203 protein-coding genes, 2 pseudogenes and 2 riboswitches are annotated in these 225,134 nt (G+C 72.8%); of the genes and pseudogenes, 123 read left to right on the forward strand and 82 right to left on the reverse strand.

Annotated features, from left to right (window positions below; translation table 11 throughout):
- Positions 1 to 91: 91 nt before the first annotated feature.
- Positions 92 to 463: a holo-ACP synthase gene (locus ACZ6IM_RS18655; protein ID WP_052839834.1), complete on the reverse strand. Its 372-nt coding sequence runs from the start codon at positions 461 to 463 to the stop codon at positions 92 to 94.
- Positions 464 to 551: 88 nt separating this feature from the next.
- Here ACZ6IM_RS18655 and alr point away from each other — a divergent pair, with 88 nt between their 5' ends.
- The 4 genes from alr (at position 552) to ACZ6IM_RS18675 (ending at position 3,931) form a co-directional block, all read left to right on the forward strand.
- Positions 552 to 1,721: an alanine racemase gene (alr, locus tag ACZ6IM_RS18660; RefSeq protein ID WP_469557614.1), complete on the forward strand. Its 1,170-nt coding sequence runs from the start codon at positions 552 to 554 to the stop codon at positions 1,719 to 1,721.
- A gap of 104 nt (positions 1,722 to 1,825) precedes the next feature.
- Complete coding sequence (locus tag ACZ6IM_RS18665) at positions 1,826 to 3,085, forward strand: alpha/beta fold hydrolase (RefSeq protein WP_052839871.1); 1,260 nt, start codon at positions 1,826 to 1,828, stop codon at positions 3,083 to 3,085.
- Entirely contained in the window at positions 3,051 to 3,593 is a 543-nt protein-coding gene (gene tsaE, locus ACZ6IM_RS18670) for a tRNA (adenosine(37)-N6)-threonylcarbamoyltransferase complex ATPase subunit type 1 TsaE (protein WP_052839832.1), read from the forward strand. The genes ACZ6IM_RS18665 and tsaE overlap by 35 nt, the downstream gene beginning before the upstream one ends.
- Positions 3,594 to 3,739: 146 nt before the next feature.
- Positions 3,740 to 3,931, forward strand: coding sequence for a hypothetical protein (locus tag ACZ6IM_RS18675; protein WP_052839831.1), 192 nt, complete (start codon positions 3,740 to 3,742; stop codon positions 3,929 to 3,931).
- A gap of 11 nt (positions 3,932 to 3,942) precedes the next feature.
- Here ACZ6IM_RS18675 and ACZ6IM_RS18680 read toward each other — a convergent pair whose 3' ends face one another.
- Positions 3,943 to 4,497, reverse strand: a complete 555-nt coding sequence (locus tag ACZ6IM_RS18680) for a hypothetical protein (protein WP_052839830.1) — start codon at positions 4,495 to 4,497, stop codon at positions 3,943 to 3,945.
- A 181-nt stretch (positions 4,498 to 4,678) separates the two neighbouring features.
- Between ACZ6IM_RS18680 and tsaB the strand changes: the two genes are divergently transcribed.
- The 8 genes from tsaB to ACZ6IM_RS18720 all read left to right on the forward strand — a co-directional run bounded on the left by tsaB (position 4,679) and on the right by ACZ6IM_RS18720 (position 11,397).
- Positions 4,679 to 5,332, forward strand: coding sequence for a tRNA (adenosine(37)-N6)-threonylcarbamoyltransferase complex dimerization subunit type 1 TsaB (gene tsaB, locus ACZ6IM_RS18685; protein ID WP_052839829.1), 654 nt, complete (start codon positions 4,679 to 4,681; stop codon positions 5,330 to 5,332).
- Positions 5,329 to 5,862: a ribosomal protein S18-alanine N-acetyltransferase gene (gene rimI / locus ACZ6IM_RS18690; protein ID WP_469557617.1), complete on the forward strand. Its 534-nt coding sequence runs from the start codon at positions 5,329 to 5,331 to the stop codon at positions 5,860 to 5,862. The genes tsaB and rimI overlap by 4 nt, the downstream gene beginning before the upstream one ends.
- Complete coding sequence (gene tsaD, locus ACZ6IM_RS18695) at positions 5,855 to 6,979, forward strand: tRNA (adenosine(37)-N6)-threonylcarbamoyltransferase complex transferase subunit TsaD (protein WP_052839828.1); 1,125 nt, start codon at positions 5,855 to 5,857, stop codon at positions 6,977 to 6,979. Before rimI ends, tsaD begins: the two co-directional genes overlap by 8 nt.
- Positions 6,976 to 7,266, forward strand: a complete 291-nt coding sequence (locus tag ACZ6IM_RS18700; RefSeq protein ID WP_052839827.1) for a hypothetical protein — start codon at positions 6,976 to 6,978, stop codon at positions 7,264 to 7,266. The genes tsaD and ACZ6IM_RS18700 overlap by 4 nt, the downstream gene beginning before the upstream one ends.
- An 84-nt stretch (positions 7,267 to 7,350) precedes the next feature.
- Positions 7,351 to 8,403 (forward strand): LacI family DNA-binding transcriptional regulator, encoded by a 1,053-nt coding sequence (locus ACZ6IM_RS18705; RefSeq protein WP_052839826.1) that lies wholly within the window; start codon positions 7,351 to 7,353, stop codon positions 8,401 to 8,403.
- Positions 8,404 to 8,568: 165 nt separating this feature from the next.
- On the forward strand, positions 8,569 to 9,606 hold the full coding sequence (locus ACZ6IM_RS18710) for an LCP family protein (protein ID WP_052839825.1): 1,038 nt from the start codon (positions 8,569 to 8,571) through the stop codon (positions 9,604 to 9,606).
- Between the two features lie 116 nt (positions 9,607 to 9,722).
- On the forward strand, positions 9,723 to 10,076 hold the full coding sequence (locus ACZ6IM_RS18715) for a YciI family protein (protein WP_052839824.1): 354 nt from the start codon (positions 9,723 to 9,725) through the stop codon (positions 10,074 to 10,076).
- Between the two features lie 64 nt (positions 10,077 to 10,140).
- Positions 10,141 to 11,397: an RNA polymerase sigma factor gene (locus ACZ6IM_RS18720; RefSeq protein ID WP_052839823.1), complete on the forward strand. Its 1,257-nt coding sequence runs from the start codon at positions 10,141 to 10,143 to the stop codon at positions 11,395 to 11,397.
- On the opposite strand, the gene ACZ6IM_RS18725 is transcribed toward ACZ6IM_RS18720, so the two are convergent.
- Entirely contained in the window at positions 11,394 to 12,584 is a 1,191-nt protein-coding gene (locus ACZ6IM_RS18725) for a class I SAM-dependent methyltransferase (protein ID WP_052839822.1), read from the reverse strand. The genes ACZ6IM_RS18720 and ACZ6IM_RS18725 overlap by 4 nt on opposite strands.
- Positions 12,585 to 12,674: 90 nt before the next feature.
- On the opposite strand from ACZ6IM_RS18725, the gene ACZ6IM_RS18730 reads away from it, so the two are divergent.
- From ACZ6IM_RS18730 to groL, 4 genes are all read left to right on the forward strand, one after another.
- Positions 12,675 to 13,595 carry a polysaccharide deacetylase family protein gene (locus ACZ6IM_RS18730; protein WP_469557621.1) on the forward strand — a complete coding sequence of 307 codons (921 nt, stop codon included), beginning with the start codon at positions 12,675 to 12,677 and terminating at the stop codon, positions 13,593 to 13,595.
- Positions 13,592 to 14,329 carry a polysaccharide deacetylase family protein gene (locus ACZ6IM_RS18735; RefSeq protein ID WP_469557623.1) on the forward strand — a complete coding sequence of 246 codons (738 nt, stop codon included), beginning with the start codon at positions 13,592 to 13,594 and terminating at the stop codon, positions 14,327 to 14,329. The genes ACZ6IM_RS18730 and ACZ6IM_RS18735 overlap by 4 nt, the downstream gene beginning before the upstream one ends.
- 322 nt (positions 14,330 to 14,651) lie before the next feature.
- Positions 14,652 to 14,960 (forward strand): co-chaperone GroES, encoded by a 309-nt coding sequence (groES, locus tag ACZ6IM_RS18740; protein WP_019329594.1) that lies wholly within the window; start codon positions 14,652 to 14,654, stop codon positions 14,958 to 14,960.
- 141 nt (positions 14,961 to 15,101) lie between these two features.
- Entirely contained in the window at positions 15,102 to 16,727 is a 1,626-nt protein-coding gene (gene groL, locus ACZ6IM_RS18745) for a chaperonin GroEL (RefSeq protein ID WP_052839820.1), read from the forward strand.
- A gap of 129 nt (positions 16,728 to 16,856) precedes the next feature.
- Here the strand turns inward: groL and ACZ6IM_RS18750 are convergent, their stop codons facing one another.
- From ACZ6IM_RS18750 to ACZ6IM_RS18760, 3 genes are all read right to left on the reverse strand, one after another.
- Positions 16,857 to 18,041 carry a hypothetical protein gene (locus ACZ6IM_RS18750; RefSeq protein WP_052839819.1) on the reverse strand — a complete coding sequence of 395 codons (1,185 nt, stop codon included), beginning with the start codon at positions 18,039 to 18,041 and terminating at the stop codon, positions 16,857 to 16,859.
- Positions 18,042 to 18,231: 190 nt separating this feature from the next.
- Complete coding sequence (locus ACZ6IM_RS18755) at positions 18,232 to 19,005, reverse strand: SDR family NAD(P)-dependent oxidoreductase (RefSeq protein ID WP_052839818.1); 774 nt, start codon at positions 19,003 to 19,005, stop codon at positions 18,232 to 18,234.
- A 61-nt stretch (positions 19,006 to 19,066) separates the two neighbouring features.
- A complete protein-coding gene (locus ACZ6IM_RS18760; RefSeq protein ID WP_469557625.1) occupies positions 19,067 to 19,768 on the reverse strand; it encodes an MOSC domain-containing protein in 702 nt (233 codons plus the stop codon).
- 63 nt (positions 19,769 to 19,831) lie between these two features.
- On the opposite strand from ACZ6IM_RS18760, the gene ACZ6IM_RS18765 reads away from it, so the two are divergent.
- Positions 19,832 to 20,752: a LysR family transcriptional regulator gene (locus ACZ6IM_RS18765; protein WP_469557627.1), complete on the forward strand. Its 921-nt coding sequence runs from the start codon at positions 19,832 to 19,834 to the stop codon at positions 20,750 to 20,752.
- 86 nt (positions 20,753 to 20,838) lie between these two features.
- Here the strand turns inward: ACZ6IM_RS18765 and ACZ6IM_RS18770 are convergent, their stop codons facing one another.
- A complete protein-coding gene (locus tag ACZ6IM_RS18770) occupies positions 20,839 to 21,177 on the reverse strand; it encodes a WhiB family transcriptional regulator (protein WP_052839815.1) in 339 nt (112 codons plus the stop codon).
- A gap of 381 nt (positions 21,178 to 21,558) precedes the next feature.
- On the opposite strand from ACZ6IM_RS18770, the gene ACZ6IM_RS18775 reads away from it, so the two are divergent.
- The 4 genes from ACZ6IM_RS18775 (at position 21,559) to ACZ6IM_RS18790 (ending at position 25,940) form a co-directional block, all read left to right on the forward strand.
- On the forward strand, positions 21,559 to 22,170 hold the full coding sequence (locus ACZ6IM_RS18775; protein WP_003948568.1) for a response regulator transcription factor: 612 nt from the start codon (positions 21,559 to 21,561) through the stop codon (positions 22,168 to 22,170).
- A gap of 280 nt (positions 22,171 to 22,450) precedes the next feature.
- Positions 22,451 to 23,038 carry a sigma-70 family RNA polymerase sigma factor gene (locus ACZ6IM_RS18780; protein ID WP_019329587.1) on the forward strand — a complete coding sequence of 196 codons (588 nt, stop codon included), beginning with the start codon at positions 22,451 to 22,453 and terminating at the stop codon, positions 23,036 to 23,038.
- 148 nt (positions 23,039 to 23,186) lie between these two features.
- Complete coding sequence (gene guaB / locus ACZ6IM_RS18785) at positions 23,187 to 24,692, forward strand: IMP dehydrogenase (RefSeq protein ID WP_052839814.1); 1,506 nt, start codon at positions 23,187 to 23,189, stop codon at positions 24,690 to 24,692.
- Between the two features lie 123 nt (positions 24,693 to 24,815).
- Positions 24,816 to 25,940, forward strand: a complete 1,125-nt coding sequence (locus ACZ6IM_RS18790; RefSeq protein WP_052839813.1) for a GuaB3 family IMP dehydrogenase-related protein — start codon at positions 24,816 to 24,818, stop codon at positions 25,938 to 25,940.
- 545 nt (positions 25,941 to 26,485) lie between these two features.
- On the opposite strand, the gene ACZ6IM_RS18795 is transcribed toward ACZ6IM_RS18790, so the two are convergent.
- The gene (locus tag ACZ6IM_RS18795) at positions 26,486 to 27,694 is read right to left on the reverse strand and encodes a nucleotide sugar dehydrogenase (RefSeq protein ID WP_469557630.1); all 1,209 of its coding nucleotides are present in this window, start codon (positions 27,692 to 27,694) and stop codon (positions 26,486 to 26,488) included.
- A gap of 302 nt (positions 27,695 to 27,996) precedes the next feature.
- Between ACZ6IM_RS18795 and ACZ6IM_RS18800 the strand changes: the two genes are divergently transcribed.
- From ACZ6IM_RS18800 to ACZ6IM_RS18835, 8 genes are all read left to right on the forward strand, one after another.
- Entirely contained in the window at positions 27,997 to 29,703 is a 1,707-nt protein-coding gene (locus ACZ6IM_RS18800) for a glycerol-3-phosphate dehydrogenase/oxidase (protein WP_052839811.1), read from the forward strand.
- A 100-nt stretch (positions 29,704 to 29,803) separates the two neighbouring features.
- Positions 29,804 to 31,897 carry a serine/threonine-protein kinase gene (locus tag ACZ6IM_RS18805; RefSeq protein ID WP_469557899.1) on the forward strand — a complete coding sequence of 698 codons (2,094 nt, stop codon included), beginning with the start codon at positions 29,804 to 29,806 and terminating at the stop codon, positions 31,895 to 31,897.
- A gap of 174 nt (positions 31,898 to 32,071) precedes the next feature.
- Positions 32,072 to 34,903 (forward strand): protein kinase, encoded by a 2,832-nt coding sequence (locus tag ACZ6IM_RS18810; RefSeq protein ID WP_469557632.1) that lies wholly within the window; start codon positions 32,072 to 32,074, stop codon positions 34,901 to 34,903.
- A gap of 145 nt (positions 34,904 to 35,048) precedes the next feature.
- Positions 35,049 to 36,827 carry a serine/threonine-protein kinase gene (locus tag ACZ6IM_RS18815; protein WP_052839808.1) on the forward strand — a complete coding sequence of 593 codons (1,779 nt, stop codon included), beginning with the start codon at positions 35,049 to 35,051 and terminating at the stop codon, positions 36,825 to 36,827.
- A 93-nt stretch (positions 36,828 to 36,920) separates the two neighbouring features.
- A complete protein-coding gene (locus tag ACZ6IM_RS18820; RefSeq protein ID WP_052839868.1) occupies positions 36,921 to 38,024 on the forward strand; it encodes a serine/threonine-protein kinase in 1,104 nt (367 codons plus the stop codon).
- Positions 38,025 to 38,126: 102 nt separating this feature from the next.
- Positions 38,127 to 39,872, forward strand: a complete 1,746-nt coding sequence (locus ACZ6IM_RS18825; RefSeq protein WP_469557635.1) for a serine/threonine-protein kinase — start codon at positions 38,127 to 38,129, stop codon at positions 39,870 to 39,872.
- A gap of 162 nt (positions 39,873 to 40,034) precedes the next feature.
- Positions 40,035 to 41,648 (forward strand): succinic semialdehyde dehydrogenase, encoded by a 1,614-nt coding sequence (locus ACZ6IM_RS18830; RefSeq protein WP_052839806.1) that lies wholly within the window; start codon positions 40,035 to 40,037, stop codon positions 41,646 to 41,648.
- Between the two features lie 48 nt (positions 41,649 to 41,696).
- Complete coding sequence (locus tag ACZ6IM_RS18835; protein ID WP_469557637.1) at positions 41,697 to 43,523, forward strand: GMC oxidoreductase; 1,827 nt, start codon at positions 41,697 to 41,699, stop codon at positions 43,521 to 43,523.
- Positions 43,524 to 43,624: 101 nt separating this feature from the next.
- On the opposite strand, the gene ACZ6IM_RS18840 is transcribed toward ACZ6IM_RS18835, so the two are convergent.
- Positions 43,625 to 44,650: an LPXTG cell wall anchor domain-containing protein gene (locus ACZ6IM_RS18840; RefSeq protein WP_469557639.1), complete on the reverse strand. Its 1,026-nt coding sequence runs from the start codon at positions 44,648 to 44,650 to the stop codon at positions 43,625 to 43,627.
- 375 nt (positions 44,651 to 45,025) lie between these two features.
- Positions 45,026 to 45,316 carry a chorismate mutase gene (locus ACZ6IM_RS18845; RefSeq protein WP_052839867.1) on the reverse strand — a complete coding sequence of 97 codons (291 nt, stop codon included), beginning with the start codon at positions 45,314 to 45,316 and terminating at the stop codon, positions 45,026 to 45,028.
- 368 nt (positions 45,317 to 45,684) lie between these two features.
- On the opposite strand from ACZ6IM_RS18845, the gene guaA reads away from it, so the two are divergent.
- A complete protein-coding gene (guaA, locus tag ACZ6IM_RS18850) occupies positions 45,685 to 47,265 on the forward strand; it encodes a glutamine-hydrolyzing GMP synthase (RefSeq protein WP_052839803.1) in 1,581 nt (526 codons plus the stop codon).
- A 15-nt stretch (positions 47,266 to 47,280) separates the two neighbouring features.
- On the opposite strand, the gene ACZ6IM_RS18855 is transcribed toward guaA, so the two are convergent.
- Complete coding sequence (locus ACZ6IM_RS18855) at positions 47,281 to 47,766, reverse strand: pyridoxamine 5'-phosphate oxidase family protein (RefSeq protein WP_469557641.1); 486 nt, start codon at positions 47,764 to 47,766, stop codon at positions 47,281 to 47,283.
- A 127-nt stretch (positions 47,767 to 47,893) separates the two neighbouring features.
- Between ACZ6IM_RS18855 and ACZ6IM_RS18860 the strand changes: the two genes are divergently transcribed.
- The 3 genes from ACZ6IM_RS18860 to ACZ6IM_RS18870 all read left to right on the forward strand — a co-directional run bounded on the left by ACZ6IM_RS18860 (position 47,894) and on the right by ACZ6IM_RS18870 (position 50,872).
- Positions 47,894 to 48,697: a class II aldolase/adducin family protein gene (locus tag ACZ6IM_RS18860; protein ID WP_052839801.1), complete on the forward strand. Its 804-nt coding sequence runs from the start codon at positions 47,894 to 47,896 to the stop codon at positions 48,695 to 48,697.
- Positions 48,698 to 48,908: 211 nt separating this feature from the next.
- Positions 48,909 to 50,204, forward strand: a complete 1,296-nt coding sequence (locus ACZ6IM_RS18865; protein WP_469557643.1) for a hypothetical protein — start codon at positions 48,909 to 48,911, stop codon at positions 50,202 to 50,204.
- A 140-nt stretch (positions 50,205 to 50,344) separates the two neighbouring features.
- Positions 50,345 to 50,872 (forward strand): DoxX family membrane protein, encoded by a 528-nt coding sequence (locus tag ACZ6IM_RS18870; protein ID WP_469557645.1) that lies wholly within the window; start codon positions 50,345 to 50,347, stop codon positions 50,870 to 50,872.
- Positions 50,873 to 50,909: 37 nt separating this feature from the next.
- On the opposite strand, the gene ACZ6IM_RS18875 is transcribed toward ACZ6IM_RS18870, so the two are convergent.
- Positions 50,910 to 51,155, reverse strand: a complete 246-nt coding sequence (locus ACZ6IM_RS18875) for a hypothetical protein (protein ID WP_469557647.1) — start codon at positions 51,153 to 51,155, stop codon at positions 50,910 to 50,912.
- The gene (locus ACZ6IM_RS18880) at positions 51,142 to 52,548 is read right to left on the reverse strand and encodes a PspC domain-containing protein (protein ID WP_469557649.1); all 1,407 of its coding nucleotides are present in this window, start codon (positions 52,546 to 52,548) and stop codon (positions 51,142 to 51,144) included. The genes ACZ6IM_RS18875 and ACZ6IM_RS18880 overlap by 14 nt, the downstream gene beginning before the upstream one ends.
- A gap of 180 nt (positions 52,549 to 52,728) precedes the next feature.
- Between ACZ6IM_RS18880 and ACZ6IM_RS18885 the strand changes: the two genes are divergently transcribed.
- Together ACZ6IM_RS18885 and ACZ6IM_RS18890 are read left to right on the forward strand one after the other, a co-directional pair.
- A complete protein-coding gene (locus tag ACZ6IM_RS18885) occupies positions 52,729 to 54,021 on the forward strand; it encodes a PspC domain-containing protein (protein ID WP_052839866.1) in 1,293 nt (430 codons plus the stop codon).
- Positions 54,018 to 54,764, forward strand: a complete 747-nt coding sequence (locus ACZ6IM_RS18890; protein WP_052839796.1) for a LuxR C-terminal-related transcriptional regulator — start codon at positions 54,018 to 54,020, stop codon at positions 54,762 to 54,764. Before ACZ6IM_RS18885 ends, ACZ6IM_RS18890 begins: the two co-directional genes overlap by 4 nt.
- 46 nt (positions 54,765 to 54,810) lie before the next feature.
- Here the strand turns inward: ACZ6IM_RS18890 and ACZ6IM_RS18895 are convergent, their stop codons facing one another.
- Positions 54,811 to 55,866: a C40 family peptidase gene (locus ACZ6IM_RS18895; protein ID WP_052839795.1), complete on the reverse strand. Its 1,056-nt coding sequence runs from the start codon at positions 55,864 to 55,866 to the stop codon at positions 54,811 to 54,813.
- Between the two features lie 308 nt (positions 55,867 to 56,174).
- Between ACZ6IM_RS18895 and ACZ6IM_RS18900 the strand changes: the two genes are divergently transcribed.
- Positions 56,175 to 56,528 carry a hypothetical protein gene (locus tag ACZ6IM_RS18900; protein ID WP_052839794.1) on the forward strand — a complete coding sequence of 118 codons (354 nt, stop codon included), beginning with the start codon at positions 56,175 to 56,177 and terminating at the stop codon, positions 56,526 to 56,528.
- Here the strand turns inward: ACZ6IM_RS18900 and ACZ6IM_RS18905 are convergent.
- Positions 56,506 to 57,522: a tellurite resistance/C4-dicarboxylate transporter family protein gene (locus ACZ6IM_RS18905; protein WP_052839793.1), complete on the reverse strand. Its 1,017-nt coding sequence runs from the start codon at positions 57,520 to 57,522 to the stop codon at positions 56,506 to 56,508. The genes ACZ6IM_RS18900 and ACZ6IM_RS18905 overlap by 23 nt on opposite strands.
- A 60-nt stretch (positions 57,523 to 57,582) precedes the next feature.
- Positions 57,583 to 58,773, reverse strand: a complete 1,191-nt coding sequence (locus ACZ6IM_RS18910; protein ID WP_469557652.1) for a C40 family peptidase — start codon at positions 58,771 to 58,773, stop codon at positions 57,583 to 57,585.
- Between the two features lie 6 nt (positions 58,774 to 58,779).
- A riboswitch (cyclic di-AMP (ydaO/yuaA leader) is annotated at positions 58,780 to 58,963 on the reverse strand.
- A 252-nt stretch (positions 58,964 to 59,215) separates the two neighbouring features.
- On the opposite strand from ACZ6IM_RS18910, the gene pcrA reads away from it, so the two are divergent.
- Positions 59,216 to 61,702: a DNA helicase PcrA gene (gene pcrA / locus ACZ6IM_RS18915; RefSeq protein ID WP_469557654.1), complete on the forward strand. Its 2,487-nt coding sequence runs from the start codon at positions 59,216 to 59,218 to the stop codon at positions 61,700 to 61,702.
- Positions 61,703 to 61,794: 92 nt separating this feature from the next.
- On the opposite strand, the gene ACZ6IM_RS18920 is transcribed toward pcrA, so the two are convergent.
- Positions 61,795 to 63,444: a M23 family metallopeptidase gene (locus ACZ6IM_RS18920; protein WP_469557655.1), complete on the reverse strand. Its 1,650-nt coding sequence runs from the start codon at positions 63,442 to 63,444 to the stop codon at positions 61,795 to 61,797.
- A gap of 196 nt (positions 63,445 to 63,640) precedes the next feature.
- Positions 63,641 to 64,609: an esterase/lipase family protein gene (locus tag ACZ6IM_RS18925; protein ID WP_052839789.1), complete on the reverse strand. Its 969-nt coding sequence runs from the start codon at positions 64,607 to 64,609 to the stop codon at positions 63,641 to 63,643.
- Between the two features lie 438 nt (positions 64,610 to 65,047).
- Here ACZ6IM_RS18925 and ACZ6IM_RS18930 point away from each other — a divergent pair, with 438 nt between their 5' ends.
- Complete coding sequence (locus tag ACZ6IM_RS18930) at positions 65,048 to 65,464, forward strand: cobalamin B12-binding domain-containing protein (RefSeq protein ID WP_052839788.1); 417 nt, start codon at positions 65,048 to 65,050, stop codon at positions 65,462 to 65,464.
- Positions 65,465 to 65,634: 170 nt separating this feature from the next.
- On the opposite strand, the gene ACZ6IM_RS18935 is transcribed toward ACZ6IM_RS18930, so the two are convergent.
- Both ACZ6IM_RS18935 and ACZ6IM_RS18940 read right to left on the reverse strand, forming a co-directional pair.
- Entirely contained in the window at positions 65,635 to 67,209 is a 1,575-nt protein-coding gene (locus ACZ6IM_RS18935; RefSeq protein WP_469557903.1) for a DUF5691 domain-containing protein, read from the reverse strand.
- A gap of 530 nt (positions 67,210 to 67,739) precedes the next feature.
- Complete coding sequence (locus ACZ6IM_RS18940; protein ID WP_469557657.1) at positions 67,740 to 68,822, reverse strand: hypothetical protein; 1,083 nt, start codon at positions 68,820 to 68,822, stop codon at positions 67,740 to 67,742.
- Positions 68,823 to 69,007: 185 nt separating this feature from the next.
- On the opposite strand from ACZ6IM_RS18940, the gene ACZ6IM_RS18945 reads away from it, so the two are divergent.
- From ACZ6IM_RS18945 to sucD, 6 genes are all read left to right on the forward strand, one after another.
- Positions 69,008 to 70,129, forward strand: a complete 1,122-nt coding sequence (locus tag ACZ6IM_RS18945; protein WP_052839787.1) for an ATP-binding protein — start codon at positions 69,008 to 69,010, stop codon at positions 70,127 to 70,129.
- A gap of 105 nt (positions 70,130 to 70,234) precedes the next feature.
- A complete protein-coding gene (locus tag ACZ6IM_RS18950; RefSeq protein WP_469557660.1) occupies positions 70,235 to 72,655 on the forward strand; it encodes a DUF5682 family protein in 2,421 nt (806 codons plus the stop codon).
- A complete protein-coding gene (locus ACZ6IM_RS18955; RefSeq protein ID WP_469557662.1) occupies positions 72,652 to 73,896 on the forward strand; it encodes a VWA domain-containing protein in 1,245 nt (414 codons plus the stop codon). Before ACZ6IM_RS18950 ends, ACZ6IM_RS18955 begins: the two co-directional genes overlap by 4 nt.
- A 171-nt stretch (positions 73,897 to 74,067) precedes the next feature.
- Positions 74,068 to 75,039: a hypothetical protein gene (locus tag ACZ6IM_RS18960; RefSeq protein ID WP_052839784.1), complete on the forward strand. Its 972-nt coding sequence runs from the start codon at positions 74,068 to 74,070 to the stop codon at positions 75,037 to 75,039.
- Positions 75,040 to 75,782: 743 nt separating this feature from the next.
- Complete coding sequence (gene sucC / locus ACZ6IM_RS18965) at positions 75,783 to 76,967, forward strand: ADP-forming succinate--CoA ligase subunit beta (protein WP_030145559.1); 1,185 nt, start codon at positions 75,783 to 75,785, stop codon at positions 76,965 to 76,967.
- A gap of 28 nt (positions 76,968 to 76,995) precedes the next feature.
- Complete coding sequence (gene sucD / locus ACZ6IM_RS18970; RefSeq protein WP_052839783.1) at positions 76,996 to 77,880, forward strand: succinate--CoA ligase subunit alpha; 885 nt, start codon at positions 76,996 to 76,998, stop codon at positions 77,878 to 77,880.
- Between the two features lie 106 nt (positions 77,881 to 77,986).
- Here the strand turns inward: sucD and ACZ6IM_RS18975 are convergent, their stop codons facing one another.
- Positions 77,987 to 79,093, reverse strand: coding sequence for a helix-turn-helix domain-containing protein (locus ACZ6IM_RS18975; RefSeq protein WP_469557664.1), 1,107 nt, complete (start codon positions 79,091 to 79,093; stop codon positions 77,987 to 77,989).
- 96 nt (positions 79,094 to 79,189) lie between these two features.
- Here ACZ6IM_RS18975 and ACZ6IM_RS18980 point away from each other — a divergent pair, with 96 nt between their 5' ends.
- Positions 79,190 to 80,860 carry a cell division protein PerM gene (locus tag ACZ6IM_RS18980; RefSeq protein ID WP_469557666.1) on the forward strand — a complete coding sequence of 557 codons (1,671 nt, stop codon included), beginning with the start codon at positions 79,190 to 79,192 and terminating at the stop codon, positions 80,858 to 80,860.
- A gap of 160 nt (positions 80,861 to 81,020) precedes the next feature.
- Here the strand turns inward: ACZ6IM_RS18980 and ACZ6IM_RS18985 are convergent, their stop codons facing one another.
- Positions 81,021 to 81,800 (reverse strand): hypothetical protein, encoded by a 780-nt coding sequence (locus ACZ6IM_RS18985; RefSeq protein WP_052839780.1) that lies wholly within the window; start codon positions 81,798 to 81,800, stop codon positions 81,021 to 81,023.
- Positions 81,801 to 82,094: 294 nt separating this feature from the next.
- Between ACZ6IM_RS18985 and purN the strand changes: the two genes are divergently transcribed.
- The gene (gene purN / locus ACZ6IM_RS18990) at positions 82,095 to 82,742 is read left to right on the forward strand and encodes a phosphoribosylglycinamide formyltransferase (RefSeq protein ID WP_052839779.1); all 648 of its coding nucleotides are present in this window, start codon (positions 82,095 to 82,097) and stop codon (positions 82,740 to 82,742) included.
- Positions 82,739 to 84,313, forward strand: a complete 1,575-nt coding sequence (gene purH / locus ACZ6IM_RS18995) for a bifunctional phosphoribosylaminoimidazolecarboxamide formyltransferase/IMP cyclohydrolase (RefSeq protein WP_469557668.1) — start codon at positions 82,739 to 82,741, stop codon at positions 84,311 to 84,313. Before purN ends, purH begins: the two co-directional genes overlap by 4 nt.
- An 85-nt stretch (positions 84,314 to 84,398) precedes the next feature.
- Here the strand turns inward: purH and ACZ6IM_RS19000 are convergent, their stop codons facing one another.
- From ACZ6IM_RS19000 to ACZ6IM_RS19015, 4 genes are all read right to left on the reverse strand, one after another.
- Entirely contained in the window at positions 84,399 to 84,875 is a 477-nt protein-coding gene (locus ACZ6IM_RS19000) for a hypothetical protein (RefSeq protein ID WP_052839777.1), read from the reverse strand.
- A gap of 124 nt (positions 84,876 to 84,999) precedes the next feature.
- Entirely contained in the window at positions 85,000 to 86,619 is a 1,620-nt protein-coding gene (locus tag ACZ6IM_RS19005) for a serine/threonine protein kinase (protein WP_469557670.1), read from the reverse strand.
- On the reverse strand, positions 86,616 to 87,362 hold the full coding sequence (locus ACZ6IM_RS19010) for an FHA domain-containing protein (RefSeq protein ID WP_052839775.1): 747 nt from the start codon (positions 87,360 to 87,362) through the stop codon (positions 86,616 to 86,618). The genes ACZ6IM_RS19005 and ACZ6IM_RS19010 overlap by 4 nt, the downstream gene beginning before the upstream one ends.
- Positions 87,363 to 87,490: 128 nt before the next feature.
- Complete coding sequence (locus ACZ6IM_RS19015; protein ID WP_052839774.1) at positions 87,491 to 88,069, reverse strand: hypothetical protein; 579 nt, start codon at positions 88,067 to 88,069, stop codon at positions 87,491 to 87,493.
- A 296-nt stretch (positions 88,070 to 88,365) separates the two neighbouring features.
- Between ACZ6IM_RS19015 and ACZ6IM_RS19020 the strand changes: the two genes are divergently transcribed.
- The 9 genes from ACZ6IM_RS19020 to ACZ6IM_RS19060 all read left to right on the forward strand — a co-directional run bounded on the left by ACZ6IM_RS19020 (position 88,366) and on the right by ACZ6IM_RS19060 (position 100,385).
- Complete coding sequence (locus tag ACZ6IM_RS19020; RefSeq protein ID WP_003974148.1) at positions 88,366 to 89,220, forward strand: bifunctional methylenetetrahydrofolate dehydrogenase/methenyltetrahydrofolate cyclohydrolase; 855 nt, start codon at positions 88,366 to 88,368, stop codon at positions 89,218 to 89,220.
- Complete coding sequence (locus ACZ6IM_RS19025) at positions 89,210 to 89,848, forward strand: DUF3017 domain-containing protein (RefSeq protein WP_469557672.1); 639 nt, start codon at positions 89,210 to 89,212, stop codon at positions 89,846 to 89,848. The genes ACZ6IM_RS19020 and ACZ6IM_RS19025 overlap by 11 nt, the downstream gene beginning before the upstream one ends.
- A 403-nt stretch (positions 89,849 to 90,251) precedes the next feature.
- Positions 90,252 to 91,550, forward strand: a complete 1,299-nt coding sequence (locus ACZ6IM_RS19030) for a helix-turn-helix domain-containing protein (RefSeq protein ID WP_469557675.1) — start codon at positions 90,252 to 90,254, stop codon at positions 91,548 to 91,550.
- Between the two features lie 402 nt (positions 91,551 to 91,952).
- Positions 91,953 to 92,942 carry a malate dehydrogenase gene (locus ACZ6IM_RS19035; protein ID WP_052839772.1) on the forward strand — a complete coding sequence of 330 codons (990 nt, stop codon included), beginning with the start codon at positions 91,953 to 91,955 and terminating at the stop codon, positions 92,940 to 92,942.
- A gap of 277 nt (positions 92,943 to 93,219) precedes the next feature.
- Positions 93,220 to 94,749, forward strand: a complete 1,530-nt coding sequence (locus ACZ6IM_RS19040) for an aldehyde dehydrogenase family protein (protein WP_052839771.1) — start codon at positions 93,220 to 93,222, stop codon at positions 94,747 to 94,749.
- Between the two features lie 54 nt (positions 94,750 to 94,803).
- A complete protein-coding gene (locus ACZ6IM_RS19045; RefSeq protein ID WP_052839770.1) occupies positions 94,804 to 96,336 on the forward strand; it encodes a GMC family oxidoreductase in 1,533 nt (510 codons plus the stop codon).
- Positions 96,333 to 97,487 (forward strand): quaternary amine ABC transporter ATP-binding protein, encoded by a 1,155-nt coding sequence (locus ACZ6IM_RS19050; RefSeq protein WP_469557677.1) that lies wholly within the window; start codon positions 96,333 to 96,335, stop codon positions 97,485 to 97,487. The genes ACZ6IM_RS19045 and ACZ6IM_RS19050 overlap by 4 nt, the downstream gene beginning before the upstream one ends.
- Positions 97,487 to 99,433 (forward strand): ABC transporter permease, encoded by a 1,947-nt coding sequence (locus tag ACZ6IM_RS19055; RefSeq protein WP_469557679.1) that lies wholly within the window; start codon positions 97,487 to 97,489, stop codon positions 99,431 to 99,433. Before ACZ6IM_RS19050 ends, ACZ6IM_RS19055 begins: the two co-directional genes overlap by 1 nt.
- 1 nt (position 99,434) lies before the next feature.
- Positions 99,435 to 100,385, forward strand: a complete 951-nt coding sequence (locus ACZ6IM_RS19060) for an ABC transporter substrate-binding protein (protein WP_469557681.1) — start codon at positions 99,435 to 99,437, stop codon at positions 100,383 to 100,385.
- Positions 100,386 to 100,388: 3 nt separating this feature from the next.
- On the opposite strand, the gene ACZ6IM_RS19065 is transcribed toward ACZ6IM_RS19060, so the two are convergent.
- From ACZ6IM_RS19065 to ACZ6IM_RS19075, 3 genes are read right to left on the reverse strand one after another with little or no spacing between them, the layout of a single operon-like run.
- Entirely contained in the window at positions 100,389 to 101,108 is a 720-nt protein-coding gene (locus ACZ6IM_RS19065) for an isocitrate lyase/PEP mutase family protein (RefSeq protein ID WP_469557682.1), read from the reverse strand.
- Entirely contained in the window at positions 101,105 to 101,551 is a 447-nt protein-coding gene (locus ACZ6IM_RS19070) for a carboxymuconolactone decarboxylase family protein (RefSeq protein ID WP_052839765.1), read from the reverse strand. The genes ACZ6IM_RS19065 and ACZ6IM_RS19070 overlap by 4 nt, the downstream gene beginning before the upstream one ends.
- Positions 101,548 to 102,057 carry a carboxymuconolactone decarboxylase family protein gene (locus ACZ6IM_RS19075; RefSeq protein WP_469557684.1) on the reverse strand — a complete coding sequence of 170 codons (510 nt, stop codon included), beginning with the start codon at positions 102,055 to 102,057 and terminating at the stop codon, positions 101,548 to 101,550. Before ACZ6IM_RS19075 ends, ACZ6IM_RS19070 begins: the two co-directional genes overlap by 4 nt.
- Before the next feature lie 47 nt (positions 102,058 to 102,104).
- On the opposite strand from ACZ6IM_RS19075, the gene pdxR reads away from it, so the two are divergent.
- The 3 genes from pdxR to ACZ6IM_RS19090 all read left to right on the forward strand — a co-directional run bounded on the left by pdxR (position 102,105) and on the right by ACZ6IM_RS19090 (position 105,114).
- Complete coding sequence (gene pdxR / locus ACZ6IM_RS19080; RefSeq protein ID WP_469557686.1) at positions 102,105 to 103,490, forward strand: MocR-like pyridoxine biosynthesis transcription factor PdxR; 1,386 nt, start codon at positions 102,105 to 102,107, stop codon at positions 103,488 to 103,490.
- 78 nt (positions 103,491 to 103,568) lie between these two features.
- Positions 103,569 to 103,919, forward strand: a complete 351-nt coding sequence (locus ACZ6IM_RS19085; RefSeq protein WP_469557688.1) for a hypothetical protein — start codon at positions 103,569 to 103,571, stop codon at positions 103,917 to 103,919.
- A gap of 10 nt (positions 103,920 to 103,929) precedes the next feature.
- The gene (locus tag ACZ6IM_RS19090; RefSeq protein ID WP_469557689.1) at positions 103,930 to 105,114 is read left to right on the forward strand and encodes a glutathionylspermidine synthase family protein; all 1,185 of its coding nucleotides are present in this window, start codon (positions 103,930 to 103,932) and stop codon (positions 105,112 to 105,114) included.
- Positions 105,115 to 105,120: 6 nt separating this feature from the next.
- Here ACZ6IM_RS19090 and ACZ6IM_RS19095 read toward each other — a convergent pair whose 3' ends face one another.
- Positions 105,121 to 106,638: a hypothetical protein gene (locus ACZ6IM_RS19095; RefSeq protein ID WP_469557691.1), complete on the reverse strand. Its 1,518-nt coding sequence runs from the start codon at positions 106,636 to 106,638 to the stop codon at positions 105,121 to 105,123.
- A 204-nt stretch (positions 106,639 to 106,842) separates the two neighbouring features.
- Positions 106,843 to 106,931: riboswitch (ZMP/ZTP riboswitch) on the forward strand.
- Between the two features lie 41 nt (positions 106,932 to 106,972).
- Between ACZ6IM_RS19095 and ACZ6IM_RS19100 the strand changes: the two genes are divergently transcribed.
- The 3 genes from ACZ6IM_RS19100 (at position 106,973) to ACZ6IM_RS19110 (ending at position 110,997) form a co-directional block, all read left to right on the forward strand.
- The gene (locus ACZ6IM_RS19100; RefSeq protein WP_469557693.1) at positions 106,973 to 108,424 is read left to right on the forward strand and encodes a glycine hydroxymethyltransferase; all 1,452 of its coding nucleotides are present in this window, start codon (positions 106,973 to 106,975) and stop codon (positions 108,422 to 108,424) included.
- Between the two features lie 793 nt (positions 108,425 to 109,217).
- Complete coding sequence (gene trpS, locus ACZ6IM_RS19105) at positions 109,218 to 110,231, forward strand: tryptophan--tRNA ligase (RefSeq protein ID WP_469557695.1); 1,014 nt, start codon at positions 109,218 to 109,220, stop codon at positions 110,229 to 110,231.
- Positions 110,232 to 110,418: 187 nt separating this feature from the next.
- The gene (locus ACZ6IM_RS19110) at positions 110,419 to 110,997 is read left to right on the forward strand and encodes a 2'-5' RNA ligase family protein (RefSeq protein WP_052839758.1); all 579 of its coding nucleotides are present in this window, start codon (positions 110,419 to 110,421) and stop codon (positions 110,995 to 110,997) included.
- 7 nt (positions 110,998 to 111,004) lie between these two features.
- Here the strand turns inward: ACZ6IM_RS19110 and ACZ6IM_RS19115 are convergent, their stop codons facing one another.
- The gene (locus tag ACZ6IM_RS19115; RefSeq protein ID WP_052839757.1) at positions 111,005 to 111,760 is read right to left on the reverse strand and encodes a decaprenylphospho-beta-D-erythro-pentofuranosid-2-ulose 2-reductase; all 756 of its coding nucleotides are present in this window, start codon (positions 111,758 to 111,760) and stop codon (positions 111,005 to 111,007) included.
- 32 nt (positions 111,761 to 111,792) lie between these two features.
- Positions 111,793 to 113,199 carry an FAD-binding protein gene (locus tag ACZ6IM_RS19120; protein WP_052839756.1) on the reverse strand — a complete coding sequence of 469 codons (1,407 nt, stop codon included), beginning with the start codon at positions 113,197 to 113,199 and terminating at the stop codon, positions 111,793 to 111,795.
- 133 nt (positions 113,200 to 113,332) lie between these two features.
- Here ACZ6IM_RS19120 and ACZ6IM_RS19125 point away from each other — a divergent pair, with 133 nt between their 5' ends.
- From ACZ6IM_RS19125 to ACZ6IM_RS19140, 4 genes are read left to right on the forward strand one after another with little or no spacing between them, the layout of a single operon-like run.
- On the forward strand, positions 113,333 to 113,842 hold the full coding sequence (locus ACZ6IM_RS19125; protein ID WP_052839755.1) for a phosphatase PAP2 family protein: 510 nt from the start codon (positions 113,333 to 113,335) through the stop codon (positions 113,840 to 113,842).
- Positions 113,835 to 114,788, forward strand: a complete 954-nt coding sequence (locus ACZ6IM_RS19130) for a decaprenyl-phosphate phosphoribosyltransferase (RefSeq protein WP_469557697.1) — start codon at positions 113,835 to 113,837, stop codon at positions 114,786 to 114,788. The genes ACZ6IM_RS19125 and ACZ6IM_RS19130 overlap by 8 nt, the downstream gene beginning before the upstream one ends.
- On the forward strand, positions 114,782 to 115,276 hold the full coding sequence (locus tag ACZ6IM_RS19135) for a GtrA family protein (protein WP_052839753.1): 495 nt from the start codon (positions 114,782 to 114,784) through the stop codon (positions 115,274 to 115,276). Before ACZ6IM_RS19130 ends, ACZ6IM_RS19135 begins: the two co-directional genes overlap by 7 nt.
- Positions 115,264 to 116,187, forward strand: a complete 924-nt coding sequence (locus ACZ6IM_RS19140) for a YihY/virulence factor BrkB family protein (protein ID WP_469557700.1) — start codon at positions 115,264 to 115,266, stop codon at positions 116,185 to 116,187. Before ACZ6IM_RS19135 ends, ACZ6IM_RS19140 begins: the two co-directional genes overlap by 13 nt.
- Here the strand turns inward: ACZ6IM_RS19140 and ACZ6IM_RS19145 are convergent.
- Positions 116,135 to 117,409, reverse strand: a complete 1,275-nt coding sequence (locus tag ACZ6IM_RS19145) for a D-alanyl-D-alanine carboxypeptidase family protein (RefSeq protein ID WP_052839751.1) — start codon at positions 117,407 to 117,409, stop codon at positions 116,135 to 116,137. The genes ACZ6IM_RS19140 and ACZ6IM_RS19145 overlap by 53 nt on opposite strands.
- Before the next feature lie 172 nt (positions 117,410 to 117,581).
- On the opposite strand from ACZ6IM_RS19145, the gene ACZ6IM_RS19150 reads away from it, so the two are divergent.
- Entirely contained in the window at positions 117,582 to 117,821 is a 240-nt protein-coding gene (locus ACZ6IM_RS19150; RefSeq protein ID WP_052839750.1) for an SCO4848 family membrane protein, read from the forward strand.
- Between the two features lie 55 nt (positions 117,822 to 117,876).
- Complete coding sequence (locus ACZ6IM_RS19155; protein ID WP_052839749.1) at positions 117,877 to 119,187, forward strand: metallophosphoesterase; 1,311 nt, start codon at positions 117,877 to 117,879, stop codon at positions 119,185 to 119,187.
- Here the strand turns inward: ACZ6IM_RS19155 and ACZ6IM_RS19160 are convergent.
- The 9 genes from ACZ6IM_RS19160 to ACZ6IM_RS19200 form a co-directional block, all read right to left on the reverse strand.
- On the reverse strand, positions 119,178 to 119,936 hold the full coding sequence (locus ACZ6IM_RS19160; protein WP_052839748.1) for a TetR/AcrR family transcriptional regulator: 759 nt from the start codon (positions 119,934 to 119,936) through the stop codon (positions 119,178 to 119,180). The two genes, ACZ6IM_RS19155 and ACZ6IM_RS19160, sit on opposite strands and share 10 nt — an antisense overlap.
- Positions 119,937 to 119,947: 11 nt before the next feature.
- Positions 119,948 to 120,436, reverse strand: a complete 489-nt coding sequence (locus ACZ6IM_RS19165; RefSeq protein ID WP_052839747.1) for a thiol-disulfide oxidoreductase DCC family protein — start codon at positions 120,434 to 120,436, stop codon at positions 119,948 to 119,950.
- A gap of 4 nt (positions 120,437 to 120,440) precedes the next feature.
- A complete protein-coding gene (locus ACZ6IM_RS19170; RefSeq protein ID WP_052839746.1) occupies positions 120,441 to 120,848 on the reverse strand; it encodes a hypothetical protein in 408 nt (135 codons plus the stop codon).
- Between the two features lie 96 nt (positions 120,849 to 120,944).
- Positions 120,945 to 121,355 (reverse strand): VOC family protein, encoded by a 411-nt coding sequence (locus tag ACZ6IM_RS19175; protein WP_052839745.1) that lies wholly within the window; start codon positions 121,353 to 121,355, stop codon positions 120,945 to 120,947.
- Positions 121,356 to 121,502: 147 nt separating this feature from the next.
- On the reverse strand, positions 121,503 to 122,276 hold the full coding sequence (locus tag ACZ6IM_RS19180; RefSeq protein ID WP_052839744.1) for a succinate dehydrogenase iron-sulfur subunit: 774 nt from the start codon (positions 122,274 to 122,276) through the stop codon (positions 121,503 to 121,505).
- Positions 122,276 to 124,030: a succinate dehydrogenase flavoprotein subunit gene (gene sdhA / locus ACZ6IM_RS19185; protein WP_052839743.1), complete on the reverse strand. Its 1,755-nt coding sequence runs from the start codon at positions 124,028 to 124,030 to the stop codon at positions 122,276 to 122,278. Before sdhA ends, ACZ6IM_RS19180 begins: the two co-directional genes overlap by 1 nt.
- A 19-nt stretch (positions 124,031 to 124,049) precedes the next feature.
- Positions 124,050 to 124,532 (reverse strand): succinate dehydrogenase hydrophobic membrane anchor subunit, encoded by a 483-nt coding sequence (locus ACZ6IM_RS19190; protein WP_030145603.1) that lies wholly within the window; start codon positions 124,530 to 124,532, stop codon positions 124,050 to 124,052.
- Between the two features lie 5 nt (positions 124,533 to 124,537).
- Positions 124,538 to 124,918, reverse strand: coding sequence for a succinate dehydrogenase, cytochrome b556 subunit (gene sdhC, locus ACZ6IM_RS19195; protein ID WP_003974113.1), 381 nt, complete (start codon positions 124,916 to 124,918; stop codon positions 124,538 to 124,540).
- 180 nt (positions 124,919 to 125,098) lie between these two features.
- Positions 125,099 to 125,653, reverse strand: a complete 555-nt coding sequence (locus tag ACZ6IM_RS19200) for a 2-oxo-4-hydroxy-4-carboxy-5-ureidoimidazoline decarboxylase (protein ID WP_469557704.1) — start codon at positions 125,651 to 125,653, stop codon at positions 125,099 to 125,101.
- A 230-nt stretch (positions 125,654 to 125,883) separates the two neighbouring features.
- Here ACZ6IM_RS19200 and ACZ6IM_RS19205 point away from each other — a divergent pair, with 230 nt between their 5' ends.
- The 10 genes and pseudogenes from ACZ6IM_RS19205 (at position 125,884) to ACZ6IM_RS19250 (ending at position 135,037) form a co-directional block, all read left to right on the forward strand.
- Positions 125,884 to 127,500 carry a beta-N-acetylhexosaminidase gene (locus ACZ6IM_RS19205; protein ID WP_469557706.1) on the forward strand — a complete coding sequence of 539 codons (1,617 nt, stop codon included), beginning with the start codon at positions 125,884 to 125,886 and terminating at the stop codon, positions 127,498 to 127,500.
- Between the two features lie 144 nt (positions 127,501 to 127,644).
- The gene (locus ACZ6IM_RS19210) at positions 127,645 to 128,202 is read left to right on the forward strand and encodes a hypothetical protein (protein WP_052839741.1); all 558 of its coding nucleotides are present in this window, start codon (positions 127,645 to 127,647) and stop codon (positions 128,200 to 128,202) included.
- Between the two features lie 87 nt (positions 128,203 to 128,289).
- Positions 128,290 to 128,847: a hypothetical protein gene (locus ACZ6IM_RS19215; protein WP_052839740.1), complete on the forward strand. Its 558-nt coding sequence runs from the start codon at positions 128,290 to 128,292 to the stop codon at positions 128,845 to 128,847.
- Positions 128,848 to 129,011: 164 nt separating this feature from the next.
- Entirely contained in the window at positions 129,012 to 129,434 is a 423-nt protein-coding gene (locus ACZ6IM_RS19220) for a hypothetical protein (RefSeq protein ID WP_469557906.1), read from the forward strand.
- A 96-nt stretch (positions 129,435 to 129,530) separates the two neighbouring features.
- Positions 129,531 to 130,148 (forward strand): RNA polymerase sigma factor, encoded by a 618-nt coding sequence (locus tag ACZ6IM_RS19225; protein ID WP_469557708.1) that lies wholly within the window; start codon positions 129,531 to 129,533, stop codon positions 130,146 to 130,148.
- Positions 130,145 to 131,080: a hypothetical protein gene (locus ACZ6IM_RS19230; RefSeq protein ID WP_052839737.1), complete on the forward strand. Its 936-nt coding sequence runs from the start codon at positions 130,145 to 130,147 to the stop codon at positions 131,078 to 131,080. Before ACZ6IM_RS19225 ends, ACZ6IM_RS19230 begins: the two co-directional genes overlap by 4 nt.
- Before the next feature lie 197 nt (positions 131,081 to 131,277).
- Positions 131,278 to 132,489, forward strand: coding sequence for a hypothetical protein (locus tag ACZ6IM_RS19235; RefSeq protein ID WP_469557710.1), 1,212 nt, complete (start codon positions 131,278 to 131,280; stop codon positions 132,487 to 132,489).
- A gap of 85 nt (positions 132,490 to 132,574) precedes the next feature.
- A pseudogene (locus ACZ6IM_RS19240) lies at positions 132,575 to 132,775 on the forward strand (ATP-binding protein); the annotation flags it as partial.
- Positions 132,776 to 133,307: 532 nt separating this feature from the next.
- Positions 133,308 to 133,970, forward strand: a complete 663-nt coding sequence (locus ACZ6IM_RS19245; protein WP_469557712.1) for an RNA polymerase sigma factor — start codon at positions 133,308 to 133,310, stop codon at positions 133,968 to 133,970.
- The gene (locus ACZ6IM_RS19250; RefSeq protein WP_469557714.1) at positions 133,970 to 135,037 is read left to right on the forward strand and encodes a hypothetical protein; all 1,068 of its coding nucleotides are present in this window, start codon (positions 133,970 to 133,972) and stop codon (positions 135,035 to 135,037) included. Before ACZ6IM_RS19245 ends, ACZ6IM_RS19250 begins: the two co-directional genes overlap by 1 nt.
- 218 nt (positions 135,038 to 135,255) lie before the next feature.
- On the opposite strand, the gene ACZ6IM_RS19255 is transcribed toward ACZ6IM_RS19250, so the two are convergent.
- Entirely contained in the window at positions 135,256 to 136,098 is an 843-nt protein-coding gene (locus tag ACZ6IM_RS19255) for a L,D-transpeptidase family protein (RefSeq protein ID WP_052839732.1), read from the reverse strand.
- 251 nt (positions 136,099 to 136,349) lie between these two features.
- Between ACZ6IM_RS19255 and ACZ6IM_RS19260 the strand changes: the two genes are divergently transcribed.
- Positions 136,350 to 137,930: an acyl-CoA mutase large subunit family protein gene (locus tag ACZ6IM_RS19260; RefSeq protein ID WP_052839731.1), complete on the forward strand. Its 1,581-nt coding sequence runs from the start codon at positions 136,350 to 136,352 to the stop codon at positions 137,928 to 137,930.
- A 58-nt stretch (positions 137,931 to 137,988) separates the two neighbouring features.
- On the opposite strand, the gene ACZ6IM_RS19265 is transcribed toward ACZ6IM_RS19260, so the two are convergent.
- Positions 137,989 to 139,425, reverse strand: coding sequence for an FAD-dependent oxidoreductase (locus tag ACZ6IM_RS19265; protein WP_469557716.1), 1,437 nt, complete (start codon positions 139,423 to 139,425; stop codon positions 137,989 to 137,991).
- A 72-nt stretch (positions 139,426 to 139,497) separates the two neighbouring features.
- On the opposite strand from ACZ6IM_RS19265, the gene ACZ6IM_RS19270 reads away from it, so the two are divergent.
- Positions 139,498 to 140,148 (forward strand): TetR/AcrR family transcriptional regulator, encoded by a 651-nt coding sequence (locus ACZ6IM_RS19270; protein WP_052839730.1) that lies wholly within the window; start codon positions 139,498 to 139,500, stop codon positions 140,146 to 140,148.
- On the opposite strand, the gene ACZ6IM_RS19275 is transcribed toward ACZ6IM_RS19270, so the two are convergent.
- Positions 140,133 to 141,146: a class I SAM-dependent methyltransferase gene (locus ACZ6IM_RS19275; protein WP_469557719.1), complete on the reverse strand. Its 1,014-nt coding sequence runs from the start codon at positions 141,144 to 141,146 to the stop codon at positions 140,133 to 140,135. The genes ACZ6IM_RS19270 and ACZ6IM_RS19275 overlap by 16 nt on opposite strands.
- A 112-nt stretch (positions 141,147 to 141,258) precedes the next feature.
- Entirely contained in the window at positions 141,259 to 142,170 is a 912-nt protein-coding gene (locus tag ACZ6IM_RS19280; protein WP_052839728.1) for a class I SAM-dependent methyltransferase, read from the reverse strand.
- Positions 142,171 to 142,522: 352 nt separating this feature from the next.
- Between ACZ6IM_RS19280 and ACZ6IM_RS19285 the strand changes: the two genes are divergently transcribed.
- A complete protein-coding gene (locus ACZ6IM_RS19285; protein ID WP_469557910.1) occupies positions 142,523 to 143,611 on the forward strand; it encodes an acyltransferase in 1,089 nt (362 codons plus the stop codon).
- A gap of 70 nt (positions 143,612 to 143,681) precedes the next feature.
- Here the strand turns inward: ACZ6IM_RS19285 and ACZ6IM_RS19290 are convergent, their stop codons facing one another.
- The 4 genes from ACZ6IM_RS19290 to ACZ6IM_RS19305 all read right to left on the reverse strand — a co-directional run bounded on the left by ACZ6IM_RS19290 (position 143,682) and on the right by ACZ6IM_RS19305 (position 148,523).
- Entirely contained in the window at positions 143,682 to 145,037 is a 1,356-nt protein-coding gene (locus tag ACZ6IM_RS19290) for a polysialyltransferase family glycosyltransferase (protein ID WP_052839726.1), read from the reverse strand.
- A 3-nt stretch (positions 145,038 to 145,040) separates the two neighbouring features.
- Complete coding sequence (locus ACZ6IM_RS19295) at positions 145,041 to 146,006, reverse strand: glycosyltransferase family 2 protein (protein ID WP_469557722.1); 966 nt, start codon at positions 146,004 to 146,006, stop codon at positions 145,041 to 145,043.
- A gap of 190 nt (positions 146,007 to 146,196) precedes the next feature.
- On the reverse strand, positions 146,197 to 147,531 hold the full coding sequence (locus ACZ6IM_RS19300) for a polysialyltransferase family glycosyltransferase (protein ID WP_052839724.1): 1,335 nt from the start codon (positions 147,529 to 147,531) through the stop codon (positions 146,197 to 146,199).
- Positions 147,528 to 148,523, reverse strand: a complete 996-nt coding sequence (locus ACZ6IM_RS19305) for a glycosyltransferase family 2 protein (RefSeq protein WP_052839723.1) — start codon at positions 148,521 to 148,523, stop codon at positions 147,528 to 147,530. The genes ACZ6IM_RS19300 and ACZ6IM_RS19305 overlap by 4 nt, the downstream gene beginning before the upstream one ends.
- 198 nt (positions 148,524 to 148,721) lie before the next feature.
- Here ACZ6IM_RS19305 and ACZ6IM_RS19310 point away from each other — a divergent pair, with 198 nt between their 5' ends.
- From ACZ6IM_RS19310 to ACZ6IM_RS19370, 13 genes are all read left to right on the forward strand, one after another.
- A complete protein-coding gene (locus tag ACZ6IM_RS19310; RefSeq protein WP_052839722.1) occupies positions 148,722 to 150,059 on the forward strand; it encodes a DUF6716 putative glycosyltransferase in 1,338 nt (445 codons plus the stop codon).
- A gap of 104 nt (positions 150,060 to 150,163) precedes the next feature.
- Positions 150,164 to 151,432 (forward strand): cytidylyltransferase domain-containing protein, encoded by a 1,269-nt coding sequence (locus tag ACZ6IM_RS19315; protein WP_052839721.1) that lies wholly within the window; start codon positions 150,164 to 150,166, stop codon positions 151,430 to 151,432.
- A 13-nt stretch (positions 151,433 to 151,445) separates the two neighbouring features.
- On the forward strand, positions 151,446 to 152,384 hold the full coding sequence (locus ACZ6IM_RS19320; protein ID WP_052839720.1) for an N-acetylneuraminate synthase family protein: 939 nt from the start codon (positions 151,446 to 151,448) through the stop codon (positions 152,382 to 152,384).
- Positions 152,385 to 152,427: 43 nt separating this feature from the next.
- The gene (locus ACZ6IM_RS19325; RefSeq protein WP_052839719.1) at positions 152,428 to 153,489 is read left to right on the forward strand and encodes a hypothetical protein; all 1,062 of its coding nucleotides are present in this window, start codon (positions 152,428 to 152,430) and stop codon (positions 153,487 to 153,489) included.
- A 259-nt stretch (positions 153,490 to 153,748) separates the two neighbouring features.
- Positions 153,749 to 154,987 (forward strand): M20 family metallopeptidase, encoded by a 1,239-nt coding sequence (locus ACZ6IM_RS19330; protein ID WP_052839718.1) that lies wholly within the window; start codon positions 153,749 to 153,751, stop codon positions 154,985 to 154,987.
- A 171-nt stretch (positions 154,988 to 155,158) separates the two neighbouring features.
- On the forward strand, positions 155,159 to 156,202 hold the full coding sequence (locus ACZ6IM_RS19335; protein WP_052839717.1) for a BMP family lipoprotein: 1,044 nt from the start codon (positions 155,159 to 155,161) through the stop codon (positions 156,200 to 156,202).
- Between the two features lie 273 nt (positions 156,203 to 156,475).
- Positions 156,476 to 157,522, forward strand: coding sequence for a BMP family lipoprotein (locus tag ACZ6IM_RS19340; protein ID WP_052839716.1), 1,047 nt, complete (start codon positions 156,476 to 156,478; stop codon positions 157,520 to 157,522).
- 236 nt (positions 157,523 to 157,758) lie between these two features.
- The gene (locus ACZ6IM_RS19345) at positions 157,759 to 159,372 is read left to right on the forward strand and encodes an ABC transporter ATP-binding protein (RefSeq protein WP_052839715.1); all 1,614 of its coding nucleotides are present in this window, start codon (positions 157,759 to 157,761) and stop codon (positions 159,370 to 159,372) included.
- On the forward strand, positions 159,372 to 160,496 hold the full coding sequence (locus ACZ6IM_RS19350) for an ABC transporter permease (RefSeq protein ID WP_052839714.1): 1,125 nt from the start codon (positions 159,372 to 159,374) through the stop codon (positions 160,494 to 160,496). Before ACZ6IM_RS19345 ends, ACZ6IM_RS19350 begins: the two co-directional genes overlap by 1 nt.
- A complete protein-coding gene (locus tag ACZ6IM_RS19355; RefSeq protein ID WP_052839713.1) occupies positions 160,493 to 161,767 on the forward strand; it encodes an ABC transporter permease in 1,275 nt (424 codons plus the stop codon). Before ACZ6IM_RS19350 ends, ACZ6IM_RS19355 begins: the two co-directional genes overlap by 4 nt.
- Entirely contained in the window at positions 161,764 to 162,156 is a 393-nt protein-coding gene (locus ACZ6IM_RS19360) for a cytidine deaminase (protein WP_052839712.1), read from the forward strand. Before ACZ6IM_RS19355 ends, ACZ6IM_RS19360 begins: the two co-directional genes overlap by 4 nt.
- Positions 162,157 to 162,191: 35 nt before the next feature.
- Complete coding sequence (locus tag ACZ6IM_RS19365; RefSeq protein WP_469557913.1) at positions 162,192 to 163,469, forward strand: thymidine phosphorylase; 1,278 nt, start codon at positions 162,192 to 162,194, stop codon at positions 163,467 to 163,469.
- A gap of 73 nt (positions 163,470 to 163,542) precedes the next feature.
- The gene (locus tag ACZ6IM_RS19370; protein ID WP_469557727.1) at positions 163,543 to 163,668 is read left to right on the forward strand and encodes a hypothetical protein; all 126 of its coding nucleotides are present in this window, start codon (positions 163,543 to 163,545) and stop codon (positions 163,666 to 163,668) included.
- Position 163,669: 1 nt separating this feature from the next.
- On the opposite strand, the gene ACZ6IM_RS19375 is transcribed toward ACZ6IM_RS19370, so the two are convergent.
- Positions 163,670 to 164,590, reverse strand: a complete 921-nt coding sequence (locus tag ACZ6IM_RS19375; protein WP_052839710.1) for an AEC family transporter — start codon at positions 164,588 to 164,590, stop codon at positions 163,670 to 163,672.
- A gap of 131 nt (positions 164,591 to 164,721) precedes the next feature.
- Between ACZ6IM_RS19375 and ACZ6IM_RS19380 the strand changes: the two genes are divergently transcribed.
- The gene (locus tag ACZ6IM_RS19380) at positions 164,722 to 165,108 is read left to right on the forward strand and encodes an STAS domain-containing protein (RefSeq protein WP_469557729.1); all 387 of its coding nucleotides are present in this window, start codon (positions 164,722 to 164,724) and stop codon (positions 165,106 to 165,108) included.
- Here ACZ6IM_RS19380 and ACZ6IM_RS19385 read toward each other — a convergent pair.
- Positions 165,001 to 166,005 carry a sigma-70 family RNA polymerase sigma factor gene (locus ACZ6IM_RS19385; RefSeq protein WP_052839708.1) on the reverse strand — a complete coding sequence of 335 codons (1,005 nt, stop codon included), beginning with the start codon at positions 166,003 to 166,005 and terminating at the stop codon, positions 165,001 to 165,003. The two genes, ACZ6IM_RS19380 and ACZ6IM_RS19385, sit on opposite strands and share 108 nt — an antisense overlap.
- 127 nt (positions 166,006 to 166,132) lie before the next feature.
- Complete coding sequence (locus ACZ6IM_RS19390) at positions 166,133 to 167,443, reverse strand: MFS transporter (protein ID WP_469557731.1); 1,311 nt, start codon at positions 167,441 to 167,443, stop codon at positions 166,133 to 166,135.
- A 63-nt stretch (positions 167,444 to 167,506) separates the two neighbouring features.
- Between ACZ6IM_RS19390 and ACZ6IM_RS19395 the strand changes: the two genes are divergently transcribed.
- On the forward strand, positions 167,507 to 168,460 hold the full coding sequence (locus ACZ6IM_RS19395; RefSeq protein ID WP_052839706.1) for a LysR family transcriptional regulator: 954 nt from the start codon (positions 167,507 to 167,509) through the stop codon (positions 168,458 to 168,460).
- A gap of 138 nt (positions 168,461 to 168,598) precedes the next feature.
- Here the strand turns inward: ACZ6IM_RS19395 and ACZ6IM_RS19400 are convergent, their stop codons facing one another.
- Positions 168,599 to 169,360: a dienelactone hydrolase family protein gene (locus ACZ6IM_RS19400; RefSeq protein ID WP_052839705.1), complete on the reverse strand. Its 762-nt coding sequence runs from the start codon at positions 169,358 to 169,360 to the stop codon at positions 168,599 to 168,601.
- Positions 169,361 to 169,495: 135 nt separating this feature from the next.
- Here ACZ6IM_RS19400 and ACZ6IM_RS19405 point away from each other — a divergent pair, with 135 nt between their 5' ends.
- Together ACZ6IM_RS19405 and ACZ6IM_RS19410 are read left to right on the forward strand one after the other, a co-directional pair.
- Positions 169,496 to 170,686, forward strand: coding sequence for an adenosine deaminase (locus tag ACZ6IM_RS19405; RefSeq protein WP_469557734.1), 1,191 nt, complete (start codon positions 169,496 to 169,498; stop codon positions 170,684 to 170,686).
- Between the two features lie 140 nt (positions 170,687 to 170,826).
- Positions 170,827 to 171,195, forward strand: a complete 369-nt coding sequence (locus ACZ6IM_RS19410) for a hypothetical protein (protein WP_011029937.1) — start codon at positions 170,827 to 170,829, stop codon at positions 171,193 to 171,195.
- 86 nt (positions 171,196 to 171,281) lie between these two features.
- On the opposite strand, the gene ACZ6IM_RS19415 is transcribed toward ACZ6IM_RS19410, so the two are convergent.
- The 5 genes from ACZ6IM_RS19415 to afsQ1 all read right to left on the reverse strand — a co-directional run bounded on the left by ACZ6IM_RS19415 (position 171,282) and on the right by afsQ1 (position 175,139).
- Positions 171,282 to 171,485, reverse strand: a complete 204-nt coding sequence (locus ACZ6IM_RS19415) for a PspC domain-containing protein (protein ID WP_052839703.1) — start codon at positions 171,483 to 171,485, stop codon at positions 171,282 to 171,284.
- Positions 171,486 to 171,580: 95 nt separating this feature from the next.
- Entirely contained in the window at positions 171,581 to 172,132 is a 552-nt protein-coding gene (locus ACZ6IM_RS19420; RefSeq protein ID WP_052839702.1) for a VanZ family protein, read from the reverse strand.
- A 111-nt stretch (positions 172,133 to 172,243) separates the two neighbouring features.
- Positions 172,244 to 172,855, reverse strand: a complete 612-nt coding sequence (locus ACZ6IM_RS19425; protein ID WP_469557736.1) for a hypothetical protein — start codon at positions 172,853 to 172,855, stop codon at positions 172,244 to 172,246.
- Positions 172,855 to 174,465 (reverse strand): ATP-binding protein, encoded by a 1,611-nt coding sequence (locus ACZ6IM_RS19430; RefSeq protein WP_052839700.1) that lies wholly within the window; start codon positions 174,463 to 174,465, stop codon positions 172,855 to 172,857. The genes ACZ6IM_RS19425 and ACZ6IM_RS19430 overlap by 1 nt, the downstream gene beginning before the upstream one ends.
- Positions 174,462 to 175,139 (reverse strand): two-component system response regulator AfsQ1, encoded by a 678-nt coding sequence (gene afsQ1 / locus ACZ6IM_RS19435; protein ID WP_003974066.1) that lies wholly within the window; start codon positions 175,137 to 175,139, stop codon positions 174,462 to 174,464. Before afsQ1 ends, ACZ6IM_RS19430 begins: the two co-directional genes overlap by 4 nt.
- A gap of 254 nt (positions 175,140 to 175,393) precedes the next feature.
- On the opposite strand from afsQ1, the gene ACZ6IM_RS19440 reads away from it, so the two are divergent.
- Positions 175,394 to 176,167, forward strand: coding sequence for a SigE family RNA polymerase sigma factor (locus tag ACZ6IM_RS19440; RefSeq protein ID WP_469557739.1), 774 nt, complete (start codon positions 175,394 to 175,396; stop codon positions 176,165 to 176,167).
- A gap of 264 nt (positions 176,168 to 176,431) precedes the next feature.
- On the opposite strand, the gene ACZ6IM_RS19445 is transcribed toward ACZ6IM_RS19440, so the two are convergent.
- The gene (locus tag ACZ6IM_RS19445; RefSeq protein WP_469557916.1) at positions 176,432 to 177,034 is read right to left on the reverse strand and encodes a uridine kinase; all 603 of its coding nucleotides are present in this window, start codon (positions 177,032 to 177,034) and stop codon (positions 176,432 to 176,434) included.
- Between the two features lie 193 nt (positions 177,035 to 177,227).
- Here ACZ6IM_RS19445 and ACZ6IM_RS19450 point away from each other — a divergent pair, with 193 nt between their 5' ends.
- Together ACZ6IM_RS19450 and ACZ6IM_RS19455 are read left to right on the forward strand one after the other, a co-directional pair.
- Positions 177,228 to 177,632, forward strand: a complete 405-nt coding sequence (locus ACZ6IM_RS19450; RefSeq protein ID WP_469557740.1) for a hypothetical protein — start codon at positions 177,228 to 177,230, stop codon at positions 177,630 to 177,632.
- Positions 177,633 to 177,818: 186 nt separating this feature from the next.
- Entirely contained in the window at positions 177,819 to 179,855 is a 2,037-nt protein-coding gene (locus ACZ6IM_RS19455) for a bifunctional serine/threonine-protein kinase/glutamate ABC transporter substrate-binding protein (protein WP_469557742.1), read from the forward strand.
- Positions 179,856 to 179,924: 69 nt separating this feature from the next.
- Here the strand turns inward: ACZ6IM_RS19455 and ACZ6IM_RS19460 are convergent, their stop codons facing one another.
- The 3 genes from ACZ6IM_RS19460 to deoC are packed head-to-tail and all read right to left on the reverse strand — an operon-like array spanning position 179,925 to position 183,269.
- Positions 179,925 to 180,821, reverse strand: a complete 897-nt coding sequence (locus ACZ6IM_RS19460) for an aldehyde dehydrogenase family protein (protein WP_052839695.1) — start codon at positions 180,819 to 180,821, stop codon at positions 179,925 to 179,927.
- Positions 180,814 to 182,268: an aldehyde dehydrogenase family protein gene (locus ACZ6IM_RS19465; RefSeq protein WP_469557745.1), complete on the reverse strand. Its 1,455-nt coding sequence runs from the start codon at positions 182,266 to 182,268 to the stop codon at positions 180,814 to 180,816. The genes ACZ6IM_RS19460 and ACZ6IM_RS19465 overlap by 8 nt, the downstream gene beginning before the upstream one ends.
- A gap of 5 nt (positions 182,269 to 182,273) precedes the next feature.
- The gene (deoC, locus tag ACZ6IM_RS19470) at positions 182,274 to 183,269 is read right to left on the reverse strand and encodes a deoxyribose-phosphate aldolase (protein WP_469557919.1); all 996 of its coding nucleotides are present in this window, start codon (positions 183,267 to 183,269) and stop codon (positions 182,274 to 182,276) included.
- Between the two features lie 155 nt (positions 183,270 to 183,424).
- Here deoC and ACZ6IM_RS19475 point away from each other — a divergent pair, with 155 nt between their 5' ends.
- Positions 183,425 to 184,132, forward strand: coding sequence for a PH domain-containing protein (locus tag ACZ6IM_RS19475; protein WP_469557747.1), 708 nt, complete (start codon positions 183,425 to 183,427; stop codon positions 184,130 to 184,132).
- Positions 184,133 to 184,270: 138 nt separating this feature from the next.
- On the opposite strand, the gene ACZ6IM_RS19480 is transcribed toward ACZ6IM_RS19475, so the two are convergent.
- From ACZ6IM_RS19480 to ACZ6IM_RS19490, 3 genes are all read right to left on the reverse strand, one after another.
- The gene (locus ACZ6IM_RS19480) at positions 184,271 to 185,917 is read right to left on the reverse strand and encodes a phospho-sugar mutase (RefSeq protein ID WP_469557922.1); all 1,647 of its coding nucleotides are present in this window, start codon (positions 185,915 to 185,917) and stop codon (positions 184,271 to 184,273) included.
- 547 nt (positions 185,918 to 186,464) lie between these two features.
- The gene (locus ACZ6IM_RS19485) at positions 186,465 to 187,301 is read right to left on the reverse strand and encodes a purine-nucleoside phosphorylase (RefSeq protein ID WP_052839691.1); all 837 of its coding nucleotides are present in this window, start codon (positions 187,299 to 187,301) and stop codon (positions 186,465 to 186,467) included.
- A gap of 94 nt (positions 187,302 to 187,395) precedes the next feature.
- Positions 187,396 to 187,833, reverse strand: coding sequence for a gamma-glutamylcyclotransferase family protein (locus ACZ6IM_RS19490; protein ID WP_030145658.1), 438 nt, complete (start codon positions 187,831 to 187,833; stop codon positions 187,396 to 187,398).
- An 86-nt stretch (positions 187,834 to 187,919) separates the two neighbouring features.
- On the opposite strand from ACZ6IM_RS19490, the gene ACZ6IM_RS19495 reads away from it, so the two are divergent.
- Entirely contained in the window at positions 187,920 to 189,368 is a 1,449-nt protein-coding gene (locus ACZ6IM_RS19495; RefSeq protein ID WP_469557749.1) for an NAD(P)H-quinone dehydrogenase, read from the forward strand.
- Positions 189,369 to 189,546: 178 nt separating this feature from the next.
- Positions 189,547 to 190,527 (forward strand): DeoR/GlpR family DNA-binding transcription regulator, encoded by a 981-nt coding sequence (locus ACZ6IM_RS19500; RefSeq protein ID WP_469557751.1) that lies wholly within the window; start codon positions 189,547 to 189,549, stop codon positions 190,525 to 190,527.
- A 78-nt stretch (positions 190,528 to 190,605) separates the two neighbouring features.
- Here ACZ6IM_RS19500 and ACZ6IM_RS19505 read toward each other — a convergent pair whose 3' ends face one another.
- Positions 190,606 to 192,378, reverse strand: coding sequence for an acetyl/propionyl/methylcrotonyl-CoA carboxylase subunit alpha (locus tag ACZ6IM_RS19505; protein WP_052839688.1), 1,773 nt, complete (start codon positions 192,376 to 192,378; stop codon positions 190,606 to 190,608).
- A 374-nt stretch (positions 192,379 to 192,752) separates the two neighbouring features.
- Between ACZ6IM_RS19505 and ACZ6IM_RS19510 the strand changes: the two genes are divergently transcribed.
- Positions 192,753 to 193,235 carry a hypothetical protein gene (locus ACZ6IM_RS19510; RefSeq protein WP_052839687.1) on the forward strand — a complete coding sequence of 161 codons (483 nt, stop codon included), beginning with the start codon at positions 192,753 to 192,755 and terminating at the stop codon, positions 193,233 to 193,235.
- Here ACZ6IM_RS19510 and ACZ6IM_RS19515 read toward each other — a convergent pair.
- The 4 genes from ACZ6IM_RS19515 to ACZ6IM_RS19530 all read right to left on the reverse strand — a co-directional run bounded on the left by ACZ6IM_RS19515 (position 193,204) and on the right by ACZ6IM_RS19530 (position 195,906).
- On the reverse strand, positions 193,204 to 193,824 hold the full coding sequence (locus ACZ6IM_RS19515; RefSeq protein WP_052839686.1) for a nucleoside triphosphate pyrophosphatase: 621 nt from the start codon (positions 193,822 to 193,824) through the stop codon (positions 193,204 to 193,206). The genes ACZ6IM_RS19510 and ACZ6IM_RS19515 overlap by 32 nt on opposite strands.
- A gap of 32 nt (positions 193,825 to 193,856) precedes the next feature.
- A complete protein-coding gene (gene mmpB / locus ACZ6IM_RS19520) occupies positions 193,857 to 193,985 on the reverse strand; it encodes a morphogenic membrane protein MmpB (protein ID WP_052839685.1) in 129 nt (42 codons plus the stop codon).
- A gap of 109 nt (positions 193,986 to 194,094) precedes the next feature.
- A complete protein-coding gene (locus ACZ6IM_RS19525) occupies positions 194,095 to 194,304 on the reverse strand; it encodes an acyl-CoA carboxylase epsilon subunit (protein WP_052839684.1) in 210 nt (69 codons plus the stop codon).
- A 9-nt stretch (positions 194,305 to 194,313) separates the two neighbouring features.
- The gene (locus tag ACZ6IM_RS19530) at positions 194,314 to 195,906 is read right to left on the reverse strand and encodes an acyl-CoA carboxylase subunit beta (RefSeq protein WP_469557754.1); all 1,593 of its coding nucleotides are present in this window, start codon (positions 195,904 to 195,906) and stop codon (positions 194,314 to 194,316) included.
- Between the two features lie 110 nt (positions 195,907 to 196,016).
- On the opposite strand from ACZ6IM_RS19530, the gene ACZ6IM_RS19535 reads away from it, so the two are divergent.
- Positions 196,017 to 196,892, forward strand: coding sequence for a biotin--[acetyl-CoA-carboxylase] ligase (locus tag ACZ6IM_RS19535; RefSeq protein WP_052839682.1), 876 nt, complete (start codon positions 196,017 to 196,019; stop codon positions 196,890 to 196,892).
- A 115-nt stretch (positions 196,893 to 197,007) separates the two neighbouring features.
- Positions 197,008 to 198,153, forward strand: coding sequence for an adenylate/guanylate cyclase domain-containing protein (locus tag ACZ6IM_RS19540; RefSeq protein ID WP_052839681.1), 1,146 nt, complete (start codon positions 197,008 to 197,010; stop codon positions 198,151 to 198,153).
- An 80-nt stretch (positions 198,154 to 198,233) separates the two neighbouring features.
- On the opposite strand, the gene ACZ6IM_RS19545 is transcribed toward ACZ6IM_RS19540, so the two are convergent.
- On the reverse strand, positions 198,234 to 198,908 hold the full coding sequence (locus ACZ6IM_RS19545) for a hypothetical protein (RefSeq protein WP_052839680.1): 675 nt from the start codon (positions 198,906 to 198,908) through the stop codon (positions 198,234 to 198,236).
- Between the two features lie 212 nt (positions 198,909 to 199,120).
- Here ACZ6IM_RS19545 and ACZ6IM_RS19550 point away from each other — a divergent pair, with 212 nt between their 5' ends.
- The 3 genes from ACZ6IM_RS19550 (at position 199,121) to hutH (ending at position 202,870) form a co-directional block, all read left to right on the forward strand.
- A complete protein-coding gene (locus tag ACZ6IM_RS19550; RefSeq protein ID WP_052839679.1) occupies positions 199,121 to 199,921 on the forward strand; it encodes an enoyl-CoA hydratase/isomerase family protein in 801 nt (266 codons plus the stop codon).
- A 168-nt stretch (positions 199,922 to 200,089) separates the two neighbouring features.
- A complete protein-coding gene (locus ACZ6IM_RS19555) occupies positions 200,090 to 201,238 on the forward strand; it encodes a GGDEF domain-containing protein (protein WP_052839678.1) in 1,149 nt (382 codons plus the stop codon).
- Between the two features lie 93 nt (positions 201,239 to 201,331).
- Positions 201,332 to 202,870, forward strand: a complete 1,539-nt coding sequence (gene hutH, locus ACZ6IM_RS19560; protein WP_052839677.1) for a histidine ammonia-lyase — start codon at positions 201,332 to 201,334, stop codon at positions 202,868 to 202,870.
- Between the two features lie 138 nt (positions 202,871 to 203,008).
- Here hutH and ACZ6IM_RS19565 read toward each other — a convergent pair whose 3' ends face one another.
- Positions 203,009 to 203,338, reverse strand: a complete 330-nt coding sequence (locus ACZ6IM_RS19565) for a hypothetical protein (protein WP_469557758.1) — start codon at positions 203,336 to 203,338, stop codon at positions 203,009 to 203,011.
- Positions 203,339 to 203,447: 109 nt separating this feature from the next.
- Here ACZ6IM_RS19565 and ACZ6IM_RS19570 point away from each other — a divergent pair, with 109 nt between their 5' ends.
- Together ACZ6IM_RS19570 and ACZ6IM_RS19575 are read left to right on the forward strand one after the other, a co-directional pair.
- Complete coding sequence (locus ACZ6IM_RS19570) at positions 203,448 to 203,801, forward strand: hypothetical protein (protein ID WP_052839675.1); 354 nt, start codon at positions 203,448 to 203,450, stop codon at positions 203,799 to 203,801.
- A gap of 231 nt (positions 203,802 to 204,032) precedes the next feature.
- Positions 204,033 to 205,280: a L,D-transpeptidase gene (locus ACZ6IM_RS19575; RefSeq protein ID WP_052839859.1), complete on the forward strand. Its 1,248-nt coding sequence runs from the start codon at positions 204,033 to 204,035 to the stop codon at positions 205,278 to 205,280.
- Between the two features lie 112 nt (positions 205,281 to 205,392).
- Here the strand turns inward: ACZ6IM_RS19575 and ACZ6IM_RS19580 are convergent, their stop codons facing one another.
- On the reverse strand, positions 205,393 to 206,175 hold the full coding sequence (locus tag ACZ6IM_RS19580) for an MBL fold metallo-hydrolase (RefSeq protein ID WP_052839674.1): 783 nt from the start codon (positions 206,173 to 206,175) through the stop codon (positions 205,393 to 205,395).
- A gap of 92 nt (positions 206,176 to 206,267) precedes the next feature.
- On the opposite strand from ACZ6IM_RS19580, the gene ACZ6IM_RS19585 reads away from it, so the two are divergent.
- Positions 206,268 to 206,870 (forward strand): TetR family transcriptional regulator C-terminal domain-containing protein, encoded by a 603-nt coding sequence (locus ACZ6IM_RS19585; protein WP_052839673.1) that lies wholly within the window; start codon positions 206,268 to 206,270, stop codon positions 206,868 to 206,870.
- 71 nt (positions 206,871 to 206,941) lie between these two features.
- On the opposite strand, the gene ACZ6IM_RS19590 is transcribed toward ACZ6IM_RS19585, so the two are convergent.
- Positions 206,942 to 207,820, reverse strand: a complete 879-nt coding sequence (locus ACZ6IM_RS19590; RefSeq protein WP_052839672.1) for a helix-turn-helix domain-containing protein — start codon at positions 207,818 to 207,820, stop codon at positions 206,942 to 206,944.
- 167 nt (positions 207,821 to 207,987) lie between these two features.
- On the opposite strand from ACZ6IM_RS19590, the gene ACZ6IM_RS19595 reads away from it, so the two are divergent.
- The 6 genes from ACZ6IM_RS19595 to narI all read left to right on the forward strand — a co-directional run bounded on the left by ACZ6IM_RS19595 (position 207,988) and on the right by narI (position 216,935).
- On the forward strand, positions 207,988 to 209,028 hold the full coding sequence (locus tag ACZ6IM_RS19595; protein ID WP_052839671.1) for an NAD(P)-dependent alcohol dehydrogenase: 1,041 nt from the start codon (positions 207,988 to 207,990) through the stop codon (positions 209,026 to 209,028).
- 158 nt (positions 209,029 to 209,186) lie between these two features.
- The gene (locus ACZ6IM_RS19600) at positions 209,187 to 209,984 is read left to right on the forward strand and encodes an SDR family oxidoreductase (RefSeq protein ID WP_469557761.1); all 798 of its coding nucleotides are present in this window, start codon (positions 209,187 to 209,189) and stop codon (positions 209,982 to 209,984) included.
- Positions 209,985 to 210,200: 216 nt separating this feature from the next.
- Positions 210,201 to 213,920, forward strand: a complete 3,720-nt coding sequence (locus ACZ6IM_RS19605; protein WP_052839669.1) for a nitrate reductase subunit alpha — start codon at positions 210,201 to 210,203, stop codon at positions 213,918 to 213,920.
- The gene (narH, locus tag ACZ6IM_RS19610) at positions 213,920 to 215,572 is read left to right on the forward strand and encodes a nitrate reductase subunit beta (protein WP_052839668.1); all 1,653 of its coding nucleotides are present in this window, start codon (positions 213,920 to 213,922) and stop codon (positions 215,570 to 215,572) included. The genes ACZ6IM_RS19605 and narH overlap by 1 nt, the downstream gene beginning before the upstream one ends.
- Positions 215,569 to 216,225, forward strand: coding sequence for a nitrate reductase molybdenum cofactor assembly chaperone (gene narJ, locus ACZ6IM_RS19615; RefSeq protein ID WP_052839667.1), 657 nt, complete (start codon positions 215,569 to 215,571; stop codon positions 216,223 to 216,225). The genes narH and narJ overlap by 4 nt, the downstream gene beginning before the upstream one ends.
- A complete protein-coding gene (gene narI / locus ACZ6IM_RS19620; protein ID WP_052839666.1) occupies positions 216,222 to 216,935 on the forward strand; it encodes a respiratory nitrate reductase subunit gamma in 714 nt (237 codons plus the stop codon). Before narJ ends, narI begins: the two co-directional genes overlap by 4 nt.
- Before the next feature lie 3 nt (positions 216,936 to 216,938).
- Here the strand turns inward: narI and ACZ6IM_RS19625 are convergent, their stop codons facing one another.
- Positions 216,939 to 217,973, reverse strand: a complete 1,035-nt coding sequence (locus tag ACZ6IM_RS19625; RefSeq protein WP_469557764.1) for an aldo/keto reductase — start codon at positions 217,971 to 217,973, stop codon at positions 216,939 to 216,941.
- A 211-nt stretch (positions 217,974 to 218,184) separates the two neighbouring features.
- On the opposite strand from ACZ6IM_RS19625, the gene ACZ6IM_RS19630 reads away from it, so the two are divergent.
- A complete protein-coding gene (locus tag ACZ6IM_RS19630; RefSeq protein ID WP_052839664.1) occupies positions 218,185 to 218,778 on the forward strand; it encodes a TetR/AcrR family transcriptional regulator in 594 nt (197 codons plus the stop codon).
- Between the two features lie 83 nt (positions 218,779 to 218,861).
- Here ACZ6IM_RS19630 and ACZ6IM_RS19635 read toward each other — a convergent pair whose 3' ends face one another.
- Positions 218,862 to 219,236, reverse strand: coding sequence for a winged helix-turn-helix transcriptional regulator (locus ACZ6IM_RS19635; RefSeq protein ID WP_469557766.1), 375 nt, complete (start codon positions 219,234 to 219,236; stop codon positions 218,862 to 218,864).
- Between the two features lie 100 nt (positions 219,237 to 219,336).
- On the opposite strand from ACZ6IM_RS19635, the gene ACZ6IM_RS19640 reads away from it, so the two are divergent.
- Positions 219,337 to 219,975, forward strand: a complete 639-nt coding sequence (locus ACZ6IM_RS19640; RefSeq protein ID WP_052839662.1) for an NADPH-dependent F420 reductase — start codon at positions 219,337 to 219,339, stop codon at positions 219,973 to 219,975.
- A 240-nt stretch (positions 219,976 to 220,215) separates the two neighbouring features.
- On the opposite strand, the pseudogene ACZ6IM_RS19645 reads toward ACZ6IM_RS19640, so the two are convergent.
- Positions 220,216 to 220,425: pseudogene (locus tag ACZ6IM_RS19645) on the reverse strand (hypothetical protein); the annotation flags it as partial.
- 214 nt (positions 220,426 to 220,639) lie between these two features.
- Here ACZ6IM_RS19645 and msrA point away from each other — a divergent pair.
- A complete protein-coding gene (gene msrA / locus ACZ6IM_RS19650) occupies positions 220,640 to 221,152 on the forward strand; it encodes a peptide-methionine (S)-S-oxide reductase MsrA (protein WP_052839661.1) in 513 nt (170 codons plus the stop codon).
- Between the two features lie 61 nt (positions 221,153 to 221,213).
- Here msrA and ACZ6IM_RS19655 read toward each other — a convergent pair whose 3' ends face one another.
- Positions 221,214 to 222,332: a hypothetical protein gene (locus ACZ6IM_RS19655; protein ID WP_469557768.1), complete on the reverse strand. Its 1,119-nt coding sequence runs from the start codon at positions 222,330 to 222,332 to the stop codon at positions 221,214 to 221,216.
- Between the two features lie 96 nt (positions 222,333 to 222,428).
- Between ACZ6IM_RS19655 and ACZ6IM_RS19660 the strand changes: the two genes are divergently transcribed.
- On the forward strand, positions 222,429 to 223,583 hold the full coding sequence (locus tag ACZ6IM_RS19660) for a cystathionine gamma-synthase (RefSeq protein WP_469557770.1): 1,155 nt from the start codon (positions 222,429 to 222,431) through the stop codon (positions 223,581 to 223,583).
- A gap of 19 nt (positions 223,584 to 223,602) precedes the next feature.
- Here the strand turns inward: ACZ6IM_RS19660 and ACZ6IM_RS19665 are convergent, their stop codons facing one another.
- From ACZ6IM_RS19665 to ACZ6IM_RS19675, 3 genes are all read right to left on the reverse strand, one after another.
- Entirely contained in the window at positions 223,603 to 223,860 is a 258-nt protein-coding gene (locus ACZ6IM_RS19665) for a hypothetical protein (protein ID WP_052839858.1), read from the reverse strand.
- A gap of 94 nt (positions 223,861 to 223,954) precedes the next feature.
- Positions 223,955 to 224,461, reverse strand: coding sequence for a sigma factor-like helix-turn-helix DNA-binding protein (locus ACZ6IM_RS19670; RefSeq protein ID WP_052839658.1), 507 nt, complete (start codon positions 224,459 to 224,461; stop codon positions 223,955 to 223,957).
- Between the two features lie 123 nt (positions 224,462 to 224,584).
- Entirely contained in the window at positions 224,585 to 225,091 is a 507-nt protein-coding gene (locus ACZ6IM_RS19675) for a MarR family winged helix-turn-helix transcriptional regulator (RefSeq protein ID WP_469557926.1), read from the reverse strand.
- Positions 225,092 to 225,134 lie beyond the last annotated feature (43 nt).

The following is a 225,134-nucleotide window of genomic DNA, read 5'->3' on the forward strand; positions in this document are numbered from 1 at the left end:
TAACTCGCCCCGGAGCCGTTCCACTTCCCCCAGCTTCACCCTGGGAGGCTGCCCACCACCAACCGAGATCACTCAACGTAACGAAGCACTACTAGCCCTCCGCGATCACCACCGCCGACGCGATGCCCGCGTCGTGGCTCAGCGACACGTGCCACGACGCCACGCCCAGCTCCGCCGCCCGGGCCGCCACCGTCCCCGTGACCCGCAGCCGCGGCTGCCCGCTGTCCTCGACGTACACCTCGGCGTCCGTCCACAGCAGCCCCGCCGGTGCGCCCAGCGCCTTGGCCAGCGCCTCCTTCGCCGCGAAGCGGGCGGCGAGCGAGGCGACGCCCCGGCGCCCGCCGCCGGGCAGCAGCAACTCGCTCTCCAGGAAGAGCCGCTCCGCCAGGGCCGGTGTGCGCTCCAGCGACGCCCCGAACCGCTCGACCTCGGCCACGTCGATCCCGACCCCGATGATGCTCATGCCGGGCACCCTAACCACTGCGGGCGGGAACCACTTGCGGGCGGCGCGGGGCGGGGGCGGCCGGGCGCTCTGAGAGACTGGGGGCACGATGAGTGAGACAGCTGCTCGGCGGGACGCGGTACTGCGCGCCCGGGCCGAGATCGACCTGGCCGCCCTGCGGGCCAACGTCCGCGCCCTGCGCGAACGGGCCCCCGGGGCGGCTCTCATGGCCGTCGTCAAGGCGGACGCCTACGGTCACGGCGCCCTCCCCTGCGCCCGCGCGGCCGTCGAGGCGGGCGCGACCTGGCTCGGCACCGCCACCCCGCAGGAGGCCCTCGCCCTGCGGTCGGCGGAGGCCGGACTGCCGGACGACGTACGTGTCATGTGCTGGCTGTGGACGCCCGGCGGGCCCTGGCGGGAGGCGGTCGAGGCCCGTCTCGACGTGTCCGTCGGCGGAATGTGGGCCATGGACGCGGTCACCGAGGCGGCACGGGCGGCCGGCGTGCCCGCGCGCGTGCAACTGAAGGCCGACACCGGGCTCGGCCGGGGCGGCTGCCAGCCCGGCGAGGACTGGGAGGAGCTGGTCGGGGCCGCCCTGCGCGCCGAGGGGGACGGGCTGCTGCGGGTCACCGGGCTCTGGTCCCACTTCGCCTGCGCCGACGAGCCCGGCCACCCCTCCATCGCCGCGCAGCTCACCCGCTTCCGGGAGATGACCGCGTACGCCGAGCGGCAGGGGCTGCGCCCCGAGGTGCGGCACATCGCCAACTCGCCGGCCACCCTCACCCTCCCCGACGCCCACTTCGACCTCGTACGGCCCGGCATCGCGATGTACGGCGTCTCGCCCAGCCCGGAGATCGGCACCCCGGCCGACTTCGGACTGCGCCCCGTGATGACGCTGGCCGCCTCGCTGGCCCTGGTCAAGCAGGTCCCCGGCGGTCACGGCGTCAGCTACGGGCACCACTACACCACCCCCGGCGAGACCACCCTCGGCCTCGTCCCGCTCGGCTACGCGGACGGTGTCCCGCGCCACGCCTCCTCCACCGGCCCCGTCCTGGTCGGCGGCAAGTGGCGCACGGTCGCGGGGCGGATCGCGATGGACCAGTTCGTCGTCGACCTGGGCGGGGACCGGCCCGAGCCGGGCGCCGAGGCGGTGCTGTTCGGGCCCGGCGACCGCGGCGAGCCCACCGCCGAGGACTGGGCCCAGGCGGCGGGCACCATCGCGTACGAGATCGTCACCCGGATCGGAAGCCGCGTTCCGCGCGTCTACGTCAACGAGTGACCGGTCCGTACCGACGCGCGTCCAGGTGAAACAGCGATCGGCAGCGGGCAGGCGCACAGCGGCCCGGTGAACCCGGCGAGACCCGGTGAAGAGGAGCGGTGTACGTGAGCGAGCGCAGCGGGGAGGCCGTCGTGGCGGCCGTCGCCTCCGCCACGGAGGCCGCCACCGAGGCCGCCGCCGGCGGCTGGCGCCGGGCGACCGGCATCGCCGGGGTCGCGATAGGCGTGGTCGCGGCGGGGGCCGCGGCCGGCGTGGCGATAGAACGGCTCACCGTCGGCCGCGGCATGCGCCGCAAGGCCCGTCTCGCCCTCGACTCGGCGGGCCCCTACGGCGGACTGCGCGGCACCCCGGGCAAGGCGTACGCCGAGGACGGCACCGAGCTGTACTACGAGGTCGACGACCTCGACCCAGAGGCCGAGGCCGACCGCGCCCCGCGCCGCAGGCGGCTGTTCGGCCGCAAGGAGCCCGCGCCCGTCACCGTCGTCTTCAGCCACGGCTACTGCCTGAACCAGGACTCCTGGCACTTCCAGCGGGCGGCCCTCCGGGGCGTCGTCCGCAGCGTCTACTGGGACCAGCGCAGCCACGGCCGGTCCGGGCGGGGCGTGGCCCAGACGCGGGACGACCGGCCGGTCAGCATCGAGGAGCTGGGCCGCGACCTGAAGGCCGTCATCGACGCGGCGGCGCCCGAGGGCCCGATCGTGCTGGTCGGGCACTCCATGGGCGGCATGACCGTGATGGCGCTGGCCGACGCCTTCCCCGGCCTGATCCGCGAGCGCGTCGTCGCCGTCGCCCTCGTCGGTACCTCGTCGGGGCGGCTCGGCGAGGTCAACTTCGGGCTTCCGGTGGCGGGCGTCAACGCGGTGCGGCGGGTGCTGCCGGGCGTGCTCAAGGCGCTGGGGCAGCGGGCGGAGCTGGTGGAGCGGGGCCGGCGGGCGACGGCGGACCTGTTCGCCGGGATCATCAAGCGGTACTCGTTCGCGTCCCGGGACGTGGACCCGGCCGTGGCCCGGTTCGCCGAGCGGATGATCGAGTCGACGCCGATCGACGTCGTCGCCGAGTACTACCCGGCCTTCAACGACCACGACAAGACCGAGGCCCTCGCCCACTTCACCGGTCTGCCGGTGCTGGTCCTGGCCGGGGTGCGGGACCTGGTGACGCCGAGCGAGCACAGCGAGGCGATCGCCGGCCTGCTGCCGGACGCGGAGCTGGTGCTCGTCCCCGACGCGGGGCACCTGGTGATGCTGGAGCACCCCGAGCTGGTCACCGACCGCCTCGCCGACCTGCTCGCCCGCGCGGGCGCCGTGCCGGCAGCGACTACCGTGGACGGCTATGGAAGCACCAGCAGCAGCGCAGGGCCCGGCTGAGCCCTCCCGGCCCGCCGAGTCCGCGCCCGACGTCGAAATCACCGTCACCTCGCCCGAGCAGATGCGGGAACTGGGCCGCAGGCTCGCCAAGCTGCTGCGCGCCGGTGACCTGGTGATGCTCAGCGGGGAGCTGGGCGCGGGCAAGACGACGCTGACCCGGGGGCTCGGCGAGGGCCTCGACGTGCGGGGCGCCGTGACCTCCCCGACCTTCGTGATCGCCCGCGTGCACCCGCCGCTCGGCGACGGTCCGCCGCTCGTCCACGTGGACGCCTACCGGCTGTCCGGCGGGCTGGACGAGATGGAGGACCTCGACCTCGACGTCTCCCTGTCCGACTCGGTGATCGTGGTCGAGTGGGGCGAGGGCAAGGTCGAGGAGCTGACCGAGGACCGGCTGCGGGTCCGCATCGACCGGGCCGTCGGCGACACCACCGACGAGGTGCGGCACGTGACGGTGACCGGCCTCGGCGAGCGGTGGGTCACGGCCGACGTCAGCGTCCTCGCCGGCTGAGCCGCCCGGCGGCGCCCCTGCCGCGGGATTTTCCGACAGGACGTCGGCAAAAGATTGCGCTCGGGGTCTCGCGCGTGGTCACATGGTACTCAGTTCGTAGTTAGGCATGCCTTACTGCGCCCGCCCCCGAGCTTCAGGAGGCGTCCATGTCGTCCACGTCCCAGGCCCAGCCGCAGGGCCGCCGGAGGTCCCAGCCGACCGCGCCCGCCGCGGTGTCGATGCGCGACCTGCTCGCCTCCTGCGCCGCCGCGACGGCGGTCTCGACGCCGCCCCGCGCTCCCGAGCCGGAGGCGTGCGGTCCGGTCCGCGACGACCGGGGCCACCGCGAGGCCGCCTGAGGCACACCCCGTCAGGGGACGACGACGACCTGTCGCCCGATCGTCGCGAACTTCCACATCGCGTCGCCGTCCGCGCGGGATTCGCGGATGCCGCCGGCGGGCCGGTCCGGGTCGGGCGCGGCCGTCGAGCCGTCGACCGCCGCGCTGAACCCGATGGCCACCCCTTGGGCGCCGGTGAAGCGCACCACGTGCTCGACCGGGACGCCGTCGGACCCGGTGATCCGGTTGGACCGGGACGTGACCGTGTAGGCGCCCGGGGCCGGATCGACCGTACTGGGCGTGACCTCGAAGGTGCGCCGCACCTTGTTCCCGGGGCCGACCAGCCACACGCGGTCGTCGTCCACCGAGTACACCACCCGTTCACCCGTTCCGGACCCCGCGGGCAGGGCGTCCGGGTGCCGCCGGTCGCGCGGCGCCTTGGCGGCGCCCGGGGCGGGGCTGCTGGTGGCGTGGATGCGGCCGAGGTCGGCCGGGGCGCTGACGGACGCCTGGTGGGCGAGGGCGCCGACGGTCACGAGGGCCGCCGTGGTGAGGCCGGTGACGATACCGGCGCTGCTGCTTGCCACTGGCGACCACCTCGTTGTCGTACCCGTGCGTTCCGCCTCGCGCGACCCGCGTCCGCTGCGGGCGACGGTAGCAGTACGTGATCGGGCGAACGCGGTGTGCGACACGGGGTGAAGGGGGCGGGACGGCCGGGTTGTCCACAGGGCGTCCGACGTGGGTCCCGCGGCGCCGTAGGCTGTTTGCGTGCTCTTGCTCGCTCTGGATACCGCCACGCCCGCCGTCACCGTCGCGCTGCACGACGGTACGGACGTCATCGCCTCGTCGAGCCAGGTCGACGCACGTCGGCACGGTGAGCTGCTGCTGCCCGCCGTGGACCGGGTGCTCGCCGAGGCCGGTCTGCGGCTCGACGCCGTCACTGGCATCGTCGCCGGCATCGGCCCCGGCCCGTACACGGGGCTGCGCGTCGGTCTGATGACCGCGGACGCCTTCGGGCTCGCGCTCGGCGTGCCCGTTCACGGCGTGTGCACGCTGGACGGCCTCGCCTTCGCCGCCGACCTGGAGGGCCCCTTCGTGGTGGCGACCGACGCCCGCCGAAAAGAGGTCTACTGGGCGCGGTACGCCGACTCCCGCACCCGCCTCACCGACCCGGCCGTCGACCGTCCCGCCGACATCGCCGAGCAGGTGGCCGGGCTCCCGGCGGTCGGCGCGGGCGCGCTGCTGTACCCGGACACCTTCCCCCGGGCGCACGAGCCGGAGCACGTGTCCGCCGCCGCCCTGGCCCGGCTGGCCGCCGAGAAGCTGGCGGCGGGGGAGGAGCTTCCCGCGCCCCGTCCGCTCTACCTGCGCCGGCCCGACGCCCAGGTCCCCAAGAACTACAAGGTGGTCACCCCCAAGTGACCGAGCCAGCCACCGCCGAGTCCGCACCCGCCGTACTGCGCGAGATGCGCTGGTGGGACATCGACCCCGTGCTGCGCATGGAGCGGGAGCTGTTCCCGGAGGACGCCTGGTCGCGGGGGATGTTCTGGTCCGAGCTGGCGCACGCGCGCGGGCCCGGGGCGACCCGGCGCTACCTCGTCGCCGAGGAGGCCGGTCAGGTCGTCGGCTACGCGGGTCTGGTCACCTCCGGGGAGCAGGCCGACGTGCAGACCATCGCCGTCGCCCGCGACCACTGGGGCACCGGCCTCGGCGCGCGGCTGCTGACCGAGCTGCTCCGCGCGGCGACCGACTTCGAGTGCACCGAGGTGCTCCTGGAGTGCCGGGTGGACAACACCCGCGCCCAGCGGCTGTACGAGCGCTTCGGCTTCGAGCCCATCGGCTTCAGACGCGGCTACTACCAGCCGGGGAACGTGGACGCCCTGGTGATGCGCCTGACCGACCCGTCCACCTCCGTACCGGGAACCGAACGAGGAACCGAGAACCATGGCTGACTCACGCGACGAGCCTCTCGTGCTGGGGATCGAGACCTCCTGCGACGAGACCGGCGTCGGTGTCGTGCGCGGCACCACCCTGCTGGCCGACGCCGTCGCCTCCAGCGTCGACGAGCACGCCCGCTTCGGCGGTGTCGTTCCGGAGGTGGCGAGCCGCGCCCACCTGGAGGCGATGGTTCCGACCATCGAGCGCGCCCTCAAGGAGGCGGGGGTGAGCGCGCGCGACCTCGACGGCATCGCCGTCACCGCGGGTCCCGGCCTCGCGGGCGCCCTGCTGGTCGGCGTCTCGGCGGCGAAGGCGTACGCCTACGCCCTCGGCAAGCCGCTGTACGGCGTCAATCACCTCGCCTCGCACATCTGCGTCGACCAGCTCGAACACGGTGCGCTGCCCGAGCCGACGATGGCCCTGCTGGTCTCCGGCGGGCACTCCTCCCTGCTCCTGTCCACGGACATCACCTCCGACGTCCGCCCGCTGGGCGCCACCATCGACGACGCGGCCGGCGAGGCGTTCGACAAGATCGCCCGCGTGCTGAACCTGGGCTTCCCCGGCGGCCCGGTCATCGACCGGTACGCGCGCGAGGGCGACCCGGACGCCATCGCTTTCCCGCGCGGCCTGACCGGCCCGCGCGACCCGGCGTACGACTTCTCCTTCTCCGGTCTGAAGACGGCCGTGGCCCGCTGGATCGAGGCGAAGCGGGCGGCGGGGGAGGAGGTGCCGGTGCGCGACGTGTCGGCCTCCTTCCAGGAGGCGGTCGTGGACGTGCTGACCCGCAAGGCCGTGCGGGCCTGCAAGGACGAGGGCGTCGACCACCTGATGATCGGCGGCGGCGTGGCGGCCAACTCGCGGCTGCGGGCGCTGGCCCAGGAGCGCTGCGAGGCGGCCGGGATCCGGCTGCGGGTGCCCCGCCCCAAGCTGTGCACGGACAACGGCGCGATGGTCGCCGCGCTCGGCGCCGAGATGGTCGCCCGGAACCGGGCCGCCTCCGACTGGGACCTCTCGGCGGACTCCTCCCTCCCGGTGACCGATCCGCACGTGCCGGGACGGGGGCTCGGCCACACGCACACGCACACGCACGACCACGTGCACGAGGTCAGCAAGGAGAACCTCTACTCGTGACCGTCGCGCTGATGTGGGAGGCGCGGGCCGTGCCCGGCCGGGGCGATGAGCTGCTGGCCTGGGCGCGGCGGCAGGAGCTGCCGCTGCGGCCGCTGCGCCGGGAGACCCTGCGCGCCCCGCAGGACCGCGTCCTCGTCGTCACCTGGTGGGACGCCGCGTACGACGCCGAACTCCCGGAGCTGCCCGAACCGGACGGGGGTCTGGTGGCGCGGGCGGTGCACCGTTGGCGGTTCGAGTCCGTCGAGTCCGTCGAGTCCGTCGAGGGCGACGACAGTCGGGGCGAATGATTCGACGTCCGGGTCGAATGTTTTGTGGGCCTTCGGTTCGTCGACCCCTTCGTCAGGTGGCCTCATGGGGTTACGATCGCCGCCATGACATCCCCGCAGCCCGCTGAAACCCGGACGCAAAAGCGGTCCGCCCAGACCGCGACCCTCGCGGAGATCGCGCGTGAGGCCGGTGTGTCGGCGCCGACTGTTTCGAAGGTGCTCAACGGCCGTGCCGACGTGGCCCCGTCGACCCGGGCCCGCGTCGAGGAGCTGCTCCGCGTCCACGGCTACCGGCGCAGGCGGGCCGAGTCGACCCGCTCGCCCCTGATCGACCTGGTCTTCCACGAGCTGGAGAGCGCCTGGGCGATGGAGGTCATCCGCGGCGTGGAGAACGTGGCCAGGGACGCCGGGCTCAGCGTGGTGCTCTCCGAGAGCGCGGGCCGCCTCACCCCCGGCCGGACCTGGGCCGACCAGGTCGCCGCCCGCCGCCCGCACGGCGTGATCCTGGTCCTGTCCGGCCTCGACGAGTCCCAGCGGGCCCTGCTCACCAGCCGCTCCATCCCGTTCGTGGTGATGGACCCGGCCGGCGACCCGGGCGCCGACGTGCCGTCCATCGGCGCCACCAACTGGCAGGGCGGCCTCGCCGCCACCCGGCACCTGGTCGAACTCGGCCACACCCGCATCGGCGCGATCAGCGGGCCCACCCGCATGATGTGCAGCCGCGCCCGCGTCGACGGCTACCGGGCGGCGCTGGAGACGGCGGGCCTGCCGGTCGACCCCGGCCTGATCGTGACCGGCGACTTCCACCACGAGGCCGGCTACCGGCAGGGCCTGGAACTGCTGCGCCGCCCGGACCGGCCGACCGCCGTCTTCGCCGGCAACGACCTCCAGGCGCTCGGGCTGTACGAAGCCGCGCGCGAGCTGGGACTGCGCATCCCGCACGATCTGAGCGTGGTCGGCTTCGACGACCTGCCGGTGGCGCGCTGGGTGGGGCCGCCGCTGACGACCGTACGGCAGCCGCTGATGGAGATGGCCGAGGCGGCGGCCCGGCTGGTGCTGGACCTCGGGCGGGACGACGGCTCCTCGACGGCGACCCGGGTGGAGCTGGCCACCAGCCTGGAGGTGCGCAGCAGTACCGCGCCGCCCGCGCAGGGATGAGCCGCCAGGCCGAGAAGGCCCGGCAGTCCGGGAATCGCCGCCAGTCTGAGAATTTCCGCAGAACCCCGGCCTACCTGTTCCAGTTTCAATAATTCGGACTTATGTTCCTTCCGGCGGGGCATCCGGGTGGGGACCCGGACGGACGGCAGGGGCGGGGGCTGACGCATGGCGGCGCGAGGCGGACAGGACGGGCGCGGCGGCCGCCGCAAAGGCCTGAAGGTGGCCTGCCTGGCCCTGGCCGGCGCCCTGCTGCTCGGCGCCGGGGCGGCGGGCTGGGCCTACTGGCACCTGAACGGCAACATCACCAGCGTCGACATCAACGGCGCGCTCGGAGACGACCGTCCCGCGCGACCGGTCACCGTCCCCTCCGCCTCGCCGTCCGCGTCCCCGGTGCCCACCGGCGCGCTGAACATCCTCGTCCTCGGCTCCGACTCGCGCAGCGGCGAGGAGAACCGTGAACTCGGCGGCGGCGACAGCGGGGGCGCCCGCTCGGACACGGCGATGGTCGTCCACCTCGACGCGGGCCGCACCGCCGCCACCGTCGTCAGCATCCCGCGCGACACGCTCGTCGAACGGCCCTCCTGCCCGCTGCCGTCCGGCGGTACGACTCGCGAGGCCGGCGGCGCGATGTTCAACACCGCCTACGAACTGGGCGGGCCGGTCTGCGCCGTCAAGACCGTCGAGACGCTCAGCGGCGTGCGCATGGACCACTACGTCGAGGTGGACTTCTCCGGCTTCGCCGACCTGGTCGACGCGCTCGGCGGGGTCACGGTCACCACCGACGTCGACATCGACGACGACAAGAGCCACCTGCACCTGGACGCCGGCACCCACCACCTCGACGGCACCGAGGCCCTCGGCCTGGCCCGCACCCGGTACGGGCTGGCGGGCGGCAGCGACCTGGCCCGGATAGAGCTCCAGCACAAGCTCGTCAAGGCGCTGCTGGCACAGATCTCCGCCACCGACCTGCTCGCCGACCCCGCCAGGCTCTACCAGGTCGCCGACGCCCTCACCGGCAGCCTCACCACCGACACCGGCCTGGACTCGCTCGGCGAGCTGATGAACCTGGGCCGCAGCCTCGGGGACCTCGCCGCGGACGACGTACGCACGCTGACGATGCCGGTGCTGCCGGCCCCCTCGGACCCCAACCGGGTGGTGGCCGACCAGCCGGACGCCGCCGACCTGTGGGAATCGCTGCGCTGAGGGATTCCTCGGGAAATCTCGGGGCGGGTGTCGATCCGGGGCCCGCCCGTTCGACGCAAGGGGTGAGAGGCCGGGAAGGAACCCGGCCGCGGAACCGGCCACCCCGAGGAGTCACCATGCCCCGCTACCTGTCGCTCATCCGCATCGAGGAGACCGACACCCCCGGCGGCCCCAGCCCCGAGCTGGTGCAGCGGATGGAGAAGCTGATGGAGGAGATGACCAAGGCCGGCGTCCTGCTGGACACGGCCGGCCTGACCCCCACCGCCCAGGGCACCCGCGTCCACTACGAGGGCGGACAGCTCTCCGTCACCGACGGACCCTTCACCGAGACCAAGGAGGTCATCGGCGGCTACGCCCTCCTCCAGGCCAAGGACCAGGCCGAGGCGATCGAGTGGACCAAGCGGTTCCTGAAGACGCACGAGGAGTACTGGACGGTGACCTGCGAGGTGCGGCAGCTGATGGAGGGCTGAGCCGACGCGGGGCGGACCGCGTCCCGTTTTGCCCCGGCGCCCCGAGGGTGTTGCATGGTGGGCTGTGGAACCGCAGCCCACCGCCGCCCTCGAAACCGTCTTCCGGCTGGAGTCGCCCCGCGTCATCGCCGGCGTGGCCCGGCTCGTCCGGGACGTCGGCATCGCCGAGGAACTCACCCAGGACGCCCTGGTCGCGGCCGTGGAGCAGTGGCCCCGGGACGGCGTGCCCGACAACCCGGGCGCCTGGCTCATGGCCACCGCCCGCCGCCGCGCCGTCGACCTGATCCGGCGCCGGGAGACCTACGCCCGCAAGCTCGCGGAGATCGGCCGGGACCTGCCCGCGTCGGCGCCCCCGCCCGGGGAGCTGGCCGACCCCGAGGACATCGACGACGACCTGCTGCGCCTGGTCTTCACCGCCTGCCACCCCGTGCTGTCCGCCGAGGCCCGCATCGCCCTCACCCTCCGCCTGCTCGGCGGACTGACCACGCCGGAGATCGCCCGCGCCTGCCTCGTCCCCGAGCCGACGGTCGCCCAGCGCATCGTGCGCGCCAAACGCACCCTGGCCAGGAAGAACATCGGCTTCGAGGTGCCGTACGGCCCCGACCGCGCGGCCCGCCTCGGCTCGGTCCTGGAGGTCATCTACCTGATCTTCAACGAGGGGTACGCGGCCACCGCGGGCGACGACTGGCTCCGCCCCGCCCTGTGCGAGGACGCCCTGCGCCTGGCCCGCGTCCTGTCCGCCCTGATGCCGAAGGAACCGGAGGTCCACGGCCTGACCGCGCTGCTGGAGTTCCAGTCCTCCCGCACCGCCGCCCGCACCGGCCCCGACGGCGAGCCCGTCCTCCTGGAGCACCAGAACCGCCACCGCTGGAACCGCCTGCTCATCGCCCGCGGCCTCACCGCCCTCGACCACGCCGGCGCCACCTCCGGCTCCGGCGCCCCGGGCCCGTACGTCCTCCAGGCCGCGATCGCCGCCTGCCACGCGACGGCCTACACGTACGAGGAGACGGACTGGCCCCGCATCGCCACGCTCTACGGCCTGCTCGCGGCCCGCGCCCCGTCCCCGGTCGTCGAACTCAACCGCGCGGTCGCCGTCTCCATGGCCGAGGGCCCGGCCCCCGCCCTGGCCCTCGTCGACGCCCTCGCCGCCGAACCCGCCCTGCGCGGCTACCACCTGCTCCCCAGCGTCCGCGGCGACCTCCTGCTCCGCCTGGGCCGCACGGCCGAGGCCCGCGCGGAGTTCGAACGGGCGGCGTCCCTGACCCGCAACACCCGCGAACGCGCACTCCTGCTGCGCCGCGGGCAGGAGGCGACCGGTTAACGCGCCGGGTGCCCGATCAGCATCGTCGGCGCCCCCGCGACCCGGGTCAGGAACACGGTCGCGGCGTTCGGGCCCTGCGGCTTGACCTTCTTCCGCAGTTCCTCCGGCTCGACCGCCGAGCCCCGCTTCTTCACGGTCAGCGTCCCGACCCCGCGCTCCCGCAGCAGCGCCTTCAGCTTCTTGACGTTGAACGGCATCCGGTCGGTGATCTCGTAGGCGGTGGCGTAGGGCGTGCTGTGCCGTTCGTCGGCGGTGACGTAGGCGATGGTCGGGTCGATCAGCCCGCCGTCCAGTTCGTCGGCCACCTCGGCGACCAGGTGGGCGCGGATGACGGCGCCGTCCGGCTCGTACAGGTACCTGCCGACCGGCCGGACCCCGGGGTCCGGGAGCATGGTCGCGGGGGTCGCGTGGATCCCCGCTCCGGCGGGCAGCAGCGTCGCCCGCCGCGCCCCCGGCGTCACGTCCGGGCCGAACCACAGCATCGCCTCCTTGACGTCCCCGCCGTCCGAGACCCACTCGGCCGTCGCTTCCGGGGGGATCGCCTCGTGCGGAATGCCGGGCGCGATCTTCAGCAGTCCGAGCGGTGCACCGAGCGCGGCGGACACGGCCCAGGACAGGGGAGGGGAGTAGGCCTCCGGATCGAAGATCCGGCCGCGCTTGGAGGAACGCCGGGCGGGGTCCACGAACACGGCGTCGTACCCGGCCGTGTCCACCTCCGTCACATCGGCCTCACGCACCTCGATCAGGTCGGCGAGACCGAGCGCGTCGGCGTTGGCGCGGGCTGCCGCACAGGTCAGCGGATCCCGGTCGACGGCGAGGACCCGGATCCCGGCGCGGGCGAACGCGATCGCGTCGCCACCGATCCCGCAGCACAGGTCGGCGACGGCCCGCACCCCGAGCGCCTGGAGGCACTCGGCCCGGTACGCCGCCACACTCGCGCGCGTCGACTGCTCGACCCCGTTGGGCGTGAAGAGCATCCGTCCGGCGTCCTCGGCCCCGAACTTCGCCACCGCGCGCTGCCGCAGCCGCGCCTGCCCGAGAGCCGCCGAGACCAGCCCGGCGGGATGCGTGCGCCGCAGCCGGGTCGCGACCGCCAACTCCCGCGCGGGGTCGGTGTCGCGGACCTCGTCGAGGAGCGCGCGGCCTTCGGGGGCGAGCAGGGCGCGGAAGGAGTCCAGGTCGTTCACCGACTCATTGTGGGCCAGTCGGTGGACGGTGTGCCTGCGGCGCGGTGTCGTGCCGGGCTCGGCGGCCGGTGACTGCGAGGATCCGGCACCATGCGAGCAGTCGTACAAAATGACAAAAGTCGGGCGTCGCGTCGCCTGTCCCGGGTGCCTCGTGCCACCGCCGTCCTCGCCGTCGCCGCCCTCGCCGCCGGCTGCGCGCAGGACGACACCCCCGAGGTGCGGGGTGCCCCCGGCCAGCAGGCGCCCCCGGCCCGCGCGGTCGACGGCGCGGCGAAGGCGCGTGAGGCCCGGGCCGCGCTGGCCGCCGCCGCCAAGCGCTGGGACCTCAAGAGGGTCCCGCTGACGGCCCCCGCACCCCCCGAGAAGAAGCCGGAGATCAAGCCCCGCGAGGGCTTCGAGGTCGACGGCCAGGAGGAGGACGACCTCCCTCCGGTCTTCACCACGGTGCCCACCAAGGAGAAGGTCGTCTTCCTCACCATCGACGACGGCGCCGAGAAGGACCCGGCGTTCCTGAAGATGATGAGCGAGCTGAAGATCCCGTACACCGTCTTCCTCACCGACGAGGAGATCAAGGACGACTACGGCTACTTCAAGAAGATGCAGGCCCGCGGCGTCACCCTCAACAACCACACCCTGAGCCACCCCTACCTGCCCGCGCTCTCCTACGAGGAGCAGAAGCGGGAGATCTGCGGCATGCAGGACGTCATGGAGAAGCACTACGGCAAGCGCCCCGTCCTCTTCCGCCCGCCCTACGGCAACTACGACGGCGACACCCTGCGCGCCGCCAAGTCCTGCGGCATCGAGTACGCCCCGATCTGGAGCGAGGAGGTGTACGTCGACCACTGGGAGTACCGCGAGTGGGACCAGGACCTGCACCCCGGCGACATCGTCCTCACCCACTTCCGGGGCACCGACGACTGGGACGGCACGATGACCGACATGGTCCGCCGCTTCCTGGACCGGATCACCGCCGACGGGTACGCGGTCGCCCGCCTGGAGGACTACCTGTGAGGCGAGGGCGGTTCCGCCCGGCCGGCGCCGCCCTGGCCGCCCTGCTGCTCCCGCTCGCCGCCTGCGACCGGCCGGCCGCCCCCGTCCCGCACGCGGCGGCCGGGGACCCGGCCCAGAAGAGCGGCAGGGACGCCGACCGGGGCCGGACCCTGCCGCCCGTCGTCGACCACGTCCGCACCACCGACCGGGTCGTCTTCCTCACGTACGACGACGGCGCCGGGCGCGACCCCGCCTTCACCGGCCTGGTCCGCGAACGCCGCCTCCCGGTCACCCTGTTCCTCACCGACACCGTCGCCGGACCGGCGTACGGCGACCTCGCCCGGCTGCGTCCGTTCGGTGCGAGCCTGCAGAACCACACGCTCGACCACCGCTCCCTGCGCGGCCTGCCGTACACCGGCCAGCGCGCCGAGATCTGCGGCCAGCAGACCAAGCTCCAGTCGCGCTTCGGCGTCCGCGCCCACCTCTTCCGCCCGCCGCACGGCACGTACGACACCACGACCCTGCGCGCCGCCGCCGACTGCGGCATCACGGCCCTCGTCCTGTGGCGCGCCACCCTCGACGCCGAGGGCGCCCTCACGTACACGCGCGGCGACCACCGCCTCCACCCCGGCGACATCGTGGCCGTGGACCCGGACCACCCGACGGCCGCGAACCTGGCGGCCCGCACGGCACGCCTGCTGGAGACGATCGAGGAGCAGGGGCTGACGGTGGGCAACTTGGAAAAGTACCTGTAGCCACAGCCCGTCCGGCGTTCGAGCACGAGGCCGTCGGGGCCGAAAGCGGGGGTCTGGGGGCGGCGGCCCCCGGCGACGCCCACACCCGTGCCGGGTGCCCTCCACGACCCGGCGTTCACCCGAAAATCTCCGCCGACGCGCCGCCGGCATTGGCACTCCGCTTGACCGAGTGCTAACCGCGGTCATAGTCTCGGCTCTGGCACTCCCCACCGGAGAGTGCCAACACAGCGACGGGCAGGTCCGGCACCCGCGACGACGGATCGACCTGGTCGCCACCTCAGACAGTTAACCCCGTGAGATCTCCGAAGGGGGAGGTCGGATCGTGACGACCGCCAGCTCCAAGGTTGCCATCAAGCCGCTCGAGGACCGCATCGTGGTCCAGCCGCTCGACGCCGAGCAGACCACGGCTTCGGGCCTGGTCATTCCGGACACCGCCAAGGAGAAGCCCCAGGAGGGCGTCGTCCTGGCCGTGGGCCCGGGCCGCTTCGAGGACGGCAACCGTCTTCCGCTCGACGTCAGCGTCGGCGACGTCGTGCTCTACAGCAAGTACGGCGGCACCGAGGTGAAGTACAACGGCGAGGAGTACCTCGTCCTCTCGGCCCGCGACGTGCTCGCGATCGTCGAGAAGTAGAAGTGGCGAAGTAGCTCTTCACTTCACCGAAGCACCTTGCTTTCCAGCTGCGCCCCTGGCTCCCGCGACCATAAAAAGCCGGGCGTCGGGGGCGCAGTTGCCGTATAACCCCAAGATTTCCGGAAGAGGGCTCACGCTCCCATGGCGAAGATCCTGAAGTTCGACGAGGACGCCCGTCGCGCCCTCGAGCGCGGCGTCAACAAGCTCGCCGACACCGTGAAGGTGACGATCGGCCCCAAGGGCCGCAACGTCGTCATCGACAAGAAGTTCGGCGCCCCCACCATCACCAACGACGGCGTCACCATCGCCCGCGAGGTCGAGGTCGAGGACCCGTACGAGAACCTCGGCGCCCAGCTGGTGAAGGAGGTGGCGACCAAGACCAACGACATCGCGGGTGACGGCACCACCACCGCCACCGTGCTCGCCCAGGCGCTCGTGCGCGAGGGCCTGAAGAACGTCGCCGCCGGTGCCTCCCCGGCGCTGCTGAAGAAGGGCATCGACGCGGCCGTCGCCGCCGTGTCGGAAGACCTTCTCGCCACCGCCCGCCCGATCGACGAGAAGTCCGACATCGCCGCCGTGGCCGCGCTGTCCGCCCAGGACCAGCAGGTCGGCGAGCTGATCGCCGAGGCGATGGACAAGGTCGGCAAGGACGGTGTCATCACCGTCGAGGAGTCCAACACCTTCGGTCTGGAGCTGGACTTCACCGAGGGCATGGCCTTCGACAAGGGCTACCTGTCGCCGTACTTCGTGACGGACCAGGAGCGCATGGAGGCCGTCCTCGACGACCCGTACATCCTGATCAACCAGGGCAAGATCTCCTCCATCGCGGACCTGCTGCCGCTGCTGGAGAAGGTCATCCAGGCCAACGCCTCCAAGCCGCTGCTGATCATCGCCGAGGACCTGGAGGGCGAGGCGCTCTCCACCCTCGTCGTCAACAAGATCCGCGGCACCTTCAACGCGGTGGCCGTCAAGGCCCCCGGCTTCGGCGACCGCCGCAAGGCGATGCTGCAGGACATGGCCGTCCTCACCGGCGCCACGGTCATCTCCGAGGAGGTCGGCCTCAAGCTCGACCAGGTCGGCCTGGACGTGCTCGGCACCGCCCGCCGCATCACCGTCACCAAGGACGACACCACCATCGTCGACGGTGCCGGCAAGCGCGACGAGGTCGAGGGCCGCATCAACCAGATCAAGGCCGAGATCGAGTCCACCGACTCCGACTGGGACCGCGAGAAGCTCCAGGAGCGCCTCGCGAAGCTGGCCGGAGGCGTGTGCGTGATCAAGGTCGGCGCCGCCACCGAGGTGGAGCTGAAGGAGCGCAAGCACCGTCTGGAGGACGCCATCTCCGCGACCCGCGCCGCGGTCGAGGAGGGCATCGTCTCCGGTGGTGGCTCCGCGCTGGTCCACGCCGTCAAGGTGCTGGAGGGCAACCTCGGCAAGACCGGCGACGAGGCCACCGGTGTCGCGGTCGTCCGCCGCGCCGCCGTCGAGCCGCTGCGCTGGATCGCCGAGAACGCCGGCCTGGAGGGCTACGTCATCACCTCCAAGGTCGCCGAGCTCGACAAGGGCCAGGGCTTCAACGCCGCCACCGGCGAGTACGGCGACCTGGTCAAGGCCGGCGTCATCGACCCGGTGAAGGTCACCCGCTCCGCCCTGGAGAACGCCGCCTCCATCGCCTCCCTCCTGCTGACGACCGAGACCCTGGTCGTCGAGAAGAAGGAAGAGGAAGAGCCGGCCGCCGCGGGCCACGGCCACGGCCACTCCCACTGAGCGCTGCGCTGAGCTGAGCTGAGCGAACGGTGCCCGGCCCCCTGCGGGGGGCCGGGCACCGTTCTTCTCGTGTGCCGGTTCCGGTGCCCCCTTTGGGCGATGCCCCTGACGAACCTCAGCGACGAGCCGTCACAGCAGTCCGCTCAGCGGCAGTACGCGCTCGGCGAGCCGGCCCCGCAGCCGCCCGTCGGCGGTGTCCGCCTCCTCCGCGAGCCAGCCGGCGGCGACCAGCAGCCCGGCGTGCTCGGCGATCTCCTCGGGCCGCAGGCCGCAGAACTGGGCCACCTCGTCCAGCGCCGGACCGGCGTCCTCGCCGACGCCTCCCAGGCATCCGTCGGGACGGCTGTGGGCCGCGGTGTACACCGCGAGGAGCCTGGTGGCAGCCCCCGCCTTCTTCTTCCGCAGCTTCCGGTCGCCCACCACCTTCTGCGCCCACCCCGAGAGCCGCGCCCGGGTGACCTTTCCGAAGAAGAACGGGCGGGGCTGCGTGGGAATCAGCGTGGGCACCGTGATCTGGGCGGGTTCCTCGGGCCGGGACATCAGCGCGTCGTCGGCGGTGACGTCCTCCGGCAGCAGCAGCCAGCCCACGTCGACCAGTTCCCGGAGCACCCGCTCGGCGCCGCCCTGCAACCAGCCGACGAGGTCCTGCCCGGTGACGTTGCCGGTACCGGAGCGCGCGGCCCGCAGGGTGAGCATGAGCACCGCGAGCCGCGCCTCGGCCCCCGGGAGCGGGGAGCCGACCCGGAGGTGCTCCAGCACCGTGCGGGCCTGGATGCCCTGGCCCCGGGTCAGCAACCGCTCGATGCCCGGCCCCTCCCCGTCCAGCGGGACGCCGCGGCGGTTGGCGTTCATCTCGCGGGTGGTCCGCGCGGCCGTCTCGGCCCGCTGCGCCTCCTCGCTCAGGGACGCGTCGCCGGTGACGGCCGCCCATGCGGCGAAGGCACGGGCCTTGCGGTCGTGGAGTTCGGCGAGGACCGCGAGGTCCGGTTCGGGCAGCCGCTGATACGCGCGGAACGCGTCCCCGAGTTCCGTCAGCTCCAGGCGCAGCACCTCGGGCTGGAGATCGTCCGGCACGATCCGCTGCGCGACCTTCGCCCACCGCTCCGCTTTCCGGGCCCGGGCGGGGACACCGCCGGGCCGGGCGGGCGGGACGGAGGCCGGCGCCGCCGACGGCACTCCACTGCCGGGAGCGTCGGAGAACAGCACCGCCCCGCCCCCGGTCAGGGGCCCCCGGCCCGTCTTCACTCTGTCCGTACGCCCCCTGCCCGTGCCGTTGACGAACACTTCGCCCCGGTCACCAGTGCCCGCGTTCACGCGATGCCGCCCTCTCCCTCGCCGAACCTGCGACCTCCCGCCCGCTGCGGGCGCAGCCGTTCGACGCTATGCCGCACCGGCACACGGTTCAGGAAGGACCGGACCGGATCACACGGTCGGGTGACGCTCCTCGTCCGCACCGGCTCGGACAACGGCGGTGTGCCGGCCGTCGAGGGCAACGGCTCCCCTCCTACTGCGGCCCGTACTTCCGTCCCGTCCGGGATGTGATCCCGCCCAGCATGCCCCGGGGGACCAGCTTCGCCGCGCCCATCAGGGTCTTGTAGCGGGGGTCGGGGATGGACACGGACTTGCCGCGCGACAGGTCGGCGAGGGCCGCCGCGACGACCTTGTCCGCGTCGAGCCACATCCAGTTCGGGATGTTGTCCGTGCCCATGCCCGCCCGTTCGTGGAACTCCGTGCGTACGAAGCCCGGGGCCAGGGCCATCAGGCGTACGCCGCTGCCGGCCAGGTCCTTCGCCACGCCCTGGGTGAACTGCACGACCCACGCCTTGGAGGCGCCGTAGGTGCCGCGCGGGACGAAGGCGGCGACCGAGGCCACGTTGACGACACCGCCGCGGCCCCGCTCCCGCATCGCCTCCACGGCCGCCGAGGTCAGCCGGAGCACCGCCTCGCAGTGCACCTTGAGCATGGTCAGCTCGTCGGCCATGGGCACGTCGAGGAAACGGCCCTTGTTGCCGAAACCGGCGTTGTTGACCAGCAGGTCGACGGGGTTCCTGCGGTCCCCCAGCCGGGCGGCCACCGCGTCGATGCCGGCGTCCGTCGACAGGTCCGCCGTGAGCACCTCCGCCTCGATGCCGTGCCGGTCGTGCAGTTCGGTGGCCTGTTCGCGCAGCCGCTTGGTGTCCCGGGCCACCAGCACCAGGTCGTGCCCGTCGGCCGCCAGCCGACGCGCGAACGCGGCGCCGAGGCCCGCCGTCGATCCCGTAATCAATGCCGTTGTCATGGCGCAAGGTTATGGGCCCGGACCGGGCACGTCCGCTTCGCTCGGCCGCCGTACCGCCCCGCTAGCCGCCGTACTGCGCCACGTACTTGCGTGCCGCCGCCAGCGCCTCCGGGTGCAGCGCGTCGCCCGCCGCGAGCAGCCGGGGGAGCAGCTCCCGCTGGGTGGTCACCGCGCGGAACTGCAGGGCCACCGTCACCTCGTGGGCGGGCCGGTGCACGATCCGGACCGGGTCGCCGACGCGGATCTCACCTGGTTCGACGACGCGGAAGTAGGCACCCGGCGCGCCCTTCTCCGTGAAGCGCTTCACCCAGCGCGGCTCACCCATGTGGCCCTGGAAGGTGCGGCAGGGAATGCGTCCGGACGTCACCTCCAGGAGCAGCTCCGGGCCGACCCGCCAGCGCTCGCCGATCAGGGCACCGGCGAGGTCCAGGCCGGTGGTGGTGAGGTTCTCGCCGAACGAGCCGTTCGGCAGCTCGCGGCCCAGCTCGCGCTCCCAGGCGTCCAGGTCCTCGCGCGCCATCGCGTACACCGCCTGGTCGTCGCCGCCGTGGTGCCGCGTGTCGCAGACGGTGTCGCCGGCCAGGCCGCTCGCCCCGTCGCCCTTCGCCCCGGGCGCGGCGACCCGTACGGGGCCGTCGGCCGGCCGCTTGTCGATGCCGGTGACGCCCTCGGGCTGGTCCGTGTACGGCACCGCCTTCGCGCGTCCCAGGTTGACGGACAGGAGCCTCGTGGCGGGAAGGTGCATGCGAGAACGGTAGGACATGCGCGGTCAAAGCGGTGACGCATTATTCGGCGTCCGGTCAAAGGGTCGCTTATCCTCGGGGGTGTGATCGAGGCTCGTCATCTCCGCGTGCTGCGCGCCGTGGCATCCACCGGTTCCTTCTCCGCCGCGGGGCGCGAGCTGGGCTGCACCCAGCCCGCCGTCAGCCAGCAGATGAAGGCGCTGGAGTCCTCCGTCGGCACTCCGCTGCTGGTGCGCACCGGCCGCGAGATGCGGCTGACCCAGGCCGGAGAGGCGCTGGTGCGGCACGCCGCCGGGATCATCGCCGGGCTCACCGCGGCCGAGGAGGAGGTCGCCGCGATCGCCGGGCTGCGCGCCGGCCGGGTCCGGCTGGTCTCCTTCCCCAGCGGCAGCTCCACCCTCGTACCGACGGCCCTGGCCGCGCTGCGCGCCGCGCACCCCGGCACCCGGGTCTTCCTGGAGGAGGCCGAGCCGCCCGCCTCCGTCGAGCTGCTGCGCGAGGGCGACTGCGACGTGGCGCTCGCCTTCCGCTACGAGGGCGCGGCCGGCGCCGAGGAGTGGGACGACCTCGTCGTGCGGCCGCTGCTGACCGACCGGCTGGTGGCGCTGGTCCCCGAGGAGCACCGGCTCGCCCGTACGGAAGGGGTCGGGTCCGTGGCCATCGGGGAGCTGGCCCGGGAGTCGTGGATCGCGGGCTGCCCGCGCTGCCGCGGACAGCTGGTCGAGGTGTGCGAGGGGGCCGGTTTCACCCCCCGCATCGACTTCGCGACCGATGACTACCCGGCGGTGGTCGGCCTGGTCGGCGCGGGCCTCGGCGTGGCCGTCCTGCCCCAGCTCGCCGTCGAGTCCGTACGGCCCCGGGGAGTGCGGACGGTCGCGCTGGAGCCGGCCGTGCGGCGGGAGATCGTCGCGCTCACACTGCCCGACCTGGCGCAGGTGCCGGCCGTGGCGGCGACGCTGGACGAGCTGGCCCGGGCCGGCGCTCGCCAGTCGGCGGCGCGCTGACCGCGGCGCGCTGACCGCGTCGGGGGGTGCGGCCGGGGGTCCTTGAGGGCCGTTCGTCGCGTTCTTCCAGAGAAACGTTCCTTCAGTCAGTGAGGCGCGGCCGCCTCCCCGCCGGCCGACGACGACGCCGTCGCCGCGACCAGGCGGTTGCGGGCCCGCCCCATGAGCTCCTCGCGCTCGTCCTCGGTCAGTCCGCCCCACACGCCGTACGGCTCGCGCACCGCCAGCGCGTGCGCCGCGCACTCGGCCCGGACCGGGCACCTCATGCAGACCTCCTTGGCCGAGTTCTCGCGAGCACTCCGTGCCGCACCGCGTTCGCCTTCCGGATGGAAGAAGAGCGAGCTGTCCACCCCACGGCACGCGGCCAGGAGCTGCCAGTCCCACAGGTCCGCGTTCGGTCCGGGAAGGCGGGAGAAATCTGCCATTGCGTGACCCCTTGTAGCCGTTCTGGGTGGATACGGTGTCCACGACCGTACAACTACGATCTAAGGAGATGAAAATATGACTCATTGCGAATCTAGCCGCAGACACCAGCGAAGTGGAAGAAAAGCGGCTGAATGGGGCACCGCTTGTGATGAAACGGCGCGGGTCCCACGCGCATGTCTGCTGCGTGCCCGCCCCCTCACGTAGAGTGCCGAAGACGACACACAGCCCCGTAACTCTTTCGAGTGACCATCGTTGAGAGTGCGGAGGCGGTTGAAGGAACAAGTGCTCGGGCGGGCGTCCGGGACGGTCGACCGCACAGGTGACGATTTCGTACCAGCCTGGAGGCTCAACGTGACGCGCATCAGCTGCGGAGGACGGCCATGACTTCCGTCCTCGTCTGCGACGACTCCCCGCTTGCCCGAGAGGCGCTCCGCCGCGCGGTCGCGACCGTGCCCGGCGTCGAGCGCGTGACGACGGCCGCCAACGGCGAGGAAGTCCTCCGCCGCTGGGGTGCCGACCGCTCGGACCTGATTCTGATGGACGTGCGCATGCCCGGTCTGGGCGGCGTCGAGACGGTCCGGCGGCTGCTGTCCGCCGACCCCGGCGCGCGCATCATCATGCTCACCGTCGCCGAGGACCTGGACGGCGTGGCCCTCGCGGTCGCCGCCGGTGCCCGTGGCTATCTGCACAAGGACGCCTCGCGCGCCGAACTGCGCGCCACCGTGACCCAGGCCCTCGCCGACCCGACCTGGCGGCTCGCCCCGCGCCGGCTGCGCTCGGCCGAGATGGGCGCCGCGCCCACGCTCACCGCGCGCGAGATCCAGGTGCTGGAAGGCATGAGCCACGGCCGTTCCAACGCGGAGATCGGCCGGGAGCTGTTCCTGTCCGAGGACACCGTCAAGACCCACGCCCGTCGGCTCTTCAAGAAGCTCGGCGCCTCGGACCGGGCGCACGCGGTGGCGCTCGGCTTCCGGTGGGGCCTGGTCCGCTAGGAGCACCCCGTGCGGTGGAGGCCGGTCAGGCCCGTCGGGGATGTGACGATCCCCGCTTATCGCGAGGTGAGCGGGGGTGACAAGGCGACCCGCCGGATGCCCGCTGCTCGTTTCGCCGCGGATGACGCATCCTTGAGGTGTGGAGTTCCTCGGGGACGAGTCGGTCGAGCGGAAGGGGAGGGCGCAGGGGATGAGTTCCGGCGCACCTGCTCATAACGCTTCGGTGCACAACAACGGGCACGGAGCCACGGATCGGACGGCCGCAAGGCACCATGGACCGATGCGTGACGACGAGGCGGCCCCTGACCAAGGGACGGTCGGTGGGCTCGTCCACCGCGCCGTGGACGGGGACGAGCAGGCCACGCACGACCTGCTCGCCCATGTCCACCCCTTGGCGCTGCGCTACTGCCGGACGCGACTGTCCCGGCTGCCCGGCGACGCCCGGCACTTCGTCGAGGACCTCGCCCAGGAGGTCTGCGTCGCGGTCCTGCTCGCGCTGCCCCGTTACAAGGACACCGGGCGCCCCTTCGAGGCGTTCGTCTTCGCCATCGCCGCCCACAAGGTCGCCGACCTCCAGCGTGCCGCGATGCGCCACCCCGGCTCGACGGCCGTCCCGTCCGACGAGATGCCCGAGCGGCCGGACGACTCGCTGGGCCCCGAGGAGCGGGCGCTGCTCAACAGCGACGCCGCCTGGGCCAAGAAACTGCTGGCCAACCTGCCGGAGAACCAGCGCGAGCTGCTCCTGCTGCGCATCGCGGTCGGACTCACGGCCGAGGAGACCGGGCAGATGTTGGGAATGTCACCGGGCGCGGTCCGGGTCGCCCAGCACCGGGCGCTGAGCCGCCTGCGGGCCCTGGCGGAGCAGTAGTCCGGGCGGTTCGCGCGATCGTCCGCGCGGCGGTCCGCCTCGTACAAAAGCACGAAGGTCGCATGCTTCCTTGATCGTGGAATGAGCCACGTCCACTTCCCGTTAGCATGGACATCCGCACCGATCAAGGCCATTTGGGGAAGGTGTCATGACTGCCAACGTCGACGGAGTGCCCGAGAAATTCGCGACACTCGGGCTGACCTACGACGACGTGCTGCTGCTGCCGGGCGCCTCCGCGGTGCTTCCGAACGCGGTCGACACCTCGTCCCGCATCTCCCGCAACGTGCGGGTCAACATCCCGCTGCTCTCCGCGGCCATGGACAAGGTGACCGAGTCCCGGATGGCCATCTCCATGGCCCGCCAGGGCGGCGTCGGCGTGTTGCACCGCAACCTGTCCATCGAGGACCAGGCCAACCAGGTCGACCTGGTGAAGCGCTCCGAGTCGGGCATGGTGGCCAACCCCATCACCATCCACCCGGACGCCACCCTCGGCGAGGCCGACGCCCTGTGCGCCAAGTTCCGCATCAGCGGCGTCCCGGTCACCGACGCCGCGGGCAAGCTGCTCGGCATCGTCACCAACCGCGACATGGCCTTCGAGACCGATCGCACCCGGCAGGTGCGCGAGGTCATGACGCCGATGCCCCTGGTCACCGGCCAGGTCGGCATCTCCGGCGTGGACGCGATGGAGCTGCTGCGCCGCCACAAGATCGAGAAGCTGCCGCTGGTCGACGGCGACGGCGTCCTCAAGGGTCTGATCACGGTCAAGGACTTCGTCAAGGCCGAGCAGTACCCGCACGCCGCCAAGGACGCGAAGGGCCGGCTGCTCGTCGGAGCCGCCGTGGGCGCCAGCCCCGAGGCGCTCGACCGCGCCCAGGCCCTCGCCGAGGCCGGGGTGGACTTCCTCGTCGTCGACACCTCGCACGGCCACAACAGCAACGCGCTGAGCTGGATGTCGAAGATCAAGTCGAGCGTCGGCATCGACGTCGTCGGCGGCAACGTCGCCACCCGTGACGGCGCCCAGGCCCTGATCGACGCCGGCGTCGACGGCATCAAGGTCGGCGTCGGCCCCGGCTCCATCTGCACCACCCGCGTCGTCGCCGGCATCGGCGTCCCGCAGGTCACCGCGATCTACGAGGCCTCCCTCGCCGCCCGCGCCGCCGGGGTGCCCCTGATCGGCGACGGCGGCCTGCAGTACTCCGGCGACATCGGCAAGGCGCTCGCCGCCGGCGCCGACACCGTGATGCTGGGCAGCCTGCTGGCGGGCTGCGAGGAGTCGCCGGGCGAGCTGCAGTTCATCAACGGCAAGCAGTTCAAGTCCTACCGCGGCATGGGCTCGCTGGGCGCCATGCAGTCCCGCGGTCAGGGCCGGTCGTACTCGAAGGACCGGTACTTCCAGGCCGAGGTCGCCTCCGACGACAAGCTCGTGCCCGAGGGCATCGAGGGCCAGGTCCCCTACCGCGGCCCGCTGGCCAACGTCCTGCACCAGCTCGTCGGCGGTCTGCGTCAGACCATGGGCTACGTGGGCGCCGCCACCATCGAGGAGATGGAGTCCAAGGGCCGGTTCGTCCGGATCACCTCCGCGGGCCTCAAGGAGAGCCACCCGCACGACATCCAGATGACGGTCGAGGCGCCGAACTACAGCCGCAGCAAGTAAGCACCCAGGCAGCAGCCTCCCGAGGGCGGCTCCGGACCATCCGGGGCCGCCCTCTGCGGTGCCCCGGCGAGCCCGTCGGGGATACTGGAAGGCGCTGCAACGCATCAGGGAAAGGCCACAGACGTGACTGAGATCGAGATCGGGCGCGGCAAGCGCGGCCGCCGGGCGTACGCCTTCGACGACATCGCCGTCGTCCCCAGCCGCCGTACGCGGGACCCGAAGGAGGTCTCGATCGCCTGGCAGATCGACGCCTACCGCTTCGAGCTGCCGTTCCTGGCCGCTCCCATGGACTCGGTCGTCTCCCCGGCCACCGCCATCCGCATCGGCGAGCTGGGCGGCCTCGGCGTCCTCAACCTGGAAGGCCTCTGGACCCGGCACGAGGACCCGCAGCCGCTGCTCGACGAGATCGCGGAGCTGGACACCGACAACGCGACCCGCCGCCTCCAGGAGATCTACGCGGCTCCCATCAAGGAGGAGCTGATCGGGCAGCGCATCAAGGAGGTGCGCGACTCGGGCGTGGTCACCGCCGCCGCGCTCTCCCCGCAGCGCACCGCCCAGTTCTCCAAGGCCGTCGTGGACGCGGGCGTCGACATCTTCGTCATCCGCGGTACGACGGTCTCCGCGGAGCACGTCTCCGGCTCGCACGAGCCGCTGAACCTGAAGCAGTTCATCTACGAGCTCGACGTCCCGGTGATCGTCGGCGGCTGCGCCACCTACACCGCCGCCCTGCACCTGATGCGCACCGGCGCCGCGGGCGTCCTCGTCGGCTTCGGCGGCGGCGCGGCCCACACCACGCGCAACGTGCTCGGCATCCAGGTGCCCATGGCCACCGCGGTCGCGGACGTGGCCGCGGCCCGCCGGGACTACATGGACGAGTCCGGCGGCCGGTACGTGCACGTCATCGCCGACGGCGGTGTCGGCTGGTCCGGCGACCTGCCCAAGGCCATCGCCTGCGGCGCCGACTCCGTGATGATGGGCTCCCCGCTGGCCCGCGCGACCGACGCGCCGGGCAAGGGCAACCACTGGGGCATGGAGGCCGTCAACGAGGAGCTGCCGCGCGGCAAGAAGGTCGACCTCGGCACGGTCGGCACCATCGAGGAGATCCTCACCGGCCCGTCCCGCAACCCCGACGGCTCGATGAACTTCTTCGGCGCCCTGCGCCGCGCCATGGCCACGACCGGCTACAGCGAGCTGAAGGAGTTCCAGCGCGTCGAGGTGACGGTCGCGGACTCGCAGCACCGGCGGTAGTCCCCACGGCATGTGAAGGGGCCGGTCACCTGATGGGTGACCGGCCCCTTTCGCGTGCTCGGGGCTCTTGAGGGGGCGCGTGACGCGGCGCGGGGGCGTGCGGTGGTGTTCGGGGCGAATACGCAGGGGAGGGCTGTGCCGGATCGGTAATGTCCCTGCTCGGCGACCCAGTTCTCTGGGGCGCCCCCTTCCAAGGAACCGTTCCGGACCCCGCTCCTCGGGGCCCGGCCCGAATTCCAGACGGACCGCCTCACCGGGATATGGGCGGCATCGTGGAAGGGGGCGCGCCATGGGCCGTCACCGCAAGCCCACCCGCTGGGACCGGATCCGTCTGCGGATGGTGAAGTTCCGGAGGAGGTGGATCCTGCGGATTCACGGGAAGTGAGCGGCCACCCCTAAGAGAAGTAGGGGTGGACACTCCGTTCACTTCTCTGGAGCCTGCCGCAGGCCCACTGCAGTGGGCTCCACCTGCTCCCCCACCGTACCGGCACAGCCGCCCTCTCACCACCAGCTCCGTGGCACGGTCACCCCCGTGCGCCCCCGCCTCACAACCGGTGCGCCGCCCCCGTCGGTGTGGCGCCCCGCGTGTCCAGGAGGAGCTGCGCCTTGACCGACAGGCCCTGGAGGTCGTACGTGCGGTGCTGCTGGAGGAGGATCGTGAGGTCGGCGTCGGCGGCGGCCTCGTAGAGGGAGTCGGCGCGCGGGACGGGGCGGTCGGCGACGTTCCAGGACGGGATGTGCGGGTCGTGGTAGCTCACGGCGGCGCCCATGGACATCAGGCGGGTCGCGATCTCCTCGGCCGGGGTGGCCTGCTGGTCGGCGAGGTCGGCCTTGTAGGTGACGCCGAGGAGGAGGACGCGGGCGCCGCGCGCGGACTTGCCGTGCTCGTTGAGGAGGGCGGCGGCGCGCTGGACGACGTAGCGGGGCATCTGGGCGTTGACCTGCTGGGCCAGCTCCACCATGCGCAGGCTGTGCGGGGCCCGGCCGGTGAGGTCCTGGGCGACGGAGTGGCCGCCGACGCCGGGCCCCGGGCGGAAGGCCTGGAAGCCGAAGGGCTTGGTCTCGGCGCAGCGCAGGACGTCCCACAGGTCGACGCCGAGGTCGTCGCAGAGCACGGCCATCTCGTTGACCAGGGCGATGTTCACGTGCCGGAAGTTGGTCTCCAGGAGCTGGACCGTCTCCGCCTCCCGCGGCCCGCGCGCGCGGACCACCTTGTCGGTGAGGCGGCTGTAGAAGGCGGCGGCCGACTCGGTGCAGGCGGGGGTGAGGCCGCCGATGACCTTCGGGGTGTTGGCCGGGGTGAAGTCGCGGTTGCCGGGGTCCACCCGGCTGGGGGAGTAGGCGAGGTGGAAGTCGCGGCCGGCGCGCAGCCCGGAGCCCTGCTCCAGGAGCGGGCGCAGGAACTCCTCCGTCGTCCCGGGCCGCACCGGCGACTCCAGGATGACCGTGGTGTGCGGGCGCATGTGGGCGGCCAGCGTGCGGGCCGCGGCCTCCACCTGGCCGAGGTCCAGGCCGCCGTCGGGGGAGGGCGGGGTCGGCGCGCAGATCACGGCGGTGCGGACGCGGCCCAGCTCGGCCGGTCCGGTCGGGGTGCGGAAGCCCGTGGCGAGCATCCGGCGCACCTCGGCCGGGGTGAGCGGGCCGGCCTCGGGGCCGGTGCGGTAGCCGAGGGTGGGGATGCCGGCGGCGACGGCGGCCTGGGCCAGGGGCAGGCCGTACGGGCCGAGTCCGATGACGGCGAGATCTGCGGGCATGGCGTGGGCCGTCCTTCCCAGTAGCCGAAGCGGGACAGGTGCGCAAGCCCGGTGGACAGGACGGGCGAGCACAACGTCAGACTAGGAGTAAATATGACCGATTTGCGGTATTGATCTGCGGAGTTTCGGCGAGTGTCGAGGGGCCGGGGCGGGCCGGTGTGGGCTCACGGCGAAGTTGTCCACAGGTTGGGGCCCGCGGCTGCCGAAGTCGGGCAGGCCGGTCAGAATCCGGGCATGGTGGGTACCAGGAACCTGGCTCGCCCGACGGGTGCGGCCGGCGCGACCGACAGCGGGAGGCAGCAGTGAGGACAGCGACCCTTGGGCCGGCGCAGCGCGCCGAGTCACTCGCGGCCATGGCCGAGCGCGAGCTCGACGTACTGGTGGTGGGCGCCGGCGTGGTAGGTGCGGGCACCGCGCTCGACGCCGTGACGCGCGGCCTGTCCGTCGGCCTGGTCGAGGCCCGGGACTGGGCCTCGGGCACCTCCAGCAGGTCCAGCAAGCTGATCCACGGCGGCCTGCGCTATCTGGAGATGCTCGACTTCGTGCTCGTGCGGGAGGCGCTGAAGGAGCGCGGGCTGCTGCTCGAACGGCTCGCGCCGCACCTGGTGAAGCCGGTGCCCTTCCTGTACCCGCTCCAGCACAAGGGGTGGGAGCGGCTGTACGCGGGCTCCGGCGTCGCGCTCTACGACGCGATGTCCATGGCCCGCGGCCACGGCAGGGGCCTGCCGCTGCACCGGCACCTGAGCCGCCGTCACGCCCTGCGCGTGGCGCCCGCCCTGAAGAAGGACGCGCTCGTCGGCGCGCTGCAGTACTACGACGCGCAGATGGACGACGCCCGCTTCGTGGCCACGCTGGTGCGCACCGCGGCGGCGTACGGCGCCAAGGTCGCCAACCGCGCCCGGGTCACCTCCTTCCTGCGCGAGGGCGAACGGGTGGTCGGCGCGCGGGTGCGGGACGTCGAGGCGGGCGGCGAGTACGAGGTCCGCGCCAAGCAGGTGGTGAACGCGACCGGGGTGTGGACCGACGACACCCAGGCGATGGTGGGCGAGCGCGGTCAGTTCCACGTCCGGGCCTCCAAGGGCATCCACCTGGTCGTGCCCAAGGACCGCATCCACTCCAGCACCGGGCTGATCCTGCGCACCGAGAAGTCCGTGCTGTTCGTCATCCCCTGGGGCCGGCACTGGATCATCGGCACCACGGACACCGACTGGGACCTGGACAAGGCCCACCCGGCCGCCTCCAGCGCCGACATCGACTACCTGCTGGAACACGTCAACTCGGTGCTGTCGGTGCCGCTCACGCGCGACGACGTCGAGGGGGTGTACGCCGGTCTGCGCCCGCTGCTGGCCGGTGAGTCGGACGCCACCAGCAAGCTGTCGCGCGAGCACACCGTCGCCCACCCGGTGCCCGGCCTGGTCGTCGTGGCGGGCGGCAAGTACACGACGTACCGGGTGATGGCCAAGGACGCCGTGGACGAGGCGGTGCACGGGCTCGACCTGCGGGTCGCCGACTGCGTCACCGAGGAGACCCCGCTGCTCGGCGCCGAGGGCTACCACGCGCTGTGGAACGCGCGGGCCCGGATCGCCGCGCGCACCGGACTGCACGTCGTGCGCGTCGAACACCTGCTGAACAGGTACGGCGCGCTGACGGAGGAACTGCTCGAACTCGTCGCCGCCGACCCCTCCCTGGGCGAGCCGCTCACCGGCGCCGACGACTACCTGCGCGCCGAAGTCGTCTACGCCGCCTCGCACGAGGGCGCGCGGCACCTGGACGACGTACTCACCCGGCGCACCCGCATCTCCATCGAGACCTTCGACCGGGGGACGCGCTGCGCCCGCGAGGCGGCCGAGCTGATGGCGCCTGTCCTCGGCTGGGACAAGGGCCAGGTCGAGCGGGAGATCCAGCACTACGAGAAGCGGGTCGAGGCCGAGCGGGAGTCCCAGCGCCAGCCGGACGACCTGACGGCCGACGCGGCCCGGCTGGGGGCGCCGGACATCGTGGCGCGGTAAGGAGGGCGGGAAGGGAACCCTCCGGGCACCCTGGGCGTAGAGCACTTGTCGGGTGAGGGACAATGAAGGCTCTGTCAGGGCGGGTTGCATGAGGGGACGCATGTCGGAGGCGGAGCGGGCGGGGACATCCCGTACGGACAAGAGCGCACGTCTCCTCGCCGGGCGGTACCGGCTGGGAGACGTGCTCGGCCGCGGCGGCATGGGGACGGTGTGGCGCGCCGAGGACGAGACCCTCGGACGCACGGTCGCCGTCAAGGAGCTGCGGTTCCCGGGGAACATCGACGAGGAGGAGAAGCGGCGCCTGATCACGCGCACGCTGCGCGAGGCCAAGGCCATCGCGCGGATCCGCAACAACAGTGCCGTCACGGTCTACGACGTGGTCGAGGAGGACGACCGGCCGTGGATCGTGATGGAACTCGTCGAGGGCAAGTCGCTCGCCGAGGCCATCCGTGAGGACGGACTGCTGGAGCCCAGGCGCGCCGCCGAGGTCGGCCTCGCCGTCCTGGACGTGCTGCGCTCCGCGCACCGCGAGGGCATCCTGCACCGCGACGTGAAGCCGTCGAACGTGCTGATCGCCGAGGACGGCCGGGTCGTGCTCACCGACTTCGGCATCGCCCAGGTCGAGGGCGACCCCTCCATCACCTCCACCGGCATGCTCGTCGGCGCCCCTTCCTACATCTCCCCCGAGCGCGCCCGCGGCCACAAGCCCGGCCCGGCCGCCGACCTGTGGTCGCTGGGCGGCCTGCTGTACGCCGCCGTCGAGGGCACCCCGCCCTACGACCGGGGCTCGGCGATCGCGACGCTCACCGCGGTGATGACGGAGAACCTGGAGGAGCCGAAGAACGCGGGCCCGCTCCGGGACGTCATCTACGGGCTGCTCACCAAGGACCCCGACCAGCGGCTCGACGACGCGGGCGCCCGCGCGATGCTCAACAAGGTCATCCACGCGCCGGAGCGGGGCGGCGCGAGTGAACCGGTCGACGCCACCAAGGTGGTGCCGCTGCCTCCGCAGCCGGACGGGCGCAGGCGCCGCGGCGGTGCCCAGGGATCCGGGGGCAGGCTGGGCGAGGAGGCCGGGGAGAAGCTTCGCGGAGCGCTGCGTTCCGTGCGCAAGGCGGCCGTCGGGGCCGGTGCGGCCGGAGCCGCCGCCGCCTCGCGGACCAAGCCGGGCGCCGACGGCCGGACGGGGGCGGGCGCGGCGGGCACGACCGCCGCCCACGGGTCCGCCGGTACGGCCCCCGCTCCGCCGGCGCAGAGGGCGGGATCGGCCGCGGGACCGGGCACGGGTACGCACCCCGGTGCGGCGGGCCGTGGCGCCGCCGGGGCGGTCGGCTCCGGTGCCGGTTCCGGTGCGGCGAACGCGGCCGGTGGCGCGCGGAGTTCCGGCTGGCCCGTGGTGCCGCCGCCGGACCTGCCCGCCCGGCCGGTGCCCCGGGCCCCGCTCACCGACGTGGTGCCGCGCCGGACGCTGATCATCATCGCGGTGGTCGTGGCGCTGGCCGTGCTCGGCACGGTGCTCGCGCTCACGCTCGGCGGCGACGACGACAAGGGCGCAGAGGGCGGCAGCGGCGGCGAGGCCGTGGCCTCCGCCGGTCCGAGCGGCGACACCAAGCGGGACGAGGAGGGCGGTACCGGTACCGACGGTTCCGCCTCCGACCCGGCGACGAGCGGGGAGGCGACCGGTGCCCCGGACGCCGGGGCGAGCGCGTCCGGCGAGGCCGGCGGAGAGTCGGAGGACGCCGGGAAGTCCGACGACGACGAGGACGTGGCCACCACCCACAAGGGTGGCCAGGGCTACCGCATAGGACTGCCCGAGGGCTGGAAGTTCACCACCACCGGCTCCTCGGGCGACCGGTTCACCGGCCCCCGCGGGCAGAAGCTGCTGGTCGCCTGGACCTCCACGCCCAAGGGCGATCCGGTCGCGGACTGGAAGAGCCAGGAGCGGTACATGGTCCGCTCGGACTACCAGAAGATCCGCATAGAGAAGGTGGGCTACCGGGGCTGGAACACGGCCGACTGGGAGTTCACCTACACCGACGGCGGCACCAAGTACCGCACCGTGGACCGGGGATTCGTCGTCAACGACCACCAGGGCTACGCGCTCATGTACACCGCGAAGGCCGCCGACTGGGGCGACGATCTGCGCCGGGACACCTGGCGGACCCTGTCGAAGACCTTCGAACCCAAGCCCTGAGCGGAGGAGGGCCGGGGCCCGGGGCGCCGGCCCCCGGGTTTGAGCCGCTCGATATCTGGCATCAGCTCATTGCGGGTTGCCTCCGGCACGTATCGTGAGTGGTTGCGGACCGTACGCAGCCGGAACGGCCCGCCGGGCGAACGGAATTGACCGACGGCTGCCGGGGGTGGCGACGTGGACGACTACGCGGGACGGGTGCTCGCCGACCGCTACCGCCTGCCCCTGCCGCCGTCCGACGAGTACGAACTCACCGAGACCCGGGCCTTCGACACCTACAGCGGTCAGGAAGTGCTGGTCCGTCAGGTCCCGTTGCCGGAGGTCGTCGAGGCCGAGGTGCTCGACGCGGACGGTCTGCCCGAGGGCTTCACCGCCCGGGACGGCGGCGCGCGGCACCCCGGCAGGCGGACATCCGCCGGGGGCGGCGGCCCCAGGCGGCCAGCCGATCCGGTGGTGCGGCGGGCGGTCGAGGCCGCGCAGGCCGCGGCGGCGGTGCCCGACCATCCGCGCCTGGACCAGGTCTTCGACGTCTTCGCCGAGGGCGGTTCGCTGTGGATCGTCAGCGAGCTGGTCGCCGCGAGGCCGCTGGCCGCGCTGCTCGCCGAACAGACCCTGACGCCGTACCGGGCGGCCGAGGTTGCCTCCGACGTCCTTCTGGCGCTGCGGGTGCTGCACTCGTACGGCTGGGTGCACCGCAACATCACCGCGCGCACCGTGCTCGTCTGCGACGACGGGCGGGTCATGCTGACCGGCCTGGCGGTCGGGGCGGCGGAGGAGGCGCTGTGCGGGTACGACCCGGTGCCCCCGCCGCCCGACGAGGAGCCGGGCCCCGCCGTCGACCCGAACGGAACCTTCGGTCCCGGCGACGCCCCCCGGACCGGCGTCTTCGGCCCCGGTGACGCCGACCCCGAGGCCGCCCGGCGGGCCGCCATCGAGGCGCGCGGTGTCGGCGGGCTCCCGGTGCCCGGGGGCCCGGCGCCGGGCGGAGGCCCCGCCGGGCTCGCGCCCGCGTCGCTCGACGCCGCCGGGGACGCCCGTGCCGCCCGCGCCGGTGCGATCGCCGCCTACCGCGCGGGAACCAGGGCCGCCGCCCGCGTCCAGGCGGCCCAGAACGGCCGCGCGGCCCTGCCGGGCGCCCGCCCCGCCCCTGACGACACCTCACGGGCCGGTGACCCCGGCACGGTGAGCGCGCACCCGGGCCCGGCCACCGGTCCTGGCTCCCCGTACGACGAGGGCGACGCCCCGGGGCGGGGTCCGCGCCCCGGCGTGGACGCGTACCACCCCGACCCCGATCCCGATGCCGCGTCCGGTGGCCCGTGGAGCGACGAGGGTCGCGGTGACCCCGCCGCGTCGCCGGGACAGATCGCCGACCCCTACGGCGTACGCACCACCTCCTGGCACGGCGCCACGCCCCGTACCCCCGGCGACCCGGCGTTTCCCGCCCCCCGCCCGGCCGGTGAACCGGCGGCCGGCTCCGGACCGGCGTCCGGTCGGGATCTGCCCGCCGCGCCGCAGGAGGGGCCCGAGAGGTCCGCAGCCGCATGGCGCCAGGCAGGGCCCAGGACCGCGGCCGGAGCATGGGAGACCGCCCCCGGGACCGCCTCCGGGTCATGGCAGGCGGGCCCTGGCGCAGCGGAGCGGCCGGGCGAGACCGGCCCCCGGGGTGCAGGGGCGGCCGATCCGTCGGCCGGGGGCGGGAGCACGCCCGCCGGCCGCTGGGACGCCCCGGCCGCCGGTGCGCCCGTGCCGCGCGGTCCGGCCAGCGCGCTCGACGCCGAGCGGGCCCGGCAGACGCGGATGGCCGTGGTCGGACCCGTGACCGAGCGCTGGGCGCCCGAGCAGGCCGGCCCGGTGCACGAGAACTGGCAGCTGGCCGCCCCCATCGGCCCCGCCACCGACCTGTGGGCGCTGGGCGCGCTGCTCTTCCGCGCCGTACAGGGGCACGCGCCCTACCCGGAGGAGTCGACCGCCGAGCTGGTGCAGATCGTGTGCGCGGAGCCGCCCGCGTTCGCCGAGGAGTGCGGCCCGCTGCGGCCGGTCGTGGAGTCGCTGCTGCGTCAGGACCCCACCGAGCGCATCGAGTTCGAGGAACTGAGCGGCTGGCTGCGTTCCCTCGTACGGTCCGCCCCCGAGCCGGAGGCCGGCCTGCACGTCATCTCGGCGCCCCCCGTCGAGACCGGCCGGCTGCCGATCGTGCGCCGTCGCGGCGAGCTGGTCCGCAGGCGGCGTGCCGGGCTGCCCGCGCACCACGGACGGCACAAGCGGGGCAGGCCGGAGACCGACCGTTCCCCGCGCAGCCTCGGCCGGACCCTGCTGCTGCTGATACTGCTGGCGATGGCGGGCGCGGTCGCGTACGCCATGTTCTTCATGCCGAAGAGCGACACCAACGGCACCGGCACCACCGACCGGACCGGCGCCGCCGGCGAGGCGAGCCAGGCACCGCCCGCGAAGTCACCGGACGTCAGCAGCGAGCCGCGGCCGGACCAGACCTCCCCGAAGCCCGACCCCGGCGCCTCGCAGACGGCGGGCGGCTCCACCGAGACCCAGTCCAACGTCGCCGACGGGTTCACCCTGCGCAAGGACCCGGAGGGCTTCCGCGTCGCCGTCGCCGACGGCTGGAACCGCACGCCTCGCAACGGCAGCGGCCAGGTCGTCTACGGCAAGGGCGACTTCGAGCTGATCGTCGTGCCGGGCCGCGACCGCACCTCGGAGTTCGGCGACGACCCGATGACCTACCAGCGCGACAGCGAGCCCGAGTTGGCCTCGTACCGCGCTTCGAGCTGGGCGACCTCCAGCGGCCTGAAGACCATCGAGGTCGGCGGACGGACCATGGCGGAGGGGCAGTTCACCTGGACCGGTGCCGACGGCGGTGAGCTGTACGTGCGCAACGTCGCCGTCCTGATCGACGGGCGCTACCACGTGGTGCAGGTCCGCGGTCCTGAGGCGGAGCGTGACGAGGTGACCAGGCTGTTCGAACAGGCCTCGGCGACGTACCAGTACACGCGCTGACGGCAGTTCGGTCCGATGGTTGCCTCCCGTCACGGAAAGCGACAACCGTCACAGAGCGGTTTCCGTACCACCCCGCCCGTTCCCCGGACGGGGGCCGGTCCCTAGTCTGACCCTGACAAGACCATTGCGGGGCAACGTGAATCAGATGCAGGGCCAGCTCGTCGCGGGACGCTACCGGCTCGGGGAAGCCATCGGCAGCGGCGGCATGGGCCGGGTGTGGCGCGCACACGACGAGGTGCTGCACCGGACCGTCGCCATCAAGGAGTTGACCGCCGCGCTCTACGTATCCGAGAGCGACCAGGCCATACTCCTGGCACGCACCCGGGGCGAGGCGCGCGCGGCGGCGCGGATCAACCACTCGGCCGTCGTCACCGTGCACGACGTACTCGAACACGACGGCCGGCCGTGGATCGTCATGGAGTTGGTGGAAGGCCGCTCACTGGCCGACGCCGTCAAGGACGAGGAGCGGGTCGACCCGCGGGAGGCGGCCCGGATCGGCCTGTGGGTGCTGCGTGCCCTGCGCGCCGCGCACACCGCCGGAGTCCTGCACCGCGACGTCAAACCGGGCAACGTACTGCTCGCCGACGACGGCCGGGTGCTGCTCACCGACTTCGGCATCGCGCAGATCGAGGGCGACTCCACCATCACCCGCACCGGAGAGGTCGTCGGCTCCGTCGACTACCTCGCGCCCGAACGCGTCCGCGGCCACGACCCCGGCCCCTCCTCCGACCTGTGGGCGCTGGGCGCGACGCTGTACACGGCGGTGGAGGGCAGGTCGCCGTTCCGCCGCACCTCCCCGCTCACCACCATGCAGGCGGTCGTCGAGGAGGAGGCCACCGAGCCCCGGTACGCCGGTGCGCTCGCGCCGGTCATCAGCGCCCTGCTGCGCAAGGACCCGGCCGAGCGGCCCGACGCGACCGAGGCCGAGCACCTGCTCGCCCAGGCGGCCGAGGGCCGGCGCCCGGACGCGGCCCAGGCGTACGTGCCGACCACCCGGTACGCGGGGCCCCCGCCGCGGGCGGGCGACACGGCTCACCAGGGGATGCCGGGGACGCCTGGGATGCCCGGGGTGCCCGGGGGGCCCGGGTCCTCCACGACACCCGGGATGCCGGGCGCACCGGGGCCGGCCGGCGGGACCGCCGCCACGCCGTACCCGCCGGTGACCGGCCCCACGACGGTCGGCCCCGCGCCGAGCGGGCACACCGCGCCGGGTTACCCGGTGGCGGGCGGCGCCGCTCCCGGACGCGCACGGCGGGTCCGGATGCGCACGCTCGCCCTGGTCGTCGCCGTCGCCGCGCTCATCGGCGCGGGCACCGCCGTGGTGCTGCAACAGCGCGACGGGGGCGGCTCGTCGGCGGGCTCCGACCCCACCCCGGGGCCGACCGCCTCCGGCTCCCCCGCCCCCTCCGGCTCCGCCACGACCGGCAAGGGCCCCGGCGGTTCCGTCCCGGCCGACTGGACCCGCCGCGACGACCCGCTGGGTTTCAGCCTCTACCTGCCCGAGAACTGGCAGCGGAAGGACTTCGACGGCGACAGCGGCGAACTGCGGCAGATCGACTACACCCCCGACGGCGGCGAGCACTTCCTCCGCATATCCGTCGACACCGCGCCCGACTACAACGACCCGTACGCCCACCTGCAGGACCTGGACGCGCAACTGCTCCAGCGGCTCGTCGACTACCAGCGCGTCCGCCTGGAACGCGTCGGCTACCGCGACCGCGACAGCGCCCGGTGGGAGTACACCTTCACCGCGCTGGCGAAGGACACCCAGTTCCCCGGCCCGCGCCGCGCCGTGTCGCAGACGTACATGTCCCGCGACGGCGTCGAGTACGCCCTCAACATGTCGGGACCGGCGAGCGACTGGCCGGCCACGCAGCGGTGGTTCAAGGCGGTGCTGCAGAGCTGGCAGGAGAAGACCGGCTGACCCACGCCGTCGGCGCGACGCCGTTCGCACGCCCGTCGGTTGTCGGCCACCCGTGTGACAGCGGCCCGGAGGGGTCGCGTCCGGTGGGGCATGATGGGACGCATGGTGACCGAGGGGGCGGGCGGGCGTGTCATCGCGGGCCGTTACCGGCTCCACGAGCGGCTCGGCCACGGCGGCATGGGCATCGTGTGGCGGGCCACCGACCGGGTGCTCGCCCGCGAAGTGGCGGTGAAGGCGCTCCCGCTCGACGAGACCCTCTCCGCGGCCGAGGCCCGCCGGCGCCGTGAGCGCACCCTGCGCGAGGCGCGCGCGGTCGCGCAGTTGCGGCACCCGCACGTCATCGTGGTGCACGACGTCGTCGAGGACGACGAACGCGCGTACATGGTCATGGAACTGGTCGACGGCGGTTCCCTCGCCGACCGCGTCCTCAGCCGCGGCCCCGTCGACGCCGTCGAGGCCGCCCGCATCGGCATCGCCCTGCTCGACGCCCTGGGCACGGCCCACGCGGCGGGCATCCTGCACCGGGACGTGAAGCCGTCGAACGTGCTGATCGCCGAGGACGGCCGGGTCGTCCTCACCGACTTCGGGGTGGCGCAGGTCGCGGGCGCCACCACGCTCACCGAGAGCGGTTCCTTCGTCGGGTCCCCCGAGTACACCGCACCGGAGCGGATGTCCGGTGCCGGGACCGGGCCGGAGTCCGACCTGTGGTCGCTGGGCGTGCTGCTGTGCGCGGTCCTCAGCGGCGCGTCCCCCTTCCACCGCGACTCGCTGGGCGGCGTCCTGCACGCCGTGGTCACCGAGGAGATCCGCCCGCCCGAGCAGGCCGCACCGCTCCTGCCGGTCGTACGGGGCCTGCTGGAACGCGACCCGCGGCGCCGGCTGGACGCGGCGTCCGCGCAGCGGATGCTGCGCGCCTTCCTCAGCACGGGCCGTACGCCCGCCACACCGGCACAGGCGGCGAGCGGCGAGCCCCTGCGCGCGCGACGGAGCGTGAAGCGGAGCGTGCTCATGGCGGTACTGCTGGTCGTCGCGGCGGCGGGCGCGGGCGTCTCGGCGGCCGCGCTGCTCGCGGACGGCGGCGACGACGGGGGCGGTACGCCGACCAGTTCGGTGCCCGCCACGCCGACGCCCACCTCCGCACCGCCGACGACGGAGCCCGCGTCGCCGACCGCGTCCGGTTCCGGCACCGGTACCTGAAGGGGAGACAAGCGGGAGATAAGCGGCACGCCGCGTCACGGCTCTGTGACCGCCGCGCACCGGCGGTGGAAAGGGGCGCACCCGGCGCGGTATGGATGGACCATGAGCAGCAACGGGGGGCCCCGCAGCGGGGCGGACGAGCCGACCAGTTTTGACCTGCGACCACCGAACCCGGCCGCCGCCGTGCCGCATCCCGGCAATCCGTACGCGGCGCCCACCCAGGTCGTACCGCCGCGGTCGCAGCCCCCGGCGCCCACACCCCCGGCGTCCACACCTCCGGCGACCGCCTCGGCGGCCCCGCCGACCGCGCCCGCTCCCTCGGCCGCCGCGCCGGAGCCGGGCGCCGGGCGGCTGATCGCCGGCCGCTACCGGCTGATCTCCAAGCTCGGGCACGGCGGCATGGGCACGGTGTGGCGGGCCAAGGACGAGACCGTCGACCGCGAGGTCGCCGTCAAGGAGCCCCGCGTCCCCGAGCACCTTCCCGAACGCGAACGGGCCAACGCCTTCGAGCGGATGCGCCGCGAGGCGCGCGCCGCCGCCCGGCTCGACCACCCCGCCGTGGTCGACGTGCACGACGTGGCGGTCGTGGACGAGCAGCCGTGGATCGTGATGGAACTCGTACGCGGGCGCTCCCTCGGCGACGCCCTCCAGGAAGGCACGCTCGGCGCGCGCGAGGCGGCCCGGATCGGCCTGGAGGTGCTCGGCGCGCTGGAGGCGGCGCACGCCGCCGGTGTCCTGCACCGGGACGTGAAGCCGGACAACGTCCTGCTCGGCCGGCACGACCGGGTCGTCCTCACCGACTTCGGCATCGCCCAGATCGAGGGCGAGACCAGCCTGACCGACACCGGCGGCTTCGTCGGCTCGCCCGAGTACATCGCCCCGGAGCGGGTGCTGGGCCAGCACCCCGGCCCGGCGAGCGACCTGTGGTCGCTGGGCGTGGTGCTGTACGCGGCGACGGAGGGCGTCTCGCCGTTCCGCCGCAGCAACACCCCCGCCACGCTCCAATCGGTGCTCAACGCCACGCCCGCGCCGCCCGCCTCCGCACAGGGGCCGCTGGCCGAGGTGATCACGGGCCTGCTGGACAAGGACCCGGTGCGCCGTCCGGACGCCGCCCGGGTCCGCGCCCTGCTGGACGCCGCCGCGAACCCGCCCGCGCCGCCGCCCACCCAGGTGGTCCGTCTCGACGGGCCCGAGCAGCCGGGCGCGGCGCCCGCGTCCCGCTGGAGCGTCCGGCTGGGCCGCAACGCGTGGATCACCCTCGGCGCGGTGGTCGTCGCGGCGGCGGTGGCGTCGTACCTGGTCGTCGCGGAGCCCTTCGAGGGACCCCTCCCGGAGGGCTGGAAGCAGCACAAGCTCGACGGCAAGGTCCGCATGAGTGTCGGGGTGCCCGCCGAGTTCGTGAAGGTGAAGCACCCGGACGACTGGGACGGCACCAACGAGACCTTCGCCGACCCGAGCGGTGCGGTCACCGTCGTCGTGGACCGGGACATCAAGGCCGACGACAAGACCAACGAGATCCCGGATACTGCCGGAGCCAACGCCTGGGCGGACTGGGAGATGCTCAAGGACGGCGAGTACTCCTGGAACTTCGCCGACGATCCCGCGCCCAAGGGCGAGCCGGGCGAGACCGAGTACAAGGGCGAGAAGGCCGCCGAGAACACCATCGCGTACACGACCGCGGACCCGCAGAACCCCCGCGCGCGCGAGTTCCACATCCTGTACTACCGGGCCGACAACGGCGACATGTACAAGGTGTCGGTCGACTACCCGCGCGAGGGCTACTTCGCCGACGAGGGACGATCGATCGCCCGGACGGTGCTCGCCAACTGGGAGGTGGACGGCCTCTGAGGCGGGAAAAGAACGGATCGCCTCCCGGCCCCCCGTACAACGCCCTGATCAGCGGGTTTGTTGCCAGCGATCACTGGCGGCATGTGTGCACTCGGTGAATCACCGTGAATCCCCATTACCGACGGGTACACAAAGCCCGCGCGGCGTCATACCCTGCGGCTCATGACGGACGCGCAGGCCCCGGAACTCACCGGCACGAACCCCCTCGCCCCCACCCCGGAGGGCGCCCGCACGGCTGCCGACGTGGTCACGCCCGAGCTGGTCGCCCAGCTCACCAAGGGCGTGGCCGGCTCCGGCCGCACCGCGAACCACACCCCGTTCACCGGCGAGAAGCTGGCCGACCTGCCCGAGTCGACGCCCGAGGACGTGGCCGGTGCCTTCGAGCGGGCCCGCGCCGCCCAGGCCGTGTGGGCGCAGGTGCCGGTGCGGCAGCGCGCCGCGGTCCTGCTGCGCTTCCACGACCTGGTGCTGGAGCGCCAGGCCGAGGTCCTCGACCTCATCCAGCTGGAGACCGGCAAGGCCCGCCTGCACGCCCACGAGGAGGTCCAGGCCGTCGCCGTCGCCGCCCGGCACTACGGCCGCAAGGCCCCCGCGTACCTGCGCCCCAAGCGGCACACCGGCGCCGTGCCGACCCTGACGAAGGTCACCGAGCTGCGCCACCCGCGCGGCGTCGTCGGCCAGATCGCCCCGTGGAACTACCCGCTGGAGCTGTCCGTCGGCGACGCGCTCCCCGCCTTCGTCGCGGGCAACGCCGTCGTCATGAAGCCCGACACCGAGACCTGCCTGACCGCCCTGTGGGCCCGTGACCTGCTCATCGAGGCCGGTCTGCCCGCCGAGGTCTTCCAGGTCGTCCTCGGCGAGGGACCGGTCGTCGGCCCCGAGGTCGTCAAGCACGCCGACTACGTCTCCTTCACCGGCTCCACCCGCACCGGCCGCGAGGTCGCCCGGGGCGCCGCCGCCCGCCTGGTCGGCGTCTCCCTCGAACTCGGCGGCAAGAACGCCATGCTGGTCCTCGAGGACGCCGACATCGAGAAGGCCGCGGCGGGCGCCGTACGCGCCTGCTTCTCCTCGGCCGGCCAGCTCTGCATCTCCATCGAGCGGCTCTACGTCCACGAGTCCGTCGCCGACGCCTTCCTGGAGCGTTTCGCCGCCCGCACCAGGGCCATGCGGCTCGGCACCTCCCTCTCCTACGGCGCCGACATGGGCTCGCTGGTGGGGGAGCGGCAGCTGGAGACGGTGAAGGCGCACGTCGCGGACGCCGTGGAGCGGGGCGCGAAGCTCGTCACCGGCGGCGTCGCCCGCCCGGACATCGGCCCGTACTTCTACGAGCCGACCATCCTCGACGGCGTCGTGGCCCCCATGACCGTGTGCACCGAGGAGACCTTCGGCCCGGTCGTCTCCGTCTACCGCTTCACGAGCGAGGACGAGGCCGTCGAACAGGCCAACTCCACGCCGTACGGCCTCAACTCCTCGGTGTGGACGAAGGACGCCCGGCGCGGCCACCAGGTCGCCGCGCGGATGCGCACCGGCACCGTCAACATCAACGAGGGGTACGCCCCCGCCTACGGCAGCGCCCAGTCCCCGATGGGCGGCATGAAGGACTCCGGCCTCGGCCGCCGGCACGGCTCCGAGGGCATCCTCAAGTACACCGAGGCCCAGACCGTCGCCCACCAGCGCCTGCTGCCGATGGCGCCCTCGCTGGGCATGGACGACGAGAAGTACGCGGCGTTCATGAGCCGCAGCCTGCGCCTGATGAAGGCATTCCGCTTCCGCTGATCCACCCGACTGGCGCCCACCACCGCCCGTTCTCAACGAGGAGAGCACGTGTCGCAGGAGAACTCTGTCCAGACCCGGGACGAGAACGGGTACGACTACGACGTCCTCGTCGTGGGATCCGGCTTCGGCGGCTCCGTCTCCGCCCTCCGCCTCACCGAGAAGGGCTACCGCGTCGGTGTCCTGGAGGCCGGCCGGCGCTTCACCCGCGAGTCGCTGCCCAGGAACTCCTGGGACCTGAAGAACTACCTGTGGGCGCCGAAGCTCGGCATGTTCGGCATCCAGCGCATCCACCTGCTCGGGAATGTCATGGTCCTGGCAGGAGCCGGGGTCGGCGGCGGCTCCCTCAACTACGCCAACACCCTCTACGTGCCGCCCAAGCCCTTCTTCGACGACCCCCAGTGGCGCGACATCACCGACTGGCACGAGGAACTCGCCCCGTACTACGACCAGGCCAAGCGCATGCTCGGCGTCCGCCTCAACCCGACGACGACCCCCTCCGACATGCACCTGAAGGCGGCAGCCGAGCGGATGGGCTGCGGCGACACCTTCCACATGGCGCCCGTCGGTGTCTTCTTCGGCGACGGCGAGGACGCCGACGGCAAGGCGAAGGCCCGGCCGGGGCAGCAGGTGCCCGACCCGTACTTCGGCGGCGCTGGCCCCGACCGCAGGGCCTGCAACGAGTGCGGCGAGTGCATGACCGGCTGCCGGCACGGCGCGAAGAACACCCTCAACGAGAACTACCTGTACCTCGCCGAGAAGGCCGGCGCGGTCGTCCACCCGATGACGACGGTCGTGTCCGTCACGGAGGACTCGCGCGGCGGCTTCGCGGTCGCCACGCTCCCCACCGACCGCAGGAAGCACGGGAAGAAGAGCGCGGGCCGCACCTTCACCGCCCGCCGCGTCGTCATCGCCGCCGGCACCTACGGCACCCAGACCCTGCTGCACCGCATGAAGGCGGGCGGCCAGCTCCCCTACATATCCGACAAGCTCGGCGAGCTGACCCGCACCAACTCCGAGGCACTGGTCGGCGCCCAGACCGACGACCGGCGCTACCGCAGCGTCACCGGCCAGGCACGGGCCGACTTCACACGCGGCGTCGCCATCACCTCCTCGATCCACCCGGACGCCAACACCCACATCGAGCCGGTGCGTTACGGCAAGGGCTCCAACTCGATGGGCGGCCTGTCGATCCTCCAGGTCCCCTACGCCGGGCGGACCGCCTCGGGCGCGTCGCGCGTCCTGGGCTTCCTGGGCCACGCGGCCAAGCACCCGCTGCTGGTCCTGCGTTCCCTGTCCAACCGCAAGTGGTCCGAGCGGACCATCATCGGCCTGGTCATGCAGTCCGTGGACAACTCCCTGACCACGCACCTGAAACCGAGGGGCGTCGGCAAGGGCCTGCTCACCGCGCGCCAGGGCCACGGCTCGCCCAACCCCAAGCAGATCAAGGCCGCGACCGAGGGCGCCTCCGCACTCGCCGCCGAGATCAACGGCTTCGCCGGCTCCAACGTCGGCGAGCTGATGGGCACCCCGCTCACCGCCCACTTCCTCGGCGGCTGCCCGATCGGCGCCTCCCGCGAGACCGGCGTCATCGACCCGTACCACCGCCTCTACGGCCACCCCGGCATCTCGGTCGTCGACGGCGCCGCCGTCTCGGCCAACCTCGGTGTCAATCCGTCCCTGACCATCACGGCGCAGGCCGAGCGCGCGATGTCGTACTGGCCGAACAAGGGCGAGAGCGACCCGCGCCCCGCGCAGGGCACCGCCTACGAACGCCTGGCGGCCGTCGAGCCCCGGTCGCCTGCCGTTCCGGAGAAGGCCTTCGGCGCGCTGCGGCTGCCGTTCCTGGACCTGCCGACGGTGCCGCCGAAGAAGTGACGGCCCCGGAGAAGTGAAAAGGTGAGCGGGACCCGCACCCCCCTCCGAGCGCGGGTCCCGCTCACCCAGCCTGTGTCCCGCCGCTTGCGCGGGTGTGGGCGTCAGGTGTCCGAGCCGGCCCTGCGCCGCCGCACCACGAACACCGCGCCGCCGCCGACGACCACGGCGAGCCCGCCGACGAGGCCGATCACCGGCAGCGCCGAGCCGGAGCCGGTCGCGGCGAGGCTCCCGGTGACCTCCGGGGTGCCGGCGGACGGCTTCCGGACGGCGACCGGCGCCCTGCCGCCCTCCTGCGGCCTGGTGCCCTCCGTGTCCGTGCCGGGGGCCACGATCCGGAACTCGTAGGCGACGTCGCCGAAGCCGGTGCACTCGCCGTCCGCGTCGCCGTAGATCGTCGCGCCGAGCGTGAAGCCCGCGCCGACCGGGGCGCCGGCCCGCACGTCGATCCGCATCGGGACGGCGACCTCGTAGTCGGGCGCCAGCTCGTCGGTGTAACCGATGTAGCCGACCGCGTAGCCGAGTTCGTCGAGGTCCTGCCAGGTCTTCTCCTGGGAGTTCCAGGCCTGGAGGCGGACCGTCCTGCTCTCGAACAGCTCATCGCCGTCGCGGTCGGCGGAGGCGCCGGCCAGGTACTCGAGGTTCTGCAGCGTCGAGCCGGAGTCGTTCGCCACGTTCAGCGAGAACTCGTGCCAGCCGCTGCCCGCCGCGATCTCGCCGGGCAGGCCCTCGATGTCGACGTCGACCTTGGTGTCCTCGCACACGGATGGTTCGGGGGCCGGGGTCCCGGTCTCCTCCGGCGCCGACGTGCTCGGCGACGGGGCCGCGGGGGCGGACGTGGCCGTCCGCGAGTCGTCGGGGGCGGGAGTGCCCTCCTCGTCCGTCGTGTTCCCCGCGGCCGGAGGTTCGGAAGTTCGCGGGGAGCGCGTGGCGTCCGGGGAGCCCGTGGAGGTGCTCGCCGAGTCGCTGGGAGCGGGAGCCGGTGCGGTCTCGAGCACCGACCGGTCCGACGAGGCGGACGGGGACGGCGACGCGTCGCCGGTCGCGTGGGCGGCCGGGGCCGCGAGCAGTGCGGCGGGGGCGACCACCGCGGTGACGGCGGCCGCGGCCAGGGCGCGACGAAGCTTCATGCCTGTTCTGATCGGCGAAGGCTGTGAAGGGTTGTCCCCGCGTTCACAGAATCCTTATGTGGCCTGTGTCACTGCGGTGACGGAAGTGGCCAGTGAGGCGGCGGATGCTCGGGTTGAACGGGGGACGCGTTCCGTCGGCCGGCCCCGGGCGTCCCCGGAGCCGGCCGTTCTCTGGGTGACCGGGCTGCTGTCCCCTGCCGTCCGGTCACTTCCTGGAGCGAGGTCCCACGACGCACGGCACGATCCGTACGTCTCATCGCTCCAGCGAGCCACGCGTGGTTCTTTCGGGCCCGCCCCTGGCTGGCGCGGACACCGGGACCAACGAAGCGTCCCGCGCGACGGTCACGCGCCGTACGGGTGAGAGCGTGACCGAACTCAGATGCGACCCCGGCACAGCTCCAGCATCGTCATCGCGAGCGCGGTGCCCGGCTTGCCCAGCGCCTGCCGGTAGTGGTCGAGCACCTCCATCTCGCGGGAGAGGTTCACCCGCCGGCCGCCGGAGGCGATCCGTGCGTCCTGGATGACGGCGGAGACGGCCATCCGTTCCTGGATCAGGCCGATGATCCGGTCGTCCAGGGCGTCGATGCGCTCCCGGGCGCCGTTGATCACGCCGGCGGCCTCGGGGGTGCGGGCGCCGGTCTTGTCTGCTGCCGCGGTGGCGGTCATGTCGGGGGTCTCCTCGCCGAAGGTGGCGGCACCCTGGATCCGGCCGGTCCGCAAACGCCAGGCGCCCCGGACCTTGTCGGCCCGGGGCGCCTGGGAAGTCGCTTGTCAGTTGCTCAAGCAGCACGACCATGGCAGCCGGTGGGCCGGTTGCCATAGGTAAACAGGAACGCCTGGTGCTTGTGCATGGGCCCAGTATGCCCTGGCGACGGTCGGTGTCCAAGCCGGTTCGCATGGTGAGACCCGAGGCGGGACGGGGGAGGGGGCGACGGCGGGGCCGACGGTGGCGGCCGACGGCGGGGCCGGGTCACCCGCCCAGCTCGGTAGAATCGGGAGCACAAGCCCCCCGCCCGACCGCCGGAAGGCACCCCGTGTCATCAGCGACTCCCGCTGCCGCCGCCCCCGACACCGTCCTGGTCGTCGACTTCGGCGCGCAGTACGCCCAGCTCATCGCCCGTCGTGTCCGCGAGGCGCGGGTCTACAGCGAGATCGTGCCGAGCTCCATGCCGGTCGAGGAGATCCTCGCGAAGAACCCGGCGGCCATCATCCTCTCGGGCGGCCCCTCGTCGGTGTACGAGCCGGGCGCCCCGACCCTCGACCGCTCCCTGTTCGAGGCCGGCGTCCCCGTCTTCGGCATGTGCTACGGCTTCCAGCTGATGGCGCAGACCCTCGGCGGCACCGTCGACAACTCCGGCGCCCGTGAATACGGCCGTACCGAGCTGGCCGTCTCCAAGCCGTCCTCCACCCTCTTCGAGGGCACGCCGGCGGAGCAGTCGGTGTGGATGTCGCACGGCGACGCCTGCTCAGCCGCCCCCGAGGGCTTCACCGTCACCGGCTCCACGGACGTCGTCCCGGTCGCCGCCTTCGAGAACGACGAGAAGAAGCTCTACGGCGTCCAGTACCACCCCGAGGTGATGCACTCCACGCACGGGCAGCAGGTGCTGGAGCACTTCCTGTACCGGGGCGCGGGCCTGAGCCCCGACTGGACCACGGGCAACGTGATCGAGGAGCAGGTCGCCGCCATCCGCGAGCAGGTCGGCGACAAGCGGGCCATCTGCGGCCTGTCCGGCGGCGTGGACTCCGCCGTCGCCGCCGCCCTCGTCCAGAAGGCCATCGGCTCCCAGCTGACCTGCGTCTACGTCGACCACGGCCTGATGCGCAAGGGCGAGACCGAGCAGGTCGAGAAGGACTTCGTCGCCGCGACCGGCGTCCAGCTGAAGGTCGTGGACGCCGAGGAGCGGTTCCTCAAGGCGCTGGCCGGGGTGTCCGACCCCGAGGAGAAGCGCAAGATCATCGGCCGTGAGTTCATCCGGGTCTTCGAGCAGGCGCAGCTGGAGATCATGCAGGAGGACGGCCCCGAGGTCGCCTTCCTCGTGCAGGGCACGCTCTACCCGGACGTCGTCGAGTCCGGCGGCGGCACCGGCACCGCCAACATCAAGTCCCACCACAACGTGGGCGGGCTCCCGGACGACATCGAGTTCGAGCTGGTCGAGCCGCTGCGCCAGCTGTTCAAGGACGAGGTCCGGATGGTCGGCCAGGAGCTGGGCCTGCCGGACGAGATCGTTCAGCGCCAGCCCTTCCCGGGCCCGGGCCTCGGCATCCGGATCGTCGGCGAGGTCACCAAGGAGCGGCTCGACCTGCTCCGCGAGGCCGACGCCATCGCCCGCGAGGAGCTGACCGCGGCCGGCCTCGACCGCGACATCTGGCAGTGCCCCGTGGTGCTGCTCGCGGACGTCCGCTCCGTCGGCGTCCAGGGCGACGGCCGGACCTACGGCCACCCGATCGTCCTGCGGCCGGTCTCGTCCGAGGACGCCATGACGGCCGACTGGTCCCGGCTGCCGTACGACGTGCTCGCCAAGATCTCGACCCGGATCACCAACGAGGTCAAGGACGTCAACCGCGTCGTCCTCGACGTGACGTCGAAGCCGCCGGGCACGATCGAGTGGGAGTGAGCCCAGGGGCTCTCCCTATGTGCGCCTGACGGTGCGCACGGGCTCGCCGGGCTGCCAGATCTCGACGACGAGGTACGTGTCGTCCTCGACGCAGGTCCGCACGACCTCCGTCAGCTCGGTACGGAAGAGGTGGAACGGCTCCGGCGGTTCCACCTCTTTCACGTACCCGGCCTTGGTCTTGGGGTCCTCGACCTCGATCGCCCGGCCGGCGATCCGCACGTCCCCGCCGCCCATGCCGGTGCCGTCCCCCGGGTTCGCCTGCAGCGCGAAGCGCGGATCGCGGCGCAGGTCGAGGGCCTTCAGCGAGTGCGGCATCATGCCGAGCCACAGCTCGCCGCCCAGGAAGCGCACCTCCAGACCGGTGGTGCGGGGCGAGCCGTCCTTGCGGAGGGTGGCGAGGACGTGGTGCGTGAACGCGCCGAAGCGCTTCTCGACGGTCTCGGCCAGGACGGGTTCGGCGGCGGCGAAACCGGCCCAGTTCACAGGGGTGCGCGAAGTCATACGCCGAGTGTGAACGCCAAAACCGACACCCTCTGTCGCGTATTGGCCCCGGAAACTGTCCTCTCGGCCTCACCGCCGGTAACTTCCGGCCCGTAAGGCACATCTGGCGCCGAAGGACAGAGAACACATGCACGGGACGCCCGGGGCCACCGAGCCCCCGCCGCTGCCCACCGACCGGCTGCGGTTCGCCATGCCGCCCAGGCACGACTCGGTCGAGGACGAACGCCGGCACCGCAAGGAACGGCTCGCCTGCGCGCTGCGCCTCTTCGGGCGGTACGGGTTCGAGGACGGGGTGTCCGGGCACATCACGGCCCGCGACCCCGAGTACAGCGACTGCTTCTGGGTCAACCCGTTCGGCGTGCCCTTCGCCCACATCACGGTGGGCGACCTGGTGCTGGCCAACTCCGAGGGCCAGGTGGTGGAGGGCGGTCACCACGTGAACCAGGCCGCTTTCACCGTCCACTCCCAGGTCCACGCGGCCCGCCCGGACGTCGTCGCGGTCGCCCACTGCCATTCGGTGCACGGGCGCGCGCTGTCGGCCCTCGGCGAGCTGCTCGAACCGATCACCCAGGAGAGCTGCGCCTTCTACGAGGACCACGCCCTGTACGACTCGTACTCCGGTGTCGCCGTCGACGCCGAGGAGGGGCGGCGCATCGCGGGGGTGCTCGGCTCCGGCAAGGCGCTCGTGCTGCGCAACCACGGGCTGCTGACGGTCGGCGACTCGGTGGACGCGGCGGCCTGGTGGTTCCTGTCCCTGGAGCGGTCCTGCCAGGTGCAGCTGCTGGCGAAGGCGGCGGGGCGGCCGGTGCGGATCGACCACCGGCAGGCCGTGGCGACCCGGGAACAGCTCGGCGGCGACCTGGTGGCGTGGATCAACTACCAGCCCTTGTGGCAGGAGGTCACCCGCCGCGAACCGGACCTGTTCGACTGACCGTGCCCGGTGCGGGTCGGAATCGCTGGGGGCGGGGCGGGGCGGGGCGGGGTGGGGCGGTGCGGCTCGCGGCCGCGTCAACACGGCGTGCCGGGCATCACCCGCGCTGAGCAGACGTAAGACGGGGCGGCGCGCGGACGCGGGCCGGGGTGCGGCACAATTCGCTGTCGTTCCAAGGGACTTACCGGGTGCGGGAAGGCGGGCGTCGGGCGTGGCGGTGCAGGAGGCGAGACGCGGGAGCGGCTCGGACAGGGGCGCGTACGAGGCGGCGCACGGCGGTGGCTGCACCTGCGGGGACTGCCCGCACGGTGCCCGTGAGGGACACCGCAGGGCGGTCGCCGCGTTCCTGCTGCGACGCGACGAGTTCGCGGCCGGGCAGGGGCTGCCGGCCGCGGTGGCCCACTCGGCCTCCGCCTCGCGCCAGTGGGTCTCGGAGGAGCTGACCCAGTCGGCGGAAGCCGTCGCCGAACGCGGCCGCGCCGAGGGCGACGCGTGGCTCGCGGCGCTGGGCCGGCGCACCACGGTCGTCGCGTGGGCGGCGGTCGTCGTGCTGCTGCTGGGGCAGTCGCTCACCGCGGTCGGCGCGGGCTGGTCGGCGGCGCGCGCCGCCGGACTCGCGGCGGCACTGGTGGTGGCCGGTGCGCTTTCGGCCGCGTCGTGGTTCCACCGGGCCCGGGGCGGGGCGCTGGCGCCGGTCATCGGCGAGGACAACCGCCTGTCCACCTCCCGTGCCGTGGCGGCGGCCTGGGTCCTCTTCGTCGCCTACGCCGTGCTGGTGCTCGCCGGGCAACTGGCCGTCGCCTCGGGGCACGACCGGCGGGACGCCCTGATCTCCGGACTCGAACTCGGGCGCGGCACCGGCGCGGTGACCGTGCTCGCGGTGGTCTGCGGGATCGCGGTCCTGGTGCGGCGGGTGGTCGGACTGCGGGTACTGGGGCAGCGGCTGCAGAAGGTGCGGGCCGACCGGCCGCGCGCCTCCGACCTGCTGACGGACGACGCGGGCCGCGGTACCTTCGCCGACATCCAGTACGTCGTGATCAGCACCGTGGCCCTGGTGTTCGCGGCGGTACGCCTGGCCCGGCGTCCGGAGCAACTGCCCGACCTGCCCTGGGGACTGGCGGTGGTGGTGCTGGTCTCGGCGGCGACCTACGTGGCCGGGAAGTACGCCGAGGGCGGGCGGCCGGTGATCCTCTCGGTGGTCCGGTCACGGGAGGCCGGTGACCTGGACGCCCCCATCCGCACGGGTGACGACATCGAGATCCGCGGGGCGGGTTTCGTGCCGCCGGGCGCCCAGCGGGCGGACCGGCTGTCCCGGATGGTCGTCCGCATCGGCGCGGTCAACGTCCACGTCCCCCTGGTGCCGGTGACGGGCGGCTTCAGCAACCCCACGGACGACCTGCTGACGGTCCCCGTCCCGGCGGACGTGGAACCGGGCCGGGTGGACGTCCAGGTGGTCACGGGCACGGGCGTGGAGACCAACCGCTACGCGATCGACGTGACGGACTGACACCTCCCGCACGCCCCGGTGGGCTGCCTGCCGCGACCGACGGCGAGAAACCGGTTGCCCAGGGGTTGAGCGGGGTCGGTCCGTTGTACGTATGGTCTGGTGGGGGTCCGGGCACGCGCGGCGAGAGGCGGCTGGCAGTGATGACGCACGGTATGCGGACGGACGTCGACATCTCACCGGGGGGCGGGGGAGACCTGCGGGACAGCGCCGCCCGGTACGCCCTCCTTCCGCTGCGCATCTTCCTCGGCGTCACCTTCGTCTACGCCGGTCTGGACAAGCTCACCGACAGCGCCTTCCTGAAGGACGCGGGCGCCGGTTCCATCGGCGACATGATGCGTACCGTCCGCGACTCCTCGGCCGTCCCCGCCCTGGTCGACCTCGCCCTGAAGAACCCGCCCGGATTCGGCTACGCCATCGCCCTGGGCGAGCTGGCCGTCGGCATCGGCACCCTGCTCGGGCTGCTGACCCGCCTGGCGGCGCTGGGCGGCGCGCTGATCTCGCTCAGTCTGTGGCTGACCGTCAGCTGGGCCTCCGACCCCTACTACTACGGCAACGACCTCGCCTACCTCATGGCCTGGCTCCCCCTCGTGCTCGCGGGCGCCCCGCTGCTGTCACTGGACGCCGTACTGCGCTCCCGGCGCAGGCGCCGGACGGGCGGCTACCGCTAGGGCGCGTCCGGCGACTCCCGCCTGCCTCGCGGCGCCGTCAGCGGGGGAGGCCGGCGCCGGGCTCGTCCGGCGTCGCCGTGCGAAGGTCTGCGCGGCGCCGGTGCGCGGACCGGGCCACGCCCCCGACCGCGCCCGCCAGGCAGAGCCCGCCATTGACGAGTGGGATCACCACGAACCACGGCGTCTCCCAGAGGCCGCCCGCGTCACCGGCGTAGACGACGCCGGTCAGCATCAGGAAGACCCCGGCCACCAGCCGACCCGGCTGGAACCTATGACGCAGCACGGGACACCTCCGCCTGCCCGACGCCGACCTGGAGGTCGAGGTCGAGCGTGCCGCCGTCCTTGCCGCCCTCGGCGGGGGTCAGGGTGATCTCCTCGTGCTTGCCCGGTGCCACGTCCACGTCCTTCTCGTCGTCACCGGGCAGCTGGATGTCGCCCACACCCACCTCGACGTTCAGCCGCACGGTCACGTCCTGCGGCACCAGGACCCGTATTCGGCCCATGCCCACGTCGGCCCGGGTGGTCACCGTCTGCCCCTCGGCCAGGTCCAGGCGGGACAGGTCGAGGGTGCCGCTGCCCGCGCCGATGTCGTACTGGTCGCGTACGTCGGCCGCCACCACGGGCTTCCAGGTGGGCCGCACCCACTCGGTGCCGACCTTCTCCGGGACCGCGGCCGATCCGGCCAGCAGCCCCGCCGTGACGATCGCCAGGAAGATCGACCCGGCTCCCGTCCGCCCGAGGAAGGAGCTGACCGCGATACCGAGGCCGAAGACGGCGAGCGCGCACGCCAGGCCGGTCTGCAGGCTGGTGCCCAGCGGGTGGTCGCCCCAGGTCAGCCGGGTCCCGAGGAAGCCGGCCAGCACGGCAAGCAGGAACACCCAGCCGCCGATGCCGCGGGGACCGCGCGTCTGCGAGGACCAGGAGCGCCGGTCACCCGCGGGGTCGCGGCGCCCCGGGGCTCCCCGGCCGATGTCGACGGCCGCGGCGATGTCATGGTCCGCGGAGGCCGGAGGCCCCCACAGATAGCCCGTCCCACCGTCATGGGTGCCGTCCTTGACGATGGGGCCGCGCCACCAGGAGGGCCAGGTGTACATGATCGGCGGCGCCTGGGCCTCCGGCGGTGCGTCCGCGACGGCCTGGGCCGAGAGCGGGTCCGGCTCGGGGGCCCTGCGGTGCCGCGACCAGTACCCGGCGCCCGCGAGGAGCAGGGAGAGGACGACGGCGAAGGTCAGCACGCCGCCGTTGCGCAGCATGGTGAGGAAGATCCCGCAGCCGACCAGGGCGAAGAGCACGGCCGCCAGTGCCTGGCCGTCGACCCGGCCGGTCAGCAGCTTGCGCACCTCGTTCTCCTCCTCGTCGTCGTAGGGGACGAAGAGCCAGGCGAAGCCGTAGAAGAGGAGACCGATGCCGCCGGTCGCGGAGAGCACCGCGAGCGTGATCCGGAAGATCACCGGGTCCAGGTCGCACTGCCGGCCGAGGCCGGCGCACACTCCGGCGAGCGTTTTGTGCCGCCGGTCGCGCCGGAACCGGTGCGGCGGCCCGACGGCTCCCGCGTCGTCCGGGGCGGCCGCAGCGGCATCCGCGGCGGACTCGGCGTCCCGTGGCCCGGCGCCCCGCTGGCGGCGCGGGCCGGGGCCGGGTCCCGGCCCCGTCGCGGCGCGCTCGTGATCTGTCATGGGTCCATGGTGACGGGCGAGATGCCGTGACGGCAGCCGGTTCGACCCTGGTCGGACCCTGATATCGGCCCTGACTCCGTGCCCGGGCAGTGTTCGAGGCCTGCGCGGCCCGAAGATCAGGGGTGATTGGGGGAACGACCCTGATGCCCCGGCTCCCGCACCCGTGTGACCATCTGTGTCATGCCGGAAGCCGCAGCAGCACCCGTCCTCGAACCGCGGCCGCCGCGCAAGCTCTACCGGAGCAGCGACGGACGCTGGCTCGGTGGGGTGGCGCGGGGGCTCGCCGGGCATCTCGGGCTGCCCGTCATCTGGGTGCGGTTCGCCTTCGTCGGCCTGTTCATGGCCGACGGCCTGGGCGCGCTGCTGTACGCGGCCTTCTGGTTCTTCGTGCCGCTGGGCGTCGGGGGAGTGGAGGCGCAGAAGCCGCCGCCCCTCGTCACCGCAGAGGCCGGGCCGGACGGCCGCCGCAGGCTCGTGGCCCGCAAGCCGGACAAGGGGCAGATGGTCGCCCTTCTCCTCATGGTCGTCGTCGCCCTGGTCTTCGTGGGCAACGTCGACCTCGGCGGCGGCGCCAAGGCCTACCTGTGGCCGACCGTGCTCGTCGGCGCCGGCGTCGCCCTCGTCTGGCGCCAGGCGGACAACGCGCGCCGGGCCCGCTGGGCCGAGGTGGGACGCCACCGCCGTACGGTCACCCTGCTGCGCTCGGTGGCGGGCGTCCTGCTGGTGACGGCCGGGGTCACCGGCATCTTCGTCCTCCAGGGCTCCGCGGCCCACCTCGGCTCCGTCCTCCAGGCGGCCCTCGCCGTCCTCGTCGGCATCACACTCCTCGCCGGCCCCTACCTGGTGCGGATGACGCAGGACCTCTCCGAGGAGCGGCTGATGCGCATCCGCGCGCAGGAGCGCGCCGAGGTCGCCGCCCACGTCCACGACTCGGTCCTGCACACCCTGACCCTGATCCAGCGCAACGCGGAGAACGCGGGCGAGGTGCGCCGCCTGGCCCGGGCCCAGGAGCGGGACCTGCGCTCCTGGCTCTACAAACCGGAGGGCAACGGCAAGGACGAGGACGACGAGCCCACCACCCTCGCCGAGGCAGTGAAGCGCAACGCGGCGGAGGTCGAGGACAAGCACGGCGTTCCCCTGGAGGTGGTCGTCGTCGGCGACTGCCCCCTCGACGAGCGTGTCAGCGCGCAGATGCAGGCCGCGCGCGAAGCGATGGTCAACGCGGCCAAGTACGGTGGCGAGGGCGGCGCCGTACAGGTCTACGCCGAAGTCGAGGGCAGGACGGTCTTCGTGTCCGTCCGGGACCGCGGTCCAGGCTTCGACCTCGACTCGATACCCGCCGACCGCATGGGCGTCAGAGAATCGATCATCGGCCGCATGGAGCGCAACGGCGGCACGGCGCGGCTGCGCGCGGTGCCGGACGGCGGCACGGAGGTCGAACTGGAAATGGAGAGGGCGGAGAAGACGTCATGAGCGACCCGACCGAGGCGAACGGAACGGCGGGAGCGGGCGAGGCGGCCGAGCCCGCACGGCCGGCGAGTGGTGACGCGGGGGAGCGCCGTGTGCGCGTGGTGCTCGTCGACGACCACCGCATGTTCCGCACCGGCGTCCAGGCCGAGATCGGCCAGACCGCCGAGACCGGGGTCGAGGTCGTCGGCGAGGCCGCCGACGTCGACCAGGCCGTCACGGTCATCACCGCGACCCGCCCCGAGGTCGTGCTCCTCGACGTCCACCTCCCCGGCGGCGGCGGAGTCGAGGTGTTGCGCCGCTGCGCGCCCCTGATGAGCGACGCCGAGCGGCCCGTCCGCTTCCTCGCCCTGTCCGTGTCGGACGCGGCGGAGGACGTGATCGGGGTGATCCGCGGCGGCGCCCGGGGCTACGTGACCAAGACCATCACCGGCACCGACCTGGTCGACTCCGTCTTCCGGGTCCAGGAGGGGGACGCCGTCTTCTCCCCGCGCCTGGCCGGCTTCGTCCTCGACGCGTTCGCCTCCACGGACGCGCCGCCGGTCGACGAGGACCTCGACCGGCTCACCCAGCGCGAGCGCGAGGTGCTGCGCCTGATCGCCCGCGGCTACGCGTACAAGGAGATCGCCAAGCAGCTGTACATCTCGGTCAAGACGGTCGAGTCCCACGTCTCGGCGGTCCTGCGCAAGCTCCAGCTGTCCAACCGGCACGAGCTGACCCGCTGGGCGACGGCGCGGCGGCTGGTCTGACCTCACGAGGGGACAGGGGGCGCGGGTCCGTCCGGCGCGGGGGGCCTCACACCACCCGCGTCGCCCCCGCGAACGGCATCTCGTCGACCGGGGCGACGCGCACCGGCGCCGACGGGTTCGGGGCGTGGATCATCCGCCCGTTGCCGACGTAGATGCCGACGTGGCTGATGCCCGAGTAGAAGAAGACCAGGTCACCGGGGCGGAGTTCGGACCGCGGGACGCGGCGGCCCGCGTCGATCTGGGCGTAGGTCGTGCGGGGCAGGGAGACGCCGGCCGCGCGGTAGGCGGCCTGGGTGAGGCCCGAGCAGTCGAAGGCGTGCGGGCCGGTCGCGCCCCACACGTAGGGACTGCCGAGCTTCTGGTAGGCGTAGGCGACGGCCGCCGCGGCGCGGGAGTCGGGGGCCTGGGCGGCGGCGGACAGGCCCTCCCGGGAGCCGGCGGAAGAGGCGCGGGAGGCGCGATCCGCCGTGCCGTCGCCGTCGCGGGCGCGTTCCTCGGCGGTGAGCCGGGACAGCAGGCGGCGGGCCGTCTCCAGCTTGCCGGTGACGGTCTCCCGGTGACGTCTCAGCTCGGCCCGGCGCGCCTTCAGGGAGGTCACCTCGACGCGGGCGGCGCCGCGCAGTCGCTCGATCTCCCGCAGCTCCTTGCGTACGCGGCCCACCTCGGCCGTCTGCCGGCTGCCCGCCCGCTCGACGAACGCGGCGCCGTCGAGATACCGGTCCGGGTCGGACGAGAGCGCGAGTTGCAGCGCCGGGTCCAGGCCGCCGCTGCGGTACTGCGCCGCCGCGACCGAACCCAGCGCCTCCCGCGCCGAGTTCAGCCGTTCCTCCTTGCGGGCGGCCTCGTCCCGCAGTTCCTCCAGGCGCTGTTCGGCGGCGTCCGCCTTCTCCTTCGCCCCGTTGTACTTCTCCGTGGCCACCTCGGCCTCCTGGTAGAGCTTGTCCACCTTGGCCCTGACCTGCGCCGCCGTCGGCTGCGGATCGGCGTGTCCGGTCCCGCCCAGTCCCGTCGCGGCGGCCGTGCCCGCGAGGGTGATCGTGGCCGCCGTACGGGCCCTGCCGCCGCCCGTCGCGCGCTGTCGCGGCCTGCGGTGCGTTCCCACCTGCGATCCACGTCCTTCCGTACGACTCGACCCCGGCCAGCGCCGGGTCGGCTCCGGTCCATTCCGGCTGCCTGGGGAAGGACGCTAGGCGGGTCGGTAACGGTCCGGTGACGGGATGCGCGGAAGTGGCGGCACCGGATCGTGCGGGGACCGTATGTGACCGTCGTTCGCTCCAGGGCCCGTCGCCTTCACACAGGGTGATGATCGAAATGCCGGATCGGAGGCGGGTGGGGGACGTGAGCTGTTATGGGAGCGCCGGGGCGGGCCGGTGTCCGGGCCCGCCGGGGCCCTCATTAGGCTCCGGCCCCATGGACGTACTCATCCACCTCTTCGTCGGCCTGCACATCATCGGTATCGCCGCGCTCCTGGGCGGCTTCCTGACCCAGATGAAGGCGATGGGCCGGGGCGCGGCCCGGTTCACCCCCGCGATGCTGCACGGCGCGCTGACGATGCTGGTCACCGGCGCCGTCCTGGTCGGCCTCAACCAGGCGCAGGACTACTCCGTCGACAACGTCAAGATCGGCGTGAAGCTCGCCGTGCTGATCGTGATCCTCGGCCTGGTCTACGTGAAGCGCGACGAGGAGAAGGTGGAAAAGCCGCTGTTCGCCCTGGTGGGCGCGCTGACCCTGGTGAACGTCTTCATCGCGGTGCTGTGGACCTGACCGCCGCCTCGGAGTCCCCTCCCGCGGACCGCAGCGCCGCCCGGGCCTGGACGACCGCCCCCGCCGCGACCGCCAGCCACCCGGCCACCGCGATCCACTGCAGCGCCCGGCCGGGTGCGTCCAGCCACGGGACGTCGACGACGACGGCCACGGACAGCGTCGCCGCCGCCGTCATGCCGAGCGGGAAGACGGTCGACCAGCGGCGCACGTCGTAGCGGAGGCGGGGCCAGGCGATCTCGGCGGCCAGCAGTACGGCGTACCAGGCGAGGTCGAGCGCGAGCAGGCAGACGGTCACGTCGTGCAGGACGGCCCGGTCGTCGGCGTTCCACAGGTATATGCCGGTCCCGGCCGCCGCGAGCAGCTTGGCTCCGGCGAGGGCGGAGATGGCGAGCGCGCCGCCCGCCACCCAGTGGTCCCCTGAGCCCCGCGCCACCTGCCGCAGATCGAAGCGGAACAGTGCGATCAGGTAGAGCACGATCCCCAGCCAGAACGGCACCAGCGCCGTGTGCGCCAGCCAGGGCGTCGAGGTGGCCGTGGCCAGCGTGGCGGCGAGCACGGCGAGCCCCTCGGTGGCCACGCAGCTCAGGAAGACGGCGCCGGGCATCCGCCGCCCCCAGTGCTGCACCACCAGGTACAGCAGCCACGGCCACAGCAGGGCCGCCAGCACCAGCAGCACCGCCGCCAGGCGCGACCAGCCGAGCAGGGAGAAACGGGTGCCGAGCACGGTCGTCGCGGCGACGGCGGTGAGCGCCCCCGGCGTCCCGGCCCGCTTCACCCACTGCGCCCGGTCGGCCAGCAGCAGGTAGACGAAGTTGGCGGCCAGTATCAGCCATGCGGCGCAGGCCAGGACCAGGGCGATCCGGGACAGGACCTCGCGGCCGGTCAGATGCAGGGCGACCGACACGATGCCGGTCGCCATCACCGCGGCCCCGGCCGCCGGTGGGCGCTGCGCCCACCAGGCGCGCAGCGCTGAGGGATGGGTGGCCGATGACATGCGCCCGATGCTAGGGCCTGCCCGGCGGATCGGATCGCAGGAAAGACGCGCCCTCGCCGATCAGGCCGGGCGCACCACGCTGTAGATGGACGACTCGCCGTCGTAGAAGATCGACTCCTCGCGGACGTACGCGCCCGGCTTGGGTGCGTGGATCATCATGCCGTCGCCGATGTACAGGCCGACGTGGCTGATGTCGTCGTAGAAGAAGACCAGGTCACCGGGTTGTGCCTGGGCGACGGAGACGGTCGTGCCGGCGTTGACCTGGTCGTAGGTGACGCGCGGCAGCGTCACGCCCGCGGCCTTCCAGGCGGCCTGGGTCAGGCCCGAGCAGTCGTAGGAGTCGGGGCCCGTGGCGCCCCACACGTACGGCTTGCCGATCTGGGCGCGGGCGAAGGCGATCGCCTTCTCGGCCTTGGTGCCGTTCGAGGTGCCCGGCGTCGACGAGCCCGTGGAGCCGGTGCCGCCGGAAGTCCCCGAGGACCCGGATCCGGCGCCGCTCTCCTGCTGCCGGGCGGCCTCCTCCTGCCGTTCGCGCTCGGCCGCCTCCTCCGCCTGCTGCTTCGCCAGCTCGGCTGCCTTGCGCTCGGCCTCCTCCTGCTTCTTCTTCTCGATCGCGGCCAGCCGGGCCTTCTCCTTGGCGGTCAGCTCCGAGAGCAGCGCCCGCGCGGTGGCCAGCTTCTTCTGGACGGTCGACTTGGCCGTCTTGAGGTCGTGCTGCGAGTCGGTGAGCGTCTCGAGGCTCTCGGTGGCCTCCCGGCGCTTCTTCATCGTCTCGGACTGCTGGGTGACGTAGTCGTCGACGGCGGTCTTCTGCCGGCCGGTCAGCCGGTTCATCAGCTGGTTCTGGTCGAAGTAGTCCTGCGGCGAGTCCGCGAGCAGCAGCGTCGCGGTCTCCGGGACCGAGGCGCCCGTGCGGTACTGGGCGGAGGCGAAGGAACCCAGCTCCTCGCGCGCGTCGTTGAGCTTCTGGGTGCGCTGGGCGACGTCGTCGAGGAGGGTGTCGACCTTCTTGCGCTGCTTGGTGGTCTTCTCCTTGGCCGCGTTGTACTTCTCGGTCGCCGACCCGGCCTGGCGGTAGAGGTCGTCGACCTTCTTCTCGACCTCTTCGAGGGTCGGCCGGTCGTCCGACGGCGTGGCGCCCGCCGTCTGGGACAGCAGGGCGACGGAGGTGAGTGCCGCGGTGGCGAGGGCCGGGGTCCGTATGCCCGCGACGCGGGAACCGGTGGGACGCGACTTGCGGTGCGACGCCAAGGAGGCGACTCCTTCCAGTGCTCCGCCTACCGGGTTAGCTGTCGGGTTCGGGCGGTGGTTCGGAAGGGTTGCCCTACGGCGGCCCGCCCTCTCGTCTCGTCGAGGGCGGTGCGGCCGATTCACCCCAAGGTCTCGGTGGGTCCCCGGCTCCGGTGCCGTGCGGGCAGGCCGGACTCGGCGGAGGCCGCGCGGCCCGGCGAGGTTCGCCGGAGGGGGTCGAGCGGCCTGCCCCGCACCGTAGCCAACTCGTGTGGCCGCTGTGAAGGTTGGTGGGTGATATGCCCGATACATTTTCGTGACCTTCCGTTCGGGTGCCGCCGGGCCGGTCCCGGGCGTCACTCTTCGTGTTCCGGCCGGTCGCGGGGCGTGCCCGTGGCGGAACGGTGGGCATTTTCCGGGGTGGCACCGGGTTGTCGGTGGGGCGCCCTAGACTCGGAGAGCGATGAGCAGCCTCTTTGACGACAGCTTCCTGGCGAGCCTCCAGACCCCCCGGGGTCACGAGGAGGAACCCCCGCCGCCCGAGGACGATCACGGACCGGAGCAGGTTCCGCACGATCTGTTCGGCGGGAAGTTCGACGCGCCCCCGGACCGGGACACCCACTACCGGGACGGCGCCCCGCGCCCCGCCCTGGACGCCGCCGCCCTCCTGGAGGGGCTGAACGACAACCAGCGCGCCGCGGTCGTCCACTCCGGCTCCCCGCTGCTCATCGTGGCCGGTGCCGGCTCCGGCAAGACCCGTGTGCTCACCCACCGCATCGCCCACCTGCTGGCCGAGCGGAACGTCCACCCCGGGCAGATCCTCGCGATCACCTTCACCAACAAGGCCGCGGGCGAGATGAAGGAGCGCGTGGAGCAGCTCGTCGGCCCGCGCGCCAACGCGATGTGGGTGATGACGTTCCACAGCGCGTGCGTCCGCATCCTGCGCCGCGAGTCGAAGAAGCTCGGCTTCACCTCGTCGTTCTCGATCTACGACGCCGCCGACTCCAAGCGGCTCATGGCGCTGGTCTGCCGCGACCTGGACCTGGACCCGAAGCGCTTCCCGCCGAAGTCGTTCAGCGCGAAGATCAGCAACCTGAAGAACGAGCTGATCGACGAGGAGGACTTCGCCGCCCAGGCCGCCGACGGCTTCGAGAAGACGCTCGCCCAGGCCTACGCCATGTACCAGTCGCGGCTGCGCGAGGCCAACGCCCTCGACTTCGACGACCTGATCATGACCACGGTCAATCTGCTGCGCGCCTTCCCGGACGTCGCCGAGCACTACCGCCGCCGCTTCCGGCACGTCCTGGTCGACGAGTACCAGGACACCAACCACGCCCAGTACGCGCTGGTGCGCGAGCTGGTCGGCGTGGCCTCGGAGCACCCCGTCGACGTGCCGCCGGAGGCCGAGGTCCCGCCCGCCGAGCTGTGCGTGGTGGGCGACGCCGACCAGTCGATCTACGCCTTCCGCGGTGCCACCATCCGCAACATCCTCCAGTTCGAGGAGGACTACCCGGACGCGACGACGATCCTGCTGGAGCAGAACTACCGCTCCACCCAGACCATCCTCAGCGCCGCCAACGCGGTCATCGAGCGCAACGAGTCCCGCCGCCCCAAGAACCTGTGGACCAACCAGGGCAGCGGCGCGCAGATCACCGGGTACGTCGCCGACACAGAGCACGACGAGGCGCAGTTCGTCGCCGACGAGATAGACCGCCTCACCGACGCGGGCGAGGCCAAGGCCGGGGACGTCGCCGTCTTCTACCGGACCAACGCCCAGTCCCGTGTCTTCGAAGAGGTCTTCATCCGCACCGGCCTGCCCTACAAGGTCGTCGGCGGGGTCCGCTTCTACGAGCGCAAGGAGGTCCGGGACGTCCTGGCCTACCTGCGGGTGCTGGCCAACCCGGAGGACTCGGTGCCGCTGCGCCGCATCCTCAACGTCCCCAAGCGCGGCATCGGCGACCGCGCGGAGGCGATGATCGACGCCCTCGCCCAGCGCGAGAAGATCAGCTTCCCGCAGGCGCTGCGGCGCGTGGACGAGGCGTACGGCATGGCCGCGCGCTCCGCGAACGCCGTCAAGCGGTTCAACACGCTCATGGAGGACCTGCGCACCATCGTCGAGTCCGGCGCCGGACCGGCGACCGTCCTGGAGGCGATCCTCGAACGCACCGGATACCTGGCGGAGTTGCAGGCGTCCACCGACCCGCAGGACGAGACCCGCATCGAGAACCTCCAGGAACTCGCGGCCGTCGCCCTGGAGTTCGAGCAGGAGCGGGCCGAGGGCGAGGAGGCCGGGACGCTGGCGGACTTCCTGGAGAAGGTCGCGCTCGTCGCGGACTCCGACCAGATCCCGGACGAGGAGGACGGCGACGGCGTCGTCACCCTCATGACCCTGCACACCGCCAAGGGCCTGGAATTCCCGGTCGTCTTCCTCACCGGCATGGAGGACGGCGTGTTCCCGCACATGCGTGCTCTCGGCCAGGCCAAGGAGCTGGAGGAGGAGCGGCGCCTCGCCTACGTCGGCATCACGCGCGCCCGCGAGCGGCTCTACCTGACCCGGTCGACGCTGCGCAGCGCCTGGGGCCAGCCGTCGTACAACCCGCCCTCCCGGTTCCTGGAGGAGATCCCGGCCCCGCACCTGGAGTGGAAGCGGACCGGGGCGAACGGCCCCGCGCCCTCCGCACCGGTCTCGGGAGTGGCGGCCTCGCTGTCCTCGTCCCGTTCCCGCTCGTCGGCGTCGGGCGCGTCCGGCTTCGCCACCCGCAGATCGGCAGGTGCCGAGCAGCCGACGGTCTCGCTGGCGGTCGGCGACCGCGTCACCCACGACCAGTTCGGGCTCGGCACGGTGGTCGGGGTCAAGGGCACCGGGTCGAACGCCGAGGCGACGATCGACTTCGGGGACACCAAGCCGAAGCGGCTGCTGCTGCGGTACGCGCCGGTGGAGAGGCTCTGAGGGTGGGGTCCGGGGCGGTGCGGTGAGGGCCCGGGCCTCCGCCCGGGCCGACCGTGGTGGCCGCGTCGGCGGTCTGCCGAGACGTTACGGCGTCAGGTCGGGTTGATGCCGTGGCTGCGCAGCCACGGCAGCGGGTCGATCGACGAACCGCCCGCGGGGCGCACCTCGAAGTGCAGGTGCGGACCGGTCGAGTTGCCCGAGTTGCCGGAGAACGCGATCGCGTCGCCCGCCTTCACGGTCGTACCGGAGGGGACCTGGTAGCTGGAGAGGTGGCAGTACCACGTCTCCGTGCCGTCCTTCGCGGTCACGATCATCATGTTGCCGTACGCGCTGTTGTACTGCGTCCGCACGGTGCCGTCGGTCGCCGCCATCACCTTCGTCCCGTACGACACGGGGAAGTCGATGCCGGTGTGGACGGACATCCAGTTGATGCCGGCCTGCCCGTAGTAGGCGCTGAGGCCGTGCTGTTCCACCGGGAGCGCGAACTTGGGGCGCAGCCGCTCCTTGCGGGCCGCCTCCTCCGCCGCCCGCCTCTTCTCGGCGGCCTGCTGGGCCTTGAGGTCGATGCGCTCCTGGGTCCGGCTGGCCCGGTCGGCGAAGTCGTCGGCCCCGGCCGCCAGGCTGGTGAGCTGGGTGTCCAGCTTGTTGTTGGCGGCGGACGGCTTCACCGGAGCGGCCTTCGCGTTGCCCGGGTCCGGTGCGGAGGCCGCGGTGTCCGTGCCCTCGTCGCCGCTCAGGCTGCCGACGGAGGCGGCCGCGATACCGGCGACGCTCATCACGCAGGCCGACGGCACGGCGATGGTCAGCAGCGCGGAGCGCTTGGCGGGCTGGCGGCGACGGGAACGCGCCCCGGCGCGGGCGCCGGTGCGGGCAGCCGGGATCCGCGCGGCCGGCGTGACCTCTTCCTGGTCGTCCAGCAGGGCGGTCACGGTGGGGAGTTCGCCGGTGGCGGCCAACTCGCCGTCGTACGAGGCGGGTTCGGTGCCCTCGGTGACGGGTGCGGTGTCCGGGGCGGCGTCGTCCGGGGCGGGGTGCCCGACCGGCCGGGCCGGATCCTCGGCCGCGCCGGTGACCGTGCCGTCCGTGTTCCACTGCGTGGCGTCGTAGGCGCCGGTGTCCACGGGGCCGCCCGCGAACGCGCCGGTGTAGAAGGTGCCGGTCGCGAAGGTGCTCGTCTCGTAGGCGCCGGTGTCGAAGGCCCCGGTGGCGAAGGTGCCGGTGTCGAAGGTGCCGGTGTCGAAGGTCTGCGTGCCCCAGTCCCACTGCTGGGTCGCGTCGGCGGGAGCGCCGGACTGGTCCGGAAGGCTCCATGCGCCGGTGTCCCACTGACCGGTGGCCTCGGCGCTCGTGCCCTGCGGCGGTACGGAGCCGTTCTGCTGGTATCCGGCCGTCCACGCCGTCGTGTCGTAGGCGCCGGTGTCGTAGGCGGCGTGGTGCTGGGCCGCGTACGCGTCGTAGTGCGGGGCCTGCTCGCCGCCGGTGGACCACTGGGTGGCGTCGTAGGAGCCCGTCGCCTCGTGGGCGCCGGTGTAGTGGCCCGGCATGCTGCCGAAGAGGGGGTCCGCGTCGAAGGCCGAGGTGTCGGCGGTGCCGGTGGAAAAACCGGTGGAGGCGTAGCCGCCGAACGTGGTGAGGTCGCCGTACTGGGCCTCCCCCGTGCCGTACGACGCGTACTGCGCCGGATCGGCGTCGGAAGCCGGAGCCGGGGTGGTCCTTGTCCCCGACGGGTGACGGTCGTTCACCAACTTCTCTTTCGCCTCGACAACAGGGGCTGCCAGAGCAGTGCGGCGACTGTACCCGGCGGTATACGGGCACGACAATCTTCGTCAGGTTTCACGAGCGAAGGAAACGGGCAATCGGCCGTGTTTTGGGGGACGGCGGGCACGAGTTTGGCTTTGTGTTCGAGAATTGTTCGAGTCCGAACGGGTTGCTTCGGTCTCAGGCCACGGTCAGCCCGCCGGAACGTTTGCCCGTTTCCGTGCCAGTCTCTCCGTTTGTCTCCGGTCCGGCGCTGTCGAGTGCCTGCCGGATCCCGGTGGCCACGGTGGGGTGTACGGGCAGCGCGAGGTGGCCGATGCCGCTCACCCGTATGTTCTGCACGGTCAGGTCGGGGTGGTCGAGGCAGGCCGTCTCCAGCGGGTCCATCACGCGGTCCAGGTCGCTCCAGAAGCTGACGAACCGCGTGCGGCAGCCGGGCGCCGGGTGGGTCAGCTCCTCGATCACCGCCGATCCGGGGCGCATCTGGCGCACGATCGGGTGCGCGTTCGCCAGCGGTACCACCTTGGTGCCGGCGTGCGGGGTGCCGAGCGTCACCAGGGTGCGGACGCGCAGGTCCCCGCCGAGGCGCTGCACGTAGTAGCGCGCGATCAGCCCGCCGAGGCTGTGCCCGACGACGTCGACCCGTTCGCTGCCCGTCCGCTCGCAGATCTCCTCGATGTGCCGGCCGAGCAGCTCGGCCGCGGTGCGGATGTCACAGGTCAGCGGGGAGTAGTTCAGCGACTCGATCTCGTGCCTGCCGTGCTGGGCCAGGCTGCGGCGCAGCAGCAGGAAGACCGAGCGGTTGTCGATGAAGCCGTGCAGCAGCACGACCGGGGGGCTGACCGGGGCCGGGAGCCTGGGGGGCGGAGGGGACGGCTGCGGATCCTGGGCGTCCGCCGGCCGGAGGGTCTGGACCGGGCGCCGCTCCTGGATGATCCCCGAGGGGTAGAGGAGGAGGTGCCCGGCGAGGATCGCGGCCTCCAGGGCGCTTGCCTTCAGGAGAGTCAGTGAAAGCCCGGTCAGCCTGCCGGGAAGACCCGCCAGGTCCGGCAGTCCCGGGACCGCGGGGAGTCCTGGAAGACCGGGGAGTCCGGGCAGAAGACGCTGGAAGAGCGGGAGAAGGGGCAGTGCTGCCGTGGTGACCTTCATGGGCCGACCTCCTGTCGGCACGCGCAGGGACGCCTCTGTCCCCCGTGTGCCCTCGTGGAGCGCCGTGACACCAGTGACTGGTGCTGTTTGCGAGGTTTATGCCTACCCGTGTCCCGGCATGCCGTATCAGAGCCCGGTGGGCCGTATGTGGCCTGTGGTGTCGGTGAAACGGCGACGAGGCCCGCTGCCGGTCCGCGCCGCCCTCGCTGCGGCTCTCCGTACGCGTGTGCCGCCGCGCCCTGAGCGGTGCGCGGCGAACGTGTCCCACCGTGTGATTTCCCCCTCTGTATCCACCGCGAAACTGCCGGTTGCGGGATGCTGGCGATAACGTTCGTTCACTTCCCCCGGACACCGTGGTGCGGGGATCCACGCCGCGAGGACGTGAAGTGTGCGGTACTTGTCGGTACGGATGGATGTAGTCGCTTCATGGAGGCAGTGATGGGTGTGGCAGCCGGTCCGATCCGCGTGGTGGTGGCCAAGCCGGGGCTCGACGGCCACGATCGCGGGGCCAAGGTGATCGCGCGGGCCCTGCGTGACGCCGGTATGGAGGTCATCTACACCGGCCTCCACCAGACGCCCGAGCAGATCGTCGACACCGCGATCCAGGAGGACGCCGACGCGATCGGTCTGTCCATCCTCTCCGGTGCGCACAACACGCTCTTCGCCGCGGTGATCGAGCTGCTCCGGGAGCGGGACGCCGCGGACATCCTGGTCTTCGGCGGCGGGATCATCCCCGAGGCGGACATCGCCCCGCTGAAGGAGAAGGGCGTCGCGGAGATCTTCACGCCCGGCGCGACCACGGCGTCCATCGTGGAATGGGTCCGCGAGAACGTGCGGGAGCCCGCGGGGGCGTAATCCCTGGCCGTCCGGCCTCAGCCGTCCAGTCCGGTTGTCCGGCCTCAGCCGTCCAGTCCGGCCGTCCGGCCTTGGGCGCATCCCGTTCCGACGGCGCGGGCCTCGCCCCGGCCCCCGGCACGCCTCGGACCGCCGGGTGCGCGGGCGGCGGGGCGGCACGGGGTGGTGCCTCACGGCCCCGTCCGGAGTTCCTCGGTCATCGCCGCCCGCAGACGCAAGGTCGTGACGAGCCGCTGGAACGCCTCCGCCCAGTACCCCCCGGCCCCCGGCGACGCGTCCTCCGGCTCGTCCGGTATCGCCAGCAGGCCGTCGAAGCGGCCCGCCTCCGAGGGGTCGAGGCAGCGCTCGGCCAGGCCCATGACGCCGCTGAAGCTCCACGGGTAGCTCCCGGCGTCCCGGGCGATGTCGAGCGCGTCGACCACCGCCCGGCCGAGCGGCGTGGCCCACGGCACCCCGCACATGCCGAGCAGCTGGAACGCCTCGGACAGCCCGTGCGTCCCGATGAACCCGGCGACCCACTCGGCGCGTTCACCGGCGCCCAGCGTGCCGAGCAGCTTGGCCCGTTCGGCCAGGGACACTGCGCCGGGACCGCCGGCCTCGGGCGCCGTGGGCGCGCCCAGCAGGGCCCGCGCCCACACGCCGTCGCGCTGTCGTACGGCCGCGCGGCACCACGCCGCGTGCAGCTCGCTCTGCCAGCCGTCCGACACCGGCAGGGCGACGATCTCCTCGGCCGTACGGCCCGCGAGCCGGGCCGGCCAGGTGGCCAGTGGGGCCGCCTCCACCAACTGGCCGAACCACCAGGACCGTTCCCCACGCCCGGCGGGCGGCTTGGCCACCACGCCGTCCCGCTCCATGCCCGTGTCGCACTCGTGGGGTGCCTCGACGACGATCGCCGGCGGGGTGCGGGTGCGGTCGAGGGACACGCACGTCGCGGCCCGCGCCGACATCCGCGCGGCCAGTGCCGAGTGCGGCAGCGCCGACAGCAACTCCGCCGCGGTGGCCCGTACGTTGCGGCTGCGATCGGCCAGTGCCTGCTCCAGGAACGGCTCGTCCGCCGCCGCCAGCCCCGTCCGCAGCGAGTCGAGGAACATCAGCCGGTCCTCGGCCCGTTCCGTCGCCCAGGTCGACGCCAGCAACTCGCGTGCGCCGGCCGGGTCGCGGGCGCGCAGGGACGCCAGGAGAGCGACGCGTTCGGCGAACAGGCCCTCGTCCCAGAGCCTCCGCGCCCGCTCCGCGGCATCGGCCCCCGGCGGTGCGGTCCCTCCGCCGGGCGCCGCGCGCAGGGCGAACCGCCAGTCCGGATTCAGCCGGGCCAGCCACCGGGCCCGGGGTCCCGCGAAGGTCAGCACCGCCGGCCGCAGGTCCGTACGCCCCCGCGCCGCGTCCAGGAGCGCCGGAAGCACCTCGGGGGGCGCCGCGAAACCCCGGGCGTTCGCCGTCGCCAGCCACTGGGGCAGCAGCTCCATCAGATCGGGCGCGCTGCCTCTGCGGCCGCCGCCGCCCGCCGTGCCGGAGCGGTCGGTGAGCAGCGTCGCGAGCCGACGGGCGGCCGCCTCCGGCAGCGGGGGCCGGGGGTCCTCCGGGGCGGGGTCGGGGCGCCGGGCCGCGCGGCCCGGTCGCAGGCCCGCGCGGCGGCGCACGGTCTCCGCCGCGGCCGCGTCCAGCAAGGCGGCCGCGGCCCCCGGCCCGCGCTCGCCACCCGGTGGCGTACGCCGGTCCGTACCCAGCAGCGCCGAGGTGACCAGCTCCTCCCAGACACCGGGCCCGGAAGCGGACGCGGGCCCCGACGGACCGCCTGCCGCCGACTGCCCGTCGGCCGCCGCCTCCGGTACAGCGGCCTCGGGGTGGGCCGAAGCCGTGGGTGCCACGGACGGCGTCGGAGCTGAACCGGGGCCGGACCTGGGAGGGAGACCGGTGTCCGTGTCGGGCGCGGTGGGGCCTGCCGTTTCGGTGGTCGCAGGGCCGGGTGCGGGCCCGGCGTCGGTGATGGCGGTCGTCCGGGCGGTGGTTTCGGACGTGGTGTCCGCTGTGGCCTCGGCCACGGTGTCCGCCGCGCCCCCGGGCTCGGTCCGGAGACCGGTGTCTGCACGGGCGGCCGTGAGGGTCGCGGGCTCGTCGGCCGGTGGGGAGACCGCGGGGGCGACGGGCGGCCCGGAGGTGGTGGTCGGCGTCAGCATCGGTGTCGGTGTCGGCGTCGGCGTCGGTGCGGTCGTGGCCGTGGGAGCGGGTGTCCTGGTCATGTCGTTCCCCTCCGGTTCCAGTGCCATGGGTCGGGTCAGCACAGCGGCACCGCCGCGCCCGGTCCGGCCGGCCAGGCCGTCAGCGGCGTGAAGCCGCGGTGACCGCACTCGCCGAAGACCGTGACGGGTGCACCACCCGACAGCGCGACCAGCCGCCACAGGCCCGGTTGGCTACCGGTGGACCGGGCGAGCGGCAGCGCCGAGTCCTCGTCGGCGTCCGCCAGTTGCCACCCGGCGCCGTCCGGAACGGGGACGACCCGCTCCAGGGCCACCGGCACCGAGTCCAGCCACGGGTCGTCGCGCAGGGCCTCGCCGTACCGGACGGCCGCCTGTGACGTCGTCACCCCGCTCGGGCGCGTCCGCGTGGGCCCGGGCGGCGCGAACCTCCGGCCGAGGGAGACTCGTTGCCGACCGGTGTCCGGATACGCGGAGACCTCCGCCTCCAGGGCCAGCCCCACCGGCAGCGTCGGCTCAGGCGACCGGCCCGCGGCGCCGTAGGAGAGGAGCAGCACCGTGCGGTCCGTCTCCGCGCCGTACAACCAGACGCGACGGGTCGTCAGCCGGGCGTCCACGGTGTCGTACTGGGCGAGGACCAGCCAGTGGTCCCGCACCGGCGGGCCGTCCGCGGACGTGGTCAGACCCACGCGTGAACGGACCGTCGCCGCCAGGCCGTCCGGCAGCCGCTCACGGTGCAGCCAGCCCCGGTCGAGCAGATGGAGCAGAGCACACTCCTCGAGCAGCCGCACCGGCCAGCCGGGGCCCGAGGAGGGTATGGCGCCCAGCTCCCGCACGCGCGAGGCCAGTCCCGGCGCCTGGGCGTCGACCATGCGGGCCGCCGTCTCCTCCCACAGCCCGTGTCCCGTCCGCTCGGCGCCGGCCAGACCGGCGCGCAGGAGGTCCGCGAGCCGCTGCTCCAGCTCCGTCGCGCCCGCGGTGATCCGCTCGGCCCGCCGCTCCGCCCGGCGCCGTGCCGCCTCGGGATCGGCGGGCGCGGAGGCGGAGGCGGACGGGCCCGCTGTCCCCGCGGCCGCGGGCTCGCTCCGTCCGGAGACCGCCCGTCGCGCCCGGTCCGGCGCCTCCCCCTCCGGCACCACGCCCGCCCCGCCCGGCTCTTGCACAGCCCCACCCCGTCCCTCGTCGAACTCCCCACCCCGGACCCGCTGCCGAGCCATGCCATCGAAGGTAGGTCCCCCCACTGACAATGGCCCGAGCGAGAGCATCTGTGCAGGTCAGCGCGATTGTCAGTGGCGTGGTGCACCGTGGATGACAGATCGGACCGGCCTAGCTGGAGGGGGAATCGGCCATGCCCGCATTCGTGGAGCGGACGTCCGGGGCACAAGCGCCGCGGCAGGTGCTGCGGCCGCACGCCGAGCACGCGTTCACGGCCGAACTGGCCGCGCTGGCCGCGCTGGACGACCGTCCGCGTCCGGCCCGCTGGAAGCTGTCGCCGTGGGCCGTCGCCACCTACCTGCTCGGCGGCACCCTGTCCGACGGCACGGTGATCACCCCGAAGTACGTGGGCCCGAGGCGCATCGTCGAGGTCGCCGTCAGCACGCTCGCCACCGACCGGGCCCTGCTCCTGCTCGGCGTGCCCGGCACCGCGAAGACCTGGGTCTCCGAGCACCTCGCCGCGGCCGTCAGCGGCGACTCGACCCTGCTCGTGCAGGGTACGGCCGGCACCCCCGAGGAGGCGATCCGCTACGGCTGGAACTACGCGCGGCTCCTCGCCCACGGCCCCAGCCGGGACGCCCTGGTGCCCAGCCCGGTCATGCGGGCGATGACGGAGGGCACGACCGCCCGGGTCGAGGAGCTGACCCGCATCCCGGCCGACGTGCAGGACTCCCTGATCACGATCCTGTCGGAGAAGACCCTGCCGATACCGGAGCTGGGCCAGGAGGTGCAGGCGGTGCGCGGCTTCAACCTGATCGCCACCGCCAACGACCGCGACCGCGGGGTCAACGACCTGTCCAGCGCCCTGCGCCGCCGCTTCAACACGGTCGTGCTGCCGCTGCCGGCGAGCGCCGAGGCCGAGGTCGACATCGTCACCCGCCGCGTCGACCAGATCGGCCGCTCCCTCGACCTGCCGTCGGCGCCCGACGGCACCGACGAGATCCGACGGGTCGTCACCGTCTTCCGCGAGCTGCGGGACGGGCTGACGAGCGACGGCCGTACGAAGGTCAAGTCGCCCAGCGGCACGCTGTCCACGGCCGAGGCCATCTCCGTCGTCACCGGTGGTCTCGCGCTGTCCGCCCACTTCGGCGACGGGGTGCTGCGGCCCGGCGACGTCGCCGCGGGCGTCCTCGGCGCGGTCGTCCGCGACCCGGGCACCGACCGCGTCGTCTGGCAGGAGTACCTCGAGACGGTCGTGCGCGAGCGGGACGGCTGGCAGGACTTCTACCGGGCCTGCCGGGAGGTGACCGCGTGAACGGCGCGGGGATGCGGACGAGCCGAGGAGGGGCGGGTACGGCGGTGACCGGTGCGACGGGTGACGACGGGGACTCGAGCTGGACCCGCAGGCGAGGGGGACGGTGTGACGGGCGCTGACCGGGCCGGGAGCGGCGGATCCGGCGGGCCGCGCGGTGCCGGGGGGCCCGGTGGCCGGCCGCTGCTGCTCGGCGTACGCCACCACGGGCCGGGGTCGGCCCGGGCGGTACGGGCGGCGCTGGACGCGGTGCGGCCGGGGGTGGTGCTGGTCGAGGGGCCGCCGGAGGCCGACGCCCTGATCCCGCTGGCCGCCGACGAGGGCATGCGGCCGCCGGTCGCGCTCCTCGCCCACGCCGTGGACGAGCCCGGCCACTCGGCGTTCTGGCCGCTGGCCGAGTTCTCCCCGGAGTGGGTGGCCGTCCGCTGGGCCCTGGAACACGACGTCCCGGCCCGCTTCATCGACCTCCCGGCCACGCACACGCTGGCGTGGCGGGCGGCGGACGACCGGGCGGACGGCGGGGACCCGGGCGACCGGCCCGGCACCGTGGCCTCCGACGTCCGGGGTGATCCGCTCGCCGCCCTCGCCGCGGCCGCCGGACACGACGACCCCGAGCGCTGGTGGGAGGACGTGATCGAGCACCGGAGCCCGGGGGAGGGTGACGTGCTCGCGCCGTTCACCGCGGTGGAGGAGGCGATGACGGCGCTGCGCGAGACCGACGCGGGTGAGGCGGGCGAAGGGGAGGACGGCGCTCGGGACGCTGCCGAGGCGCGGGACCTCGTGCGGGAGGCCCACATGCGGCTCCAGGTCCGGGCGGCGCGGCGGGAGTTCGCCCAGGGGGTGGCCGTGGTGTGCGGGGCGTGGCACGTGCCCGCGCTGCGGCGCGGGGCGACCGTCGCCGCCGACCGGGCCCTGCTGAAGGGGCTGCCCAGGACCAAGGTGGAGATGACCTGGGTGCCCTGGACCCACCGCAGACTGTCCCGGGCCGGTGGTTACGGGGCGGGCATCGAGTCGCCGGGCTGGTACGGGCATCTGTTCGCCGCTGCCGACCGGCCCGTCGAGCGATGGCTGACCAGGGTGGCCGGACTGCTGCGGGGGGAGGACAGGACCGTCTCCCCGGCACACGTCATCGAGGCGACGCGGCTGGCCGAGACGCTCGCGGTGGTCCGTGGACGCCCGCTGCCCGGGCTGAGCGAGACGACCGAGGCAGTGCGGGCGGTGATGTGCGACGGCTCGGACGTGCCGCTGGCGCTGGTGCACGACCGTCTGGTGGTCGGGGACGTGCTGGGGGAGGTGCCGGCGGGGGCGCCCGCGGTGCCGTTGCAGCGGGACCTGACGCGGGCCCAGCGACGGCTGCGGCTCAGGCCCGAGCCGGGGGAGCGGGAGCTGGAGCTGGACCTGCGCAAGGAGACCGACGCCGGACGCAGCACACTGCTGCACCGGCTGCGGCTGCTCGGCGTCGGCTGGGGCGAGCCGGTCGCCTCGCGCAGTACGGGCACGTTCCGGGAGACATGGCGGCTGCGGTGGGAGCCGGAGCTGTCGGTGCGGGTCGCCGAGGCCGGGGTGTGGGGCACGACCGTGCTGTCCGCCGCGACCGCCAGGGCCGAGGCGGACGCCCTCACCGCGCAGGGCCTCGCCGAGGTCACCGCGCTCGCCGAACGCTGTCTGCTGGCCGAACTGCCGGACGCGCTCGCGCCGGTGATGCGGATACTCGCCGACCGGGCCGCGCTCGACACGGACGTCGGCCACCTCGCCCAGGCCCTGCCCGCTCTCGTCCGCTCCCTGCGCTACGGCGACGTGCGCGGCACGGACACCGGCGCCCTGGCCGAGGTCGCCGCGGGCCTCGCCGAGCGCGTCTTCGTCGGCCTGCCCGCGGCCTGCGCAGCCCTGGACGCCGACGCGGCCGAGGAGATGCGCGGCCACGTGGACGCCGTGCACACAGCCGTCGGTCTGCTCGGCGACGCCCCCGCGCCGGGCCGCGGCGACCTCGGGTCCCGCTGGCGGGCGGTGCTGCGGACCCTCTCCGCGCGGGACACCGTGCCCGGCACCGTCCGCGGGCGTGCCGTACGGCTCCTGCTGGACGACGGCGAGCTGGCACCGGACGAGGCGGCACGGCTCATGGGCCTGGTGCTGTCCCGGGGGACGCCACCGGCGGACGCGGCGGCCTGGATCGAGGGCTTCGTCGGCGGCGGCTCGGGTGGCGGCATGCTCCTCCTGCACGACGACCGGTTGCTGGCCCTGGTCGACGCCTGGCTCACCGGCGTACCGGCGGACGCGTTCACGGACGTACTGCCCCTGCTGCGCCGTACCTTCTCCGGATTCGAGCCGGGAGTGCGCCGCAGCCTCGGCGAGCTGGTCCGACGCGGACCGGAGGCACGGGGGAGCATGACGACGGCCGGTTCCGGCATACCGGGCTTCGCGGCCGGCCTCGACACCGAGCGGGCCGACGCGGTGCTGCCGGTGGTCCGGCTGCTGCTGGGCCGGGACCCGGCGCCGGACGACAACGACCTGGTGGGGGCGGACACATGACGGGCCACGCGACGGGAGACGCGGCCGGACACACGAGTGGACACCTGACCGGCCGCACGACGGAACGCCTCTCGGCGACCGAGCCAGTGGGCGCCGGCTCGGCACAGGAACGTCTGCGACGGTGGCGCCTCGTACTCGGCGGTGACCCGGCCGACGGCACCGGCCACGCGCTCTCCGGACGGGACGCCGCGATGGACGGGGCACTCACCTCGCTCTACGGAAAGGAGGACACCCCGCGGGCGGGCCGGGACCGCACGGCGGCGCTCGGGGCGTCCGCACCGGCCGTGGCCCGCTGGCTGGGGGACATCCGGACCTACTTCCCCTCCTCCGTCGTCCAGGTCATGCAGCGGGACGCGATCGACCGGCTCGGGCTCACCACCCTGCTGCTGGAGCCGGAGATGCTCGAGGCCGTGGAGGCCGACGTGCACCTCGTCGGTACCCTGCTGTCCCTGCACAAGGCGATGCCGGACACGACGAAGGAGACGGCCCGGACCGTCGTGCGCAAGGTCGTCGACGACCTGGAGAGGCGACTCGCCACCCGCACCCGTGCCGCCCTGACCGGCGCGCTGGACCGCAGCGCCCGCACCGGCCGGCCCCGCCACCACGACATCGACTGGAACCGCACGATCGCGGCCAACCTCAAGCACTACCTGCCGGAGCACCGCACGATCGTGCCGGAGCGGCTCGTCGGCTACGGGCGGGCGTCCCGTTCGGTGAAGAAGGAGGTCGTCCTCTGCGTCGACCAGTCCGGTTCGATGGCGGCGTCCGTCGTGTACGCGTCCGTGTTCGGCGCGGTGCTGGCGTCCATGCGCTCGCTGGACACCCGGCTCGTCGTCTTCGACACGTCGGTCGTCGACCTCACCGACCAGCTCGACGACCCGGTCGACGTGCTCTTCGGCACGCGCCTGGGCGGCGGCACTGACATCAACCGCGCGCTGGCGTACTGCCAGTCGCGGATCACCCGGCCGGCGGAGACGGTGGTCGTGCTGATCAGCGACCTCTACGAGGGAGGCATACGCGACGAGATGCTCAAGCGGGTCGCGGCGATGCAGGCGGCCGGGGTGCGGTTCGTGACGCTGCTGGCCCTGTCCGACGAGGGGACGCCCTCGTACGACCGGGAACACGCGGCGGCCCTCGCGGCGCTCGGCGCACCGGCCTTCGCGTGCACGCCCGACCTCTTCCCGGAGGTGATGGCGGCGGCGATCGAGAGACGCCCCCTGCCGATACCGGACGCCGGGTGACGACTTGTCGATCCGAGGTGATCCGTTTCCCCCGGGGCAAAACGGATATGACGGGCCATCGGCCGAACCGGGCTTGCGCAACCTCCGGACCTACGTGCGAGTATCGCGCGGCGTGTCGATGCGTTGTTCGGCGCGCGGCCCGTTCCGCCGCACGGGAGGAACCTCCCCCTCTTGATCTGGTCAGCAGTCCTGCCCGGTGCCGCTCTGCGCGTCCTGCGCACGGCGGCCGGGCGGCGTGCGCTGCACGCGGCACTGCTGGTGGGCGGGTTGTTCGTCCTCGGTCTGCTCTGCGGAGGGCGGGCCCAGGCGGCCGACGAAGGGGAAGGGCCGGGGACTTCGACGGACGCGGTCGGCCGGGTCCTCGACGTCTCCGTGCGGCCACGGAGCCCGCTGGACGCGGGACCACCCGTCCAGGACGCCGGAGCGGTGTCGGGGCCGGGCTCCGGCGCGTTGCTTGCGGACCTCCGTCCCGTCACCGAGGACGTCGTCAGGACCGTGAAGGACCAGGTGGTGCGACCGGTCGGTGACGCGGTGGCGACGGTGGCCGAGGCAGTCGCGCTCCCCGGTGCGCCCGGCCCGTCCGATCCGAAGGACCCGTCGGAGCCGTCCGACCCGGCCGGCGTGCCGGACCCGGCCGACGTGCCGGACCTCACCGACGTCCCGGGGCTGACCGACGTACTGCCGGGCCTGACCGACCCGAGCGACCTTTCTGGTCGTTCCCCCTCGGCCGTCCCCCACCCGCGGGCCGAGCCCGCGCCGACCGAGGCGGACGCCTCCCGCACCGCGGACCCGTCCGAGGCCGCCGACGCCCGAGTCGCCGAGGGCGCCGCAAGCCCGGCACGCGTCGTCGGATACGGGCCCGGCCCCGGAGCCGGACCGGCACCCGCCGCGCACACCCGCACTCAGCGGGCCGGTACCGCGCCCGCCGAGTACGCCCCCGCCCACCCCGCGCCCACCGGCGACCCCGACGGAGCGCTCGGCACCGCGTCCGGCGCCGACCAGGGCACGCCGCGCCACGGGGACACCCATGCGGTCGCCCCGCAGCACCGGCTCACGTTCCGGCTCGTCCCCGGCGCTCCCGAGCGGGCCGACGCGGCCGGGGTCCGCGAGCCGTACCGGGACATCCCCGTCTCGCCTGCCTGAGCGGCCGGCGCACTCCTGCCGCGCACCGCCACCAGCCGCCCTCGGCCGCCGCAGCCCCCACACAGCCGCAGTCGCAGCCGCCGGGCTGCCGGCCGGGCCGAGACACCCGCTCACCGTTCGGACGCCCCGCGCGTCCGGTACCCACGGTCGGACGCCCCGCGCCCGGCTCCCACGGTCGAGCACTCCCGTCCCGGCGCCCCCGTCCGGCGCACCGGGCACCCCGGCCGGTGTCCCGCGCACGGGACCGGGCACCGGCATCCCGTGGCCCCGGTCCCCGCGGCAGGCACGGACCCCGCGGGGCGCAGGCCCCGGACGGCCGAAAGCCGTCGGCCTCCGTCCGGCCGAACCCCGCGGTCCGGGCGGGCCGGTCCCCATTGGGGTGGGGACCGGCCCGCCCGCACCCCGGCGTACCGCACCCGTGCGGCCGCCGGGGAGCCCACGGGCCTCACCGGGTCAACCCCAGCCCGGTGAGGCCCTTCAGCGGTGCGCGGAGCGCCCCCGGCCCCGGCTCACACCCGGCACCGGGTGCCAGTGAGCGCGGCATCATGTGACAGGCATCACCGCTCAGGTGTGACCCACGATTTAGAGACCCCCCGCAAGCGGCGATAACCTGCGAGACGGACATGCCGCGCGCTCGGACACCGTGTGCGCCCCCCTTGTGACTCACAGCGGACGTCACGTTGCCCTCGCGGCACGCCCACGCATCCAACGAACCGCGAGATCACTGATAGGGACGGAAGCGCGTGGACCTGTTCGAGTACCAGGCGAGGGACCTCTTCGCCAAGCACGATGTACCGGTGCTGGCCGGTGAAGTCATCGACACGCCTGAGGCGGCGCGCGAGATCACTGAGCGTCTGGGCGGCAAGTCCGTCGTCAAGGCGCAGGTGAAGGTCGGTGGTCGTGGCAAGGCCGGTGGCGTGAAGCTGGCCGCCTCGGCGGACGAGGCCGTCGCCCGCGCGACGGACATCCTCGGCATGGACATCAAGGGCCACACGGTCCACAAGGTGATGATCGCCGAGACCGCCCCCGAGATCGTCGAGGAGTACTACGTCTCCTTCCTCCTCGACCGTGCCAACCGCACCTTCCTCTCCATCGCCTCCGTCGAGGGCGGCATGGAGATCGAGGAGGTGGCCGCCACCCGTCCGGAGGCCGTCGCCAAGACCCCGATCGACGCGATCGACGGCGTGACGCCCGAGAAGGCGCGCGAGATCGTCGAGGCCGCGAAGTTCCCGGCCGAGGTCGCCGACAAGGTCGCCGACATCCTGGTCAAGCTGTGGGACACCTTCATCAAGGAGGACGCCCTCCTGGTCGAGGTCAACCCGCTGGCCAAGGTCGTCTCCGGTGACGTCATCGCCCTCGACGGCAAGGTGTCGCTGGACGACAACGCCGAGTTCCGTCACCCCGACTTCGAGGCCCTCCACGACAAGGCCGCGGCCAACCCGCTCGAGGCCGCCGCCAAGGAGAAGAACCTCAACTACGTCAAGCTCGACGGCGAGGTCGGCATCATCGGCAACGGCGCGGGTCTCGTCATGAGCACCCTGGACGTCGTCGCGTACGCCGGTGAGGCGCACGGCAACGTCAAGCCCGCCAACTTCCTGGACATCGGTGGCGGTGCCTCCGCCCAGGTCATGGCGAACGGCCTGGAGATCATCCTCGGCGACCCGGACGTCCGCTCCGTGTTCGTCAACGTCTTCGGCGGCATCACCGCCTGCGACGAGGTCGCCAACGGCATCGTCCAGGCGCTGAAGCTCCTGGAGGACCGCGGCGAGAAGGTCGAGAAGCCGCTCGTCGTCCGCCTCGACGGCAACAACGCCGAGCTGGGCCGCAAGATCCTCACCGACGCCAACCACCCGCTGGTCCAGCGCGTCGACACCATGGACGGCGCGGCCGACAAGGCCGCCGAGCTGGCTCACGCCGCCGCCAAGTAAGCACTCAGGACGAGGACACCAACACACCATGGCTATCTGGCTCAACAAGGACAGCAAGGTCATCGTCCAGGGCATGACCGGCGCCACCGGCATGAAGCACACCAAGCTCATGCTGGGTGACGGCACCGAGGTCGTGGGCGGCGTGAACCCGCGCAAGGCGGGCACCACCGTGGACTTCGACGGCACCGAGGTACCGGTCTTCGGCACCGTCAAGGAGGCCATCGAGAAGACCGGCGCCAACGTCTCCGTCATCTTCGTGCCGGAGAAGTTCACCAAGGACGCCGTCGTCGAGGCCATCGACGCCGAGATCCCGCTGGCCGTCGTCATCACCGAGGGCATCGCCGTGCACGACTCGGCCGCCTTCTGGTCGTACGCCGGCAAGAAGGGCAACAAGACCCGGATCATCGGCCCGAACTGCCCCGGCATCATCACCCCGGGCCAGTCCAACGTCGGCATCATCCCGGGCGACATCACCAAGCCGGGCCGCATCGGCCTGGTCTCGAAGTCCGGCACGCTGACGTACCAGATGATGTACGAGCTGCGGGACATCGGCTTCTCGACCGCCGTCGGCATCGGTGGCGACCCGATCATCGGCACCACGCACATCGACGCGCTCGCCGCGTTCGAGGCCGACCCCGAGACCGACCTGATCGTGATGATCGGCGAGATCGGCGGCGACGCCGAGGAGCGTGCGGCCGAGTACATCGCGAAGAACGTGACCAAGCCGGTCGTCGGCTACGTCGCGGGCTTCACCGCGCCCGAGGGCAAGACCATGGGCCACGCCGGCGCCATCGTCTCCGGTTCGTCCGGCACCGCCCAGGCGAAGAAGGAGGCCCTGGAGGCCGCCGGCGTCAAGGTCGGCAAGACGCCCACCGAGACGGCGAAGCTCGCCCGCGCCATCCTGGCCGGCTGACACCGCCGCACCGGTCGAGCGCCTGCTCCACCAGTTCCGCACCGAGTGGCCCGCCCCCTGTCCGCAGGGAGCGGGCCACTCGGCGTTCCGGGGTGCCGGGCCCGCCTCATCCGAGGCTCGGGCTGAGCCGTTCCGGCCCGTCCTGCAACTGCTCCCGCAGCTTCTGCCGCAGCTCCAGCTCCTGGTCCGACAGCGACCCCGGGGCCACCCGCTGCGGCACGCCGCGCACCGCCTGCCCGGGGGACACGGGCGGTTCGTAGTGCGTGGGCGCGGTGCGCAGGGTCAGGGCCGTGGTCCCGATGAGGGCGACCGTGAACGCGATCGCCGCCCGGGTCCGGAACCGCGCCCGGCGTTCGCCGCCCCTGCGCACGGTCGGCGGCTCGGCCGCCCGCAGCCGCTCGTTCGACGCCAGCTCGGCCAGCCTCCGGTGCAGCATCTGCGGGTCGGCCAGCGCGGGCAGCCGGCCGGCGACGGCCTCGCGGGCGTGCAGCAGCCGGTTCGCCGCCGTCGGGGTGCTCGCCTCCGTCTCCGCGGCCGTCTCGGGCAGGTCCAGGCCCACCCCGTCGTACAGCACGAGCGTGCGGCGGTGCCGCGGGGGGAGCCTGAGGAGGGTGTTCAGCAGGGTGCGGTCGCCGGGGTCGGCGGGCGGCGGCTCGGGGTGCCGGTGGCGCGGGCGGAACCGCTGCCAGGGCGACAGCGCGTACTCGTACGCCGTCGCCCGTACCCAGCCCACCGGGTCCCGGTCGCGGGCCACCTCGGGCCAGCGCTCCCAGGCGGTCTGGAAGGCCCGCTCGACCGACTCGCGTGCCTGCTCGCGCCGGCCGGTCAGCAGGAAGGTCTGCCGTACGAGGGCGGGGGCGCTGAACGCGTAGAGCGCGTCGAAGGCCTGAGCGGGCGTCAGCGCGACGGGCGCGGGCTCGGGCTGCGGCTTCTGCTCCCCTTCAGGCTCCTGTTTCGGCTCCGGCTCCGGTTTCGGCTCCGGTGCCTGTTCGCCCTGCCGTGCCGCCTCTTCCTCGGCCAGCGTCTTCAGCAACTTCGCGTAAGCCTCCCGCTTCCGGCCTCGCGGAGTCGTGCGACCGCTCTCCCACGCACGGACCGTCCGGGGGGTGACGCCCACCCGTGACGCGAGCTGAGTCTGAGTCAGTGCGGCGGTCTCACGCAGGCGTCGGCGTGCCTTGGGAGGTGGCAGCGGGGTTGCGAGGCTGCGTGTCACAGGGCACCCCTTCGTACGAAAAAGTACATAAACATATATTGAGCGACACAACGGAGCTTCGCCCGTTACGTCGGGAAAGCGCGTGTCGTTGGGAGCATGGCGGGCGTGATGCAGACGACCGCTCGTCCAGCCCCGCTCTCCCTGTTGCGCGCCCGGTGGCGGGACCGGTCGCCCGGACTGGCCGCCGGCCTCCTCGGCGGCGTGGTCGCGGCAGTGTTGGGGCTGGCGGCGTGCGCCGCGCTAGTGACGCTGCTGTGGATCAGTTCGCCGTACCCCGACAGCGGGCCCGGCGGCGCCCTCCACGTCGCCGCCGCGCTGTGGGTGCTGGCGCACGGGGCCGAACTGGTGCGTGCCGACACGCTCTCCGGCACCCCCGCGCCCGTCGGCGTCACCCCGATGCTCTTCCTCCTCCTGCCGGTGTGGCTGCTGCACCGCGCCGCCCGGGACGCCACGGACCCCGGGGACGGTGTGGGCGTGGCCGTGGGCGCGGCTCCCAAGGCGGGACCCGGGGCGCGCCCGGCGTGGATGGCGGGCGCCCCGGACACCGGGCCGCCGCCCGTCTCCGCGCGCGTGGCCTGGACGGGGGTCGTCCTCGGCTACCTCTCCGTCGCCGGGCCCGTCGTCCTGTACGCGCAGGGCGGCGCGCTGCGGCCCTCGTCGTGGTGGGCGGTGGTGTGCCTGCCGCTGGTCGCCATGGGAGCGGCGGGCGCCGGTGTGTGGACGGCGTTCGGCCGGCCGGGCGGGCCCGTGGGACGGGCGCTGCGGGTGCTGCCCCGGAAGCTGCGGGAGTTGATGGTGGAGCCGGACGCGCGCCTGGGCGCCGCGACGCGCGCCGCGGGCGCCGGTGCGGCGGTGCTCGTAGGCGGCGGCGCGCTGCTGCTCGCGGTGTCACTCGTATGGCATTGGGCCGCCACGGGGGAGGCGTTCCTGCGGCTGACGGAGGGATGGTCGGGGAGGTTCGCCGTACTGCTGCTCTGCCTGACGCTGGTGCCGAACGCGGCGGTGTGGGCCGCGGTGTACGCCCTCGGCCCCGGCTTCCTGCTCGGGACCGGGCATGTCGTGGCGCCCACCGCCTCCGCGCCCGCAGCGCTGCTGCCGCCGTTCCCGCTGCTGGCGGCGGTGCCGGACGCGGGGCCCGGTACGCCGCTGCACTGGGCGGCCGGCGCGGTGCCGTTGGCGGCGGGGGCGGCGGTGGGGTGGTTCACGGCGCGGGCGGCCACGTCGGGAGAGCCGGGTGAGCGGGGAGCGGGCTCGGTGGCCGGGGCGTGGTCGTGGTCGTGGCGGCGGACCGCCGGCGCCGCCGTGGTGGCCGCCGTGCTGTGCGCGGTCCTCGTCGCCCTGCTGGCCGCGTTCGCCGGCGGGCCGCTCGGGAGCGCCGCGCTCGCCCGGTTCGGGCCGGTGTGGTGGCAGGCCGGGGCAGCGACGCTGGCGTGGATCGCGGTGGTGGCGGTGCCGGTCGCCGTGGTGGCGCGGGCATGGCGGTGCCGGGGCGCTGCCGCACGGGAGGCGGTGGTGCAGGCGGCCGGGGCGGAGAAGGCGGCCGACAGGGGTGCGCGCCGGTGGGCGCGGGTCCGGGTTCCGGTGCCGTCCGTGGGGCGTTGGTGGAGGCGGGACGCGAAGGACTCGAAGGACGTGGACGTGGGCGTGGCGGCGGGGGAGGACGAGGGTGCGGTGCCGTTCGGGTTGTACGACGGCGACGATGGCGGGGCGGGGTACGACCTGCTGCCGGTCGACGGGGCCGCGGAGTCGCCTCGCGGCGGGGAGTGAGGGAACGGTGGGTGCGGGGGTGACGACGGGCCTTTCGCCCGCGCCGCCCCTTCCCGTTCCCGTCCCTGGGGGCTGCGCCCCCGGACCCCCGCTTCCCGCAGCTCGGCCTCAACGGCCTCGTCCTCAAACGCCGGACGGGCTCACAGTGAGCGGGGCTGGGTCAGTCCTCGGAGCCCAGCAGCGGGCGCAGTTGCTCCGGCAGGTGGCGCTCGCAGGACTGTTCCGCCGCGTTGGTCAGGGCGTCCTCGCGGCAGGTGTAGTAGTCGCTGTAGACCAGCTGGGCGCCGAAGGACGCGGCGACCAGAAGGATGGCCAGGGACGACGTGACCAGGCCGCTGATCGCGGCGGTGCGCTGCGGGCGGCCCGTCTGCTCCGCGGGCGGGGCGGGGGTGTCCGGGTCGGAGGCGGCGCGGGGCTTGGCGCGCAGCGCGCTGATGCCCCAGTACAGGGCCGGGGCGCCGAGCAGCAGGGCCACGTACGGCCAGGTGAAGAGGGCGAAGAAGAGGGCCCACATGCCGCTCAGCAGGGCGTAGCGGGCACGCCGCTGGGCGGGGTCCGTCGGGTCCCAGCGCGGGCCCGGTCCGCCGCTCTGCCCCTCGGGGCCGCCCGAACCGCCGGGCCGCTCGCCGAAGCCGCCGGGGGACCGGCCGGGCTGCCGGTCGCTCCACTGGCCGCCCCAGGGGGACCGCCCGCCCTCGCCCTGGGAATCGTCGTCGCCCGACGGGTGGCGCGGCTGCCAGGGGCGGTCCGGCGTGCCCTCGGGGGGCGGTGCGAACGGATTGTCCTGGTCGGTGGAGCCGTCCTGCCCGCCGCCGCCCCTCCGGTCCGAGGGCGTGTCGGGCGGCGACGAGGGGCGCTCGCGCAGCAGCACGGTGCTGCGCTCCCCTGGCTGCGCCGACTGCTGGGGGAGCGTGAGCAGTCGCAGGCTGCGGTCCGGCATCAACTGAGCGTCTTCCCCTTGGCGACGATGAACGGGCGGCTGGTGGAACGGGCGAGCTGGTGGTGCGGGCGAACTGGTCGGTACGTCTGGTGAACGCCTGACGCACAGGCCGCGTTCCCGCTCCGGCTCCAGGCAGACGCTACCTTCCGGCCACGCCCCCGTCCCGAGGGGGCCGTGCGGTGTGCCGGTATCGTTGCTGACGGTCGGCCGCTTCGTAGACTTCCCCGTATCCGGGGGCGCGAAGCATTCGTACGACCGTACAAACAGATCCGCTTCTCCGAGAAAGGCCCCATCGTGGCCGCCAAGCCCGTGGACCGGCGAGCCAAGCGCCTCGTCGTGCTGGTCTCCGGATCCGGCACCAACCTCCAGGCTCTCCTCGACGAGATCGCCGCCACCGGCGTCGAGGCCTACGGGGCCGAGATCGTGGCCGTCGGCGCCGACCGCGACGGCATCGAGGGGCTCGCCCGCGCCGAGCGTGCCGGGGTGGCGACCTTCGTACGCAAGGTCAGGGACTACGGGACCCGCGAGGAGTGGGACGCGGCGCTCGCCGAGGCCGTCGCGGCCCACGAGCCGGACCTCGTCGTCTCGGCCGGGTTCATGAAGATCGTGGGGAAGGAGTTCCTCGCGCGGTTCGGCGGGCGGTTCGTCAACACCCACCCCGCCCTCCTCCCCAGCTTCCCGGGGGCCCACGGGGTGCGGGACGCGCTCGCGTACGGCGCCAGGGTCACCGGGTGCACCGTCCACTTCGTCGACGATGGCGTCGACACCGGGCCGATCATCGCGCAGGGCGTGGTGGAGGTCCGGGACGAGGACTACGAAGACGAAGGTGTCGCTCTGCACGAGCGCATCAAGGAAGTCGAGCGAAGGCTGCTCGTCGATGTCGTGGGGCGGCTCGCCCGCAACGGCTATCGCATTGAGGGACGAAAGGTAGTTATCCAGTGACCGCCACCGCCACCGCCGGGAGCAACAAGCGGGCCATCCGCCGCGCGCTCGTCAGCGTCTACGACAAGACCGGGCTCGAAGACCTCGCCCGCGGGCTGCACGAGGCCGGCGTCGAGCTGGTCTCCACCGGGTCGACCGCCGGGCGGATCGCCGCCGCCGGTGTCCCCGTCACCAAGGTCGAGGAGCTGACCGGCTTCTCCGAGTGCCTGGACGGGCGCGTCAAGACGCTGCACCCCAAGGTCCACGCGGGCATCCTCGCCGACCTGCGCCTGGAGAGCCACCGGCAGCAGCTCGACGAGCTGGGCGTGACGCCGTTCGACCTGGTCGTGGTCAACCTCTACCCGTTCCGCGAGACCGTCGCCTCGGGCGCCACGGCCGACGAGTGCGTCGAGCAGATCGACATCGGCGGCCCCTCCATGGTGCGCGCCGCCGCCAAGAACCACCCCTCCGTCGCGGTCGTCACCAGCCCGGCCCGGTACGCCGACGTGCTCTCCGCGGTCCAGGACGGCGGTTTCGACCTGGCCGCCCGCAAGCGCCTGGCCGCCGAGGCCTTCCGGCACACCGCGGAGTACGACATCGCCGTCTCCTCCTGGTTCGCCTCGTCCTACGCGCCCGCCGACGACTCGCAGTTCCCGGAGTTCCTCGCCACCAGCCTGGAGCGCGCGCACACCCTGCGCTACGGCGAGAACCCGCACCAGCCCGCCGCCCTCTACACCGCCGGCACGGGCGGCCTGGCCGCGGCCGAGCAGCTGCACGGCAAGGAGATGTCGTACAACAACTACACGGACACGGACGCCGCCCGCCGTGCCGCGTACGACCACGACGAGCCCTGCGTCGCGATCATCAAGCACGCCAACCCGTGCGGCATCGCGGTCGGGGCGGACGTCGCCGAGGCGCACCGCAAGGCGCACGCCTGCGACCCGCTGTCGGCGTACGGTGGCGTGATCGCGGTCAACCGCCCGGTCTCCAAGGAGATGGCCGAGCAGGTCGCCGAGATCTTCACCGAGGTCATCGTCGCGCCGGACTACGAGGACGGCGCCCTCGAAGCCCTCACCAAGAAGAAGAACATCCGCGTCCTGCGCTGCCCCGAGGGCCCGGCGCACCCCGTCGACGTCAAGCCCATCGACGGCGGCGCCCTCCTCCAGGTCACCGACCGGGTCCAGGCCGAGGGCGACGCTCCCGCCACCTGGACCCTGGCCGCGGGCGAGGCCCTGACCGAGGCGGAGCTGGCCGAGCTGGCCTTCGCCTGGAAGGCCTGCCGGGCCGTCAAGTCCAACGCCATCCTCCTCGCCAAGGACGGCGCCTCGGTCGGCGTCGGCATGGGCCAGGTCAACCGGGTCGACTCCGCGAAGCTCGCGGTGGAGCGGGCGGGCGCCGAGCGCGCGCAGGGAGCGTACGCCGCCTCCGACGCCTTCTTCCCCTTCCCGGACGGCCTTGAGATCCTCACCGCGGCCGGCGTGAAGGCCGTGGTCCAGCCCGGCGGCTCGGTCCGCGACGAACTGGTCGTCGAGGCGGCGCAGAAGGCCGGCGTGACGATGTACTTCACGGGGACCCGGCACTTCTTCCACTGACGTCCGGACCGCGAAACGGCGGCCCCCGGTTCCCTCCGCGCGGAGGGAACCGGGGACGGCCGCGGTGGCTGACCCGGTGAGCGGATCAGCAGGGGCGCAGCGACCAGATCGGGTCCCAGGTCGCGGTGCCCGCCTGGTAGGCCGTCGACGTCCAGCGGACGCTGCCGTCCTTGTTGAAGAACTTGGCGACCGTGCCCCGCGTCTGGTTGTTGGTGAACGGGCCGTCGCCGGTCCAGTTGGTCAGGTTCCACGTCCGGCACTTGTAGAAGTCGAACTTCGTGCCCTTGACGACCATGCACAGGTGGCCGTAGTCGCAGGCCAGGTCCTGGGCGTCCTTGGTCACGGGAGCCTCCGTCACGGTCAGGCCCTCGTACTCGACCGCGTCGGCGCTCACGCGCAGGGGCTTCGGGGTGTCGGCCAGCACCTGGTCGGCCTTCTGCTGGAGGCCGGTCACCCGGGTGCCGCCCGGACTGTCGGCGGCCGTGGCCGTGGCCGCGACCGTGGACCCGGCGGCCAGGGCCGTGGCCGCGAGGAGGAGTACTGCGGGCTTGACGATGTTCATTGTCGTTCCCCCGTGAACGTCGCTGTCGTACCGGTCGTGTGGTCGGACCGGTCCCACCGCCGGGGCGGTGTGCCCACACCGTGCCCCGGGACGCCCGCCGTGCGGAACCTCGGAACTCCCAGGGTCACGTCCTGCCTTGGGGCGTGTACTCCTTGAGGTGGTGAGCGACGCGGTCGGCGTAGTCGCGGTACTTCGGGGGAACCCCGCCCGCGTCGTTCACCTTCCGGTACGACGTCCGGTACGCGACGGCGACCAGCACACCGCGGTCGCCCGGCAGGCCGGCGTCGAGGCGGGGCGTGATCCAGCACAGGTAACGGCCCATCGCCGGAATGGACTCGGCGGGCGGGAACGGCGGCTGGGGCACGGTCTCACCCGGGGTGCCGTCCTCGTTCATCCACCAGCGCAGCACGCTCGGGGTCCAACGGGCGATGCCGTACTCGTCCTTGGCCGGGTCGGCGAGGTCCGGGTCGAAGTCGCTCTCGACCTTCAGTATGGCCGCGATCAGGGCCGGGCTGACCTCCTGGTGCCCGCAGTCGTGCGCCGTCTCCACGATCAGCAGGCGGTAGGCGGGCGGCACGTCCCGGTCGGTGCGCAGCTCGGCCGCGCCGTAGGAGGCGGCGGCACTCGCGGTGGCGCCGGGGCGGTGGTCCGCGACGGGGCCCGGGCTGCCGTCGTCGGCCCAGCGGGCGGCGCCGTAGCCGAGCGCGGCGAGGGCGACGAGCACCGCGGCCGTGGCGGCCACGACCCCGCGCCGGGGGCGGGGGAGGGGGAGGGGCCGGAGCGGGAACCTTGCCGGGCCGTTCGCGCCCCCCGCCGCACCCGCCACCCGGCGCAGCAGGGCGTCGGTGCCGATCCGGTCGGCGTGCGTACGGGTCAGGCAGGCCCGCACGATCTCCCGCCACCCCGGCGGCAGTTCGGGGGACAGGCGCAGCTCGTGGGTGCCGCGGGCGTAGGCGACGGCGGCGTCGCGGCGGGCCGCCGGGGTGCCGCCGGGCAGCGGGAAGGAACCCGTGAGCACCAGGTGGGCCAGGACGCCGAAGGCCCACACGTCGGCGGACGGGCGGATCCGGCGGCCCCGTTCGCCGATCTCGGACCACAGCAGCTCGGGCGGTGTGTAGTCCGGGGTGGAGAAGGCGGGCGTGTACGCGTGGGTGCCCTCCAGCTCGGCGGCCATGTTGAAGTCGGCGAGCCGCACCGAACCGTCCGCCATCAGCAGCACGTTGGCCGGTTTCAGGTCGCCGTGCACCCAGCCCGCCCGGTGCAGCTGCTGCAGGCCCTCGCAGACCTGCGCGAGCAGCGCGGGCCCGGCGCGCGGGCGGGGAGTGGCGGCGAGCAGGGCGGACAGCGAGCCCTCGGCCCGCTCCAGGACGAGCACGGTGGCCCCGTCCAGCCGGGGGTGGGCGGGGTCGTCGACGGTGAGGGTCTCGTACATCCGGATCAGCCGGGGCCGCCGCAGCCGGCGCAGCAGCTCGACCTCGCGCTCGACCAGGTCCCGCAGGTGGGACAGCTGCCGCGGGGTGCCGGTACCGGTGGGCAGGAACTTCAGCGCGACGGTGCCGGGCGGGTCCTCGCCGGCGCCCCCGGCGCCGCCCCCGTCCGTACCGCCCCGGCCGGAGTCACCCGTGCCGTCCGTGCGCCGCGCCGCGTAGACGCTGCCGAAGGCGCCGGTCGCGAGGGGCTCGCGCACCTCCCAGGCGCCCACCCGGTACCCCCTGGGCACCGGGACGGCGTACGGCTCGGTCATCGCAGCGTCCGCCCGGACGGTGCCGCGAGGACCACCAGGTCGTCCTCGCGGACCAGGTCGAAGCGGAGCGCCAGCGAGACCAGCGACTCCTTCTTGCCGTTCAGCCGCGGACCCGGCTCGGCGGTCTCCGGGCCCGGCTTCAGCCGCAGCTTCACGGCGAGGTAGTCGATGTTCCACTGCACCGACGTACGCGAGGCGGCCGGCCAGGCGGGGCGGAGCCGCTCGACGACCTGGTCCATGGTCGGCAGCGGCGCGTGCGGCGCCCCGCGCAGCCTCGGCTCGCACAGCGCGGCCAGCACCGCGAAGTACCGCTTGGTGCGGTCGACGGAGAAGGCCGGGGCGGTCGGCTCGCCGTCGGCGCCGTTCTCGCCGCGCAGATAGTCGTGGCGCGGCGCCCACACCTCGACCGGGAGCAGGTCACCGGCGGCGGGCAGCACGATCCGCGAGAACTCGAAGGGCACCGGCGCGTCGAGGCGGCCCGGCGCCACCTTGATGTGCTCGCCCGCGCCCTCCGGGTTCTCCACCACGTAGGTCTGGTGGGCGGAGAGGTTGCTCAGGGTCCAGAAGGTGCCGTGCGCCGCGATCTCCCCGGCTCTGCGGGACACCCCGTCGTGCCCGATCCGCAGCCCGCCCTCGGGCACGGACCGTCCGAAGACGAGCCGTTCGCCTGGCGCGAGCCGGTACTGGGTGCGGGTGGGTTCGTCCTCCGTGGTCGGCGGAGGTACCACGATGATGCTGTACAAGGTGCGTCTCCCCGTGCCTGACGGCTACCCACGCCAGACTAGGACGACGCACCAGGGCCGTGCCCCCCTCGTACGGGTGAGACACGGCCCTGGATGGTGATTGGCGCGAACTGTTCAGTCGCCGGTACTCAGTAGCGGGGACGCTTGTACCAGGCCGAGCCGTTCGAGTTCCCGACGAACACGGCGACCAGGATGGCGAGCACCGTGTGGACCAGGCCCACGAGGATGAACGGGTACAGGCCGAGGATCGCGGTGACGATGGCGAAGATCAGAGTCGTTATGCGCACGCCGTTGCCGCCGCTGCCGACCTTGATCGCCAGTACGAGTGCGAACACTCCCCAGGCCAGCGCGAACGCCACGAGGCCCCACAGCATGCCGGACGAGTAGTCGGCCAGCTGCTGGAAGGCGGCGTCGTCCTTCAGGGCGTCGTCGTTCTTCGCGGCGTCCACGCTCGCGGCGCTGATGGCGAACAGGGCCACACCGACGAGCTGGAGGCCGAAAATGACCCACAGCATGACGCGGGCCGCGCTGACGGTGCCGGGCATCGAGGTCGGGGCGGCCGGGTAGCCGTAACCGGCCGACACCGGGGGAGCCTGGGGGTAGCCGTAGCCGGGCTGGCCCTGGGGCTGCTGCTGCGGGTAGCCGTAGTTCGGCTGCTGGCCGCCCTGCGGGGGGCCGTAGGGGTTGTTCGGATCGCCGAAACTCATGGCGGGACTTCCTCCGTCGCTGTCAAGTGCGGGGACGACGCGCGGCTCGACTCGGAGGAGAGTCTTCTCGAGCGGTTCGTCCCCCCGGTACGGCCCCGCGGCACTGTGCAGCCCAATCGTTCTTGACCGAACTCTTACTTGTCCAGCCCGTTCACAAGGCGTTGTGCAAGTGCAACAACATCGATCATGAGCGGATACGGCGGGACGTGTCCCGTGGCGTCCCGAAGGTTCCCGCGCGGTGCCCGCAGGCCGACCTGATTGGAACCGGGGGCCGGTCATCCGCGAGGATGGGGGGTATGACCGCCCAGATTCTCGATGGCAAGGCCACCGCAGCCGCGATCAAGTCCGAACTGACCGCCCGCGTGGCGGCGCTGAAGGAGAGGGGTGTCACACCCGGTCTCGGCACCGTCCTGGTCGGCGACGATCCAGGCAGCCAGAAGTACGTCGCCGGCAAGCACCGCGACTGCGCCCAGGTCGGCATCGCCTCCATCCAGCGCGAACTGCCGGCCACGGCCACGCAGGAGGAGATCGAGGCGGTCGTCCGCGAGCTGAACGAGGACCCGGCCTGCACCGGCTACATCGTCCAGCTGCCGCTGCCCAGGGGCATCGACGAGAACCGCATCCTCGAACTGATGGACCCGGACAAGGACGCGGACGGCCTGCACCCGATGAACCTGGGCCGCCTCGTGCTGAACGAGCCGGCGCCGCTGCCCTGCACCCCCAACGGCATCCTCACCCTCCTGCGCCGCTACGGCGTCGAGATCAAGGGCGCCGAGGTCGTGGTCGTCGGCCGCGGTGTCACCATCGGCCGCCCGATGCCGCTGCTGCTCACCCGGCGCAGCGAGAACGCCACCGTCACCCAGTGCCACACCGGCACCCGCGACCTGGCCGCCCACCTCAAGCGCGCGGACATCGTCATCGCCGCGGCCGGTTCCCCGCACCTGGTCCGCCCCGAGGACGTCAAGCCGGGCGCGGCCGTCCTCGACGTCGGCGTCTCCCGCAACGCCGAGGGCAAGATCATGGGCGACGTGCACCCCGGCGTGGCCGAGGTGGCCGCCTGGATCTCCCCGAACCCGGGCGGCGTCGGCCCGATGACCCGGGCCCAGCTGCTCGTCAACGTGGTGGAGGCGGCGGAGCGCAGTGCCGGCTGAGGGCACCGACGCCGAGCGCCCGGACGGCGCACGGGCCGGCCAGGACACCGGGACCTCGGGGACCCCGGGGACTTCGACTGCCTCGGCGGCCTCGGAAAGCGCCGGTGACCCGGCGGCCTCGCGGGCGTCGAAGGCCCCCGGCGCCTCGGGGAACGCGAAGGCCCCGGCGGACGCCGGGGACCCGGACGGCATCACCGTCCGCGACCCCGTCAGCGCTCCCGACGCCAAGGGACGGCCGCGGCGCGTCACCCGCCGGTTCCCGCTGTTCACCCGCGACACCGCACGCCCCGAGGGCGGCGGCCGGGCCGCGGGCCGCGACGCCCCGGCGCCCGCCCGGCAGTGGCCGGTGCTCGCGGTGGTGCTGGCGGTCGGGCTCGGCCTGCTGCTGACCGCCGTGGGCGTCTTCCGCTGGGGGACGCTGCTGATCGGCGCCGCGCTGCTCGCGGGCGCCGCACTGCGCTGGGTGCTGCCCGACGTCGGCATGCTCGCCGTGCGCTCGCGCTTCACGGACATCGTGACGTACGGCGTCTTCGGGCTCTCCATCGCGCTGCTGGCGCTGATGGCCCAGCCGGACCCGGTGCTGGAGATCCCGTTCCTCAAGGACACCCTGCACTTCACGGTCAGCTAGCGACGCGTACGACGGCCCGTCCTCACCCCCGTGGAAGGACGGGCCGCCGTCGACACCCACCCTCCTGCACGGCGAACGCCCTGTTCAACGCCTGGCAGGGCGCTGTGGCACGGAAGTGACCGTTCCGCTACTCCGCTACGCGAGTCGTTCTCGGGGGTTACGCGCCGGGCACGGGAACGCCGATGGGACACTGGACCACAGGCTGGTGGGCGTGCGACGGTGCACGTTCGCGGCCTCTGTGCTCCTGTGCGCCCCCACCCCGGGAACTGGGATCCTGACCGGGCGCATCCCTGTGGGTAGCCAGAACCAGGCACCGCGCGGGACGCCGCGCGCGGGGCCCAGCGGGGGAACGACCAGCACGACACCGGGGGAAGAGGGGGAAGCAGTGCCTCGTTGGAAGGCCTTGCCGGATGAACTCGATCCGCAGATCAGGGAGTTCACCAGTCAGCTGCGCCGGCTCGTGGACCGCAGCGAGCTGAGCGTCGCGTCGGTGGCCGACGCCACGGGCTACAGCAAGACGTCCTGGGAGCGCTATCTGAACGGCCGGCTGCTGGCGCCGAAGGGCGCCATCGTCGCCCTGGCCGAGGTGACGGAGACCAACCCCGTCCACCTGACCACCATGTGGGAGCTGGCCGAGCGCGCCTGGAGCCGCTCGGAGATGCGCCACGACATGACCATGGAGGCCATCCGGATCTCCCAGGCCCGCGCCGCGCTCGGCGAACTGGGCACGCCCACGGCCAAGTCGGGCAACGCCGGACCCGGTTCGGGCCACGGCGGCAGGAGCGGCAAGGGGAGCCGGACGGGCCGTCACGGTGGCGGCGCGGCCGCCGGGGTCGCCGGGCCGGCGGGCGTGTCGCCCACGCTGCCGCCGACGGTCCCGGCCCAGCCGACGGCCGCCGACAGTCCCGACTCGGTGCTCGGTGCGGTCCGGGACGCCGCCGGACCCGGTACCGCCCCCGTCCCCGTCTCCGGCGGAGCGACCGACGGAAACTCGTGGGGCCTCGCCGGATACCGGGGCCCCGCGCCGACCGGCGACCGCGCGTCCCGCCCCGGGCCCCGGACCGGCACCGGGGAGGCGGCGGGGCCGGCCGCGCCCGCCGCGCCGTACGGTGCCGGCACCGGTGCCGGTCCCGGCACCGCACCGTCGGGCACGTACGGCGAGCCACCGCAGGGCGGCCCCCGTCCGTCCCGCCGGTCCCCGGGCGGCGGGAACAAGCGGATGACCACCTTGGCCGCGGGCGTGGTCGGCGTCCTCGTCGTGATCGCGGGCGCCTTCTTCTTCCTGAACGACGGCGGCGACAAGAAGGACGAGGGCGCGAAACCCTCCCCGTCGCCCACCGTGAGCAGTGAACCGAAGCTGCCGCCGGGCGTGAAGTGCGGCGGCGACGCCTGTACCGGCAAGGACCCCGAGGTCATGGGCTGCGGCGGCGACCTGGTGACCACCGGCGCCAGCGCCGTCGTCGGCACGGCCGCGGTCGAGGTCCGGTACAGCAAGGTCTGCGGTGCCGCGTGGGCCCGCGTCACCCAGGCCGCACAGGGCGACGAGGTCCAGGTGAGCGCCGGCGGTGCGAACGAGCAGCGGGCGACGGTGGGCAACGCCGGTGACACCGTCGCGTACACGATGATGGTCGCCGTGGACTCCGCGACCGACGCCACCGCCTGCGCGACGCTGGCCTCCGGGCAGCAGGGCTGCACGAAGTAGGCGGGAGAGGCGCGGGCGGAGGGCCCGCGAAGGCGCGGGCGGCGGGCCCGCGAAGAAATCTCGCCCGCGGCAGGCATGCTCCGCGGTGTCCCGGGCACGCGAGAAGTACCCCCACGGGAGTCCGGCAACGGTATCCCCGAACGGCGGTCGCCTTCGTCCCCCCTCTCCCGGACAGGCGGCCGCCTCTTTCTCGTGCCCGGCCTCCGGCGCCCGGCCCGTGTCCCGGTTCCGCGCGCACGGGTGATCCGGCGGCGGTCCTGTGGGCCGGGCCACACCGACCCGGACGTGCCGGACACCACGGGCGCGATAGCCTGACGGCTGGATCGATCTCTTGATACCAAGAGATCGATCAAACGCCCGGGGCCGGGACGCCCCACCGCCAGCTGTCATACGGAGAACGCCATGACTCGCACTCCCGTGAACGTCACCGTCACCGGCGCGGCCGGCCAGATCGGTTACGCCCTGCTCTTCCGCATCGCCTCCGGCCAGCTGCTCGGCGCGGACGTGCCGGTCAAGCTGCGCCTCCTGGAGATCACTCCGGCGCTCAAGGCCGCCGAGGGCACCGCGATGGAGCTGGACGACTGCGCGTTCCCGCTCCTCCAGGGCATCGAGATCACCGACGACCCGAACGTCGCCTTCGACGGCGCCAACGTCGCCCTCCTCGTCGGCGCCCGCCCCCGCACCAAGGGCATGGAGCGCGGCGACCTCCTGGAGGCCAACGGCGGCATCTTCAAGCCGCAGGGCAAGGCCATCAACGACCACGCCGCGGACGACATCAAGGTCCTCGTCGTCGGCAACCCGGCCAACACCAACGCCCTGATCGCCCAGGCCGCCGCCCCGGACGTACCGGCCGAGCGCTTCACCGCGATGACCCGCCTCGACCACAACCGCGCGCTGACCCAGCTCGCGAAGAAGACGGGCTCGACGGTCGCCGACATCAAGCGCCTGACCATCTGGGGCAACCACTCCGCGACCCAGTACCCGGACATCTTCCACGCCACGATCGCCGGCAAGAACGCCGCCGAGACCGTCAACGACGAGAAGTGGCTGGCCGACGAGTTCATCCCGACCGTCGCCAAGCGCGGCGCCGCCATCATCGAGGCCCGCGGCGCCTCCTCGGCCGCCTCCGCCGCCAACGCCGCCATCGACCACGTGTACACGTGGGTCAACGGCACCGCCGAGGGCGACTGGACCTCCATGGGCATCCCGTCGGACGGCTCCTACGGCGTCCCGGAGGGCATCATCTCCTCCTTCCCGGTCACCACGAAGGACGGCTCGTACGAGATCGTCCAGGGCCTGGACATCAACGAGTTCTCCCGCGCCCGCATCGACGCCTCCGTCAAGGAGCTGTCGGAGGAGCGCGAGGCGGTCCGCGGTCTCGGCCTCATCTGAGCCCGCCCCGACGCCCGCACGGGCCCCGTTCCCGGCTCCGGCCGGGAACGGGGCCCGTGCCCGTTCCCGGCCTCCCGGCGCCCGTCTCCCGCGGTAGCGGTTGTCGCCGGATCCCTGTCCACCTGGTCGGCATGTGCCCCTTTTATTAGTGATGCGCCGCACTTTCGACGACCGAATCGGCATGCATACGGGGCAGTGGGGCAGGGGCTCACGGTCCCCGAGAGTGACACGTGTGTGACACAGGGGCGTTGACCAGGAACGGAAGGCACATCCCACCATGGCGAACAGAGCGGAAACCCGGACCGAGCGGGCCCACCGGACCATCCACGCGGGCGGCGAGTGGCTCGCGGCGTCCTCCGGCGCCACCCGCGAGATCCTCGATCCCGCGGACGCCCTGCCGTTCACCGTGGTCGCGGAGGGCGACGAGAAGGACACCGACCTCGCGGTGGCCGCCGCCCGGCGGGCCTTCGACACGGGCGAGTGGCCGCACACCCCGGTCGCCGGACGCGCCGCCCTGCTGCGCCGTGTCGCCGACCTCCTCGTGCGCGACCGCGAGGAGCTCGGCCTGCTGGAGAGCCGCGACGCGGGCAAGACCGTCGAGGAGGGGCGCGTCGACATCGACTGCGTCGCCGACGCCTTCCGCTACTTCGCGGACCTGGTCGCCGGCGAGGCCCCCGGCCGGGTCGTCGACGCGGGCTCGCCCGACATCCACAGCGTCGTCGTGCACGAGCCGGTCGGCGTCTGCGCGATGATCACTCCCTGGAACTACCCGCTCCTCCAGGCCAGTTGGAAGATCGCCCCGGCCCTCGCCGCCGGCAACACCTTCGTGATCAAGCCGAGCGAGATCACGCCGCTCACCACGATCGCCCTGATCGACCTGCTCGTCGAGGCCGGCCTCCCCACCGGCGTCGCGAACATCGTCACCGGCCCCGGCCACACCGTCGGCGCCCGGCTCGCCGAGCACCCCGACGTCGACCTGGTCTCCTTCACCGGCGGCCTGGCCAGCGGCACCAAGGTCGCCCAGGCCGCCGCCGTCACCGTCAAGAAGGTCGCCCTCGAACTCGGCGGCAAGAACCCCAACGTCGTCTTCGCCGACGCCTGCGGGACCGAGGAGGGCTTCGACACCGCCGTCGACCAGGCACTCAACGCCGCCTTCATCCACAGCGGCCAGGTCTGCTCCGCGGGCGGCCGCCTCATCGTCGAGGAGTCCGTCCGCGAACGCTTCGTCGCCGAACTCGCCCGCCGCGCCGGGATGATCCGCCTCGGCCGCGGCACCGAGGACGGTGTCGAGTGCGGGCCGCTCGTCTCCGCGCAGCAGCGCGCCAAGACCGAGGACTACGTCGCCTCCGCCCTCGCCGAGGGCGCCGTACTGCGCTGCGGCGGCAAGCGTCCCGAGCCGTCGCCCCAGCGGCCCGAGAGCGGCTACTTCTACGAGCCGACCGTCCTCGACCACTGCCACCGCGGGATGCGGGTGGTGCGGGAGGAGGTCTTCGGGCCGGTACTCACCGTCGAGACCTTCCGTACCGAGGACGAGGCCGTAGCCCTCGCCAACGACACCGAGTACGGTCTGGCCGGTGCCGTCTGGACCGCCGACGCGGGTCGGGCCCGCCGGGTCGCGGGCCGGCTGCGGCACGGCACCGTGTGGATCAACGACTTCCACCCCTACCTGCCGCAGGCGGAGTGGGGCGGCTTCGGCAAGAGCGGCGTCGGCCGCGAACTCGGCCCCGCCGGTCTGGCCGAGTACCGCGAGAGCAAGCACGTCTACCAGAACCTCGCGCCGAAGCCCGTCCGCTGGTTCGCCGGCTGACCCGCCCGTTCGCACCCGTCGCACCCCGTCCCCACTCCCCACTGGAGTACCCCCATGCCCGAAACCACCCAGGTCTACGACTACGTCGTCATCGGCGGCGGCACCGCGGGATCGGTGATCGCCTCCCGCCTCACCGAGAACCCGGACGTCACCGTCGCCGTCATCGAGGGCGGCCCCAGCGACGTCGGCCGCGAGGACGTGCTGACCCTGCGCCGCTGGATGGGCCTGCTCGGCGGCGAACTGGACTACGACTACCCCACCACCGAGCAGCCGCGCGGCAACTCGCACATCCGGCACAGCCGCGCCCGCGTCCTCGGCGGCTGCTCCTCGCACAACACCCTCATCGCCTTCAAGCCGCTGCCGTCCGACTGGGACGAGTGGGAGGCGGCCGGCGCCAAGGGCTGGGGCGCGGTGCAGATGGAGGCGTACTTCGCCCGGCTGAAGAACAACATCGTCCCGGTCGACGAGAAGGACCGCAACGCCATCGCCCGCGACTTCGTCGACTCGGCGCAGCACACGCTGGGCGTCCCCCGGGTGGAGGGCTTCAACAAGAAGCCGTTCACCGAGGGCGCCGGCTTCTTCGACCTCGCCTACCACCCCGAGAACAACAAGCGCTCGTCGGCGTCGGTGGCATACCTGCACCCCGTGATGGACGAGCGCGCCAACCTCACGCTGATGCTGGAGACCTGGGCGTACCGGCTCGAACTCGACGGCACCCGCGCCGCGGGCGTCCACGTCCGCACCAAGGACGGCCAGGAGATCCTGGTCAAGGCGAGGAACGAGGTCGTCCTCAGCGCCGGCGCCGTCGACTCGCCGCGTCTGCTGCTGCACTCCGGCATCGGCCCGAAGGACCAGCTGGAGGCCCTCGGCATACCCGTGGCGCTCGACCTGCCCGGCGTCGGCGAGAACCTGCTCGACCACCCCGAGTCGGTGATCGTGTGGGAGACCGACGGCCCCATCCCGGACAACTCCGCGATGGACTCCGACGCCGGCCTGTTCGTGCGCCGCGACCCCGAACACGCGGGCCCCGACCTGATGTTCCACTTCTACCAGATCCCCTTCACGGACAATCCGGAGCGACTGGGCTACGAGCGCCCCGAGTTCGGCGTCTCCATGACCCCGAACATCCCCAAGCCGAAGTCCCGCGGCCGCCTCTACCTCACCAGCGCCGACCCGTCCGTGAAGCCCGCCCTGGACTTCCGCTACTTCACCGACGAGGACGACTACGACGGCCGCACCCTCGTCGACGGCATCCGCATCGCCCGCGAGATCGCCGCGTCCCAGCCGCTGGCCGGCTGGCTCAAGCGCGAGGTCTGCCCCGGCCCGGACGTCACCGGCGACGAGGAGCTGAGCGAGTACGCCCGCAAGGTCGCCCACACCGTCTACCACCCGGCCGGCACCTGCCGGATGGGCGCCGCCACCGACGAACAGGCCGTCGTCGACCCCGAGCTGCGCGTCCGCGGCATCGAGGGCCTGCGGATCGCCGACGCGTCCGTCTTCCCGACCATGCCCGCCGTCAACCCGATGATCGGAGTCCTCATGGTCGGCGAGCGCGCCGTCGAGCTGATCGGCGGTGACGCCCGATGAGCGCGACCCCCGCCACCGCGGCCGCCGCCACCGACACCGTGGCCGAGCGCCCGCCGGTCTTCTCCGTGGACGGCCTGTGGAAGGTCTTCGGGCCCAAGGCCGCCCGCGTCCCCGCCGATCCGGACCTCACCGCCCTGAGCCCGGCCGAGCTGCGCTCCCGCACCGGCTGCACCGCCGCCGTCGCGGACGTCTCCTTCGACGTGCGCAAGGGCGAGGTCTTCGTCGTCATGGGCCTGTCGGGCTCCGGCAAGTCCACCCTCGTACGCTGCCTGACCCGCCTCATCGAGCCGACCGCCGGGTCCATCGCCATCGACGGCGAGGACGTCCGCGCGATGGACAGGTCCCGGCTGCGCGCCATGCGCAGGCATCGCGCCGCCATGGTCTTCCAGCACTTCGGCCTGCTGCCGCACCGCACGGTCCTGGACAACGTGGCCTACGGCCTGGAGGTCCAGGGCATGGGCCGAGCCGAGCGCCGCGAGCGCGCCGCCGGGATCGTCGCCAAGGTCGGCCTGGAGGGCCTGGAGCAGCGCCGCCCCGGCCAGCTCTCCGGCGGCCAGCGCCAGCGCGTCGGCCTCGCCCGCGCCCTCGCCGTCGACCCCGAGGTGCTGCTCTTCGACGAGCCGTTCAGCGCGCTCGACCCGCTGATCCGGCGGGACATGCAGGAGGAGGTCGTCCGGCTGCACCGCGAGGAGGGCCGCACGATGGTCTTCATCACCCACGACCTCCAGGAAGCCCTCAAGCTCGGCGACCGCATCGCCCTGATGCGCGACGGCCGGGTGGTGCAGCTCGGCACCCCGGAGGAGATCGTCGGCTCGCCCGCCGACGACTACGTCCGTGAGTTCGTCCGGGACGTCCCGCGCGAGCAGGTCCTGACCGTCCGCACGGCGATGCGCCCCGCCGCGAACGCCGACGAGGCGGGCACGGGTCCGGCGATCCGGCCCGGAGCCACCGTCTCGGAGGCCATCGAGGCCGTGGCCAGGGCGGGCTCCCCGGCCCGGGTGATGGACGAGGGCCGCTGCCTGGGCGTGGTGGACGCGGAGACCCTGCTGTCGGTGGTAGCCGACGTAGCTGTGGACACCCCTGACGCAGCACCGGCCACGCGCCGCGAGCCGACCGCCCCGGCCCCCGGCACCAGCGAGGAGCCGGTCTGATGGCAACGATCACCGCACAGGCCTCGCGGAAAGCCGCCCCGCCGGGCATCCTCAGCCGCAGAGCCGTCCGCAAGCTCCTCACCCTGGCCCTGGCGGCAGCCGTCCTCGTCCCCATAGCCGTCACGCAGTGGCCCGGCACCACCTGGCCCACCGCCCTCACCGTCGACGTCTCCGAACCCCTCGGCAAGACCAGCGACTGGATCATCGACAACCGGGACAGCCACCCGCTGTTCCTCTACTTCTTCGGCCACGTCAGCAACGTCGTCGTCCTCGCCGTACGCGCCGTGTACCTCGCCCTCCTCGCCGTCGGCTGGGCCGGGGTCACCGCGATCGGCGCCCTGGTCGCCTGGCGGGTGGCCGGCGTGAAGCTCGCCGCGGGCACCGCCGCGGCGTTCCTGGCCTGCGGCCTGCTCGGCATGTGGGTGCCCACCATGCAGACCCTGGCACTCATGGTCGTCGCGGTCCTCGCGTCGGTCGCCGTGGGCGCCCTGCTGGGCCTGGCCGCCGGCCTCTCCGACCGGATGGACCGCGTCCTGCGCCCGGTGCTCGACACCATGCAGGTGCTGCCCGCCTTCGCCTACCTCCTCCCCGTCGTCCTGGTCTTCGGCATCGGCGTCCCCGCCGCCGTCCTGGCCACCGTCGTCTACGCCGCCCCGCCCATGGCCCGGCTCACCTCGCTGGGCCTGCGCGGCGCGGACAAGGAGGTGCTGGAGGCCGTCGAGTCCCTCGGCACCACCGCCCGCCAGCGGCTGCTGACCGCCCGCATCCCGCTGGCCCGCAAGGAACTCCTCCTCGGCCTCAACCAGACGATCATGATGGCGCTGTCCATGGCCGTCATCGCCTCCGTCATCGGCGCCGGCGGCCTCGGTGACCGCGTCTACCAGGCGCTCGCCTCCGTCGACGTCGGCGCGGCACTCGCGGCGGGCATCCCGATCGTGCTGCTCGCCGTCGTCCTGGACCGCGTGACCGCAGCGGCGGGTCAGCGGCTCGGCGAGGCCGGGAAGTCCCCGGTGACCTGGCTGTACGCCCTGGTCGTCGCCGCGGCCGTCGCGCTCGCCGGGCGGCTGGCCGGACTCCTCGACTGGCCCGACGGATGGGAGGTGGACATCGCCGAGCCCGTCAACCGGGCCGTCGACTGGATGACCGCCCACCTGTACTCCGGCGTCCCCGTCGTCGGCGGCACCGCCGACTGGGCCGCGCACTTCACCAGCTGGGTCCTCAACCCGCTGCGGGACGGCCTCCAGTGGCTGCCCTGGTGGTCCGTACTCCTGATCGTCGCCGCCCTGGCCTGGCTGATCGGCACCTGGCGCACCGCGCTCACCGCCGTCCTCGCGATGGCCGCGATCGGCGTGCTCGGCGTGTGGGACCCGTCCCTGGACACGCTCTCGCAGGTGCTCGCCGCCGTCGCCGTGACCCTGGTCGTCGGCTTCGCCACCGGCATCGCCGCCGCCCGCAGCGACCGCTTCGAACGCCTGCTGCGGCCCGTGCTCGACGTCTTCCAGACGATGCCGCAGTTCGTGTACCTGATCCCGGTCGTCGCCCTGTTCGGCGTGGGCCGCGCGCCCGCCGCGGCCGCCGCGGTCGTCTACGCCCTGCCGGCCGTGGTCCGCATCACCGCCCAGGGCCTGCGCCAGGTCGACCCGGCCGCCCTGGAGTCGGCCCGCTCGCTCGGCGCCACCAGCGGCCAGCAGCTGCGCCAGGTCCAGCTCCCGCTGGCCCGCCCGGCCCTGCTGCTCGCCGTCAACCAGGGCGTCGTCCTGGTCCTCGCCGTCGTCATCATCGGCGGCCTGGTCGGCGGTGGCGCGCTCGGCTACCAGGTCGTCTTCGGCCTCGCCCAGGGCGACCTGGCGACCGGTCTGGTGGCGGGCGCCGCGATCGTCTGCCTCGGCCTGATGCTCGACCGCGTCACCCAGCCCACCGAACGCCGTACGAAGAAGGGCGCCTGAGATGTCCCGCAAGCGGATCGCGGCGGCCGCCGCCGTGCTGGTGCTGGCCACCGGCTGCGGCGCCGCCGACATGACCAAGCAGGCGTCCCCGTTCGCCAACGCCCAGGGGGCCAAGACCGTCACCCTGTCCGTGCAGTCCTGGGTCGGCGCCCAGGCCAACGTGGCCGTCGCCCAGTACCTGCTGGAGCACGAGCTGGGCTATCGCGTCGACACCGTCCAGGTCGACGAGGTCCCCGCCTGGGACGCGCTGAGCCAGGGCCGCGTGGACGCCATCCTGGAGGACTGGGGCCACCCCGAGCAGGAACAGCGCTACGTCCAGGACAAGAAGACCATCGCCGCCGGCGGCGACCTCGGCGTCACCGGGCACATCGGCTGGTTCGTCCCGACGTACTTCGCGAAGAAGCACCCGGACGTCACGAACTGGAAGAACCTCGACAAGTACGCCGACCTGCTGCGCACCGCGGAGAGCGGCGGCAAGGGCCAGCTCATGGACGGCTCCCCGTCCTACGTCACCAACGACAAGGCCCTGGTGAAGAACCTGGACCTGGACTACCAGGTCGTCTTCGCCGGATCCGAGGCCGCCCAGATCACCCAGATGCAGCAGTTCGCCAAGGAGAAGAAGCCCTTCCTGAGCTACTGGTACACCCCCCAGTGGCTGATGGAGAAGATCCCGATGACCGAGGTGAAGCTGCCGCCGTACGAGGAGGGCTGCGACGCCGACCCGGCGAAGGTCGACTGCGCCTACCCCGTCACCCCGCTGCAGAAGTACCTCAACGCCGGTTTCGCTGAGGACGGCGGCAAGGCCGCGGAGTTCCTCAAGAGGTTCAAGTGGACGACGGAGGACCAGAACCAGGTCTCCCTGATGATCGCCGAGCGGAAGATGCGGCCCGACGAGGCGGCGAAGAAGTGGGTGGACGGCCACGAGTCCGTCTGGAAGAAGTGGCTGTCCTGACCCTCACTTCGTCAGCTCCGCCGCGATCTCCCGCACCGCCCGCTCCGCGCGCCGCTGGAGACCCGGCCCGAACGTGACCCGGGTGGCCCCGAGTTCGCCGAGCTGGGCGGGCGAGGGGCCGTCCCCGGGCCGCGCGACGACGTTCACCGGCCCCTGGATGCCGGCCCGCAGCAGCGGCACCACGTCCACGGGGGCGCCGATCGGATACACGCAGTCGGCGCCCGCGGCGACGTACAGCGCGGCACGTTCAATGGCCCGGTCCGGGTCGGCGACGCCCCTGACGAACGTGTCGATCCGGGCGTTGACGAACAGCCGGTCCCCGGCCGCCGCCCGCACCTCGGCCAGCCACGCGGCGTGCTCGCGCGGGTCCTTGAGCACCCCGCCGGTGGAGTCCTCCAGGTTGCAGCCCACGGCCCCCGCCGTGAGCAGCCGCTCCACCAGTTCCCCGGGGGCCAGCCCGTACCCGTCCTCCACGTCCGCCGACACCGGGACGTCGACCGCCCGGGCGATCCGCGCGACCGCCGCGAACATCTCGTCGGCCGGGGTCCGCCCGTCCTCGTACCCGAGCGACGCGGCGACCCCGGCACTGGGCGTCGCCAGCGCCGGGAAACCGGCCTGAGCGAAGACGCGGGCGCTCGCCGCGTCCCAGGGGCCCGGCAGGACGAGCGGGTCGCCCGGAGCCCGGCCGTGGTGCAGGGCGCGGAAGGTGCCGGCCTCGCTCATGGTGTGTAACCCCCCGGCGGGATGCGGCGGCCGACCATCACCCGGTTCCAGCTGTTGATGACGGCGATCAGCCCGACGAGGTGGGCCAGCTCGCCGTCCGGGAAGTGCGCGGCGGCCCGCTCGTACACGGCGTCGGGCACGAAGCCCTCCGTCAGCACCGTCACCGCCTCGGTCAGCGCGAGCGCGGCCCGCTCCCGCTCGCTGTAGAGCTCCTCGGCCTCCTCCCAGGCGTCGAGCAGACCGAGCCGCTGCTCGCTCTCCCCGTTCTTCCGGGCCAGGGTGAGGTGCATGTCCAGGCAGAACGCGCAGTGGTTGAGCTGCGAGGCCCGGATCATCACCAGTTCGGCGAGCACGGGGTCGCCGAGCCCCTTCTTGGCCGCCGCGCTGAGCGCGGACATGGCCTGCGCGACCTCCCGGTCCAGGAGCCGCGTGCGGGCCGTCATCCGTGCTGTCCCGGCCGGTAGTGCCCCGGGGTCAGGCGGCAGGTCACGCCGAAGCGGTTCCAGGCGTTGATCACCGTGATGACGGCGATCAGCTGCGCCAGCTCCGGCTCCTCGAAGTGTTTCGCGACCCTCTCGTAGACCTCGTCGGGGACGAAGCCGTCCGTCAGCACGGTCACGGCCTCCGTCAGCTCCAGCGCCGCCAGCTCCTTCTCCGTGTAGAAGTGCCGCGACTCCTCCCAGGCGCTGAGCTGGATGATCCGCTCCACGCTCTCCCCGGCCGCGAGGGCGTCCTTGCTGTGCATGTCGATGCACAGGGCGCAGTGGTTGATCTGGGAGGCGCGGATCTTCACCAGCTCGTACAGCGTCGGATCCACCCCGCGCCGCGCGGCCGTGTCCAGCCGGATCATCGCCTTGTGCACCTCGGGTGCGTGCTTGGCCCACTCCAGCCGTACGGGCAGTTCGGAGGCGTGCTCCGCGGTCGTCGTCTCATCGTGGTGCGTCGTCATGCCCTCGACCCTAGGAACGAAGCAGCCCAGGGGTATGGTCCATTTCCATGGCGAATCCCTGGGCCACTCTCGGCGTCGACCTGCACCTGGAACCGGCCGGGCCGGGCCTGCGCCGCGGGCTGACCGACGCCCTGCGCGAGGCCGTCCGCACCGGCCGCCTGACCGCCGGCACCCGCCTGCCCTCCTCCCGCATCCTCGCCGCCGACCTAGGCATCGCCCGCAACACCGTCGCCGACGCCTACGCCGACCTCGTCGCCGAGGGCTGGCTCACCGCGCGCCAGGGCTCCGGCACCCGCGTCGCGGACCGCGCCGTCGTCCCGCCCGCAGGGTCGGCCCCGCGCCCCCGAGCCGGCACCCGCCCCGCCTACGACCTCCGCCCGGGCACGCCCGACCTGGCCTCCTTCCCGCGCGCGGAGTGGCTCAAGGCGGCCCGCCGCGCTCTCACCGCCGCCCCGCACGACGCCCTCGGCTACGGCGACCCCCGCGGGCGCCCGGAGCTGCGGACCGCTCTGGCCGGCTACCTCGCCCGGGCCCGCGGTGTGCGCGCCGACCCCGAACGCCTGGTGGTCCTCGGCGGGTTCGCGCACGGCCTGACCCTGCTCGCCGCCGTGCTGAGGGCGCGCGGCGTGCACACCGTCGCCGTCGAGTCGTACGGCCTCCACGTGCACCGCGACCTGCTGACCGCCGCCGGACTGCGCACCGTCCCGCTGCCCTTCGACGCGCGCGGCACCGACCCCGTCGGGCCGGCCGGCGCGGGCGCCGTGCTGCTCACCCCCGCCCACCAGTTCCCGATGGGCGTGCCCCTGCACCCCGACCGGCGGGCCGCCGTCGTGGACTGGGCGCGGCGCACCGGCGGCCTGGTCCTGGAGGACGACTACGACGGCGAGTTCCGCTACGACCGCCAGCCCGTCGGCGCCCTCCAGGGCCTGGACCCCGACCGCGTCGTCTACCTCGGTACCGCGAGCAAGTCCCTCGCCCCCGGCCTGCGGCTGGCGTGGGCCGTGCTCCCGCCGGGCCTCGCCGACGACCTCACGGCGTCCCGCGGGGGCCTCGACACCAGCGGCGTGCTGGACCAGCTGACCCTGGCCGAGTTCCTCACCTCCGGCGCCTACGACCGCCACGTCCGCTCCGCCCGCCTGCGCTACCGGCGCCGCCGGGACGCCCTGGTCGCGGCGCTCGCCGACCGCGCGCCCGAGGTGCGGGTCACCGGGATCGCGGCCGGTCTGCACGCCGTCCTCGGGCTGCCGCCCGGCACCGAGCAGCAGGTGGTCAGGGCGGCGGCCTGGCAGGGCCTCGCCCTGCACGGCCTGTCCGGCTTCCGGCACCCCGAGGCCGTGACCGAACCGCGGGACGCCGTGGTCGTCGGCTACGGCACCCCTCCCGACCATGGCTGGGCGGGGGCCCTGGACGCGCTGTGCCGGGCGCTGCCGTAGAGTCCACCCGCGGCGCGGGCCGTACACTCGATCGGCCCAACTGTCGTACAGGTGCTTGGACAACGGGGAGAAAAGGACATGGCAGAGACCCGGCGGCGGCTGCGGTCGAGCACCGTGGTGCTCGGCGGCATGGGAGTGCTCGCGGCGGCCCTGAGCGCCTGCGGTTCGGACCCCGACCGCAGGTGCGTGGACCGCGACAGCTACGACTACCTCAACGGCTACAAGGTCGTCGCCGACAAGAACTGCAAGTCCGGCTCGTCCGGCAGCTCCACCGGCAAGGGCCGCAAGACCTCACGCGCCACGGACGGCGACTGGTACTACGACGCCGACGTCAGCAACGGCTGGGCCGACTCCGGCACCTTCAGCCGGTCCGAGGCCGTCGACCGGGGCGGCTTCGGCTGCTCGGGCTCCGGCAGCGGCGGCGGTTGAGGACCGGGCCGTGGAACGCCGTACCACCGAACCCCGCCCCGGCTGGCAGCAGACCGTCGAGGAGCAGGGGCTGATCTACCCCCTGACCCGCTACCCGGACGACTCCCTGCGCCCCTACTGGGACGAGAGCGCCTACTACGTCTTCTCCCTGCCGGAGGTCGAGGCGCTGGAGGAGGTCGTCGAGGAACTGCACCGCATGTGCCTGGCGGCCGCCGGACACATCGTCGCCGCGGACCGCTTCGCCGACCTGGGCATCACCGACCCGCGCGTGGTCCGCGCGGTCACCGAGGCCTGGCACCGCCGCGCGGAACTCCCCTCCGTCTACGCCCGCTTCGACCTGCGCTACGACGGCACGGGACCGGCCAAGCTCCTGGAGTACAACGCCGACACCCCGACCTCACTGGTCGAAGCGGCCTCTCCGCAGTGGTTCTGGATGGAGGAACGCTTCCCCGGCGCCGACCAGTGGAACTCGCTCCACGAGCGCCTCGTCGACGCCTGGAAGAAGCAGGCCGCCCTCCTCCCGCCGGGCAGCCCCCTGTACTTCGCGCACTCCTCGGACGACGAACTCGGCGAGGACCTGATGACGGTCGCCTACCTCAAGGAGACCGCCGAGCAGGCCGGCCTGGCCACCGACTGGATCTCCATGGAGGAGATCGGCTGGGACCGCCTCTCCGGCCGCTTCGTCGACAACAAGCTGCGTTTCATCCGCAGCCTCTTCAAGCTCTACCCCTGGGAGTGGCTCACCACCGACCGCTTCGCCGGCCACGTCCTGGACACCCTGGACAACGGCGGCGGTACCGGCACCACCCTGTGGATCGAGCCCGCCTGGAAGATGCTGCTCAGCAACAAGGCCCTGCTGGCCATCCTCTGGGAGCTGTACCCCGGCCACCCGAACCTCCTGGCCGCCTACCTGGACGGCCCGCGCGAGCTGGCCACCGGCACCGGCTGGGTCACCAAGCCCCTCCTGGGCCGCGAGGGCGCCGGCGTCACGATCCACGACCCCGGCACCGACCCGGCCCCGCGCCCCGAGCCCTGCTGCTACCAGGAACTGGCCCCTCTGCCCGACTTCGACGGCAACCGGGTCGTCCTGGGCGCCTGGGTGGTGGAGGACGAGTCGGCGGGCCTGGGCATCAGGGAGTCCTCCGGCCTGGTGACGGACGAGTACGCCCGCTTCCTGCCCCACGTGATCCTGTGACGCGGCTCAGGACGCGGGCGGGAAGACGAAGAAGCCGTTCACCTCGCCGCCCGGCCCGGCGTTGAACGCGCCGACCCAGCCGTAGCCGGTCGGCCCGTTGAAGCGGGGCATGAGACGGTCGGAGAGGTCCTTGGCCAGGACCTTCTTGGTGCGGGCGTCCACGGCCAGCAGGGTTTCGGTCTCCAGGGTCTTGCCGTACAGGACGCTGCCGGTACCGGAGAACCACAGAGGCACCAGGGCGTTCTCGCCCTCGCCCTGGGACCACAGAGCCCTGCCGTCGGCGACCCGTACCACCGACGCCACGTCGTCGGTGAAGAGGGCGGCCAGATCGCCCCGGGGACTGAACTCCGCGTCCTCGTCGCCCTCGAAGGAGGTGACGGCCTCGGGACCGCCGGCCAGGTCGTACGTGGCGAAGACCCCGCTGCGGCCGAAGGGGCTCACGTCCCACACGGTGAGCACCTTGCCGTCGGAGACCCGCAGCACGGACAGCTCCCCGGTCTTCCCGTCGTCCCGGACCCAGGCACCCTCGGGCGGTGTCACCTTCGCGCTGTCCCAGACCTTCTTCCCGTCGGCCACGCCGTAGAGGCTGATCCGCGGGGAGAGACCGGTGTCATCGAAGCCGGGATAGTAACCGTCGGTGATCAGCGGTGCGAACAGGTCGTTGCCGCCGTTGGCGAGGACCTTCGCGGTGCTCGGCACGAACCCGCAGCCGCTCTCGAAGCCCTCGCAGGGGACGGTGCGGGCGGTGCCGCCCTCGACGGGGGTGAGCCGGATGGTGTCACCGCTCGTCTCGACCAGATGGCCCTCGGCGATGAAGCTCCGGCCGGCGCTCACCTTCGAGTCCGACGAGTCCTCCTCCGCCTCCCGCTCGGGCAGCTCCGCCTTTCCGAGCAGGCCGCCCGCGCTGTCGTACAGAGCGGCGGTCGTGCTGGTCCTTGCCTTGGTCAGCCCGTCGGACTCGGTCGTCGTCGAGGTCGTGACCGCGACGGCCGGCCGGCCCCCGTGCCAGGTGGTGAGGGTGACCGAATCGGTCTTCACCCGCAGCTCCTTGCGGACGGCACCGGTCTTGACGTCCCTGAACTCCAGGACGAGGTTCTCGGGCGTGTCCGAGCTGTACAGCCAGGTCGCCGCCGGTCCGTCCTCGATGTCCGGAGTCTCGTCGGACACGTAGTCGCCCTGAGCGTCCTTGGCGAAGAGGAGCGTGTCGCCGAGGTCCAGCACCACGGGAATGCTCATGGGGCCGTCGACCGGGAGGCTCCAGGCGGCCTGCCGGGCGAGCCCCGGCAGTGCGGGCCCCTTGTAGGCGGGACCCTTCTCGGCCGCTCCGCCCTCCGCCGGGGCCTCGGCACTCCTGCCGCCCCCGCCTCCGGCGCCTCCGTCGGCGCCGTCGGACGAGCTGCATCCGGCCAGCAGCCCCGCCGTCAGCACCAGACCCGCCAGCGCGGCCACCGTGTGCCGGGATGGCAGGACGCGCCGTGCGCCGAGCCCTCCGAGTGCCTTCTTCTCGCCGTTCTCCACCCGCATGTGCCCGAATCCCCCATCGCCGAGCTCCTCCGCCCGGCGCGCAGGGACGATGCGTGCTCCGTACTCGTCGTCCCCGGGGGGCGGTTGATCGAAAGCGCATCCTAATCGAGGGAGGACGCCGGCACGGGACTCCTTTCCCACTCCCTCCCGGCCTTCTCGGTCGGTGGACGCCGACGCCTCCCGCCCGTCGCGCCCGGTAGGCTGGCCGCGGACCGTGACTGGCGCGCTGGGATGGGATGGACCATCGGGGAGCGGTCCCTGAGCAGACAGTGCCGTGCGCCTGGGCCGAACCGTGAACCGTGTACGCCGCGAGCCACGCCATCCGGAGGCCGTCATGTCCGACCAGCAGCCCCTCTCGACCGAGTCCACCGCCTACCGCGCCGCCCTCGACGTGATCCGCGCCGTCGAACCCCGCGTGGCGGACGCCATCGGCCAGGAGGTCGCCGACCAGCGCGAGATGCTCAAGCTGATCGCCTCCGAGAACTACGCCTCCCCGGCCACCCTGCTGGCGATGGGCAACTGGTTCAGCGACAAGTACGCCGAGGGCACCATCGGCCGCCGCTTCTACGCCGGCTGCCGCAACGTCGACACCGTCGAGTCCCTCGCCGCCGAGCACGCCCGCGAGCTGTTCGGCGCCCGCCACGCCTACGTCCAGCCGCACTCCGGCATCGACGCCAACCTGGTCGCCTTCTGGGCCGTCCTCGGCGCCCGCGTCGAGGTGCCCTTCCTGGAGAAGACCGGCGCCCGCCAGGTCAACGACCTGACCGACGCCGACTGGGCCGAGCTGCGCCAGGCCTTCGGCAACCAGCGGATGCTCGGCATGTCCCTGGACGCCGGCGGCCACCTCACCCACGGCTTCCGTCCGAACATCTCCGGCAAGATGTTCGACCAGCGGTCCTACGGCACCGACCCGGCCACCGGCCTGATCGACTACGAGGCCCTGCGCGCCTCCGCCCGCGAGTTCAAGCCGCTGATCATCGTCGCGGGCTACTCCGCGTACCCCCGGCTGGTGAACTTCCGGATCATGCGCGAGATCGCCGACGAGGTCGGCGCGACCCTCATGGTCGACATGGCGCACTTCGCCGGACTGGTCGCGGGCAAGGTGCTCACCGGCGACTTCGACCCGGTCCCGCACGCCCAGATCGTGACGACGACCACGCACAAGTCGCTGCGCGGCCCGCGCGGCGGCATGGTCCTGTGCGACGACTCGCTCAAGGACCAGGTCGACCGCGGCTGCCCGATGGTCCTCGGCGGTCCGCTCCCGCACGTCATGGCCGCCAAGGCCGTCGCCCTCGCCGAGGCCCGGCAGCCCGCGTTCCAGGACTACGCGCAGCGCATCGTCGCCAACGCCCGGGCCCTCGCCGAGGGCCTGACCAGGCGCGGCGCCACCCTGGTGACCGGCGGCACGGACAACCACCTGAACCTGATCGACGTGGCGTCCTCCTACGGCCTCACCGGCCGTCAGGCCGAGGCCGCGCTCCTCGACTCCGGCATCGTCACCAACCGCAACGCCATCCCCGCCGACCCGAACGGCGCCTGGTACACCTCCGGCATCCGCATCGGCACCCCGGCGCTGACCACACGCGGTCTCGGCACCGCGGAGATGGACGAGGTCGCGGGCCTGATCGACCGGGTCCTGACCACGACGGAGCCCGGCACCACCAAGTCCGGCGCCCCGTCCAAGGCCTCGCACGTCCTCGACGCGAAGGTCGCCGACGAGATCTCGCACCGCGCGACCGACCTGGTGGCCGGCTTCCCGCTGTACCCGGAGATCGACCTCGGCTGAGCGCCCGGGAGCCTCCGGCCCGGGGGCTCTAGAGGTCGATCAGCTCCTGACGCGGCTCCCCGCGCGGCGGCCCGGCACGGTACCGGGCCGCCGCGCGGCGTACCAGCAGCGTCCCCGCGACGCCCGCCCCGAGCCCGGCGGCGGCCCACCACACGCCGTCCGGCCCGCCGTCGCCCCCCTTCGCCCTGGGCGCCGGTCCCGTCCTCCGCGAAGAAGCCCTCGTCGGCCAGCCACGCGTAGGTGTCCCGGGGCACCCGGTGCCAGCGGATGTCGTCGTCCGCCACGTCCGGCGCCGGGTCCGTGCGCACCCACGGCGTGCCGTCCTCGGCCAGGAAGAGCTGGTCCTGCCGCAGCATCGCCACGTCCCCGCCCGGCGCCCGCTCCGTCTGCGGCCACCCCCCTACGCCGGTCAGCCCCCACAGCACCGTGAACTCCACCGGGGGGGCGGCGGTCCCGCGTCCACTCCCGCGGAACCGGCTCGGTCTCCGGGCGCGACGGTTCGAGCAGGCTCCGCAGCCGGTCGAAGTCCCGCTCACCCGCGTGCCAGGACGTGGTGCGCCCCGTCCCCGTCCACACGATCACGGCGACGTCCGGCTCCGTCGGCGGCGCCGTACCGTCCGCCACCGCGGTCCCGGTCGCCCCCGCCCACAGCACCGCGGCCGCCGCCCCCGCCCACCACCGCATGCCCCGCCCCTCCCGTCCCCCACCTCGTTACACCACCGGGCTCGCAATGGAGCCCCCCTGTGCCGAACCCGTGCCCGACCGCCCCGCGAAGCCTGAGAGAATGGTGAACATGGCCAACGATCGTCCCCGCGTGCTCTCCGGTATCCAGCCGACCTCCGGCTCGTTCCACCTCGGCAACTACCTCGGCGCCGTCCGCCAGTGGGTCGACATGCAGACCACTCACGACGCGTTCTACATGGTCGTCGACCTGCACGCGATCACGGTCCCGCAGGACCCGAAGCAGCTGCGCGAGAACACCCGCGTCGCCGCCGCCCAGCTCCTCGCGGCCGGCCTCGACCCGGACCGCTGCACCCTGTTCGTGCAGAGCCACGTCCCCGAGCATGCCCAGCTCGGCTGGCTGATGAACTGCATCACCGGCTTCGGCGAGGCGTCGCGGATGACGCAGTTCAAGGACAAGTCCGCCAAGCAGGGCAACGACCGCACCACCGTCGGCCTGTTCACGTACCCGATGCTGATGGTCGCCGACATCCTGCTCTACCAGGCCGACCAGGTCCCCGTCGGCGAGGACCAGCGCCAGCACCTGGAGCTGACCCGCGACCTCGCGGACCGCTTCAACCAGACCTACGGCGACGCCTTCACCGTCCCGAGCGCCTACATCCTCAAGGAGACGGCGAAGATCTACGACCTCCAGGACCCGACCGCCAAGATGAGCAAGTCGGCGGCCACCCCGAAGGGTCTGATCAACCTGCTCGACGAGCCGAAGGCCACCGCGAAGAAGGTGAAGAGCGCGGTCACGGACACCGACACCGTGGTCCGCTTCGACCGCGAGCACAAGCCCGGCGTCAGCAACCTGCTGACGATCTACTCCACCCTCACCGGTGCCGAGATCGCGGAGCTGGAGCAGAAGTACGAGGGCAAGGGCTACGGCGCGCTGAAGACGGACCTCGCCGACGTCGTCGTGGAGTTCGTCACCCCCTTCCGCGAGCGGACCCGGCAGTACCTGGACGACCCGGAGACGCTCGACGCGATCCTCGCCAAGGGCGCCGAGAAGGCCAGGGCCGTCGCCGCCGAGACTCTCGCCCGGGCGTACGACGCGGTGGGCTTCCTCCCCGCCAAGCACTGACCCGCGACGCCGCCCGGGGCACCGCCGCCGCGGTACCCCGGCACCGTCCGTGCGCCCCGGCACGCCGCCGTAGCGCTGCACATCACCCCGGTTGCGCCTGCCGACGGCACGGCGGTGGCCGTACAGTCGATATCCGGGTGTCCCACACCCGGCACACAACGAGCGACACGTGACGACAGGAGACGAAGTGGGGACCGTAACGATCGGCGTGTCGATCGCGGTCCCGGAGCCTCACGGCAGCAAGCTCCAGCAGCTGCGCGCGGGCTTCGGCGACGCCGCCGCTCACGGCATCCCCACGCACGTCACCCTGCTGCCGCCGACCGAGGTGGACGGCGGCGCACTGCCCGCGATCGAGGCGCACCTGGCGGAGGTGGCGGCGCGCGGCCGGCCCTTCCCGATGCGGCTGTCCGGCACCGGGACCTTCCGCCCGCTCTCGCCCGTCGTCTACGTCCAGGTGGTCGAGGGCGCGGCGGCCTGCTCCTGGCTCCAGAAGCGGGTCCGCGACGCCTCCGGCCCGGTCCCACGCGAACTGCAGTTCCCGTACCACCCGCACGTCACCGTGGCCCACGGCATCGACGAGGCGGCGATGGACCGCGCCTACGAGGAGCTGTCCGACTACGAGGCCCAGTGGCCCTGCACCGGCTTCGCGCTGTACGAGCAGGGCGCCGACGCGGTGTGGCGCAAGCTGCGCGAGTTCCCCTTCGGCAGCGCCACGGTGCCCCCGCAGGCCGGACGCGTGGGGAGCGGCACCCTGCCGACGCGGTAGCCGCGCCTCACACCGGCAGCCGCCGGAACACCGTCCGCGGCAGGTGCCGCAGTGCCGACATCACCACCCGCAGCGCGCCCGGCACCCACACCGTCTCCGAGCGCCGCCGCAGCCCCAGCTCGATCGCCGCGGCGACCGCCTCGGGCGTCGTGGCGAGCGGCGCCTCCTCCATCCCCTCGGTCATCCGCGACCGCACGAACCCGGGGCGTACGACCATGACGTGCACGCCCGTGCCGTGCAGCGCGTCGCCCAGGCCCTGCGCGAAGGCGTCCAGGCCGGCCTTGCTGGAGCCGTAGATGAAGTTGGCGCGGCGGGCCCGCTCACCGGCCACGGAGGAGAGCACCACCAGCGAGCCGTGCCCCTGCGCCTGGAGGGACCGGGCGGCGACCAGCCCGGCCGAGACCGCGCCGGTGTAGTTGGTCTGCGCGACCCGCACGGCGTTCAGCGGCTCGCGCTCGTCGTGCGCCTGGTCGCCCAGGATGCCGAAGGCCAGCAGCACCAGGTCGATGTCGCCCTCGGCGAACACCTTGCCGAGCGCCGCCTCGTGGGACTCGGGGTCCAGTGCGTCGAAGGCGACCGTGCGCACCTCGGCGCCGAGGCCGCGCACCTGCTCGGCGGCCGCGTCCAGGGCGGGTGAGGGGCGTCCGGCCAGCCACACCGTGCGGGTGCGGCGGGCCACCAGACGGCGCACGGTGGCGAGCGCGATCTCGGACGTACCGCCGAGGACGAGGAGGGACTGGGGGAGGCCGAAGGCGTCCTTCACGGCTGCTCCAGACAGGTCGGGGGCTAGGGGCGTCACAGGGACAGGCGGCGGGCCAGGTCGGACACGAACACCCCGCGCGGGTCCAGCTCCGCACGCAGGGCGCGGAAGTCGTCCAGGCGGGGGTACATCGCGGCGAGCAGTTCCGGGCGCAGCCGGGCGTCCTTGGCGAGGTAGACCCGGCCGCCCGCGTCCGCGACCTCCTCGTCCAGCTCGTCCAGGAACGCGCCGAGCCCCGGCAGGCCCGCCGGGATGTCGAGGGCGAGGGTCCAGCCCGGGACGGGGAAGGAGAGCCAGCCCGGGTCGGCCTCGCCGAAGCGCTTGAGGACGGCCAGGAAGGAGGGGCAGCGGCGGACCGAGATGCGCCGCACGATCCGGCGCAGGGCCTCCTCCCGGCCGTGCCCGACGACGAACTGGTACTGCACGAAGCCGCCGCGGCCGTAGACCCGGTTCCAGTGCGGGACGCCGTCCAGCGGGTGGAAGAAGGTGGAGATCCGCTGGAGGCGGCCCCGGCTGCACCGGGGCGCCTTGCGGTACCAGACCTCGTTGAACAGGCCCACCGCCGTCCGGCCGAGCAGCCCGTCCGGCACCAGGTCGGGGGCGGCCGGCAGGCGCGAGGTGCGGAAGGCCAGCGGCGCGCGCCGCGCGCGGGAGCGGGCGGGCAGCGCGTCCAGCGGGGCGTGGTCGCCGCGGGTGAGCACCGCGCGGCCGGTCGCCCGGCCGCGCGCGAGGAGGTCGATCCAGGCGACCGAGTAGCGGTAGCGGTGGTCGGTGGCGGTCAGCCGGGCCATCAGGTCGTCCAGGTCGGCGGCCCGCTCGGTGTCGACCGACATCAGCGCCGTCTGGACCGGCTGGAGCCGCAGCGTCGCGGTGAGGATCACCCCGGTCAGCCCCATGCCGCCCGCGGTGGCCTCGAACAGCGGCGTGCCCGGGGCGACGGTGCGGACCCGGCCGTCGGCGGTGAGCAGCTCCAGGGAGAGCACGTGCCGTGTGAAGGACCCCGACACGTGGTGGTTCTTGCCGTGGATGTCCGCGCCGATCGCCCCGCCGACCGTCACGTAGCGGGTGCCGGGCGTCACCGGCACGAACCAGCCGAGCGGCAGCAGGACCTCCATCAGACGGTGCAGGGAGACACCCGCGTCGCACAGCACGGTGCCGCCGGCGGCGTCGACGGCGTGCACGCGGTCCAGGGCCGTCATGTCGAGCACGGCACCCCCCGCGTTCTGCGCCGCGTCCCCGTACGCCCGCCCGAGCCCCCGCGCGATGCCGCCGCGGACCCCGCAGTCCCGGACGGCGACGGCCGCCTCCTCGTACGTCCGCGGGCGGACGACGAGCGCCCCGGTGGGCGCCGTGCGGCCCCAGCCGGTGACGGTGCCCCAGTCGGCGCCGGGGTGGTGGGCGCCGGGGTCCCGGTCGGTGTCGGGAACGGTGTCGGCAGACATGGCGGTGACCGTATCGCCCCCATGTGAATGATTAGTTCCAAAACATTCAGGCCGTCCCTGAAACGGGTGATTAATGGTATGTCGCTCCGGCGTGCCCGCCTTCGCGCGCCGCGGGCGTGGACAGTGAGTCCACATGGACGACCTCGACGACATGGACCACCGGATCGTCAGCGCGCTCAGGGCCTGCGGAGCCGACCCGCGCGTGGCCGGCGCCGCGCGCGCCCTGTCCTGGGCGGGGGAGCACGGGGCGCTGTGGCTCGCGGCGGGCCTCGCCTCGGCCGCAGTGGACGCCCCCCGGCGCACCGCCTGGCTGCGCGGCACCGCGCTCACCGCGGGTGCCCACGTCGTCAGCATGGGCGTGAAGCGGGTCGTGCGCCGTCCCCGCCCCGCGCACGTCGTCCCCCTGGTGCGCACCGCGGGCCGGCACTCCTTCCCCAGCTCCCACGCCACCTCGGCCGCCGCGGCCGCCGTCGTCTTCGGCGCGCTCGGGGTACGTGCCGCCTGGCCGCTCGCCGCCGCCGTGTGCGCCTCCCGGCTGGTCGTCGGCGTCCACTACCCCTCGGACGTCGCGGCGGGCGCCGCCCTGGGCGCGCTCACGGCGCGGCTCGGCACCGGCTGGATGCGCGGAGGCACCCGTGATTGACACGGCCGTCCTGCGCCAACGCGCCCCCGAACAGCAGCGGGAGCCCGCTCCGCCGCGCCGCGCCCGGCACGTGCCCGCCGGGCTGCTGCGCACCGCACGCCCCCGCCAGTGGGTCAAGAACGTCCTGGTCGTCGCCGCCCCGGCCGCCGCGGGGGAGCTGTTCTCCGCGCACGCGCTGGGCCGGCTCGCCCTGGTCTTCGTCCTGTTCACCGCCTGCGCCGCCGCCGTCTACCTGGTCAACGACGCCCGGGACGCCGAGGCCGACCGCGCCCACCCCGTCAAACGGCACCGCCCGGTCGCCGCCGGACAGGTCCCGGTACCGCTCGCCTACGCCGTCGGAGGCGTCCTGGGCGTCCTCGCACCCGTCCTCGCCGCCTGGCTGTGCCCCCCGCCCGTCGCGGCCCTGCTGACCGCCTACCTGGTCATGCAACTGGCGTACTGCGTCAGCCTCAAGCACGTCCTGGTCGTCGACCTCGCCGTGGTCACCACCGGGTTCCTGATGCGGGCGATGATCGGCGGACTCGCGCTCGGCATCCCCCTGTCGCGCTGGTTCCTCATCACGACCGGCTTCGGCGCCCTGTTCATGGTCGCCGCCAAGCGGTACTCCGAGGCCGTGCAGATGGCCGGGAAGGCGGGCGCCACACGCGCCCTGCTCACCGAGTACACCACCGGCTACCTGCGCTTCGTCTGGCAGCTCGCCGCCGGGGTCGCCGTCCTCGGCTACTGCCTGTGGGCCATGGAGGAGGGCGGTGTCCCGCACACCAGCGTGCTGCCCTGGCGCCAGCTCTCCATGATCGCCTTCGTCCTCGCGGTGCTGCGCTACGCCGTCTTCGCCGACCGAGGCACCGCCGGCGAACCCGAGGACGTCGTCCTGCGCGACCGCGCCCTCGCGCTGATCGGCGTGGTGTGGGTGGCGATGTACGCCCTGGCGGTGGCCAATTGGTAGCCGGCCGGCGCGAACTGCTGGGCTTCGCCTCCGTCGGACTCCTCGCCTATGCCGTCGACCTCGGCCTCTTCACCTGCCTGCGCGGCCCGGCGGGCCTCGGCCCGCTCACCGCCAAGACGCTCTCCTTCGTCGCCGGGTGCGCGGTCGCCTACGCGGGCAACGCGCTGGGCACCTACCGGCACACCCGGACCCGTGGCCTGCGCCCCTGCGCCGTGTTCCTCGCCGTGAACGCCGCCGGCGCCGCCGTACAGCTGCTCTGTCTGGCCGTCAGCCACTACGGGCTCGGCCTCACCTCGCAGCACGCCGACACGGTCTCCGGCGCCGGGATCGGCATGGCCCTGGGCACGATCCTGCGCTTCTGGGGCACAAGGACACTGGTCTTCCGGTCCGGGGCCGCGCCCGGTGCGGGCGCCGGCCACGGATCCGGCGGCCGGACGGGATCATGGAACGGGACGAGCGGGGGCAGGGTCGGATCATGGACTGGCTGAAGAAGCTCCCCCTCGTGGGACCGTGGATCGCGCGCCTGATGACCACCCACGCGTGGCGTTCCTACGAGCGTCTCGACCGGGTGAAGTGGTCCCGGCTGGCCGCCGCCATGACCTTCACCAGCTTCGTCGCGCTCTTCCCGCTGCTGAGCCTCGCCGCCGCGGTCGCCGCCGCCACGCTCAGCAGACAGCAGCAGGACAAGCTCCAGGACAAGCTCGCCGAGCAGATCCCCGGCATCTCCGACCAGCTGAACATCCAGGGCCTCGTCGACAACGCCGGCACCGTCGGTGTGATCTCCGCGCTCCTGCTGCTGTTCACCGGCATGGGCTGGATCGAGGCCACCCGGGACTGTCTGCGGGCCGTGTGGGAGCTGCCCGACGAGGAGGAGAACCCGGTCCTGCACCGGGCCAAGGACGCGGGCGTCCTGGTCGGCCTCGGCGGCGCGCTGCTGATCACCGTCGGCATCTCCACCGTCGCCTCGGCACTGGTCGGCTGGATCATCCGCACCATCGGCCTCGCCCAGGGCGGCGTCGGCGGCGTCCTGCTCTACGTCGCCGCCTTCGCCGTCGCCGTGCTCGCCGACTTCCTGCTGCTGCTGTACGTGCTGACCCTGCTGCCCGGCGTCCAGCCCGAGCGCCGCCGCCTGGTGGTGGCCGCGCTGATCGGCGCGGTCGGCTTCGAACTGCTGAAACTGCTGCTCAGCGGCTACATCCAGGGCATCGCGGCGAAGAGCATGTACGGCGCCTTCGGCGTCCCCGTCGCCCTGCTGCTGTGGATCAACTTCACCGCGAAGCTGGTGCTGTTCTGCGCCGCCTGGACGGCGACGGGCAGCAAGGCGCAGGAGCTGGGCGACGAGGGCGTCACGGACGGGTCCGGCGACGGACCAGGTCGGGCAGCGGCCACTTCCGGTTGACCAGGAACGCGCCGCCCGCGAGCAGCACCAGCACCCCCGCGATGATGCCGGCCGCGACCCCGACCCCGCCGGCGCCGTTCCCGGCCCGGGCGCCCGCCACCGGCTTCGTGCCCGCGGCGCCCTTCCCGGTGCCGCCGGCCTCTCCGGAGGCCCCGGCCGAGGGGCTCGCCTGGGCGGCGCTCCGCGGACCCACCAGCTCGCCGACCGGCCGCACCTTGCCGGCCGCCTTGAAGCCCCAGTCGAAGAGGCGGGCGGTCTCCTTGTAGACCTCGTTGTGCTCGTTCTTCGCCGGGTTCATCACGGTGACGAGCAGCACCCGGCCGTCGCGCTCGGCGACGCCCGTGAAGGTGGAACCCGCGTTGGTGGTGTTGCCGTTCTTCACGCCAGCGATGCCGGGGTAGACGTCGACGTCGTAGTCGCCGGACAGGAGCCGGTTGGTGTTCTGGATCTCGAAGGGCTTGCGGGACGTCTTGCCCTTCTTGTCCTTGGTCGTCTCGCCCGGGAACTCGGCGCTGACCGTCGAGGCGTACTCGCGGAAGTCCTTCTTCTGGAGCCCCGAACGGGCGAACAGCGTCAGGTCGTACGCGGAGGAGACCTGCCCCGGCATGTCGTAGCCGTCGGGGCTGACCACGGTGGTGTCGAGGGCCTGGAGCTCCTCGGCGTGCGCGTTCATGTCCGCGACGGTCTTGTCGACACCGTCGTTCATCGCGGACAGCACGTGCACGGCGTCGTTGCCGGAGCGCAGGAAGACGCCGAGCCACAGGTCGTGGACGGTGTACGTCTCCTCCTCCTTGATGCCCACCATGCTGGACCCGGCGCCGATGCCCGCGAGGTCGGAGACCTGGACCTTGCGCTTGGTGGTCTTCGGCCACTTCGGCAGCAGCGTGTCCGCGAACAGCATCTTCAGGGTGCTCGCCGGGGCCAGCCGCCAGTGCGCGTTGTGCGCGGCGAGCACGTCGCCCGACTCGGCGTCCGCCACGATCCACGAACGGGCCGTGAGGTCCTTCGGCAGCACGGGCGCGCCGCCCGCCAGGTCCACCTGCGTGCCGGGCTTCCCGAGCCGGGCGCCGCCCACCCGCGACATCGACGCCGGGGGAGTGGCCGACGGACTCCCCGACGGACTCGGTGCGGCGAGCGCGGCGGGGGAGAGGAGGGCGAGGGCGGTCAGGGCGGCGGAGGTGACCGTCAGGGATCGCCTGAGGGCCTTCTTGGGAGCGGGCACGAGCGGAAACGTACCCCCCGCGACCGGTCCGGTCCCAGCCCCCTCCCCACCCCGCGCACGGTCGCGGACGGCGGGCGGCGATACTGAAACCATGCCGTGCCCACCCGGGGGACAACCCCCGGACCCCCGGCCGGTCGCGGGTGCACGGCGTTGTGAGGAAAGGTCCGTTTTTGTGAAACTCAGCCGCCCCGTCTCCTGGTTCCTGCTCGCTTTCGGGGTGTGGAGCTGGATCATCTGGATCACTTTCGTCAAAAACCTGGTCAAGGACGGCAGCGGGCTCGCCTTCGAGGACGGCGAGCCCACGGCGTACTTCTGGGTGCACCTGCTGCTCGCGATCGTGTCCTTCGTATTGGGGACGGTCGTCGGGGCCATCGGGTTGCGCGGGGTGCGCGCACTGCGCCGAACGTCATAGTCGACGAGGACGTCAGGGACGCCCCGGGGCGTCACAACCGAGGGGATACGACGGCATGGTGGTCGTCTTCGTGCTGGTCGCGGTGCTGATGGTGGGCGTCCTGGTGACGGCCAACTGGTACGTGTGGCGGCGCCTGTTCCGCGACACGACCCGCGCCCCGGGCCCGGTACGCCGGACCGGCGCGGCGGTGATCACCGGAGGCTGGCTGCTTGCGGTCGGGGCGCTGGTCGCCGAGCGGGCGGGCGCCCCGTTCTGGCTCCAGCGGGTCCTCGCCTGGCCGGGCTTCCTGTGGCTGGCCCTGTCGGTCTACCTGCTGCTCGGGGTGCTCGCGGGCGAGGTCGTCCGGCCGCTGCTGCGGCGGTTCCTGGAGCGCCGGGCGGCCGCGCGGGGCACCGCGGGGGCCGAGCCGTCCGTCTCCCCGGCCGCGGACACCGAGCGCATACCGGCCGGAACGGCCCCGCCGAAGGCGCCCGGGGGCCCCGAGCGGCCCGAGAGGCCGGTTCCCGGCCCCGGCAGCGCGTCCCCGGGCGCCCTCGCCCTCCCCTCCCGCCGTCTGTTCGTCTCCCGCGTCGTCGCCGGTGCCGCCGCCGCCGCGGCGGTCGGGACGGTCGGGTACGGCACGTACGGCGTGCTGAGCGGACCCAAGGTGAAGCGGGTCACCGTGCCGCTGGCCAAGCTCCCGCGCGCGGCGCACGGGTTCCGCATCGCCGTCGTCAGCGACATCCACCTCGGCCCGGTGCTCGGCCGGGGCTTCGCGCAGACGGTCGTCGACACGGTCAACTCCACGCAGCCCGACCTGATCGCCGTCGTCGGCGACCTGGTCGACGGCAGCGTGAAGGACCTCGGTCCGGCCGCCGCCCCGCTCGCGCGGCTGGAGGCCCGGCACGGCGCGTACTTCGTCACCGGCAACCACGAGTACTTCTCCGGCGCCGAGCAGTGGGTCGCCGAGGTACGGCGGCTCGGGCTGCTGCCGCTGGAGAACGCCCGCACCGAGCTGCCCCACTTCGACCTGGCCGGCGTCAACGACGTGGCGGGCGAGGACGAGGGCCAGGGCCCCGACTACGCCAAGGCCCTCGGCGACCGGGACCGCTCCCGCGCCTGCGTGCTGCTCGCTCACCAGCCGGTGCAGATCCACGACGCCGTCGACCACGGCGTCGACCTCCAGCTCTCCGGCCACACCCACGGCGGCCAGCTCTGGCCCGGCAACCTCCTCGCCGGCCTCGCCAACCCCACCGTCGCGGGCCTGGAGCGCTACGGCGACACCCAGCTGTACGTCAGCCGCGGCGCGGGCGCCTGGGGCCCGCCCACGCGCGTGGGGGCGCCCTCGGACATCACGGTGATCGAGCTGGCGTCCCGTCAGGCCTGACCGTCGGGCTCGCGGGCGTCCCTGCGGGCGGCCGGATCGGGGATCACCCTGGTCATCCCCGGCAGGAAGTCCGTGAACAGCTCGTGCACCTCGCGCACCAGCGGGCGCAGCACCCGGAAGCGGGCCAGCACGACGCCCCGCGCGGTGAGCCGGGCGCCGCGCTCGGCGAGGCGGTAGCTGCGCTCGCGGCCCTCGGTGCGGTCGAAGATCCAGTACAGGACGAGGCCCATCTGGGAGAGCCACATCAGCTCGGGCAGGATGTCCCGCAGCTCCTCGGGCACCTTGGTCTTCGCCCCGGCGAGCACCGCCCGGTGGATGCTGATGGCCTCCACGCGCGCGTGTTCCGACTCCGGGGAGAAGGGGCTGAGCGGGCTGTCCGGGTCGGCGGCGTTCTTGAAGAACTGCACCGCGAACTCGTGGTACGGCGTGGCGATGTCCAGCCAGACCTTCAGCACGCCCGCGAGCCGCGCCTCCAGGTCGGTCTCCCTGGCCAGGACCTCGCGGACCGCCGCCTGGTGCTCGGCGGCGATCCGGTCGTAGAAGCCCTGGATCAGGTGTTCCTTGCCGGCGAAGTAGTAGTACGCGTTCCCGACGGAGACCCCGGCCTCCTGGGCGATGGCCCGCATCGTGGTCCGGTCGTAACCCCGTTCCTGGAACAGCCGCATGGCCGTCTCCAGGATCAGCGCGCGGGTCTGCTCGGACTTGCTGAGGTGGGCGCCGTCGCCGGGGCCGTCGTTGGTCGCAGGCACGGGTCCAGAGCCTATCCAGTGCCGCAGGTGCCGTCGTCACAGCCCGGTCCGGTGTACAGCCACCCGAGGCGCGGCTCGTAGACCCACCCGTCCGCGCGGCGGTAGGCGTTGCCCCTCGTCGGCCGCTGCCCGGCGCGCCACTTCGCGGCGGCCAGGACGGCCCCGCGGGCCAGCACGGCGCCGGTGGGCGTGCTGAGCCGGTGGGCGAGCCGCCGGTACCTCCGCAGCGCCCACAGGACGACCACCCAGGCGGCGGGGCCCCGGTAGACCTGCCCGGCGTCGCCCACGACCGTCACCTCGTCCAGGGTGGCCGCGTGGTCGAGCCCGGGGAAGCGGCCGCGTGCCTCGTCCGAGGCGGCCGGGACCAGCTCCAGCGGCACCAGCCGGGGCTGGCGCAGCAGCCAGTCCCGTACGTGGGTGCACAGCGAGCACTCGGCGTCGTAGAGGACGGTGAGCCGGCGCACGGGGGCGCCGGCCGTCGTCCCGGGAGCGGGAGCCATCGGCTCAGGCCCCGGTCGTCGGGGCCACCCAGCCCTGCGGCGGGACCGGCGGCAGCTGCTCGCGCTCCATCATCCCGCGCCGCCGGATCCGGTTGAGGACGTACACGTTGCCCAGGTGCATCACGCCGAGCACCAGCAGCACCACGCCGAGCTTGGTCGACAGCGCCTCGAAGATGCCCCGGGTGTCGGTGATGGTCTCGTCGTCGCTCAGGTAGAGGGCGACGAAGCCCAGGTTGACGAGGTAGAAGCCGACCACCAGGAGGTGGTTGACGGCGTCCGCGAGCTTCTCGTTGCCGTGCAGGACGTCGGCGAGGAAGACCCGTCCGTTGCGGCTGAGCGTGCGGGCCACCCAGACGGTCAGACCGATGCTGACGGCCAGGTAGATGACGTAGGCGATGACGGTGCGGTCCATGCCCCACCCCTTCTTGAACGCGTTCAAAACGCTGACAGGGCTGACTGTAGACCTGTTTTTGAACACGTTCAAGCGGGATTCGGGAGCTCGGGCGGCTCAGGGGCGACGGCCCAGCTCCGGGCGCTTGGAGTAGTCCGTGAGGCCGATGACGTTGCCCCACGGGTCGGCGAACTCGACGGTCCAGCCGGTGGCCACGGGGAACGGCTCGTCGAGCGGTGGCACCCCCGCCTCCCGCAGCGCGCGGGCGGCGGCCCGGGCGTCGGTCACCTCCAGCCACACCCGCGCGGAGGGCCACATCGGCGGCTGCCGCCCGAACTCCTCCTCCACCCGCAGCAGCAGCCCCGGCGTCTCGACGCCCGCCTTCAGCAGCGCGATCCCGGCCTCGTCGAGCCGGTAGGCGACCGGGAAACCGGCCCGCTCGTAGAACCCGACGGCCTCACCGAGGTCCCCGACGGGCAGCAGCACGTTGTCGAACCCGAGCAGTTCGTACGACTCGTCATCTGACATGCCGTCAGGCTAGGACGGTCATCGCCCGGATCGGCTGATTGTCGGCCCGACCCCGGTACGGAATTGAGCCGTCCGGCCGCAGGAACGCCGCAGGGCCCCGTCTCTGCCTGAGAAACGGGGCCCTGCGGCGGAGTACACCGGCGAAGGTCAGAAGCGGCGCGTGATGAGCGCTCGCTTCACCTCCGCGATGGCCTTGGTGACCTCGATGCCGCGCGGGCAGGCGTCCGTGCAGTTGAAGGTCGTACGGCAGCGCCACACGCCGTCGCGGTCGTTCAGGATCTCCAGCCGCTGCTCGCCGGCCTCGTCGCGCGAGTCGAAGATGAAGCGGTGGGCGTTGACGATCGCGGCCGGGCCGAAGTACTGGCCGTCGTTCCAGAACACCGGGCACGAGGACGTGCAGGCGGCGCACAGGATGCACTTGGTCGTGTCGTCGAAGCGCTCGCGGTCCTCGGCGGACTGCAGCCGCTCACGCGTCGGCTCGTTGGTGTCCTTCGTGATCAGGAAGGGCATCACGTCCCGGTACGCCTGGAAGAACGGCTCCATGTCGACGACCAGGTCCTTGAGGACCGTCAGGCCCTTGATGGGCTCGACCGTGATCGGCTTCTCGGGGCTGAGGTCCTTGATCAGCGTCTTGCAGGCCAGACGGTTCTTGCCGTTGATCCGCATGGCGTCCGAGCCGCAGATGCCGTGCGCGCAGGAGCGGCGGAAGGTCAGGCTTCCGTCCAGGTCCCACTTGATCTTGTGCAGCGCGTCGAGGACGCGCTCCTTCGGGTCGATCTCCAGCTGGAAGTCTTCCCAGGTCGCCTCGGCGGCGACCTCCGGGTTGAACCGCCGGACGCGGAAGGTGACCGTGATGTAGGGGGAGTCGGCGAAGCCCGGCTCGGGGGCCTGGTCGCTCTTCTCCATGACAGGGGTAGCCATCAGTACTTACGCTCCATCGGCTGGTAGCGGGTCTGGACGACCGGCTTGTAGTCGAGCCGGATGGACTCGGTGCCGTCGTCGCCCACCTCGCGGTACGCCATGGTGTGGCGCATGAAGTTGACGTCGTCGCGGTTGGGGAAGTCCTCGCGGTAGTGACCGCCGCGCGACTCCTTGCGGGCGAGCGCGGACACCGCCATCACCTCGGCCAGGTCGAGCAGGTTGCCCAGCTCGACGGCCTCCAGCAGGTCGGTGTTGAAGCGCCGGCCCTTGTCCTGGATCGACACGTTCTTGTAGCGGGCGCGCAGCTCGGCGATCTTCTCGACGGCCGTCTTGATGGTCTGCTCGGTGCGGAACACCATGACGTTGGCGTCCATGCACTCCTGCAGCTCGCGGCGGATCGTCGCCACCCGCTCGGTGCCGGTGGACGAGCGCAGCCGCTCGATCTGCTCGACGACCTGGGACTCGGGGGCCTCGGGCAGCTCGACGAAGTCCGCCTTCTGCGCGTACTCCGCGGCGGCGATGCCGGCCCGCTTGCCGAAGACGTTGATGTCCAGCAGCGAGTTGGTGCCCAGGCGGTTGGCGCCGTGCACCGACACGCAGGCGACCTCGCCGGCCGCGTACAGACCCGGCACGACGGTGGTGTTGTCCGCCAGGACCTCACCCTCGACGTTGGTCGGGATGCCGCCCATGGCGTAGTGCGCGGTCGGCTGGATCGGGATCGGGTCCGTGTAGGGCTCGATGCCGAGGTAGGTGCGCGCGAACTCCGTGATGTCGGGCAGCTTGGCGTCCAGCTGCTCCGGCGGGAGGTGGGTGAGGTCCAGGTAGACGTGGTCGCCCTCGGGACCGCAGCCGCGGCCCTCGCGGATCTCCGTGTAGATGGAGCGCGAGACGACGTCGCGGGAGGCGAGGTCCTTCATGACCGGCGCGTACTTCTCCATGAAGCGCTCGCCGTCCTTGTTGCGCAGGATGCCGCCCTCACCGCGGGCGCCCTCCGTCAGCAGGATGCCCATGCGCCAGATGCCGGTCGGGTGGAACTGGAAGAACTCCATGTCCTCCAGCGGCAGCCCGCGCCGGTACACGGCCGCCTGGCCGTCACCGGTGAGCGTGTGCGCGTTGGAGGTCACCTTGAAGAACTTGCCGGTGCCGCCGGAGGCGTAGATCACGGACTTCGCCTGGAAGACGTGGATCTCGCCGGTCGCCAGCTCGTAGGCCACCACACCGGCCGACTTCTTGACGCCGTCGACCTCGGTGATCAGCTGGTCCAGGACGTAGAACTCGTTGAAGAACTCCACGCCCTCCTTCACGCAGTTCTGGTACAGCGTCTGGAGGATCATGTGACCGGTGCGGTCGGCCGCGTAGCAGGAGCGGCGGACCGGGGCCTCGCCGTGGTTGCGGCTGTGCCCGCCGAAGCGGCGCTGGTCGATCGTCCCGTCGGGCGTCCGGTTGAACGGCAGGCCCATCTTCTCCAGGTCGAGGACCGAGTCGATGGCCTCCTTCGCCAGGATCTCGGCGGCGTCCTGGTCGACCAGGTAGTCACCGCCCTTGACCGTGTCGAAGGTGTGCCACTCCCAGTTGTCCTCCTCCACGTTGGCCAGCGCGGCGGCCATGCCGCCCTGCGCGGCGCCCGTGTGGGAGCGGGTGGGGTAGAGCTTCGTCAGCACGGCGGTGCGGCTGCGCTTGGTCGACTCGATGGCCGCGCGCATGCCGGCGCCACCGGCGCCGACGATGACGGTGTCGTACTTGTGTACCTTCATGATTTTCGCAGCCCCGTGCCTAGCGGATGTTCGGGTCGAAGGTGAAGATCACCAGCGTGCCCAGCAGGATGGTGAACACCGTGGCGGTGTAGAGCAGGCCCTTGAGCCACAGCCGGGTGTTCGGGCGCTCCGCGTAGTCGTTGATGACCGTGCGCAGGCCGTTCGCGCCGTGCAGCATCGCGAGCCAGAGCATCAGGAGGTCCCAGACCTGCCAGAACGGCGAGGCCCAGCGGCCCGCCACGAAGGCGAAGCCGATCTTGGAGACACCGCCGTCCAGCACCAGCTGGATCAGCAGGTGACCGAGGACCAGGACGACCAGCACCACGCCGGACAGGCGCATGAAGAGCCAGGCGGCCATCTCGAAGTTGCCCCGGGTGGACTTCGGGGTCTTCTTCGTGCGGGCGCGGGGCGCCTCGATGAGCGGCGCCGGGTTGTCGACCGTGTAGAGGGAGGCGCCCTCGACGGGGCCGATCCCGGAAGCGGGGGATTCAGTCGTGGACATTGGCGTCAGCTCCCGAACAGTTCACGAGCGGCGTGGCCGAGGACGGGGTAGATCGCCCCGAGCATCAGCACGACCCACAGGGCGACGACGGTCCAGAGCATCTGCTTCTGGTAGCGGGCGCCCTTGACCCAGAAGTCGACGGCGATGACACGCAGGCCGTTGAGCGCGTGGAAGAGGATGGCGGCGACGAGGCCGTACTCCAGCAGCGCGACGATCGGCGTCTTGTACGTGGCCACGACGGTGTCGTAGGCCTCGGGGGACACCCGCACGAGAGCGGTGTCCAGCACGTGAACGAACAGGAAGAAGAAGATGAGGACGCCGGTGACTCGGTGAGCCACCCAGGACCACATTCCTTCCCGGCCGCGGTACAGCGTTCCAGCCGGCACGGAAATTTCCTCCGGGAGCGGGGATTGGGGCCGCGCCGGCTTTCCTTGTCGGTCGGGCCCGGCCGGGTACGGTCCACCGGCCCCCAGCATGGTAGCGACGGTTGACCGCGGCGCTTACGGGGGGCCTGCCGTTGTGATCAAACTTGCACTCAAAGGAGCAGTGGGTCTGAGCGGGGGCGGCTACGGGAGTGGGGGTTTGGTGTGGTTTGCCGGGTGCGGGTGGTCGGTGGCTGGTCGCGCAGTTCCCCGCGCCCCTGAGAAGGCGTTGCTCAGCCGTGTCTTTGCCAGGTGCCGGAGTTCCTCCGCCGTCACCAGGCGTTCCTCGTCCGGATCGTTTGCCAAACGTGACCGGATGGCGGTCAGGACGTGGTCCAGGGCCTCGGCCGGGGGCAGGTCGGCCAGGCAGATGACGAACACGTGTCCGAAGCGGGACTCGTAGGCCGCGTGGGCCGCGCTCAGGGCCGTGTGGGCTGCCGCGTACGTGTCCTCGGGGAGGGTGGGCAGCGTTTCCGCGGCCAGGGCCTGCGTCAGGTCGTCCGGGGAGAGGTCGTAGGCCGCCTCGTCCGCTGCCGCCAGGAGCGCGGGAAGGTCCGGGTAGGGGCGATGGGCGACGAGCCGGTGGGCCCAGGCGCGGCTGTTCAGGCAGGCGAGGAGGGTCTGGGCGGCCTCGTCGGCCGGGGCCGTGTTGAAGCGCTCCAGCGGGGTGGCCGTTGCCGGTGTGGCGCGTGTTTGCACCGGTACCGGTATGGCCACTCGGCGGGGGAGGTCTGGGAGACGGTGCGCAGGCAGCGTGGGTCCTCGTGGGCTTCACGTGTGTGTCGGCAGGGGATTGTGCGAAAGATGTGGCGTCACGTTATCGAGTGACGGCAACGCGTGTCCGTCCGATGCCCGAATTTCACCCGAACGGGAGAGTTTCAGAACATGTGGTGGACGCATGACGGCAACGGCGGCCGTAGGTTGGCGCTGTGAGCCAGCACGGAGGCCGGTCACCGGCGCACAGAGTGAGGCAGCGGGCCGTGATCGCCGGCGCGGTGGTCGCCGCGCTCGGTGTGGGAGTCGGCCTGTGGGCCACCGACGGTGACGGCGACGGACGGGAGGGCTCGGGCCCGGCGACCCGGTCGGCCGAGGCGGCCGCGCCCAGCCCCAGCCGGTCCTACCCGCTGTCCGAGGAGCCGCGCACCATACCCGCCGTACGCGAGCACACCGCGGCCCGCGGCCCCGGCTGGCAGCCGGAGAAGGGGCACCGGGTCGTCGTCGCCGACTCCGCTCTCGCCGACGAGGGCAAGCAGATCGCCGGCGAGCTGGGCATGACGTACGCCGGTGAGAAGGACGACGAGCGCGCCGGGGACCTGCTGCTCGACGTGAAGGCCGACAAGGGCGCGAACCCGGAGTCGTACACCATGACCGTGCGCGACGGCCGGGTCACCGTCACCGGGCCCGCCGAGGCCGCGGTCTACTACGGCACCCGCACCCTGAAGCAGGAGGTGGACGGCGGCGGCACCGCGCCGGAGGGCGTGGTGAAGGACGAACCGGCCAAACCGAAGCGCGGCTTCTCGCTCGACATCGCCCGCAAGCACTACGACGCCGGCTGGATCAAGGATCGGATCCGGGAGCTGGGCGACCTGAAGTTCAACGAGCTGGGCCTGCACTTCTCCGACGACCAGGCCTTCCGCATCGAGTCCGACTCGCACCCCGAGATCGTCTCGGACGAGCACCTGAGCAAGGCCGAGATGAAGGAGATCATCGATCTCGCCGCCTCGCGCCACATCACCGTCGTCCCCGAGATCGACTCGCCGGGCCACCTCGGCGCCGTGATCGCCGCCCACCCCGACCTCCAGCTGCGCAACGCCCAGGGCACGGCCACCCGCGGCGCCATCGACATCTCCAAGCCGGAGGCCGCGAAGATCGTCGACGACCTGCTGAACGAGTACGCCGACCTCTTCCCCGGCTCCCAGTTCCACCTGGGCGCCGACGAGTACCAGGCGCTCGTGGTGCCGGACCCCGAGGCGTCCTACCCGACGCTGGCCGCCGCCGCCCGCAAGGCCTACGGCTCCGGCGGCACCGTCGCCGACCTCACCACGGGCTGGCTCAACGGCCGCGCCAAGACGGTCATGGCCCACGACCGCACCCCGCGCGCCTGGAACGACGGCTTCTTCAAGGACACGTCCGTCGAGCCGATCAAGGACATCAAGGTCGCCTACTGGACCGGCAAGGAGATCGGCGCCCGCCCGCCGACGGAGTACCTGAGCGCGGGCCGCCAGGTCCTCAACTACAACGACGAGTTCCTCTACTACGTGCTCGGCCAGCCGCAGACCTTCGTCTACCCGACCGGCGAGCGCATCTACGAGCAGTGGACCCCGCGCGTCCTGCGCGGCACCACGGCCGTCGACGCCAAGTACGACCGGCAGATACTCGGCGGCAGCTTCGCCGTCTGGGGCGACTTCCCGAACGCCCAGACCCAGGCCCAGGTCGCCGAGGGCATCCGGCTGCCGCTGGCCGCGACGGTCCAGAAGCTGTGGGACCCCGGCAAGCCCGAGCTGTCCTGGGCGGAGTTCAAGTCGCTGGCGGACCGGCTCGACTGACGCCGGACGCCGGACGCCGGACCCCCGGACCCCCGGGCACCCTCGGCCGCGGCGCGCCGATCGGCCGATCCTGCTGCGAACTCCCGTACGGCTGTGGTGGTCTTTTGACCGATCCGAACCTGATACGCCGGGGGGAACCGGGACATGGGCTACTGGGGGTACTTCGTCGTCGGCCGCGCCGAGCGGCCGCTCGCGGAGCTGGAGGCGCTGGCCGGCGCCGCGGACATGAGCCTGCGCCAGTCGGCGCCGGACGGCTGGCAGGTGTGGGAGTTCGCGGGCGGCGACGGAGACGTCGGCAACATGAACGACCTGGCCGGGCAGACCGGCGCGCCCGCGTTGTTCGGCTACGTGATGGACAGCGACTGCGTGGTCGTGGAGGCGGCGGCGCCGCGGAGCGGGGCGTGGACGACCTGCCTGGCGCGCACCGCCATGGCCGGGTACCTGGGGGCCGAGCGGGACGGGCTCACCCTGGAGGACTACTTCCTGGAGCCCCGGGACGCCGCCGAGCGCGCCGTCGCCTGGGCCGCCGAGGCGGGGCACGCCGCGAGCGCGGGTGAACTGACCGAGGTGCTGTCGGACGACCCGGCGGCGGACGCGGACGGGGGTCGCGGCGCGGACCGCGATGCGGTCCCCGCCGACGGTCCGGTGGCCGAAACCCTCTTCTTCCGGTTCCTCGACCGGCTGGGCGTCGTACCGCTGTGACACTCCCGGCCCGTCGCACGCAGTAAGGGTCAGTGCGGGCTCCGTGGTGGTGAGCGGGGCGAAGCGGCGGGAACGGGGAGGGACCCGATGAGCCTGGTGGAACTGATCGCGCGGGCCGACACACGCGGACTCGCCGCGAGCGGGCTGGCTTGTTTGGATCGCTGCCTTCCGCTGCTGCACGGCGACGACGAGGCCCTCAGACCCTTGTGGGCAACCCTCGGCGACGCGCCCGGAGGCGACTGGACGCAGGGGCTGGCGCAGGTGCGGGACAAGCTCGCCGGCCCCGACGCCACCGGCGAGGGCGAGGCCGTGCTGCTGGCCCGCCGCATGCTCGCGGCCGCGCCGGCCGAATGCTCGGGACCGCCCCTGCGGACGTGGGCCGACGCCTGTTCCGTCGCCTCGCTCCGCATCCACCGGCTGCTCGACCCGGCGGCGGACGCGGCCGGGGCAACCGACGTCCCGCGCGCGGGCGGCGCGGAGGGACTGCCCCCGCTCGTCGCCGCCGAACTGCGCCGCCAGGTCGGCGTCCTGGAACTGCTCGCCGGGCACGGCGCGGCCGGGCTCCGTCCGGCCCTTGAGGTCTCCACGGAGGGGCGCCGGGTGCTGCGCGCGGTGGTCTCCCGCCGGGCCAGGGGACGGCGCTGAGCCCAGCACCCGCCGCGGGCCCCCTGTGTCCGTCCTGCGGGGAACGCGCGGCGGAGGTGCGGCGGACGTGGCGGAGGTGGGGCGGTCCTGCGCCGGTTGCGGAACGACCGGCCCCCACGTGTGACGCGACCCCGCCCCACGGCGCTTTAGCCCATGTGACGACTGTGACCAGCGGATGGACGAGCGGATGGACGAGCGGGACGACGAGCCCGCAGCAGACCCGGCCGTCGGCCGCCGCGAAGCCGGCGCGGTGGGCGGCGGACGCGGTGGCCGTGATGCGCGAGGGCGCGCGGCTGCGCCTGGACTACTCGGCGCAGAGCCTGTGGCGCGTGGACCGGGTGATCGACGGCATCCGGCGGGAGAAGGCGCCGTACGCCGCGGTCGAGACGGCGCTGCGCGGACTCGGCGCGTACGCCGGGGAGGTGATCGTGCGCCAGACCGGAGGCGAGTGGTGGACGACCGGCGGCGACCACTGGGTCCGCACCCCGGACGGCCGCCTGTGGGACCCGATGGACGAGGCCCGGCGCTGCTTCGCCGGGGACGGTTCGCTCCGTCTGCTGTGCCGGGACGCGACGTCGGCCCGGTGACCTTCCCTGTGACACTTCTGTGCGCCCCGGCGCTGATGACCTTGGGGGCGGGCTCACCCGAGCGCGCGCAGGACTCGGTACGGACGAGGACGGTTCTTGGGCCAGCGAGGGGAACCCCGCCGCGTGCAGGCGTACGACGGGGAACTGGGCGCGGCCGTCGCGCGGGCCCAGGAAGGTGACGAGGCCGCCTTCGCGGTCGCCTACCGGCTCGTGCAGCCGGGACTGCTTGGCTACGTGCGCGGGCTGGTCGGGGAGGACGCCGAGGACGTCGCGGCGGACGCCTGGCTGGAGATAGCCCGTGACCTGCGGCGCTTCAAGGGCGACGGCGCCGGTTTCCGGGGCTGGACGGCGACGATCGCCCGGCACCGGGCCCTGGACCACCTGCGCCGCCAGAAGGTACGGCCCCGGCCCACGGCGCTGGAACAGGATCTCGTGGACCTGCCCGGCCCGCACTCCACGCACGACCAGGCCCTGGAGACGCTCTCCACACGGACCGCGCTGAACCTGGTCGCGGGGCTGCCGCGGGACCAGGCCGAGGCCGTGCTGCTGCGGGTCGTCGTCGGTCTCGACGGGCCGTCCGCCGCGCGCGTGCTCGGCAAGCGGCCGGGCGCGGTGCGTACGGCGACGTACCGGGGGCTGAAGCGGCTGGCGCGGCAGCTGGGGACCGAGGGTGTGACGGATGACGGCCCCCGGACGCTGGGGGAGTCGACATGAGGGGCGCCGCGGACGGCGGCCCCGCGGACCGAGCGGGAGCGGAGACGGGCATGGGCGCACGGCACGGGGAGGGTGACGGCCGCGACGCCGGTCCCCGGCGCGCCCCCGGCGGCATCCCCGGTACGGAGGCGCTGCTCGCCGCGGCACTGCGTGCGCAGCGCGCCGACGCCGAGGGCGAGCGCCGCGCCCTGGCCGCCTTCCGGGCCGCCCGCGACGCGGAACCGGCCCGGGCCGCACGCACCCGGCGGCGGGACGACTGGCGGCCGCGCGACGGGCGGCACCCCGGGCGCACGCTGAAGACCGCCCTCTCCGTCGTGCTGGCGAGCCTCACCCTGGGCGGAGTCGCCTACGCGGCCATCGGCGGGGGCGGCCCCACCGCGGACGACGGCGGCCCGGACCGTACTCGCCCGCCCGCCGCCTCCGACGACGCCGCGGCCCGGCCGGTCGCCACCCCACCGGTCACCACGCCGGGCCCCGGCACCCCGGACCCCGTGACCACGCCCCCGGGAGAGTCCGCGTCCCCGGGGTCATCCGCTCCTCCCCGCGTCTCCACGGCCCCGGACCACCCGGCCGGCGGCCGGGACACCGAGGCCCACTGCCGCGTCTACGAGCGGCTGGCGGGCAACGGCAAGGCGCTGGAGGCCGCGGCCTGGCAGCGGCTGGTCGCGGCGGCGGGCGGTGCGGAGCGCGTCGAGGCCTACTGCACCGAGCAGCTCGACCTGCCGACCGGGCCGGGGCCGTCGACCGGTGCCGGGATCGGCTCCGGCGGGAACGACGCGGCGAACGCCGGTACAGACGCGGCGAACGCCGGTACAGGAGACACCGGCGCGAAATTGGGCGCCGACGGCATCGTCGGCGAAGGAGACGTCGACCTGGAGGTCGGCGACGGCGGCAGCAGCACGGCGCAGGGCCCGGACCAGGGCCGTCCCTAGACCTGGAAGCCGTACCTTCTGCCGGCACCGTCCGAGCAGGCCGGTGGCCGGTACGTCACAGCGGTCCGGGAAGAGGGCGACTGCCACGCGGGCATGGGCGTGCGTCGCCCGAATCGGGGAACCAAGGGCCGTTCGGCGACGTACTTTGAGGAGGTGTCGATACGGGATTCCGGAAGTGCGGCGAACGGAGGCGGTGGATGCTGACGGAGGCGTTGACGGCGCTGTCTGCGGCGGGCGGCACCAGACTCCCCCGCGCCACCGCCGGTCACCTCGCCGACTTCGCCGCAGACACCACTCTGGACATGTGGGACCGCGTGTACGCCGCCTGGGCGCTCTCCCGGCTGGAGGGGCACCAGGACCAATCGGCCGGGCTTCTCGCCGCTTTCGCCGCGGAAACCATCCGGTACGGCGGCGTCTACCAGGTGAAGGCCGCCGGGCTCCTGGCTCGCCTCGACGGCCACAGAGACGAAGCGGCCGTACTGCTCAGTGCCTTCCCCACCGACACCGCCCTGAGCATCGACGACCGGGTGTTCGCCGCCTGGGCCCTGGCGCAACTCGACGAACACACCGCGGACGCGGTCACGTTCCTCGTCTCCTTCGTCACGGACACGACCCTGGGCCGCGACCACCGCGTGCGGGCCCTCACCGACCTGTCCGGAGTGGAAGGGCACACGGACCGAGTGGCCAAGGCGTTCCTCGCCTTCGCCCGGGACCCCACGCTGCGGATGGAGGACCGCGTGCGGGCCGCCGCGCACCTGGCACAGCTCGACGGTCATGCGCAGGACGCGGTGGGAGTGCTCACCGCCTGCGCCATGGACACCACACTGAAGGCAGCCGACCGTATGGAGGCCGCCGCGCAACTGACACGTCTCGACGGCCACGCCCAGGACGCGGCCGGACTGCTCGTTGCGTTCGCCGCGGACACCACCCTGACGGTGTGGGACCGGGTGCACGCCGCCGGGTATCTGGCCCGCCTCGACGCTCACGCCGAGGACGCGATCAGTCTGCTCATCGCCTTCGCCACGAACACCGAGCTGGAGGTGTGGGACCGGTTGGAGGCCGCCTTGACACTGATCAGGCGAACCGCCGACAAGCGCGCCACCGAACTGTTCACCGCCCTCGCCACCGACTCCACCCTGGACTCCATCGACCGCATGGAGGCGATCAAGTATCTGGCCAAGCTGAACCTGCACAAGCGCCTGGCCTCCGATCTTTACGCGACCCTCGCTGCCGACACCACGCTGTCCGGCACCAGTCGTGTTCTGGCCGCCGTCTCCCTGGCCGACCTGGGCCGGAACAAAGCCCAGGCCGTCCAGTTGCTCACCGCCCTGAGCACGGACACCGAGCTGTCCGACGGGGTGCGGCGGTTCGCCTCCCGCGTGCTGTTTTCACTCCGTGAGACTCGCTGACCGCTCTCCTGTCGCCGGGGTGATCCCCAGTACGACGCATTCCGTCGAAGCAGATTTAGGCGACATGCGTCGAGATATGGGGTGAGTGGAGAAGAGCCTGCCGGTCGAGCCGGATGATGTAGTCGACCGGGACCGAAAGTGGGGGCCACTCGCGATCCAACGGTTCAGTGACGCGGTTGCTGCGCATGCTGGCCTGAGGCCTGGCCGCCTGCGTCTGACCGACTGGCGTGACGTGTTGTCCAATGCCCTTGAGGTGATCTCCCGGTCGAAGCATCCGCTCCCGGTGCGTGGCGCCCGGCGTGGTGCCGGGCCGTGGTCGGTCTGCGACTGGGCGCCTTCGACTACCGCGAATCAGTCATGAACCGGCGACGTTCCGCACCCTGAGCGTCGGATCGTCCGTCATGCTCGAGGGAGGCGCGCGTCCGGCCGGTTGGCCACGTTGGTCACGGGTTCCGCGTATCGACGCAGTCCAGAGCCGCGGGACCGTGGCAACGGCCGGGGCCGCCACCCCCCACAGGAGAGGCCCCGGCCGTCGCGCGGCACGGGCCGCGCGGCGGCCCGTACTCCCTTCAGCGCCGCGACTGCGTTTTCTGTCACACCTCACCGCGTCACGGGTTAGTTGCATCTTGTACGGCAATGCGAGGGGGACATGGACGAGTGGCGGTTTCAAGACGTAACGTGCCATTCGCGCCGATGCAGCGGGGCTCGCTCCCGCGAGGCTGTCGCGGGGGACCACCGCGACCATCGATGGAGAAACCACGACGGCGAGGACCACGTCCGCGAGAGCGGCGCCGGCTCAGGCGCAGAAAGGCTTCTCGGTGCTGGGGGACGACGCGGAGCTGACCGCCGCGGTGCGTGCGGCACAGGGCGGGGACGAGACCGCTTTCCGGACCGTGTACCGAGCCGTGCATCCGCGGCTGCTGGGATACGTGCGCACACTCGTCGGCGATCACGACGCCGAGGACGTGGCCTCCGAGTCCTGGCTCCAGATAGCCCGTGACCTGGAACGGTTCGACGGCGACGGCGACCGCTTCCGCGGCTGGGCCGCACGCATCGCCCGCAACCGCGCGCTGGACCACATCCGCATGCGCGGCCGCCGGCCGGCGATCGGCGGCGACGAGACGGAGCTGACGGGCAGGCCCGCGGAGTCCGACACCGCGGGCGAGGCCATGGAGGCACTGGCCACCGGCAGCACCCTCTCCCTCATCGCCCGGCTGCCCCAGGACCAGGCCGAAGCGGTCGTCCTGCGCGTGGTGATGGGCCTCGACGCCAAGAGCGCCGCCGAGACCCTGGGCAAGCGGCCCGGCGCCGTCCGCACGGCGGCGCACCGCGGCCTGAAGCGCCTGGCCGAACTGCTCGGCGGCGATCTGGAATCGGGCGGCGGGCTCGACGCCCTGCCGCCGCAGCGAGAACCGCGCGGCCGTGCGGTGACGTCCGCGAGTGTGACGCATACGCGTGCGCGGACGCAGAAGGACATGTGATGGCCGACGAGCAGGACAAGTGGCTGGACCGCGAAACGGCGGAGCTCCTGCTGCGCGGAGAGCCGCTGGAGGGCGTCGATCCGGCGTCCCGCGACCGGGCCGGACGACTCGTCATGGCCCTGGGCGCGCTCTCCGTCCCACCGCCGCCGACCGGCGAGGAACTCCCCGGCGAGGCCGCCGCGTTGGCCGCCTTCCGCAAGGTGCGCGCCGAACGGGCCGACGCGTCGGCGGAGGCGTCGGCGGCCCTCGGACACGGCGCCGTTCCCCGCTCCTGTGACGCCGGTCTCGTCCGCATCGGCGCGCGCGGCGAGGGCGCCCGGCGTCCGCGCCGGAGCCGCGCCCTGCGCCTCGGGCTGGCCGCCGCGCTGACCGTCGGCATGGTCGGCGGCGTGGCGGCGGCGGCCGGAACCGGAGTGCTGCCGACGCCCTTCGACGGCACCGAACCGGAACCCGCCGCCACCGTCTCGGCCGCGGTCTCGCCCGGCCGTCCGTCCGCGCCGCCCTCGCCGCTGGAGGGCGTGCGGGGCGGGGCGGTGCCCGGCACCACCCCGGCCGCGCCCGACGGCGGCACCGCGCGGGACGGAGGTGCCGCGGGGGATCGCGACGCCGACGACCGCGACGCGGTGGGCCGGGGCGGCGGTGACCACGGAGGCGACCCGGCAGGGCCGACGCATGAGGGCGAGCTGCGCGGTGCCACCGGCGACGGGCACGGCCAGGGCGACAAGAAGAACAACAGCAACAACAGCAACAACAGCAACAAGAGCAACAAAAACAAGAACAAGAACAAGAACAACAAGGGCGACAAGGGCGACAAGGGCGACAAGGGCGACAAGGGTAAAGCCGGCAAGGGCAACGGCGGGAAAGAGGGGGACCAGGGCGGCGACGGTGGCGAGGGCGGCGACGGTGACGACGCCGACGCCGACATAGCCCCGCCCGCCCGCGATTCCCACCACCCCGACGGCCCTCACCGTCCCCAGCGCTCGCACGGCCCCTCGGCCCACGAGCCCCGGCCGCAACGGCAGCCCGCCTGCACGCCCCACGCCCCGTCCTCCGCGCGCACCTCCTGACCTGCGCTTTCGTGGTCGGTGAGGATTTCTCTCGCCGGGGGTGTGACACTTTCGGCCGCCGTGGCGCAGTAATGAGTGAGCCGACTGGTCATCGGCTTCCGCACTGAGCCGGGGTTCCCCCCGTACCTGCGGCTCGTGCACCTCGGCGCGGGCGGGACACGTTCCCCCGGTCCCGCCCGCGCCCATTCACCGGCCGGCCGTCGTGCCGCCCCACCGCCTCACCAGTACACGACGACCTTGTCGCCGTTCCTCACCTGCGCGTACAGATCCGCGATCGCCGCCTCGTCGCGCACGTTGACACAGCCGTGGGAGGCGCCCGTGTAACCGCGGGCCGCGAAGTCGTAGGAGTAGTGCACGGCCTGGCCGCCGCTGAAGAACATGGCGTACGGCATGGCCGAGTCATAGAGCGTGGAGACGTGGTGGCGGGACTTCCAGTAGACCTGGAAGACACCCTCCCGGGTCGGCGTGTACTGCGAGCCGAAGCGCACGGACATCGTCGACACGGTGCGCCCGTCGATCATCCAGCGCAGCGTCCGGCTCGACTTGCTGATACACAGCACCCGGCCGGTCGTGCAGCGCGGGTCGGGCGCGGCGGCGGGCTGGCCGCCCATCAGGTACAGCTCCCACTTGCCCGGCTCGTGCGACATCCCGAGCAGCCGCTGCCAGGTGACGGTGTCCGTCCTGCCGGTCCGCGGCAGCCCGCGCTTGCCCTGGAAGCCGCTGACGGCGCGCTCGGTCAGGTCGTCGTACGTCCCGGTCGGCCCGTCCACGAGCCACTCCACCTGGCGCAGCCTGGCCTGCAGCTCACGGACGTCGCGGCCGGTGTCGCCCCGCTTCCACAGCACCCTGGCGGGCTTCGTCCGGGCCGACGGCGCACTCGGTGACCGGCGCTCCGGGGACGGCGTGCTCTTCTGCGGGGTCCTGGTGACGTCTATGCGCACCGGTGAGTGCCCCTTGCCGTCCGGGCCCGTGCCCTGCACGGTGCAGCCGCCCGCCACCAGCACCGCCCCCAGCGCGACGGCGACCACCCGTCCCGTGCTCCCCATGCCCGCCATACGCATCACGGCCCCCCGTCGTCCCACGGTCCCGCACCCGACGTCCCCCTGAGTTGTTCCCGCGGCAGCGCGCCGCGAACGGCACGGCATCGTTGTGACCGGGACCGCATCGAGGTTGTGAGGAAGGTCCCAGGGTGCGCCTCTCCACCGGGTGCACGCGCGCGGATACAGTCCGTCGAAGTGCCGGTCTGTACTGGCGGGTAAATGACGGGTAGTTCGAGCAAGTCGAACATGTGCTCAGCGGGAGGCAACACACCATGACGCGCGAGTCCGAGTCCGGGCTGCCCATCGAACCGGTCTACGGGCCCGACGCCCTGGCGGACTGGGACGCGGCCGAGAAGCTGGGCGAGCCCGGGAAGTACCCCTTCACCCGGGGCGTCTACCCGTCGATGTACACCGGCCGGCCGTGGACGATGCGCCAGTACGCCGGTTTCGGCACGGCGACCGAGTCCAACGCCCGCTACAAGCAGCTGATCGCCAACGGCACCATGGGCCTGTCGGTCGCCTTCGACCTGCCGACCCAGATGGGCCACGACTCCGACGCGCCGATCGCCAGCGGCGAGGTCGGCAAGGTCGGCGTGGCGATCGACTCGATCGACGACATGCGCGTGCTGTTCGGCGGGATTCCGCTGGACAAGGTCTCCACGTCGATGACGATCAACGCCCCGGCCTCCCTGCTGCTCCTGCTCTACCAACTCGTCGCCGAGGAGCAGGGCGTGAGCGCCGACCAGCTCACCGGCACGATCCAGAACGACGTGCTGAAGGAGTACATCGCGCGCGGGACGTACATCTTTCCGCCCAAGCCGTCGCTGCGCCTGATCGCGGACATCTTCAAGTACTGCAAGGCCGAGATCCCGAAGTGGAACACCATCTCGATCTCCGGCTACCACATGGCCGAGGCCGGTGCCTCGCCCGCTCAGGAGATCGCCTTCACCCTCGCGGACGGCATCGAGTACGTGCGCACCGCGGTCGCGGCCGGCATGGACGTGGACGACTTCGCGCCCCGTCTTTCCTTCTTCTTCGTGGCCCGGACGACGATCCTGGAGGAGGTCGCCAAGTTCCGCGCGGCCCGCAGGATCTGGGCGCGGGTGATGAAGAAGGAGTTCGGCGCAAAGAACCCCAAGTCGCTGATGCTGCGCTTCCACACCCAGACCGCGGGCGTGCAGCTGACCGCCCAGCAGCCCGAGGTGAACCTGGTCCGCGTCGCCGTGCAGGGCCTGGGCGCCGTCCTCGGCGGCACGCAGTCCCTGCACACCAACTCCTTCGACGAGGCCATCGCGCTGCCGACCGACAAGTCCGCGCGCCTGGCCCTGCGCACCCAGCAGGTCCTCGCCTACGAGACGGACGTGACGGCGACGGTCGACCCCTTCGCCGGTTCCTACGTCGTCGAGAAGATGACCGACGACGTCGAGGCGGCGGCGCTGGAGCTGATGGACAAGGTCGAGGACCTCGGGGGCGCGGTCAACGCCATCGAGCACGGCTTCCAGAAGAGCGAGATCGAGCGCTCCGCCTACCGCATCGCCCAGGAGACCGACTCCGGCGAGCGGGTCGTGGTCGGCGTCAACCGCTTCCAGCTCGACGAGGAGGAGCCGTACGAGCCGCTGCGCGTCGACCCGGCCATCGAGGCCCAGCAGGCCGACCGCCTGGCCAGGCTCCGCGCGGAGCGCGACCAGGCGGCGGTGGACTCGGCCCTGGCGGCCCTGAAGAAGGCCGCCGAGGGCGAGGACAACGTCCTGTACCCCATGAAGGACGCCCTGCGCGCCCGCGCGACGGTGGGCGAGGTGTGCAACGCGCTGCGGGAGGTCTGGGGGACGTACGTCCCCTCGGACGCCTTCTGAGCGCCGCTGAGCCGGGCCCTCCTCGACGGCGACGACTGTCGGGGCCGGTTTCGGGCGCTCAGCCCGCCAGCCCGAACCGGCCCAGGTACCCGCCCAGTCCTTCCGGCGTGTCCCCGGCCCACCCCACGTAACCGTCCGGCCGTACGAGGAACAGCCCCGCCCCGTACGCCCCGTGCGCACCCCCGCGTACCACCGGTACCGCCGGCCCCACCACACCGTCGGGCAGGCCGGCGCCCAGCGCCAGCAGCGTCCAGTGCGGTCCCCGGAAGGCGTCGAAGAGCCGTACGCCGTCCACCCGGCCGTCGGGCGCGCGGTCCCCGGCCCGTATCGCGTCCTCGCCCACGGCGCCCCGCGTCTCCTCCGTCAGCGACGACTCCCGGTACCCGATCCCCAGCTGCCGGGTCGCACCGCCGCGCCGCACCTCGCCGCGGTGGACGGCGGTCGACAGGTCGAGCATCCGGGCGGCGATCGGGCGCCGCTCCTCCTCGTAGCTGTCCAGGAGCGCGGCCGGGGCCTCGCCCTTCAGCACCGCGCCCAGCTTCCAGCCCAGGTTGTAGGCGTCCTGGACGCTGGTGTTCAGCCCCTGGCCGCCCGCGGGGGAGTGCACGTGCGCCGCGTCGCCGGCGATGAAGACCCGGCCCGAGCGGAAACGGTCGGCCAGGGCCGCCCGCGGCCGGAAGTCGGAGACCCAGCGGACCTCGGTCACGTCCTCGGCGGCGATGTGCGAGCGCTCGGCGACGACCTTGCGGACGCCGTCCGCGGAGGTGTCCACGGCCGCGCCCTCCGGGAACCGCGCCATCACCTGGAAGTCCTCGGTGCCGGCCAGCGGGCAGATGGCCAGGAGGTCGACGCCGTCGCCCGGCGGGAAGACGTGCCAGTTGTCGCGGTCCAGGCCGCTGATCCGTACGTCCGCCACCAGTGTCGGGCTCGGGTCGACGGTCTCGCCGGTCATGCCGATGCCCAGTGCGCGGCGCACCGCCGACCGGCCACCGTCCGCCGCGACCAGGTAGCGGGCGCGCACCGTCCCGCCCGAGGAGAGGTGCGCGGTGACGCCGTCCTCGTCCTGCGTGACACCGACGACCTCGTGGCGGAAGGCGACCTGGCCGCCCAGTTCCGCGAGCCGCGCGGCCAGGATCTCCTGCGTGCGCCACTGCGGCACCATCCACGACTCGTTGTACGGCGAGTCCTCGCTCGGCTCGGCGGGGTCGAACATGTGGTGCTCGCCGACCCGCTCGCCGTTCCGCCAGATCATGCCGATCGGGTAGCCGCCGCCCACGGCGCGGATCGCGTCGACGACGCCGAGGTCGTCGAAGACCTCCATGGTGCGGGGCTGGAAGCCCTTGCCCCGGGAGCCCGGGAACAGCTCCCCGGCGCCCTCCAGGACCAGCGCGTCCACCCCGCGCCGGGCCAGGTCGACACCGAGGGTGAGGCCGGTGGGGCCGGCGCCGACGATCAGCACGTCCGTGTCCAGGACATGCGTATCCATGACATTCATGGCAACTCTCCTTAACGACGTTAAGTCCCGTGTGGGTTCGAGAATGGACTTAACGCCGTTAAGCTGTCAAGCGTGAGTACGGAACGACGCGCCCCCCTCGACCGCCGACGGGTCGCGGACACGGCGCTGAAGCTGCTGAACGAGGTCGGCCTGGACGGCCTGACCCTGCGCACCATCGCGCGGGAGCTGGACGTCAAGGCGCCCGCCCTGTACTGGCACTTCAAGGACAAGCAGGCCCTGCTCGACGAGATGGCCACCGAGATGTACCGGCGGATGGTGGCCGACACGCCCCTCGACCCGGCCGACACCTGGCGGGAGCGGCTGCTCAAGGCCAACCGCGGCCTGCGCGCCGCCCTGCTCGCCTACCGCGACGGCGCCAAGGTGTTCAGCGGTTCACGCTTCACGGGCGCGGTGCACGCGGAGTACATGGAGGGCACCCTGCGGCTGTTCACCGCCACCGGGTTCACCCTCGCGCAGGCCGTGCGGGCGACCACGACGACGTACATGTTCACCCTCGGCTTCGTCACCGAGGAACAGGGCGTCGAGCCGCTGCCCGGCGAGCGCCGGGAGGGCTTCGACGTGGACGAACGCGCCCGCCTGCTGGCCGACTACCCCCTGACGGCCGCGGCGGGCGCGGAGATCTTCACGGACTACGACCGGCACTACGAGGAGTCGCTCGCCCTGGTGATCGAGGGCGTCGCGGCCTCCTACGGCCTCGGCTGAGCCGTCCCGGCGGCCCTGCCCGCCTTCGCCCGCTGCGCCGCGCGGTACCGGCGCACCGCACGGGTGACGAGCGGCGGCAGCAGGTCCAGGGCGAGCCGACGGGTGCGGTCCCGCCCGGTCGACGGCCGGGCCGTCCGGGCCGCCCGCGCCGCCGGACGCGCCTGCGGGGTCCGCCCGGGCACCGGCACGGCGTCCGTTCGGCCGGTCTCGGGAGCCGGGACCGGTGCCGGCGCCGGGTGCCGCGAGGAGGGCAGCGAGGGCGGCCGCAGCCGCTTGCCCCTGGCGCGGGTGCGCACCAGCCGGTGCCCGGCCGCCCGCTCCACGGTCACGGCGATGTCGTCGCGCCCGCGCAGCGCCGCCAGCAGCTCCTCCTGCACCGGCTCCGGGTCGCCCCAGGTGCCGTACAGCTTCTGGCTGCTCAGGCAGACCGGGCGCAGCCCCCGGTTGAGCACCGCCTCCCATGCCGCGACGGCGACGCCCGGGGTGTGCTCGCTGCGGAAGTCGTCCAGGACGACGATGCCGTCGGGCCCCAGCAGTTCCCTGGCCGCGCCGATGTCGCCCTCGACGTGCTCGTACAGATGCGAGGCGTCGATGTGGACGAAGCGGCAACTGCCCGGCGCGACCTCGTCGGCGACCGCGGAACTGGGCGCCTGGATGATCGTCGGCAGGGTGTCGTGGAAGGACAGGTAGTTCCGTTCGAAGGCCTGGCGGGTGAGCGAGGAGTACGACTTCGCCGCCTCCGCCCGGTTCGCCGCGTCCGGGGGTTCGGCCCCGAACAGGTCGCAGACGGTGAGCGTCTCGCCGTCCCGCAGCCGGTGCCCGAGCAGGATCGCGCTCTTGCCCAGGTAGGCGCCCAGTTCCAGCAGGTCGCCGCGGGTGCCCAGCCGCTCCTGCCGCTCCAGGAACCAGGAGAACAGCACCTGGTCGAGCGGCCAGAACCAGCCCGGGACGTCGTTCAGCTCACCGGGGTACTCGTGCGTCTCTTGCGCAGTGGCCATGAGGCGAGGATGCCCCCTCGGCACCGGAAAGGAGGTCGGCACGCGCGATCCGACGGTCAGAAAATCGCACGTATCGCTCAATGTGTCCGTTCCGGCACCGTGCGCAGCCCGCTCAGGACGCCCGCAGGAAGGCGGAGTGGGCGGCCTTCCCGAGGAAGGTGAAGCGGGTGTCCTCCTTCAGGTGCGCGTCGAGGGCCTCCTCGATGCCCGGCCAGCTGGGGTCGCCGAAGTCGTCCAGGACGACGATCGCGCCGGGCGCGGCGATCTCCTCGGCCCACTGGAGGTCCTGGCGCACCCCCTTCGCCGAGTGGTCGCCGTCGACGACGATCACGCCGTAGGAGCGGTCGGAGACGGCCGCACGGGTGGCGGGGTCCTCGGAGAACCCCTGCCGGACGCGGGCCGCCGCGCCGGCCGGACCGGCCAGGGCGAGGTTGGTGCGCACCGCGTGCTCGTCCACCGGCGTGCCCGTCGGGTCGGGGCGGACGGTGGTGCCGGGCTGGAGCTGCACACCGGCGAAGGGGTCCACGATGGTCAGGGCCGGGCTGCGACCGTCGCGCTCCAGCATCCGCACGAGACCGGCGGAGAACATGCCGTACAGCGTGCCTATCTCCAGGACCTCGTCGTTCGGCGGGCCGAGCAGCGGGATCGAGGCGAGCTTGCCGCAGATGTTCATGGTGCCGCCCGCGACCCGGCCCACGCCCAGCGACTCCAGCGCGATCAGGAGACGGTAGGCGGTGGCCACGTTGCGCTCGGCCGCGCCCCGGTCCCCGGCCAGGGCCGCGACCTCGCGGTGCAGCCGCTCCAGGGAACCCTTGGCCACCGTCCGGGAGATGCCGCGCCCGGACGGTCCGACCAGCAGCTCGAAGGTGAGCCGCTGCTTCTCGGTCACCTCGGGGTCGGGCACCGGAGGTCTGCGGGCCTCCGCGGCGCGGATCCGCCGCTCGATGCGCTGGTCGATGAGATCGGCGACGGGACGCAGCAGACGCCGGCCGGCGGAACTGCGGAGCAGGGTACGGCTGTTCATGGGTCAACGACCTCTATCCGTCACGGAAGTGAACGTCGGTACGTGGAACGCCAGTGGGGTGGGTGAGGCCAGACTAGGGAGGTCCCGCGCCCGAAACGCAGCTCCCGGACGGGACCATGGGGCGAACTTTCGCGGAACGCCCGATGGCCGGACCATGGCGGCTCCCGGTGTTCACCGGGGGGTCACGCGCATGTCGCCGATGTTCATCCGGCGGCGCTTTCCGGCGCTCAGGGCCCTCTCATAGCCTGCACCGACGTGCGCCGCGCGGCGCCGCATGCCGATCCACGGCCCGGCCACCAGCGCCGGGCCCGCGCGTCCGACCCGGGAGTGACCACCCATCGCCGCCGAACCCCTGACCTGTGCCGAGCCAGTCCGCCCCGCCCCCGTCGCGGCCCGGGAGCGGGCGACGCGCCCCCGCGGGGAGCACCGGTACGACGTCGACCTCGTCCGGGTCCTGGCCTCGGTCGGGGTCATCGTCTGCCACGCCGCCGGCGAACTGATGAAGGCCGTCGACCGCGACCCCGCGCAGGGCGGGCCCGTCTACTGGACCGCGCTCACCGGGGACGCGCTGAGCCGCTGCGCCGTGCCGCTGTTCTTCGCGATCGCCGGCTGGGTCGTCCTCAGCGGGGCCCCGCCCCGCGACGGCCGGCAGGTCCGCAGACGGCTGACCCGCATCGTCGTGCCGCTCGCCGTGTGGACCGCCCTCTACCTGCTGTGGGACCGGGTCCGGGACGCCAACACCGAACCCACCCGGCAGCTCGCCCGGGACGCGGTGTTCGCCTCCGTGCGGCCCGCCTTCCACCTCTGGTACCTGTACGCCTACGTCCCGGTGATCCTGCTGCTGTCGGTGGCCGTGCTGGTCAGGAACGGCAAGCGGCCCTGGGGCGCGGGCGCCGCGCTGCTCGGCCTCGCGCTCGCCCCGACGCTCCTCGGCGACCTCGGGCGCCTCCTCGACGTGCGCGTGCCCCCCTTCGCCTGGCAGTTCGGCGTCTACCAGATCGCGTACGCCGTCGCCGGGGCCGTCCTGCTGTCGCTGCCCGGGTCCGCGGTCGCGGGCCGGCGCCGGCGCCTGCTGTGGCTGGCCGGCGGGCTGTGCGCGTGGGCCGCGGTCGCCGTCTACGAACACCGGGTGCACTTCCCGAGCCCGTACGCCTCCGTGGTGGTGGCGCTGCTCGCCGGGACCCTGCTCATGGCGCTCGACCGGATCAGGGTGCCCGAGCGGTTCCGGCCGCTCCTCGGCAGGCTCGCCGGGGCCTCCTTCGGCGCCTACCTGGTCCACCTGCTGTTCCTGGAGGTGCTCGCCCCGCGGCTGGTGTCCGAGGACGCGGGCTGGGCGGGCGCCGCGGGAGCGCTCGCCGGTCTGACGGCCGTCACGGTCCTGCTGTCGTTCGCCGCCGCCCTGCTGTGGACGCGGCTGCGGCTCGGCCGCTGGCTGGGCTGAGCCGGGCGCGAGGACGCCGGAGCCCCCGCCGCACGGGCGGGGGCTCCGGCGTCCTCGCGGTGCCGCCCGCTCACTTCCCCCCGGTGCCGCGCCGCACCGCCCTGCGCACCACGCGCCTGGCCCGCCGCACCTGGAGCTTCGCGCGCAGCTGCGGACGGCTGCCGGGCAGGCCCAGCTCGGTCAGCCGCAGCTCCGGGAAGTAGTAGCCGGGGGTGGCGGAGAGATGGCCGCGCAGCCACTCCTCCGTCGGCCTGCGCAGCTCCGGGTACGTCTTGGGCTGCATACAGAAGCCGACCGCCCGGACCAGCGGCGACAGGGACGCGGGCGCCGCGCCCACGAGTGCCGGGTCACCGGGGCCCTCCAGGTCGGGCACCAGGTGGTCCACCACCGCCAGCGGCACCCGGTTGCTGTTCGGGTACGGCGTGAGCCGCTCCATCACCAGCGCCGTCCCGACCCGGGCGACGGGCACCTCGTAGTAGGCCGAGGCGGTCACCATCGCCGTCGAGAAGCAGCCGACGACGAGTTCGGGGGCGCAGTGGTCGTACAGCGTCTCGGCCAGCAGGGGCGCGTCCAGCACGGTGAGCCGCACGCCCGCGTCCGCCGCCGCCTTGCTCAGGGCCGCCGTGTAGCCGGCGGGCGCCGTCGGGTGGGGCTTGAAGACCACGGAGCGGTGTCCGGCCCGCGCGGCCCCGGCCAGCATGCGGACGTGGAGGTCCTCCTCCTCCCGCGCGGTCAGGACGTTGATCGCCGCCAGGTACTGGCCGAGCAGCACGGCCGTCGGCTTCTCCCGTACCACGGGCGCCAGTTCGGGGCCGTGGGCCGCTTCCCGGGAGATCTCGTCGAGCACCGCGCGGAACGCCGCGTCGGGGACGACCTCGGGCTCGACGCCGAACTCCGAGAGCAGCATCGGCCTCAGGCCCGGGATCAGGTCGAGGTGGAGCAGGCGGCGGATGCGGCGCGCGAGGGTCAGCGGCAGCTTCTCGCGGGTGGGCCCGTAGCTCATCAGGCCGTCGGCGTACACGTGGAGGCTCGCCTCGGAGAAGATCGCGGCCAGCGCGCGGGCCGGGTTGACCTGGATCGACTCGACGGCCAGCTCGATCAGGTCCCGCTCGCCGATGCCCCAGGCGAGCCGGAACGCCTTCTGCCACAGGGTCACGTCGTTGCCCCGCGGGCCCCAGGCGCTGGGGTGGTGCGGACGGATCGCCTCGTTCCAGCTGACCACGGAGTCGAACCGGCCGGATATTCGCTCGTACCCGTGCATCTCGTCCAGGCGCAGGGCGGTCTCCGGTATCGCCGCGTTGTTGGACACCAGCAGGACGCGCCGGGCCTCCTCGCGCGGCCCGAACAGCCCCGCGTCGAGCGCCGCCGCGAGGGTGGCCGCTCCGTAGAGGGTGGAGACCTGGAAGATCTGGGTCTTGTGGGGCATGGATCAGGCAGCCTTCCGCCCGTCACGCAGGCGGCCGAGCAACCTGCTGCGAGTCCTGTCGATGGTCCGGAGGGTCTCCTCCAGCACGTGCTGGGGCATGCGGTGCAGCGCGTCCCGCGCCTCCCGGCGGAGCCGCTGCGCCGCCGAGGTCTCGTACTCGCCCACCTTGCCGAGGTGGAAGGCGATCATGGCGCAGTAGGTCCGTACGGCCTTGGGAAGGAAGCGCTCGGCCTCCGGGTCGGCCAGCAGGTCCTTCAGGAGCATGTCGTAGGCCGGGATGAAGTCCAGCTGCCGGGAGTCCTTTATCTGGGTGAGCGAGGTGGCCACGCCCCGCCGGTAGAACACCCCGTGCAGCCCCACCGACGCGTACGTCGCGGCCTTCAGGTGCAGACGCCAGATCCACAGCCGGTCCTCGGCGGTGCGCAGTTCGGTCGCGAAGCGCATGCCGCCGTCGTCGAAGAGGTGCCGCCGGTAGATCCCCGCCCAGACGAAGGGGTAGTCGACCATCGTCTCCATGTGCGGCGGCGCGATGCCGTCGCGCGGGTCCATCACGACGTTGCGCGCGGGGGCCGGGGGCCGCCGGATCACCCGCTCGGTGCCGGTGGCCTGCACATGGTCGGTGCGGGCGAAGTCGCACCCCAGCTCCTCCACGGCGCGCACCAGTTCGGTGAGGTAACCCGGCCCGTACCAGTCGTCGCCGTCGAGGAAGGTGACGAAGTCGCCCCGGGCCGCGTCGATGCCGCTGTTGCGGGCCTGTGCTATGCCCCGGTTCGTCTCGTGCCGGATCACCCGGGTGTCGGTGCGCCGGTCCGCCCAGCGTTCGATCTGCCACGACGTGGAATCCGTGGAGCAGTCGTCGACGAGCAGGAATTCGAAGTCCGGGTCCGCGTTGTTGGCGAGACTTCTGAGAGTGCTCTCGGCGAAGGATTCCACATTGTGCATGGGAACGACGACGGACAGTTTCGGCACGCGGGCCTCTCACGTTCGATGATGGCAGATTCGAGGGACGAGACGAGGGAAAAGGCGGGGGAGATTTGAACAGGCTAGCGATGCGCCCGGAACCGAAGGTGACCCGGCGGGCTCGGAAAGGCGAACTCCGTTCGCAGCGGAAGTGAATTCTTGGCGCTCCGCCGAGGAACCCGGCCGGCCGTGCCCCGCCTCACCGCCCGATCGAGCGCCTGATCGACCGGGCCCGGCGCACCACCCTGCGTGCCGTGGAGTTGTGCGGCAGGAACCCCAGCCGGGCCGGGATGCCGCCCGGCAGGCCCAGGGAGGTGAGCCTGCGCTTCTTGAAGTACCGCCAGGTGCGGGCGTCCAGGTGCGCGCGTAGATACGCCTCCGCCGCCGGGCGCAGCTCCGGCAGGACCTTCGGCTGCATCGCGAACCCGACGGCCCCCACCAGCGCGGCGAGCGCCTCGGCCGGTACGTCCCGCCGCCCCTCGGCGACGGCGGCCGGGTCCGCCAGGTCCGGCAGGAGCGCGTCCACGAGGGTGGCGGGCACCCGGTTGCTGTTCTCGTACGGCGTCAGCCGGTCGAGCAGCGTCTCGGTACCGACCCGGGCGACCGGCAGGCCGTACAGCGCGGAGGCGGTGAGCAGGGCCGTCGAGAAGCAGCCGACGACCAGCGCCGGACGCATCCGCTGGAACAGCACCTCGGCCAGGACCGGCGCCTCCACCACCGTGAGGCCGACCCCCAGCCGCCCGGCCTCCTCCTCCAGGACCCGGGTGAAGCGGGCCGGGGCCGTGGGGTGCGTCTTGAACACCACGCGCGTGTGCCCGAGCGCGGCGACGCCGGTCAGCATCCGCACGTGCAGGTCCTCCTCCTCCTCGGCGGAGAGGATGCCCAGCGCCGACAGGTACTGGCCGAGCAGCACCGCGGGCCGCTCCACGTCCGGCAGCCCGGCGCCGGTGTCCGCCTGCTCGGCCAGCACCTTGGTGAACGCCGGGGACGGCACGATCTCGGGCCCGACGCCGAACTCCGTCAGCAGCAGCGGCGCGAGACCCGGCACCAGGTCCAGGTGGAGCAGCCGCTCCACACGCGTGCCGACCAGCGGGGCCAGCTTGGTGCGGGTGGGCCCGTAGCTCATCAGACCGTCCGCGTAGACGGTCAGGGGCGCGTCGGTGAAGATCTGCGCCACGCCCAGCGCCGGCGGCACGTGGACCGACTCCACGGTCAGCGCCACGTCGTCGTCGCCGAGCCCCCAGGCCAGCCGCAGGTGCCGCTCCCACAACGGCACGTCCCCGGCTCGCGGCGACCAGTCGCCGGGATGGAAGGGGTAGATCGCCTCGTTCCATGACACCACGTCGTCGAACCGGCCCCGCAGCCGCTCGAACCCCGGTGTGGCGTCCAGGGACGGTGTCGTCTCGGGCGTCGCCGCGTTGTTGCTGACCAGCAGGATCCGCCGGTCGGCCGGGCCGAAGCAGCCGGAGTCCAGGGCCGCGGCGAGCGTGGCCGTGCCGTACAGCGTCGACGCCAGGAAGATCTGAGTGGTCATGCCGCAGCCTCCTCGGCCGGCCGGCCGGAGGCCGCGCCCGCGCGACGGCGCAGCCGCCGCAACCGCGTGGCGCGCTCGGCGTCCATCGTGTCGAGCACCTCGTCGAGCGCATCCTGCGGCATCCGCCGCAGCGCCGCCGCGCTCCGCTCCTTCAGTATCCGGGCCACGGCGGGCTCGAACCGCTCGATGGCACCGAGATGGTGGGAGATGATCGCGCAGTACGTGCGGACCGCCTTCGGCACCAGCCGCGCGGCGTCCGGGTCCCCGGCCGCCCCCGCGAGCACCTCGTCGAACGCGCGGATGAAGTCGAGTTGGCGCACATCACCGATCTGGGTGAGCGAGGACGCCACCCCGCGCCGGTAGAACACGCCGAGCAGCCCGGTCACCGCGAAGGACTCCGCCTGTCGGTGCAGCTTCCAGATCCACGGCCGGTCCTCGGCCGTGCGCAGCCCGTCGGTGAAGTGCAGCAGACCGCGCTCGGCCAGCCGGCGGTGGTAGACACCCGCCCACGCGTAGGCGTAGTCCACGGAGGTGGTGCGGTGCGCGGGCAGGATCGCCTCGCGCGGGCGCAGGGCCGTGTTGCGGCGGCCGTGCGGGACCCGGTGCAGGGTGCGGTTGCGTCCCGTGCACTGCACGTGGTCGGTGCGCACGAAGTCGACGTCCAGTCCCTCGATCGCGGCCACCAGGTCGGCGCAGTGGCCCGGCGCCAGCCAGTCGTCGCCGTCCAGGAAGGTGAGGTACTCGCCGCGTGCCCGGTCGATGCCGGTGTTGCGGGCCGTCGCCAGGCCGCCGTTCTCCTCGTGTATGACCAGCACCGCCCCCGGCAGCTCGCGCTCCGCGCGCGCGAGGAGGTCCACGGTCCCGTCGGTGGAGCAGTCGTCGACGAGAATGAACTCGAAGTCGTCCCGCGCGTTGGCGCGCAGACTCCGCAGGGTGTCTGGGGCGTATTGCCGCACGTTGTAGAACGGCACGATGACGGAGAGCTTGGGCACGTGAGCGACGTTATGCGACGGTCCGGCATGCGGCTTTACCGGTTTCTTGATTCCCGGTGAACGCGCCGTGGCGAAGCGGTGAAGCGGATGCTTTTCCGGGGCCGGGGCGGGCCGATTCCCCATTCGGCGACGTGCTGTTCACCATTTGTTGGATTCCGGTTGGGCGGTTCCTAGGAATGGCTTCCTAGCGTCTACGACGTGCCAGCAAGTGCAACGAAGGCCCTCAGAGTCGCCGTCCTGGCGGACTCCGACACCCGGTGGAAGTGGGGCGCGCTCACCGCGACCCGCGTCCGCCCCGGGGACACGGAGCTCCACCTCGACGGCTACCTCCTGCGCGGCCGAGCCACCCCCACCGCCCGCCAGCTCCAGGAGGTCGGCGTCAGCGCGGACTCGCTCCGCGAGGTGACCGCCGTCGAGTTCCTGCGCGCCATGGCCGGGGCGCGCGGCGAGGACTCCTACGACGTCCTCGTCCTCGCCCTGGTCGGCGGCGGTGTCCAGGCCATGCTGCACGGGCTCGGCCGCCTCTGGCAGGACGGCGCCGAGCGGCCCGTGGTCGTCACCGGCTACGTCGGCGTCGTCTACGAGAAGCTCGCCGACGGCCTGCTGCTGCGCCACGGCGCCGACCTCGTGCTCGCCAACTCCCGCCAGGACGCGGACCGTTTCCGTGCTGTGTACGAGGGGGTCGGCGCCGACGCCGCCGCGGTGACCGAGGTCGCCCTGCCCTTCCTGGGCGGGGCCGCGTACGCCGGTGAGCCGGGCGGGGGCGAGCGCCCCTACACGGTGGTCTTCGCCGCCCAGCCCTCCGTGCCGGACAGCCGCGGGGACCGTACGTACCTCCTCGAACGGCTGATCCGGCACGCGCGCCTGCATCCCGAGCGCGAGGTGCTGCTCAAGCTCCGCTCCAAGCCCGGCGAACACACCACGCACATCGAGGAGCTGCCCTACCAGAAGCTGGTGCAGCGGGCCGACCCGCCGCCCAACTTCCGCCTGGTCTACGGGCACATGGGCGAGGTCCTGGACCGCACCGACCTGCTGGTCACCGTCAGCTCCACGGCTGCCCTCGAATCCCTGCACCGCCGCATCCCCACGGTCGTGCTCAGCGACCTAGGGGTGCGCGAGGCACTGGGCAACCACCACTTCGTGGGCTCCGGCTGCCTCGCCTCCTGGGACCAGCTCGACGCGGGCCACCGCCCGGTGCCCGACCCCGAGTGGGTCGCCCGGCAGGGCGTGGCGGCGGACGGCGGCTACGAGACCGCCTTCGACGAGGCCCGCGGACGCATCGCCGCCCTGCTGGCCCGGCCCGGCGGCCTGCCGCCGCTCGCCCCCTACTACACGCTCGGCACCGCGCCCGGCTACCTGCCCGGCATCCTCGCCCGCCACCACCTCGCCCCCGACGGCACCCCGCTGCCCGGCGCGCCGGCCGCCGACCGGGCGCCCGGCCCGGTCCGGCAGGTCGTGCGCCGCGCGGCCCGCGGCGCCTACCGGCACGGCGTCCAGCGGGTGGCCCCGGTGATCCGGCGGATGGGGGAGCTGTGACCGCCCCGACCCCCGGGCCCGCCCCGATACCCGAGACCTCCGCGGTCGCACCCCCGGCAACGGGACCCGCGACCCCCGCGTCACCTGCGCAAGGAGCAGATCCCATGTCCAACCCGGAAGCGGGCCAGGGCGCTTCGGTGCGCCGGGTGCTCGCCGTGATCCCCGCCCGCGGCGGCTCCAAGGGAGTGCCCGCGAAGAACCTCGCCCCCGTCGGCGGCGTCCCGCTGGTGGTCCGTGCGGTGCGCGAGTGCCTGGCCGCCCGCCTCGTGACGGACGTCGTCGTCTCCACCGACGACCGGGCCATTGCCGCGGCGGCCCGCGAGGCCGGGGCCGAGGTCGTGCTGCGGCCCGCCGCCATCGCCGGGGACACGGCCACCTCCGAGGCCGCCGTGCTGCACGCCATGGACACCCACGAGGCCCTGCACGGCGCCGCCGTCGACGTGGTCCTGCTCGTGCAGTGCACCAGCCCCTTCCTGGTCCGCGAGGACGTCGACGGGGTGGCCGGCGCGGTCGCCGAGGACGGCGCGGACACGGCCGTCACCGTCGCCCCGTTCCACGGCTTCGTCTGGCGGGACGGCGGCGACGCGGCGGGCGGGGCCGACGGCGGCCACGGCGTCAACCACGACAAGGCGTACCGCCCCCGCCGCCAGGACCGGCCCCAGGACCTGCTGGAGACCGGCGCCGCCTACGCCATGGCCGCCCCCGGCTTCCGCAAGCACCAGCACCGCTTCTTCGGCCGCACCGAACTGGTCCGCACCGACCCGGCCCGCGTCCTGGAGATCGACGACCCGCACGACCTGGCCCGCGCCCGCGCCCTCGCGCCGCACTTCGACGCCGCCAGGGCCGGCGCCCTGCCGACCGCGGCCGACATCGACGCCGTGGTCCTCGACTTCGACGGCACCCAGACCGACGACCGGGTGCTGATCGACTCCGACGGACGGGAGTTCGTCTCCGTGCACCGCGGCGACGGACTCGGCATCGCCGCCCTGCGCCGCAGCGGCCTGACGATGCTGATCCTGTCCACGGAGGTGAACCCGGTCGTCGCCGCCCGCGCGCGCAAGCTCAAGCTGCCCGTGCTGCACGGCATCGACCGCAAGGACCTCGCCCTCAAGCAGTGGTGCGAGGAACAGGGCATCGCGCCCGAACGCGTGCTCTACGTCGGCAACGACGTCAACGACCTCCCGTGCTTCGCCCTCGTCGGCTGGCCCGTGGCGGTCGCGAGCGCCCACGACGCCGTACGCGGCGCGGCCCGCGCGGTCACCACCGTCCCCGGCGGCGAAGGCGCCGTACGGGAGATCGCGACCTGGCTCCTGGGCCCCTCACTCGACACCCCCGACCCTCTCGAAACCCCCACGCTCACCCAGTCCACGTAAGGAACCCCCTGCCATGAGCACCAACTCCCGCATCCGCACCTTCGGCACCCGCGAGGCCGGCCCCGGCCGCCCCGTCTACATCACCGGCGAGATCGGCATCAACCACAACGGTGAGCTGGAGAACGCCTTCAAGCTGATCGACGCCGCCGCCGAGGCCGGCTGCGACGCCGTCAAGTTCCAGAAGCGCACCCCGGAGATCTGCACCCCGCGCGACCAGTGGGACATCGAGCGGGACACCCCCTGGGGCCGCATGACGTACATCGACTACCGCCACCGCGTGGAGTTCGGCGAGGACGAGTACCGCCAGATCGACGAGTACTGCAGGACCAAGAACATCGACTGGTTCGCCTCCCCGTGGGACACCGAGGCCGTCGCCTTCCTGGAGAAGTTCGACGTCCCCGCCCACAAGGTCGCCTCCGCCTCCCTCACCGACGACGAGCTGCTGCGCGCCCTGCGCGCCACCGGCAAGACGGTCATCCTCTCCACCGGCATGTCCACCCCGAAGCAGATCCGCCACGCGGTCGAGGTCCTGGGCAGCGACAACATCCTCATGTGCCACGCCACCTCCACCTACCCGGCGCAGGCAGAGGAGCTGAACCTCCGCGTCATCAACACCCTCCAGCAGGAGTTCCCGAACGTCCCGATCGGCTACTCCGGCCACGAGACCGGCCTGCAGACCACGCTGGCCGCCGTCGCCCTCGGCGCCACCTTCGTCGAGCGCCACATCACCCTGGACCGCGCCATGTGGGGTTCCGACCAGGCCGCCTCCGTCGAGCCGCAGGGCCTGACCCGCCTGGTGCGCGACATCCGCACCATCGAGGCCTCCCTCGGCGACGGCGTCAAGAAGGTCTACGACTCCGAGCTGGGCCCGATGAAGAAGCTGCGCCGCGTCACCGGCGTCGTCGCCGAGGCGGAGATCGCCGCCGCCGCGGGCGAGCCCGTCACCGTCTGATCCCCGGCCACCGAGTCACTCACCACGGGACGGTCCCCCACAGATGAGCCCCCGCGCCGGGAACGCCGGCCCCCGCACTCTCGCCTTCGTCGAGAGCCCGGTACAACTGCTGAACGTGCTGGAGTGGGCGCACACCCGCGCCCCCGGCGCGGAGCTCACCCTCGTGGTCCTCTCGCCCGTCGACCCGATGACCCGCGGCCAGCTGCGCCGCATGGCGGAACTGGCCCGCAAGGAGGGCCACGAGATCCGCTGGGAGGAGGCGCGCGGCGGTGCCACCGCGCCCTTCCGCACGGTCGGCGGCCTGACCACCGCGCTGCGCCAGGCGGACCGGGTCGTCATGGGCGACCCGTTCTCCCGCTACGTACAGCTGCTCCTCACCATCACCCGCGCCCACGACCTGGTCGTCGTCGACGACGGCACCGCCACCATGGAGTTCGTCACCCAGCTGGCCCACGGCGAACGCCTGGTGCGCTGGCACCGCAAGGGCAGCCGCCCCGGCCCGCGCGACCTGCTCTTCGCCCCGGTCTCCCGCTCGGCCCGGCACCGCCTCACCCCCACCCCGGACCGGCAGGTCTCGGTCTTCTCGTCCATGCCCATCGAGGAGGTCCCCGAAGGCGTCACCGTCGCCGCGAACGACTTCGCCTGGACCAGGGCCCGCTTCGGCCCGCCCCGGATCACCAAGGGCGCCGACATGGTCGGCACCTCCCTGGTGGAGACCGGCGTCGTCGACGCCGACCGCTACGTGGCCGCCGTACGCGCCCTGGCGGGGGCCCACGGGGCCGCCCGCTACTTCGCCCACCGCCGCGAGAGCGCCGAGAAGCTGCACCGGCTGGCCGTGGAGACGGGCCTGCAGATCGTCCGCCCCGACCTCCCCCTGGAGCTGATCGCCCGCCGCGGCCCGATCGGCCGTACCGTCCTCAGCTTCCCCTCCACCGTCGTCCACACCCTCCCGCTGGCCCTCGCCGGCACCGAGGTCCGGGTCGCCGTCTGCGACATCGACCCCGCCTGGCTCACCGAGTCGGCCTCACCGCGGGCCCGCGGCTTCCTGAGCGGGGTCACCGGCTCGGCCCGGGACGTGCACCGGCTGTCGGCGGTGGCGGGGTAGGCGGCAGGCAGCGGGGGCGGCAGGCCCGGCATACGGACGGATCCGGCGTGGCTCAGCCGTGGCGTGGTATGCGTGAGGGGAGCAAGTGAACAGCAAGGACGGAGCCGGGTGCCGAGGCCGGAAACGGGTGAGCGTACCCACCCCCGTTGAGAGCCATGCGCCGAGCGGCCAACTTTCTTCCCCTAACGGGCTGAAATTTTGTTGATCGAGGGGCAGTTGACTACCCCGGCGTCCTACCCTTCAGAGGGTGAACGTGTTGATGTCCCCAGAGTCCGAGGCCGACACTCCCGGTGAAGCCGCGCTGCCCGGCACCTTGCCGGACGCGCTGCGCGCGGAGCTCGTGGCCTTCCGCCGCGACCTGCACATGCACCCCGAGCTGGGCAACCAGGAGTTCCGCACCACCGCCGCGATCAAGGAACGGCTGGAGCGGGCCGGTCTCAGGCCGCGCGTGCTGCCCATCGGCACCGGGCTCGTCTGCGACATCGGCACCGGCACCGACTCCGGACAGTGGTCCGGCGGGCCCCGCATGCTCGCCCTGCGGGCCGACATCGACGCCCTGCCCATCCCCGACACCAAGACCGAGTGCGCGTACCGCTCGCAGGTGCCGGACCGGGCCCACGCCTGCGGGCACGACGTGCACACCAGCATCGTCCTCGGCGCCGGGCTCGTGCTCGCCGCCCTGCACGAGCAGGGCCTGCTGCCCCGGCCCGTGCGGCTGGTCTTCCAACCGGCCGAGGAGGTGCTGCCCGGCGGCGCCGCCGACGCCATCGAGGGCGGTGCGCTCGACGGGGTGCGCCGCATCCTGGCCGTGCACTGCGATCCCCGGGTGGACGCCGGGAAGATCGGGCTCAGGGTCGGCCCCATCACCTCCGCCTGCGACCGGCTCGAGATCGCCCTGAACGGCCCCGGCGGCCACACCGCCCGCCCGCACCTCACCACCGACCTGGTCACCGCCGCCGCCCGGGTGGTCACCGACGTGCCCCCGCTCGTCGCCCGGCGCGTGGACAGCCGCAGCGGGCTCGCCCTGACCTGGGGACGGATCGAATCCGGCCACGCCCCGAACGTCATCCCGCAGCACGCCGAACTCGCCGGGACCGTGCGCTGCCTCGACCTGGACGCCTGGCGGCAGGCGCCCGACCTGGTGATGGGCGCCATCGACGAGATCGCCGACCTGTACCGCGCCAAGTCCGAGATCACCTACGTCCGCGGTGTCCCCCCGGTCGTCAACGAGGTCACCAGCACCGAGCTGCTCCAGGCCGCCATGGTCGCCCGGCGCGGCACCGACGCCGTGGAGGGCACCGAGCAGAGCCTGGGCGGCGAGGACTTCTCCTGGTACCTGGAGCACGTGCCCGGCGCCATGGCCCGCCTCGGCGTCCGCCCGCCCGGCGAGCGCACGGTCCGCGACCTCCACCAGGGCGACTTCGACGTGGACGAGCACGCCATCACGGTCGGCGTGGAGATGTTCACCGCGGCGGCGCTGATCGACGCCGTCCAGTAGGCCGTGCGGTGGTAAGTCCCCCTTCGATCCGGTCGTTAACAGGGCGGTAACCGGCCAGCGGCACGAATGGGTAACGGCCCTGCGGAACCCCGTTCCCAGGAGGTTCTACGCGCGTTAATGTGCGCCGAACCGAGCGCCCGCTGCGGGGCTTTGGAGAATGGGGAACTTCAGATGCGTCGGATATCGAGACTGACCAGCGTCGCGGTGGGGGTCGCGTCGCTCGCACTCGCCGCCACGGCCTGCGGTGGCACCAGCGGGGAGAGCGGCGACGACGGCGGTGACGACAAGGGCCTCGCCATCGCCTACGACGTCGGCGGCAAGGGCGACCAGTCCTTCAACGACGCCGCGTACGCCGGTCTGCAGCGGGCCCAGAAGGAGTTCGGCTACAAGACCGCCGACATCGAGCCCACCGACGGCGAGACGGACGCCGACAAGGAACAGCGCCTGACCTCCCTGGCCAAGCAGGGCTACAACCCGGTGATCGGCGTCGGCTTCGCCTACGGCCCGGCGATGAAGGCCGTCGCCGCCAAGTACCCGGACACCACCTTCGGCATCGTCGACTCGGTGGTCGAGGGCAAGAACGTCGCCTCCCTCGTCTTCGCCGAGAACGAGGCCTCCTACCTGGCCGGCGTCGCGGCGGCCAAGGCCACCAAGTCCAAGACCGTCGGCTTCGTGGGCGGTGTGGACGTCCCGCTGATCCACAAGTTCGAGGCCGGGTTCGAGCAGGGCGTCAAGGACACCGACCCCAAGGTCAAGGTGCTCTCGCAGTACCTCACGCAGACCGCGGAGGAGGGCGGCTTCTCCAGCCCCGACAAGGGCAAGGCCGCCGCCGAGGGCCAGATCGAGAAGAAGGCCGACGTGGTGTACGCGGCGGCCGGTCTCTCCGGGCAGGGCGTGATCGAGGCCGCCGCGAAGGCGAAGATCTGGGCGGTCGGCGTCGACTCGGACCAGTACAAGCAGGAGGCCCTCGCGGCCTACAAGGACTCCATCCTGACCTCCGCCCTCAAGGACATCAACGGCGCGGTCTTCGCCCTGGCCAAGTCCGTCGAGGACGACAAGCCGCTCACCGGCACCCACACCTTCGACCTGAAGTCCGACGGCGTGGGCCTGTCCGACAGCAACCCGAAGTTCGCCGGGATCCCGGGTGCCAAGGAGGCCGTGGACAAGGCCAAGGCGGGCATCGTCGACGGCTCCATCAAGGTCGCGACGGAGTAGCCGCGCCCCCTCCGCACACCCTCACGGAGCGGACGGACACCCCCGGGTGCCCGTCCGCTTCCGCGTCCCGCGGTCTCCGCGGCCGACGTCACCCTCCGCCACCCCCCGTTCGCGCCCGGCGAGCCCCGTACCCCCGTACGCTTCGCCTTGCTCACGGGCGGATAACAAGGTGGACAGAAGGGGTTTTCAGGCAGGTCTACGCGCGTTAATCTGCGGCGAAGCCAGCGCCGCAGCCGAACCGTCCCCGGCGCTTGTACGACAGGAGCACCAGACATGCGCCGGATTTCCCGGATCACGGTCGCAGGCGCAGCGACCGCCTCCCTGGCCCTCGCCCTCGCCGCCTGCGGTGGTACCTCGACCGACTCCGGTTCGGAGTCCAAGGGGGACAAGGGCCTCGCCATCGCGTACGACGTCGGCGGCAAGGGCGACCAGTCCTTCAACGACGCCGCGTACGCCGGTCTGGAGCAGGCCAAGAAGGAGTTCGGCTACGAGACGGCCGACGTCGAGCCCACCGACGGCGAGACCGACGCCGACAAGGAGCAGCGGCTGTCCTCGCTGGCGAAGCAGGGCTACAACCCCGTCGTCGGCATCGGCTACGCGTACGCCTCCGCGATGAAGAACGTCGCCGAGAAGTACCCGGACACCACCTTCGGCATCGTCGACGACGCCACGATCGAGGCGAAGAACGTCGCGGACCTGGTCTTCAACGAGCAGGAGGCGTCCTACCTGGCCGGTGTCGCCGCCGCCAAGAGCACCAAGACCAACACGGTCGGCTTCGTGGGCGGTGTGGACGTCCCGCTGATCCACAAGTTCCAGGCCGGCTACGAGCAGGGCGTCAAGGACACCGACCCGAAGATCAAGGTCGTCTCGCAGTACCTCACGCAGACCGCGGAGGAGGGCGGCTTCTCCAGCCCCGACAAGGGCAAGACCGCCGCCGAGGGCCAGATCGAGAAGAAGGCCGACGTGGTGTACGCGGCGGCCGGTCTCTCCGGTCAGGGCGTGATCGAGGCCGCCGCCGCCAACAAGGTCTGGGCGATCGGCGTCGACTCCGACCAGTACAAGCAGGAAGCCCTCGCCAAGTACAAGGACTCCATCCTGACGTCGGCCACCAAGGACGTCGCCAAGGCGGTGTACAGCCTTGCGAAGTCGGTCGAGGGCGGTAAGCCGGAGACCGGTATCGTTCGGGGCGATCTGAAGTCCGGCGAGGTCGGTCTCTCGGACTCCAACCCGAAGTTCGCGGACGACGCCGAGCTCCAGGCAGCCATCAAGTCGGCCAAGGAGAAGATCATCAGCGGCGAGATCAAGGTCAAGAGCAGCTGAACGGCTGAGTAGCACCAGCAACACCTCGAACAGCGTGTAACCGCGCCGGCCCGGCCGCACGGCGGGGTACGGGGAGAGCGTCCTCGAAGTCGCCCTCCCCGTACCCCGTTGCGTCGATGTGCCGCCGCTTTTAGATGCCGTAGGGGCGCTACGCGCGTAGACGGCCCCCGTCCCCAGGAGAGTGCGCCATCAACGCGTCCAGCAGCCCTCCGGCCGGAGCGGCGGTCAACGATTCGGTGACCGCCGTCGAACTCGCCGGGATCACCAAGCGTTTCCCCGGAGTCGTGGCCAACCACGACATCCACCTCACCGTCCGCAAGGGCACCGTCCACGCCCTCGTGGGCGAGAACGGCGCGGGCAAGTCCACGCTGATGAAGATCCTCTACGGCATGCAGAAGCCGGACGAGGGCACCATCGCGGTCGACGGCGAGAAGGTGACCTTCTCCTCGCCCGCCGACGCCATCGTGCGCGGCATCGGCATGGTCCACCAGCACTTCATGCTCGCCGACAACCTCACCGTCCTGGAGAACGTGGTCCTCGGCAGCGAGAAGCTGTACGGCATCGGCGCCAGGGCCCGCCGGAAGATCAAGGAGATCTCCGAGCGGTACGGCCTCGGGGTGCGCCCCGACGTCCTCGTCGAGGAACTGGGCGTCGCCGCCCGCCAGCGCGTGGAGATCCTCAAGGTCCTCTACCGAGGCGCCCGCACGCTGATCCTCGACGAGCCCACGGCCGTCCTGGTGCCGCAGGAGGTGGACGCCCTCTTCGACAACCTGCGCGAGCTGAAGGCCGAGGGCCTGTCCGTCATCTTCATCTCCCACAAGCTGGGCGAGGTGCTCTCGGTCGCCGACGAGATCACCGTCATCCGCCGCGGCACCACGGTCGGCACGGCCGTCCCCGCCGAGACCACGCCCCGCCAGCTCGCCGAGCTGATGGTCGGCAGCGAACTGCCCACCCCGGAGACGGCGGAGTCCACGGTCACCGACCGTCCGGTCCTCACCGTCGACACGCTGCGCCTCGCGGCCCCCGGCGGCAAGGCCCTGCTGGACGACATCTCCTTCACCATCCACGCCGGTGAGGTGCTGGGCATCGCCGGCGTGGAGGGAAACGGCCAGACCGAGCTGGTCGACGCGCTCATCGGCCTGCGCCACGCGGACTCCGGCACCATCCGCTTCCTCGACCAGGACATCACCTCGCTGCCCACCCGCAAGCGGCGCGAGCAGGGCGTCGGCTACATCCCCGAGGACCGCCACCGGCACGGACTGCTCCTGGAGGCCCCCCTCTGGGAGAACCGCATCCTCGGCCACGTCACCGAGAAGCCCAACAGCAAGGGCGTCTGGCTGGACCTCAAGGGCGCCCAGCAGGACACCCGCCGCATCGTCGAGACGTACGACGTCCGCACCCCCGGCATCGACGTCACCGCGGCCTCGCTGTCCGGCGGCAACCAGCAGAAGCTGATCGTCGGCCGCGAGATGAGCCACAAGCCGCGCTTCCTGATCGCCGCCCACCCCACCCGCGGCGTGGACGTCGGCGCACAGGCCGCGATCTGGGACCACATCCGCGAGGCCCGCCGCGAGGGATTGGCCGTGCTGCTGATCTCCGCCGACCTGGACGAACTGATCGGCCTGTCCGACACCCTCCGCGTGATCTACGACGGCAAGCTGGTCGCGGACGCCGACCCGGCCACCATCACCCCCGAGGCGCTCGGCTCGGCGATGACCGGCGCGGCCTCCGGACACCTGGAAGACGAAGAGAGCCCCGGGACCCCGGCCGACGCGACCGGCTCCGCCACGTCCGCAGCGCCCCCTGCGTCCCCCGCGTCCCCCGAGTCTCCGGAAGACGAGGCCCGCTGATGAAGAAGTTCGACAAGGAGCGCGTGCTCCTCGCGGTGGCCGGACCGGTCATCGCGCTCGCCGTGGCCTTCGTGCTCAGCGCGATCGTCCTGATCGCCTCGGGCAAGAACCCGGTCGAACCGTTCGCCCTCATGTTCGAGCAGGCCGGGTTCTCCGACATCCAGGTCCTGATCGTCAACCAGGCCTCGATGTACTACATCGCGGCCCTCGCGGTGGCCATCGGCTTCCGGATGAACCTGTTCAACATCGGCGTCGACGGCCAGTACCAGCTCGCCGCCATGATGGCCGCGATCGTCGGCGCCCACGCCAGCCTGCCGGCCGGCCTCCAGGTCCCGCTGCTGCTCCTGACCGCCGTCCTCACCGGCGCCTTCTGGTCCGGCATCGCCGGTGTCCTCAAGGTGACCCGGGGCGTCAGCGAGGTCGTCGCGACGATCATGCTCAACGCCATCGCCACCTCCGTCATCGGCTACCTGTGGCTGCCGGACGTCTTCGGCGTCAAGATCGGCAACAACAACACCACCGGCGAGATGCACGAGTCCGGCTGGATCCCCGGCATCGACATGGGCGCGGCCGGCGAGGTCTACGGCCTGGTCATCCTCGCCGTGCTGCTCGGCATCGGCTACTGGGTCGTCCTCAACCGCACCCGCTTCGGCTTCGACCTGCGCGCCTCCGGCGCCTCCGAGTCCGCCGCCGCGGCCAGCGGTGTCGACCCCAAGCGCATGGTGCTCACCGCGATGCTGATCTCCGGCGGCCTCGCCGGTCTCGCGGGTCTGCCGATCCTGCTCGGCGACACCCACACCTACAGCCTCAACTTCCCCACCGGCATCGGCTTCCTCGGCATCGGCATCGCCCTGCTCGGCCGCAACAGCCCGGTCGGCATCGCCTTCGCCGCCCTGCTGTGGGCCTGGCTCGACAAGGCCTCGCCCGAGCTGGACTTCCACGGCTACGACAAGGAGATCGCGGTCATCATGCAGGGCCTGATCGTCCTCTCGGTCGTCGTCTCCTACGAGGCCGTCCGCGAGTGGGGCCTGCGCCGCCAGCAGCGCCGGGTCGGCGCGGAGCTGGCCGCCGGTCACGTCCTGGGCGCCACCGACAACTCGAAGAAGGAGGTGGCCGGCCGATGACCGCTCCGACCACAGCGACCGACGTCAACCAGCCGTCGCTGGAGCACGCACCACCGACCGGCCGCCGCATGTCGTGGCCCGTGCTGCTCCTGGTCATCGCCGGTGCCCTGGCGCTGACCTCGATCGTCCGCCTGATCACGGGCGCCAACGGCATCACCAACGTCAGCCAGATGTCCACCGCGCTCCAGCTCGCCGTGCCGATCGGCCTCGCCGGTCTCGGCGGTCTGTGGGCCGAGCGCGCGGGCGTCGTCAACATCGGCCTCGAAGGCATGATGATCCTCGGCACCTGGTTCGGTGCCTGGGCCGGCTTCCAGTGGGGGCCGTGGACCGGCGTCCTCGTCGGCATCGTCGGCGGCTGCCTCGGCGGCCTGCTGCACGCCATCGTCACGATCACCTTCAACGTCAACCACATCGTCTCCGGTGTGGCCATCAACATCCTCGCCCTGGGCGCCACCCGCTACCTCGCCCCGCTCGCCTTCGAGGGCCACCAGGGCGGCTCGGCCAAGCAGTCCCCGCCGGTCGACTCCCTCGGCCACTTCTCGATCCCGGGCCTGTCCGACTGGCTGGACAGCCTCAACGACCAGCACTGGTTCTTCGTCTCGGACATCGCGGGGCTGCTCGGCGGCCTGGTCACGAACGTCTCCTGGCTGACCCTGATCGCGGTCGCCCTGGTCCCCGCCACCTGGTGGATCCTGTGGCGCACCCCGTTCGGCCTGCGCCTGCGCTCCTGCGGCGAGAACCCGATCGCCGCCGAGTCCCTCGGCGTGAACGTCTACAAGTACAAGTACCTGGCCGTGATCATCTCCGGCGGACTGGCCGGACTCGGCGGTGTCTTCCTGTCCATCGTGGCCAACCCCTTCTACCTGGAGGGCCAGACCAGCGGCCGCGGCTACATCGGCCTCGCGGCGATGATCTTCGGCAACTGGATGCCGGGCGGCCTGGCCATCGGCGCCGGTCTCTTCGGCTACACCGACAGCCTCAACCTGCGCGGCGGCTCCGCCAACGTGCACGCGCTGCTGCTGCTCGGCGCGCTGCTCCTGGTCGCCGGCGCCATCTGGCTGGCCGTCCGCAAGAAGTACGTCAAGGCCGCGATCACCTTCGTCATCGGCGCCCTGGTCTTCGCCTGGTACGCCGGCACCAACGAGGTCCCCAACCAGGTCGTCTCCGCCACGCCGTACGTCGTGACCCTCGTCGTCCTCGCCCTGTCCGCGCAACGGCTGCGGATGCCCAAGGCGGACGGCATGCAGTACCGCAAGGGCCAGGGCAAGTGACCGGCGCCGACTGGGAGGAACTGCGCACGGCGGCCCGGGACGCCATGTCCCGGGCGTACGCCCCCTACTCCGGGTACGCCGTGGGCGCCGCCGCGCTGGTCGACGACGGCCGCACCGTCACCGGCTGCAACGTGGAGAACGCCAGCTACGGCATCGGGCTGTGCGCCGAGTGCGGTCTGGTCTCCCAGCTTCAGCTGACCGGCGGGGGCCGGCTGACGCACTTCGTGTGCGTCGACGGCGAGGGCGAGGTGCTCGTCCCCTGCGGCCGCTGCCGGCAGCTGCTGTACGAGTTCGGCGGCCGGGAGCTGCTGCTGGAGACCCCGGAGGGCGTCCTCCCGCTGTCCCGGATGCTCCCGCAGGCCTTCGGCCCCGACCACCTTACGAAGTAATCCGGCACCACTGTTAGGAAGAGCCATACATGGCCATGGACGTCATCTCCGTCATCCGCACCAAGCGGGACCGCGGCGAACTCGGCGACGAGCAGATCGACTGGGTCATCGACGCGTACACCCGCGGCGAGGTCGCCGACGAGCAGATGTCGGCCCTCGCCATGGCGATCCTGCTCAACGGCATGAACCGCGGTGAGATCGCCCGCTGGACGGCCGCGATGATCGCCTCGGGCGAGCGCATGGACTTCTCGTCCCTGTCCCGCCCGACCGCCGACAAGCACTCCACGGGCGGTGTCGGCGACAAGATCACCCTGCCGCTCGCGCCCCTGGTGGCGGCGTGCGGCGCGGCCGTCCCGCAGCTCTCCGGGCGCGGCCTCGGCCACACCGGCGGCACCCTGGACAAGCTGGAGTCGATCCCCGGCTGGCGCGCCCTCCTCTCCAACGAGGAGATGCTGGACGTCCTGGACACCACGGGCGCGGTGATCTGCGCGGCGGGCGACGGTCTCGCCCCCGCCGACAAGAAGCTGTACGCGCTGCGCGACGTCACCGGCACGGTCGAGGCGATCCCGCTGATCGCCTCCTCGATCATGTCCAAGAAGATCGCCGAGGGCACCGGCTCGCTGGTCCTGGACGTGAAGGTGGGTTCCGGCGCCTTCATGAAGACCATCGAGGACGCCCGCGAACTGGCGTCCACGATGGTCGGCCTCGGCACCGACCACGGGGTGAGGACGGTCGCGCTCCTCACCGACATGGCCACCCCCCTCGGTCTCACCGCGGGCAACGCCCTGGAGGTCCGCGAGTCGGTCGAGGTCCTGGCCGGCGGCGGCCCCTCCGACGTGGTCGAGCTGACCCTCGCCCTGGCCCGCGAGATGCTCGACGCGGCGGGCCTGAAGGACGCCGACCCGGCGAAGGCCCTGGCCGACGGCTCCGCGATGGACGTCTGGCGCCGCATGATCGCGGCCCAGGGCGGCGACCCGGACGCCGCGCTGCCCACCTCGAAGGAACAGCACGTGGTGAAGGCCGCCTCCTCGGGCGTCCTGACCCGCCTCGACGCCTACGACATCGGCGTCGCCGCCTGGCGCCTGGGCGCGGGCCGCGCCCGCAAGGAGGACCCGGTGCAGGCCGCCGCGGGCGTCGAGCTCCACGCCAAGCCCGGCGACACGGTCACCGCGGGCCAGCCCCTCCTCACCCTCCACACGGACACCCCGGACCGCTTCGAGTACGCGCTCGCGGCGGTGGAGGGCGCGTACGACGTGGCTCCGGCCGGCACGGCCTTCACCGCCGCGCCGGTGGTGCGGGAACGTATCGCCTGACCTGCGGTTTCCCCATTCGGCGAACGGGACCGGTGGACCTCTGCCGGTCCCGTTCGGCATGTTGACTGCCCGCATGAGGGAATTCGAGGGCGACTACGTCCTGGCCGACACCGCCTGGGACGAAGTCGTCTGGGTCTGGCGCCGGACGGAGGCACCCAGAGCCTGCACCCTGGAGATCGCCACGTCGCCGGCATGGTGACTCACCCCAAAACCGCCGCCACCCCCACCAGCACCGGTACGGACACCACCGTCGAGACCAGGATCGCGTCCCGGGCCAGGCGCTCGCCCACACCGTAGGTGGACGCGTACGTGTACAGGTTCTGCGCGGCGGGCAGCGCCGACGTCACCACCACGTCGAGGAGTTGGGGGCCCCGCAGGCCGAAGACGCCCGACGCCAGCGCCCAGGCCACCGCCGGCTGGCCCACCGCCTTGAGCGCGACCGCCAGCAGCACCGGGCGCCGTTCCACGCCCCGCAGCGGCATCGTGGAGCCGCACAGGCCGATGCCGAAGGCCAGCAGCACCGCCGGGACCGACATGTTGCCGATCAGCGTCACCGGGTCCATCACCGCGTCCGGGACCCGCAGGCCGGTCGCCGCGACCGCGACCCCGGCGAGCGAACCCAGCGCGATCGGATTGCGCAGCGGCGTCAGCAGCCGTCGCCACAGCGTGCCCTCGGCGCCCCCGCGTGACAGGTCCAGGATCGTCACCGCCACCGGTGTCACCAGCACCAGCTGGAACAGCAGCACCGGCGCCACCAGCGAGGCGTCGCCCAGGACGTACACGGCGATCGGGATGCCGAGGTTGCCCGAGTTGACGTAGCCCGAGCAGAGCGCGCCGATCGTCGTACGGCCCACGCCCCAGCCGCGTACGACGCCGACCGCCACGAACACACCGGCCACCGCCACCGTGGACAGCGCCGTCACCAGGAGGCGGGCGGAGAAGACCACCGACAGGTCGGCCGTCGCGAGCGTGGTGAACAGCAGGGCGGGGGAGGCCACGTGGAAGGCGAGCTTGGTCAGCACCTCGCGGCCCTGAGGCCCGAGGTGGCCGCGCAGGCCGAGCACGTAGCCGACCCCGATCACCACCGCGATGACCGCGAACCCGGTCAGCACCCCCTGCACGGCGCCCCCTCCCGGACGGAGTGGCGGGTGCCGGGCGGCGTGGCGGCGGAGCGGGGTATGTGTGGCATACAGCGAACCCTCTGTTGGAGGGCACGCGCAGGTCAATGTGATCCCCGACGGCCCCGGCACCGATGAGTTCCGCCGGTCCGCCGGGTCTACCGCACGTGGACGCCGTGACACCCGCCGTACTCGTGCTGCCGGGGCCCGTCTCCCGAGGGGAGACGCCCCGGTTCTGCGACGAGGTGCGCGCGCTGCTGGAGAGCACCCGGGCCGGGGTGGTCGTCTGCGACGTCGGCGGCCTCGGACCGCCGGGGCTCGCCGTCGTCGACCTGCTGGCCCGGCTGCAACTCACCGCCCGGCGGGCCGGAGGCCGGATACGGCTGCGCGACCCCGATCCGGCCCTGCACGCCCTACTGGACCTCGTCGGGCTCCGCTTCGAGACGGAGCGGCAGGTCGAACAGCGGGAACCACCGCTTGGTGTCGAGGAAGCAGTGGAACCCGGTGATGCGGCCGTCTGAGATCTCCAGCACCTGGACCGCCCACGGGGCGAAGCCGCCCGCCTCCGGGTCCGGCTTGTAGTGCGCGAAGGCCGGCAGCCCGTTGGCCTCCACCCGCAGCAGCCGGGAACCGGCGCACGCGGCGCCGAGCGTCGTCATGAAACCGGTGATGTCCGCAGGACCGGCCAGCCACAGGTCGAACGGCGGCATCGTCATCACCGCGTCCTCGTGCAGGAGCGCCGTCAGCGCCGTCATGTCGTAGCCCTCGAAGGCCGCGACATAGCGCTCCAGGAGCTTCTGCTGCTCCTCGTCCAGCGGGTCCGACACCGCGGCGTCGGACCCCCGGTCCGCCCGCTCGGCGAGCGTCGCGCGGGCGCGCTGCAGGGCGCTGTTGACCGAGGCGACCGAGGTGCCGAGCAGCTCGGCGACCTCGCTCGCCTTCCACGCCAGCACCTCGCGCAGGATCAGCACCGCCCGCTGCTTGGGCGGCAGCTGCTGGAGGGCGGCCATGAAGGCGAGCCGCACGGACTCCTTGGCGACCGCGGCCTCGGCCGGATCGGCGGTCTGCGGCAGCACACGGGCGTCGGGCATCGGCTCCAGCCAGGTGTGGTCCGGGCGCGGGGACAGGGCGGCCTGGGCGAGCGGCGTCGCCTCCGTCAGGTCCATCGGACGCGCCCGCTTGTTGCCCGCGGTCAGCATGTCCAGGCAGACGTTGGTCGCGATCCGGTACAGCCACGAGCGCAGGCTGGAGCGGCCCTCGAACTTGTCGTAGCTCCGCCAGGCGCGGACCAGCGTGTCCTGCACCGCGTCCTCGGCCTCGAAGGAGGAACCGAGCATCCGGTAGCAGTACCCCGTCAGCTCGGGCCGGTGCTTCTCCAGCGCGGAGTCCAGCTCCGTGGTCACGGTGCCGTTGGTCATCGTCCACCCACCCCTGTGGCGTCCCGTCGTGCGCGTCTTCGCGCCTCGCACTTCGGAAGCTACCGCAGGGGACTGACAATGGCCTGTGCAGTCAAAGAAAGCGCAGGTCAGCCAGGGGTGCGCAAGCTCAGCGGGACAGGCTCAGCGCCTTCAGGGGCGCTTCGCCGGCCTGCCGGCGGGCGGCCAGCGAACCGGAGACCGTGATCACCACGACGCCCAGCACCGCGAGCACCCCCACTCCTACCGTCCCGGCCCAGCCGCCGGAGTGGAAGGCCACCGCGCCGAGGGTGCTGCCCGCGCTGGAGCCCACGTAGTAGGCGGACTGGTAGAGCGCCGAGGCCTGCGCGCGACCGTGCTGGGCGGTCTTGCCGACCGCCGAGGAGGCCACCGCGTGCCCGGCGAAGAAGCCCGCCGTGATCAGCACCAGACCCAGCAGGACCAGCGGCAGCGACGGCGCCAGGGACAGCAGCAGGCCCGCCGCCGTCGTACCCGCTCCCAGGTAGAGCGCCCCGCGGCGGCCGAGGCGGCCCACCAGACGGCCCGCCGTCGAGGCCGAGACCGTACCGACCAGATAGACCAGGAAGATCGAGCCGATCAGGCCCTGCGGCAGCGAGAACGGCGCCTCCGTCAGCCGGTAGCCGATCACCGTGTAGACGCCGCCGAACACGGTCATGAACAGCGCGCCGATCGCGTACAGGCGGCGCAGCAGCGGGTTGGCGAGGTGGTCGCGGACCGTGCGGACCAGCACGCGCGGGCGCAGCGAGCCCGGCGTGAAGTGCCTCGGCGCCGGCAGCAGCAGCCGGAAGGCCACCGCGCAGGCCACCGCGACGAGGCCGATGACCCCGACGGCGACCCGCCAGCCCCACTCCTGGGCGACCCAGCCGGTGATGACCCGGCCGCTCATCCCGCCCACGCTGTTGCCCGCCACGAACAGGCCGATCGCCGTGACCAGCACCCGCGGCCGCACCTCCTCCGCGAGGTACGCCGTCGCCGAGGCCGGCAGCCCGGCCAGCGCCGCGCCCTGCACCGCCCGCAGCGCGACCAGCGCGGGCAGCGACGGAGCGAAGGGCACCAGCACCCCGACACCCACCGCGACCGCCAGCGAGGCCGTCATGACCGTACGCCGTCCGAACCGCTCCGACAGCGCGCTCATCGGCAGCACGAACACCGCGAGGCCACCGGTCGCGGCGGCCACCGTCCAGCTCGCGTCGCTCGCCGTGACACCCAGGTCGTCCGAGATCAGCGGCAGCAGGGCCTGGGTGGAGTACAGCAGCGCGAAGGTGGCCACGCCCGCCAGGAACAGCGCGAAGCTCATCCGGCGGTAGCCGGGGCCGCCCGGGGCCATGCGCGAGTCGGAGGTGTCGGGGACGGCGGAAACGGCGGAGACGGCGGAAGCGGCGTCCACGGCCGTGGACGCCCCGGTATCGGCGGGAGTCATGCCACGAAGGTACGAAGCCCCTTACTCATCCGTCCAATGCATGGAATGGCCATAATCGTTCCCATGGTGCATCAGCAAAGCTCACGGCCCCGCCTGTCACCGTCCGGTGACACGGAAGACATCGTCGCGCTGCTCGCGCCCCGCCTCGCGCACTTCGCCGGCGTGGCCCGCACCGAGCACGTCACCCGGGCCGCCCAGGAGATGAACGTCCCCCAGTCGACCCTCTCCCGCGCCCTCGTCCGCCTGGAACAGGACCTCGGCGTCGACCTCTTCGTGCGCCGCGGCCGCACCCTCGCGCTGACCGTCGCGGGGCGCACCTTCCTCGGCTCCGTGGAACGCGCCCTCGCCGAGGTCGAGCGTGCCGCCGACGAGGTCCGCGCCGACGCCGACCCGGCCACCGGCAAGGTCGCCTTCGGCTTCCTGCACACCATGGGCGCCGAGACCGTCCCCGGCCTGCTGCACGCCTTCCGCGCCGATCACCCCCGGGTCCGCTTCAGCCTCGTGCAGAACTACGGCGAGGCCATGCTGGAGCGGCTGCGCGCCGGAGAGCTGGACCTGTGCCTGACCTCCCCGGTGCCCGACGCCCCCGACCTGGTCGCCCGCCGCCTCGACGAGCAGAAGCTGCGCCTGGTCGTGCCGGCCGACCACACCCTGGCCGGCCGCAGGCGGATCCGCCTCGCCGAGGCCGCCGACGAGAACTTCGTGACCCTGGAGCCCGGCTACGGGCTGCGCCGCATCACCGACGCCCTGTGCAAGGAGGCCGGATTCCGGCCCAAGGTCGCCTTCGAGGGGGAGGAGGCGGAGACGCTGCGCGGGCTGGTCGCGGCCGGACTCGGCGTCGCCCTGCTGCCGCCGCCCGCCGTGCCCCGCCCCGGCGTGGCCGAACTGACGGTCACCGCCCCGCGCGCCGCCCGCGAGATCGGGGTGGCCTGGCTGGCGGGCCGCACGGACACCCCGCCCGTCGCGGCGTTCAAGAAGTTCCTGCTGTCGCGGCGTGGGAGCCTGCTGCCGTCATAGGAAGCGCGCCCCACACCGCGGACAGCGGCAGATCGCCGGGTCGAGCGCGCACTCCCGGGCGCCCGCGGCAGGTGTGGGCGAGCCCGGCGAGGAAGCCGGCCCAAAAGGCGCCGCCACCCCCGGTGCTCGTCCCCCGCGCTAGCGCCGCAACGACTTCCCGAACCCGGCCGCCAGCGGCATTCGCAGGCCCAGGGGCGGGGGAGCGGCCAGCGCGTCCTCCACCGGACGGGAGAAGGACTGCCCGAACAGCACGCCCATCACGAAGTCCTCCGCCAGTGCGGCGACTTCGTCCCGGTACTGGCGCAGCCCGTGGCCGTCGGAGTGCACCTCGAACCGGCACACGGCCCGGTTCGCCTTCTTCGCCCGGGAGGCGAGCCGGAACGACAACTCCGGGTCGCTGCGCCCGTCGTTGGTGCCGTGCACGATCAGCACCTGGCGTCCGGCGAGCTGCTTCACCGGTTCGGGTGGCGCGGCCACGTCGTCCTCCGGCAGCCAAGGTGCGATCGCCAGCGCCGAGTTGACGGCCTCGTGCCCGGCGGCCCGCAGCGCAGCCCGGCCGCCCATGCCGAGGCCGGCCAGGCAGACGGGCACGTCGCCGTAGCGCCGTTGGGCCTCCTCGGCGGCCCATTCGGCGTCCCGGGCGAGGTGCGCCTCGGCGCCGTTCCAGCCGCGGTAGCGGTAGTGCACGACATGCGCGGCCAGCCCCTCCTCCCGGCCCGCGCGTGCCAGCCTGCGCCCCAACGCGCGTACGGACGCGGCCGCGAGCAGCGCGGAGGGCCTGCGGTCGGACACCTCGTCGCCCTCGGGGAGCAGCAGCACCACACCGCTCACCGCCGTCCCCTCCGGACCGAGCGTCCGCCCCAGCCGGGCCCGACGGACCGGCGTCGCTTGCTGTGCCATGGCAGAAGATTCTCAGAAGTCCGGGTGTACGGAACCCGTCCGCGCAGTCACCGTTACATATCGGGGAGTCCGTACACCGCATCGGGTCCCGGCATTCACCCGGCGTTCTACGCGCGTAGGAGTTAGAGTGCGGAAATGACGAGCCGAAGCACCGAGAAGAGCGCCGCGGCGAACACCGCGACGGCCTCGAAGACACCGTCGCCGGACCGGATCCGCCGGGCGCCGAAGGTTCTGCTGCACGACCACCTCGACGGCGGGCTGCGGCCCGGCACGGTCGTCGAACTCGCCCGCGAGACCGGCTACCCGGACCTCCCCGAAACCGACGCCGACCGGCTCGGCACCTGGTTCCGGCGGGCCGCCGACTCCGGGTCGCTGGAGCGGTACCTGGAGACGTTCTCCCACACCGTCGGCGTCATGCAGACCCGCAACGCCCTGGTCCGGGTCGCCGCCGAGTGCGCGCAGGACCTCGCCGAGGACGGCGTCGTCTACGCCGAGGTGCGGTACGCGCCCGAGCAGCACCTGGAGAAGGGGCTGACCCTCGAAGAGGTCGTCGAGGCCGTCAACGAGGGCTTCCGGGAGGGCGAGCGGCGCGCCCGGGAGAACGGCCACCGCATCCGGGTCGGCGCCCTGCTCACCGCCATGCGGCACGCCGCCCGCTCCCTGGAGATCGCCGAACTCGCCAACCGGTACCGCGATCTCGGGGTCGTCGGGTTCGACATCGCCGGTGCCGAGGCCGGATACCCGCCCACCCGGCACCTGGACGCCTTCGAGTACCTGAAGCGCGAGAACAACCACTTCACGATCCACGCCGGTGAGGCGTTCGGGCTGCCGTCCATCTGGCAGGCCCTGCAGTGGTGCGGCGCCGACCGGCTCGGGCACGGGGTGCGCATCATCGACGACATCCAGGTCCACGAGGACGGCTCGGTCAAGCTCGGCCGGCTCGCCTCCTACGTCCGCGACAAGCGGATCCCGCTGGAGCTGTGCCCCAGCTCCAACCTCCAGACCGGCGCCGCCGACTCCTACGCCGAACACCCCATCGGGCTGCTGCGCCGACTGCACTTCCGGGCCACCGTCAACACCGACAACCGGCTGATGTCCCACACCAGCATGAGCCGGGAATTCGAGCACCTTGTCGAGGCGTTCGGTTACACGCTCGACGACATGCAGTGGTTCTCCGTCAATGCGATGAAATCAGCGTTCATTCCTTTCGATGAACGACTGGCCATGATCAATGACGTCATCAAGCCCGGATATGCGGAGCTGAAGTCCGAATGGCTGTTCCAGCAGACGGCTTCTACCAGCGGTTCTTCGGAGTCCGAGGGCTGAGTGCGGGGTGACGGTAATACGGAATCGCGGACGGGCTTTCACCAACCGTCCGCATTTCGATGTTTGCCGCCGGGCGCCGGACGTGTTTACGGTCAAGGACCGCTCACATCCCCGTCACCCCATTACGAGGACGCATTCTCATGAAGCAGTCTGCTGCCAAGACCCTCGGTGTCGCCGCCCTCGGTGCCGCCTTCGCCGCCGCCGGCGCGGGCGCGGCCACCGCGGCCCCCGAGCTCCCCGACACCGCGCAGACGGTGGACTCCGTCGCCCGCACCCTCCCCGCGGAGACCGTCTCCCAGGTCGCGCCCGGCGCTGGCAACGTGCTGGAGCAGGGCCGCAAGATCTCCCACACCGGGCTGACCGTCGCGCAGCCGGTCGTCGAGCAGGTGGTCGCCGAGCAGCTCGCCGAGGGCCCGACCGAGCCGGTCGCCAAGCTGCTCGGCGGAGTGCCGCTGAAGGGGCTGCCCACCCAGGGCCTGCCGGTCAACGGCCTCCCGCTGGGCGGCTGAGCGTCCCGCCCACCCCGCACGCGCCGATGGGGCGCACCCGGCGACACCGGGTGCGCCCCATCGGCGTACCAGAGGGGGTACGGGTCTCACCAGGCCGTGCGGGCGGCCTTCTCCTCGGACGGGAACAGGATCCACAGGGCCAGGTAGAGCAGGAACTGCGGGCCCGGCAGCAGGCAGGAGACCACGAAGATCACCCGCATCGTGGTGGCGGAGGTGCCGAAGCGCCGGGCCAGCGCGGCGCACACTCCGCCGATCATGCGGCCGTGGGTGGGGCGGGCGAGGCGGGACATCGCGGCTCCTTCGTGAGCGTGTGGGTGGGGCCGCCTTCCGGCTTCCCCTTCATCTGCCCTCCACGCTACGGAGACGAACGGCGCAAAGCGTCGCTCTACGGGGCGATACCGACCCTGGGAATCGTCGGGGTCCGACCCTGAGCGGGCTCCTCCTGAGGGACACCCTCCCGCCCGGCCTGCCGGTACCAGCGACGGAGCCGGGCCCGGCCCGCCGGGACCACGGCGAGGTGCGCCAGGGCCACGCCCACCGTGTTCAGCAGCACCGAATCGATGTCGACGACCTGACCGGGCACCCCGGTCTGCAGCAGCTCGATCCCCACCGACAGCAGCGCGGCCGCGGCCGTGGTGCGCAGCAGGGACGCCAGCGGCGAGACGTGCAGCCGCCCGCCGGCCATCGGCAGCAGGACGCCGAGCGGCGCCAGCAGGACCAGCGCCCCGCCCAGCGAACGAGCCGCCTCGCGCCCGCCCAGCGCCAGGTCGGCGCGGATCCCGGCGAACGGCTGCAGGTTCGGTGGCAGTACCCAGGGGACGTCCAGCGGCCGCAGCGCGTACCAGGCGACGAACGCGAGATGCGCGACCAGGAGAACACTTCCTGTCGCACGGATGCGGAGCGCGGCGCTGCCGCCGAGGAACCCATGACGCTGCACGTCCCCCAAGACGCGCCCCCCGCCGTGCGCGGTTCCGGGCACTTACACGCAAGGGTGAGGCTTGCGCCACATGGCCCCGCCCGGGCCGTTCACCCGGCAGGTGGTCGCCGGTCAGCCGCCCGCGACCTCGTCGGCCGGGGGTTCGTTGCTGCCGGGCCGGGCGCGGACCTCGTCCGTGCAGGAGTAGCGGCGGGCGGACCGGTCGGCGGGCCCGGCCAGGATCACGGAGCCGTCGCCCTCGGCCGCGGCGGAGTCGGAGAAGGTGCACACCACCTGCGCGAGGGCGTAGGAGGTGAGGTCGTCGGGATCGGTGCTCAGCCGCAGCGTGTCCTCGGGGTCGCCGGAGCGCGGTCCCGTCACCGTGATCCCGCGGCGCACGTCCGAGGTGTACCCGGCCTCCTTCTCCGCGGCCGACGGCTGTGCCGCCAGCTCGTCCAGCAGCCCCTGGGCCACCAGCACGCGCCGCCCCGAGTCCGAGGCGCCGTCCGGCACCCGCACCGTGCGGTCCACGGCCACCAGCGACGAACCGCACAGCAGGAACACCTGCGCCGGCAGACCGGGCGTGGCCCGCGTCGACACGTCCGGCTCGGCGAGTGAGCAGCGCACCCGCGAGGGCGCGGGGCCGTAGTCCGTGGGCACCTCGGTGGCGCGGATGCCGCACCCGGTCAGCAGCGCGGCCAGTACCAGGAGCCCGGAGAGGGCCGGCAGCCGGCGTACGGTCATCAGACCTGTCCCTTCGCGTCCTTGCCCTTGCTCCCGTCGCCCGCGGCCCCCGCCGTGTCCTCGGCCTCCTCGTCGGCGGGCGGGGACGGGTCCTGCGGCAGCCGCAGCGTGAACACGGCACCACCCTGGGGGGCGTTCTCGGCGGTGATCCCGCCGCCGTGGATGTGCGCGTTCTCCAGGGCGATGGACAGGCCGAGGCCGCTGCCCTCGGAGCGCGGCCGGGAGGCGCTCGCCTTGTAGAAGCGGTCGAAGACGTGCGGCAGGACGTCCTCGGGGATGCCGGGGCCGTTGTCCCGCACCCGGATGACGACCTCGTCGTCCGCCCGCGACACGGACACCCGGACCGGCGATCCGCCGTGCTTGAGCGCGTTGCCGATCAGGTTGGCCAGGATGACGTCCAGGCGGCGCGGGTCGAGCCGGGCGTGGATGCCGCGCTCGGCCTCCAGCTCGACGGCGTCCAGCCAGGCCCGGGCGTCGATGCAGGCGGTGATCTGGTCGGCGACGTCCACGTCGTCCAGGACCAGCCGGGCGGTGCCCGCGTCGAAGCGGGTGACCTCCATCAGATTTTCCACCAGGTCGTTCAGCCGCCGCGTCTCGCTCACCACCAGCCGCACGGCCGGCTCCACCATCGGGTCGAAGCTCCCGCCCTCGCCCTCGCCCGCGAACTCCAGTTCCTCCTCCAGCACCTCCGTCACCGCGGTGAGCGCCGTCAGCGGCGTGCGCAGCTCATGGCTCATGTCCGCGACGAAGCGCCGGGAGGCCTGCTCCCGGCCCGCCATGTCCGCGACCCGCTTCTCCAGGTTCTCGGCGGCGCTGTTGAACGTCCGGGACAGATCGGCCAGTTCGTCGGTGCCGGACACGCGCAGCCGGGTGTCCAGCTTCCCCTCGCCCAGGCGCCGCGCCGCGACCCCGAGCCGGTGCACGGGCTTCAGCACGGTGGTCGCCAGGGCCTGCGCGAGCAGCGCCGAGCCGAGCAGGGCGAGCGCCGTGGCGATCCCCAGCGACCAGGCGAGCGAGTTCAGGTCCTTGGCCTCCGGTTCCAGCGACTTCAGCATGTAACCGGTCGGCCCGCCGCCGATCACCCTCGTGCCGGCCACCAGGTACGGGGTGTCGTCGTCGGTGATCCGCTGCCAGTACAGGTGGTACGGGTGCTTGTTGGCCGAGGTGACCTTCTGCTCCTTGTTCACCGCCGTGCGCAGCGACTCGGGCACGTCGGACAGCGCGAAGCCGCCCAGACCGCCCGAACTGCCGTACACCGTCGCGCCGTCGGCGTCCTCGGCGACCAGCAGCACGCCGAACCGCTGGCTGCTGTTGGCCATCTGACCGGCCGTGTGCTGCAACTCGTCCTGCGTGGGGTGCTCGGGCAGCGCGCCCGCCCGGTTCTGCATCTCCTGCTCGAAGTCGCGCAGCACGGCGTCCTGGGTGCGGGTCAGCACCGCCTCCCGGTTCAGCCAGTACGCGATGCCGGACGCGGACACGGCGGCGGTGAGCGCGACCAGGCCGAAGACGAGGACCAGCCGCAGGCGCAGGCTGGTGAAGCGCAGCCCGGACCAGAATCCCTTGCGAGCCGCGGCCAGGCCGCGGGTACCCCCCTGGTGTTCCTGGGTCACTGAGGCGGATCCAGCCGGTAGCCGACACCGCGCACGGTACGGATCAGGGTCGGGGACGACGGCACGTCCTCGACCTTGGCGCGCAGCCGCTGCACGCACGCGTCCACCAGCCGGGAGTCGCCGAGGTAGTCGTGCTCCCACACCAGCCGCAGCAACTGCTGCCGGGACAGGGCCTGTCCCGGCCGCCGGCTCAGTTCGAGGAGCAGGCGCAGCTCGGTCGGCGTCAGCTGGAGGTCCTCGCCGTTCTTCGTCACGGTCATCGCGGAACGGTCGATGACCAGGCTGCCGAAGCTCGCCGAGTCGGTGGACTCCCGTTCCCCGCGCCGCAGCACGGCCCGGATCCGGGCGTCGAGCACCCGGCCCTGGACGGGTTTGACGACGTAGTCGTCGGCGCCCGATTCGAGACCGACGACCACGTCGATGTCGTCGTTGCGCGCGGTCAGCAGGATGATCGGCAGCTGGTCGGTGCGCCGGATGCGGCGGCACACCTCGAAACCGTCGATGCCGGGCAGCATCACGTCCAGCACGATCAGGTCGGGCCGCTGCTCGCGCAACAGCTTCAGACCGTCCTCACCACTGGCAGCGGTGGCCACCCGGTGGCCCTGGCGGGTCAGGGAGAGCTCCAGGGCCGTACGGATGGCGTCGTCGTCCTCGATCAGCAACAGGGAAGGCACCCGCTCATTCTGGCCCATGAGGGGGTGGGTGTTCGACCTGTGGGTGCGGTTGGGGTCCCACGACGCCGCCGGACCCTGTGAAGGAAGGGTGTCGCAGCGGTGACGGACCCCTGTGACAGCTCTGTGACAGTCGGCGGACACGGCCATGAAGTCACCCGGGCAAGCTTTTCGTCACAAGCAACACCGCAAGTCGCAGTACCGCAAGTCGCAGTACGGAAGATCCGACACCGGCAGTCCACGACGGGGGGCGCGAGATGAACACGCTGAAGGGCACCAACACCAGCGCAGTGGTCACGCGTCTGCACGACGTGCACACACACCGGGGCGGTTCCGAGAAGTCCGGTGCCGTGAGCGGGCGGGGGTGCGCTCGCGGCGCCGGGCGTCAGCACACCGTGTACATGACGGTGGTTGACGCGCACACGGGGGAAACGGGGAACACGGGGGACCGGGGGGAGACGCACGGGGGAAGCGCGTACGGGGAGGTCCAGGGGGAGCGCCGGTCCCTGTCGGAGGCGGAGTTCACCGCCTACGTGCAGGAGCGCCGCTCCTCCCTGTACGCCACCGCCTACCACCTCACCGGCGACCGCTTCGAGGCCGAGGACCTGCTGCAGAGCGCGCTGTTCTCGACCTACCGTGCGTGGGACCGGATCACCGACAAGGCGGCGGTCGGCGGATACCTCCGCCGCACCATGACCAACCTGCACATCAGCGCCTGGCGGCGCCGCAAGCTCAACGAGTACCCGACCGAGGAACTGCCCGAGACGCCCGGCGACATGGACGCGATGCGCGGCACCGAGCTGCGTACGGTCCTGTGGCAGGCGCTGGCCCGGCTGCCCGAACTCCAGCGCACCATGCTGGTCCTGCGCTACTACGAGGGCCGTACGGACCCGGAGATCGCTGACATCCTCGACATCAGTGTCGGCACGGTGAAGTCCAGCATCTGGCGGTCGCTCCGCCGGCTGCGCGAGGACGAGGTCCTCAGCTTCGGCCGTGACCAGCAGGACGCCTTCGGCGAACTGGTCGCCTGAAGGTACGGGCGGGCCCGGTGGGCCGGCCCGAGGGGCGGGGCCCCGTGAAAAAAGTTTCGAGCCGGGGTGTATCAGGGGGACGGACCCGGGCTCTTACTCACGGGGAAGCACCACGGGGGAACAACGGGGGACACGGGGGACGGGGATCACGGGGGATCCACGGGGGACCCACGGGGGTGGAAAGGGAGCGGGACTGGAGGGCCGGGGGGTCCATCCAGTCCCGCTTCCGCGTGTGCGGCCACGGCTACGGACGCGGCCGCCCGTTCACGCCGTCGTACGGACCGTGGCGCACCGGCCCGCCGCCGCGGCCGCCAGCCGGCCCATCGCCTCGTCCCGGTCGCAGGCGTGGGCGCCCAGGGCCGTCTGCCGGGCGATGACGGACCGCTCGAGACGCATCAGCCGCCAGCCCCTGCGCAGCAGGAACGGCACGGACTTGCGGCCCTCGCGCAGGTCCCGCAGGAACCGGCGGCGGAAGGTCGTCAGCGGGCCCCGGCTCAGGCACAGCGCGTCGGCCAGCACACCCAGTTCCCGGCAGCGGCCCACCAGTTCCGCGGCGAAGATGCCCTCCGCGAGGAACAGCGGCGTCCGCCCGATGTCGACGGTCTCCTCACCGGTGCGGGCGCTCAGCGAGATGTCGTAGACGGGGACGTAGGTGCGCCCCGTGCGGCACAGCTCCCCTATGGCGGCGACCGCCGCGTCCGCGTCCCACGACGCCGGATGGTCCCAGTCGATGTCGGAACTGAGCGGCACCGTCGGCAGCGTCGGGTCGGTGCCCTCCTTGTAGAAGTCGTCGAGGCGCAGCACCGGGAGGCCGGAGTGCGCGGCGAGGAGGGACTTGCCGGAGCCGGAGGGGCCGCAGAGCAGCACGACTCGCGTCGGTATGGGCGGATGGGAGCTCACGGGACACCAGTCTGGGGCATCGAACGGCCGCCGTACGACCCCGCGGGCGGACTTTGCAGCACGCGTCACATCCGGATGTGCGCTGTGCGGTGACCTGATCACGGTGTGCACTGTTATCAGGGCAGTCCGTAGCAATCCACACCAAGAGGTGGCAGCAGCGATGGCCCGACACGCGTCCCCCCGCACCCCACACACCCAGCGCGCCCTGGTCGCCCTCGCGACCGCCGGGGCCGCCCTGGCGGCAGGAGCGGCGACGGCTTCCGCGGACGGCGGCGAGACCATCGCCGGCCTGGCGCACACCCGCCCCACGTCACTGGGCAACATCGACCCGCAGGCGGGCCTGGCGGCCGTGACCGGCACCGTCGGCTACGTCACCGGGCCGGTCGCCGACCTCAAGCCCAACCCGCTGGCCGGCACCGGCGTCGACCCGCTGGACAACGGCGTCGGCACCAAGGTCGCCGACTTCCAGCCGCTGACCTCCACCGCCCTGACCGGGCCGGTGGCCCAGGCGCACTCCCTCGGGGCCGTCCCGGTGGTGGGGCAGGTGACGGAGCTGCTGCGCTGACCGGACCCACGCGCGTCGGGCCGCGATCCTCCTACGGGCAGACCGCGGCCCGTCTCCGTCGCCGCGGGCGGGCGCGCCCCATACCCCGCCCTCGTGCATCCCCCGCCCCTTCGTCGCGGGGCTCCGCAGGGCGGCCGTCTAATCTGTGGTGATTCACGTTTCGCGCAAGACGTGCAAGGGGGCGGAGTGCACAACGACGACGGATTCAACAGGGCTGACGGGGGCACCGACGGGCAGCCCGAGGACCGGCGGCCGGTTGACCACCCCAGGACCCGCACCGTGATCGAGGGCCGTTACGAGCTGCTGGAGCCCATCGGCAGCGGCGGCATGGGGGAGGTCTGGAAGGCCCATGACCGGCGGCTGCGCCGGTTCGTCGCCGTGAAGGGGCTCCTCGACCGCAGGGCCACGACCCCGGACACGCAGAAGGCGGCGATGCAGCGGGCCCGTCGCGAGGCGGAGGCGCTCGCCAAGATCGAGCACCAGAACGTGGTGACGGTCCACGACCAGATCGAGACCGCCGACCAGGTCTGGATCGTGATGAAGCTGCTGGAAGGGCGTTCGCTGGCCGACCTGTTGAGCCGTGACGGGGTCCTCGGCGTGCCCAGGGCCGCGGACATCGGGCTCCAGATGGCCCAGGGCCTGCGGGCGGTCCACGAGGCGTCGGTCCTGCACCGCGACGTCAAGCCGGGCAACGTCCTGGTGCGCGACGGCGGCCAGGTGGTCCTGGTGGATTTCGGCATCGCCACCTTCGCGGGTGCGGACCCGGTCACCCGGTACGGCGGGATCATCGGCACACCCCCCTACCTGGCGCCCGAACTCTTCGTCCCCGCCAGCCCCGGACCCACCTCCGCCTCCGACCTGTGGGCGTTGGGCGTGACCCTGTACGAGATGGTCGAGGGACGTCTGCCCTTCGGTGGCAGTGAGGTCTGGGAGGTGCAGGCGAACATCCAGCAGTCGCCCGACCCCGTTCTCCGGTACGCCGGCCCCCTCGGCCCCGTCATCCAGGGGTTGTTGGCCACGGACCCCGGCAGCCGCCTGGACGCGGCCACGGCGGAGGAGATGCTCCGGGACGTCCTCGCGGACCCGGGCGCGCCGGCCCCCGCCCGGGCCGCCACCCCCGCACGCCCGGCCACGGCCCGGCCCACGCCGCCCGCCTCACCGCCCGCGCCGGCGACGGCCGTACCGGTGTCCGCCGCGCCCTCCTCGGAAGGCGTTCCCTCGGAAGGCGTTCCCTCCGCAGGCGTCCCTTCCGAGCCGTCGCCGGCCGCGCCGGGCGGCGGCCGCGGGCGATGGTCGGGCTGGAAGGCGGCGGCGGCTGCGGCATGTGTCGTTCTGCTGGCCGGGGGAGGCTGGGTCCTCTCGCAGGGCGACTCCGGGGAGCAGGACGACCCCTCCGGCGCACAGGGCGGGGGACCCGCCGGGGGTGACGCGGAGCAGGCGTGGGAGCGGTGGAAGGACGCCAGGAAGAGGCTGACGATCGGCGCCAAGGAGGATCAGCCCGGCCTGAGCTTCTACAACAAGGACACGGGCGTGTGGAGCGGGTTCGACATCGACATCGCCTACGCCCTCGCCGGCAAACTCGGCTACGGCAAGGAGCAGGTCGATTTCTACGGGGTGACCACGGCCAACCGGGCGAGCAAGCTGAAGAACGGGGAAGTGGACCTGGTCGTCGCCTCGTACAGCATGACCCCCGAGCGGGAGAAGCGGGACGGTATCAGCTTCGTCGGCCCCTACTACAAGGCGGGCAGCAGCCTCCTGGTGCGCAAGAACTCCGCGAAATACGACCTCGACGAGGCCGTCGACGTGAAGCGGAACCAGGTCGAGGTGTGCACGGCGCGGGACTCCACGTACGCGGACAAGTTGCAGGAGGACGGCTACACCACGGGGAAGTGGCAGCCCGACACCTACAAGGAGTGCGTGGAACGACTGCTGGACAAGCGGTCGAGCGTGTACGCGGTCGCCTCGGACGACGTCCTTCTCGCCGGGTACGCCCAGGACGACCCGGCGCACCTGAAGCTGCTGCCCAGCGGCGCGGGCACGGAGCCCTACGGGGTGGCGATGCGGAAGGACGACCCTCTCCTGAGGAGCAAGGTGTGCTCGGGGCTCCAAGGGATCCTGGCCGGAAAGGAGTGGTCGGAGATGTACATGAAGGACCTGTCCCCGCTGACGGGGCGGAAGACCGCGCCGAGCAGGCCGGAGCTGAGGCCGTGCTCGGCCGAGTGAAGCCGCGGCCCCTCCGGACGGGGAGGAGCCGCGGCCGTCGGCGTCGGCGCCGGGTGACGGCGGAGGCGGTCAGTACGACGAGCCGGACGCGCCCAGCGCGCCCGTCGGGTGCCAGACCGTCTTCGTCTCCAGGAACGCCGTCATGCGGTCGGTGCCCGGCGTCGCCGACCAGTCGGCGTCGTCCACAGGCTGTGGGCGCAGGACGCGCTTGAGGTTGTCCGCCGCCGCGATCTCCAGCTCCTTGGCCAGCGTCTCGTCGGCGCCCGCCAGGTCGATCGCGTTGACGTCCTGGTGGGCGGCGAGCGGGGCGGCGATCTCGGCCGTACGGCCGGAGAGGATGTTGACCACGCCGCCGGGGAGGTCGGAGGTGGCCAGGACCTCGCCCAGGGAGAGGGCGGGCAGGGGGGACTTCTCCGACGCCACCACCACCGCCGTGTTGCCCGTGGCGATGACCGGGGCGATGACGGACACCAGGCCCAGGAAGGACGACTCCTGCGGGGCCAGCACGGCGACGACGCCGGTCGGCTCGGGGGAGGAGAGGTTGAAGAACGGGCCCGCGACCGGGTTGCCGCCGCCGACCACCTGGGCGATCTTGTCGGTCCAGCCCGCGTACCAGACCCAGCGGTCGATCGCGGCGTCCACCTGGGCCGCCGCCTTCGACTTCGACAGGCCCTCCGCGTCGGCGACCTCCGCGACGTACTGGTCGCGGCGGCCCTCCAGCATCTCGGCGATCCGGTAGAGGATCTGGCCGCGGTTGTACGCCGTCGCCCCGGACCAGCCGCCGAACGCCTTGCGTGCGGCGACCACCGCGTCACGGGCGTCCTTGCGGGAGGAGAGGGGGGCGTTCGCCAGCCACCTGTTCTTCGAGTCGCTCACCTCGTACACCCGGCCGCTCTCGGAACGCGGGAACTTCCCGCCGACGTACAGCTTGTAGGTCTTCAGTACGGAAAGTCGTGCGTCAGACATCGAGGTACGCCTCCAGGCCGTGGCGGCCGCCCTCGCGGCCGAAGCCCGACTCCTTGTAGCCGCCGAACGGCGACGTCGGGTCGAACTTGTTGAACGTGTTGGACCAGATCACACCCGCGCGGAGCTTGTTCGCGACCGCCAGGATGCGCGAGCCCTTCTCCGTCCAGATGCCCGCCGACAGGCCGTACGGGGTGTTGTTGGCCTTGGCGACCGCCTCGTCCGGTGTGCGGAAGGTGAGGACGGACAGCACCGGGCCGAAGATCTCGTCGCGGGCGATGGTGTGCGCCTGGGTGACGTTCGTGAAGAGCGTCGGGGCGAACCAGTAACCGGAGGACGGCAGTTCGCAGGCCGGGGACCAGCGTTCGGCGCCCTCCGCCTCGCCCTGGTCCGCGAGGGCGGTGATACGGGCCAGCTGCTCGGCCGAGTTGATCGCGCCGATGTCCGTGTTCTTGTCCAGGGGGTCGCCCAGGCGGAGGGTGGTGAGCCTCCGCTTGAGGGAGTCGAGCAGCTCGTCGTGGATCGACTCCTGGACCAGCAGGCGGGAGCCCGCGCAGCAGACCTGGCCCTGGTTGAAGAAGATGCCGCTGACGATGCCCTCTACGGCCTGGTCGATCGGGGCGTCGTCGAAGACGATGTTGGCGCCCTTGCCGCCCAGCTCCAGGGTGAGCTTCTTGCGGGTGCCCGCCACCGTGCGCGCGATCTGCTTGCCGACGGCCGTGGAGCCGGTGAAGGCGACCTTGTTCACGTCGGGGTGGGCGGTGAGCGCGGCGCCGGCGCGGCCGTCACCGGTGATGATGTTGACGACGCCCTTGGGCAGCCCGGCCTGGCGGCAGATGTCCGCGAAGAACAGGGCGGAGAGGGGGGTCGTCTCGGCGGGCTTCAGGACCACCGTGTTGCCCGTCGCGAGCGCCGGGGCGATCTTCCACGCCAGCATCAGGAGCGGGAAGTTCCACGGGATGACCTGGCCCGCGACGCCCAGCGGACGCGGGCTCGCGCCGTAGCCGGCGTGGTCGAGCTTGTCGGCCCAGCCCGCGTAGTAGAAGAAGTGCGCGGCGACCAGGGGGAGGTCCGCGTCGCGGGTCTCCCTGATCGGCTTGCCGTTGTCCAGGGTCTCCAGGACGGCCAGTTCACGGCTGCGTTCCTGGATGATGCGGGCGATGCGGAAGAGGTACTTCGCGCGCTCCGCGCCGGGCAGCGCCGACCACTTCTCGAAGGCCCTGCGGGCCGCCTTCACGGCGCGGTCGACGTCGGCCTCGCCGGCCTCGGCCACCTCGGAGAGGACCTCTTCGGTGGCGGGGGAGACGGTTTTGAAGACCTTGCCGTCGGCCGCCTCGGTGAACTCGCCGTCGATGAACAGGCCGTACGACGGAGCGATGTCGACGATCGCGCGGGACTCGGGGGCCGGGGCGTACGCGAACGCCGAGGCGGGAGTGGGTGCGGGTGCCATGGTGATCAGTCCACCGTCACGTAGTCGGGGCCGGAGTAACGGCCTGTGGCCAGCTTCTGGCGCTGCATCAGCAGGTCGTTCAGGAGCGAGGAAGCGCCGAAGCGGAACCAGTGGTTGTCCAGCCAGTCCTCACCCGCCGTCTCGTTGACCAGGACCAGGAACTTGATCGCGTCCTTCGCGGTGCGGATGCCGCCGGCCGGCTTCACGCCCACCTGGACGCCGGTCTGCGCGCGGAAGTCGCGGACCGCCTCCAGCATCAGGAGGGTGTTGGCGGGCGTGGCGTTGACCGCGACCTTGCCGGTCGACGTCTTGATGAAGTCCGCCCCGGCCAGCATGCCGAGCCAGCTGGCGCGCCGGATGTTGTCGTACGTCGACAGCTCGCCGGTCTCGAAGATGACCTTGAGGCGAGCTGCCGTTCCGCACGCCTCGCGGACGGCCGTGATCTCGTCGTACACCTTCATGTAGTGCCCCGCGAGGAACGCGCCGCGGTCGATGACCATGTCGACCTCGTCCGCGCCCGCGGCCACCGCCTCGCGCACGTCGGCCAGCTTCACGGCGAGGGAGGCGCGGCCGGCCGGGAACGCCGTGGCCACCGAGGCGACCTTCACGCCCGAGCCGGCGACGGCCTCCTTGGCGGTGGGCACCATGTCGGGATACACGCAGACGGCGGCGGTGGCGGGGGCCGTGCGGTCGGTCGGGTCGGGGCGGACCGCCTTCGCGCCGAGCGCCCGGACCTTGCCGGGGGTGTCCGCGCCTTCCAGCGTCGTCAGGTCGACCATCGAGACGGCGAGGTCGAGGGCGTACGCCTTCGCGGTGGTCTTGATGGAACGGGTGCCGAGGGAGGCGGCGCGCGCCTCCAGGCCGACCGTGTCGACGCCGGGCAGTCCGTGGAGGAAGCGGCGCAGGGTGCTGTCGGACGCGGTGACGTCGGCGAATCCTGGTGCGGGTCCGTTCACGGGGCCCTGTGCGGGTCCGTCGGCGGCGGGTGCAGTGGTGGGCATGGTCACCAGATGAGCATATCTACGCGCGTAGCGGTCTGTACAGTCCCTGCGAGGGGCGTCCGGGGAAGTCCGGGGCCGCTCGGAGGGCGCGTGTATCGGTGCCGTACCGGCACCGCATGTGAGCGTCCGGCGGGGCGTCGGGCACAATCGGCAGCATGAGCACGCCGGAGCCCCAGTCATCCTCGCCGCAGCCGTCGGGACCCGTGTCCAAGGACCGGGTCTACCGCTCGCCCGCGGGCATCTCCGGCGGCGTGCTGGTGCTCGCCCTCGCGCTGTGGCTCGGCATCGACGCCCTGGTCTCGGGTGAGGGGGACACCCGCTGGAAGGCGCTCGCGGCGCTGGTCTTCCTCGTGCCGCTCGTCGCCGCCTACACCGTGCGGCCCGCCGTCTTCGCGAACGACGACCGGTTGCGGGTGCGCAACCCGTTCCGCGTGATCGTGCTTCCCTGGGCGCGGGTCGAGTCGTTCCGCTCCGCGTACACCAACGAGGTCTTCGGCGAGGGCGGCGCCAAGTACCAGCTGTGGTCCATTCCCGTCTCGCTGCGCGGGCGCAAGAAGGCCGCGCGGCGGGAGGACCGGCGGGCCGCGGGGGGTGCCGGTGGCCGGCGCGGGCGCGGGAGCGTGCTCGGGGGGATGGGGCAGTTCGGTTCGCGGGGCGGTGCTGCCGGGTCCGCGGCTGTCGAGGCGGACGGGCCGGTGCGGGCCGAGGGCGACAAGATCATGGACGAGCTGCGTGAGCTGTGGGAGGCGCGGAAGGATGCCGCGGGCTCTCAGGGTGGCGTGACGGTGCGGTGGGCGTACGAGATCGTCGTGCCGGTGGTCGTGGGGGCGGTGGCGCTCGGGGTGCTGTTCGGGGTGGGGTGACTTGGGTCATGCCGGGTGGCGTGGGTGACGGGTTCGCTGTCGGTGTGATGTTCCTGGTGCGGACGCGTTTCGGGTGGTGAATGTGGCCGGGGGTGCCCTTTGGCACCCCCGGTTTTTTCTCGGTGCCGCCCGCTGTGGCTAGATGCCGGCCGCCGTCGACAAGTCGCGCTTGAGCGCCGTCAGCAGGTCCGCCGCCCTCGTCCGGGCGGCCGGGAGGCCGGCGTGCGTCGCGACCGGGACGACCACCTCCAGGTAGCACTTCAGCTTGGGCTCCGTGCCGCTCGGGCGGACGATCACCCGGGCGCCGTCGAGCGTGTAGCGCAGGCCGTCGGTGGGCGGGAGGGTGTCCGTGCCCCGGCTGAGGTCCTCCGCCCTGGTGACGGGGAGGCCCGCGAGGGCTGTCGGGGGGTGCTCGCGCAGGCGGGTCATCGTGGCGGCGATGAGGGAGAGGTCCTGCACGCGGACCGAGAGCTGGTCCGTGGCGTGCAGGCCGTGGTCCACGGCGATGTCGTCCAGGAGGTCGAGGAGGGTGCGGCCGGCTTCCTTGAGGGTGGAGGCCAGCTCCGTGATCAGGAGGGCCGCGGTGATGCCGTCCTTGTCGCGGACGCCCTCCGGGTCGACGCAGTAGCCGAGGGCCTCCTCGTAGCCGTAGCGGATGTCCTCCACGCGGGCGATCCACTTGAAGCCGGTGAGGGTCTCGACGTGGGGGACGCCCGCCTTCGCGGCGATGCGGGCGAGGAGGGACGACGAGACGATCGACTCCGCGAACGTGCCGGTCGCTCCGCGGGTGACCAGGTGGGCGGCGAGGAGAGCGCCCACCTCGTCGCCCCGGAGCATGCGCCAGCCCGCGGGGGCCGTGGTGTCGGGTACGGCCACTGCCAGGCGGTCCGCGTCCGGGTCGTTGGCGATGATCAGGTCCGGGGCGGGGTCGGTCGCGGCGGCCTTCGCGAAGGCGAGGTCCATCGCGCCGGGCTCCTCCGGGTTGGGGAAGGCGACGGTGGGGAAGTCCGGATCGGGGTCGGCCTGCTCGGTGACGAGGGCGGGCCGCGGGAAGCCGGCTCGGGCGAAGGCGGCGAGGAGGGTGTCCTTGCCGACGCCGTGCATCGCGGTGTAGACGGTGCGGGCGGTGCGGGGGGAGTCGGGGGCCAGGACGGCGTCCGTGCGCGTGAGGTAGGCGTCGAGGACGTCGTCGTCGAGGGTCTGCCAGCCGGAATCGGGGCGGGGGACGTCGTGGAGGGTGCGTACGGCGTCGATCTCGGCGGCGATGTCGGTGTCGGCGGGGGGCACGATCTGGGAGCCGTCGCCGAGGTACACCTTGTAGCCGTTGTCGCGGGGCGGGTTGTGGCTGGCGGTGACCTCCACCCCGGCGACGGCGCCGAGGTGGCGGATCGCGAAGGCGAGGACGGGGGTGGGGAGGGGGCGGGGGAGTACGGCGGCCCTGAGGCCGGCGCCGGTCATCACGGCGGCTGTGTCGCGGGCGAAGTCCGCCGACTTGTGGCGGGCGTCGTAGCCGATGACCACCAGGCCGTCGGGGTGGCCCTGCTTCTTCAGGTACGCGGCGAGGCCGGCGGCGGCGCGGATGACGACCGAGCGGTTCATGCGCATCGGGCCGGCGCCGAGTTCGCCGCGCAGGCCCGCGGTGCCGAACTGGAGGGTGCCGGAGAAGCGTGCGGTGAGCTGGGCGTGGTCCTCGGCCTCGATGAGGCGGGCGAGTTCCGCGCGGGTGTCCGCGTCGGGGTCCTCGGCCAGCCATGCCTTGGCTCGTGCGAGGAGGTCGTCTTGCACGTCTTGCACGTCGGTCAGCCTCTCGGGTGTCGGTGGGGCGTGGGGGTGCCTGCGGGTGCCTGCGGCGCCTGTGCGGCTCCGGTGGGGGTGCCTGCGGCGCCCGTGCCGGTTCGGTGGGGGGTGCCTGCGGCGCCCGTGCCGGTTCGGTGGGGGGTGCCTGCGGCGCCTGTGCGGGCTGGTGGGGGTGCGCGGTGCGCGGTGCGTTGTGGGTGGGTCGGGGCCGTGCCGGGGGGTGTCCGTCCTCGGAACGGCGCGGAATCGGTCGGCCACAGATCTCCCCCGGCGTTGACGCGCCAACCGCTGCGGGCGGACAGCCCCCGACACGGCCCCTTCTCGCCGTACGCGGCTGCGGCCCGCCGACGCCCGCGCTGCCCCGGCCCGCCGTACGCGGCTCTCCCGCCGCGTCGCCACATCCTCCGGCTGCGGGCCGTCGTCCGTCGCCCTCGCTGCGGGCCGTCGCCATGCCGCTTAGCTGCGGGCCGTCGTGCGGCTGGGGCGGCACAGGTGGGCGCTGCTACGCCGGGCGACTGGGCCGGTGGGCCTCGGCCTACAGGCGGCCCAGGACCTGGGTGAGCAGCTTGCCCATGCGGGCGGCGGAGTCGCGGCCTGCCTGGAGGACCTCCTCGTGGTTGAGGGGCTCGCCCGTCATGCCGGCGGCGAGGTTGGTGACCAGGGAGATGCCCAGCACCTCCGCCCCGGCCTCGCGGGCCGCGATCGCCTCCAGGACCGTCGACATGCCCACCAGGTCGGCACCGATGACGCGGGCCATGCGGATCTCGGCCGGGGTCTCGTAGTGCGGGCCGGGGAACTGGGCGTAGACGCCCTCCTCCAGCGTGGCGTCGATCTCCTTGCACAGGGCCCGCAGACGGGGGGAGTACAGGTCGGTGAGGTCGACGAAGTTGGCGCCGATGATGGGGGAGGTCGCCGTGAGGTTGATGTGGTCGCTGATCAGGACCGGCTGGCCGGGGCGCATGCCCTCGCGCAGGCCGCCGCAGCCGTTGGTCAGGATGATCGTCTTGGCGCCGGCCGCCACGGCGGTGCGGACGCCGTGGGAGACGGCGGCCACCCCGTGGCCCTCGTAGTAGTGGGTGCGGCCCAGGAAGACCAGCGCGCGCTTGTCGCCGATGGTGTATGAGCGGATCTTGCCGCCGTGCCCCTCCACTGCGGGCTTGGGGAAGCCCGGCAGGTCGGTGACCTGGAGATCGGCCTCGGGGGCGCCCAGGGCGTCCACGGCCGGTGCCCAGCCGGAGCCCATCACGAGGGCGACGTCGTGGGTCTCGGCGCCGGTGAGTTCGCGCAGGCGGGCCGCGGCGGCGTCGGCGGCGGCCCTCGGGTCAACTGGGGTGGCGCCCTGGATGTCGTCCGGAAGAAGAGATGCGTTCACGCCGAAGAGGGTAGCCGGTTTACGGCTACGCGCGTAGATGGCGGAGGTCACGGGATGGTGGTTTTTGGGTTGGAGGTTTTGACGAGGACGGTCCTCAGCAGGGGCGTTTGCGGAGTTCCATCACGTAGTCGTGGGGGGCGCCGGCCGATTCGGCGGCGTCCGCGACCTCGCCCAGGTAGCGGGCGGAGGGCAGGCCGCCCTCGTAGGCGTTCAGGACGTAGGTCCAGGCGCCCTCCTCGCCCTCCAGGGTGTGCGCGCGGACGCGGGTGCGGCGGTAGATGTCCAGGCCCACGCCCTCCCAGCGGTCGAGGGAGTCCTCGTCCATGGGGGCGATGTCGTAGAGGGCCACGAAGACCTGGGAGATCGGGTCCTCCACGAGGGTCGCCAGTGCCCCCTCCCAGCCCATGTGCTCGCCCCCGAAGGTCAGCCTCCACCCGTTCAGCCAGCCGGTGGCGCGCAGCGGCGAGTGCGGGGCGCGACGGGTCATCAACCGCGCGTCGAGGTTGCCGGCGTAAGCGGCGTAGAGCGACATGAGGGGAAGGGTACGGCAGGGGTGTCGGGCATCGCTGTCGTAACGGTGGCGGCCCCGGGCGGCCTCTCGTTGAAGGGTGCGGGACAATGGGGTACGTGACTCGGATCGTGATCATTGGCGGCGGACCCGGCGGATACGAAGCGGCGCTGGTGGCCGCGCAACTCGGCGCGGAGGTGACCGTCGTCGACTGCGACGGTCTGGGCGGGGCGTCGGTGCTGACCGACTGCGTGCCGTCCAAGACCCTCATCGCCACGGCTGAGGTGATGACCACCTTCGATTCCTCCTACGAGGAGCTGGGGATCATCGTCGCCGACGACACCCCGCCCATGGAGCAGGCCGCCCGGGTGGTGGGCGTCGATCTGGGCAAGGTCAACCGGCGGGTGAAGCGGCTCGCGCTGGCGCAGTCGCACGACATCACCGCCTCCGTGACGCGTGCGGGGGCGCGGGTCATGCGCGGGCGCGGGCGGCTGGAGGGCATGCAGGGGCTCGACGGGTCCCGCAAGGTCGTGGTGCGGGCCGCCGACGGGAGTGAGGAGACGCTGACCGCCGACGCGGTGCTCATCGCCACCGGCGGGCATCCGCGCGAGCTGCCGGACGCGCGGCCCGACGGTGAGCGGATCCTGAACTGGACCCAGGTGTACGACCTGGATGAGCTGCCCGAGGAGCTCATCGTGGTGGGGTCGGGTGTCACCGGTGCCGAGTTCGCCGGGGCCTATCAGGCGCTGGGGTCGCGGGTCACTCTCGTGTCCTCGCGGGACCGGGTGCTGCCGGGTGAGGACCCGGACGCCGCGGCCGTGCTGGAGGACGTGTTCCGGCGGCGTGGGATGAACGTCATGTCGCGGTCCCGGGCCCAGTCCGTCAAGCGGGTGGGGGACCGGGTGGAGGTGACGCTGGCGGACGGGCGCGTCATCACCGGGTCGCACTGTCTGATGGCCGTCGGCGCCATTCCCAACACGGAGGGGATGGGTCTGGAGGAGGCCGGGGTCTGGCTCAAGGAATCCGGGCACATCAAGACCGACCGGGTCTCGCGCACCTCGGCTCCCGGTGTGTACGCCGCCGGTGACGTCACCGGCGTCTTCGCGCTCGCCTCGGTGGCGGCGATGCAGGGGCGGATCGCCATATACCACTTCCTCGGCGACGCCGTGACCCCGCTGAACCTGAAGACCGTCTCCGCCAACGTCTTCACCGATCCCGAGATCGCCACCGTCGGCTACTCGCAGGCCGACGTGGACGCGGGCAAGATCGACGCCCGGGTGGTGAAGCTGCCGCTGCTGCGCAATCCGCGCGCCAAGATGCAGGGCATCCGGGACGGCTTCGTCAAGATCTTCTGCCGGCCCGGTACCGAGATCGTGGTGGGCGGTGTGGTCGTCGCGCCGCGCGCCTCGGAGCTCATCCACCCCATCTCGATCGCCGTCGACAACAACCTGACGGTCGAGCAGATCGCCAACGCCTTCACCGTGTACCCCTCCCTTTCGGGGTCGATCGCGGAGGTGGCACGGCAGCTGCACACCCGGAAGGCCGGCGGGGAGCAGTAGTCCGGCGGGCGCGGCTGGAAACGACTCCCCGCTGGTCACGGGGAGTTGCGGCGCTTGCGTGCGGCATAGGCGGCCGGGGTAGGCCCGTATACCACTTCCGGTGGTGGCATGCGAACAACTTCTGTTATTCGGCGCATACTGCTGAAAGCAGACGGTCGTTGGGGTTACTGTCAGTTTCGTGTTCGCTGCAGAACGTCGCCAATTGATCCTCGAAATGGTGCGAGCGAACGGGGCCGTGTCGCTCCGTGAGCTCGCCCGCGTCGTCCAGACCTCCGAAGTGACCGTACGGCGGGACGTGCGCGCACTGGAGGCAGAAGGACTCCTCGACCGCCGGCACGGCGGTGCGGTACTGCCGGGCGGGTTCACGCGAGAGTCCGGCTTTCCGCAGAAGTCTCATCTCGCGACCGCCGAGAAGACGGCCATCGCCGATCTCGCCGCGGGCCTCGTCGAAGAGGGCGAAGCCATCGTGGTGGGGGCGGGTACGACGACGCAGGAGCTGGCCCGTCGGCTCGCGCGGGTGCCCGGGCTGACGGTCGTCACCAACTCGCTGCTGGTGGCCCAGGCCCTCGCCCATGCCAACCGGGTCGAAGTCGTCATGACCGGTGGCACGCTCCGGGGGTCGAACTACGCCCTGGTGGGGTCGGGTGCCGAGCAGTCGCTGCAAGGGCTGCGGGTCTCCAAGGCCTTCCTGTCCGGGAGCGGGCTGACCGCCGAGCGGGGGCTGTCCACCTCCAACATGCTGTCGGCGTCCGTCGACCGGGCGCTGGTCCAGGCCGCCGCCGAGGTCGTCGTCCTCGCCGACCACTCCAAGCTGGGTACGGACACCATGTTCCAGACCGTGCCCACCGACGTCATCACCCGTCTGGTCACCGACGAGTCGCCGGGTCACGACGACCGCGCCGCCACCGAGCTCCAGGCCCTGGCCGACCAGGGCGTGCAGATCGCCGTGGCCGGGGCGTCGGGGGGTGGTACGGCGAACGACACCGGGGCCTCGGGAGCCCCGGGTGGTGATTCCGTGGCGCGTCAGCAGCGCCGGGACGTGCCGCTTCCGGGGCCGCGCCGTCAGGTTCCGGGTGCGGGGCTGCGGTCGGCCGCCGCCCTGGGTGAGCAGGGTGGCGGGGCGGAGCGGGCGCGCGTCGCCGATCTGCGTCGCCGGTAGTCGCGCCGGGCAGTGACAGGGGCGCCCGGCGGACCGTGTGAGGTCCGCCGGGCGCCCCTGTCGTGTGCTGCGGGTGCCTCAGTCCTTGATCTCGCAGATCGCGGCGCCGGAGGTGATGGACGCGCCGACCTCGGCGCCCAGGCCCTTGATGGTGCCGGACTTGTGGGCGTTGAGGGGCTGTTCCATCTTCATCGCTTCGAGTACGACGACGAGGTCGCCTTCCTGGACCTCCTGGCCCTCCTCGACGGCGATCTTCACGATCGTGCCCTGCATGGGGGAGGCGAGGGTGTCGCCGGAGGCGGCGGGGCCGGACTTCTTGGCCGCGCGGCGCTTGGGGCGGGCGCCGGCCGCCAGGCCGGTGCGGGCCAGGGACATGCCCAGGCTGGAGGGGAGGGAGACCTCCAGACGCTTGCCGCCGACCTCGACGACGACCGTCTCGCGGCCGCTCTCCTCGTCCGCCTCCGCGTCGGCGGGGGCGGTGAAGGGCTTGATCTCGTTGACGAACTCCGTCTCGATCCAGCGGGTGTGGACCGTGAAGGGGTCGGTGGAGCCGGTGAGTTCGGGGGCGAACGCGGGGTCCCGGACCACGGTGCGGTGGAAGGGGATGGCGGTGGCCATGCCCTCGACGGTGAACTCGTCCAGGGCGCGGGCGGCGCGCTCCAGCGCTTCCTTGCGGGTGCGGCCGGTGACGATCAGCTTCGCCAGGAGGGAGTCCCAGGCGGGGCCGATGACGGAGCCGGACTCGACGCCGGCGTCCAGGCGCACGCCCGGGCCGGTGGGGGCCTCGAAGCGGGTGACGCTGCCGGGGGCGGGCAGGAAGCCGCGGCCGGGGTCCTCGCCGTTGATGCGGAACTCGAAGGAGTGGCCGCGCAGGGCGGGGTCGTCGTAGCCGAGTTCCTCGCCGTCGGCGATGCGGAACATCTCGCGGACCAGGTCGATGCCGGCGACTTCCTCGGTGACCGGGTGCTCGACCTGGAGGCGGGTGTTGACCTCCAGGAAGGAGATCGTGCCGTCCATGCCGACGAGGAACTCCACGGTGCCGGCGCCGACGTAGCCGGCTTCCTTGAGGATCGCCTTGGATGACGCGTACAGCTCGGCCATCTGGGCGTCGGACAGGAAGGGTGCCGGGGCCTCCTCGACCAGCTTCTGGTGGCGGCGCTGGAGCGAGCAGTCACGGGTGGAGACGACGACCACGTTGCCGTGCTGGTCGGCCAGGCACTGGGTCTCCACGTGGCGGGGCTTGTCGAGGTAGCGCTCGACGAAGCACTCGCCCCGGCCGAAGGCCGCGACGGCCTCGCGGACGGCGGAGTCGTACAGCTCGGGGACCTCTTCGAGGGTGCGGGCGACCTTGAGGCCGCGGCCGCCGCCGCCGAAGGCCGCCTTGATCGCGATCGGCAGGCCGTGTTCCTTCGCGAAGGCCACGACCTCGTCCGCGCCGGAGACCGGGTCGGGGGTGCCGGCGACCAGGGGGGCGCCGGCCCGCTGGGCGATGTGGCGGGCGGCGACCTTGTCGCCCAGGTCCCGGATGGCCTGCGGGGGCGGGCCGATCCAGATCAGGCCGGCGTCCAGGACCGCCTGCGCGAACTCCGCGTTCTCGGAGAGGAATCCGTAGCCGGGGTGGATGGCGTCCGCGCCCGACTCGCGCGCGGCTTTGAGGACCTTCTCGATGTCCAGATAGCTGGTCGCGGGGGTGTCACCACCCAGGGCGAACGCCTCATCAGCGGCGCGGACATGCAATGCGTCCCGGTCCGGGTCCGCGTAGACGGCCACGCTCGCGATCCCGGCGTCCCGGCAGGCCCGGGCCACGCGGACAGCGATTTCGCCACGATTGGCGATGAGCACCTTGCGCACGATTGAGGCTCCCTCCTTGAAACAAGCCGAGTTTAGGGACTGCCGACACGGCACTTCGACCCGTCCCCAGTGGTGAGCTTGCCCACACGGAGCGTGATTCGAGGCTCGCCCGACCCGCGAAAGCCCTCGTAGTACCGCGCTACGCAGGACTCCTGGGGCAAACCCTAGCCCTCCGGTGTGGTCAAGGTCTCTGTAAGGGCGTGCTGCGGGCCACTCCGTTTCTTTGTGGAGTCCCTACTAATGGCCCAATGATTCTTTGCTCGTGCCGGAACCCTTGTGGCGAGGATTACCCGTTAGTAGCGTTCGGGGAGTCTCGAACGTACTTGGGGTAACAGCTGTCCCGTGCGGCAGCGGTCGAAGGTGGGTGGGGACCGGTGTCAGTGCGCAGGCCGGTGGCGTGGACCGTGGCCGTCGTGCTCTTCGTGGAGGCGGTCGGCGTCGCGGCGCTGAACTGGTTCCTGGGGATCGTCGTCGACCGTCAGGACATGTCCCTGGCCGGTCTCGACCCCGACATGATGTCCGTGTCCTCGAAGATCGGCGGCATCGTCTTCGGGCTGTACTTCGCGCTGTGCGCCCTGGTCGCCCTGCTCGTGGCCCTGCGCGACCGCGCGCCCGCGGGGCTCGGCAGGATCCTGCTGATCAGCGTCGCCGTGGTGCACGGGCTGCTCGGCGCCTTCAGCTGGGGGCTGGTGGGACCCGGCGCCTTCATCTTCATGATCGTCGTACTGGCCCTGATCGTGCTGCTGCTGATGACGTACGACGCCCGGGAGGAGCCCGCGGCCGGGCAGCGGACCGAGGGCGGCAAGGGCGACGACGGCTCCCCGGTCAGCCCTCCGACGGCGCCCACAACTCCGTGATGCCGGTCCCCAGCTCGGCGAGGAGCCGCCGCAGCAGGGGCAGGCTGAGACCGATCACGTTCCCGTGGTCGCCGTCGATGCCGTCGATGAACGGGGCCGAGCGGCCGTCCAGAGTGAAGGCCCCGGCGACGTACAGGGGTTCCCCCGAGGCCACGTAGGCGGCGATCTCGTCGTCGGTCGGCTCGCCGAAGCGGACGACGGTGGACGCGGTCGCCGAGACGTAGCGGCCGGAGGCGGTGTCCCAGACGCAGTGGCCGGTCTGCAGCGTGCCCGTCCGGCCGCGCATCGCCTTCCAGCGGGCGGTGGCCTCCTCGGCGTCCGCCGGCTTGCCGAGCGCCCGGCCGTCCAGGTCGAGCACCGAGTCGCAGCCGATCACCAGTGCGCCGTGCACCTCCGGCTTCGCGGCCACCACGGACGCCTTGGCCTCGGCCAGGGCGAGCGCCAGCTCGGCGGGGGTGGGTGCGGTGACGGCCTCCTCGTCGACACCGCTCACGAGGACCTCCGGGGCGAGCCCCGCCTGGCGCAGCAGGCCGAGCCGGGCCGGGGACTGGGAGGCGAGGACGAGTCGGCGGCGGGGCTGAGCAGTCATGGGGTCAGGTTAGCGACCCGGGCGGGGGCTGCTCACCCCAGACCGAGCACGATCATCGCGAGGACCATGGCCAGTGCCAGGAAGACGCTCAGCCGCCGCAGCATGTCCTGCGTGTCGCGCAGTTCCTTGGGCGGCTCGTTGTCGGGGTCGGACCACAGCATGTCACCAGCGTGAGGCTTGGCCGTGGGGGGTGACTTGAGTACGGGTACTCAAAACGGGGCGCGGGTTGCCGTTCTGTGCGCGGTTCCCCGCGCCCCTGGGTGTCCGAGCTCACCCGGGCCAGTACGTGCGGGTCCAGGACAACGGGCCCGGCTGGGGGAGGCGGGTGGTCGCGATGCGGGACGGGTCGGACCAGGCGTCCCTGGGGCCGGCGACGTCGGACGGCTCCGTCTCGATCGCGGCGGCGCGGGCCCTGACCACCGCCAGGGCGGCGGCCAGTTCTTCCGGGGTGGGGTTGCCCCGTACGACCTTGATCGTCACAGCGGCTCCTTACAGGGGGATGTTGCCGTGCTTCTTCGGGGGGAGGCTCTCCCGCTTGGTGCGCAGCTGGCGCAGGCCGCGGACGATGTGGCGGCGGGTGTCGGACGGCATGATCACCGCGTCGACGTAGCCGCGTTCGGCCGCGGTGTAGGGGTTGAGGAGGGCGTCCTCGTACTCCTGGATCAGGCGGGCCCGGGTGGCCTCGGCGTCGTCACCGGCGTCGGCGATGGTGCGGCGGTGCAGGATGTTGACCGCGCCCTGGGCGCCCATGACGGCGATCTGCGCGGTGGGCCAGGCCAGGTTGAGGTCGGCGCCCAGGTGCTTGGAGCCCATGACGTCGTAGGCGCCGCCGAAGGCCTTGCGGGTGATGACCGTGATCAGCGGGACCGTGGCCTCGGCGTAGGCGAAGATCAGTTTGGCGCCGCGGCGGATGATGCCGTCGTGCTCCTGGTCCACGCCCGGCAGGAAGCCGGGGACGTCGACGAAGGTGATCACGGGGACGTTGAAGGCGTCGCAGGTCCGCACGAACCGGGCGGCCTTCTCGGAGGCGGTGATGTCCAGGCAGCCGGCGAACTGCATCGGCTGGTTGGCGACGATGCCGACCGGGCGGCCCTCGACCCGGCCGAAGCCAGTGAGGATGTTCGGCGCGTACAGCGGCTGGGTCTCGAAGAACTCGGCGTCGTCGAGGACGTGCTCGATGACGGCGTGCATGTCGTAGGGCTGGTTCGCCGAGTCGGGGACGATCGTGTCCAGCTCGGCGTCCTCGTCGGTGACCGCGAGGTCCGCCTCCTCCGGGAAGGTGGGCGGCTCGGAGAGGTTGTTGGACGGCAGGTACGACAGGAGCTGCTTGACGTACTCGACGGCGTCCTTCTCGTCCCCGGCCATGTGGTGGGCCACGCCCGAGGTGGAGTTGTGGGTGCGGGCGCCGCCCAGTTCCTCGAAGCCGACGTCCTCGCCGGTGACCGTCTTGATGACGTCGGGGCCGGTGATGAACATGTGACTGGTCTGGTCGACCATGACCGTGAAGTCGGTGATCGCGGGGGAGTACACCGCGCCGCCCGCGCACGGGCCGACGACCAGGCTGATCTGCGGGACGACGCCCGAGGCGTGGGTGTTGCGGCGGAAGATCTCGCCGTACGCCCCGAGGGAGGCCACGCCCTCCTGGATGCGGGCGCCGCCGGAGTCGTTGATGCCGATGACCGGGCAGCCGGTCTTCAGCGCGAAGTCCATGACCTTGACGATCTTCTGGCCGTAGACCTCGCCCAGCGCGCCGCCGAAGACGGTGAAGTCCTGGGAGAACACGGCGACGGGGCGGCCGTCGACGGTGCCGTAGCCGGTGACGACGCCGTCGCCGTAGGGGCGGTTGGCGTCCAGGCCGAAGTTGGTGGAGCGGTGCCGGGCGAACTCGTCCAGCTCGACGAAGGAGCCCTCGTCGAGGAGGAGGTCGATGCGTTCACGAGCCGTCAGCTTGCCCTTGGCGTGCTGTTTCTCGACGGCGCGTGCGGAACCGGCGTGCGTCGCTTCCTCGATACGGCGCCTGAGATCCGCGAGCTTGCCCGCGGTCGTGTGGATGTCGGGCTGCTGCTCTTCCGGCTCGGACATCGGGATGCGGCTCCCTGCCTGCTCAAAAGGGGGGACGGTTACTCGTTCGTAGAGTAGTAGGGGGCCTTCCGTTCGGCAGTGCGGTGTTTCCCACACCTAGGGTGGGTTGCATGACGCCCCGAGATTCCTCCGACTCCCCAGGCTCCCCGCGCAACAGGTGGTCCGACCTGGACCGGCCGCCCCTCAACAGCACCGCGCTGCGCCGGGGGCTGGTGCGGGACGGCGGGCTGTGGCGGCAGGTGGACGTCGTGCAGCGCACCGGCTCCACCAACTCCGACCTTGTGGCCCGCGCCGCCGAGGACGACCTGGCGGAGGGCGTCGTCCTCGTCGCCGAGGAGCAGGACGCCGCGCGCGGGCGCCTGGACCGGCGGTGGACGGCACCGGCCCGCTCCGGACTCTTCTTCTCCGTGCTGCTGCGGCCCGCCGAGGTTCCGGTGGCCCGCTGGGGCTGGCTGCCGCTGCTCACCGGCGTCGCCGTGGCGACCGGGCTGTCCCGGGTCGCGGGCGTCGACACCGCGCTGAAGTGGCCCAACGACCTGCTGGTGACCGTCGGCGACGAGGAGCGCAAGGCCGGCGGGATCCTCGCCGAGCGGGCCGGGGACGACGGCGTCGTCATCGGCGTCGGCATCAACGTCTCGCTGCGCGCCGACGAACTGCCGGTCCCGCGGGCCGGGTCGCTCGCGCTGGCCGGGGCCGTGAACACCGACCGGGACCCGCTGCTGCGCGGGGTGCTGCGGTCGCTGGAGGAGTGGTACGGGCGCTGGCGCGGGGCGGGCGGCGACCCGGCGGCCAGCGGCCTCCAGGAGACCTACGCGGCGGGCTGCGCGACGCTCGGGCGCGTGGTGCGGGCGGAGCTTCCGGGGGACCGGTCGCTCGTGGGGGAGGCGGTGGCCGTGGACGGGGACGGACGGCTGGTCCTCGCGACGGAGGCGGGCGTGCAGGAGCCGGTGGGCGCCGGGGACATCGTGCATCTGCGGTTGGCGTGAGCGGGGCCCCGGGGCACTCTCGGAGTGCGGGCCGCACGGGAGTGAGCTGGGGCACACCTGACGTAAAGTTGGGGCCGGTCGAACCTGACCGCGGCAGATCGGAAAGGCAGCAGGCGTGACCGTCGACGACACCGGCTCCGGCGCGGACGGGGACGGCCGGGTGGACCCCGAGCCCGACCCGGACTCCGCCGACCCCGGCGAGGACCCGCTCGCGCTGCGCCTGGAGGGTCTCATCCTGGGCGCCGAGCGCCGCTACACCCCCTTCCAGGCCGCCCGCAGCGCGGGCGTCTCCATGGAGCTGGCCTCCCGTTTCTGGCGGGCCATGGGCTTCGCCGACATCGGCCAGGCCAAGGCGCTCACCGAGGCCGACGTCCTCGCCCTGCGGCGCCTTGCCGGTCTGGTGGAGGCGGGGCTGCTCAGCGAGGCGATGGCCGTCCAGGTCGCCCGGTCCACGGGGCAGACCACCGCCCGGTTGGCCGAGTGGCAGATCGACTCCTTCCTGGAGGGCCTGACCGAGCCCCCCGAGCCCGGGATGACGCGCACCGAGGTGACGTACCCCATCGTCGAACTGCTCCTGCCCGAGCTTCAGGAGTTCCTCGTCTACGTCTGGCGGCGCCAGCTCGCCGCCTCGGCCGGCCGGGTCATCCAGGCCGGGGACGACGAGGAGATGGTGGACCGGCGGCTCGCGGTGGGCTTCGCGGACCTGGTCGGGTTCACGCGGCTGACCCGGCGCATGGAGGAAGAAGAGCTGGGCGAGCTGGTCGAGGCCTTCGAGACCACCTCCGCCGACCTGGTGGCCGCGCGCGGCGGACGGCTGGTCAAGACCCTCGGCGACGAGGTGCTCTACGCCGCCGACGACGCCGGTACGGCCGCCGAGATCGCCCTGCGGCTCATCGAGACCATGGCCAACGACGAGACCATGCCGGAACTGCGCGTCGGTATCGCCTTCGGCACGGTCACCACCCGGATGGGCGACGTCTTCGGCACGACGGTCAACCTGGCCTCCCGGCTCACCTCGATAGCCCCCAAGGACGCGGTCCTCGTCGACACCGCCTTCGCGGAGGAGCTGATCCGCACCCGGGACGCCCCCGCCTCCGAGGCCGCGGCGGCCGAGGAGGCCGCCGCCGCGGAGAAGGAGGGCGAGGAACCGCCGGTGTACCGCTTCGCGCTCCAGCCGATGTGGCAGCGCCCGGTGCGCGGCCTCGGCGTGGTCGAGCCCTGGCTGCTCACCCGCCGGGACGGCGGCGGCGGGGAGTCGTGAACCGCGGCAGTCGGTCGTCGTAGAGCGTTCCCGTCGGTCGTCGTAGGGGTGCGTTCGCCGGTCGTCGGCGGTCGCGTCCGTCAGCCGCCGAGCAGGTCCACGCAGAGGCCGATGACCGGCACACACAGGCCCGGATCGTCGGGTCCCGGCTCCGGACCGGACGTCGGTGGACTGCCGCGGTCCGGTGGCGGGGTCGGCGCGGAGGACGGCGCCGGGCGGTCGGACCGCGGCGGCCGCGGTGTCCCCGGGAGCGGGGTGCGGCCGCCGGTGCCCTCCGTCGTTTCCCCCTCCCCTTCCCCTGTGCCTTCCCTCTGCCTGTCCCCCGGATCTCGGCCGTCCGGGCCGTCCGGGCCGGTCGCGGCGGTGGGGAGGGGGACCGCCCGCCCGCTCGCGGACGGGTCGGGCACGAGACCGGGTACCGGGCCCGGCCCGGGGGAGCCGCTCAGGCCGCCCATGGCGGACGTCGCCGAAGGGCTCGCTCCGGACGGTCCGCCGCCGGTGGCCGTGGCGGCCGGCGCCGTCCCCCGGTCCGGGGCCACGCCCCGGCCGCCGCCCTCCAGGCGCGGCCCCGCCTCGACGCCGAGGCCGCCCGGGCCGCCGCCGGGCCCGGGCAGCAGGCGTACGACGCTCAGGGCGCCTGCCGCCAGGGCGAGGCCGCCGGCGGCCAGCAGGACTTTGCGGGGGCGGGGACGGCGGTGCCGGCCGCGGCGGCCCCACGCGTACCGCGGCTGTGTCGGTGTGCCGGTCGTCGTCATGATCCCTCCCCGGTGCGCACGCGCCCCCGCTGCGCCGTGGCGGAGCGAGGCTACGGTCTGCCGTGGGCCGGGGTACGGCGGTCACTCGCTTGTCACTCGAACGGGTGGGCGGGGCCGGTGTGCGGAGCGGGCGGGTCCGGCCTTCCCCCACGCGGGTCCGCCTGCGATGATCGGGCTGTCGACTTGTTAACACGCGTTAACTGGAGGGTGTCATGAGCGAGGAGCGGTTCGGAGAGTTCGTCGTGGTGCGGCGGCACGCGGACGGGCATGTCGCGGAGCTCGCGCTCGACCGGCCGAAGGCCATGAACGCCGTGTCGACCGCTATGGCCCAGTCCCTGAGCGCGGCTTGCGCGGCGCTGGGCGAGGACCGGGACGTGCGGGTGGTGGTGCTGACCTCCACGCACGAGCGGGCGTTCTGCGTCGGGGCGGACCTGAAGGAGCGCAACTCCTTCTCCGACGCCGACCTGCTGCGCCAGCGGCCGGTGACGCGCGGGGCGTACACCGCGGTGCTGGAGCTGCCGCAGCCCACGGTCGCGGCCGTGCACGGGTTCGCGCTGGGCGGCGGGTTCGAGCTGGCGCTGTCGTGCGACGTGATCGTGGCCGACCCCACGGCCGTGGTGGGGCTGCCGGAGGTGTCCGTCGGGGTGATCCCGGGCGGCGGCGGCACCCAGCTGCTGCCGCGCCGGGTGGGGGCCGCGCGCGCGGCCGAGCTGGTGTTCACGGCCCGGCGGGTGCCGGCCGGGGAGGCGCGCGAGCTGGGACTCGTGGACCAGCTGGTGGCGGAGGGCCGGGACCGGGACGAGGCGCTGGAGCTGGCCTCCCGGATGGCCGCGAACTCCCCCGTGGGGCTGCGGGCGGCCAAGCGTGCCCTGCGCCTCGGGCACGGTCTCGACCTGCGCGCGGGGCTCGAGGTCGAGGACGCGGCGTGGCGGTCGGTGGCGTTCTCGGGGGACCGCGCGGAGGGCGTGGCGGCGTTCAACGAGAAGCGGGCGCCGCGGTGGCCGGGCGAGTGAGGTGTCGCCCGTCGCCTGTCATCCGCCGCCTGCCGTGTCTGTCGCACGCCGTGCCTGTCGCCTGCTGACTGTCGGCAGGCGGCAGGCGGCAGGCGGCAGGCGACAGGAAATCGCCCGGTTCGCCCTGTTTGAGTAACGTTTCTTCGTGAATCTCCCTAGCCTGGAGTGATGGGTGAGGACAGGCGGCTCGCGGCCGTGGTGGCGCTTGCGCAGGGGATGGCCGCCGCGCACAGCGCGCGTGAGGCGTGGCGGGCGGCGGCCCTCGGCGGGTGCCTGGCGCTGGGCGGCAGCTTCGCCGCCCTGTCGGTGTGGGAACGGGAACTGGGGCGGCTGCGGGTGCTCGTGAACGTCGGCCTGCGGGCCGAGGGCGAGGAGGAGTTCCCGGAGGACGAGTCCTATCCGGTGCACCAGTTCGCGGAGATCACCGAGTTCCTGCACGAGCGCTGGGCCGGCGGCGGTGAACCCGACGCCTGGGTCGAGACGGCCGCGGGGCCCGCCGCCGGGCGCCCCGGATACGTCCACCAGCGCGTCGCCGCCCTGCGCCGCCGGGGCCGAGGCTGCTGCGTGGTCGCGCCGATCGTGCTGCACGGGCGGGCGTGGGGCGAGCTGTACGTGGCCCGGCCGGTGGGGGAGCGGGTCTTCGAACGGGCCGACGCCGACTTCGCCACCGTGCTGGCCTCCGTCGTCGCCGCCGGGATCGCGCAGACCGAGCGGCTGGAGGAGGCCAGACGGCTCGCGTACACCGACGCGCTCACCGGGCTGGCCAACCGCCGTGCCGTCGACTCCGCGCTGGACGAGGCCGTCGAGCGGCACCGTGAGGAGGGCGTCGTCGTCAGCCTCGTCGTCTGCGATCTGAACGGCCTCAAGCGGGTGAACGACACGCACGGTCACGCGGTCGGGGACCGGCTCCTGGAGCGGTTCGGGTCGGTGCTGTCGCTGTGCGGGGCGATGCTGCCGGGGGCGCTCGCGGCACGGCTCGGCGGGGACGAGTTCTGTCTGCTCGCGGTCGGGCCGCCCGCCGACGCGGTGGTCAAGGCGGCCGAGGAGCTGTGCCGCCGGGCGGCCGAGCTGGAGCTGGGGGACGGCGTGGCCTGCGGGGTCGCGTCCACGGAGGACCCGGTCGGGCCCGTCCGTTCCGCCCGCCGGCTGTTCCGGCTCGCCGACGCCGCCCAGTACCGCGCCAAGGCCGAGCGCGCGGCCGGGCCGGTCGTCGCGGGACGCGAGGGCCCCGACGACCCCGTCGTACGGCTCGCGGACGAGCCCTCCCGGGAGGAGGACGGGGAGCGCAGGCGGTTCCGCGGGCGGCACTCGCCGTGACCTCACTCGGGTAAGGGGCGCAGGCGGCGCTCATCCGTGACGCACCCCCTCGTGACATCATCGAATTCACTGCGTACGCTCCTGAATATGGATATGCACACTGTGGTGGTGGGGACGTCCGGGGTCACCGCGTCCGACGTCCTCGCCGTGGCGCGCGGCGGCGCCCGGATCGAACTCTCCGGCGACGCGGTCGCCGCCCTGGCCGCGGCCCGCGGCATCGTGGACGCACTGGCCGCCAAGCCGGACCCCGTCTACGGCGTGAGTACCGGCTTCGGCGCCCTGGCGACCCGGCACATCAGCCCCGAGCTGCGGGCCCAGCTGCAGCGCAACATCGTCCGCTCGCACGCCGCCGGGATGGGGCCGCGCGTCGAGCGCGAGGTGGTCCGCGCGCTGATGTTCCTGCGGCTGAAGACCGTCTGCTCCGGGCACACCGGCGTCCGCCCGGAGGTCGCGCAGACCATGGCCGACGTGCTGAACGCCGGGATCACCCCGGTCGTGCACGAGTACGGCTCCCTGGGCTGCTCCGGCGACCTCGCCCCGCTGTCGCACTGCGCGCTGACCCTCATGGGCGAGGGCGACGCCGAGGGCCCCGACGGCACCGTGCGGCCGGCCGGTGAGCTGCTCGCCGAGCACGGGATCGCGCCGGTCGAGCTGCGCGAGAAGGAGGGCCTCGCCCTCCTCAACGGCACCGACGGCATGCTCGGCATGCTGGTCATGGCCCTCGCCGACCTCGACACCCTCTACAAGTCGGCCGACATCACCGCCGCCCTGACCATGGAGGCGCTGCTCGGCACCGACAAGGTGCTCGCGCCCGAGCTGCACGCCATCCGCCCGCACCCGGGGCAGGCCGCCAGCGCGGCGAACATGGCCGCGGTGCTCAGGGGCTCCGGCCTGACCGGGCACCACCAGGACGACGCCCCGCGGGTCCAGGACGCCTACTCCGTGCGCTGCGCCCCGCAGGTCGCGGGCGCCGGACGCGACACCATGGCCCACGCCGGTCTCGTCGCCGAGCGCGAGCTGGCCGCGGCCGTGGACAACCCGGTGGTCCTGCCCGACGGCAGGGTGGAGTCCAACGGCAACTTCCACGGCGCCCCGGTCGCCTACGTCCTGGACTTCCTCGCCGTCGCCGTCGCCGACCTCGGCTCGATCACCGAGCGGCGCACCGACCGGCTCCTGGACAAGAACCGCAGCCACGGCCTGCCGCCGTTCCTCGCCGACGACGCGGGCGTCGACTCCGGGCTGATGATCGCCCAGTACACACAGGCCGCCCTGGTCAGCGAGTTGAAGCGGCTGGCCGTACCGGCCTCGGCGGACTCCATCCCGTCCTCCGCGATGCAGGAGGACCACGTGTCGATGGGCTGGTCGGCGGCGCGCAAGCTGCGCACGGCCGTGGACAACCTGGCCCGCGTGATCGCCGTCGAGCTGTACGCCGCCACGCGCGCGATCCAGCTCCGTGAGGGACTGACCCCGGCGCCCGCGTCGCAGGCCGTCATCGACGCCGTACGGGCGGCCGGCGTGGAGGGACCGGGACCGGACCGCTACCTGGCGCCCGACCTCGCCGCGGCGGACGCGTTCGTACGCGCCGGGCACCTGGTCGCGGCGGCGGAGACGGTCACGGGGCCGCTGCGCTAGCGGACGGTCACGTGTCCGAGGGGCCCCGGCGGGACGACGCCGGGGCCCCTCGTGCTGCCTGCTGGGCACACCGGACGGTCAAGAATGGCCAGGGATGGTCCCGAACGGTCAAGGGAGCCAAAAGAACGTCAAGTTCTCTTAAAAGCCCAGGCGTTCCCGGCGTACCGAGTAGCCCACGAAGCCGGCGCCGAGGCCGAGGCAGAGGGCGCCGCCGACGACGTAGGGCGTGCTGTCGAAGCTGCCGGTGTCGGCCAGCCGGGTCGTGCCCTCGCCGGTCGCCGCCGTGTCCGTGGACGCGTCCGCGGAGGCGGCTCTCGCCTGGGCGGTGACCTGCGGAGACGGGGTGGCGGCCGCGGACTCGAGCACCGGTGTCTCGGGTGTCGCGTTCGCCGACGGGACGAACCACAGGGCACACAGCAGGCCGCCCGCGGAGGCGGCGGTCAGCAAGGAACGGCGAGCGGATGACACGGAATATCGATCCCCTTGTGGCGCTGGCGAATTGGCCGTGTGGGCAGATGTTAGTGAAAGGCGCGGGTCACGGGAAAGTCACGGGAGCGGTCGGCCTTACGCTCCGGGCATGAGCACTCCTGAGACATCACGGTTTGTACGTATTCGCGTCGAGCTGGTTCTCGAGGTCGACGACGAGGAGGCCGTTACCGGGGCCGCGCTGCAGGCCCTCGCCGACGACACCGAGCTGTCCGACGCGGAACGGGCCGACTCCGAGCGCGCTGTGACGGAGGACACCGCCGAGGCCCTGGCGCATCTGGTGGACCCGTTCGACCTGGTCAGCGTGGTGCCCGGAGTCGAACTGCGGCAGGCCTCCTGGAGCAGTGAGCAGATCGACTACGACCCCGATTCGCCCGAGTGGGACCTCGACGAGGATGATGGCGGCGAGAACGACCCGGAAGACGAGGAAATGACGGTCGGCTGACGCGGTGTGGGGAAATTCGTGACCCCGGGCGGCAACCGCCGTCCGGGGTTTCGTCGTCTCACGGTGCGCACTGACCGATGCCTCCCCGCACCACCTCCGGTCTCCGGCGGCAAACGTGGCATGCCCCACACCCGTGAGCGATGTGGAACGGGACGAACCGGTCGTAGCGTTGAAAGTTATTGACGGGGTATCTCGGGGTTTCGGGAATCGGCAACGATGGAGAAGCGTGTGATGACGGACGGTAAGCGGCGCAAGGGCCTGATGGCCGCGTCCGCACTGCTCGGCGGTGTGCTGGTGCTCTCGGCATGTTCCAGTAGCGACGCCGACACCTCCGGGGGTGGGGACGGCAAGACCTCGCAGGCCGAGGTCGACGAAGCGGCGGCCAAGAAGACGTCCGAGGCCCAGATCAAGATCACACCCAAGGGCGGCTCGGACAACGCCTCCATCAACAACGCCGCCGGCGTCACCGTGAGCAAGGGCACGCTCACCGAGGTGAAGATGACCGCCTCGGACGGCACCGAGGTCAAGGGCGAGATATCCGCCGACAAGACCAGCTGGAAGCCCAGCGGTCAGCTGGAGCGTGCCACCAAGTACCAGATCACGGCGACCGCGCAGGACTCCGAGGGCCGCGCCGCCCACGAGAACGCGTCGTTCACCACGGTCTCCCCGCAGAACAGCTTCATCGGGACCTTCACTCCGGACGACGGCAAGACCGTCGGCGTCGGGATGCCCGTGTCGATCAACTTCGACAAGCAGATCACCGACAAGGCCGCCGTCCAGAAGGGCATCACGGTCAACAGCAGCAGCGGCCAGGAGGTCGCCTGCCACTGGTTCTCCACCCAGCGCATGGACTGCCGCCCCGAGAAGTACTGGCAGGAGGGCTCGACCGTCACCCTCAAGCTCGCGCTCGACGGGGTCGAGGGCGCCGACGGCGTCTACGGCGTCCAGCAGAAGACGGTCACCTTCAAGATCGGCCGCAACCAGGTCTCCTACGTCGACGCGAAGACCAAGCAGATGAAGGTCACGCAGGACGGCAAGACCGTCAAGACCATCCCGATCTCCGCCGGCTCCCCGGACAACAAGACCTACGAAGGCCAGATGGTGATCTCCGAGAAGTACAAGGAGACCCGCATGGACGGCTCGACCGTCGGCTTCACCGACGACGACGGCAAGGGCGAGTACGACATCAAGGACGTGCCGCACGCCATGCGCCTGAGCACCTCCGGCACCTTCATCCACGGCAACTACTGGGGCAAGGGCATCTTCGGCAGCGTCAACACCAGCCACGGCTGCGTGGGCCTGGAGGACGCCAAGGGCGCGAACGACCCGAACACGCCGGGCGCCTGGTTCTACAACAACTCCATCATCGGTGACGTGGTCGTCGTCCAGAACACCGGCGACAAGACCATCTCCCCGGACAACGGCCTCAACGGCTGGAACATGGACTGGGCCCAGTGGAAGGCGGGTTCGGCGGTCTGACGCCGAACGCCCTCCGCGCCGACGGTACTTCACACGGGCGCCCGCCCCTCCCCGCACGGGAGCGGCGGGCGCCCGCGCGTTTCCGGCCCACCGTGCGCGCTCCGGCGGTCGGTCACGTGGTCAGGTCGAGCCACTCACCGACGGCCAGTACGCGTGCCCGCCGTCCGGCGTGCGCGCGGAACTCGGCCGCGGGGTCGGGGACCTCGGCGTAGCCGGGGATCTTGTCCGGCTGCTCCGGCTCGTAGTGGACCGGCACCGCGTAGCGGGCGTCGAGGATCTCCGCCGCCGCGGCCGCCTGCCGCGGGTCCAGCGCGGCGGGCACCGGGCTCGGCGGCTGCAGGTGCGGTGCGTCGACCACCGCGCCGTTGGCGGGCAGGAGCACCACGTCGAACGGGCTGAACCGGCGGGCGACGAGCCACCAGTAGCCGTGGAACATCGTGTCGCCGCCGTGGAAGACCCGCTGTCCGTCGGCCTGCACCACCCAGTTCACCTGCGGGTCGCCCAGCCCGTCCACGGCGGGGACCGCCGTGACGCGGAACGGCCCGAGGTCGCGCGTGGACCAGACGTCCACGACCTCGGCGGCCAGCCGGTGCCGGACCAGCTCGCGCTCGGCCGGCAGCGTCGTCACGTTGTCCACGTCGTCGCCGTGACCGGGTGCCGGGCGCAGCACCGGCGCCCCGGGCGTCAGCACGTCCGAGAGCGCGGACGCGTCGGTGTGGTCCCGGTGCAGGTGGGTGACGAGCGCGGCGGAGGCCCGCCCGCTCGGCGCCGCCAGTCCCACGCCGGGCTGCCACCCCGTGAACAGCGGTGAGAGGTCCCGCACGTAGTCGATCACCAGCCGTTCGCCGCCCGCCTCGATCTCCACTCCGGCCCAGCCCAGTCGTCGCACCCGCATCTCGCACTCCTTCGTTCCGGTGGCTGCTCCGGAACTTAGCGTACGCACGTTCGCTAAATCAATAGCGAACGTGCGTACGCTATCCTTGTCGCATGTCACCACGACGCTCAGCTGCGGAAGCGCAGGCCACCAAGGGGCGGATCCTCGGCCGTGCCGCCGAGATCGCCTCCGAGGAAGGGCTGGACGGCATCACCATCGGCCGGCTCGCCGAGGAGCTGGAGATGAGCAAGTCCGGGGTGCACAAGCACTTCGGCACCAAGGAGACGCTGCAGATCTCCACCCTGGACAAGGCGTTCGTGGACTTCTGGCACCGGGTGGTCGAGCCGGCGCTGGACGAGCCGCCGGGGCTGCGGCGGCTGCGCGCGGTGTGCGCCAACTCCGTGGGCTACCTCGAAGAGCCCCTGCTGCCCGGCGGCTGCCTGATGACCGCGGCACTCACCGAGTACGACGGCCGCCCCGGCCGGGTCCGCGACGCGGTGGCCGAGGTGTGGACGCGCTGGCGGGACCAGCTGCGGGCGGACCTGGCCGCGGCGGTGGACAACGGTGAGCTGCCTCCCGGATTCGACGTCGACCAGGCGTTGTTCGAGATCGTCGCTGCCGGACTGGCGCTGAACGCGGCGATGCAGCTCGAGCACGACCGGACGGCCGCGGGCCGGGCCCGCCGCGCGATCGAGCGGGCCCTGGACCAGTCCTGAAGGGATCCCGGCGCCGGCCGTCCGGGTGCGGCCCCGTCACGTGGGAAGTGAGGCCGCCGCGTCCGTCCCCGTCACGTGGGAAGTGAGGCCGCCGCGTCCGTCCCCCAGCTCGCCAGCAGGCGCAGCCCGTCCGCCGACGGGGAGCCGGGCTCCGCGTGGTAGGTGATGAACGCCTGCTCGTCGTCGTCGACCAGGCGGAAGGTCTCGAAGGACAGGGTCAGGTCACCGACCAGCGGGTGCCGCATCCGCTTGACGCCGTAGCTCTTCTCCTTGACGTCGTGCGTGGCCCACAGGCGGCGGAACTCCTCGCTCTTCACCGACAGCTCGCCCACCAGCGCCGACAGCCGCGGGTCGTCCGGGTGCCGGCCCGCGTCCATGCGCAGGAAGCTGACCATGTCGTAGGCCTTCTGGTCCCAGTCGACGAACAGCTCGCGGTAGTCCGGGTTCAGGAAGACCAGCCGCGCCCAGTTCCGCTCGGCGGGGGGCAGCTTGCCCCAGTCGCCGAAGAGGGCGGCGGCCATCCGGTTCCAGGCGAGGATCTCCGAGCGGCGGCCCGTCACGTACGCCGGCACCGTGTCGATCGACTCCAGGAGCTGGAGCAGCGCCACCCGCACCGGTCGCTGCCGGCCGACGCCCGCCGACGCCCGCCTGCGCTGCTGCTTCGGCCTCGCCAGGTGCGTCAGGTGGGCCTGCTCCGCGTCGGTCAGCCGCAGCGCGCGGGCGATGGCGTCCAGGACCTCCGCCGACACGTTCTGCCCGTTGCCCTGTTCGAGGCGGGTGTAGTACGCCACCGAGACCCCGGCCAGCTGCGCCAGCTCCTCGCGCCGCAGCCCCGGCACCCTGCGCCGGCGTCCGTACGACTCCAGGCCCACGTCCTCCGGCTGCAGCCGCGCCCGCCGGGTGCGCAGGAACTCGCTCAGTTCGGCCCGCCGGTCAAGCTGTCCGTCCATGCTTCCAGTATCGCCGGACGTATTCCCGGTCGTACGCACACGAGCCTGTCCCCGTCGGTGGTAGGCACGCCGGTCGTACGCAAAGCCGTGGTCTGGGTGGATCCGCGGGTGACAGGCAGGGTGGAAGCATCACCCAGTCACGCCAAGAGAATCCCGGAGAACCCGGCATGACCACTGTCGCCGCGTACGCAGCACCCGCCGCCAAGGCGCCGCTGGAGCGCACCACCATCGAGCGGCGCGAGGTGCGTGAGCACGACGTCCTGATCGACATCAAGTTCGCCGGCATCTGCCACTCCGACATCCACCAGGTCCGCGAGGGCTGGGGCGAGGCCATCTTCCCGATGGTCCCCGGCCACGAGATCGCGGGCGTCGTCGAGGCCGTCGGCCCCGGTGTCACCAAGTTCGCCGTCGGCGACCGGGTGGGCGTCGGCTGCATGGTCGACTCCTGCCGCGAGTGCGACAACTGCAAGGCCGGCCGCGAGCAGTACTGCACGGGCGGCAACGTGATGACGTACAACGGCGTCGGCAAGGACGGCGAGCCCACCTACGGCGGCTACTCCGAGAAGGTCGTCGTCGACGAGAACTTCGTCCTCGGCATCCCCGAGGGCATCTCCCTGGACGAGGCCGCGCCCCTGCTGTGCGCCGGTATCACCACGTACTCCCCGCTCAAGCGCTGGAACGCGGGCCCCGGCAAGAAGGTCGCCGTCATCGGCCTGGGCGGCCTCGGCCACATGGCCGTCAAGCTCGCGCACGCCCTGGGCGCCGAGGTGACCGTGCTGTCGCAGTCCCTGCGCAAGAAGGACGACGGCCTGAAGCTGGGCGCCGACCACTACTACGCGACCAGCGACCCGGCCACCTTCGAGGAGCTGGCCGGCACCTTCGACCTGATCGTCTCCACGGTCTCGGCCCCGCTCGACCTCGGCGCCTACCTGGGGCTGCTGAAGACCGAGGGCACGCTGGCCAACGTCGGCGCCCCCGAGGAGCCGGTCTCCCTCAACCTCTTCGCGCTGCTCGGCGGCGGCAAGTCCCTCTCCGGCTCCATGATCGGCGGCATCGCCGAGACCCAGGAGATGCTGGACTTCTGCGCCGAGCACGGCATCGGCGCCGAGATCGAGCTGATCGCCGCGTCCGAGGTCAACGAGGCCTACGAGCGGGTCCTGGCCAGCGACGTGCGGTACCGCTTCGTGATCGACACCGCGACGATCTGATCCCGGGGGAAGATTTTCTCGGATTCTTCCCTCTGCCCTGTCACACGGCCGCCCCGCCCCGGGTCATACCGCCACCACATACGGCGGACGTCCGGGCGGGGCGGTCCCACATCGGTTCCCACCCCGCGCCCCGGACGCCACGGACACCGGGAGCAGCCATGACCCACCCCTCGACCCCCTCGGCCTCCAGCACGCCCCTGCTGGTCACCGGCGGCACCGGCACCCTCGGCGGCCACGTCGTCCCGCTGCTGCGGGCGGCCGGCCACGAGGTCCGCGTCCTCACCCGGCAGCCCCGCCCCACCGACGGTGACGGCGTCACCCACGTCACCGGCGACCTGCGCACCGGCGAGGGCGTCGAGGCCGCCGTCGACGGTGTGCGCACCATCCTGCACATGGCGGGCGGCCCCAAGGGCGACGACGAGGCGACCCGCACCCTGGTGCGCGCCGCCGTCCGCGCGGACGTGGGGCACCTGGCGTACATCTCCGTCGTGGGCGCCGACCGGGTCCCGCTGGCCTGGCTGCGCACCAAGCTGGAGTCGGAGCGGGCGATCGCCGGCTCGGGCATCGGCTGGACGGTGCTGCGGGCGGCCCAGTTCCACGAGCTGACCCTGACGATGATCGAGAAGATGACCCGGCTGCCGGTCCTCCCGGTCCCGGGCGGGCTGCGTCTGCAACCGGTCGCCGCCCGCGAGGTCGCCGCGCGCATGGCCGAACTGACCCTGGGCGAGCCGTCCGGCCGGGTCCCCGACATGACCGGACCCGAGGTCCTCGATCTGGCCACGCTGGCCCGTTCCTATCTCGACCTGCGCGGCGGCAGCCGGCGCCCGAAGCTGCCGGTGCGCATTCCCGGGAAAGCGGGTCGCGCGTACCGTTCTGGCGAGAATCTCACCCTGGAAGACGCGCTGGTCGGCAAGCTGACGTGGGCCGAATTCCTGGCGGAGAGGACGGTCGGGTGAGTTCTCCCGGCATTCATGGCTGAAAGTCGGCGCAGTCGAAGAATATGCGCATGACAACTATTGCAAAGCGGATCAAAACCTTCGCCCCCGCCTCCGCAAAGGGTGCTGGAATATCGTTTCTGCTGCGAATTCCGGCGAGATGCTGAAAGCGGCACACAGCATGCCCGCCGAAACCCGGCGGGCATCGCTCCGTCGCGTTCGCAAGGAGATGGCAACGTGGTGCGAAGCAGGGCGAAGGCCGCGGCCGACGCCGCGGACCGGCTGCTGAAGGCCGGTCAGCTGCTACGGAAGTCCCCGACCACCCTCGATCTGAGGGCCGTGTACCGCACGGACCAGAAAGTCAATGACAGTCCTTATCGGGAGCGGTGGGCGCATGACAAAGTCGTGCGCTCCACACACGGCGTCAACTGCACGGGTTCCTGCTCGTGGAAGGTGTACGTCAAGGACGGTCTGATCACCTGGGAGACCCAGCAGACGGATTATCCGAGCGTCGGCCCCGACCGGCCCGAGTACGAGCCCCGCGGCTGTCCGCGCGGCGCGTCCTTTTCCTGGTACACCTATTCGCCCACTCGCGTTCGCCATCCGTTGGCCCGCGGCGTCCTGGTGGAAATGTACCGGGAGGCGAAGCGCCGGCACGGCGGCGATCCGGTGGCCGCCTGGGCCGAGCTGACCGGTGACCCCGAGATGCGGCGGCGTTACCAGTCGGCCCGTGGGCACGGCGGTTTCGTCCGGCTCGACTGGGACGAGGCCCTGGAGATCGCCGCCGCCGCCCAGGTGCACACCATCGCCGAGTACGGGCCCGACCGGGTCGCCGGATTCTCCCCGATCCCCGCCATGTCCATGGCCTCGCACGCGGTCGGCGCCCGCTACCACTCCCTCATCGGCGCCCCGATGATCTCCTTCTACGACTGGTACGCCGACCTGCCGATCGCCTCCCCGCAGGTCTTCGGCGACCAGACCGACGTACCGGAGTCGGGGGACTGGTGGGACGCGGCCCATCTGATGCTGTGGGGCTCCAACGTCCCCGTCACCCGCACCCCGGACGCCCACTGGATGGCGGAGGCCCGCTACCGCGGCCAGAAGGTCGTCGTCGTCTCGCCGGACTACGCGGACGCCACCAAGTTCGCCGACGAGTGGCTGCACCCGCACCCCGGCACCGACGGGGCGCTCGCCATGGCGATGGGGCACGTGCTGCTCACCGAGTTCTTCGTGCGCCGGCAGGTGCCGTACTTCACCGACTACGTGAAGCGCTTCACCGACCTGCCCTTCCTGGTCGCCCTCGACGAGTACGCCGACGAGCACAAGCAGGGCGGCTACACACCCGGCAAGTTCGTCACCGCCGCCGACCTCGGCCTCGGCCGGCACGCCGCCGAGGGGGCGCGGGCCTGGATGCCGGTGCTGATCGACGCCGACACCGACGACGTCGTCGTCCCGAACGGCACCCTCGGCGACCGCTGGGGCAAGGGCGGTGCGGGGCGCTGGAACCTCGACCTCGGCGGGGTCGACCCGCTCCTCACCCTGCACGGGCACACCGGCGGCCGCCCTGACAACGGTGTCGAGGTGGTGCTGCCCCGCTTCGACGAACCGGGCGCCACCGTCGTACGCGGCGTACCGGCCCGGGAGGTCGGCGGCCGGCTCGTCACCACCGTCTACGACCTGCTGCTCGCCCAGTACGCCGTGGCCCGGCCCGGCCTCGCCGGCCACTGGCCCACCGGCTACGACGACGCCGACGAACCCTGCACCCCCGCCTGGCAGGAGCGCATCACCTCCGTCCCGGCCCACGCGGCGGTCCGCACCGCCCGGGAGTTCGCGCGCACCGCCGAGCAGACCCGCGGCCGCTGCATGATCGTCATGGGCGCCGGCACCAACCACTGGTTCCACTCCGACACCATCTACCGCTCCTTCCTCTCCCTGCTCATCCTCACCGGCTGCCAGGGCGTCAACGGCGGCGGCTGGGCGCACTACGTCGGCCAGGAGAAGGTCCGCCCGTACACCGGCTGGCAGCAGCTGTCCTCGGCCGCCGACTGGGTCAGGCCCTCGCGGCAGATGGCGGGCACCCCGTACTGGTACCTGCATTCCGGCCAGTGGCGGTACGAGTCCCACGCGGCCGACGCCCTTGCGTCGCCCACCGCGCCCGGCACCCTCGCCGGGCTGCACACCGCCGACCTGGTCGCCCAGTCCGCCCGGCTCGGCTGGATGCCGTCGTACCCGACCTTCGACGCCAACCCGCTCGACCTCGGCCGCCGCGTCCGGGAGAGCGGTCAGGAACCGGGCGACTGGATCGCGGAGCAACTCGGCTCGGGCGCCGTCGACTTCGCCTGCGAGGACCCCGACGCGCCCCGCAACTGGCCGCGCGTGCTGACCGTGTGGCGGGCCAACCTGATCGGCTCCTCCGCCAAGGGCAACGAGTACTTCCTGCGCCACCTGCTCGGCGCCCGGGACGGTGCCACCGCCGACGAGGCACCGCCCGGGCACCGGCCCCGCTCCGTGGCCTGGCGCGACGACGCCCCGCAGGGCAAGCTCGACCTGCTGCTGAGCCTCGACTTCCGGATGACCTCCACGACGCTCTTCTCCGACCTCGTACTGCCCGCCGCCACCTGGTACGAGAAGCACGACCTGTCCTCCACGGACATGCACCCCTTCGTGCACGCCTTCAGCCCGGCGATCAACCCGCCCTGGCAGGCGCGCACCGACTTCGAGATCTTCCACTCGCTCGCCCGCCGCTTCGGCGAACTCGCCGCCGGCCGCCTCGACACGGCCCACGACCTGGTCGCCACCGCCCTCCAGCACGACACCCCCGGCGAGACCGCCCAGCCCGGCGGCCGGGTCACCGACTGGCGCGACGGCCGCACCCCCATCGAGCCCGGCCGCAACGCCCCGCAAGTGTCCTTGGTGGAACGGGACTACACGGCCGTCGCCGACCGGCTCGCCGCCTTCGGGCCGCTGGCCGAGGAACACGGCATGACCGTCAAGGGCGTCACCGTCAACCCGCACGAGGAGGCCCGCTGGCTCGCCGCTCGCTGCGGCACCGCGCCCGCCGGACCGGCCCGCGGACGCCCCCTGCTCGACACCGACGTCAAGTTCTGCGAGGCGATCCTCGCCCTGTCCGGCACCACCAACGGCCGCCTCGCCGCCGAGGGCTTCGACCGCCTCGCCGACCGGGTCGGCGCCGGCGCCGGGCTCGCGGAGCTGGCCGCGTCGGTGGGGGAGCGGCGCGTGGTCTTCTCCGACACCCAGGAACGGCCCGTACAGGTCGGCGCGAGCTTCGAGTGGTCCGGCAAGGAGGCACCCGACCGGCGGTACTCGCCCTTCACCGTCAACACCGAGCACAAGAAGCCCTGGCACACCCTCACCGGCCGCCAGCACTTCTACGTCGACCACGACTGGATGGCGGAACTGGGCGAGCAGCTCCCGGTCTACCGGCCCCCGCTGAACCTCGCCGAGCTGGGCGACGCACCGACCCCGACCGGCGACGGCCGCGCGGTGACCGTGCGCTACCTCACCCCGCACGCCAAGTGGTCCATCCACTCCGAGTACCAGGAGAACCTGCTGATGCAGACCCTGGCCCGCGGCGGACCCGTCATCTGGATGAGCCCCGCCGACGCCCATGCGATCGGCGCCGCCGACAACGACTGGGTCGAGGCCGTCAACGCGCACGGCGTCGTGGTCGCCCGCGCGATCGTCTCGCACCGCGTCCCGGACGGCACGGTGCTGATGTACCACGTCCAGGAGCGCCTGGTGAACGTGCCCAAGTCGGAGGCGAACGGCCGCCGCGGCGGCGTCCACAACTCGCTCACCAAGCTGCTCGTCAAGCCCACCCACCTCATCGGCGGCTACGGCCAGCTCTCCTTCGCCCCCAACTACTACGGCCCGACCGGCAACCAGCGCGACGCCGTCACCACGATCCGGCGCCGCTCCCAGGAGGTCACGTACTGATGCGCGTCATGGCACAGGTGGCGATGGTCATGAACCTCGACAAGTGCATCGGCTGCCACACCTGCTCGGTCACCTGCAAACAGACCTGGACCAACCGCACCGGCACCGAGTACGCCTGGTTCAACAACGTCGAGACCCGGCCCGGCCAGGGCTACCCCCGCGGCCACGAGGACCAGGAGAAGTGGAAGGGCGGCTGGCACCTCAAGGGCGGGCGCCTCGTCCCGCGCAGCGGCGGCCGCGCCCGCCGCCTCGCCCGCCTCTTCGCCAACCCCGAACTCCCCACCCTCGACGACTACTACCAGCCCTGGACCTACGACTACGAGAACCTCACCACCGCCCCCCTCGGCGACGACATCCCCACCGCCCCGCCCCGCTCCCTGATCGACGGCCGGCCCGCGGAGATCACCTGGGGCCCCAACTGGGACGACGACCTCGGCGGCGGCCCCGACCAGCTCGCCGCCGACCCGCTGCTGGCCCGGATGAGCGAGAAGGTGCGCCTCGACTACGAGCGGGCGTTCATGTTCTACCTGCCCCGCATCTGCGAGCACTGCCTCAACCCGTCCTGCGTCGCCGTCTGCCCCTCCGGCGCCCTGTACAAGCGCGTCGAGGACGGCATCGTCCTGGTCGACCAGGACCGCTGCCGGGGCTGGCGGATGTGCGTCAGCGGCTGCCCGTACAAGAAGGTCTACTTCAACCACGCCACCGGCAAGGCCGAGAAGTGCACCTTCTGCTACCCGCGCATCGAGGCGGGCGACCCGACGGTCTGCTCCGAGACCTGCGTCGGCCGGCTCCGCTACCTCGGCGTCATGCTCTACGACCCCGACAAAGTAGGCGCCGCCGCCTCCGTCACCGACGAGAAGGACCTGTACGAGGCCCAGCTCGGCTGCTTCCTCGACCCCGGCGACCCGGAGGTGGCCCGCGCTGCGGAAGCCTCCGGCATCCCGCACGACTGGGTCGAGGCCGCGCGCCGCTCCCCGGTGGGCGCCCTCATCACCCGCTACCGCGTCGCGCTCCCGCTGCACCCGGAGTACCGCACCATGCCGATGGTCTGGTACGTCCCGCCGCTCTCCCCGGTCGTCGACGCCCTCACCGGCAGCGGGCACGACGGGGAGGACCCGGCCGCGCTGTTCGGCGCGATCGACACGCTGCGCATCCCCCTCGGCTACCTCGCCGAACTCTTCACCGCGGGCGATCCCGGACCCGTCGAGGCCGCCCTGTGCCGGCTGGCCGCGATGCGCTCCCACATGCGGCGCGTCAACCTCGGCGAGGAACAGGACCCGCGGATCGCCGAGGCGGTCGGACTGGACGAGCCGGGCATCCTGGAGCTGTACCGGCTGCTCGCCCTCGCCAAGTACGACGAGCGGTACGTCATCCCGACCGCCTACACCGGCTCCGTCCCCGACCCCGGCGGCACCGGAGCGGGGTGCAGCCTGGACGGCGTGGGCGGCCCGGGGATGATGCCTGACGGCGCGGGGGGCGGTCCCGGCTTCGAGGAGTTCGACCCCGGCACCTTCCACGCACCGCCGACCGGCGGCTCCGGCACGTCGGCGCTGCGCGGCCGGGTCAACCTCCTGAACTGGAACGGGAAGGGGCGCCCGAACGGCCTCTTCCCGCGGGCCCGCGGCACCGTGCGGACGGAGCCCGAGCTGTGAACCGCGGCCGTACCGGAACGCGCACCACCGCCCCGGTCGTCTTCCAGGCCGCCGCCCTGCTCCTCGGCTACCCGGACCGGGACTGGCCCCGCCGCCCGCGCACCGTCCGCGAGACGGTCGCCGCGCTCCCCGGCCCCGAGATCCAACTCCTGCTCTCCTTCTGCGACCGGGCGGAGCGGGAGGACCCCCTCGCCGTCGCCGCCCGCTACGTCGCCACCTTCGACCGCAGCCGCCGCCGCTGCCTGTACCTCACCTACTACACCGACGGCGACACCCGCCGCCGGGGCGCCGCGCTGGCCCGCATCAAGTCCGTGTACCGCGCCCACGGCTGGCTCCCTCCGGACGACGAACTGCCGGACTTCCTGCCGCTGATGCTGGAGTTCGCCGCCCGCACCCCCGAGGCGGGCACCGCACTGCTGACGGAGCACCGCGCGGCGACCGAGGTCCTGCGCTACGCCCTCGAAGCCCACCGCAGCCCTTACGCCGCCCTCCTCCAGGCCGTCTGCCGGTGCCTGCCGGGCCAGGCACCGGCCAGCCGCGAGGAGGCCCTGCGCCTGACCCGTACCGGTCCGCCGGCCGAGGCGGTGGGCCTGGACGTCCTGGGCCCCTTCCCCGCCCAGCCGCGGCCGAACGACGAAGGAGTCCGCCGATGAGGCACCTGCACACCGCCCTGTGGGGCGTCCTGCCGTACCTGACGCTGGTGGTGCTGGTGGCGGGCACCGCCTGGCGGTACCACTACGACCGCTTCGGCTTCACCACCCGCTCCAGCCAGCTGCACGAGAGCCGGCTGCTGCGGGTGGCGGGCCCGCTCTTCCACTACGGCCTGCTGTTCGTGATCGCCGGCCATGTCGCGGGCCTCCTGGTCCCCGAGTCGCTGACCGACCGCCTCCACGTCAGCGAGCACGTCTACCACGCCAACGCCCTGATCGCGGGCGGCACGGCGGGCCTGGCCACGCTCGCGGGCCTCGCCCTCCTGCTGTACCGCCGCCTGCGCACCCCGGCGATCAGAGCCGCGACCAGCCGGGGCGACCGGGTGGTCCACCCCCTCCTGATCACGGTCGTCCTCGCCGGCCTGACGGCCACCGCGTCCGGCGCGACGGCCGAGTCCTCGTACGACTACCGGCTCGGCGTCTCCGTCTGGTTCCGCAGCCTGTTCGCCCTGGACCCGGACGTGACGGCCATGGCCGAGGCGCCGCTGGTGTACCGCCTGCACGCCCTGCTCGCCATGGCCCTGTTCGCCCTGTGGCCCTTCACCCGCCTGATCCACGCCTTCACGGCGCCGCTGGGCTACCTGGTGCGGCCGTACGTCGTGTACCGCTCCCGCGGGCGCGGCGAGGTGGGCGCGGGCCGGCCGGTCCGCTGACGCTCAGCCGCGCACCGGCCGCCGACGGCGCAGGGCCGGGTCGAGCAGCGCGGGCGTGGCGTCGAACTTCTCGTGCGCGGCCAGATCCGTGCCGGGCGGGACGATGGCGTCGATCGCGTCGAGGACGTCGTCGGAGAGCACGGTGTCGGCGGCGGCGAGCTGGGAGTGGAGGTGGTCCAGGGTGCGGGGCCCGACGAGCGCGGCGGTCACGGCCGGGTGCGCGGTGACGAAGCCGAGCGCGAGCTGGATCAGGGTGAGCCCGGCCTCGTCGGCGACCGCGGCCAGCTTCTCGACGGCGTCGAGCCTGGCCCGGTTGGCGGGCACCGCGGGGTCGAAACGCTCCGGCAGCACCGCCGACCGGTGCGTGGCGACCTCCCGCCCGGCGCGCACCGCCCCCGACAGCCACCCCGAGGCCAGCGGGCTCCACACCAGCACGCCGAGCCCGTAGTGCTCGGTCACCGGCAGCACCTGGCTCTCGATCCCCCGCTGGAGGAGGGAGTAGCTGGGCTGCTCGGTGACGTACCGGTCGAGCCGGTGCTCGCGGGCGGCCCACTGGGCCTCGACGATGCGGTAGGCGGGGTAGGTCGAGGAGCCGAAGTAGCGGATCTTCCCGGCGCGCTGCAGATCGGTGAGCGCGGACAGGGTCTCCTCGTCACTCGTGTTCGGGTCCCACCGGTGGATCTGGTAGAGGTCCACGTGGTCCACGCCGAGCCGGCGCAGGCTGTTGTCCAGCTCGGTGACCAGCCAGCGGCGCGAGGCGCCCTGGTGGTTGGGCTCGTCGCTCATCGGCATGTACGCCTTCGTGGCCAGCACGATGTCGTCGCGGCGCCCGGCGATCGCCTTGCCGACCATCTCCTCCGACTCGCCGCCGCTGTACCAGTCGGCGGTGTCGATGAGGTTGATCCCGGCCTCCAGGGCCGCGTCGACGATGGCGGTGGCCTCGTCCTGGGTGGTGCGCCCGATGCTGCCGAAGTTCATGGCGCCGAGCGCGAGCGAGCTGACCTGCACACCGGTGCGGCCCAAGGTGCGGTACTGCATGACGGTTCCTCCACGGGGGATGGCTTGCGTAGGGATCGAGGCATGACTTGGTGGCGGGCTCGACGCTCTGGCATCATGGGAGAGGCCAAGCGGAACACCGTCCCGTTTACCTGTACGACGATACGGAACGCTGTCCCGTTTATCAAGTGCGGCGACGGTGACGACGGCGGCGGTGGTGACGACGACTGCGACGGCGAAGGAGACGAGACGGGTGAGCGACGGCGAAGCGACGACCGCAGGAGCGGGGCCCCGGCCCAAGCGCGCGGATGCCCGGCGCAACGAGAAGACCCTGCTCGACGCCGCCGCCGCGGTGTTCGTCAGGTCCGGGGTCGAGGCTCCCGTACGCGACATCGCGGCCGAGGCCGGCGTCGGCACGGCCACCATCTACCGCCACTTCCCGACCCGGGCCGACCTCATCATCGGCGTCTACCGGCACCAGGTGGAGGCCTGCGCCGAGGCGGGCCCCGCCCTGCTGGCGAGCTGCCCCACCCCGTACGCCGCGCTCGCGGCCTGGATCGACCGGTTCGTCGACTTCCTGGTCACCAAGCACGGCCTCGCCGGGGTCCTCCAGTCCGACGACGCGGGCTTCGAGGCCCTCCACGCGTACTTCCTCGACCGCCTCGTCCCCGTGTGCACCGACCTCCTCGCCGCCGCGACCGCCTCCGGCGAGATCCACACCGACGTACCGGCCATCGCCCTCATGCGCGGCGTCGGCAACCTCTGCATCGGCGCCGAAACCCCCGACCCGCGCTACGACCCCCGGCAGCTGGCGGGGGTGCTGGTCGCGGGGTTGCGACGCGGCTGACGGGGCGGGGCATCCCGGGCGGCCGGCCATGGACGGCGGACTCGGCTCGCGCACGACGGGGCCTGACCGTCGGCGTCGACCCCTCACAGACCTCCGGTGCTGCTCTCCTGGGCTTCGAGGAGTTCGTACCCGTGTTCGACGGCCCAGCGCCCCAGCGCCGTCATCGGGCCCTCGACCAGGCTCCGGCCGAGACCGGTCAGCGCGTAGTCGACGCGTGGGGGAGCCTCGGCGTGTGCCTGGCGCGCGACGAGCCCGCCGGTGAGCAGACGGTGCAAGGAGTCGGTCAGCACCTTGTCGCTGATGCCGCCGATCGCGGCGCGCAGCTCGCGGCGCCGACGGGGCCCCACGCGAAGTGCCGCGAGCACCACGGGGTCCCAGGTGTGGGCGAAGAGATCGGTGGCCGCGCGCAGACGGCAGTCGGCGACCAACTCGTAGCAGTGGACGTCGTGATCAGTCATCTCACAGCCCATCATCGCGTGTCCGTGACGCACCGATCGGTGCGTAACACCTTCCCTAGCGTGGCCTCGCAACCGACCGCTACGGGAGAGGAACAGACGGATGCGCATCGGAATCCTGGGAACGGGCACACTGGCCGCGGCCCTGGGCGAAGGCTGGTCACGGGCAGGGCACAAGGTGGTGATCGGCGGACGGTCGCAGGCCAGGGCGAGTGAACTCGCCGAGCGGCTGGGGCGCGGAACACGGGCCGCGACGCCGCGCGAGACGGTCGCCGGACGCGACGCGGTGCTTCTCGCCGTCACCTGGGACGGCGTCGAGGACATGATGGAATCGGCGGGCGCGTCCGGCGGTGCGTTGGCGGGCACGCCGTTGATCGATCCCACCAACGCGACCCGACACGGCGTCGGCACGCTGCTCACCGGAGACGGGGAGTCGATGGCGGGACGGATCGCCTGCCTCGCTCCGGGAGCCCGGGTCGTGAAGGCGTTCCATCTCTTCCCCGGCGACCAGTGGACCGGCCCGCACGACGAGGGCGGGTCTCGTGTGACGGTGGCGATGTGCGGCGACGACGCGGCGGCGTTGGACGTCGTCGGAGGGCTGGTCCGCGACGTGGGAGCCGTCCCGGCGGTTCTCGGCGGGCTCGACCGCGTTCGCCAGCTGGAAGAAGTCGCCGGATTCGTCATCGGACTGGCCTTCTCGGGCTCCGACCCCAACTCCGCGATTCCCCGGGTGTCCTCGTGAGCCGGGACGGGGAAGGCGGCCCTCGGCCGGGCCGGGGGGTTCACGCGGGCCACCGGCTGCTGCCGGACGTCTGCAGCGCCTCGAACGGCGGGACGGATACGGACGATGACGACCAGCGGATCCCGCGCTGCGACCAGGAAGCAGAACCAGCCACCGGCCGCGTCCATCCGTCGCAGCCCGCCCGGGCGCGGGCCGTCGCCGAGGTCGCTCAGGGTCGTACTCCCATCGGCCCCTCACTGGTCACCGGAAGCGAAGCCCGACGGCCGCGTGTGCCTGGTCGAGGATGCGTCCGATCTCCGATGCGGCTCGTCGCGCCCGGGCAGCGTCGCCGGTCGCCGCGCGCTCCTCCCAGCTGTGCAGATCTGCTGCCAGGCCCGGCCGGCGCTGGATGAAGACGTACACCGCCCACTGGGCGACGAACCGCTGCAGGGGCGCCGGATCCGATCCCCTGCCGGGCCAGCGTCGGCGCACCGCTCGACATGGTGAGGCAGAACCGATACGCCGGTGCGGGGTGGTCATGCGCCCGCTGCACTGGTCGGGCGGAAGGCCGGGCATGGAATCGTTGGAGAGCCCCGTGTGTTGCAGACAGGGTGGAGATGGAGGCCGGTGACGTGCGGGCCGAGTGCTCCGGACGACCGAGCCGAGAGAATATTGGAGGGCCACGATGGCTGCGCAGACGCAGAGGGCCGTGCTGGCGGGCGGGTGCTTCTGGGGGATGGAGGAGCTGATCCGCCGGCTCCCGGGCGTGACCGCGACCCGGGTCGGCTACACCGGGGGTGACGTGCCGAACGCGACGTACCGCAACCACGGCACGCACGCGGAGGCCATCGAGATCCTCTTCGACCCCGAGGTGACCGACTACCGCGCGATCCTGGAGTTCTTCTTCCAGATCCACGACCCGAGCACCAAGAACCGCCAGGGCAACGACATCGGGCTCAGCTACCGCTCGGCGATCTACTACGTGGACGACGAGCAGAAGCGGATCGCCGAGGACACGATCGCGGACGTGGACGCCTCCGGTCTGTGGCCCGGCAAGGTCGTCACCGAGGTGGAGCCGGTCGGTCCCTTCTGGGAGGCCGAGCCCGAGCACCAGGACTACCTGCAGCGTTACCCGGACGGGTACACATGCCACTTCCCGCGCCCGGGATGGCGGCTGCCCGCCCGTACCCAGGGCTGAGAGGTATCACGATGAAGCGGTCCGGCCGGATGCGGCCGGACCGTTCGTCGTGGGGCGGCGCTCAGTGCGGCAGCGTCGCCGGGCTGCCGCCGTTCGCCTCGTACCCCGCCACCGCGAGCGCGCGGTAGACCGCGAACTCCGCCGCCGGGTCGCTGGACAGGGTCCAGGGCAGGGCACCGACGTGGCCGTCTATGACCATCAGCTGGTTCATCGCCTCGGCCCAGCGCTCGCCGCGGACCAGGAAGAAGACCAGAAGGTGGCGGACGTGCGCCTGCATCGGGTCGTCCCGGTGGGCCGAGTGCACCGCGTGCAGCGCGCCGTGGACGGCCTTGGTGACGACCTCGCTCTGGTAGAAGCCGCTGACCAGGTTGACCTCCGGCAGGTGCTCGAAGACCGCGAACAGCGGCATCGCCGCCAGCAGGGAACCGCGCGGCGCCCGGGCGGCCGCCGCCTCCGCGAAGGAGTACGCCAGCTCGCGCGAGCCGTGCCACTTCTCGCACCAGTACTGCAGGGCGGCCAGGTGCGCGCCCATGTGGTTCGGAGCGCGGTCCAGGATCTTCAGCCAGAGCTGCTCGAACTCCTCGCGCGGGTAACCGAGGCCGCGGGCCACCGACAGCTCGATGATGTACGGCACCGGGTCCCCGGGCGCGAGCAGGGCCGCCTCGCCGCAGGCCGCCTTCGCCTCCTCCATGATGATCCGGAAGTCGTCCGTGCCCGGCGTCGCCGTGCGCCACGCCTGCTGCACCAGGAACTCGGCGTGCACCGCCGCGCCCCCCGCGTCCTTGGGCGCCTCCGCCCGCCACACCCGCAGCCACTGCCCGCCCGGCGTCTGACCGACACCGCCGGGCCGCTGCCGCAGCTCCAGGGACGCGGCGCCCGCGAAGGCCTGCACGCGCTGCCAGCGCCGCTCACCCTTCGCCTCCGTGCCGGCCAGGAGCTGCTGCGCCCCCCGGTAGTCCTGGGTGCGCTGCACCAGGTCCAGGACGTCCAGCAGGTCCTCGTCCGGACCCGGCATGCGGATGTCCAGCTCCTCCTCGCGGGCGAAGCCGTAGTTCGCGGGGTCGGCGGCGTCCGGGTGGCCGGGCGGGACGAGGCCGACCGCGCCGCTGCGGCGCCGCGAGATTTGGAGCAGCACGAAGCCGAGCATGACCAGTGCCATCAGGACCCAGAGAATCTCCATGGCTCAAGCGAACCAGACGCCGCCGACAATTGGCCAACCTGTCCCCCGCCCTGTGGAAAACGCGCGAGGCGTTCCGCACGGCTACCCTCGGTGCCCATGAGCGACAGGCACATCAGTCAGCACTTCGAGACGCTCGCGATCCACGCGGGCAACACCGCCGATCCCCTGACGGGCGCGGTCGTCCCGCCGATCTATCAGGTGTCGACCTACAAGCAGGACGGTGTCGGCGGGCTGCGCAGCGGCTACGAGTACAGCCGCAGCGCCAACCCGACCCGCACGGCACTGGAGGAGAACCTCGCGGTCCTGGAGGGCGGCCGGCGAGGTCTCGCGTTCGCGTCCGGACTGGCGGCCGAGGACTGCCTGTTGCGTACGCTGCTGCGTCCCGGCGACCACGTGGTCATCCCGAACGACGCGTACGGCGGCACCTTCCGCCTCTTCGCCAAGGTCGCCACCCGCTGGGGCGTCGAGTGGTCCGTGGCCGACACGGGCGACGCCGCCGCCGTGCGGGCCGCCCTCACCCCGAAGACCAAGGCGGTCTGGGTGGAGACGCCCTCCAACCCGCTGCTCGGCATCACCGACATCGCCGCCGTCGCCCAGGTCGCCCGGGACGCCGGCGCCCGGCTCGTCGTCGACAACACCTTCGCCACCCCCTACCTCCAGCAGCCGCTGGCGCTCGGTGCCGACGTCGTCGTGCACTCGCTGACCAAGTACATGGGCGGCCACTCGGACGTGGTCGGCGGCGCGCTGATCGTCGACGACCAGGAGCTGGGCGAGGAGCTGGCGTTCCACCAGAACGCGATGGGCGCCGTCGCCGGGCCCTTCGACTCCTGGCTGGTGCTGCGCGGCACCAAGACCCTCGCGGTGCGCATGGACCGGCACAGCGAGAACGCGACCAGGGTCGCCGAGATGCTCTCCCGGCACGCGCGCGTGACGAGCGTGCTGTACCCGGGGCTGCCCGAGCACCCGGGGCACGAGGTCGCCGCCAAGCAGATGAAGGCGTTCGGCGGCATGGTGTCCTTCCGCGTCGAGGGCGGCGAGCAGGCCGCCGTCGAGGTGTGCAACCGCGCGAAGGTCTTCACGCTCGGCGAGTCCCTGGGCGGCGTCGAGTCGCTGATCGAGCACCCGGGCCGGATGACGCACGCCTCCGCGGCGGGTTCCGCCCTGGAGGTGCCCGCCGACCTGGTGCGCCTCTCGGTCGGCATCGAGAACGCCGACGACCTGCTGGCGGACCTCCAGCAGGCGCTGGGCTAGGGCGGGACCCGGGAGAGGCTCACCAGCCCTCCCAGCCGGTCACGGGTGGGGTCGTCTCCGAGGGCGGCTCCACCCACGGCTGCGCGGTCAGCGCCCACACCGTGAACGCCACGGCCGCGGCGCCCAGCAGCAGCCACATCAGGCGGCGGGCTGCGGTCCTGCGGCGCAGCATGCGGCCGCCTCGGCGGACGGCCTCCGCACAGAGGCCGGGAGGTACCCGCGGCGGCGACTGCTCCATGATCTGCCGCGCGGCGGCCTCCCGCCGGGGACGGTTCACCGGCACCTCCCGGTCCGCCACGCGCGCGTGCCGGTCGTCGTACCGGCCGCCGGGCAGGTCGCCGTACGGCTGCTCCGGACGCTCGCCGGGCCCGTCACGGCGTCGCCGCCTTCGCTTCGGCCGTCACCGGCCGGGCCGGTGCGGGCGGCGGGCGCAGCAGGGCGGCCGTCGCACGGTCGCAGACCGTCCGTACCCGTTCCACGGGCAGGCCCAGCAGCGCCGCCGTCTGTTCCTCGGCGACGCCTTCGAACAGCCTGAGCACCAGGACCAGGCGTTCCTGCGGGGCGAGCGGGCCCAGGGGACCCGCGGCCCGCCGGCGGGCCCGGCCGAGAACGCCGTACCGGTGCCAGGCCTCACGGGCGAAACGCGTGGCCAGGTACCTGCGGGTGCGGTCGTACGGGTCCTCCCCGTGCAGCCGGTCCCAGTACGCGTACGTGTGGGCCAGACTCAGGGCCAGCAGGCGCCGCGCGCGCGGGTTGGCGTCCGGGACCTCGGCGGTGAGCAGGGTCGCGGCGTGCAGCAGCCGCCCTGCCGCGCCCGCGACGAACGCCTCGAACTCGCGGGCCCGGCGGGCGTTCCGGGACGCATGCCGCTCTCGCACCGCGCCTCCCGCCCAGCCGGCGACGACCCCTGCGGTCTCATATCAGGCCAGGGGCGGCCCGCCGGTCAAGGGTTCGGTGCGAACCACGCCCCGGAAAGCCCCGGAAAGCGCGTGAGGGGTCGGTCAGGAATCGGCCGACGCGTCCGTGGACGCCACGCCGGAAGGGGCCATACGGGCGGACAGGGCGCCGTTGAAGCGGGCGAGGAGCGCGCAGAACGCCTCGCGCTCCTGAGGCGCCCAGTCGTGGGTCAGTTCGGCCATGAGCTGACGCCGGGAGGAGCGGACGTCCTCCAGCCGCGCCACGCCGCGCGGCGACAGCTGCAGGACCACCGCGCGTCCGTCCTCGGGGTGGGAGGTCCGCTTGACGAGTCCGGTGTCGACGAGCGGGGCCACCTGCCGGGTGACCGTCGAGGAGTCGATCCCCATGCTCGCGGCGAGCGCCTTCACGCCCATCGGGCCCTCTTTGTCGAGGCGGTTGAGCAGCAGGTAGGCGGCGCGGTCCATGGAGTTGCGCACCTGTCCCACCCCGCCGAGCCGGGTCTGTTCGGCGCGTCGGGCGAAGAGCGCGACCTCGTGCTGGAGCGTCTCGAGAAGACCGGTGTCACCGGCGGTCGTCATGTCCATCGACATTTCAGGTGTTGTGGGCATGGCCGGGGGCTCACTTCGTGGAGGG

The sequence above is a fragment of the Streptomyces sp. NPDC042336 genome (assembly GCF_055581985.1).

Excerpts from the sequence above, each read along its gene's own strand:
- ACZ6IM_RS18655 (WP_052839834.1), bottom strand. The coding sequence starts at position 463 with ATGAGCATCATCGGGGTCGGGATCGACGTGGCCGAGGTCGAGCGGTTC.
- alr (WP_469557614.1), top strand. The coding sequence starts at position 552 with ATGAGTGAGACAGCTGCTCGGCGGGACGCGGTACTGCGCGCCCGGGCC.
- tsaE (WP_052839832.1), top strand. The coding sequence starts at position 3,051 with ATGGAAGCACCAGCAGCAGCGCAGGGCCCGGCTGAGCCCTCCCGGCCC.
- ACZ6IM_RS18675 (WP_052839831.1), top strand. The coding sequence starts at position 3,740 with ATGTCGTCCACGTCCCAGGCCCAGCCGCAGGGCCGCCGGAGGTCCCAG.
- tsaD (WP_052839828.1), top strand. The coding sequence starts at position 5,855 with ATGGCTGACTCACGCGACGAGCCTCTCGTGCTGGGGATCGAGACCTCC.
- ACZ6IM_RS18705 (WP_052839826.1), top strand. The coding sequence starts at position 7,351 with ATGACATCCCCGCAGCCCGCTGAAACCCGGACGCAAAAGCGGTCCGCC.
- ACZ6IM_RS18710 (WP_052839825.1), top strand. The coding sequence starts at position 8,569 with ATGGCGGCGCGAGGCGGACAGGACGGGCGCGGCGGCCGCCGCAAAGGC.
- ACZ6IM_RS18715 (WP_052839824.1), top strand. The coding sequence starts at position 9,723 with ATGCCCCGCTACCTGTCGCTCATCCGCATCGAGGAGACCGACACCCCC.
- ACZ6IM_RS18730 (WP_469557621.1), top strand. The coding sequence starts at position 12,675 with ATGCGAGCAGTCGTACAAAATGACAAAAGTCGGGCGTCGCGTCGCCTG.
- groL (WP_052839820.1), top strand. The coding sequence starts at position 15,102 with ATGGCGAAGATCCTGAAGTTCGACGAGGACGCCCGTCGCGCCCTCGAG.
- ACZ6IM_RS18755 (WP_052839818.1), bottom strand. The coding sequence starts at position 19,005 with ATGACAACGGCATTGATTACGGGATCGACGGCGGGCCTCGGCGCCGCG.
- ACZ6IM_RS18760 (WP_469557625.1), bottom strand. The coding sequence starts at position 19,768 with ATGTCCTACCGTTCTCGCATGCACCTTCCCGCCACGAGGCTCCTGTCC.
- ACZ6IM_RS18770 (WP_052839815.1), bottom strand. The coding sequence starts at position 21,177 with ATGGCAGATTTCTCCCGCCTTCCCGGACCGAACGCGGACCTGTGGGAC.
- ACZ6IM_RS18775 (WP_003948568.1), top strand. The coding sequence starts at position 21,559 with ATGACTTCCGTCCTCGTCTGCGACGACTCCCCGCTTGCCCGAGAGGCG.
- ACZ6IM_RS18780 (WP_019329587.1), top strand. The coding sequence starts at position 22,451 with ATGCGTGACGACGAGGCGGCCCCTGACCAAGGGACGGTCGGTGGGCTC.
- guaB (WP_052839814.1), top strand. The coding sequence starts at position 23,187 with ATGACTGCCAACGTCGACGGAGTGCCCGAGAAATTCGCGACACTCGGG.
- ACZ6IM_RS18795 (WP_469557630.1), bottom strand. The coding sequence starts at position 27,694 with ATGCCCGCAGATCTCGCCGTCATCGGACTCGGCCCGTACGGCCTGCCC.
- ACZ6IM_RS18805 (WP_469557899.1), top strand. The coding sequence starts at position 29,804 with ATGTCGGAGGCGGAGCGGGCGGGGACATCCCGTACGGACAAGAGCGCA.
- ACZ6IM_RS18815 (WP_052839808.1), top strand. The coding sequence starts at position 35,049 with ATGCAGGGCCAGCTCGTCGCGGGACGCTACCGGCTCGGGGAAGCCATC.
- ACZ6IM_RS18820 (WP_052839868.1), top strand. The coding sequence starts at position 36,921 with ATGGGACGCATGGTGACCGAGGGGGCGGGCGGGCGTGTCATCGCGGGC.
- ACZ6IM_RS18825 (WP_469557635.1), top strand. The coding sequence starts at position 38,127 with ATGAGCAGCAACGGGGGGCCCCGCAGCGGGGCGGACGAGCCGACCAGT.
- ACZ6IM_RS18830 (WP_052839806.1), top strand. The coding sequence starts at position 40,035 with ATGACGGACGCGCAGGCCCCGGAACTCACCGGCACGAACCCCCTCGCC.
- ACZ6IM_RS18840 (WP_469557639.1), bottom strand. The coding sequence starts at position 44,650 with ATGAAGCTTCGTCGCGCCCTGGCCGCGGCCGCCGTCACCGCGGTGGTC.
- ACZ6IM_RS18845 (WP_052839867.1), bottom strand. The coding sequence starts at position 45,316 with ATGACCGCCACCGCGGCAGCAGACAAGACCGGCGCCCGCACCCCCGAG.
- ACZ6IM_RS18855 (WP_469557641.1), bottom strand. The coding sequence starts at position 47,766 with ATGACTTCGCGCACCCCTGTGAACTGGGCCGGTTTCGCCGCCGCCGAA.
- ACZ6IM_RS18860 (WP_052839801.1), top strand. The coding sequence starts at position 47,894 with ATGCACGGGACGCCCGGGGCCACCGAGCCCCCGCCGCTGCCCACCGAC.
- ACZ6IM_RS18870 (WP_469557645.1), top strand. The coding sequence starts at position 50,345 with ATGACGCACGGTATGCGGACGGACGTCGACATCTCACCGGGGGGCGGG.
- ACZ6IM_RS18880 (WP_469557649.1), bottom strand. The coding sequence starts at position 52,548 with ATGACAGATCACGAGCGCGCCGCGACGGGGCCGGGACCCGGCCCCGGC.
- ACZ6IM_RS18885 (WP_052839866.1), top strand. The coding sequence starts at position 52,729 with ATGCCGGAAGCCGCAGCAGCACCCGTCCTCGAACCGCGGCCGCCGCGC.
- ACZ6IM_RS18890 (WP_052839796.1), top strand. The coding sequence starts at position 54,018 with ATGAGCGACCCGACCGAGGCGAACGGAACGGCGGGAGCGGGCGAGGCG.
- ACZ6IM_RS18900 (WP_052839794.1), top strand. The coding sequence starts at position 56,175 with ATGGACGTACTCATCCACCTCTTCGTCGGCCTGCACATCATCGGTATC.
- ACZ6IM_RS18905 (WP_052839793.1), bottom strand. The coding sequence starts at position 57,522 with ATGTCATCGGCCACCCATCCCTCAGCGCTGCGCGCCTGGTGGGCGCAG.
- pcrA (WP_469557654.1), top strand. The coding sequence starts at position 59,216 with ATGAGCAGCCTCTTTGACGACAGCTTCCTGGCGAGCCTCCAGACCCCC.
- ACZ6IM_RS18925 (WP_052839789.1), bottom strand. The coding sequence starts at position 64,609 with ATGAAGGTCACCACGGCAGCACTGCCCCTTCTCCCGCTCTTCCAGCGT.
- ACZ6IM_RS18930 (WP_052839788.1), top strand. The coding sequence starts at position 65,048 with ATGGGTGTGGCAGCCGGTCCGATCCGCGTGGTGGTGGCCAAGCCGGGG.
- ACZ6IM_RS18945 (WP_052839787.1), top strand. The coding sequence starts at position 69,008 with ATGCCCGCATTCGTGGAGCGGACGTCCGGGGCACAAGCGCCGCGGCAG.
- ACZ6IM_RS18955 (WP_469557662.1), top strand. The coding sequence starts at position 72,652 with ATGACGGGCCACGCGACGGGAGACGCGGCCGGACACACGAGTGGACAC.
- sucD (WP_052839783.1), top strand. The coding sequence starts at position 76,996 with ATGGCTATCTGGCTCAACAAGGACAGCAAGGTCATCGTCCAGGGCATG.
- ACZ6IM_RS18980 (WP_469557666.1), top strand. The coding sequence starts at position 79,190 with ATGGCGGGCGTGATGCAGACGACCGCTCGTCCAGCCCCGCTCTCCCTG.
- ACZ6IM_RS18985 (WP_052839780.1), bottom strand. The coding sequence starts at position 81,800 with ATGCCGGACCGCAGCCTGCGACTGCTCACGCTCCCCCAGCAGTCGGCG.
- ACZ6IM_RS19000 (WP_052839777.1), bottom strand. The coding sequence starts at position 84,875 with ATGAACATCGTCAAGCCCGCAGTACTCCTCCTCGCGGCCACGGCCCTG.
- ACZ6IM_RS19005 (WP_469557670.1), bottom strand. The coding sequence starts at position 86,619 with ATGACCGAGCCGTACGCCGTCCCGGTGCCCAGGGGGTACCGGGTGGGC.
- ACZ6IM_RS19015 (WP_052839774.1), bottom strand. The coding sequence starts at position 88,069 with ATGAGTTTCGGCGATCCGAACAACCCCTACGGCCCCCCGCAGGGCGGC.
- ACZ6IM_RS19020 (WP_003974148.1), top strand. The coding sequence starts at position 88,366 with ATGACCGCCCAGATTCTCGATGGCAAGGCCACCGCAGCCGCGATCAAG.
- ACZ6IM_RS19035 (WP_052839772.1), top strand. The coding sequence starts at position 91,953 with ATGACTCGCACTCCCGTGAACGTCACCGTCACCGGCGCGGCCGGCCAG.
- ACZ6IM_RS19040 (WP_052839771.1), top strand. The coding sequence starts at position 93,220 with ATGGCGAACAGAGCGGAAACCCGGACCGAGCGGGCCCACCGGACCATC.
- ACZ6IM_RS19045 (WP_052839770.1), top strand. The coding sequence starts at position 94,804 with ATGCCCGAAACCACCCAGGTCTACGACTACGTCGTCATCGGCGGCGGC.
- ACZ6IM_RS19050 (WP_469557677.1), top strand. The coding sequence starts at position 96,333 with ATGAGCGCGACCCCCGCCACCGCGGCCGCCGCCACCGACACCGTGGCC.
- ACZ6IM_RS19055 (WP_469557679.1), top strand. The coding sequence starts at position 97,487 with ATGGCAACGATCACCGCACAGGCCTCGCGGAAAGCCGCCCCGCCGGGC.
- ACZ6IM_RS19060 (WP_469557681.1), top strand. The coding sequence starts at position 99,435 with ATGTCCCGCAAGCGGATCGCGGCGGCCGCCGCCGTGCTGGTGCTGGCC.
- ACZ6IM_RS19065 (WP_469557682.1), bottom strand. The coding sequence starts at position 101,108 with ATGAGCGAGGCCGGCACCTTCCGCGCCCTGCACCACGGCCGGGCTCCG.
- ACZ6IM_RS19070 (WP_052839765.1), bottom strand. The coding sequence starts at position 101,551 with ATGACGGCCCGCACGCGGCTCCTGGACCGGGAGGTCGCGCAGGCCATG.
- ACZ6IM_RS19075 (WP_469557684.1), bottom strand. The coding sequence starts at position 102,057 with ATGACGACGCACCACGATGAGACGACGACCGCGGAGCACGCCTCCGAA.
- pdxR (WP_469557686.1), top strand. The coding sequence starts at position 102,105 with ATGGCGAATCCCTGGGCCACTCTCGGCGTCGACCTGCACCTGGAACCG.
- ACZ6IM_RS19085 (WP_469557688.1), top strand. The coding sequence starts at position 103,569 with ATGGCAGAGACCCGGCGGCGGCTGCGGTCGAGCACCGTGGTGCTCGGC.
- ACZ6IM_RS19095 (WP_469557691.1), bottom strand. The coding sequence starts at position 106,638 with ATGCGGGTGGAGAACGGCGAGAAGAAGGCACTCGGAGGGCTCGGCGCA.
- ACZ6IM_RS19100 (WP_469557693.1), top strand. The coding sequence starts at position 106,973 with ATGTCCGACCAGCAGCCCCTCTCGACCGAGTCCACCGCCTACCGCGCC.
- trpS (WP_469557695.1), top strand. The coding sequence starts at position 109,218 with ATGGCCAACGATCGTCCCCGCGTGCTCTCCGGTATCCAGCCGACCTCC.
- ACZ6IM_RS19120 (WP_052839756.1), bottom strand. The coding sequence starts at position 113,199 with ATGTCTGCCGACACCGTTCCCGACACCGACCGGGACCCCGGCGCCCAC.
- ACZ6IM_RS19125 (WP_052839755.1), top strand. The coding sequence starts at position 113,333 with ATGGACGACCTCGACGACATGGACCACCGGATCGTCAGCGCGCTCAGG.
- ACZ6IM_RS19140 (WP_469557700.1), top strand. The coding sequence starts at position 115,264 with ATGGACTGGCTGAAGAAGCTCCCCCTCGTGGGACCGTGGATCGCGCGC.
- ACZ6IM_RS19155 (WP_052839749.1), top strand. The coding sequence starts at position 117,877 with ATGGTGGTCGTCTTCGTGCTGGTCGCGGTGCTGATGGTGGGCGTCCTG.
- ACZ6IM_RS19165 (WP_052839747.1), bottom strand. The coding sequence starts at position 120,436 with ATGGCTCCCGCTCCCGGGACGACGGCCGGCGCCCCCGTGCGCCGGCTC.
- ACZ6IM_RS19170 (WP_052839746.1), bottom strand. The coding sequence starts at position 120,848 with ATGGACCGCACCGTCATCGCCTACGTCATCTACCTGGCCGTCAGCATC.
- ACZ6IM_RS19175 (WP_052839745.1), bottom strand. The coding sequence starts at position 121,355 with ATGTCAGATGACGAGTCGTACGAACTGCTCGGGTTCGACAACGTGCTG.
- ACZ6IM_RS19180 (WP_052839744.1), bottom strand. The coding sequence starts at position 122,276 with ATGGCTACCCCTGTCATGGAGAAGAGCGACCAGGCCCCCGAGCCGGGC.
- sdhA (WP_052839743.1), bottom strand. The coding sequence starts at position 124,030 with ATGAAGGTACACAAGTACGACACCGTCATCGTCGGCGCCGGTGGCGCC.
- ACZ6IM_RS19190 (WP_030145603.1), bottom strand. The coding sequence starts at position 124,532 with ATGTCCACGACTGAATCCCCCGCTTCCGGGATCGGCCCCGTCGAGGGC.
- ACZ6IM_RS19210 (WP_052839741.1), top strand. The coding sequence starts at position 127,645 with ATGGGCTACTGGGGGTACTTCGTCGTCGGCCGCGCCGAGCGGCCGCTC.
- ACZ6IM_RS19215 (WP_052839740.1), top strand. The coding sequence starts at position 128,290 with ATGAGCCTGGTGGAACTGATCGCGCGGGCCGACACACGCGGACTCGCC.
- ACZ6IM_RS19230 (WP_052839737.1), top strand. The coding sequence starts at position 130,145 with ATGAGGGGCGCCGCGGACGGCGGCCCCGCGGACCGAGCGGGAGCGGAG.
- ACZ6IM_RS19235 (WP_469557710.1), top strand. The coding sequence starts at position 131,278 with ATGCTGACGGAGGCGTTGACGGCGCTGTCTGCGGCGGGCGGCACCAGA.
- ACZ6IM_RS19250 (WP_469557714.1), top strand. The coding sequence starts at position 133,970 with ATGGCCGACGAGCAGGACAAGTGGCTGGACCGCGAAACGGCGGAGCTC.
- ACZ6IM_RS19255 (WP_052839732.1), bottom strand. The coding sequence starts at position 136,098 with ATGCGTATGGCGGGCATGGGGAGCACGGGACGGGTGGTCGCCGTCGCG.
- ACZ6IM_RS19260 (WP_052839731.1), top strand. The coding sequence starts at position 136,350 with ATGACGCGCGAGTCCGAGTCCGGGCTGCCCATCGAACCGGTCTACGGG.
- ACZ6IM_RS19265 (WP_469557716.1), bottom strand. The coding sequence starts at position 139,425 with ATGAATGTCATGGATACGCATGTCCTGGACACGGACGTGCTGATCGTC.
- ACZ6IM_RS19275 (WP_469557719.1), bottom strand. The coding sequence starts at position 141,146 with ATGGCCACTGCGCAAGAGACGCACGAGTACCCCGGTGAGCTGAACGAC.
- ACZ6IM_RS19280 (WP_052839728.1), bottom strand. The coding sequence starts at position 142,170 with ATGAACAGCCGTACCCTGCTCCGCAGTTCCGCCGGCCGGCGTCTGCTG.
- ACZ6IM_RS19290 (WP_052839726.1), bottom strand. The coding sequence starts at position 145,037 with ATGCCCCACAAGACCCAGATCTTCCAGGTCTCCACCCTCTACGGAGCG.
- ACZ6IM_RS19300 (WP_052839724.1), bottom strand. The coding sequence starts at position 147,531 with ATGACCACTCAGATCTTCCTGGCGTCGACGCTGTACGGCACGGCCACG.
- ACZ6IM_RS19315 (WP_052839721.1), top strand. The coding sequence starts at position 150,164 with ATGTCCAACCCGGAAGCGGGCCAGGGCGCTTCGGTGCGCCGGGTGCTC.
- ACZ6IM_RS19320 (WP_052839720.1), top strand. The coding sequence starts at position 151,446 with ATGAGCACCAACTCCCGCATCCGCACCTTCGGCACCCGCGAGGCCGGC.
- ACZ6IM_RS19325 (WP_052839719.1), top strand. The coding sequence starts at position 152,428 with ATGAGCCCCCGCGCCGGGAACGCCGGCCCCCGCACTCTCGCCTTCGTC.
- ACZ6IM_RS19330 (WP_052839718.1), top strand. The coding sequence starts at position 153,749 with ATGTCCCCAGAGTCCGAGGCCGACACTCCCGGTGAAGCCGCGCTGCCC.
- ACZ6IM_RS19335 (WP_052839717.1), top strand. The coding sequence starts at position 155,159 with ATGCGTCGGATATCGAGACTGACCAGCGTCGCGGTGGGGGTCGCGTCG.
- ACZ6IM_RS19340 (WP_052839716.1), top strand. The coding sequence starts at position 156,476 with ATGCGCCGGATTTCCCGGATCACGGTCGCAGGCGCAGCGACCGCCTCC.
- ACZ6IM_RS19350 (WP_052839714.1), top strand. The coding sequence starts at position 159,372 with ATGAAGAAGTTCGACAAGGAGCGCGTGCTCCTCGCGGTGGCCGGACCG.
- ACZ6IM_RS19355 (WP_052839713.1), top strand. The coding sequence starts at position 160,493 with ATGACCGCTCCGACCACAGCGACCGACGTCAACCAGCCGTCGCTGGAG.
- ACZ6IM_RS19365 (WP_469557913.1), top strand. The coding sequence starts at position 162,192 with ATGGACGTCATCTCCGTCATCCGCACCAAGCGGGACCGCGGCGAACTC.
- ACZ6IM_RS19370 (WP_469557727.1), top strand. The coding sequence starts at position 163,543 with ATGAGGGAATTCGAGGGCGACTACGTCCTGGCCGACACCGCCTGGGAC.
- ACZ6IM_RS19380 (WP_469557729.1), top strand. The coding sequence starts at position 164,722 with ATGAGTTCCGCCGGTCCGCCGGGTCTACCGCACGTGGACGCCGTGACA.
- ACZ6IM_RS19385 (WP_052839708.1), bottom strand. The coding sequence starts at position 166,005 with ATGACCAACGGCACCGTGACCACGGAGCTGGACTCCGCGCTGGAGAAG.
- ACZ6IM_RS19390 (WP_469557731.1), bottom strand. The coding sequence starts at position 167,443 with ATGACTCCCGCCGATACCGGGGCGTCCACGGCCGTGGACGCCGCTTCC.
- ACZ6IM_RS19395 (WP_052839706.1), top strand. The coding sequence starts at position 167,507 with ATGGTGCATCAGCAAAGCTCACGGCCCCGCCTGTCACCGTCCGGTGAC.
- ACZ6IM_RS19400 (WP_052839705.1), bottom strand. The coding sequence starts at position 169,360 with ATGGCACAGCAAGCGACGCCGGTCCGTCGGGCCCGGCTGGGGCGGACG.
- ACZ6IM_RS19405 (WP_469557734.1), top strand. The coding sequence starts at position 169,496 with ATGACGAGCCGAAGCACCGAGAAGAGCGCCGCGGCGAACACCGCGACG.
- ACZ6IM_RS19410 (WP_011029937.1), top strand. The coding sequence starts at position 170,827 with ATGAAGCAGTCTGCTGCCAAGACCCTCGGTGTCGCCGCCCTCGGTGCC.
- ACZ6IM_RS19415 (WP_052839703.1), bottom strand. The coding sequence starts at position 171,485 with ATGTCCCGCCTCGCCCGCCCCACCCACGGCCGCATGATCGGCGGAGTG.
- ACZ6IM_RS19425 (WP_469557736.1), bottom strand. The coding sequence starts at position 172,855 with ATGACCGTACGCCGGCTGCCGGCCCTCTCCGGGCTCCTGGTACTGGCC.
- ACZ6IM_RS19440 (WP_469557739.1), top strand. The coding sequence starts at position 175,394 with ATGAACACGCTGAAGGGCACCAACACCAGCGCAGTGGTCACGCGTCTG.
- ACZ6IM_RS19450 (WP_469557740.1), top strand. The coding sequence starts at position 177,228 with ATGGCCCGACACGCGTCCCCCCGCACCCCACACACCCAGCGCGCCCTG.
- ACZ6IM_RS19460 (WP_052839695.1), bottom strand. The coding sequence starts at position 180,821 with ATGTCTGACGCACGACTTTCCGTACTGAAGACCTACAAGCTGTACGTC.
- ACZ6IM_RS19465 (WP_469557745.1), bottom strand. The coding sequence starts at position 182,268 with ATGGCACCCGCACCCACTCCCGCCTCGGCGTTCGCGTACGCCCCGGCC.
- deoC (WP_469557919.1), bottom strand. The coding sequence starts at position 183,269 with ATGCCCACCACTGCACCCGCCGCCGACGGACCCGCACAGGGCCCCGTG.
- ACZ6IM_RS19475 (WP_469557747.1), top strand. The coding sequence starts at position 183,425 with ATGAGCACGCCGGAGCCCCAGTCATCCTCGCCGCAGCCGTCGGGACCC.
- ACZ6IM_RS19490 (WP_030145658.1), bottom strand. The coding sequence starts at position 187,833 with ATGTCGCTCTACGCCGCTTACGCCGGCAACCTCGACGCGCGGTTGATG.
- ACZ6IM_RS19495 (WP_469557749.1), top strand. The coding sequence starts at position 187,920 with ATGGGGTACGTGACTCGGATCGTGATCATTGGCGGCGGACCCGGCGGA.
- ACZ6IM_RS19515 (WP_052839686.1), bottom strand. The coding sequence starts at position 193,824 with ATGACTGCTCAGCCCCGCCGCCGACTCGTCCTCGCCTCCCAGTCCCCG.
- mmpB (WP_052839685.1), bottom strand. The coding sequence starts at position 193,985 with ATGCTGTGGTCCGACCCCGACAACGAGCCGCCCAAGGAACTGCGCGAC.
- ACZ6IM_RS19530 (WP_469557754.1), bottom strand. The coding sequence starts at position 195,906 with ATGTCCGAGCCGGAAGAGCAGCAGCCCGACATCCACACGACCGCGGGC.
- ACZ6IM_RS19535 (WP_052839682.1), top strand. The coding sequence starts at position 196,017 with ATGACGCCCCGAGATTCCTCCGACTCCCCAGGCTCCCCGCGCAACAGG.
- ACZ6IM_RS19545 (WP_052839680.1), bottom strand. The coding sequence starts at position 198,908 with ATGACGACGACCGGCACACCGACACAGCCGCGGTACGCGTGGGGCCGC.
- ACZ6IM_RS19550 (WP_052839679.1), top strand. The coding sequence starts at position 199,121 with ATGAGCGAGGAGCGGTTCGGAGAGTTCGTCGTGGTGCGGCGGCACGCG.
- ACZ6IM_RS19555 (WP_052839678.1), top strand. The coding sequence starts at position 200,090 with ATGGGTGAGGACAGGCGGCTCGCGGCCGTGGTGGCGCTTGCGCAGGGG.
- hutH (WP_052839677.1), top strand. The coding sequence starts at position 201,332 with ATGCACACTGTGGTGGTGGGGACGTCCGGGGTCACCGCGTCCGACGTC.
- ACZ6IM_RS19570 (WP_052839675.1), top strand. The coding sequence starts at position 203,448 with ATGAGCACTCCTGAGACATCACGGTTTGTACGTATTCGCGTCGAGCTG.
- ACZ6IM_RS19575 (WP_052839859.1), top strand. The coding sequence starts at position 204,033 with ATGACGGACGGTAAGCGGCGCAAGGGCCTGATGGCCGCGTCCGCACTG.
- ACZ6IM_RS19580 (WP_052839674.1), bottom strand. The coding sequence starts at position 206,175 with ATGCGGGTGCGACGACTGGGCTGGGCCGGAGTGGAGATCGAGGCGGGC.
- ACZ6IM_RS19585 (WP_052839673.1), top strand. The coding sequence starts at position 206,268 with ATGTCACCACGACGCTCAGCTGCGGAAGCGCAGGCCACCAAGGGGCGG.
- ACZ6IM_RS19590 (WP_052839672.1), bottom strand. The coding sequence starts at position 207,820 with ATGGACGGACAGCTTGACCGGCGGGCCGAACTGAGCGAGTTCCTGCGC.
- ACZ6IM_RS19595 (WP_052839671.1), top strand. The coding sequence starts at position 207,988 with ATGACCACTGTCGCCGCGTACGCAGCACCCGCCGCCAAGGCGCCGCTG.
- ACZ6IM_RS19600 (WP_469557761.1), top strand. The coding sequence starts at position 209,187 with ATGACCCACCCCTCGACCCCCTCGGCCTCCAGCACGCCCCTGCTGGTC.
- narH (WP_052839668.1), top strand. The coding sequence starts at position 213,920 with ATGCGCGTCATGGCACAGGTGGCGATGGTCATGAACCTCGACAAGTGC.
- narI (WP_052839666.1), top strand. The coding sequence starts at position 216,222 with ATGAGGCACCTGCACACCGCCCTGTGGGGCGTCCTGCCGTACCTGACG.
- ACZ6IM_RS19625 (WP_469557764.1), bottom strand. The coding sequence starts at position 217,973 with ATGCAGTACCGCACCTTGGGCCGCACCGGTGTGCAGGTCAGCTCGCTC.
- ACZ6IM_RS19635 (WP_469557766.1), bottom strand. The coding sequence starts at position 219,236 with ATGACTGATCACGACGTCCACTGCTACGAGTTGGTCGCCGACTGCCGT.
- ACZ6IM_RS19640 (WP_052839662.1), top strand. The coding sequence starts at position 219,337 with ATGCGCATCGGAATCCTGGGAACGGGCACACTGGCCGCGGCCCTGGGC.
- msrA (WP_052839661.1), top strand. The coding sequence starts at position 220,640 with ATGGCTGCGCAGACGCAGAGGGCCGTGCTGGCGGGCGGGTGCTTCTGG.
- ACZ6IM_RS19655 (WP_469557768.1), bottom strand. The coding sequence starts at position 222,332 with ATGGAGATTCTCTGGGTCCTGATGGCACTGGTCATGCTCGGCTTCGTG.
- ACZ6IM_RS19660 (WP_469557770.1), top strand. The coding sequence starts at position 222,429 with ATGAGCGACAGGCACATCAGTCAGCACTTCGAGACGCTCGCGATCCAC.
- ACZ6IM_RS19675 (WP_469557926.1), bottom strand. The coding sequence starts at position 225,091 with ATGTCGATGGACATGACGACCGCCGGTGACACCGGTCTTCTCGAGACG.